Annotated in this window: 208 protein-coding genes, 15 tRNA genes and 6 pseudogenes (2 of these 229 only partly in view); 97 read left to right on the top strand and 132 right to left on the bottom strand. The window is 24.8% G+C overall.

Annotated elements, in window-relative coordinates; all coding sequences use genetic code 11:
- From infB to recA, 14 genes are all read right to left on the bottom strand, one after another.
- Positions 1-1,021: the 5' portion of a translation initiation factor IF-2 gene (gene infB, locus WIGMOR_RS02815; RefSeq protein WP_236607842.1), read on the bottom strand. The gene continues 1,583 nt to the left of window position 1, outside the view; only the first 1,021 of its 2,604 coding nucleotides appear in the window; it begins with the start codon at positions 1,019-1,021; its stop codon lies beyond the left edge, outside the window.
- Between the two features lie 3 nt (positions 1,022-1,024).
- Positions 1,025-2,509: a transcription termination factor NusA gene (nusA, locus tag WIGMOR_RS02810; protein ID WP_014354312.1), complete on the bottom strand. Its 1,485-nt coding sequence runs from the start codon at positions 2,507-2,509 to the stop codon at positions 1,025-1,027.
- 196 nt (positions 2,510-2,705) lie between these two features.
- A tRNA-Met gene (locus WIGMOR_RS02805) sits at positions 2,706-2,782 on the bottom strand.
- A gap of 55 nt (positions 2,783-2,837) precedes the next feature.
- A tRNA-Leu gene (locus tag WIGMOR_RS02800) sits at positions 2,838-2,919 on the bottom strand.
- 53 nt (positions 2,920-2,972) lie between these two features.
- Positions 2,973-3,260: a preprotein translocase subunit SecG gene (gene secG, locus WIGMOR_RS02795; RefSeq protein ID WP_014354311.1), complete on the bottom strand. Its 288-nt coding sequence runs from the start codon at positions 3,258-3,260 to the stop codon at positions 2,973-2,975.
- A gap of 49 nt (positions 3,261-3,309) precedes the next feature.
- On the bottom strand, positions 3,310-4,650 hold the full coding sequence (gene glmM / locus WIGMOR_RS02790) for a phosphoglucosamine mutase (RefSeq protein WP_014354310.1): 1,341 nt from the start codon (positions 4,648-4,650) through the stop codon (positions 3,310-3,312).
- A complete protein-coding gene (gene folP / locus WIGMOR_RS02785; RefSeq protein WP_014354309.1) occupies positions 4,637-5,479 on the bottom strand; it encodes a dihydropteroate synthase in 843 nt (280 codons plus the stop codon). Before folP ends, glmM begins: the two co-directional genes overlap by 14 nt.
- A 20-nt stretch (positions 5,480-5,499) precedes the next feature.
- Complete coding sequence (gene ftsH / locus WIGMOR_RS02780) at positions 5,500-7,419, bottom strand: ATP-dependent zinc metalloprotease FtsH (protein ID WP_014354308.1); 1,920 nt, start codon at positions 7,417-7,419, stop codon at positions 5,500-5,502.
- A gap of 43 nt (positions 7,420-7,462) precedes the next feature.
- Positions 7,463-8,074: an RlmE family RNA methyltransferase gene (locus tag WIGMOR_RS02775; protein WP_014354307.1), complete on the bottom strand. Its 612-nt coding sequence runs from the start codon at positions 8,072-8,074 to the stop codon at positions 7,463-7,465.
- A gap of 119 nt (positions 8,075-8,193) precedes the next feature.
- Positions 8,194-8,670, bottom strand: a complete 477-nt coding sequence (gene greA / locus WIGMOR_RS02770) for a transcription elongation factor GreA (protein ID WP_014354306.1) — start codon at positions 8,668-8,670, stop codon at positions 8,194-8,196.
- 291 nt (positions 8,671-8,961) lie between these two features.
- Positions 8,962-9,035, bottom strand: a tRNA-Arg gene (locus WIGMOR_RS02765).
- A gap of 7 nt (positions 9,036-9,042) precedes the next feature.
- Positions 9,043-9,130 (bottom strand) — tRNA-Ser (locus WIGMOR_RS02760).
- Positions 9,131-9,169: 39 nt separating this feature from the next.
- Positions 9,170-11,785, bottom strand: a complete 2,616-nt coding sequence (gene alaS / locus WIGMOR_RS02755; RefSeq protein WP_014354305.1) for an alanine--tRNA ligase — start codon at positions 11,783-11,785, stop codon at positions 9,170-9,172.
- A gap of 38 nt (positions 11,786-11,823) precedes the next feature.
- Positions 11,824-12,825, bottom strand: coding sequence for a recombinase RecA (recA, locus tag WIGMOR_RS02750; protein ID WP_014354304.1), 1,002 nt, complete (start codon positions 12,823-12,825; stop codon positions 11,824-11,826).
- A 235-nt stretch (positions 12,826-13,060) separates the two neighbouring features.
- Between recA and WIGMOR_RS02745 the strand changes: the two genes are divergently transcribed.
- A complete protein-coding gene (locus WIGMOR_RS02745) occupies positions 13,061-14,110 on the top strand; it encodes a 3-deoxy-7-phosphoheptulonate synthase (RefSeq protein ID WP_014354303.1) in 1,050 nt (349 codons plus the stop codon).
- Between the two features lie 100 nt (positions 14,111-14,210).
- Here the strand turns inward: WIGMOR_RS02745 and ribB are convergent, their stop codons facing one another.
- The gene (gene ribB, locus WIGMOR_RS02740; RefSeq protein ID WP_014354302.1) at positions 14,211-14,855 is read right to left on the bottom strand and encodes a 3,4-dihydroxy-2-butanone-4-phosphate synthase; all 645 of its coding nucleotides are present in this window, start codon (positions 14,853-14,855) and stop codon (positions 14,211-14,213) included.
- A 579-nt stretch (positions 14,856-15,434) separates the two neighbouring features.
- On the opposite strand from ribB, the gene WIGMOR_RS02735 reads away from it, so the two are divergent.
- From WIGMOR_RS02735 to WIGMOR_RS02720, 4 genes are all read left to right on the top strand, one after another.
- Positions 15,435-16,679 (top strand): CCA-adding protein, encoded by a 1,245-nt coding sequence (locus WIGMOR_RS02735; RefSeq protein ID WP_014354301.1) that lies wholly within the window; start codon positions 15,435-15,437, stop codon positions 16,677-16,679.
- A 159-nt stretch (positions 16,680-16,838) separates the two neighbouring features.
- Complete coding sequence (gene infA, locus WIGMOR_RS02730) at positions 16,839-17,057, top strand: translation initiation factor IF-1 (RefSeq protein ID WP_014354300.1); 219 nt, start codon at positions 16,839-16,841, stop codon at positions 17,055-17,057.
- Positions 17,058-17,302: 245 nt separating this feature from the next.
- Positions 17,303-18,226, top strand: a complete 924-nt coding sequence (gene hemC, locus WIGMOR_RS02725; protein ID WP_014354299.1) for a hydroxymethylbilane synthase — start codon at positions 17,303-17,305, stop codon at positions 18,224-18,226.
- A gap of 2 nt (positions 18,227-18,228) precedes the next feature.
- Entirely contained in the window at positions 18,229-18,978 is a 750-nt protein-coding gene (locus tag WIGMOR_RS02720; RefSeq protein ID WP_014354298.1) for a uroporphyrinogen-III synthase, read from the top strand.
- Positions 18,979-19,139: 161 nt separating this feature from the next.
- Here the strand turns inward: WIGMOR_RS02720 and WIGMOR_RS02715 are convergent.
- Positions 19,140-19,213 (bottom strand) — tRNA-Arg (locus WIGMOR_RS02715).
- A gap of 149 nt (positions 19,214-19,362) precedes the next feature.
- On the opposite strand from WIGMOR_RS02715, the gene folD reads away from it, so the two are divergent.
- A complete protein-coding gene (gene folD, locus WIGMOR_RS02710) occupies positions 19,363-20,229 on the top strand; it encodes a bifunctional methylenetetrahydrofolate dehydrogenase/methenyltetrahydrofolate cyclohydrolase FolD (protein ID WP_014354297.1) in 867 nt (288 codons plus the stop codon).
- 16 nt (positions 20,230-20,245) lie between these two features.
- On the opposite strand, the gene cysS is transcribed toward folD, so the two are convergent.
- Positions 20,246-21,649, bottom strand: coding sequence for a cysteine--tRNA ligase (gene cysS / locus WIGMOR_RS02705; protein WP_014354296.1), 1,404 nt, complete (start codon positions 21,647-21,649; stop codon positions 20,246-20,248).
- A 132-nt stretch (positions 21,650-21,781) separates the two neighbouring features.
- Between cysS and WIGMOR_RS02700 the strand changes: the two genes are divergently transcribed.
- From WIGMOR_RS02700 to rplS, 9 genes are all read left to right on the top strand, one after another.
- Positions 21,782-22,531 carry a UDP-2,3-diacylglucosamine diphosphatase gene (locus WIGMOR_RS02700; RefSeq protein WP_014354295.1) on the top strand — a complete coding sequence of 250 codons (750 nt, stop codon included), beginning with the start codon at positions 21,782-21,784 and terminating at the stop codon, positions 22,529-22,531.
- Positions 22,532-22,636: 105 nt separating this feature from the next.
- Complete coding sequence (purE, locus tag WIGMOR_RS02695; RefSeq protein WP_014354294.1) at positions 22,637-23,137, top strand: 5-(carboxyamino)imidazole ribonucleotide mutase; 501 nt, start codon at positions 22,637-22,639, stop codon at positions 23,135-23,137.
- Positions 23,134-24,222 carry a 5-(carboxyamino)imidazole ribonucleotide synthase gene (gene purK, locus WIGMOR_RS02690; protein WP_014354293.1) on the top strand — a complete coding sequence of 363 codons (1,089 nt, stop codon included), beginning with the start codon at positions 23,134-23,136 and terminating at the stop codon, positions 24,220-24,222. Before purE ends, purK begins: the two co-directional genes overlap by 4 nt.
- A 305-nt stretch (positions 24,223-24,527) precedes the next feature.
- On the top strand, positions 24,528-26,048 hold the full coding sequence (gshA, locus tag WIGMOR_RS02685; protein WP_014354292.1) for a glutamate--cysteine ligase: 1,521 nt from the start codon (positions 24,528-24,530) through the stop codon (positions 26,046-26,048).
- A gap of 36 nt (positions 26,049-26,084) precedes the next feature.
- Positions 26,085-27,449 (top strand): signal recognition particle protein, encoded by a 1,365-nt coding sequence (locus tag WIGMOR_RS02680; protein WP_014354291.1) that lies wholly within the window; start codon positions 26,085-26,087, stop codon positions 27,447-27,449.
- Positions 27,450-27,515: 66 nt separating this feature from the next.
- Positions 27,516-27,758, top strand: coding sequence for a 30S ribosomal protein S16 (gene rpsP / locus WIGMOR_RS02675; RefSeq protein WP_014354290.1), 243 nt, complete (start codon positions 27,516-27,518; stop codon positions 27,756-27,758).
- A gap of 9 nt (positions 27,759-27,767) precedes the next feature.
- On the top strand, positions 27,768-28,310 hold the full coding sequence (rimM, locus tag WIGMOR_RS02670; RefSeq protein ID WP_014354289.1) for a ribosome maturation factor RimM: 543 nt from the start codon (positions 27,768-27,770) through the stop codon (positions 28,308-28,310).
- A gap of 4 nt (positions 28,311-28,314) precedes the next feature.
- The gene (trmD, locus tag WIGMOR_RS02665; RefSeq protein ID WP_014354288.1) at positions 28,315-29,073 is read left to right on the top strand and encodes a tRNA (guanosine(37)-N1)-methyltransferase TrmD; all 759 of its coding nucleotides are present in this window, start codon (positions 28,315-28,317) and stop codon (positions 29,071-29,073) included.
- Positions 29,070-29,414: a 50S ribosomal protein L19 gene (gene rplS, locus WIGMOR_RS02660; RefSeq protein WP_014354287.1), complete on the top strand. Its 345-nt coding sequence runs from the start codon at positions 29,070-29,072 to the stop codon at positions 29,412-29,414. Before trmD ends, rplS begins: the two co-directional genes overlap by 4 nt.
- A 23-nt stretch (positions 29,415-29,437) precedes the next feature.
- Here rplS and kdsB read toward each other — a convergent pair whose 3' ends face one another.
- The 5 genes and pseudogenes from kdsB to msbA form a co-directional block, all read right to left on the bottom strand.
- Complete coding sequence (gene kdsB, locus WIGMOR_RS02655) at positions 29,438-30,172, bottom strand: 3-deoxy-manno-octulosonate cytidylyltransferase (protein ID WP_014354286.1); 735 nt, start codon at positions 30,170-30,172, stop codon at positions 29,438-29,440.
- A 16-nt stretch (positions 30,173-30,188) separates the two neighbouring features.
- A complete protein-coding gene (locus WIGMOR_RS03515; protein WP_014354285.1) occupies positions 30,189-30,353 on the bottom strand; it encodes a Trm112 family protein in 165 nt (54 codons plus the stop codon).
- 30 nt (positions 30,354-30,383) lie between these two features.
- Positions 30,384-30,659, bottom strand: coding sequence for a tetraacyldisaccharide 4'-kinase (locus WIGMOR_RS03590; protein WP_050812776.1), 276 nt, complete (start codon positions 30,657-30,659; stop codon positions 30,384-30,386).
- A 32-nt stretch (positions 30,660-30,691) separates the two neighbouring features.
- Positions 30,692-31,338 (bottom strand): annotated as a pseudogene (lpxK, locus tag WIGMOR_RS03575) (tetraacyldisaccharide 4'-kinase).
- Between the two features lie 94 nt (positions 31,339-31,432).
- Positions 31,433-33,178 (bottom strand): lipid A ABC transporter ATP-binding protein/permease MsbA, encoded by a 1,746-nt coding sequence (gene msbA / locus WIGMOR_RS02645; protein WP_014354284.1) that lies wholly within the window; start codon positions 33,176-33,178, stop codon positions 31,433-31,435.
- Between the two features lie 398 nt (positions 33,179-33,576).
- On the opposite strand from msbA, the gene yajC reads away from it, so the two are divergent.
- A complete protein-coding gene (yajC, locus tag WIGMOR_RS02640) occupies positions 33,577-33,918 on the top strand; it encodes a preprotein translocase subunit YajC (RefSeq protein WP_014354283.1) in 342 nt (113 codons plus the stop codon).
- Positions 33,919-34,043: 125 nt separating this feature from the next.
- Here the strand turns inward: yajC and WIGMOR_RS02635 are convergent, their stop codons facing one another.
- The 8 genes from WIGMOR_RS02635 to rpsF form a co-directional block, all read right to left on the bottom strand.
- Positions 34,044-34,865, bottom strand: a complete 822-nt coding sequence (locus WIGMOR_RS02635) for a 5'-3' exonuclease (protein WP_014354282.1) — start codon at positions 34,863-34,865, stop codon at positions 34,044-34,046.
- 55 nt (positions 34,866-34,920) lie between these two features.
- Positions 34,921-35,547, bottom strand: coding sequence for a DsbA family protein (locus WIGMOR_RS02630; protein WP_014354281.1), 627 nt, complete (start codon positions 35,545-35,547; stop codon positions 34,921-34,923).
- Positions 35,548-35,729: 182 nt separating this feature from the next.
- Positions 35,730-37,370, bottom strand: a complete 1,641-nt coding sequence (gene groL / locus WIGMOR_RS02625; RefSeq protein ID WP_014354280.1) for a chaperonin GroEL — start codon at positions 37,368-37,370, stop codon at positions 35,730-35,732.
- Between the two features lie 45 nt (positions 37,371-37,415).
- Positions 37,416-37,709 (bottom strand): co-chaperone GroES, encoded by a 294-nt coding sequence (locus WIGMOR_RS02620; protein ID WP_014354279.1) that lies wholly within the window; start codon positions 37,707-37,709, stop codon positions 37,416-37,418.
- Between the two features lie 408 nt (positions 37,710-38,117).
- A complete protein-coding gene (locus WIGMOR_RS02615; RefSeq protein WP_014354278.1) occupies positions 38,118-38,366 on the bottom strand; it encodes a hypothetical protein in 249 nt (82 codons plus the stop codon).
- Between the two features lie 304 nt (positions 38,367-38,670).
- Complete coding sequence (gene rplI, locus WIGMOR_RS02610; RefSeq protein ID WP_014354277.1) at positions 38,671-39,123, bottom strand: 50S ribosomal protein L9; 453 nt, start codon at positions 39,121-39,123, stop codon at positions 38,671-38,673.
- 39 nt (positions 39,124-39,162) lie between these two features.
- On the bottom strand, positions 39,163-39,390 hold the full coding sequence (rpsR, locus tag WIGMOR_RS02605) for a 30S ribosomal protein S18 (protein WP_041944178.1): 228 nt from the start codon (positions 39,388-39,390) through the stop codon (positions 39,163-39,165).
- A gap of 167 nt (positions 39,391-39,557) precedes the next feature.
- The gene (gene rpsF, locus WIGMOR_RS02600) at positions 39,558-39,905 is read right to left on the bottom strand and encodes a 30S ribosomal protein S6 (protein ID WP_014354275.1); all 348 of its coding nucleotides are present in this window, start codon (positions 39,903-39,905) and stop codon (positions 39,558-39,560) included.
- A gap of 516 nt (positions 39,906-40,421) precedes the next feature.
- Here rpsF and asnS point away from each other — a divergent pair.
- The 11 genes from asnS to corA all read left to right on the top strand — a co-directional run bounded on the left by asnS (position 40,422) and on the right by corA (position 58,382).
- A complete protein-coding gene (gene asnS / locus WIGMOR_RS02595; RefSeq protein ID WP_014354274.1) occupies positions 40,422-41,819 on the top strand; it encodes an asparagine--tRNA ligase in 1,398 nt (465 codons plus the stop codon).
- Between the two features lie 646 nt (positions 41,820-42,465).
- Complete coding sequence (gene folK / locus WIGMOR_RS02590) at positions 42,466-42,951, top strand: 2-amino-4-hydroxy-6-hydroxymethyldihydropteridine diphosphokinase (RefSeq protein ID WP_014354273.1); 486 nt, start codon at positions 42,466-42,468, stop codon at positions 42,949-42,951.
- Positions 42,952-43,031: 80 nt separating this feature from the next.
- Positions 43,032-46,331: an exodeoxyribonuclease V subunit gamma gene (gene recC / locus WIGMOR_RS02585; protein ID WP_014354272.1), complete on the top strand. Its 3,300-nt coding sequence runs from the start codon at positions 43,032-43,034 to the stop codon at positions 46,329-46,331.
- A 60-nt stretch (positions 46,332-46,391) separates the two neighbouring features.
- Positions 46,392-49,874: an exodeoxyribonuclease V subunit beta gene (gene recB, locus WIGMOR_RS02580; RefSeq protein ID WP_014354271.1), complete on the top strand. Its 3,483-nt coding sequence runs from the start codon at positions 46,392-46,394 to the stop codon at positions 49,872-49,874.
- 33 nt (positions 49,875-49,907) lie between these two features.
- Positions 49,908-51,743 (top strand): hypothetical protein, encoded by a 1,836-nt coding sequence (locus WIGMOR_RS02575; RefSeq protein ID WP_014354270.1) that lies wholly within the window; start codon positions 49,908-49,910, stop codon positions 51,741-51,743.
- Positions 51,744-51,793: 50 nt separating this feature from the next.
- Positions 51,794-52,189 carry an AMIN domain-containing protein gene (locus tag WIGMOR_RS03470; protein WP_050812773.1) on the top strand — a complete coding sequence of 132 codons (396 nt, stop codon included), beginning with the start codon at positions 51,794-51,796 and terminating at the stop codon, positions 52,187-52,189.
- A complete protein-coding gene (locus WIGMOR_RS02570) occupies positions 52,164-53,006 on the top strand; it encodes an N-acetylmuramoyl-L-alanine amidase (protein ID WP_050812772.1) in 843 nt (280 codons plus the stop codon). The genes WIGMOR_RS03470 and WIGMOR_RS02570 overlap by 26 nt, the downstream gene beginning before the upstream one ends.
- A 111-nt stretch (positions 53,007-53,117) precedes the next feature.
- Positions 53,118-54,218, top strand: coding sequence for a porin (locus WIGMOR_RS02565; RefSeq protein ID WP_014354269.1), 1,101 nt, complete (start codon positions 53,118-53,120; stop codon positions 54,216-54,218).
- Between the two features lie 207 nt (positions 54,219-54,425).
- Positions 54,426-55,259 (top strand): diaminopimelate epimerase, encoded by an 834-nt coding sequence (dapF, locus tag WIGMOR_RS02560; protein ID WP_081469470.1) that lies wholly within the window; start codon positions 54,426-54,428, stop codon positions 55,257-55,259.
- 98 nt (positions 55,260-55,357) lie between these two features.
- Positions 55,358-56,077, top strand: coding sequence for a 5-amino-6-(5-phospho-D-ribitylamino)uracil phosphatase YigB (yigB, locus tag WIGMOR_RS02555; protein ID WP_014354267.1), 720 nt, complete (start codon positions 55,358-55,360; stop codon positions 56,075-56,077).
- Positions 56,078-57,434: 1,357 nt separating this feature from the next.
- Positions 57,435-58,382 (top strand): magnesium/cobalt transporter CorA, encoded by a 948-nt coding sequence (gene corA, locus WIGMOR_RS02550; RefSeq protein WP_014354266.1) that lies wholly within the window; start codon positions 57,435-57,437, stop codon positions 58,380-58,382.
- On the opposite strand, the gene tpiA is transcribed toward corA, so the two are convergent.
- Complete coding sequence (gene tpiA / locus WIGMOR_RS02545) at positions 58,377-59,144, bottom strand: triose-phosphate isomerase (RefSeq protein WP_014354265.1); 768 nt, start codon at positions 59,142-59,144, stop codon at positions 58,377-58,379. The genes corA and tpiA overlap by 6 nt on opposite strands.
- Before the next feature lie 56 nt (positions 59,145-59,200).
- Complete coding sequence (locus WIGMOR_RS02540) at positions 59,201-59,953, bottom strand: FAD-binding oxidoreductase (protein WP_014354264.1); 753 nt, start codon at positions 59,951-59,953, stop codon at positions 59,201-59,203.
- Between the two features lie 220 nt (positions 59,954-60,173).
- On the opposite strand from WIGMOR_RS02540, the gene emrD reads away from it, so the two are divergent.
- Positions 60,174-61,337 (top strand): multidrug efflux MFS transporter EmrD, encoded by a 1,164-nt coding sequence (gene emrD, locus WIGMOR_RS02535; RefSeq protein WP_014354263.1) that lies wholly within the window; start codon positions 60,174-60,176, stop codon positions 61,335-61,337.
- A 38-nt stretch (positions 61,338-61,375) separates the two neighbouring features.
- Here the strand turns inward: emrD and hslU are convergent, their stop codons facing one another.
- The 3 genes from hslU to WIGMOR_RS02520 form a co-directional block, all read right to left on the bottom strand.
- Positions 61,376-62,707 carry an HslU--HslV peptidase ATPase subunit gene (hslU, locus tag WIGMOR_RS02530; protein WP_014354262.1) on the bottom strand — a complete coding sequence of 444 codons (1,332 nt, stop codon included), beginning with the start codon at positions 62,705-62,707 and terminating at the stop codon, positions 61,376-61,378.
- A gap of 2 nt (positions 62,708-62,709) precedes the next feature.
- Positions 62,710-63,249 carry an ATP-dependent protease subunit HslV gene (gene hslV, locus WIGMOR_RS02525; RefSeq protein WP_014354261.1) on the bottom strand — a complete coding sequence of 180 codons (540 nt, stop codon included), beginning with the start codon at positions 63,247-63,249 and terminating at the stop codon, positions 62,710-62,712.
- A 351-nt stretch (positions 63,250-63,600) separates the two neighbouring features.
- On the bottom strand, positions 63,601-63,906 hold the full coding sequence (locus tag WIGMOR_RS02520) for a hypothetical protein (protein ID WP_041944125.1): 306 nt from the start codon (positions 63,904-63,906) through the stop codon (positions 63,601-63,603).
- 760 nt (positions 63,907-64,666) lie between these two features.
- Here WIGMOR_RS02520 and rpmE point away from each other — a divergent pair.
- The 4 genes from rpmE to dapE all read left to right on the top strand — a co-directional run bounded on the left by rpmE (position 64,667) and on the right by dapE (position 67,993).
- The gene (gene rpmE / locus WIGMOR_RS02515; protein WP_014354260.1) at positions 64,667-64,882 is read left to right on the top strand and encodes a 50S ribosomal protein L31; all 216 of its coding nucleotides are present in this window, start codon (positions 64,667-64,669) and stop codon (positions 64,880-64,882) included.
- A 215-nt stretch (positions 64,883-65,097) separates the two neighbouring features.
- Positions 65,098-66,006, top strand: coding sequence for an ABC transporter ATP-binding protein (locus tag WIGMOR_RS02505; protein ID WP_014354259.1), 909 nt, complete (start codon positions 65,098-65,100; stop codon positions 66,004-66,006).
- A 17-nt stretch (positions 66,007-66,023) separates the two neighbouring features.
- Positions 66,024-66,794, top strand: coding sequence for an ABC transporter permease (locus WIGMOR_RS02500; RefSeq protein ID WP_014354258.1), 771 nt, complete (start codon positions 66,024-66,026; stop codon positions 66,792-66,794).
- 50 nt (positions 66,795-66,844) lie between these two features.
- On the top strand, positions 66,845-67,993 hold the full coding sequence (gene dapE, locus WIGMOR_RS02495) for a succinyl-diaminopimelate desuccinylase (protein ID WP_014354257.1): 1,149 nt from the start codon (positions 66,845-66,847) through the stop codon (positions 67,991-67,993).
- Here the strand turns inward: dapE and ung are convergent.
- Positions 67,990-68,678, bottom strand: a pseudogene (gene ung, locus WIGMOR_RS02490) (uracil-DNA glycosylase). The gene dapE and the pseudogene ung overlap by 4 nt on opposite strands.
- Before the next feature lie 105 nt (positions 68,679-68,783).
- Positions 68,784-69,929 carry an aminotransferase class V-fold PLP-dependent enzyme gene (locus WIGMOR_RS02485; protein ID WP_014354256.1) on the bottom strand — a complete coding sequence of 382 codons (1,146 nt, stop codon included), beginning with the start codon at positions 69,927-69,929 and terminating at the stop codon, positions 68,784-68,786.
- 313 nt (positions 69,930-70,242) lie between these two features.
- On the opposite strand from WIGMOR_RS02485, the gene WIGMOR_RS02480 reads away from it, so the two are divergent.
- Both WIGMOR_RS02480 and WIGMOR_RS03465 read left to right on the top strand, forming a co-directional pair.
- Positions 70,243-71,028, top strand: a complete 786-nt coding sequence (locus WIGMOR_RS02480; RefSeq protein ID WP_014354255.1) for an inositol monophosphatase family protein — start codon at positions 70,243-70,245, stop codon at positions 71,026-71,028.
- A gap of 192 nt (positions 71,029-71,220) precedes the next feature.
- Positions 71,221-71,886: a bactofilin family protein gene (locus WIGMOR_RS03465; protein ID WP_014354254.1), complete on the top strand. Its 666-nt coding sequence runs from the start codon at positions 71,221-71,223 to the stop codon at positions 71,884-71,886.
- Here the strand turns inward: WIGMOR_RS03465 and epmB are convergent.
- Positions 71,883-72,944 carry an EF-P beta-lysylation protein EpmB gene (gene epmB, locus WIGMOR_RS02470; protein ID WP_184486933.1) on the bottom strand — a complete coding sequence of 354 codons (1,062 nt, stop codon included), beginning with the start codon at positions 72,942-72,944 and terminating at the stop codon, positions 71,883-71,885. The two genes, WIGMOR_RS03465 and epmB, sit on opposite strands and share 4 nt — an antisense overlap.
- Between epmB and efp the strand changes: the two genes are divergently transcribed.
- Together efp and glnS are read left to right on the top strand one after the other, a co-directional pair.
- Positions 72,936-73,511 (top strand): elongation factor P, encoded by a 576-nt coding sequence (efp, locus tag WIGMOR_RS02465; RefSeq protein WP_014354252.1) that lies wholly within the window; start codon positions 72,936-72,938, stop codon positions 73,509-73,511. The genes epmB and efp overlap by 9 nt on opposite strands.
- Before the next feature lie 146 nt (positions 73,512-73,657).
- A complete protein-coding gene (gene glnS, locus WIGMOR_RS02460; protein WP_041944123.1) occupies positions 73,658-75,313 on the top strand; it encodes a glutamine--tRNA ligase in 1,656 nt (551 codons plus the stop codon).
- Positions 75,314-75,324: 11 nt separating this feature from the next.
- Here the strand turns inward: glnS and coaD are convergent, their stop codons facing one another.
- Both coaD and WIGMOR_RS02450 read right to left on the bottom strand, forming a co-directional pair.
- Entirely contained in the window at positions 75,325-75,810 is a 486-nt protein-coding gene (coaD, locus tag WIGMOR_RS02455; RefSeq protein WP_014354250.1) for a pantetheine-phosphate adenylyltransferase, read from the bottom strand.
- Positions 75,811-75,892: 82 nt separating this feature from the next.
- The gene (locus tag WIGMOR_RS02450; RefSeq protein ID WP_014354249.1) at positions 75,893-77,170 is read right to left on the bottom strand and encodes a 3-deoxy-D-manno-octulosonic acid transferase; all 1,278 of its coding nucleotides are present in this window, start codon (positions 77,168-77,170) and stop codon (positions 75,893-75,895) included.
- A 187-nt stretch (positions 77,171-77,357) separates the two neighbouring features.
- On the opposite strand from WIGMOR_RS02450, the gene purT reads away from it, so the two are divergent.
- Positions 77,358-78,536, top strand: coding sequence for a formate-dependent phosphoribosylglycinamide formyltransferase (gene purT / locus WIGMOR_RS02445; RefSeq protein WP_014354248.1), 1,179 nt, complete (start codon positions 77,358-77,360; stop codon positions 78,534-78,536).
- A gap of 22 nt (positions 78,537-78,558) precedes the next feature.
- On the opposite strand, the gene ispH is transcribed toward purT, so the two are convergent.
- The 4 genes from ispH to ribF all read right to left on the bottom strand — a co-directional run bounded on the left by ispH (position 78,559) and on the right by ribF (position 83,810).
- Positions 78,559-79,497: a 4-hydroxy-3-methylbut-2-enyl diphosphate reductase gene (ispH, locus tag WIGMOR_RS02440; RefSeq protein WP_014354247.1), complete on the bottom strand. Its 939-nt coding sequence runs from the start codon at positions 79,495-79,497 to the stop codon at positions 78,559-78,561.
- A 68-nt stretch (positions 79,498-79,565) separates the two neighbouring features.
- A complete protein-coding gene (gene lspA, locus WIGMOR_RS02435) occupies positions 79,566-80,036 on the bottom strand; it encodes a signal peptidase II (RefSeq protein ID WP_014354246.1) in 471 nt (156 codons plus the stop codon).
- 12 nt (positions 80,037-80,048) lie between these two features.
- A complete protein-coding gene (gene ileS / locus WIGMOR_RS02430) occupies positions 80,049-82,859 on the bottom strand; it encodes an isoleucine--tRNA ligase (protein ID WP_014354245.1) in 2,811 nt (936 codons plus the stop codon).
- Positions 82,860-82,871: 12 nt separating this feature from the next.
- Positions 82,872-83,810 carry a bifunctional riboflavin kinase/FAD synthetase gene (gene ribF / locus WIGMOR_RS02425; protein WP_014354244.1) on the bottom strand — a complete coding sequence of 313 codons (939 nt, stop codon included), beginning with the start codon at positions 83,808-83,810 and terminating at the stop codon, positions 82,872-82,874.
- Positions 83,811-84,028: 218 nt separating this feature from the next.
- On the opposite strand from ribF, the gene rpsT reads away from it, so the two are divergent.
- Entirely contained in the window at positions 84,029-84,301 is a 273-nt protein-coding gene (rpsT, locus tag WIGMOR_RS02420) for a 30S ribosomal protein S20 (RefSeq protein ID WP_014354243.1), read from the top strand.
- A 2-nt stretch (positions 84,302-84,303) separates the two neighbouring features.
- Here rpsT and nhaA read toward each other — a convergent pair whose 3' ends face one another.
- The 3 genes from nhaA to dnaK form a co-directional block, all read right to left on the bottom strand.
- Entirely contained in the window at positions 84,304-85,500 is a 1,197-nt protein-coding gene (nhaA, locus tag WIGMOR_RS02415) for a Na+/H+ antiporter NhaA (RefSeq protein ID WP_014354242.1), read from the bottom strand.
- A 61-nt stretch (positions 85,501-85,561) separates the two neighbouring features.
- Positions 85,562-86,686 (bottom strand): molecular chaperone DnaJ, encoded by a 1,125-nt coding sequence (gene dnaJ, locus WIGMOR_RS02410; protein ID WP_014354241.1) that lies wholly within the window; start codon positions 86,684-86,686, stop codon positions 85,562-85,564.
- Between the two features lie 62 nt (positions 86,687-86,748).
- A complete protein-coding gene (dnaK, locus tag WIGMOR_RS02405) occupies positions 86,749-88,674 on the bottom strand; it encodes a molecular chaperone DnaK (protein WP_014354240.1) in 1,926 nt (641 codons plus the stop codon).
- 1,268 nt (positions 88,675-89,942) lie between these two features.
- On the opposite strand from dnaK, the gene fabA reads away from it, so the two are divergent.
- Entirely contained in the window at positions 89,943-90,476 is a 534-nt protein-coding gene (gene fabA, locus WIGMOR_RS02400; RefSeq protein ID WP_014354239.1) for a bifunctional 3-hydroxydecanoyl-ACP dehydratase/trans-2-decenoyl-ACP isomerase, read from the top strand.
- Between the two features lie 817 nt (positions 90,477-91,293).
- Here fabA and WIGMOR_RS02395 read toward each other — a convergent pair.
- The 7 genes from WIGMOR_RS02395 to trxA all read right to left on the bottom strand — a co-directional run bounded on the left by WIGMOR_RS02395 (position 91,294) and on the right by trxA (position 95,555).
- Complete coding sequence (locus WIGMOR_RS02395) at positions 91,294-91,851, bottom strand: NifU family protein (RefSeq protein ID WP_014354238.1); 558 nt, start codon at positions 91,849-91,851, stop codon at positions 91,294-91,296.
- Positions 91,852-91,984: 133 nt separating this feature from the next.
- A tRNA-Pro gene (locus WIGMOR_RS02390) sits at positions 91,985-92,058 on the bottom strand.
- Positions 92,059-92,107: 49 nt separating this feature from the next.
- Positions 92,108-92,180, bottom strand: a tRNA-His gene (locus tag WIGMOR_RS02385).
- A 14-nt stretch (positions 92,181-92,194) separates the two neighbouring features.
- A tRNA-Arg gene (locus WIGMOR_RS02380) sits at positions 92,195-92,269 on the bottom strand.
- Between the two features lie 210 nt (positions 92,270-92,479).
- Positions 92,480-93,631 (bottom strand): dTDP-4-amino-4,6-dideoxygalactose transaminase, encoded by a 1,152-nt coding sequence (gene rffA, locus WIGMOR_RS02370; RefSeq protein ID WP_014354237.1) that lies wholly within the window; start codon positions 93,629-93,631, stop codon positions 92,480-92,482.
- Between the two features lie 66 nt (positions 93,632-93,697).
- Positions 93,698-94,957 carry a transcription termination factor Rho gene (gene rho, locus WIGMOR_RS02365; protein WP_014354236.1) on the bottom strand — a complete coding sequence of 420 codons (1,260 nt, stop codon included), beginning with the start codon at positions 94,955-94,957 and terminating at the stop codon, positions 93,698-93,700.
- Positions 94,958-95,213: 256 nt separating this feature from the next.
- Positions 95,214-95,555 (bottom strand): thioredoxin, encoded by a 342-nt coding sequence (trxA, locus tag WIGMOR_RS02360; RefSeq protein ID WP_014354235.1) that lies wholly within the window; start codon positions 95,553-95,555, stop codon positions 95,214-95,216.
- Positions 95,556-95,976: 421 nt separating this feature from the next.
- On the opposite strand from trxA, the gene WIGMOR_RS02355 reads away from it, so the two are divergent.
- The 11 genes from WIGMOR_RS02355 (at position 95,977) to WIGMOR_RS02305 (ending at position 107,154) form a co-directional block, all read left to right on the top strand.
- Positions 95,977-97,143 carry a phosphoglycerate kinase gene (locus WIGMOR_RS02355; RefSeq protein ID WP_014354234.1) on the top strand — a complete coding sequence of 389 codons (1,167 nt, stop codon included), beginning with the start codon at positions 95,977-95,979 and terminating at the stop codon, positions 97,141-97,143.
- A gap of 59 nt (positions 97,144-97,202) precedes the next feature.
- On the top strand, positions 97,203-98,273 hold the full coding sequence (gene fbaA, locus WIGMOR_RS02350) for a class II fructose-bisphosphate aldolase (RefSeq protein WP_014354233.1): 1,071 nt from the start codon (positions 97,203-97,205) through the stop codon (positions 98,271-98,273).
- Positions 98,274-98,321: 48 nt separating this feature from the next.
- The gene (surE, locus tag WIGMOR_RS02345; protein ID WP_014354232.1) at positions 98,322-99,068 is read left to right on the top strand and encodes a 5'/3'-nucleotidase SurE; all 747 of its coding nucleotides are present in this window, start codon (positions 98,322-98,324) and stop codon (positions 99,066-99,068) included.
- Positions 99,069-99,496: 428 nt separating this feature from the next.
- Positions 99,497-99,940, top strand: coding sequence for a peptidoglycan DD-metalloendopeptidase family protein (locus tag WIGMOR_RS02340; protein WP_050812770.1), 444 nt, complete (start codon positions 99,497-99,499; stop codon positions 99,938-99,940).
- A 185-nt stretch (positions 99,941-100,125) separates the two neighbouring features.
- Positions 100,126-101,271, top strand: a complete 1,146-nt coding sequence (locus tag WIGMOR_RS02335; RefSeq protein ID WP_014354231.1) for a 4-phosphoerythronate dehydrogenase — start codon at positions 100,126-100,128, stop codon at positions 101,269-101,271.
- A gap of 101 nt (positions 101,272-101,372) precedes the next feature.
- A complete protein-coding gene (gene truA, locus WIGMOR_RS02330; RefSeq protein ID WP_014354230.1) occupies positions 101,373-102,185 on the top strand; it encodes a tRNA pseudouridine(38-40) synthase TruA in 813 nt (270 codons plus the stop codon).
- Between the two features lie 112 nt (positions 102,186-102,297).
- On the top strand, positions 102,298-103,161 hold the full coding sequence (gene accD, locus WIGMOR_RS02325) for an acetyl-CoA carboxylase, carboxyltransferase subunit beta (RefSeq protein ID WP_014354229.1): 864 nt from the start codon (positions 102,298-102,300) through the stop codon (positions 103,159-103,161).
- 31 nt (positions 103,162-103,192) lie between these two features.
- Positions 103,193-104,449 (top strand): bifunctional tetrahydrofolate synthase/dihydrofolate synthase, encoded by a 1,257-nt coding sequence (folC, locus tag WIGMOR_RS02320; RefSeq protein WP_014354228.1) that lies wholly within the window; start codon positions 103,193-103,195, stop codon positions 104,447-104,449.
- A 131-nt stretch (positions 104,450-104,580) separates the two neighbouring features.
- Positions 104,581-105,069, top strand: a complete 489-nt coding sequence (locus tag WIGMOR_RS02315) for a CvpA family protein (protein ID WP_014354227.1) — start codon at positions 104,581-104,583, stop codon at positions 105,067-105,069.
- A gap of 32 nt (positions 105,070-105,101) precedes the next feature.
- Complete coding sequence (gene purF / locus WIGMOR_RS02310; RefSeq protein ID WP_014354226.1) at positions 105,102-106,508, top strand: amidophosphoribosyltransferase; 1,407 nt, start codon at positions 105,102-105,104, stop codon at positions 106,506-106,508.
- Positions 106,509-106,575: 67 nt separating this feature from the next.
- Positions 106,576-107,154 (top strand): UbiX family flavin prenyltransferase, encoded by a 579-nt coding sequence (locus WIGMOR_RS02305; RefSeq protein ID WP_014354225.1) that lies wholly within the window; start codon positions 106,576-106,578, stop codon positions 107,152-107,154.
- A 71-nt stretch (positions 107,155-107,225) separates the two neighbouring features.
- On the opposite strand, the gene WIGMOR_RS02300 is transcribed toward WIGMOR_RS02305, so the two are convergent.
- The 4 genes from WIGMOR_RS02300 to pgsA all read right to left on the bottom strand — a co-directional run bounded on the left by WIGMOR_RS02300 (position 107,226) and on the right by pgsA (position 108,108).
- A tRNA-Leu gene (locus WIGMOR_RS02300) sits at positions 107,226-107,310 on the bottom strand.
- A 17-nt stretch (positions 107,311-107,327) separates the two neighbouring features.
- Positions 107,328-107,399: transfer RNA gene (locus tag WIGMOR_RS02295), tRNA-Cys, on the bottom strand.
- A gap of 22 nt (positions 107,400-107,421) precedes the next feature.
- Positions 107,422-107,493, bottom strand: a tRNA-Gly gene (locus tag WIGMOR_RS02290).
- 66 nt (positions 107,494-107,559) lie between these two features.
- The gene (gene pgsA / locus WIGMOR_RS02285) at positions 107,560-108,108 is read right to left on the bottom strand and encodes a CDP-diacylglycerol--glycerol-3-phosphate 3-phosphatidyltransferase (protein ID WP_014354224.1); all 549 of its coding nucleotides are present in this window, start codon (positions 108,106-108,108) and stop codon (positions 107,560-107,562) included.
- A gap of 624 nt (positions 108,109-108,732) precedes the next feature.
- On the opposite strand from pgsA, the gene metK reads away from it, so the two are divergent.
- Together metK and folE are read left to right on the top strand one after the other, a co-directional pair.
- A complete protein-coding gene (gene metK / locus WIGMOR_RS02280) occupies positions 108,733-109,875 on the top strand; it encodes a methionine adenosyltransferase (RefSeq protein WP_014354223.1) in 1,143 nt (380 codons plus the stop codon).
- 213 nt (positions 109,876-110,088) lie between these two features.
- Positions 110,089-110,754, top strand: a complete 666-nt coding sequence (gene folE / locus WIGMOR_RS02275; protein ID WP_014354222.1) for a GTP cyclohydrolase I FolE — start codon at positions 110,089-110,091, stop codon at positions 110,752-110,754.
- Between the two features lie 25 nt (positions 110,755-110,779).
- Here the strand turns inward: folE and thiD are convergent, their stop codons facing one another.
- Positions 110,780-111,586 carry a bifunctional hydroxymethylpyrimidine kinase/phosphomethylpyrimidine kinase gene (gene thiD, locus WIGMOR_RS02270; RefSeq protein ID WP_014354221.1) on the bottom strand — a complete coding sequence of 269 codons (807 nt, stop codon included), beginning with the start codon at positions 111,584-111,586 and terminating at the stop codon, positions 110,780-110,782.
- A gap of 201 nt (positions 111,587-111,787) precedes the next feature.
- Between thiD and lgt the strand changes: the two genes are divergently transcribed.
- Both lgt and thyA read left to right on the top strand, forming a co-directional pair.
- Entirely contained in the window at positions 111,788-112,651 is an 864-nt protein-coding gene (gene lgt / locus WIGMOR_RS02265) for a prolipoprotein diacylglyceryl transferase (protein WP_014354220.1), read from the top strand.
- A gap of 2 nt (positions 112,652-112,653) precedes the next feature.
- Positions 112,654-113,448 (top strand): thymidylate synthase, encoded by a 795-nt coding sequence (gene thyA / locus WIGMOR_RS02260; protein WP_014354219.1) that lies wholly within the window; start codon positions 112,654-112,656, stop codon positions 113,446-113,448.
- Between the two features lie 38 nt (positions 113,449-113,486).
- Here thyA and lpdA read toward each other — a convergent pair whose 3' ends face one another.
- The 3 genes from lpdA to aceE form a co-directional block, all read right to left on the bottom strand.
- Positions 113,487-114,917 (bottom strand): dihydrolipoyl dehydrogenase, encoded by a 1,431-nt coding sequence (gene lpdA / locus WIGMOR_RS02255; protein ID WP_014354218.1) that lies wholly within the window; start codon positions 114,915-114,917, stop codon positions 113,487-113,489.
- 62 nt (positions 114,918-114,979) lie between these two features.
- The gene (locus WIGMOR_RS02250; RefSeq protein WP_014354217.1) at positions 114,980-116,473 is read right to left on the bottom strand and encodes a 2-oxo acid dehydrogenase subunit E2; all 1,494 of its coding nucleotides are present in this window, start codon (positions 116,471-116,473) and stop codon (positions 114,980-114,982) included.
- A 13-nt stretch (positions 116,474-116,486) separates the two neighbouring features.
- On the bottom strand, positions 116,487-119,147 hold the full coding sequence (gene aceE, locus WIGMOR_RS02245; RefSeq protein WP_014354216.1) for a pyruvate dehydrogenase (acetyl-transferring), homodimeric type: 2,661 nt from the start codon (positions 119,145-119,147) through the stop codon (positions 116,487-116,489).
- A 601-nt stretch (positions 119,148-119,748) separates the two neighbouring features.
- On the opposite strand from aceE, the gene nadC reads away from it, so the two are divergent.
- Positions 119,749-120,615 (top strand): carboxylating nicotinate-nucleotide diphosphorylase, encoded by an 867-nt coding sequence (gene nadC, locus WIGMOR_RS02240; RefSeq protein WP_014354215.1) that lies wholly within the window; start codon positions 119,749-119,751, stop codon positions 120,613-120,615.
- Between the two features lie 73 nt (positions 120,616-120,688).
- Here nadC and WIGMOR_RS02235 read toward each other — a convergent pair whose 3' ends face one another.
- Positions 120,689-120,982, bottom strand: coding sequence for a hypothetical protein (locus WIGMOR_RS02235; protein WP_014354214.1), 294 nt, complete (start codon positions 120,980-120,982; stop codon positions 120,689-120,691).
- Between the two features lie 223 nt (positions 120,983-121,205).
- Here WIGMOR_RS02235 and lptC point away from each other — a divergent pair, with 223 nt between their 5' ends.
- From lptC to lptB, 3 genes and pseudogenes are all read left to right on the top strand, one after another.
- Positions 121,206-121,748 (top strand): LPS export ABC transporter periplasmic protein LptC, encoded by a 543-nt coding sequence (gene lptC / locus WIGMOR_RS02230; protein WP_014354213.1) that lies wholly within the window; start codon positions 121,206-121,208, stop codon positions 121,746-121,748.
- Positions 121,738-122,214: an LptA/OstA family protein gene (locus WIGMOR_RS02225; RefSeq protein WP_014354212.1), complete on the top strand. Its 477-nt coding sequence runs from the start codon at positions 121,738-121,740 to the stop codon at positions 122,212-122,214. The genes lptC and WIGMOR_RS02225 overlap by 11 nt, the downstream gene beginning before the upstream one ends.
- A gap of 35 nt (positions 122,215-122,249) precedes the next feature.
- Positions 122,250-122,968: pseudogene (lptB, locus tag WIGMOR_RS02220) on the top strand (LPS export ABC transporter ATP-binding protein).
- A 365-nt stretch (positions 122,969-123,333) separates the two neighbouring features.
- Here lptB and WIGMOR_RS02215 read toward each other — a convergent pair.
- Positions 123,334-124,317: a KpsF/GutQ family sugar-phosphate isomerase gene (locus WIGMOR_RS02215; protein WP_014354210.1), complete on the bottom strand. Its 984-nt coding sequence runs from the start codon at positions 124,315-124,317 to the stop codon at positions 123,334-123,336.
- Positions 124,318-124,867: 550 nt separating this feature from the next.
- Here WIGMOR_RS02215 and WIGMOR_RS02210 point away from each other — a divergent pair.
- Both WIGMOR_RS02210 and murA read left to right on the top strand, forming a co-directional pair.
- Entirely contained in the window at positions 124,868-125,128 is a 261-nt protein-coding gene (locus WIGMOR_RS02210) for a BolA family protein (RefSeq protein WP_014354209.1), read from the top strand.
- 40 nt (positions 125,129-125,168) lie between these two features.
- Complete coding sequence (gene murA / locus WIGMOR_RS02205) at positions 125,169-126,425, top strand: UDP-N-acetylglucosamine 1-carboxyvinyltransferase (protein ID WP_014354208.1); 1,257 nt, start codon at positions 125,169-125,171, stop codon at positions 126,423-126,425.
- A gap of 42 nt (positions 126,426-126,467) precedes the next feature.
- Here the strand turns inward: murA and WIGMOR_RS02200 are convergent, their stop codons facing one another.
- From WIGMOR_RS02200 to purM, 3 genes are all read right to left on the bottom strand, one after another.
- Positions 126,468-127,181 (bottom strand): phosphoribosylaminoimidazolesuccinocarboxamide synthase, encoded by a 714-nt coding sequence (locus WIGMOR_RS02200; RefSeq protein WP_041944171.1) that lies wholly within the window; start codon positions 127,179-127,181, stop codon positions 126,468-126,470.
- A 53-nt stretch (positions 127,182-127,234) separates the two neighbouring features.
- Positions 127,235-128,134 carry a 4-hydroxy-tetrahydrodipicolinate synthase gene (dapA, locus tag WIGMOR_RS02195; RefSeq protein WP_014354206.1) on the bottom strand — a complete coding sequence of 300 codons (900 nt, stop codon included), beginning with the start codon at positions 128,132-128,134 and terminating at the stop codon, positions 127,235-127,237.
- 261 nt (positions 128,135-128,395) lie between these two features.
- On the bottom strand, positions 128,396-129,448 hold the full coding sequence (gene purM, locus WIGMOR_RS02190) for a phosphoribosylformylglycinamidine cyclo-ligase (protein ID WP_014354205.1): 1,053 nt from the start codon (positions 129,446-129,448) through the stop codon (positions 128,396-128,398).
- A gap of 177 nt (positions 129,449-129,625) precedes the next feature.
- On the opposite strand from purM, the gene WIGMOR_RS02185 reads away from it, so the two are divergent.
- The 3 genes from WIGMOR_RS02185 to grxD all read left to right on the top strand — a co-directional run bounded on the left by WIGMOR_RS02185 (position 129,626) and on the right by grxD (position 130,841).
- A tRNA-Val gene (locus WIGMOR_RS02185) sits at positions 129,626-129,700 on the top strand.
- A gap of 131 nt (positions 129,701-129,831) precedes the next feature.
- A complete protein-coding gene (locus WIGMOR_RS02180; protein ID WP_014354204.1) occupies positions 129,832-130,446 on the top strand; it encodes a riboflavin synthase in 615 nt (204 codons plus the stop codon).
- A gap of 59 nt (positions 130,447-130,505) precedes the next feature.
- A complete protein-coding gene (grxD, locus tag WIGMOR_RS02175; protein WP_014354203.1) occupies positions 130,506-130,841 on the top strand; it encodes a Grx4 family monothiol glutaredoxin in 336 nt (111 codons plus the stop codon).
- Positions 130,842-130,861: 20 nt separating this feature from the next.
- On the opposite strand, the gene rnt is transcribed toward grxD, so the two are convergent.
- Positions 130,862-131,518 (bottom strand): ribonuclease T, encoded by a 657-nt coding sequence (rnt, locus tag WIGMOR_RS02170; protein ID WP_014354202.1) that lies wholly within the window; start codon positions 131,516-131,518, stop codon positions 130,862-130,864.
- A 459-nt stretch (positions 131,519-131,977) separates the two neighbouring features.
- Here rnt and slyA point away from each other — a divergent pair, with 459 nt between their 5' ends.
- The 3 genes from slyA to tyrS all read left to right on the top strand — a co-directional run bounded on the left by slyA (position 131,978) and on the right by tyrS (position 134,483).
- On the top strand, positions 131,978-132,412 hold the full coding sequence (slyA, locus tag WIGMOR_RS02165) for a transcriptional regulator SlyA (protein WP_014354201.1): 435 nt from the start codon (positions 131,978-131,980) through the stop codon (positions 132,410-132,412).
- Positions 132,413-132,505: 93 nt separating this feature from the next.
- A complete protein-coding gene (pdxH, locus tag WIGMOR_RS02160; RefSeq protein WP_014354200.1) occupies positions 132,506-133,156 on the top strand; it encodes a pyridoxamine 5'-phosphate oxidase in 651 nt (216 codons plus the stop codon).
- Positions 133,157-133,193: 37 nt separating this feature from the next.
- Complete coding sequence (gene tyrS / locus WIGMOR_RS02155; RefSeq protein WP_014354199.1) at positions 133,194-134,483, top strand: tyrosine--tRNA ligase; 1,290 nt, start codon at positions 133,194-133,196, stop codon at positions 134,481-134,483.
- Here the strand turns inward: tyrS and nth are convergent.
- The 8 genes from nth to hemA form a co-directional block, all read right to left on the bottom strand.
- Positions 134,480-135,115: an endonuclease III gene (gene nth / locus WIGMOR_RS02150; RefSeq protein ID WP_014354198.1), complete on the bottom strand. Its 636-nt coding sequence runs from the start codon at positions 135,113-135,115 to the stop codon at positions 134,480-134,482. The genes tyrS and nth overlap by 4 nt on opposite strands.
- A gap of 39 nt (positions 135,116-135,154) precedes the next feature.
- Positions 135,155-135,709 carry a phospholipase D family nuclease gene (locus WIGMOR_RS02145; protein ID WP_014354197.1) on the bottom strand — a complete coding sequence of 185 codons (555 nt, stop codon included), beginning with the start codon at positions 135,707-135,709 and terminating at the stop codon, positions 135,155-135,157.
- 239 nt (positions 135,710-135,948) lie between these two features.
- The gene (gene fumC, locus WIGMOR_RS02140) at positions 135,949-137,343 is read right to left on the bottom strand and encodes a class II fumarate hydratase (RefSeq protein ID WP_014354196.1); all 1,395 of its coding nucleotides are present in this window, start codon (positions 137,341-137,343) and stop codon (positions 135,949-135,951) included.
- 71 nt (positions 137,344-137,414) lie between these two features.
- Positions 137,415-138,218, bottom strand: a complete 804-nt coding sequence (gene nadE, locus WIGMOR_RS02135) for an ammonia-dependent NAD(+) synthetase (protein ID WP_014354195.1) — start codon at positions 138,216-138,218, stop codon at positions 137,415-137,417.
- A gap of 46 nt (positions 138,219-138,264) precedes the next feature.
- On the bottom strand, positions 138,265-139,113 hold the full coding sequence (gene kdsA / locus WIGMOR_RS02130; protein WP_014354194.1) for a 3-deoxy-8-phosphooctulonate synthase: 849 nt from the start codon (positions 139,111-139,113) through the stop codon (positions 138,265-138,267).
- A 93-nt stretch (positions 139,114-139,206) separates the two neighbouring features.
- Positions 139,207-140,052 carry a peptide chain release factor N(5)-glutamine methyltransferase gene (gene prmC / locus WIGMOR_RS02125; protein ID WP_236607841.1) on the bottom strand — a complete coding sequence of 282 codons (846 nt, stop codon included), beginning with the start codon at positions 140,050-140,052 and terminating at the stop codon, positions 139,207-139,209.
- Between the two features lie 7 nt (positions 140,053-140,059).
- Positions 140,060-141,139, bottom strand: coding sequence for a peptide chain release factor 1 (gene prfA / locus WIGMOR_RS02120; protein WP_014354192.1), 1,080 nt, complete (start codon positions 141,137-141,139; stop codon positions 140,060-140,062).
- 40 nt (positions 141,140-141,179) lie between these two features.
- Positions 141,180-142,439 (bottom strand): glutamyl-tRNA reductase, encoded by a 1,260-nt coding sequence (gene hemA, locus WIGMOR_RS02115; protein WP_014354191.1) that lies wholly within the window; start codon positions 142,437-142,439, stop codon positions 141,180-141,182.
- A gap of 157 nt (positions 142,440-142,596) precedes the next feature.
- Here hemA and WIGMOR_RS02110 point away from each other — a divergent pair, with 157 nt between their 5' ends.
- From WIGMOR_RS02110 to WIGMOR_RS02080, 7 genes are read left to right on the top strand one after another with little or no spacing between them, the layout of a single operon-like run.
- Positions 142,597-142,791 (top strand): hypothetical protein, encoded by a 195-nt coding sequence (locus tag WIGMOR_RS02110; RefSeq protein ID WP_041944121.1) that lies wholly within the window; start codon positions 142,597-142,599, stop codon positions 142,789-142,791.
- Positions 142,792-142,823: 32 nt separating this feature from the next.
- On the top strand, positions 142,824-143,207 hold the full coding sequence (lolB, locus tag WIGMOR_RS02105) for a lipoprotein insertase outer membrane protein LolB (RefSeq protein WP_071818468.1): 384 nt from the start codon (positions 142,824-142,826) through the stop codon (positions 143,205-143,207).
- Positions 143,195-144,088: a 4-(cytidine 5'-diphospho)-2-C-methyl-D-erythritol kinase gene (gene ispE, locus WIGMOR_RS02100; protein WP_014354190.1), complete on the top strand. Its 894-nt coding sequence runs from the start codon at positions 143,195-143,197 to the stop codon at positions 144,086-144,088. Before lolB ends, ispE begins: the two co-directional genes overlap by 13 nt.
- A gap of 54 nt (positions 144,089-144,142) precedes the next feature.
- Positions 144,143-145,051: a ribose-phosphate diphosphokinase gene (locus WIGMOR_RS02095; RefSeq protein ID WP_014354189.1), complete on the top strand. Its 909-nt coding sequence runs from the start codon at positions 144,143-144,145 to the stop codon at positions 145,049-145,051.
- 30 nt (positions 145,052-145,081) lie between these two features.
- Positions 145,082-145,642, top strand: coding sequence for an aminoacyl-tRNA hydrolase (gene pth, locus WIGMOR_RS02090; RefSeq protein WP_041944119.1), 561 nt, complete (start codon positions 145,082-145,084; stop codon positions 145,640-145,642).
- A 42-nt stretch (positions 145,643-145,684) separates the two neighbouring features.
- Entirely contained in the window at positions 145,685-146,770 is a 1,086-nt protein-coding gene (ychF, locus tag WIGMOR_RS02085; protein WP_014354187.1) for a redox-regulated ATPase YchF, read from the top strand.
- A 48-nt stretch (positions 146,771-146,818) separates the two neighbouring features.
- On the top strand, positions 146,819-147,769 hold the full coding sequence (locus tag WIGMOR_RS02080; RefSeq protein ID WP_014354186.1) for a L,D-transpeptidase family protein: 951 nt from the start codon (positions 146,819-146,821) through the stop codon (positions 147,767-147,769).
- 20 nt (positions 147,770-147,789) lie between these two features.
- Here the strand turns inward: WIGMOR_RS02080 and eno are convergent, their stop codons facing one another.
- Both eno and WIGMOR_RS02070 read right to left on the bottom strand, forming a co-directional pair.
- A complete protein-coding gene (eno, locus tag WIGMOR_RS02075; protein ID WP_014354185.1) occupies positions 147,790-149,094 on the bottom strand; it encodes a phosphopyruvate hydratase in 1,305 nt (434 codons plus the stop codon).
- A 67-nt stretch (positions 149,095-149,161) separates the two neighbouring features.
- Entirely contained in the window at positions 149,162-150,793 is a 1,632-nt protein-coding gene (locus WIGMOR_RS02070; RefSeq protein ID WP_014354184.1) for a CTP synthase, read from the bottom strand.
- Between the two features lie 318 nt (positions 150,794-151,111).
- Between WIGMOR_RS02070 and WIGMOR_RS02065 the strand changes: the two genes are divergently transcribed.
- Positions 151,112-151,348 carry an LPP leucine zipper domain-containing protein gene (locus WIGMOR_RS02065; protein ID WP_014354183.1) on the top strand — a complete coding sequence of 79 codons (237 nt, stop codon included), beginning with the start codon at positions 151,112-151,114 and terminating at the stop codon, positions 151,346-151,348.
- A 29-nt stretch (positions 151,349-151,377) separates the two neighbouring features.
- On the opposite strand, the gene sufE is transcribed toward WIGMOR_RS02065, so the two are convergent.
- From sufE to WIGMOR_RS02035, 6 genes are read right to left on the bottom strand one after another with little or no spacing between them, the layout of a single operon-like run.
- The gene (gene sufE, locus WIGMOR_RS02060; RefSeq protein ID WP_014354182.1) at positions 151,378-151,779 is read right to left on the bottom strand and encodes a cysteine desulfuration protein SufE; all 402 of its coding nucleotides are present in this window, start codon (positions 151,777-151,779) and stop codon (positions 151,378-151,380) included.
- 18 nt (positions 151,780-151,797) lie between these two features.
- Complete coding sequence (locus WIGMOR_RS02055) at positions 151,798-153,030, bottom strand: cysteine desulfurase (protein ID WP_014354181.1); 1,233 nt, start codon at positions 153,028-153,030, stop codon at positions 151,798-151,800.
- Positions 153,027-154,310, bottom strand: a complete 1,284-nt coding sequence (sufD, locus tag WIGMOR_RS02050; protein ID WP_014354180.1) for a Fe-S cluster assembly protein SufD — start codon at positions 154,308-154,310, stop codon at positions 153,027-153,029. Before sufD ends, WIGMOR_RS02055 begins: the two co-directional genes overlap by 4 nt.
- Complete coding sequence (gene sufC / locus WIGMOR_RS02045; protein WP_014354179.1) at positions 154,303-155,031, bottom strand: Fe-S cluster assembly ATPase SufC; 729 nt, start codon at positions 155,029-155,031, stop codon at positions 154,303-154,305. Before sufC ends, sufD begins: the two co-directional genes overlap by 8 nt.
- A gap of 49 nt (positions 155,032-155,080) precedes the next feature.
- Positions 155,081-156,556, bottom strand: a complete 1,476-nt coding sequence (sufB, locus tag WIGMOR_RS02040; RefSeq protein ID WP_014354178.1) for a Fe-S cluster assembly protein SufB — start codon at positions 156,554-156,556, stop codon at positions 155,081-155,083.
- A 14-nt stretch (positions 156,557-156,570) separates the two neighbouring features.
- Positions 156,571-156,927 (bottom strand): HesB/IscA family protein, encoded by a 357-nt coding sequence (locus WIGMOR_RS02035; protein WP_041944168.1) that lies wholly within the window; start codon positions 156,925-156,927, stop codon positions 156,571-156,573.
- A gap of 397 nt (positions 156,928-157,324) precedes the next feature.
- Here WIGMOR_RS02035 and WIGMOR_RS02030 point away from each other — a divergent pair, with 397 nt between their 5' ends.
- The gene (locus tag WIGMOR_RS02030; protein WP_014354176.1) at positions 157,325-158,113 is read left to right on the top strand and encodes an enoyl-ACP reductase FabI; all 789 of its coding nucleotides are present in this window, start codon (positions 157,325-157,327) and stop codon (positions 158,111-158,113) included.
- Between the two features lie 121 nt (positions 158,114-158,234).
- Here the strand turns inward: WIGMOR_RS02030 and pyrF are convergent, their stop codons facing one another.
- The gene (gene pyrF, locus WIGMOR_RS02025; RefSeq protein WP_014354175.1) at positions 158,235-158,969 is read right to left on the bottom strand and encodes an orotidine-5'-phosphate decarboxylase; all 735 of its coding nucleotides are present in this window, start codon (positions 158,967-158,969) and stop codon (positions 158,235-158,237) included.
- A 512-nt stretch (positions 158,970-159,481) separates the two neighbouring features.
- On the opposite strand from pyrF, the gene ribA reads away from it, so the two are divergent.
- From ribA to hns, 5 genes are all read left to right on the top strand, one after another.
- Positions 159,482-160,081 carry a GTP cyclohydrolase II gene (ribA, locus tag WIGMOR_RS02020; RefSeq protein ID WP_014354174.1) on the top strand — a complete coding sequence of 200 codons (600 nt, stop codon included), beginning with the start codon at positions 159,482-159,484 and terminating at the stop codon, positions 160,079-160,081.
- Between the two features lie 269 nt (positions 160,082-160,350).
- On the top strand, positions 160,351-161,124 hold the full coding sequence (locus WIGMOR_RS02015; RefSeq protein ID WP_041944118.1) for a YciK family oxidoreductase: 774 nt from the start codon (positions 160,351-160,353) through the stop codon (positions 161,122-161,124).
- A 205-nt stretch (positions 161,125-161,329) separates the two neighbouring features.
- Entirely contained in the window at positions 161,330-162,115 is a 786-nt protein-coding gene (locus WIGMOR_RS02010) for a YciC family protein (RefSeq protein WP_236607840.1), read from the top strand.
- 359 nt (positions 162,116-162,474) lie between these two features.
- Positions 162,475-163,923 carry a cardiolipin synthase gene (gene cls, locus WIGMOR_RS02005; RefSeq protein ID WP_041944167.1) on the top strand — a complete coding sequence of 483 codons (1,449 nt, stop codon included), beginning with the start codon at positions 162,475-162,477 and terminating at the stop codon, positions 163,921-163,923.
- 491 nt (positions 163,924-164,414) lie between these two features.
- A complete protein-coding gene (hns, locus tag WIGMOR_RS02000) occupies positions 164,415-164,825 on the top strand; it encodes a histone-like nucleoid-structuring protein H-NS (protein WP_014354170.1) in 411 nt (136 codons plus the stop codon).
- 275 nt (positions 164,826-165,100) lie between these two features.
- Here hns and WIGMOR_RS01995 read toward each other — a convergent pair whose 3' ends face one another.
- Positions 165,101-166,450, bottom strand: a complete 1,350-nt coding sequence (locus WIGMOR_RS01995) for a UDP-glucose dehydrogenase family protein (protein WP_014354169.1) — start codon at positions 166,448-166,450, stop codon at positions 165,101-165,103.
- 57 nt (positions 166,451-166,507) lie between these two features.
- Complete coding sequence (locus WIGMOR_RS01990; protein WP_014354168.1) at positions 166,508-167,398, bottom strand: sugar phosphate nucleotidyltransferase; 891 nt, start codon at positions 167,396-167,398, stop codon at positions 166,508-166,510.
- A 373-nt stretch (positions 167,399-167,771) separates the two neighbouring features.
- Here WIGMOR_RS01990 and purU point away from each other — a divergent pair, with 373 nt between their 5' ends.
- The 3 genes from purU (at position 167,772) to tsaB (ending at position 170,221) form a co-directional block, all read left to right on the top strand.
- Entirely contained in the window at positions 167,772-168,641 is an 870-nt protein-coding gene (purU, locus tag WIGMOR_RS01985; protein ID WP_014354167.1) for a formyltetrahydrofolate deformylase, read from the top strand.
- 91 nt (positions 168,642-168,732) lie between these two features.
- Positions 168,733-169,539 (top strand): exodeoxyribonuclease III, encoded by an 807-nt coding sequence (gene xthA, locus WIGMOR_RS01980; protein ID WP_014354166.1) that lies wholly within the window; start codon positions 168,733-168,735, stop codon positions 169,537-169,539.
- A gap of 13 nt (positions 169,540-169,552) precedes the next feature.
- Entirely contained in the window at positions 169,553-170,221 is a 669-nt protein-coding gene (gene tsaB / locus WIGMOR_RS01975; protein ID WP_014354165.1) for a tRNA (adenosine(37)-N6)-threonylcarbamoyltransferase complex dimerization subunit type 1 TsaB, read from the top strand.
- 17 nt (positions 170,222-170,238) lie between these two features.
- On the opposite strand, the gene minE is transcribed toward tsaB, so the two are convergent.
- Genes minE through minC form a run of 3 tightly spaced genes read right to left on the bottom strand, consistent with a single transcriptional unit; the run spans position 170,239 to position 172,052 of the window.
- Entirely contained in the window at positions 170,239-170,520 is a 282-nt protein-coding gene (gene minE / locus WIGMOR_RS01970) for a cell division topological specificity factor MinE (protein ID WP_014354164.1), read from the bottom strand.
- Positions 170,507-171,340, bottom strand: a complete 834-nt coding sequence (gene minD, locus WIGMOR_RS01965; protein WP_014354163.1) for a septum site-determining protein MinD — start codon at positions 171,338-171,340, stop codon at positions 170,507-170,509. The genes minE and minD overlap by 14 nt, the downstream gene beginning before the upstream one ends.
- Positions 171,341-171,350: 10 nt before the next feature.
- The gene (gene minC, locus WIGMOR_RS01960) at positions 171,351-172,052 is read right to left on the bottom strand and encodes a septum site-determining protein MinC (RefSeq protein ID WP_014354162.1); all 702 of its coding nucleotides are present in this window, start codon (positions 172,050-172,052) and stop codon (positions 171,351-171,353) included.
- Positions 172,053-172,403: 351 nt separating this feature from the next.
- On the opposite strand from minC, the gene alr reads away from it, so the two are divergent.
- A complete protein-coding gene (gene alr, locus WIGMOR_RS01955; protein ID WP_014354161.1) occupies positions 172,404-173,483 on the top strand; it encodes an alanine racemase in 1,080 nt (359 codons plus the stop codon).
- Positions 173,484-173,511: 28 nt separating this feature from the next.
- Here alr and WIGMOR_RS01950 read toward each other — a convergent pair whose 3' ends face one another.
- The 16 genes from WIGMOR_RS01950 to rpsB form a co-directional block, all read right to left on the bottom strand.
- Positions 173,512-174,957 carry a potassium/proton antiporter gene (locus tag WIGMOR_RS01950; protein ID WP_014354160.1) on the bottom strand — a complete coding sequence of 482 codons (1,446 nt, stop codon included), beginning with the start codon at positions 174,955-174,957 and terminating at the stop codon, positions 173,512-173,514.
- 214 nt (positions 174,958-175,171) lie between these two features.
- Positions 175,172-176,131, bottom strand: a complete 960-nt coding sequence (accA, locus tag WIGMOR_RS01945) for an acetyl-CoA carboxylase carboxyl transferase subunit alpha (protein WP_014354159.1) — start codon at positions 176,129-176,131, stop codon at positions 175,172-175,174.
- Positions 176,132-176,137: 6 nt separating this feature from the next.
- A complete protein-coding gene (gene dnaE / locus WIGMOR_RS01940; protein WP_014354158.1) occupies positions 176,138-179,620 on the bottom strand; it encodes a DNA polymerase III subunit alpha in 3,483 nt (1,160 codons plus the stop codon).
- A 38-nt stretch (positions 179,621-179,658) separates the two neighbouring features.
- Positions 179,659-180,807 (bottom strand): lipid-A-disaccharide synthase, encoded by a 1,149-nt coding sequence (gene lpxB / locus WIGMOR_RS01935; RefSeq protein ID WP_041944165.1) that lies wholly within the window; start codon positions 180,805-180,807, stop codon positions 179,659-179,661.
- Between the two features lie 6 nt (positions 180,808-180,813).
- On the bottom strand, positions 180,814-181,602 hold the full coding sequence (lpxA, locus tag WIGMOR_RS01930) for an acyl-ACP--UDP-N-acetylglucosamine O-acyltransferase (RefSeq protein ID WP_014354156.1): 789 nt from the start codon (positions 181,600-181,602) through the stop codon (positions 180,814-180,816).
- Positions 181,595-182,062, bottom strand: a complete 468-nt coding sequence (fabZ, locus tag WIGMOR_RS01925) for a 3-hydroxyacyl-ACP dehydratase FabZ (protein ID WP_014354155.1) — start codon at positions 182,060-182,062, stop codon at positions 181,595-181,597. The genes lpxA and fabZ overlap by 8 nt, the downstream gene beginning before the upstream one ends.
- A 109-nt stretch (positions 182,063-182,171) precedes the next feature.
- Positions 182,172-183,203, bottom strand: coding sequence for a UDP-3-O-(3-hydroxymyristoyl)glucosamine N-acyltransferase (gene lpxD, locus WIGMOR_RS01920; RefSeq protein ID WP_014354154.1), 1,032 nt, complete (start codon positions 183,201-183,203; stop codon positions 182,172-182,174).
- Complete coding sequence (locus tag WIGMOR_RS01915; RefSeq protein ID WP_014354153.1) at positions 183,203-183,706, bottom strand: OmpH family outer membrane protein; 504 nt, start codon at positions 183,704-183,706, stop codon at positions 183,203-183,205. Before WIGMOR_RS01915 ends, lpxD begins: the two co-directional genes overlap by 1 nt.
- Positions 183,707-183,776: 70 nt before the next feature.
- Positions 183,777-186,194: an outer membrane protein assembly factor BamA gene (bamA, locus tag WIGMOR_RS01910; RefSeq protein WP_014354152.1), complete on the bottom strand. Its 2,418-nt coding sequence runs from the start codon at positions 186,192-186,194 to the stop codon at positions 183,777-183,779.
- A 30-nt stretch (positions 186,195-186,224) separates the two neighbouring features.
- Positions 186,225-187,568, bottom strand: coding sequence for an RIP metalloprotease RseP (rseP, locus tag WIGMOR_RS01905; RefSeq protein WP_014354151.1), 1,344 nt, complete (start codon positions 187,566-187,568; stop codon positions 186,225-186,227).
- A 17-nt stretch (positions 187,569-187,585) separates the two neighbouring features.
- Positions 187,586-188,398, bottom strand: a complete 813-nt coding sequence (locus tag WIGMOR_RS01900) for a phosphatidate cytidylyltransferase (RefSeq protein ID WP_236607859.1) — start codon at positions 188,396-188,398, stop codon at positions 187,586-187,588.
- 75 nt (positions 188,399-188,473) lie between these two features.
- On the bottom strand, positions 188,474-189,211 hold the full coding sequence (gene uppS, locus WIGMOR_RS01895) for a polyprenyl diphosphate synthase (protein WP_014354149.1): 738 nt from the start codon (positions 189,209-189,211) through the stop codon (positions 188,474-188,476).
- 113 nt (positions 189,212-189,324) lie between these two features.
- Positions 189,325-190,536 (bottom strand): 1-deoxy-D-xylulose-5-phosphate reductoisomerase, encoded by a 1,212-nt coding sequence (ispC, locus tag WIGMOR_RS01890; RefSeq protein ID WP_041944117.1) that lies wholly within the window; start codon positions 190,534-190,536, stop codon positions 189,325-189,327.
- Positions 190,537-190,641: 105 nt separating this feature from the next.
- Complete coding sequence (gene frr / locus WIGMOR_RS01885; RefSeq protein WP_014354147.1) at positions 190,642-191,202, bottom strand: ribosome recycling factor; 561 nt, start codon at positions 191,200-191,202, stop codon at positions 190,642-190,644.
- Between the two features lie 440 nt (positions 191,203-191,642).
- Positions 191,643-192,449 (bottom strand): translation elongation factor Ts, encoded by an 807-nt coding sequence (gene tsf / locus WIGMOR_RS01880; RefSeq protein ID WP_014354146.1) that lies wholly within the window; start codon positions 192,447-192,449, stop codon positions 191,643-191,645.
- A 48-nt stretch (positions 192,450-192,497) separates the two neighbouring features.
- Complete coding sequence (gene rpsB / locus WIGMOR_RS01875; RefSeq protein ID WP_014354145.1) at positions 192,498-193,211, bottom strand: 30S ribosomal protein S2; 714 nt, start codon at positions 193,209-193,211, stop codon at positions 192,498-192,500.
- 253 nt (positions 193,212-193,464) lie between these two features.
- On the opposite strand from rpsB, the pseudogene map reads away from it, so the two are divergent.
- From map to WIGMOR_RS01840, 7 genes and pseudogenes are all read left to right on the top strand, one after another.
- Positions 193,465-194,270 (top strand): annotated as a pseudogene (gene map, locus WIGMOR_RS01870) (type I methionyl aminopeptidase).
- A 10-nt stretch (positions 194,271-194,280) separates the two neighbouring features.
- Entirely contained in the window at positions 194,281-195,108 is an 828-nt protein-coding gene (gene dapD / locus WIGMOR_RS01865) for a 2,3,4,5-tetrahydropyridine-2,6-dicarboxylate N-succinyltransferase (RefSeq protein WP_014354143.1), read from the top strand.
- 740 nt (positions 195,109-195,848) lie between these two features.
- Complete coding sequence (gene aspA, locus WIGMOR_RS01860; RefSeq protein WP_014354142.1) at positions 195,849-197,285, top strand: aspartate ammonia-lyase; 1,437 nt, start codon at positions 195,849-195,851, stop codon at positions 197,283-197,285.
- A gap of 67 nt (positions 197,286-197,352) precedes the next feature.
- Positions 197,353-197,715: a divalent-cation tolerance protein CutA gene (cutA, locus tag WIGMOR_RS01855; protein ID WP_014354141.1), complete on the top strand. Its 363-nt coding sequence runs from the start codon at positions 197,353-197,355 to the stop codon at positions 197,713-197,715.
- A 132-nt stretch (positions 197,716-197,847) separates the two neighbouring features.
- Positions 197,848-197,920, top strand: a tRNA-Phe gene (locus WIGMOR_RS01850).
- Positions 197,921-198,701: 781 nt separating this feature from the next.
- Positions 198,702-199,370 (top strand): MarC family NAAT transporter, encoded by a 669-nt coding sequence (locus WIGMOR_RS01845; RefSeq protein ID WP_014354140.1) that lies wholly within the window; start codon positions 198,702-198,704, stop codon positions 199,368-199,370.
- Positions 199,371-199,479: 109 nt separating this feature from the next.
- Complete coding sequence (locus WIGMOR_RS01840; RefSeq protein ID WP_014354139.1) at positions 199,480-201,528, top strand: M3 family metallopeptidase; 2,049 nt, start codon at positions 199,480-199,482, stop codon at positions 201,526-201,528.
- Between the two features lie 17 nt (positions 201,529-201,545).
- On the opposite strand, the gene tilS is transcribed toward WIGMOR_RS01840, so the two are convergent.
- Positions 201,546-202,976 carry a tRNA lysidine(34) synthetase TilS gene (gene tilS / locus WIGMOR_RS01835; protein ID WP_184486931.1) on the bottom strand — a complete coding sequence of 477 codons (1,431 nt, stop codon included), beginning with the start codon at positions 202,974-202,976 and terminating at the stop codon, positions 201,546-201,548.
- Between the two features lie 155 nt (positions 202,977-203,131).
- Here tilS and WIGMOR_RS01830 point away from each other — a divergent pair.
- Together WIGMOR_RS01830 and pyrE are read left to right on the top strand one after the other, a co-directional pair.
- Positions 203,132-203,205: transfer RNA gene (locus tag WIGMOR_RS01830), tRNA-Pro, on the top strand.
- 62 nt (positions 203,206-203,267) lie between these two features.
- Entirely contained in the window at positions 203,268-203,915 is a 648-nt protein-coding gene (gene pyrE, locus WIGMOR_RS01825; protein WP_014354137.1) for an orotate phosphoribosyltransferase, read from the top strand.
- An 8-nt stretch (positions 203,916-203,923) separates the two neighbouring features.
- On the opposite strand, the gene dut is transcribed toward pyrE, so the two are convergent.
- Positions 203,924-204,385: a dUTP diphosphatase gene (gene dut, locus WIGMOR_RS01820; RefSeq protein ID WP_014354136.1), complete on the bottom strand. Its 462-nt coding sequence runs from the start codon at positions 204,383-204,385 to the stop codon at positions 203,924-203,926.
- On the bottom strand, positions 204,363-205,586 hold the full coding sequence (gene coaBC, locus WIGMOR_RS01815; protein ID WP_014354135.1) for a bifunctional phosphopantothenoylcysteine decarboxylase/phosphopantothenate--cysteine ligase CoaBC: 1,224 nt from the start codon (positions 205,584-205,586) through the stop codon (positions 204,363-204,365). The genes dut and coaBC overlap by 23 nt, the downstream gene beginning before the upstream one ends.
- A 299-nt stretch (positions 205,587-205,885) precedes the next feature.
- Here coaBC and rpmB point away from each other — a divergent pair, with 299 nt between their 5' ends.
- Positions 205,886-206,140 (top strand): 50S ribosomal protein L28, encoded by a 255-nt coding sequence (gene rpmB, locus WIGMOR_RS01810; RefSeq protein ID WP_014354134.1) that lies wholly within the window; start codon positions 205,886-205,888, stop codon positions 206,138-206,140.
- Positions 206,116-206,283 (top strand): 50S ribosomal protein L33, encoded by a 168-nt coding sequence (gene rpmG / locus WIGMOR_RS01805; RefSeq protein WP_014354133.1) that lies wholly within the window; start codon positions 206,116-206,118, stop codon positions 206,281-206,283. Before rpmB ends, rpmG begins: the two co-directional genes overlap by 25 nt.
- A 57-nt stretch (positions 206,284-206,340) precedes the next feature.
- Here rpmG and rpoZ read toward each other — a convergent pair.
- The 23 genes and pseudogenes from rpoZ to WIGMOR_RS01685 form a co-directional block, all read right to left on the bottom strand.
- Positions 206,341-206,535: pseudogene (gene rpoZ / locus WIGMOR_RS01800) on the bottom strand (DNA-directed RNA polymerase subunit omega); the annotation flags it as partial.
- A 48-nt stretch (positions 206,536-206,583) separates the two neighbouring features.
- Positions 206,584-207,219 carry a guanylate kinase gene (gene gmk / locus WIGMOR_RS01795; RefSeq protein ID WP_014354131.1) on the bottom strand — a complete coding sequence of 212 codons (636 nt, stop codon included), beginning with the start codon at positions 207,217-207,219 and terminating at the stop codon, positions 206,584-206,586.
- 246 nt (positions 207,220-207,465) lie between these two features.
- Positions 207,466-207,891 carry a MarR family winged helix-turn-helix transcriptional regulator gene (locus WIGMOR_RS01790; protein WP_014354130.1) on the bottom strand — a complete coding sequence of 142 codons (426 nt, stop codon included), beginning with the start codon at positions 207,889-207,891 and terminating at the stop codon, positions 207,466-207,468.
- A gap of 828 nt (positions 207,892-208,719) precedes the next feature.
- The gene (gene fabB, locus WIGMOR_RS01785) at positions 208,720-209,934 is read right to left on the bottom strand and encodes a beta-ketoacyl-ACP synthase I (protein ID WP_014354129.1); all 1,215 of its coding nucleotides are present in this window, start codon (positions 209,932-209,934) and stop codon (positions 208,720-208,722) included.
- Positions 209,935-210,071: 137 nt separating this feature from the next.
- A complete protein-coding gene (gene aroC, locus WIGMOR_RS01780) occupies positions 210,072-211,127 on the bottom strand; it encodes a chorismate synthase (protein ID WP_014354128.1) in 1,056 nt (351 codons plus the stop codon).
- Positions 211,128-211,167: 40 nt separating this feature from the next.
- Complete coding sequence (gene prmB, locus WIGMOR_RS01775; RefSeq protein WP_014354127.1) at positions 211,168-212,082, bottom strand: 50S ribosomal protein L3 N(5)-glutamine methyltransferase; 915 nt, start codon at positions 212,080-212,082, stop codon at positions 211,168-211,170.
- A gap of 126 nt (positions 212,083-212,208) precedes the next feature.
- Positions 212,209-212,281: transfer RNA gene (locus WIGMOR_RS01770), tRNA-Lys, on the bottom strand.
- 56 nt (positions 212,282-212,337) lie between these two features.
- The gene (gene ybgF, locus WIGMOR_RS01765; RefSeq protein WP_014354126.1) at positions 212,338-212,937 is read right to left on the bottom strand and encodes a tol-pal system protein YbgF; all 600 of its coding nucleotides are present in this window, start codon (positions 212,935-212,937) and stop codon (positions 212,338-212,340) included.
- 181 nt (positions 212,938-213,118) lie between these two features.
- Positions 213,119-213,634, bottom strand: coding sequence for a peptidoglycan-associated lipoprotein Pal (gene pal / locus WIGMOR_RS01755; protein WP_014354125.1), 516 nt, complete (start codon positions 213,632-213,634; stop codon positions 213,119-213,121).
- 39 nt (positions 213,635-213,673) lie between these two features.
- Positions 213,674-214,981 (bottom strand): Tol-Pal system beta propeller repeat protein TolB, encoded by a 1,308-nt coding sequence (gene tolB, locus WIGMOR_RS01750; protein WP_014354124.1) that lies wholly within the window; start codon positions 214,979-214,981, stop codon positions 213,674-213,676.
- Between the two features lie 109 nt (positions 214,982-215,090).
- The gene (gene tolA / locus WIGMOR_RS01745; protein WP_014354123.1) at positions 215,091-215,843 is read right to left on the bottom strand and encodes a cell envelope integrity protein TolA; all 753 of its coding nucleotides are present in this window, start codon (positions 215,841-215,843) and stop codon (positions 215,091-215,093) included.
- 50 nt (positions 215,844-215,893) lie between these two features.
- Entirely contained in the window at positions 215,894-216,316 is a 423-nt protein-coding gene (locus WIGMOR_RS01740) for a biopolymer transporter ExbD (RefSeq protein WP_014354122.1), read from the bottom strand.
- A gap of 22 nt (positions 216,317-216,338) precedes the next feature.
- Positions 216,339-217,007, bottom strand: a complete 669-nt coding sequence (gene tolQ, locus WIGMOR_RS01735; RefSeq protein WP_236607856.1) for a protein TolQ — start codon at positions 217,005-217,007, stop codon at positions 216,339-216,341.
- A gap of 281 nt (positions 217,008-217,288) precedes the next feature.
- Positions 217,289-218,173, bottom strand: a complete 885-nt coding sequence (gene sucD / locus WIGMOR_RS01730; protein WP_014354120.1) for a succinate--CoA ligase subunit alpha — start codon at positions 218,171-218,173, stop codon at positions 217,289-217,291.
- A complete protein-coding gene (gene sucC / locus WIGMOR_RS01725; protein WP_014354119.1) occupies positions 218,154-219,341 on the bottom strand; it encodes an ADP-forming succinate--CoA ligase subunit beta in 1,188 nt (395 codons plus the stop codon). Before sucC ends, sucD begins: the two co-directional genes overlap by 20 nt.
- A gap of 63 nt (positions 219,342-219,404) precedes the next feature.
- Entirely contained in the window at positions 219,405-220,640 is a 1,236-nt protein-coding gene (gene odhB, locus WIGMOR_RS01720; protein WP_014354118.1) for a 2-oxoglutarate dehydrogenase complex dihydrolipoyllysine-residue succinyltransferase, read from the bottom strand.
- A 6-nt stretch (positions 220,641-220,646) separates the two neighbouring features.
- Positions 220,647-223,421 (bottom strand): 2-oxoglutarate dehydrogenase E1 component, encoded by a 2,775-nt coding sequence (locus tag WIGMOR_RS01715; protein ID WP_014354117.1) that lies wholly within the window; start codon positions 223,419-223,421, stop codon positions 220,647-220,649.
- An 82-nt stretch (positions 223,422-223,503) separates the two neighbouring features.
- The gene (locus WIGMOR_RS01710; protein WP_041944163.1) at positions 223,504-224,229 is read right to left on the bottom strand and encodes a succinate dehydrogenase iron-sulfur subunit; all 726 of its coding nucleotides are present in this window, start codon (positions 224,227-224,229) and stop codon (positions 223,504-223,506) included.
- 13 nt (positions 224,230-224,242) lie between these two features.
- On the bottom strand, positions 224,243-226,009 hold the full coding sequence (gene sdhA / locus WIGMOR_RS01705) for a succinate dehydrogenase flavoprotein subunit (protein ID WP_014354115.1): 1,767 nt from the start codon (positions 226,007-226,009) through the stop codon (positions 224,243-224,245).
- A gap of 10 nt (positions 226,010-226,019) precedes the next feature.
- A complete protein-coding gene (gene sdhD, locus WIGMOR_RS01700; protein ID WP_014354114.1) occupies positions 226,020-226,361 on the bottom strand; it encodes a succinate dehydrogenase, hydrophobic membrane anchor protein in 342 nt (113 codons plus the stop codon).
- Positions 226,355-226,735 (bottom strand): succinate dehydrogenase, cytochrome b556 subunit, encoded by a 381-nt coding sequence (sdhC, locus tag WIGMOR_RS01695; RefSeq protein ID WP_014354113.1) that lies wholly within the window; start codon positions 226,733-226,735, stop codon positions 226,355-226,357. The genes sdhD and sdhC overlap by 7 nt, the downstream gene beginning before the upstream one ends.
- Before the next feature lie 451 nt (positions 226,736-227,186).
- Positions 227,187-227,945 carry a Nif3-like dinuclear metal center hexameric protein gene (locus WIGMOR_RS01690; protein WP_014354112.1) on the bottom strand — a complete coding sequence of 253 codons (759 nt, stop codon included), beginning with the start codon at positions 227,943-227,945 and terminating at the stop codon, positions 227,187-227,189.
- Between the two features lie 30 nt (positions 227,946-227,975).
- Positions 227,976-229,592, bottom strand: coding sequence for a phosphohexomutase domain-containing protein (locus WIGMOR_RS01685; protein WP_014354111.1), 1,617 nt, complete (start codon positions 229,590-229,592; stop codon positions 227,976-227,978).
- Positions 229,593-229,818: 226 nt separating this feature from the next.
- Here WIGMOR_RS01685 and fldA point away from each other — a divergent pair, with 226 nt between their 5' ends.
- Both fldA and epmA read left to right on the top strand, forming a co-directional pair.
- Positions 229,819-230,340: a flavodoxin FldA gene (gene fldA / locus WIGMOR_RS01680; protein WP_014354110.1), complete on the top strand. Its 522-nt coding sequence runs from the start codon at positions 229,819-229,821 to the stop codon at positions 230,338-230,340.
- A gap of 196 nt (positions 230,341-230,536) precedes the next feature.
- Positions 230,537-230,686, top strand: a pseudogene (epmA, locus tag WIGMOR_RS01675) (elongation factor P--(R)-beta-lysine ligase) (its annotated part continues 732 nt past the right edge of the window); the annotation flags it as partial.

The raw sequence follows: 230,686 nt of genomic DNA, 5'->3' as shown, positions 1-230,686 counted from the left end.
CAATTAATTGTGCAACATCTTGTTCTATATTGTCATTAATAGAATTAAAGACGCCGAGCTTTATCATATTTTTAATTATTTGTGAGCTTTTAATTGCCATTTTACTTGCTAATTCTGATATAGAAATTTTTTTTCCTATAGTAATATTACGTAAAAATTTTTTAGTTGGTTTATTAAAACTATGGGAAAGAGTACTGAGAGTTGTTTTATTGCAAATTTTTTTTTCTATAGATTTTGTTTTTTCTATAGAATTGACTACATATAAACGATTATTTTGTTTTCTTTTAATATATTTTTCGTGATCTTCTTGAATCAAATGAAAATTATCTGCATATCTATTTTTTTCTTTTTTAATATTTTTGTTTTTTAATGAATTTTTTTTATTTATTTTCTTTTGCAATGTTTCTTCGATGCAAATATTATAATCTGTCTTAATATTTATATTTTTTTCTTTTTTAAGTTCTAAGATTTCTGATTTTTGAGATTTATTAATATTAAAATTATCCGAATAAGATTGTTCCTTTTTAGGAATATGTTTTGCTGAGCAATGAACTGATTTTTCATTTTTATTTTGATTTATTTTTACAGACATTTTTTTTTGATCTAAACACACATTTTTTATTTTTTGTTTAGATTCGATATCAGAAATACATAAACTTTCTGAAGACTTTAAATTATTTAATTTATTTTGTTTGTTTTTTGTAATTAAAGATATATCGCATTTCAAATATTTTTTTTTTCTTATTTCTACATGAATTAATTTATTTGGTTCTCCTATTCTGGAAATATTTAATGTGCTATGTATTTTTTTTTTCAAACTTAGTTTGTTTTTAAAAATATTACTTTTTCTATTAATATAAGCTAATAATATTTTTTTTTCTTCTTTGCTAATTGTGTCTAAAGGAGTTTTCTTAATGCCAGCATCGGCAAATTTTTGTATTAATCGTTTAACGGGTATTTGCATTTTTTCAGCAAAAGAATTTATAGTAACATTTATCATAATGCTTTTCTCGTTTTTCAAATACTATGTATTGCTGTTAAACCAACATATATTTCTTGCGGCCATAATTAGTTCTCCGGCTTGTTTATTAGTTAACTCTTGAATATCTGATATGTCATCTATTCCTTGCTCGGCTAAATCTTCCAGTGTCAATATACCTCTTTCTGCAAATTGATAAGCAATTTCAGAATTTACTCCAGATAATTGGATCAAATCTTTATCTAGAGCAACTAAATTTTTTTCTTCTTTTTTTAAAGCTAATTTGGTAAGTATAGATTGAGCTTTTTCTTTTAAACTCTGTGCAGTATCTTCGTTTAAAGATTTTATAGATAATAATTCGTTAATTGGTACATAAGCGATTTCTTCTAATATAGAAAATCCTTCTTGAACTAAAGAAGTTGCTAATTCTGATGTAATTTTTAAATGTTTAATAAATGAATTGATCGTTTTTTCTTCTTCTACCTGATGTTTTTCTTTTAAATCTTCTGATGTCATAACATTTAGGTCCCAGCCACTTAACTGAGAAGCAAGACGTACATTTTGGCCATTTTTACCGATAGCTTGAGCTAAGTTTTCACTTTTAACAGCAATATCCATTGTACGATTGTCTTCGTCTACTATTATTGAAGTTACTTCGGCTGGAGCCATTGCGTTAATAACGAACTGCGCCGGATTATTATCCCATAAAATTATATCTATTCGTTCTCCGCCTAATTCTCTAGATACTGCTTGTACTCTAGCTCCACGCATTCCAACGCACGCACCAATAGGATCAATACGTTTATCATTAGTATAAACTGCTATTTTAGATCTTAATCCTGGATCTCTTGCTGCAGCTTTAACATTAATAATTTCTTCTCCAATTTCTGGAACTTCTATCCTGAATAATTCTATTAACATTTCTTTTTTAGTTCTACTTATAAAAAGTTGTGCTCCTCTAGATTCAGGTTTAATTAAATATAGTACTCCTTTTACTCGATCTCCTAATCTAAAATGTTCTCGTGGTAACATTTCTTCTCGACTAATTATTGCTTCTGCATGACTACCAAGATCTAACCCGATGCTATCTCGATTTAGTTTTTTTACTATTCCAGTAATTATTTCGCCTTCGTGTGCACGAAATTTATTGACTATCATTGCTCGTTCTGCTTCACGAACTTTTTGAACAATTACTTGTTTTGCAGTTTGTGTAGTAATTCTATCAAAAAAAATTGATTTTACTTTATCTTCAATGTATTCAAATTTTTTTGCTGTGGGATTATCAATTTTTGCAGCTTCTAACGTTATTTCTCGTGTAGGTTGTGTAACTTCGTCTACAATCATCCATCTACGAAATGTTTCAAATTTACCTGATTTTCTATCAACACTAACTCTTACGTCGATATCTTGATCATATTTTTTTTTTGTAGCAGCTGCTAATGCGATTTCTAACGCTTCAAAAATTTTTTCTCTTGGCAGTTCTTTTTCATTAGACACAGCTTCAACGACAGCTAAAATTTCTTTATTCATTTAAATCGCCTATTAATTATTTAAATCTTTAAAGCATATTTTCTGAAAAATTAAACATCGTTAATTTTAAGTAAAAAAGAATAAATTATTGAATTTCTGATTGTATCATTCAAAAAATGTATATTTTCAATTTAAAAAATAAGACTGATCTAGTGGCAAAAGTAAAATTTGATTAAGTTTTTTAACGTTTATTTGTTGGTTGCGGGAGTTGGATTTGAACCAACGACCTTCGGGTTATGAGCCCGACGAGCTACCATGCTGCTCCACCCCGCATTAGTAAATATAAATTAAAACTTATAAAAAATCAAGATGATTTTAGCTAAAATCATGCCGAGAGCGGGATTTGAACCCGCATGCCTATAGGCATTACTCCCTCGAAGTAACGTGTCTACCGGTTTCACCATCTCGGCAAGAAATATTTCAATATTTTTTTATTCATTTAAAAGTTTTGTAAATAATGAGCTTATTTTAATTGTTTATCTGAATCAGTTAGTAAACGCTCCCATTTATTATCATGATGAGATATGTGACTGTTTAAACTACCTAATATTAAACTAAAAATGAAAAATAATGCTGCTAAAAAAGCTGTTATTTTTGTAATTTTATTTGTAGAAGTTGATTGACCAAAAATACTACTAGAAAATGGATTATATGTAGAATGTAAATCGTAAGATTTACTATCTTGAATAATAATCAAAAAAACTAATCCAATAGAAATTAATAAAAAAATAATTAATATAAAAATATGCATATTTTACCTTTATAAAAATATAAATTAACATAAAATTTAAAAATCAAATTTATCTCTCCGATTTTACAATTGTTGCAATATGATATGCTAGCTTAATTACCTTAGTAGCTTCTGTGCCTTCCACCATGATTCTAACTAAAGGTTCTGTACCAGATTTTCTTAATAAAATACGTCCATTACCTGCTAAAGTTTCTCTTGCTACTGCACTAACACGTTTTACAGCATGAGATTTTAATGGATTAGATTGTTTGTTTAATTGTACATTAATTAAAATTTGAGGTAATAATTGAATTCCTTTGCAAAGATTTTTTAATGTAGTTTTATTATGTACAATAATAGAAAGTATTTGCAACCCTGCTACAATTGCATCTCCAGCAGAAGAATGCTCCAACAAAATTATATGTCCAGAATTTTCGGCACCTATCGTCCATCCGTTTTCTTCTAACGTTTTTAAAATATATCTATCTCCGATATGCGATCTTAAAAATGGCACTCCTAAACGTTTTAAAGCAATTTCTAAACCCATATTGCTCATTAATGTACCAACTACTCCTCCGTGAAATTTTTTATTTTTTATTTTATCTCGCACAAGAATATATAAAATTTGATCTCCATCTACGATGTTACCGAGATGATCTATCATAATCAAACGATCTCCGTCTCCATCATAAGCAATACCTAAATCTGCTTTTTCTTTTAATACTCTATATCTTAATGGGAAAATATTCGTTGTACCACATTCATGATTAATATTAATCCCATTTGGTTTACAACTGATAGCAATAACATTGGCGCCTAATTTTCTTAATAAATTTGGTGCAATTTGATATGTGGCACCATGAGCGCAATCTACAACAATATTTAATCCTGTTAAATTTAAATTATTTGGAATAGTAGATTCGCAGAATTTTAAGTACTGCTGAATTCCATTTGTTTGCTGATATTTTTGTTTACATAATAAATTATTTTGATTACATGATAATTTTAATAATTCTTTTTCAATTTTATTTTCTACAATTTTAGATAATTTTTTTCCAGATCTAGAAAAAAATTTTACTCCATTATCATTAAATGGATTGTGCGAAGCAGAAATAGAAATCCCCGCTTCTGCTTGAAAAAATTTCGTCAGATAAGAAACACCTGGAGTTGGTATAGTTCCAATTAAAAGTGATGAAATACCTGAGCATGAAAGACCTGCCGCTAATGCGGATTTTAATATCGGTCCAGATTCTCTGGTATCGTTTCCAATTACGACTATACAAGAAGTGGAATGCTTACACAACACATTGCCTGCAGCTATTCCTAACTGAATAAAAAATTCTGCAGTAATTGGATTATTTCCAAATTTACCTCGTATTCCATCTGTGCCAAAATATTTACGATGTACCATGCAATAAATTTTTTTCTGAAATAAATGCATTGAAAATACTTAGTGCATCAACAGTTTCTTGGACATCGTGTACTCTAATAATAGATGCACCTTCAATACATGCAAGAATTGCACATACAATACTTCCGATAATTCGTTTATTTGGCAAATATTTTTTGTTTATATCTGTCATTACTTTTCTTGAAAATCCTACAAGTATAGGAACTTGAAATTCTAAAAAAATTTTTAGATTTGCTAATAAATGATAATTATGTTCCATATTTTTTCCGAAACCAAAACCGGGGTCAATGATTATACGATTTTTTTTTATTCCTTGATTAATAAAAAAAGAAATTTTTTTTGTAAAAAATTCTTTTATTTCTGATTTTATACATTTATACTGTGGAAATTTTTGCATATTTTCTGGATTTCCTTTCATGTGCATCAAGCACAGCATAACATCGCTATCAATAATATCATGTAACGAATTGCATTCAGAAAATGATCTAATATCATTTATTATATGTACACCAAGTTTTATACATTCTTGCATAATAGAAAAATGCGATGTATTTACTGAAACAAACACATTAAATTTTTTTAAAATATATTCTATTATTGGAATAACTCGTTCTGATTCTTCAAGTTCGCTAACCCTTTTTGCTCCTGGACGACTAGATTCTCCTCCAACATCGATAATTTTAGCACCCGAGTCTATCATAAAACGAACGTGATTAATCGCTTTGTTTATGCAAGTAAACTGTCCACCATCAGAAAACGAATCCGGTGTGACATTTAAAATTCCCATGATGCACGGTTTTGATAATATATTCTTTAGTTTTGTAAGCATAAGCTTTAATGATGTTAATTTTATTGAATTTGATTGAAAACACTTTTATTGATAATGTTTGCTTGATTTTGATTTGCTAATCGATTTGTTGCACTATGAGTTTTTGTTTTTGTTTCAGTACAATCAGATGGTGGACGCACTGGTTTTCGATTCATTAAATCATCAATTTGATAAGCGTGGATAGTTTCATATTGCATTAAAGCGTCTTTCATAGCATGTAAAATATCAATATTTTCTAGAATTAATTTACGAGCTCTTAAGTAATTTTTCTCAATCAAAGCTCTAATTTCTTGATCAATAATACACGCTGTTTTATCAGAAATATGTTTAGATTTTACAACTGATCGACCTAGAAATATTTCTCCTTCTTCTTCTGCATATAGCAATGGACCAAGTTTATCAGAAAAACCCCACTGTGTAATCATATTGCGTGCAATAGATGTGGCTACTTTAATATCATTAGATGCTCCAGTAGAAACTTGAGAAATTCCATAAATAATTTCTTCTGCAAGTCTCCCGCCATATAAAGTAGAAATTTGACTTTCTAATTTTTGTCTACTAGTACTAATTATATCGCCTTTAGGTAGAAAGAAAGTAATTCCTAGAGCGCGTCCTCTAGGAATAATAGTGACTTTATGTACTGGATCATGTGCTGGTACTAGACGACCAACAATCGCATGTCCTGCTTCGTGATATGCAGTAGCTTCTTTCTGTATTTCTGTCATTACCATGGATCTTCTTTCAGTGCCCATCATAATTTTATCTTTTGCTTTTTCAAATTCTGTCATTGATACATGTATATTATTTTTTCTTGCTGCAAATAAAGCTGCTTCATTTACTAAATTTGCCAAATCTGCTCCCGAAAATCCAGGAGTACCGCGTGCAATAATTGCAGAATCTACATCAGAAGCAACAGGAACCTGTTTCATATGTACTTTTAATATTTGCTCTCTTCCGCGTACATCGGGTAATCCTACGATAACTTGTCTGTCGAATCTTCCTGGTCTTAATAATGCTGGATCTAAAACATCTGGTCTGTTAGTAGCAGCAATTACGATAATGCTTTCATTTCCTTCAAAACCATCCATTTCTACTAACATTTGATTTAATGTTTGCTCACGTTCGTCATGTCCTCCTCCTAATCCGGCACCTCTTTGACGTCCTACTGCATCAATTTCATCAATAAATATAATACATGGTGCAGTTTTCTTGGCTTGTTCAAACATATCTCTTACTCTAGAAGCGCCAACTCCTACAAACATTTCTACAAAATCAGATCCTGAAATTGTGAAAAATGGTACTTTAGCTTCTCCTGCAATAGCTTTGGCTAACAATGTTTTACCTGTTCCAGGAGGACCGATCATAAGTATACCTTTAGGAATTTTGCCACCTAATTTTTGAAATCGTTTTGGTTCTTTTAAATAATCCACTAATTCGCTTACTTCTTCTTTTGCTTCATCACAACCAGCAACATCTAGAAATGTTGTTTTAATTTGATCTTCTGTTAACATGCGCGCTTTGCTTTTTCCAAAAGACATTGCTCCTTTTCCACCGCCTCCTTGCATTTGACGCATAAAAAATATCCATACTCCGATTAATAACAACATAGGAAACCAGGAAATAAAAATAGAAGTTAGTAAACTTGGTTCTTCTGGGGGTTCTCCGATTATTTTTACATTTTTTGATAAGAGAATATCTAATAATTTAGAATCATTAATTGGAATATAAGTTGTATATCTACTACCATCTTTTTTAAAAACCACAACTTCTCGACCATTGATACGAGTTTCTTTAATTTGCTCTTGATTTAATTCTAGCATAAAAGTTGAATAATCTACTTTACGTCTATTAGAATCACTTGGCCCGAAACTTTGAAAAACAGACATTAAAACAACTGCGATAATTAGCCAAAGAATTAAGTTTTTAGCCATGTCGCTCAAGAAAGTAACCTCATTTAATTTATTTAATGATATTTAAAAAATATTATACTTTATAACCAATTGCTATAATATATATTTCCTGAGAATTTAATCGAGAAGCAACTGGTTTAAAAATTTTTGTTTTTTTGAATAATTTTTTTATTGCTGTATAATATCTTTTAAATTCTGATCCATTAAAACTTTTAATAATAAATTTTCCATTTTTTAGTAATATATACTTGCATAAATTTAGCGCCTTATAATTTATGCTTATACATTTTGGATGATCAATCTCTGTTATTCCGGTAATGTTAGGAGCAATATCGCATAAAATGACATCTACTTTATTTTTTATTTTGCAAATTTTTTTTAAAACATCTTTTTTAAATGCGTCACCTAAAATAAATGATACTTTTGATACTTCAAGCATAGGTTTAATATCGCAAGAAATTACATGACCCAAATTGTTAACTTTTTGAGACGCGTATTGGGACCATCCTCCGGGAGAAGATCCTAGATCTAAAACGGTCATGCCAGAGGTAATTATATTATTTGCTTTTTGCATTTCGTCTAACTTAAACCAAGCACGAGATCTATATCCAAAACGCTTAGATTCTTTAACAAATTTATCTGAAAAATGTCGTGATAACCATGTATTAGAACACGTATAATACATACTGTATATTTCCTATTTAAAAAAAATAAATTAAGTTTATTGAAAAGTTATCTTACTATAATAAAACGATTTAATTTATTTTAATTTTATCATTATCATAAAATAATTAAAAGGCTAACTTATAAATATTTTATATCCAATATTTTGTACGTTGTTATTCCTCGAGGAGTATATACATCCACGATATCTAGAGTTTTTTTTCCAATTAAACTACGTGCTAAAGGTGAATTTACAGAAATTAAGTTATATTTAAAATCAGCTTCATCATCGCCGACTATTTTATACGTTTTTTTTTCAGAAGTATGCAAGTTTTTTATACTGATAGTTACTCCGAAAACTACACGATCTTGTACGGGAATTTTTTTAATATCAATGATATTTGAATTAATTAATTTAGCTTCAATTTCTTGAATTCTTCCTTCACAAAAATATTGTTGCTCTTTTGCTGAATGATATTCTGCATTTTCTTTTAAATCTCCATATTGTCGCGCTTCTGCAATAGCTTTAATTATCTCTGGACGTCGTATTTGTTTTAAATATTTTAATTCTTCGCGTAATTTTTTTGCTCCATTTAAAGTCATTGGAATATGATTCATAGTTATATCTCTTAAAAATTTAAAAATTAACTGTATATATATTAATATCACTAATTAGTTTGATTATGTTAATATATTTTAATTTTGTTATTAATTAATATATAAAATAATTTTATTAAATTAAATTTGAAAAATTTTATGATTTATATGATATGACATAAATTATTTAATTTTATATGATTTATTTTTAATATGTATAATCATGAATTTTTAAGAAATAAAATTTTTTAAAAATTTAGCAATATGTGTAAATGAATTTTTATAATTCAAACTATAACACTAATTTTATAATGCATCCGAGAGGATTTGAACCCCTGACCTCTCGGTTCGTAGCCGAGTGCTCTATCCAACTGAGCTACGGATGCAAAAAATCGGTGAGAGAGGGATTCGAACCCTCGATATAGTTTTATTATATACTCCCTTAGCAGGGGAGCGCCTTCAACCTCTCGGCCACCTCACCATTGAAATTAATAATAAATTATGTTTTATCTATTAAATACTAAAGTTTTTTTGATAATATCACAAATATTTTTTTAAATGTAGATTGTAAATCTATTGGATTTAAAATTCCGCTTGCTTCAGCAAAATATGCGTTTCCGCCGCCTTTTATAGTATTGAATTTTTTAAAATAATCTATAATATCACTTGCTTGTATATTTCTAGATGTTTCTTTAGCGACACTTACTGCGATTTTTACTTGATTTTTATTTATAATAGCTAAAACAATAATACTATTTTTCAAATTTTCTTTCAATTTATTCAAAATTAAACGCAACATAGATGCATCCAAAGAAATTTTGATAAAATCAATAATAATTTTTGTTTCGTTAACAACTTTAATATTTTTACGAATATCAAGTATACAATTTTTAATTTTTATATTATTAAACTCAAAAATTTTTTTTCTTTGAGATTTCAGATTATTTTGCATTTGTTTGATTTTTTCAAATAAATTTGAAGCATCACTTTGCATTAATTCTTGAATTGAGTTCAAAAGATCAAATTTTTTTTGTAAAAACTGTATAGCATATTTTCCTGTTACAGCTTTAATACGATGTACTCCTGAAGCAATTTTTTTTTCAGAAACAATGATAAAACAGCCAATTTCACCTGTTTTTTGAACATGAGTGCCTCCGCATAATTCATTTGAAAAATTACCTATTTTTATGACACGTACCTGAGAACAATAATTTTTTTTAAATAAAGCAATTGCGCCTATTTTTAATGCATCATTTAATGACATGTGATTTATACGAATTGTTAAATTTTTACGAATTTGTACGTTTACCATATCTTCAATATTATGTATTTTTTCTGTGTTCATTTTTTCGTAGTAGGTAAAATCTAAACTTAAATAATTTTCTTTAACTAAAGATCCTCTTTGCATAGCAGTATTGCCTAAAATACGATGTAAAGTAGTATGTAGTAAATGTATGGCAGAATGATTTAAAGTAATAGATAATCTTTTTTCTTGATCAATTGATGCAGCAACTATGTCTCCAATATCAAATTTACCATATATCATTTTTCCAATATGTATAAAGACATTTCCATTTTTTTTTGTATCTATTACGTTAAATGTACCATTAGAAGATTTCAACAATCCAGAATCTCCAATTTGTCCTCCAGATTCAGCGTAAAATGGAGTTTTATCTAAAATAATTATCCCTTCTTGATCAGCTTGTATTTGTTTTATGCATGTTTTTTCATTATATATTGCGATAATTTTTGTCGTACAAATTATATCAGAATAACCACAAAAAACAGTTTCATTATTATTTGATATGTAATGTTTAATATTTTTAAAATAACTACTTTTTTGTGATCTATTTTTTTGTATCTGCATAGCAATGCTAAATCCGGATTGATCAAAAAAAATATTTTTTTTTCGACAAATATCTTGTATTAAATTTAAAGGAATTCCATAAGTATCATATATTTTAAAAATAATTTTTCCTGATAAAGTATTATTTTGAATTTTAATAAGCTCTTGATTAAGAAATTGCATACCTGTTTTTACAGAACATAAAAAAAGCTTTTCTTCTGATTTGACAATTTTTTTAATATAATTTTGTTTCTCTTTCAATTTTATATCTATGTAAGACATAATTTGTATTACTGGAATAACAAGTTTATAAAAAAAATAATTTTCTTTTAAATTCATATTTCCATGTAAAATAGCGCGACGCATAATTTTTCTTAACACGTATCCTCTACCGGAATTTGATGGCAAAACATTATCATAAATTAAAAATACAGTAGCACGAATATGATCTGCAATAATCCTGTAAGATATTAAATCTAAATTCTTAATTTTAATAATTGTAAAGATTGATTTAATAATTTTTTGAAATAAATCTATATCATAGTTGGAATTTACTTTTTGCAATACAGAAGAAATGCGTTCTAATCCCATTCCTGTATCAATAGCAAATTTAGGCAATTTCGATAATTCTCCGTTAACTTGCAAGTTAAATTGCATAAATACTAAATTCCAGATTTCAATACAATGATTTTTTAAAAATGTATCGTTTACTGTATAAATTTTGTTAAAACAATAAAAAATTTCTGAACATGGACCGCAAGGCCCAAAATCTCCCATAGTCCAAAAATTATCTGAATGATACGGTTTGTTGTTTTTATCTTTGATAAATATAACATGATTAGGATTAATGTTTGTTTTATTAATCCAAATATCATAAGAAATTATGTCTTTATAATATACTGTTACTAACAATTTTTCTTTTGGTAGATTAAACCACTTTTTGTCAGTAAGTAGTTCCCATGCAAATTGAATCGCTTCTACTTTTGAATATGCACCAAAACTAAAATTACCTAACATTTCAAAAAAAGTATGATGAATTCCAGTTTTTCCAACTACATCTAAATCATTATGTTTTCCACCCGCTCGCATGCAACGTTGTGCTGTAGCAATACATGGATGTTGTATTTTTTCTAAACCGAGAAAAATATTTTTAAATTGATGCATTCCAGAGTTAGTAAATAATAAAGTTTTATCATCCTCTGCGATTAAACTACTGCTATCAAGAATTTTATGATTTTTTTTAGAAAAAAAATTTAAAAAAATTTTACGAATTTCAGGAGTATTTTTCATTTTTTACACATTTTAGTTCGCTTTTTTTTAATTACGCTTTAATTATTTATTTTTATGCTTTTTTCTTTTATTGCTTTTTTTATTTCTTTTGAAATATTTTTATTCAATTTAAAAAATTTATATACATTATTTTTTCCTTGGCCAATTTTTGTTTTATTATAACTATACCAAGATCCTAATTTTTCAATTATATTATATGTCACGCCTAAATTTAAAATTTCTCCTTCAGTATTAATTCCACGTCCATATAAAATTTGAAATTCTGCTTGTTTGAAAGGCACAGCAATTTTGTTTTTTACTACCTTTACGCGTGTATCACTTCCTATGACATGATCTCCATCTTTAATAGAACCAATACGTCGAATATCTAATCTTATTGAAGCATAAAATTTAAGAGCGTTACCACCTGTTGTAACTTCTGGATTTCCAAAAATCACTCCAATTTTTAAACGAATTTGATTAATAAAAATTAATAAAGTATTGGCATTTTTTAAATTTCTTGCAAGCTTACGCATAGCTTGACTCATCATTCTTGCTGCTAAACCTATATGTAAATCACCTATTTCGCCATCTATTTCAGCTTTTGGAGTTAAAGCTGCAACAGAATCTACTATAATTAAGTCAACTGCACCTGATTTAGTTAAAACATCACAAATTTCTAATGCTTGTTCTCCTGTATCTGGTTGAGAACATAAAAGATTATTAATATCTACACCTAATGATTTTGCATAATTTGGATCTAATGCGTGTTCTGCATCAATGAAAGCACATATTTTTCCTTTTTTTTGTGCTTCAGCAATAATTGTTAAAGTTAATGTAGTTTTTCCAGAAGATTCAGGTCCATAAATTTCAACAATGCGTCCCATCGGTAAACCTCCGGCTCCTAATGCGATGTCTAATGATAAAGAACCTGTAGAAATAGTTTCTATATCCATGGATCTATCTTCACCCAAACGCATAATAGAACCATGTCCAAATTGTTTCTCAATTTGATACATAGCTAAATCTAATGCTTTTTTTTTGCTATTTTCAATTACCATTTAAATTTCCAAATAATGAAGAAATATATTTTTATATAAATTATTATATTTAATATACTAATAAATTTTTATAATAAAAATAGTTATTATTCATATTTATAAACATTTTATTTTACTATATTAAAAACATATTAAATGTATTAATTTTAATAAATTAAATTGTAAAAATTATATTTATTTATATAATATAAAAATACTGTTTTTTTAAATATTTTATAAAAATATTCTTAATTAAATGCAAAATAAAAATATAAATTTTCATGAAACAAAATTATTTATCACTCCTAAAAAATTAAAAGAAAAATATCCCATCAATGCAAAAGAAAAAAAATTTATTCTAAAATCTAGAAAAATTATTTCTGATATTATATATAATAAGGATCCAAGATTTTTGATAGTTTGCGGGCCATGTTCTATTCACGATATACATACATCTATAGATTATGCAATTAGATTAAAAGAATTATCAATAAAATTTATCAATCATTTATATATTATTATGCGAGTTTATTACGAAAAACCTCGTACTTCATTAGGATGGAAAGGATTTATTTATGATCCAAATTTAAATGGAAAATCCAATATAACATTAGGATTAATAAAAGTTCGAAATTTATATATTCAATTAACTAAAATTAAACAACCAATTGCTACAGAAATATTAAATCCATTATTTGCTTATTATTTTAATGATTTAATTAGCTGGTCTGCAATTGGAGCACGTACTGTTAGTTCTCAGATACATAGAGAAATCGCTTCTTATTTGATGAATCCGATAGGTTTCAAAAATAGCTTAGACGGCAGCATAAAAAATGCATGTCATGCAATTTTAACTGCTTCTGAAGCACATAATTTTGTTGGAATTAATCAAGATGGAAATATTTGTATTATAAATAGTTCAGGAAATATAAATAGTCATATTATTTTAAGAGGCGGAAATTTTCCTAATTATTTTCAACACAATATTTATGATTGCAAAAAACAAATGCAAAATTTTTCTCTTCCTGAAGCAATTATGATTGATTGCAATCATGGAAATTCTGAAAAAAATGAAAAGAAACAAATTCAAGTTGCAGAATCAATTTTAAGATATTTATCTATACATAATCGATCAATTATCGGATTAATGTTAGAAAGTCATATCAATTCTGGAAATCAAATATGGAAACTACCAAAAAACAAAATTAAATACGGTATATCGTTAACAGATCCTTGTATAAGTTGGGATGATACATGTTATTTTTTGAAAAACTTATATAACTTTTTAAAAATACATAATAGATAATATTTTCAATTATTTAAGACATTTTTTTTTAAAATAAAATGCATTTAATTTAATAAAAAATTACTTATTTATTTAAAAATAATTAATTAATAAAACAATTTTATGGCTTTAATGCAAGTCGGTAATTAATAATATCTTGCATAATTAAAACCGGCATTTTATTTTTATAAGAAAATTTTAATATTTCTGGCATGCGCGCCATAGATCCATCATCATTCATGACTTCACATATTACTCCAGCAGGTTTTAATCCAGCTAATTTTGTTAAATCTATAGCAGCTTCGGTATGTCCTGCACGACATAAAACTCCTCCAGATTTAGCTTGCAAAGGAAATACGTGTCCTGGACGATTTAAATCTGTAGGTTTAGCATTATCTTGAATAGCAGTTTTAATAGTAGTTAGCCTATCATGTGCAGATACTCCAGTAGTAATTCCAAATGCTGATTCAATGCTAACTGTAAATGCAGTTTGATATTTACTGTTATTTTTTTGCACCATCATAGGCAGATTTAATTTTTTACATTTTTCTTTAGTTAAACATATGCAAATAATACCACTTCCAAAGCGAATCGCTAAAGCCATTTGTGCCAAAGTCATATTTTCTGCAGCAAAAATCATGTCACCTTCATTTTCTCTATTTTCATCATCTAAAACTAATATTCCTTGTCCATTTTTTAAAGCATTTAATGCATTTTCAACTCGTTCTTTTGGTGATCCAAATTTATATAAAAATTTGTTATGCATTATATATAACTCCATCGAGATGAAATAAGTAACTTAAATTATGTTATACTTAAAAATTGTTATCAATAACACTATAAATAAGCATTTTTAAAATGTTTTATCATATTACTATTTAACTTTGATATAAGATATTAAGTATATTATATTTATAGTAATAGAATATACCCTGAAATTAATTAATTTTCAATACAATTAACTATTTAAATCAAAAAATATCATTTTCTATGATAATTATTTGTACATATTTCATTAATAGTGTCATTCTTAAATAAAAATTTAATGTTTAAAAAAAAATCAAATTTTGATTATAAAATTTTTTTAAAAAAAATATATTATAGAATCGTGTTATTTTTATAGTAAAATTATTATCGTTTGCAATATAAAATTAAATAATTTAATATATTGAAAATAAAAAATTTTTTTTCACATTTAAAAACATCTTATACGCTATTTATTAATTATTAAAATGTTTAAAAAAATAAATAATTCGTAAACTTTTTACATAATTAACAATGCAAACTAAATATATAGACATAGTAAATTTAAATATTTTATAAAAACTTTAATTTTTTTAAAAGTATGAAAAAATACTTAGTCGGCGGAGCAGTACGCGATAGTCTTTTAAATATTCCAATTAAAGAAAAAGACTGGGTAGTCGTAGGATCTTCTCCAGAAGAAATGATAAATCTAGGATTCTTACCAGTAGGTAAATCTTTTCCAGTTTTTTTACATCCTAAAAATTATGAAGAACATGCTTTAGCCCGTACAGAATGTAAACATGGGAGCGGTCACACAGGATTTTTTTTTCAAACTTCTCCAAAAATTACTTTAAAACAAGATTTAAAAAGACGTGATTTAACCGTTAATGCAATTGCTAAAGATGAAAAAGGAAATTTAATTGATCCTTATGGAGGATTAAATGACTTAAAGCTACGTTGTTTAAGACATATATCAAATGCTTTTCAAGAAGATCCTTTAAGGGTATTGAGAGTTGCCAGATTTGCAGCATACTTAGCACATTTAAACTTTTTTATTGCTTCAGAAACATTAAAAAAAATGTCTGATATGATTCATGAATTATCAGACTTATCTGTAGAAAGAATTTGGTTGGAAACAAAAAAAGCTTTATTATCTTACAATCCACAAATATACTTTAAAGTTTTACTTCAATGTGGAGCATTAAATAAAATATTTCCAGAAATTTCGTATCTATTTCAAAATTCAAATTCTGTTAAACCACCTATACGAAAAGATTTAGGGCAAAAAACACTATCAGCTTTGTCTATCATTGTATGTTTATCAGATGATATTGCCGTGAGATTTGCAACTTTATGTTACAATTTTGGAAAATTAAACCAAAATAATTTGAAAAATAATATAAAAAAAAATAAAACGAAACATAGCTCAATACTTCTTAACAGTATGTTTTCAAGATTAAAACTTCCACGAAAAATTTTGATTTTATCTAAAATATTTATATGTTACCACAACATTTTGAAAAAAATTTTTTTTATGAATCCAAAGAAAATAATTTTATTTTTAAATCATATTGATGTTTGGAGAAAACCTCATAGAATCAATGAAATAATTGCTATTAATAAAGCCCATTTATGTAATTTAGGAAATTTTAAGTATCATTTATACGCACCAGAAATGTTGTTAAAAAAAATATATAAACTCGCTAGTACTATTAAAGTAGAAAATATTATTCAAGACGGATTTATTGGGTTTAAAATTAAAAATGAATTAACAGAAAGAAGAAAAAAAATTATCGAAAAAGAAATATTTAATGTAAAAATTTTTAAAAAAAATAATTTCTTATAATTTTTTTATCTTAATTATGCTAAAAAAATTTTATAAATTATCTAATTAAGTTTTTTATATTATAATCAATAATTTTATTTAAATTGTGTTCGACCATTTCATAATTATGAAAATTGTAATAAAATAAAATTACAACAAATATTAAAAATATATAAAAATATGACAAAAGAAGAAAACATTGAAATGCAAGGCACTGTATTAGATACTTTACCAAATACTATGTTTAAAGTAGAATTAGAAAACAAACATATAATTTTAGCTCACATATCAGGAAAAATGAGAAAAAATTATATTAGAATTTTGACTGGAGATAAAGTTACAGTAGAATTAACCCCATACGATCTCACTAAAGGAAGAATAATTTTTCGTAGTCGATAATTTCTACAATTAAATTGCAGTATAATTGCGCCCTAAATATTTAAAAATTATTAATACAATAAATAAAAAGAAAAAATTAAATAATATATTAAAATATATAATTTAATTTTTGATAATATCACCTTTATTTCAAATATACTAAAACTCTCTTAAAATCAATGTTTTAAATTTTAACAATAAAGTCTACTATATATGAAGAAAAATTTCTTTCAAAGAAACTATTTAAATAAAATATTTAAATTTATATGAAAAATAGCTGCTTGATAATAGCAACCCGAACTAGTCCACTTGCAATTTGGCAAGCAAATCATGTAAAAAAAAAATTATTATACTACCATCCATATTTAAACATAAGTTTATTACCTTTATTAACATCAGGTGACATTTTTAAAAAAAATACACAAAACCAAATACAAAACAAAAGTTCATTTATTAATGAATTAGAAAAATCTTTATTAGAATATCAATCTGACATTGCAGTTCATTCGATGAAAGATTTCACTTCACCTCTTTCAAATAAATTAGGAATAGCAGCAATTTGCAAACGAGGCGATCCAAGAGATGCAATAGTTAGTAAGTATTATAAGAATATTTATTCTTTGCCAAGAAAAGCTATTATTGGAACATCTAGCATAAGACGTAAATTTCAATTGTTACTTTTACGTCCAGATCTTATTGTATATCCATTAAGAGGTAACATACATAGTAGAATAAATAAATTATTCCAGGGTCACTTTCATGCAATTATACTTGCTGTAGCTGCCTTAAAAAGATTGCAAATTAATAAAAAATTATATACTCCTCTAAATCTTACCAACATGATTCCCGCCATGGGACAGGGCGCAATTATGGTACAATATAGATTAAATGATCATAAAATATTAGATCTTGTAAATTTAATACATGATAAAGAAACAGCAATATGCGTTAATTCAGAAAAAACAATTATTTCTAAATTAGCCATTGGATGCCGTATACCAATAGGAGTATATGCAAAAATTAAACAAAAAAGCCAAATATGGATAAAAACTATAGTAGGTTCTGTTAATGGATCTACAATTATTCGCAGCGAAGGACAATCTGATATTTCAGAAGCAAAACAACTTAGTTATAAACAAGTACAAAAATTAATTAATCAAGGTGCTAAAAAAATAATAAAATCTTTATAAATATGAACATTTTAATTACACGACCATATCCGGACGGCAAATATCTTGTTAAAATGCTAAGAGCTTATGGGGAAAAAGCATGGTACTTACCACTAATATATTTTACTCCAGGAAAAGATTTAATTATTCTACAAAAATTATTAGCATCTTTATTTTATAAAGATCTGATATGTATAGTTTCTCCTCGTGCTGTTTATTATGCAAATTCACAAATAATTTTGGAAAAATTAAATTGGCCAAAATACGTGCGTTATTATGCCATCGGTCATACAAGTGCGCAATATTTCACTAAAATAAGTGGGATCAAAGCAAATTATTCAAAATATGGCAATACTAGTGAAAATTTAATAGAATTATTATCTCAATTTAATTTGAAAAAAAAAAATGTATTGATTTTAAAAGGAAATAATGGAAGAAAAAAATTAAAAGTTTGTTTAAAACTTTATAAAGCAAATATAATAAGTTGCGAATGTTACTATCGTAATTTTATTCAATATGAGCAAAATCAGATATTAAAAATAATAAAATATTTTCAAATTAATACATTAGTAGTAACTAGTTGCACAATATTAATAAGAATTCACGGTCTTATTCCAATACATTATCGAACATTATTTATTATTCAGTGTAAATTAGTGGTTGTAAGCCATAGAATATATTCTACTGCTTACCACTTAGGTTGGAGAAATATAATTTTATCTAGTTCTTCAAAAAATCAAAATTTGTTACAAACTTTGTTGAGTATTAAATAAATAATATCATTAATTGCTTATTTACAATAAAGAATATATTTTTATAAAATATAATATATTTTTACTTATTTCGTATAAAAAAATTTTAAAAAACTGAATAATCAAATTTTTTTTAATTTAATACTTGATTTTTAAAAAAGTTTTATAACACATAAAGTAATTGCGCCCTACAGGAATTGAACCTGTGACCGACGGCTTAGAAGGCCGTTGCTCTATCCAGCTAAGCTAAGGGCGCCAAATTCATATTATATTAAAAAGTCTTTTAAATCTATATTATAAAATTATATTTTTAAAAAATTTTTAAATAAAAAAAATTTAATTTTTCTTTAATTTTTATACTATCTATTCTAAATTATCTATATTAAATATTATATTAATTACAAAATGATAGCAAAAATAATCAATGGAAGTCTCGTTGCTAATAAAATTATCCATAAAATACACAAAAATTTAAAATATTTTTTTCTACAAGGCATGCGTCCGGCATCTTTAGCTATGATTTTAGTTGGAAATAATCCAGCTTCTAGAATTTATGTATCTAATAAAAAAAAAATATGTCAAAAAATAGGATTAACTTCATATTTTTATCATTTTGCAGAAAACATATCTGAATTAAAGTTAATTACATTAATTAAAAAATTAAATCGTAATAATTTAATAGATGGTATTTTAGTACAGTTACCACTACCAAGCAAATTAAATAGCTTTCATATATTAAAAACAATATCTCCTTATAAGGATGTAGATGGTTTTCATCCATGCAACATAGGTAAATTATGCCAAAGGTATCCAGATATACGTCCATGTACTCCAAAAGGGATTATTAAACTACTGCAATACTATCAAATAAATTTTATAGGACTGCATGCAGTTATAGTAGGTGCCTCTAATATTGTAGGACGTCCAATGAGTTTAGAATTGTTACTATTAGGTTGCACAGTTACTATAACTCATCGTTTTACCATAGATCTTGAAAAACACATTAAAAACGCAGAACTATTAATTGTTGCAGTGGGAAAAGCTGAATTTATTCCTGGAAATTGGATTAAGCCTGGAGCTATCGTAATAGATGTCGGTATTAATCGATTAAGTAATGGAAAAATAGTAGGAGATGTAAATTATCGAGATGCTATGCAGGTGGCATCTTATATCACTCCTGTTCCTGGAGGAATAGGTCCAATGACTGTTGCTATGTTAATAGAAAACACCGTGCAAATTTATTTAAAACATCTTAATTATTTCAAAAAATAAATAGATAAAGTTTGTTTTATAATTTTTTATTATTTTTAATAAACCACCTTGTTCCATTTTTAGTATCTGTCAAAATGATACCCATAGATTTTAATTGTTCTCTTTTAATATCTGCTGCCTTCCATTTATGGAATTTTCTATCTATTTCACGTTCTTGAATTAAAGTATTTATTTGTTGAATTTTATTTTGTGATAAATTTAAATGTCTATTTAAAAAATTGTCAGGATTGTCATATAAAATTCCTAATAAATTAGATAAAACACGTAATATAGTACTTAATTTGTTTGCTTGATGCATGTTTTTTTCTTTATAAGAATTAATTTTACGTGCTAAAGTAAATAATATTGCGTATGCTTTAGGAGTATTAAAATCGTCGTTCATAGCCGATAAAAATTTTAAATAAAATTTATTTTTTTTATATTGTATTGGCAAACTCATTGTGCCTAATAATGCAAAATAAAGACGCTTAACTGCATAATATGCTTGCTTTAAGCTCGTATTAGTATAATTAATTTGACTTCGATAATGCGAAGAAGTTAAAAAATATCGTATTACATCAGGATGATATTTTTTTAAACACGATTTAATCGTATAATAATTTCCCAAAGATTTAGACATTTTATTATTTTTATACATTACCATGCCTGTATGCATCCACATGTTTACTTGCGCTCCTGTATGCGCACAGACGGATTGTGCTACTTCATTTTCGTGATGTGGAAATATTAAATCTGCACCTCCTCCGTGAATATCACAATTTTTTCCAAATATTCCATAATTAATAGCAGAACATTCGATATGCCATCCAGGACGTCCTTTTCCCCATGGTGAAGGCCAACTGGGTTCATTAGATTTTGCATGTTTCCATAAAACAAAATCGCAGTTTTTTTCCTTTTGAAAAAAAGTATGATGTTTTATATTTTTTGTACTTAAAAAAAATTTTATTTTTTTAGAAAATACCCCATAGTTTTTGTATGTAGAAAGATTAAATAAAACGTCGTTGTCGTAATTAATATATGCATGTCCTTTTTCATAGAGAATTTGAATCATATTAATAATTTCATTCATATAATTAGTAACACGCGGTTCATACTTGGGAGGGATTAAATTAAGCATTTTACAATCTTTTTGCATTTCATAAATCATAGCGTTAGATAATTGATCATACGTTTCTTTTCTTTTGTGAGCACGCTTAATAATTTTATCATCAATATCAGTAATATTTCTTACATAATTAACGTTATATCCTATATATTGCAAATATCTAAAAACCACGTCAAAAAAAATTAATGTCCGTGCATGACCTATATGACATAAATCATAAACAGTAATACCGCAAACATACATATTGATCATTTTAGAACAAATAGGCACTAGTTTTTCTTTTTTTTTGTTTAGTGTATTAAAAATTTTTATCATATTTTCGAATTTTGATAAAAGTTGTATATAATATTATATAAAACTGTAATAAAATTACAAATAAAATAAAATGAATTTTTTTAAAAACTAAAATAGATTAATATCATAATTAAATTTAACAAATATAAAAAAATGAAAATATTATTTATTTCAGACGTTCATTTAAATCAAAACAATCCAAATATAATAAATTTATTTTTAAATTTTTTAAAATATCAAGCAAGCAGCGCAAATGCTTTATATATTTTAGGTGACTTATTTGATATATGGATTGGAGACGACTATATTGATGATATTTCACTAAAAATCTCACAAGTATTAAAAAATCTTGTTATAAAAGGTACTTCTTGTTATTTTATACATGGTAATCGAGATTTTTTAATTGGAAAAAAATACGCAAAATTAGCAAATATTTCTATTCTACCAAACGGTACAATAATAAATTTGAATGGAAAATCAACTATAATTTTGCATGGAGATACGCTTTGTACATATGATCAAAAATATCAAAAATTTAGAAAAATTATTAATAAAAATTGGCTGAAAAAATTTTTTTTAAATTTGCCATTATCATGGCGTATTAAAATTAGTACTTTTGTTAGAAATAAAAGCATTATAAATAATAAAAATAAAAAAAGTAAAATTATGGATGTAAACGATACGTACGCATTAAATCTAATGCAAAAAAAAAATGCAAGCATTATGATTCACGGACATACTCATCTTCCAAGAATTCATCGCTTACCTAAAAATCATTATAGAATAGTTTTAGGAATGTGGGATAAAGCAGGTTATGTATTGGAAATAAAAAATAAACTATCGTTAATTAAATTTTCAAAATACTTTAATTCTACTATCTCTTACACTTTGGAAAAAATTTAAAAATAAATAAAAAATTTGATTTATATAATTTAAAATTAAATTTTCATTTTAAAAATAAAAAATTTCAATTTTTTATAAATAGTTAAATATTAAAAAATATACAATATGCATAATACTAATCAAAAAAAAATTGCCGTTATTATGGGATCAATCAGCGACTGGAATACACTCAAACATTGCGCATATACTCTCAAAGAACTACAAATTAATTTTGATCTTAAAGTAATTTCTGCTCATCGTACTCCAGATCAATTATTTAAGTTTGCAGAACAAGCTAAAAAAATTGGATATCATATATTAATTGCAGGTGCTGGAGGAGCTGCTCATCTACCCGGAATGTTAGCATCGAAGACATTGTTGCCTGTTTTAGGCGTTCCTGTAGAAACTAAACAACTAAAAGGACTGGATAGCTTATATTCAATTGTTCAAATGCCATCTGAAGTTCCAGTAGGCACATTAGCTATTGGAAAATCAGGTGCAATAAATGCAGCTATATTAGCTGCTCAAATTCTTGCGCTACATGATAAACCATTGCATATACGCATTAAAAATAGAAGAAATGATATTACTCACAAGATATTAAATTATAAACCTATAAATATATGAAAAAATTTGTGTATGTTATTGGAGATGGGCAATTATCTCTTATGCTATTTCAATCCGGATCAGTTTTAGGAATTCCAGTAATTCCTATTAACGTAAAAAATCAAATAAAATTTAATACTATTTTGCATAAAAATAGTGTTATTACTGTAGAAGTAGAACATTGGAAAAAAACAAAATTCATTCAAAAAATATGTAAAAATAATACATTCATTAATCGTAATATTTTGCCGTTAATTGTAGATAGATTATATCAAAAAGAATTAATTGATAAATTACAATTACCTACTGCTTCATGGATAAAAATTCAAAAATTTTCTCAATGGAAAACAATTTTTTACACTCTTGGAGATAATATCATCTTAAAAAAAAGAACAGGAGGATATAACGGGAAAAATCAATATCAATTGTCATTTAAAGACAAAAAAAAATTTAATATAAAAATTTACGAGAATTATATTGCTGAAAAAAAAATTAATTTTGTAGAAGAAATTTCTCTCATTGGAGCTAGAAATAAATTCGGAAAAATAGTGTTTTATCCAATAACATGTAACTTCCATGAACAGGGGATATTAAGATGCAGTATTCCTGATATTAAAAATTATTATTTGCTACAAGAAAAATCAGAATCAATTTTAAGTAGTTTCATGAGATCAACAAATTATATTGGAATAATAGCAATGGAATTTTTTGTTTTAAAAAATAACGAAATTATTATTAATGAAATATCTCCAAGAGTCCATAATAGTGGTCATTGGACACAAAATAGTTCTTCTATAAATCAATTTGAATTACATCTTCGATCTATATTAGATCTTCCTATGCCTATTCCTAAAATAAATTGTTTTTCTGTAATGATTAATATAATTGGTAATTATCTCAATATAGCTTGGTTAAACGATCCTTTGCTATGTTTACATTGGTACAATAAAAGTATTTCTAAGTATAGAAAAATGGGTCATATAAATTTAATTTCAAATCATTATGAAGCATTAAAAAATAGCATAATAACTCTAGAAAAGAAATTACCAAAACAATATCAAAACTGTTGTCATTGGTTAATAGAAAAATTAAATATCATACAATAAATAAAAATATTAAATAATACTACTATTATATATAATTAAAATATTTAACATATTAAGTTTTATTTAATTACTATTGTATACAAGATAACTTTTTATGTCATTCTGTAATCAAAGATATATGAAAATAATAATCATATATTGTATATCATCAAATGTAACATATACTTAATATATTAAATATTAAAAAATTTATTTTAATTTATAAAATAAATTTGCATTTTACTATATTAGTTTACAATCTTAAAAGATTTAGAATAAATACTTATCAATAATATTAATATTACAAAAAACAATGAGAGGTAAATTTGTTACCAACAGCATCTAAAATATTTCCTTGGATTAAAGAAAATTCAGAAATATTTAAAATTATATTTAGAGGTATAGAAAGAGAAACTTTACGCGTTGATTATGATGGAAATATTTCAAAAACTTTGCATCCAAAATTATTTGGATCCCCTTTAACACATAATTGGATTACTACTGATTTTGCCGAATCATTACTAGAACTAATTACTCCAGTAAATAAAAATATAGAAAATATGATAAATTTTTTACAAGATTTACACAAATTTGTTACAAACAATCTACATCATGAATTTTTGTGGCCTATGAGTATGCCATGTAAAATAAAAAATGAATTATCTATTTTAATAGCACAGTATGGAAATTCAGAATTAGGTAAAATCAAAAATATTTATCGTTTCGGATTGAAAAATAGATATGGAGCTCGTGTTCAAATAATATCTGGAATACATTATAATATTTCTTTCAGTAAAAAATTTTGGAATGAATATCATGTTTTTTGTAAAAAAGATTCTATAAAAATGGTTTCATCAGAGGGATATTTAAATTTGATAAGAAATTATTATCGTCTTGGTTGGATTATGACATATTATTTTGGAGCATCACCGGTTGTACATTCTTCATTTCTAAAAAAAATAAATGTTAAATTACCATTTAAAAAAAATAAATATGGCGATATATATTTACCTTATGCAACATCATTGAGATTAAGTGAAATAGGTTATATCAACAAAGTTCAAAAAAAAATAAAAATAAAATTTAATAACTTAACAGAATATATCGAAGCTCTTTTTAAGGCAACACAAACGCCTTATTCAAAATATCAAAAAATCGGTATAAAAAAAAATAAGCGTTACCTTCAATTAAATACAAATTTATTACAAAAAGTAAATGAGTTATATACTCCTATTCGTCCAAAACGTACATTAAAAATTAACGAATCTCTATTTCATGCTTTACATTCAAAAGGAATTGAATATGTAGAAATTCGTTCTTTAGATATTAATCCATTTTCTCCAATTGGATTAAAAAAACATCAAATATATTTTTTAGATTTATTTTTAATTTGGTGTATTTTAGTACAATCTCCGCCGATTAGTAATACAGAATTAAAGTTTATTCATGAAAACTGGAATCGAGTTGCATTAAAAGGACGTAAACCAAATATTAAATTAATATCATATTTAGAGCATAAAGAAAAAAAATTATCCGATATATTAAAAAATTTATTACAAGATTTGCAATACATAGCAGAAATTTTATATTATAATAAAAAAAAAGATATTTATAAAAAAATTTTTCATGATTTATTTGAAATGTTAGAGCAGCCTAACATGACTTTGTCAGGAAAAGTGTTCAGACATACTATGGATGTCGGATTTGAAAATTTAGGGTTAAAATTAGCAAAATCATATCAATTGCATTGGAAAAAAGAAAAACTAAAAGTATTAAGCGAAAAAAATCTAAAAAGAGAATCCAAAGTTTCATTACATAAACAAAAAATTATTGAAAATAAAAACTGAAAAATTTAATAACATATAAAATTTTAATGAATAAACATGATTTTTTCAAATTTATCTAATAAATTACATAATATCTTAAAAAATATTAGCGAAAGAGGACGATTGACTTCGGAAAATATCGGCAATACTTTACGTCAAGTGCGTATAGCACTTTTAGAAGCAGATGTCGCCTTACCTGTTATTGAAAAATTTATTCAGGAAATTAAAAATATCGCATTAAACAAAGAAATAAATAAAAATTTAACACCTGGTCAAGAATTTATTAAAATTGTACATAATGAATTGATAAATATTATAGGAAGTACGCAATCAGAATTAATATATTCAAAAAATTCTCCAACTATTATTTTTTTAGTAGGACCTCAAGGTAGCGGAAAAACTACAACGATTGGAAAATTAGGGAAATATTTAAAAAATAAACATGCAAAAAATGTGTTAACAATCTCTATTGATTTTCATCGACCCGCTGCTTTAAAACAATTAGAATATCTTGCAAAAAAAGCTGGAATAGACTTTTTTAATGTACAAGAATTGAATAATAATGCAGAAATTTTAATTCAAAGTGCTATTCAAAAAGCAAAATTGAAACATGACATTGTACTTATTGATACAGCAGGAATAATGCATACTAACTTAAAGATGATTCAAAAAATTCAACAATTGCAAAATATTTTCAGACCATCAGAAACACTTTATGTCATAGATTCTATGATGGGACAAGATGCAATAAACAACATAAAAACTTTTAGCAATACACTATCTCTTACAGGAATTATTCTCACTAAATTAGACGGGGATGCACGTGGAGGCGTTGCATTATCAGCGAGATATATCACTAAAAAACCAATTAAATTTATTGGAACAGGAGAACATGTAGATCAATTAGAAATATTTTCTCCTAAAATTTTAGCACAAAAAATTTTGGGAATGCACGATATATTTTCTTTAATAAAGCAAGTAGAACATCAAGTTAGTAAAATTAAAAAACAAAAAAAAACTTTTTTAGATAAAAAAAATAAAACATTTAATTTAAATGATTTTTTATCACATTTATCTCAAATAAAAAAAATAGGTGGGATTAAAACGGTAATGCACCAATTGTCCAAAACATCACAATATGCAGATTGTGCAAATGAAAATATAAATGATAAATTATTCACAAAAATGGAAGCAATTATTAAATCTATGACTATACAAGAACGTAATAATCCAAGTATTATTAAAAGCTCTAGAAAAAAAAGAATTGCTTTTGGATCGGGCACTAAAGTACAAGATATAAATATATTATTAAAAAGATTTTATGATACAGAAAAAATTATGAAACAAATTAAAAATAAAGGATTAATAAAAACTATGCAAAAAATTAAAAATTTAATACCTTTTCGACCTCGAAAAAATTAAATTTAATAAAATTTATGCTAAAATATTTTGTACTATTTATTATAATTTATTAGTCAATAAAAAACTATGGTTATTATCCGTCTTTCACGTAAAGGTTCAAGAAACAAACCATTCTATCAGGTTATCGTCAGTGATAGCCGAAAACCAAGAGATGGCAAATTTATTGAAAGATTAGGTTTTTTAAACCCAATCCCTTCAGGAAAATCTATTGCATATTCTTTAAAAATCAACCGTATAAATTTTTGGATACAAAAAGGCGCTCAAATTTCAAATCGAGTAAAAAAATTAATCTCTCAATATAAAAAATAACAATTTTTAATGATACACGATATTTTAATTTCTATAGGGAAAATAGGAGCTCCTTTTGGAATAAAAGGATGGGTAAAAGTAATTTCATATACAGAAAAATCTCAAAATATATTTAAATATCAACCTTGGATATTTAAAATAAATAACATATATCAAAAATGTTACGTTACTTCTTGGAAAACTTATTATAAAAAGTTTATTGCGAAAATAGAAGCAATTAACAATAGATGTGCAGCTAGTTCGATAACAAATCTCAATGTTATGCTATTTCAAAAGCAATTAAATAAATTAAAAAATAACGAATATTATTTGCACGAAATCATTGGATTACAAGTTCTTAATACAAAAAATTTTAATTTAGGAAAAGTAGTAAATTTTTTGCGATCTTCACATCATGATATATTAGTAATACGATCTCAAAAAAAAAATCATTTAAGATTTAAAGAATATTTAATTCCATTTGTTTATGAAGTTTTTATAAAAAAAATTGATAAAAATTCTAAAATAATTAGAGTAGATTGGAATTCAAACTTTTACAATAAACAAAAGTAAAATCATGCAAATTGGTATAATTACAATATTTCCTAGTATGTTTTATGATTTTATGAATCATGGAATTATTAAAAATATATTAAAAAAAAATTATTTAAATTTAAGTTTTTGGAATCCTAGAGATTATTCAGAAAATAAAAGAAGAAAAATTGATCATAAAATATATGGAGGAGGTTCTGGAATGTTAATGCAACCTAAACCATTACAGAATACAATCCTCACAGCAAAAAAAGAATTGGGATCTCAAATAAAAACTATATACGTTTCTCCAAAAGGAGATTTATTAAATCAATTTAAAATTGTACAATTATTGAAAAATAAAAAATTACTTATAATATGCGGAAGATATAAAGGCATTGATGAACGTATAATTTTTTCTGAAGTAGATGAAGAAATCTCCATAGGGGATTATATTTTAAGTGGAGGAGAATTAGCTGCAATGATTTTAATTGATGCTATTTCAAGAATGATTCCAGGAGTACTAAAAAAAAAATCTTATACAACAGATTCTTTTTTTAATGGAATTTTAAGCTGTCCAGATTATACATATCCAAAAATGTTTAACAACATGAAAGTTCCTTCAGTATTATTATCAGGAAATCATAAAAAAATAGCAGAATGGAGATTAAAACATGCATTAGGACAAACGTGGATAAAAAAACCAAAATTGCTAGATAATATAAATTTAACATATAAACAAAAAAAACTTTTACACGAGTTCCAATTTGAATTTTATCAAAAAAAAGAGGTATTCAGAAAATGAATAATATTATAAAATCTATAAACGATTTTCAAATAAAAAAAAATTTACCAAAATTTTGCTCAGGAGACATTGTAAAAATTAGATTATGGATTGTAGAAGGAGAAAAGAAAAGAATTCAAATATTTGAAGGCATGATAATTGCAATGAAAAATAAACATATTAGCTCTTCAATTACTTTAAGAAAGATATCAAATGGCGAAGGAGTAGAGCGCTTATTTCATATACATTCTCCTATTATTGAAAGCTTTATTGTGCAACGTCATAGTATTGTAAGAAAATCAAAATTATATTATTTAAGATACAAATCTGGAAAATCTGCAAGAGTTAAAGAACGTTTATAAAAATTTTTTAAAAATTTGAATTGTTAAAATTTAAAAAATTTATTGATGTGTTTCAGATCTTCTGGAGTATTAATACTAATACATTCACGAACATTTTCAATTAAAACATATATTTTTTTTCTATACCATAAAATTCTTAATTGCTCTAAATTTTCTAATTTTTCTATTTTTACAGGTAATAATTTAACATATAGACGAATGAACTTTGCATGATATGCATAAATACCTATGTGCCTCAAAAAAACTGATTTAAAAGATTTATAATTTTTGCACCATGGAATTACAGAACGAGAAAAATACAAAGCATTTCCAGAAGCATCAGTAATCACTTTTACGGTATTTGGATTAAAAATTTCTACTTTTTTATTTGTTGGAATAGCTAAAGTAGAAACATCTACGTTTTTATTATTTAAAATATTCACAACTTTTTTTATTACACAACCTGGAATAAATGGTTCGTCTACTTGTAGGTTAACAACAATTTGATTATCTTCAAATTTGAAATTTTCGATCACTTCAAACAATCTTTCTGTTCCAGAATTATGTTGTTTCTTTGTTATATAAACTTCTTTACCGCTTTTTTTTACCATATCTGCAATTTTCTGATGATCAGTTGCAACAATTATACGTTTTGCTCCTGATTGTTCTGCAGATTCTATTGTTCTTATTATCATCGGTTTTCCGCCGATTTTCACTAAAGGTTTATTAGGAAATCGGGTTGATAACAATCTTGCAGGTATAATAATAATAAAATTCATTATTTTGCCTTATTATTTATTTTATTGAATAACTTGCATTTTTTATTAAAATAGGAATACCTTCATGAATAGGAAATGCTACTAAATCTAATTTGCAAATCAGTTCTTGTTTTTCTGAACAAAAAATTAATTTACCATAACATATTGGACAAGCAATAATATTTAACAATTTTTGATCCATACAATAATCCTAAGATTAACAATTTAAAATTTAATAAGAAATTTTTTTAAATTTTTTGCGATATTTTTTTATTTTATTTTCTATTGGTTTTAATAAAACTTTTTTGAATTTTTTATTAATGCAAACATATATAGGTATATACCACCAATTATTTTTTGCAAATTTTTTGCATTTTATTGCATCTTTTTCTGTCATTAATAATTGTTCTTCTTTTGAAGTAAGGATAGTAAGCATATTTTCCTGATATTTTTGATGATCTAAAAAACTAATTTCTTTTACAGGATATATTTTACTATCTCGTAGCATATTAAAAAATTTCCCTGGATTGCTAATTCCTGCTATAGCAACAAGTGGGAATAAGTGTGATAATTTTTTTTTTTATTAGTTACTAAATTAATAGCAAAATTTTTATGATAAAATCTAGCTTGAACATTTTTATTATATTTTATACAAAATCCGTTTAAAATTACGTTTTCTACAGAAAATAACTTATTTTTTGTTTCTCGCATTGGTCCTGCTGGTAAAAGCAAATTATTTCCGAATTTTTTTTTATAATCTACTGCTATCCATTCAATAGATCGACCCATTGAATAATGTTGCAAACCATCATCAGAAATAATAACGTCTAGATTGTTTAATTTCAATAACATATTTACTGCTTCTATTCGATTAGAACTTACTGCAACAGGTATATGAAGTTTGTTATATATTATTGCCGGCTCATCTCCGCATTCTTCATGCGTCGTATTTTTATCAACAATTACAGAAATTTTTTTATTTTTTCTGCCATATCCTCTTGAAACTACGCCTACTTGCCAATTTTTTTTTTTAGTTGTTCACATAACCATATTACTAAAGGTGTTTTCCCATTGCCTCCAACGGTAATATTGCCTATAACTATAATCGGAATTTCGAATTTTTTTATTTTTTTATAACCAATTTTGTATAAAATATGAATAAATTTAGTAACACATAAATATATCATTGAAAATGGAAATAAAAAAAATATGAATATAGTTTTTTGAAACCAAATATATTCGATAAAAGATACAAAAAATCTTTTAATTCGATATTTTTTGTTATTTACCCAATTGCAGATAGTGCATATGAGCATATGTCCCTTGGAGTTCCATAAGTTCATGATGATTGCCATGTTCTATTATTTTTCCGTTTTCTACTAATAATATTATATCAGATTTTTTTATAGTAGAAATACGATGTGCTATAATTAGAGATGTACGATTTTTTTTCAGTTTATTTAGTGCTTTTTGTATAGCTATTTCAGATTCTATATCTAAAGCAGATGTAGCTTCATCGAGAATTAAAATCGGACAATCGCGTAATAGAGCTCTTGCAATCGCAATTCTTTGACGTTGTCCTCCAGATAATAACGTACCATTTTCACCTATAATTGTATTTAATCCGTTTTTCATTTTAATAATAAAATTCATTGCATATGCCATAGAAGCAGCTTTTTCAATTTGTTTTTTAGAATAAATATCTTTTTTTGCATATGCAATATTATTTGCTATAGTATCGTTAAATAAATACACATTTTGTGATACTAAAGCCATCTGATTTCTTAAGTTATCTAATTTATATTTTTTTAAATCGATATTATCAAGAAAAATAGTGCCTTGATTCGCATCATAAAATCTAGTTAATAAATTTATTAAAGTTGATTTTCCTGAACCAGAAGATCCAATTAAAGCAACAGTGTATCCTGCTGAAATTTTAATATTAATATTTTTTAAGGATGGCTGAGTTTTCCCGGGATAAGTAAATGTAACATTTTTAAACTTAATTTCGCCTCGTGCTCTTTTAATGTGTAGAGATCCGTAATCTTGTTCTTTTTGAATATCTAATATAGAAAACAACGTTTGACATGCCACCATGCCTTTTTGAAAATGTGAGTTTACATTTGTTAACGATTTTAATGGACGCATTAACGCGATCATAGAAGAAAAAATTACTGTAATCGTTCCTGCTGTTAAACTTTCTATAACTTTAGGCAAACTAGCGATATATAATATTCCTGCTAATGCTAAAGATGCAATAAATTGTATAATAACGTCTAATCCAGCAGATGCTACTACTACTTTCATGCTTTGTTGTCTCATGAAATTACTAAAATAATTAAAACGTTCGCTTTCTTTTTTTTGACCACCAAAAATACGAATTTCTTTGTGACCTTTTAACATTTGTTCTGCACTATTAGTAACCATGCCCATATTGTTTTGAATTTTTTTGTTAATTTTTCTAAATTTTTTAGAGATATATTTAATAAAAAAAAATACTATAGGAGTGATTACGATTAAAATAGATGATAGTTGCCAACTATGATAAAATATCATAAAAAATAATCCAATTATTAATGATCCTTCTCGTACAACAGTAATCAATACACTGGAAGATGATGATGCAACTTGTTCTGTATCATAAGTAATATGCGATAATAGTGTACCAGTTGATTTTCGATCAAAAAAAGATACAGGCATTTGCATAATATGTTGAAATAGATTTTTTCGCATACGCATAACTACTTTTCCAGACACCCAAGATAAACAATAATTCGATATAAATCCGCTACTACCTCGAGAACACATTAAAACGATAATTGTAAGAGGCATCCAAATAGGAATGATATTATTAAGTCCTTTAAATCCATCATCTAATAAAGGTTTAAGTAAAGATAACATAAGCGTATCACTTGTAGCGTTAATTATTAGAGCTATTGTTGCAATAATTAACCCTCCTTTAAAAGGTGAAATGATAGACCATAAACGACAAAAAATACGCCAAGTAGAAAAATTTTTTTTTGACATATATTTGACCAAATAAATTATATTGAAAATATTATTAATGATAGAAGTTTATTTAACTTCAATCTAAGTTAACAGATTGTAAATCTATATACATTACTAATGTAAAAAAATTTATTATTATCTTTTGAAAAGATATTTCATTTTAAATATAAACTTTTATAAAGTTAAAATTTTGATAAATTTATTATAAAGTATTTAAAACATATATATTTTATACTATAATCACGGTAATAAAAAAATCTTATTAGAAATAAGTAGGTTCTTTTTAAGATATTAGTTAAATTTAATTTGATTAATTAAAAAATGAAATCAAAATAAATAGAATTCAGTATAATTCAAAATTTTAAAAAAAAATAAAAATAATATACAAGTTACAATATTTTCCGAGATAAAATATAATGAATGTATTTTTTGACAACATAAATTTCGATAAAAATCCAATTCCAAATACACAAAATAACCCATATACGCTATTAATAATGCTATTAATATTTGGTATTGTTTTTTATTTTATTATTTTAAGACCTCAACAAAAAAGAGCTAATGTACATAAAAAATTAATTACTTCTTTAGCGAAAGGAGACGAAGTGCTTACTTCTTCGGGAATTATTGGGAAAATAATAAAAATTATAGATATAAATTATATTTTATTAGAATTGTACGAAAACAATTTAATAATAATTAAAAAAGATTGTATTACTAATATTTTTCCAAAGGGAACTTTGAAATCGCTTAAATAAGGTTTTTTTGATTTTAAATAATCTTTAACCTTATTTTAATGAAATCAATAAACTTTATTTTTTAAAAAATAAAAAATTCACATTTTATAAAATAATTATGAAAATTAAAATATAAAATATTATTATTAATAATAAGATTTTTGATGTTTTAATTTAATATCTTTAATAGAAAATCTTATTTTAATATCAGTATTAATTCTAGTTAATTTATGATACTTAAATATTTTAGATCTATTATTCTGTAAAGACTTAATTATTTTATTTTTATTAAAAAAATTCATATTTTTAATATTGTTAATATTTTCGTAAATGCCTTCAATAGAATAAAATTGAGATAATAAAATTGAGGCTGCTTTTTTTCCTATTCCAGGAGCTCCTGGAATATTATCTGATGCATCTCCTACCAAAGCAAGATAATCAGAAATTACATGCGGAAAGACTCTATATTTTAAATATACGGCATAAGGATCAAATCTTTGATAAGAGCTGACATGAATTATGTTTATATTATTTGATACTAATTGCATCATATCTTTATCATTAGTAAATATAAGTGTTTTTCTTCCTTGATTTTCTAATAATTTTGATATTGTTCCAATAATATCATCAGCTTCTGTACCTTCAATGGAAAAAATAGATAATCCCATTTTTTTAAGTATTTTTTTTATTCTGGGTATTTGAACATATAAATCATCTGGCATTTTGTTTCTGTTTTTTTTATATAATTCATATATTTGACTTCTATAATTACATTTTCCTGAATCAAATATTATAGCTATATAATAAGGATTATATTTTTTTAATATTTTTTTTATCATGCTAATCATTCCGTAAAGAGCACCTATTGGTTGTCCTAATTTATTTTTTAAATTAGGCAATCCATAATATGCACGATATAAATATATGGAACCATCTATTAATATAATTTTTTCATTTATATAATTCATAATTAAAAATTTACTTATATAATTTTTATATAAGATAGTTCTATTTTAGATAATATTAATTATTAGATAATAAATTTCTAATTATGTTAATATATCTTTCGGTGTAATTTTCTATAGAACTAGCATGAATTTCGTCGTTATTTATAATAAATTGATTGTTTACTATAATACTTGGAACACTTTTGAGATCTAATTTTTTTTCAATATTATATTGTTGACTTAAAAAAAATTTTACCGCAAAACTATTTTTTGCAGATTCATATTGCGTTTTGTTGATTCCAAATTTTTCAAAAATTAACCAAATATCTTTTTTTGTAATGTTTTTATTGACATTTTGCACTATTTGAAATAATTCGGGACTAATTTTTTCCTCTATATTAAAAAAATTTGCTATTGTCCATGCAATTGTTAGTTCCTTGCCCATTGAGCCAAGAAAATCTACATGATATTTTATAAATTTATTTTTTTTCAAAAAATTATTTTTTATTTGCTTGTCAATTTGATATATTTCGTCAAACTGATAACAGTATGTGCAATAAAAAGAAAAAAATTCTATAATTTGATATTGACTAGAAATAAAAAAATCTAGCTTTTTGTATTCACTTGAATAAGCAAAATTTTTAAAATTATTGCCAATTAAAATATATATCAAAAAAATAGTTTTTAATATTAATTTATACATGATTAATCATAAATGTTAGCTATATAAAAATAAAATTAATATTAATTTTGTTAAAAAAATTATTTATTTATTTAAATATTTTTAAAAAAATTTTCGGCCTCAAACTAGTTAGTTTGAGGCCTAATTTTTACATTTAAATTTTTAAATTTTTCATTCTTAAAGAAAAAAATATGAGGAATTTTTTACATCATACCTCCCATTCCTCCCATTCCAGCTCCTGCATTACTCATGTCTGGTTTTTCTTCTTTTGGAAGATCTGTAATCATACATTCTGTTGTAATCATTAAGCCAGCTATAGAAGCTGCGTATTGTAATGCCGATCTCGTTACCTTAGTTGGATCTAGAATTCCCATATCAATCATGTTTCCATATACTTCGGTAGCTGCATTATATCCTGTATTGCCTTCTCCTGCTTTAACTTTATTAGCAATTACAGATGGTTCTTCTCCTGCATTAGCTACGATCTGACGAAGTGGAGCTTCCATAGCACGTCGTGCTACTCTAATTCCAACATTTTGATCTTCATTTTCTCCTCTTAAATTTACAATACGATTAGCAACTCTAATTAAAGCTACGCCGCCTCCTGCAACTACTCCTTCTTCTACTGCTGCACGAGTAGCATGTAAAGCATCTTCTACTCTAGCTTTTTTCTCTTTCATTTCAACTTCAGTAGCTGCTCCTACTTTAATTACGGCTACTCCGCCTGCTAATTTAGCTACACGTTCTTGAAGCTTTTCTCGATCATAATCTGATGATGCTTCGTCGCGTTCTTGATTAATTTGCGATACTCTGCTACTTATTACTGCTTTATCCCCTGTTCCATCTATAATAGTAGTAGTATCTTTTGTAATTACTACTCGTTTTGCTTGTCCCATATCTTCTAATGCAGCTTTTTCTAATTCTAATCCCATTTCTTCTGAAATCACAGTTCCTGAAGTCAATATAGCTATATCTTGTAGCATAGCTTTTCTGCGATCTCCAAATCCTGGTGCTTTCACTGCTGCAACTTTAACAATTCCTCGCATATTATTTACAACTAATGTTGCTAATGCTTCCCCTTCTACGTCTTCAGCAATAATTAATAGAGGCTTTCCTGCTTTCGCAACAGATTCTAAAATTGGAAGCATTTCGCGAATATTAGAAATTTTTTTATCTGAAAGTAAAATAAATGGATTATCTAATTCTACTGAGCGTGCTTCTGGTTTATTTACGAAGTAAGGTGATAAATATCCTCGATCAAATTGCATTCCTTCAACAACATCTAATTCATCCTGTAATCCTGATCCTTCTTCAACAGTAATTACGCCTTCTTTCCCTACTTTTTCCATAGCTTCAGCTATTAAAGTACCTACTGTTCTATCGGCATTAGCAGAAATTGTTCCAACTTGCGCAATTGATTTTGAGTCCGAACAAGGTACGGACAATTTTTTTAGCTCTTCTACTGCTCCTATTACTGCTCTATCGATACCGCGCTTTAAATCCATCGGATTCATTCCGGCTGCAACAGCTTTTAAGCCTTCATTTACTATTGATTGCGCTAAAACAGTTGCTGTAGTAGTACCGTCTCCGGCAGCATCATTTGCTTTTGAAGCAACTTCTTTAAGCATTTGAGCTCCCATGTTTTCGAATTTGTCTTCAAGCTCGACTTCACGTGCTACAGAGACGCCATCTTTTGTTATCATTGGTGCACCGAAAGATTTATCCAATACTACGTTCCGTCCTTTTGGTCCAAGAGTTACTTTGACTGCATCAGCTAGAACGTTTACGCCTCGAAGCATTTTAGAACGAGCGTCATTACCGAATTTTACCTCTTTAGCTGCCATTTTGATTATTCCTCGAATTCTTCAGTTCATATGATTGTATGCAGATTATTTTTCAACTATCGCCAGAATGTCGCTTTCGGACATTATCAGCACTTCGTCATTATCAATTTTTTCTACTTTTACACCATATCCGTCGTTAAAGATGACGATGTCTCCAATTTTTACGTCTAAAGGTTTTACTTCTCCATTATCTAAAATACGTCCGTGTCCTACTGCTAATACTTTACCTCTAGTAGATTTATTTGCGGCAGAACCGGTTAGAACTATGCCTCCTGCAGACTTGGCTTCCGCTTCTTTGCGTTTAATAATAACGCGGTCATGTAGTGGGCGAATTTTCATTTAATAGCTCCCCTTGAGAAAGAAAGTCCGTATTAGTTATAAAACAAAATCCCAAAACTATATTTAATTTTAAATTAAAAATTTTAAATTATATTTTTAATTAATTATCAATAGATTTCGGCGCCAGTGATACCTAAATGGGGATCAATATACAATCCTTCAAGGGGTACATAAAAAAAATCGTTTTTGATTTTTAATTATACTGAAAAAGTTTTTATTTTTCATTATTCTGTTATTTTTAAAAAATTAATAGATGCATTATGAAATTCATTTAGAATATATCTTATATAAAATTAAATTTAAATTTTCCAGAAATTAAATAAAGCAGATAACTTATTTATTTAAGATTTTATCTGCTTTAGAATTTTTTATTAATTTAAAATTTTTATATAGAATATTCTACAAAAATCAATCAACTTTTTTTTGACGTTCAAAATATTTTCTTTTTTCCCAATCTTCTCGACACTCCACACAACAAAAATTTCCTGAAGTTGATTCTTCACAATTATAACAACGCCCGTTAATTGGAAGCGCATACGCTTGATGGCGTGATAAAGAATACTGTCGGAATTCTTCTTCACTTTGACTTGCTAAATCTACTTCGTCAGTCATATCTAAACTCCTTTTAAGATGTATAAAATAGAATCTATGTTGCATTATATTTGGATATTTAAATAATCTAAAATTTTCTTATTTAAAATACCATATTGAAAACATTTCAAAAAAAATACAAAAATTGTCTGAAATAAATCTTAAAGAATGAAAAATTTTTTAAATATTAATGGATTTTTAAATTCTAAAATTTTAATTTAATTATTTTTTGAACATTATATTTATAGTACATTTTAGTTTTTTAATGAAAAATTTAAGCTGTGTATTGATTTTAATTACAATCAATACAAAATATCGCAGTAAACGTACAAAAAATTTCATTATAGATCTTATTTCATAAAATATACTACTAAATGTTATTTTTTAGTATTACATCAATAGTAGTAAAAATTTTTTGATTTATTTGAATTTTTACTTTATATGAACCAATTAATCTTAAAGGACCGTCTATTAATTTAATTTCATGTTTCATTACGTGTACGTTTTTTTCTTTAATTTTTTCTGCAATCTGTCGTGCTCCGACAGATCCAAATAATTTACCATTACGTCCTGCTTTACAACTAATTTCAATACACTTTAAGTTCTTTATCTTGTCACATCGATTTACTAATAAAGATGTTTCGTATTTTAATTTTTCTTCTAGTTTAATTTTTTTATATTCAAAATGTTTCACATTTTCTTCAGAAGCTATGATGGCTAAATTTCTAGGAAATAAAAAATTTCTAGCATATCCAGGTTTAACACTAACTTGATCTCCGGGATTACCTAAATTAATAATTTTTTTTAATAAAATAATTTGCATTTTAGTTCCGTATATTTTTTTTAAATTTTTAGATTTTTTTTAATTGTGATGGTCAGTATATGGTAAAAGTGATAAATAGCGTGCTCTCTTAATAGCTTTAGAAAGTTTTCTTTGATATTTAGCACGTGTTCCGGTAATTCTACTTGGCACTATTTTCCCATTTTCCGTAACATAGTTCTTTAAAAGAGCAATATCTTTATAATCTATATGATGAATCTTTTCTACTGTGAATCGACAAAACTTACGTCTACGAAAGTTACGCATTATCAATATTCTCCAAAAAATTTAAAAACATATAGGTGTTTAAATCAAAAATAAAAATTTTTTAAAAAATTTAATTTATTTGATTTTCTCGTTTGAATTTTTTTTAAAAACTTTAAAATATTTTTAATATATATAGAATTTTGTTATCAAAATCTATTAATTTTAACAAATTAATTTCCATTATCTATATTTTTTTCTTCTTTGACTTTAAACATAGGAGACGGCTCTGTAACGGCAGATTTAATTTTTAAAATCATATTTCTTAATATAGCGCTATTTAATTTTAAATCTTGTATAATTTCTTCTAATATCTTTGTAGATGTTTCTATATTCATGAGAACGTAATGTGCTTTATGTAATTTTTTAATTGGGTAAGCTAATTGCCTTCTGCCCCAATCTTCTAATCGATGTACATATCCTGAATTTTTTTTAATAATTGTAGTATAATGTTCAATAATTTTAGATACCTGTTCACTTTGATCGGTATGCACCATAAATATTATTTCGTAGTGACGCATCACTTGCTCCTTGAAAGTATTTAAAATCTAAAAAATAAAATTTATTTTATCTGAATTTATCTTAAAATAAGAATTAAATATAAAATTTTTTAATTAATATAAGCATGTATAAAAAATATGATTTATACGAGTTTTCAATATTTGAATTAAAATTTCTTAAAAATTTCTAATTAAAATATTTAATAACTATTATATTTTATGAAATCATAAGAATGATTTTTCATATTTAACATATTAAAATTATTGAATAAAAATTTTCTTATTCCGTTTACGTATTTTGTATTTAGGTTGAATTATAAAAGCATATAAGAGATGACTATATATTTTATATCATAATCAAATAAAATAAATTAAATATTTTATTTTCTACGCAATAAATTATTATTATTAACTTGAGTAACACTCAAAAAAAATTAAAATTATTTTTAATTTCTTAAATTAGTATAATTGAATTCTATGATATAGTGCTACACAAATTTAGATAAATTAATACACAAAAAATTAAAGGATACTTATTTGAAATTAACTACAATTATTGATATTTTTAATAAAAAAATTTTAACATCGCAAATAATTTTTATTAATGCATGGGTAAGAAACAAACGAGATTCAAAAATAGGCATTTCTTTCATTGACATATATGATGGATCATGCTTTAAACATATACAAGTAATTGCAAATAAAGATTTAAAAAACTATAAAAAAGACATTTTACAATTAACTTCTGGATGTTCTGTTTGCATAGAAGGGATTGTTCAAAAATCTATTAATAAAGATCAACTAGAAATTTATGCAAAATCTATCAAAATTATAGGTAACGTATTTAATCCAGAAACTTATCCTATAGCACCTAAATCACATACTTTAGAATATTTGAGAAATTTAGCTCATTTGAGGCCTAGAACAAATATTATTGGTGCAATTACAAGAATACGACATTTTATCGCTCAAGAAATACATACATTTTTAAGCCAACAAGGTTTTTTATGGATTTCTACTCCATTAATTACCGCTTTAAATACAGAAGGAAGTGGAGAAATGTTTTGTGTTTCTACTTTAAATTTTGAAGATATTCCAAAAAATTTAAAAGGAAAAGTAGATTATAAAAAAGATTTTTTTGGAAAAAAAACATTTTTAACCGTTTCTGGTCAGTTACACTTAGAAAGTTACGCTTGTGCTTTATCTAAAGTTTACACTTTTGGACCAACTTTTCGTGCTGAAAATTCAAACACTACTAGACATTTAGCAGAATTTTGGATGATTGAAATTGAAGCAGCTTTTTTAAATTTAGATGAAATTATACTTTTCGCATATAAAATGTTAAAAAATATTTTTAAAAATGTTTTAGGTAGATGTTTTGATGATTTAATTTTTTTAGAAAAAAAAACAAACACTAATTTAATTAATCGTATGCAACAATTCATTGTAAGTGAAGCATTTTTTATAGAATATACAGAAGCAATAAAAATTATAAACAATTCTACTAATTATTTTAAATCTTATTTAAATTGGGGAGAAGATTTTTCTTCAGAGCACGAAAAATATTTATCTGATATATATTATAAAAAACCAATAGTTATTAAAAATTACCCAAAAAAAATAAAAGCATTTTATATGCGTTTAAATCAAGATCAAAAAACTGTTGCATCCGCAGATATTTTATTACCAGGCATCGGAGAGATCATTGGAGGATCTCAAAGAGAAGAACGTTGGGAACAATTAAATTTACGTTTAAAAGAAAACAATCTTAATCCTGAAAATTATAATTGGTATCAAGATTTACGAAGATATGGAACAGTGCCGCATTCAGGATTCGGTTTAGGATTAGAAAGATTACTATCATATGTTACTGGAATTAAAAATGTAAGAGATCTTATTCCATTTCCTAGAACGCCAAAATATGCAAATTTTTAAAATAAAAAATTATTTTACTTTTATATAAATTAAAAAATTGTTTGAACATATCTAAAGTTCATTTTAAAGAATCAATTTTATAAATTTTGATAAAATTTGATTTAAATTTTAAACATTAGAAATATTTTGTATAAAAAATTTAATTTCATAAAAATTGTTAATTGATTCAATAATTTTCAATTAAATTTTTAAAATAACACTTTTTAAGTTAATGCGCATATATAAAATATAAAAAAATTTGAAAAGTATAAGTTTTTTTTTATAAATATAAGTAAATTAATTGTATTTGAATTGAAATAAAAAATTATTTCTTTAATTTTTTCATCAACAACTAAAAAAATTTTTAAATTCATTATTTTTCAAAATAAAATTTAATAAATTCAGATTGTTTATTTGTTAAATATAAATATTGATTTTTTTTATTTAAAATAATCATTTTCTATCAAATATTAAAATTGATTAATCTTAACAAGATTTAAATATTGATTAAATCTTATAAATTCAAACAACATACTGTTTTGATATATAATATAAATTAATCATTAATAAACACTACTAAATATATTTCTATTCAAACTTTTATAAATAAAAACTTAATTTTATTAACAATTAAAATTTTTTTAAAATTATGGATTAATTAAAATATATGTATAATACATGGATTGCAATAGGTAGTAATATAAAAAACCCTAAAATACAAGCAGATTGTGCTATAAATGCTTTAAAAAATCTTCCAAATACAAAAATTCTTGCGTGTTCCCAATATTATAATAGTAAACCTCTTGGAACAAGAAATCAACCAAATTTTCTTAATGCAGTAGTAAAATTATATACTAATTTATTACCTAGAGAACTTTTAAAAAAAATAAAAAAAATAGAAAATAACCAAGGTAGACAAAGAAATTCTATAAAATGGGGGCCTCGTAGTTTAGATTTAGATATTTTACTTTTTGAAAATAATATATATAAATTTTCAGATTTAATTATTCCACATTATGATCTATATAATAGATCCTTTTTCTTGTACCCTTTAATGGAAATATCGCCTAATTTAATATTTCCTGATGGTACCACTTTAGCATATAGATTATCTAAGATAACATGCAAGAAATTAAAATTATGGAAAGAATAAATTCTTATCTTTATAATTGATATTCTTAATATGTTACTATCAATTAATAATGCATCTTATTTCAAATAAAATTAAAAATTATGATTTATACATATTACTCTAATGATTTAGAAATTTTAAAAAGTATTTTATCGTCTTTTATGAAAAGATTTCCTATACGAAATGCTATGTGCAACGAAATTATTATTGTTAATCATCAATCAATGATGAAATGGTTAAAAATAAAACTTGCATATGACATAGATATAGTTTTAAACATAGATTTTTTGTTGGTTAATAATTTTATTTGGAATATATTAAAAATAAATATAAAAAATCTTCCTCATGATCATTTTTCTTTTAAAACAATGCTTATGTGGTATATTGTACGTATAATATTGAATATTAAAAATTTTGAAAAATATTCAGAATTAAATCAATTATTAAAAATTAATAATCAGTATCAAATTTTTTATTTTGCTAACAAACTATCTGATTTGTATTTTCAATACCTTATTTTTCGTCCTGATTGGATATCTTTATGGGAACAAAATAAATTAATTAAAAATATAGGAAAAGAGCAAATTTGGCAATCTGTTATATGGAAAAAGTTAGTAAAAAAAATAAAAAAAGAAAAAAATTTTAATATTTCTAATATATATCAGATGTGCGTTGAAATGATTAAAAAAAGTTTAAATTTACCTCAAAACCATCCAAAAAGAATTTTCTTATTCAATGTTTCATTTATGCCTCCAATATATTTAAGAATTTTAGAACAAATCAGTATGCATCTTGAAGTACATTTATTTTTTGTGAATCCTTCCTATAAGTACTGGAGTGATATTCAAAATCAAAATTGTTTTTCATATTTTCCTAAATCATATACAAAAAAAATAAATAAATCACTTAAAAAAATTTCTGTTAAATATTCTTTATTAGCTTCTTGGGGCAAATCAGGGTCTGATTATTTACTTTTACTAGAAAATTTGGATTATATCATAAATATAGAAGCTTTTTATAAAAGAAAAAATAATACATTATTAAATTATTTAAAAAATGATATATTAAAACATCGATATTATTCTAATATTCAATCAAATAGCTTAATTTCAGATAGTATGCGTTATTTAGATGTTAAAGATAATTCGATATATATTTGCGAATGCAATAGTATATACAATGAAATCGAGTTATTATATATATATCTTCTTGACATTCTTTCAAGGAATCACCATATCTCGCCTCGAGATATTATCGTAATGTCTATAGACATAGAAAAATATGCTCAAGCAATTCAATCAGTATTTAACAAAAATTTATATAATATACATGCAAATATTTCAGATAGAAAAATATTAAAATTACATCCTATTTTATCAAATATTTTTAATCTTTTAAAACTACCTAAATATACATTTTCTGTGGAACAAATTTTTTCTTTTTTAGAATGTTCAGCAATTGCAAATCGATATAGAATAAATTCGAATGAACTTAAAATATTAAAAAATTTAATTACTCATACGGAAATTCGTTGGGGATTGAACAGTAAAATTTTCCAAAAAAATCACCCAAATTGTATTTCTAAACATACTTGGACAGAGAATATTAAACAAATATTATACGAATATGCTATGACAAAAAAAGAAAACAAATATGAATTTTTTTTCAAACAAAAATATAATAAAATTAATATTTTTCATGCAGTAGGAAAATTATCAGAAATTATTGATCAAATTACCATATGGTACGAAAAATTATCTTGTTCGCGCGAATTGCATTTATGGAAAGATTGTATAAATGAAATAATCTGTGATTTTTTCCAACCTAATAAAGAAGAAAAAAAAGTACTAAAAATATTAAAAAAAAATTGGAGCAAAATTATTCTCAACGGAGAATATTCAAAATACAACAAATTAATTAATATCGAGGTACTATCACAAATTTTATTTAAAAATATTGATCAAGAAAAATATAGTCAAAAATTTTTATCTGGAAACATTGATTTTTGCAATTTTTCTGCTTCAAAAACATTTCCATATAAAGTAATTTGTTTACTAGGCATGAACGATAATGTATATCCTAAATCTAATATTCATATCGATTTTGATTTGATGTATCAATCACCGCGATTTGGAGATCAAAATTGTTATGATGAAGATCGATATGCATTTTTAAAAATATTATTATCTGCGAAAAATAATTTATATATTAGTTTTTTGAAAAATTCAATACAAGCAGATAAATTGCAATATTCTTCTGTTATTATTAATGAATTACTAGAATATATTGCAGTTAGTTTTCGATTTCCAAATAAAAATATAACTAGTTTTTTAGAAAATTTTTTTTTAGTAAAAGACTTTTTAATAAAAAAAAATATCAATCAATCAAGTTTATCTTGCATATTAAATATTCAGAATTATCATCAAAATTTATTAAAAAATAACCAAGATATAAAAAAAAATTCTTGCACGTTAACTTTTAGAAATAAAAAAAATAAATATATTTTTCAGATATTAATAAACAAATTTTTAGAATTTTATACACATCCAATACGTTTTTGGTGTAAATATTACTTAAATATAAATTTTTCAAATAGTTTGAATTATTTGCATAATAAAAAAAACAACTTCAATTTTCAATTAATAAAAAATTGTATTAACATTAATTTATTTCGGTATTTTATGCAAAACTATCCAAAAATGAAGATAAAAAATATTTTTTATGAAATAAAAAATATTCCTTACGGAAAAATTGGAATGATTATCGCAGAACAACAATGTGATAAAATATTAAAGTTAGTTAATATGATTAATAAATATAAATGTACTACAATTAATAAGATTAAAGTATGTTTTGAATGCGGGGATGTGAAAATAATGGGTTTTTTATTTAATATTTCTAAATCTGGATTATTACGCTGGAACATACGTAAGTTATCTTTATATGATGGTTTATTATTTTGGATAGAACATTTGCTGTATTGCATTTCAGGAGGAATAGGTGATAGTTATTTTTTTGGTATAGAATCACATTGGCATTATACACATATATCACAAAAAAAAGCAAAAGAACTATTATATATTTTTATAATCGGTTATCAACAAGGCACAAACTTTCCACTAACTTTATTAAATAAATGTGGTAGTGAATGGATAATAAATTGTTTTAATAAAAATAAAAAAATATTAAATTTAGATAAAAAATCTCAAAATTATGCGTGTACGAAATTAATTAATGCTTGGAATGGTAATATGTTTATTTCTGGAGAATCAAAAGATCCATATATATGTAAAGTAATACCTTGCCTGACAAAATTTTATATTGATAAAATTATCAAAGAATCAAAAAAATATTTAATTTTTCCATTAAAATTTCACTGTTCTAAACAAGATTTTTATTAAAAAAATTTAATGAATAAATTGTATAATTTAAAATATTACGATGTAATATGATATTTAAATATGAAAAAACATGAAATACTTAACCCAATAACTTTTCCAATACAAAATACGTGCTTAATTGAAGCATCAGCAGGTACGGGAAAAACTTACAGTATTATTATTTTTTATTTAAGACTTTTATTAGGATTAAATCAAAGTTTATTCTTATCTGGTTTAAATATCAAAGAAATCTTGGTAGTTACCTACACCGAAGCCGCAAAAAATCAACTAAAAAATCGTATTAGACAGGAAATTTTTCATTTAAAATTGGCTTGCATTAATTATGATATACGACACCCTTTAATACAAGAAATTAAAGATTTAAAAACAGCAATTTTACGTTTAATTTCTGCAGAAAAACAAATAGACGAAGCTTCTATTTTTACTATTCATGGGTTTTGTCATCGTATGTTAAATTTAAATTTATTTGAATCTGGATATACGCTAAATAATTCATTATTAGAAGATGAATTTATCTTGTATCAAAAAATCTTTGAAAATTTTTGGCATGAACATTTTTCAATTTTATCTGTAGATATTATTCGTATTATTTTTAATTTATGGAAAACACCTCAATCTCTGTTAAAAGATGCACTTCCTTTTATCAAAGGAGATATTCCTATAATCTTAGATTCAATTGATTACATGCAATCAATTGAAAATTTTTATTACATACACGTTAATAAAATTAATCAACTGAAAAAAATCTGGAAAAAAATAAAAAATAAAATTTTGTGCAAAATTGATTTTAAAATATTTTCTGATAAAAAATACAAAAAGTTAGATATGTATATTAAAAATATAGATACATGGTCAATTAAACGTACGCAAGATCTTCATATTCCAGTAGAATTTGAAAAGATTAAATTTTATCTAAATACAATTAATTCCTGTTATATGAAAATATTCCATATAATATTTTTTAAAAAATTAAATCACGCGTATTCATATATAAAAAAATTTAAACAATTAATATTTATTCAAGTAATAATAATAATACGTAAAAAAATTAAAAAAGAAAAATACGCCCAAGAAAAATTAGAATTTGATGATTTGTTGAAATTATTAAAATCCGCATTATATAAATCGTATCATTTAGCTGAAGTTATTCGACATTATTACCCAGTTGCTATGATTGATGAATTTCAAGATACTAATAAAATTCAATATAAAATATTTTTTAAAATATATCATCGACAAAATATGTGCGCTTTAATATTAATAGGAGATCCGAAACAAGCAATATATGGATTTCGAGGTGCAGACATTTTCACATATATTCAAATAAAAAAAAAAATTAAAATATGTTATTCATTGAAAAAAAATTGGCGTTCTTCAGCAGGTATGATAAACGCCGTCAATTGCTTATTTCAACAAATTAGCAATCCATTTATATTCAAATATATTAAATATAATAGAATTGAATCTACACAGTATAACTATACTTTAAATTTTATTAAAAAAAATCAAGTGCAACCTTCATTAGAATTTTTACATTGTCCATATAAAAATATGAATTTAAAAGATTATCAAAATTATATGGCAAATCAATATGCAATAAAAATTAAAAATCTTATTCATCTTGCTCAAAAAGAACATACATTTTTTACAAAAAAAAATACTATTTGTAATTTAACTGCTTCGGATATCACGGTATTAGTACGTAATCGAAATGAAGCTAATTTTATGCAAGAAGCGTGCGATAAATTGTCTATTCCTAACGCATATTTATCAGATAGTAATAGTATCTTTCATACTCGTGAAGCTCAAGAAGTATTACAAATACTAGAAGGTATTCTATATGCAGAAAATAGTGATTTCCTGAGAAAGTCATTATCTACACGACTATTAGGATTTAATATAAAGCAAATATACAAACGTAAAGCAACTTCAAAATATTATGAATATTATCAAAAATTTTTATTCTATAGAGATATGTGGAAGAAATATGGAATCAAATTAATGTTAAATAGATTTATTACATTTGAAATTTTTAAATTTAAACATATTTATTATGGAGTAAATAAAAAATCTATAAATAACATATTACATATTGCGGAAATATTGCAAGAAATTTCAAAAAATATTACAAGTAAACTATCTTTATTATTGTGGATATCAAATCAAATCAATTTACCTGAAACACAAAATACAAATTATAAAATACCTGTTGAAAATAATCAAAAAATAATCAAAATTATGACAATTTTTAAAGCTAAAGGTTTAGAGTTTCCAATTGTTTTTTTGCCTTTTTTATTAAATTTTCGTAAAAAAGATTATGTTTTATTTCATAACAAAAATACGCATCAATTAATATTAGATTTAAATAAAAATTTAAGAAATAAAAAACTTACCGAACAAGAACGATTATCAGAAGATTTAAGATTGACATATGTTGCTTTAACACGTTCCATTTATCATTGCAGTGTAGGAATATCTGTATTGTTTAAAGGAAATAATAAAAATCGATTTAATCAAACACATTTAACTCCAATAGGATATCTAGTACAAAAAAGAAAAGAAGGAGATTTTGATTTTTTAAAAAAAAATTTACAAAATCTTTCTACCATTTCTAATGGAGATATTATGATTAATTCAATATTAATGCAATCTAAAAAATTATCAATAAATCCTGTAATAAATTTTAATCAATTAAAAGATATTTCATGGAATAGAAATGTTGTAAATTCTTGGAAAATTATTAGTTATTCAGACTTTAAAAAAGATCCTTCTTTTACATTAAAAAATTTAAGCTTAATTGTAAAAAATAAAAACAATAATTTTTCTCCTCATGAATTACCTAGAGGAAAAAAATTTGGAAAATTTGTACATAAAATATTTGAATTAATTGATTTTCAGAAACCATTAAATATGAATCTAATTAAAGATAATCTTATAAAATACGAAATTGATGTATCTTTGTCAGAAAATATTATGCAATGGATAAATAGTATTTTACATATACCTTTAAATAATCAAGAACTATTTTTAGCAACAATAAGTTCAAGTAAAAAACTTACTGAGTTAAAATTTTTTCTTTCTATAAATTCTAAAATAAATGCTAAAAAATTTAATTTTTTAATTAAAAAATATGATTCAATTTCTCAAAAATGTTCAAATATTAAAAATATTGATGGTGTTATAGGTATGTTGACTGGTGCAATAGATTTAATTTTTTTATGGAAAAAAAAATATTATTTTATAGATTATAAATCTAATTGGTTAGGAAGCAATGATGAATCATATAGTTTGAATTCTATGGAAAAAGAGATGGTAAAGTATAGATATGATTTGCAGTATCAGATGTATACATTAGCATTGCATAGATATTTAAAAAATAGATTAAAAAAATATGAATATAATCAACATTTTGGAGGAATATATTATCTTTTTTTACGAGGTATAAGTAAAAAATCTTTTAAAAATCAACATGGAATATATTTTTTGAAACCTAATTTCAAATTAGTAAATAGTATTGATAATTTATTTCTTATAAAAAAATGATTCATATATACTTTAATTTAATTAAAATTTATTATGAAAATTATCAAAAAAATTTTTTTAAAATTACAAAAAATTGAAGTATTAAATTCTTTAGACATACAATTTTCATTATCCATTAATATAGAAAAAGAACCTTATTTAATTTTAGCTAGCGCTTTTTTAAGCGCAGAAAACAGATTAGGAAATTCTTATTTATCTTTATATACTTTAAAAAAATTATTTAAAAAACATGAACTAGATATACTATGGGAAGTACATGGAAAAGTAAATACTATAAAACAATGGGAAAATAAACTTTTTCAATCGAAAATAGTTGGTCATTTTTTTAATTACAGACCTATTGTTTTATTTAAACAAAAATTATATTTATATAATACATGGAAAAATGAAGTAAATTTTAAAAAATTTTTATATACTCGTTTTTATTTTCCATGTAGTAATAAAAAAAATAAAATAATTTTCAATTTTTTTAATAAATATATAACTAATAAAAAAAATAATTTTTGGAAAATTCAATCGATTTTGAATATATGCAATTATAGTCCTGCATGGATATTAGGAGAAAAAGCACTTAATAAAAAATATTTTATTTTTGATATTTTATCAATTTTTTTAGAATTAAATTCTACAAACTATTGTCATTTAATATTAGTAACTTTAAATAAAAGATCTTTAGTTTTTTTTAATAAACAAATAAGATACTTAAAAAAAAAATATTTAAAAAATAATTTTTCTATAAATTGTATTGTGCTTTATGAATTATTAAATTCATATTATTACAATCAAGATTTTGTTTCTTATCGTTACTATCCTATATATTGTGATTTTATGATTATTTATGATATTTCTATGATTAATTTATCCGTTATCAATGATATTATTAACGTATATAAAAAAAATACAAGCAAAATTGTATTTATTGGAAATCATTCTAATTTTAAAAATATAGAAAAAGGATCAATTCTCTCTCAAATATATACATACTGTAAAAATTCAAAAAAATTATTTTATAAACCAAAATTTACTAAAATATTAAATGAAAACATATTTTCTATAGAAAAATTAAATACTCCTGCTATTATAAATAATTTAGGTAATATATTAATAATTAAGAACTTTAAAAAGCACAAAATATGTCCTAACATTAACTATTTAGCAAAATTAATTAAAATTAAATATTCTCATGAAATTTTGAGTTTTATAAACAAAAATATCTATAAAGGTGTTAAATATGTTCTTTTAAAAAATCAATTAGATTGTCAAGATATGATAAATAAAATTTTTTTAAATTATGTTAAATTTTTTAATAAAATTAAAAAAAATTTTCATAATATAAATTATATTTTAAATTATTCAGTAACAAAATTTAGAGTAATCTGCACATCTAAATATAATTATTTGGGAGTATATAAATTAAATTATATTATTGAAAATATGTTGAAAAATTATTTATTTTACAAATATAATTTATCGATAAAACGTAACTTATATACAGGAAGATTAGTAATATCTAAAATAGATTATTCTTTGCTAGATATATATAAAAATGATATTGGGATTATAATTGAAAATTATCCAAAAAGTTATGTATATTTTTATAAAAACAAAAAATTTAAAAAATTTAATTGCAATATGTTTGTAAATTTGCAACCTGCATTTATTTTGTACATAAAAGATTTTTTAGACTTATCTATTACTCTAGATAATGCTATCATACTACTCTCACATTCCATTTCATCTAACATTGCTCATGAATTTTTATATACAACTTTATTGCAAGTTAGAAAAAAAGTTATCATATATGACTTTAATAATTCTTTGAAGAGATCTTTTTTACATTCTGCATATAAAAAAGTTGGTATCTTATAAAGATATCAAGTAAAAATTTAATAAATTCAATATTCTCGTTACAAGTCAAAATGTTTCATGATAAAAAAATAAAAATTAGTTTATTAATTATTTTTTGGTTAATTTTGTGTTTTAAAAATATTGCTATTGCCTTGGAAAAAAATAATCAAAATTTGTTTTTTGATATTACTATAAAAAATCTTAAAGATAAAACACAAATAATATTTCAATCTAAATATCATATAAATTATTCGTATTTTTTTTTGCAAAATCCATATCGTTTTGTTATTGATTTTAAAAATTCAAATTTTTCAATTAATAATTTTAAATCATTAAAAAAAGAAAATTTATACTCGGTTTATATTAAGTTAATTCGATTTGGGATATTTAAAAAGAACATCATTCGTCTGGTATTAGAATTACAAAATTTTTCTGCAGTAAATGTTATATATTCAAAAAAAAAATAAGTTAATTGTCAATATCAATCAAAATAAAAATCTAAATATAGAAAAACGTAATAAAATTATCTCGGATTTAATAAATTACTTGAATTCAAAAAAAACAAAAACAAGTTTAAATAATAAACAATATCAATTAAATTATAAAAAAATATTCAAAATTATGATTGATCCAGGACACGGAGGTGAAGATCCAGGTGCAATTGGTAAAAATAATACTTATGAAAAAAATATTGTATTGCAAGTTTCTCAACGTTTACAGTCCATAATACAAAAAAAAAGTTATATCAAAGTTTATATGACTAGAAATAAAGACATATTTGTTTCTTTAAAACATCGAATTCTTGAAGCACGTCGTAAAAAAATAGATTTGTTTATTTCGATTCATACTAATTCAGTAAAAAATAAATTAGCTCAAGGTGCTTCTGTATTTATCTTGTCTAAAAAAAGTGCAATAAATGTTGCAGAAAAACATTTATTAAATACAAAATATTCTATAAAAAAATTTATAGGAATACCAAGCAGCGGTGATTATTATCTAGATAATACTATGTTTGATTTATTGCAAAATTCTACAATGTATGAAAGCTTCAAATTTGGAAATAAAATTTTAAATTCTCTTGGAAAAATAACTAAATTACATAAAAATACTTTGAATTATGCCGGATTTGCAGTACTAAAATATCCAGAAATTCCATCTATTTTAATAGAATTAGCATTTATTAGCAATTTACAAGAAGAAATGAAATTAAATAATCCATATTATCAACAAAAAATTGCAGAAGCTATTTTTCATGGAATACAATTGTATTTATTTAATAAATAAATATATAAATTCTTAATACATTGTTTTATCAATTAAATATGATATAAAAGAAATTTAAAAATTAATTAAAATTAAATTTTTTAACTATATAAATTAAACCATTTAAAAATTATGAAAAAAAATAAAATATTTCAAATTATTATAATAATTATTATTTTTTGTTTAAAAAATCAATATTTATCTGCTAGTGAAATTTTTTTGAAAAAAAACCCTGAAATATTTTTATATGGAAAAATCTATAGCGATCATAATCTTTTTAAAAAAGAAAACAATAAACAAAAAATTTTTATAACATACGGAATTTTATATAAATTAAAATTTAATGAAACTATATCTAGTTTTTGGAAAATAGAACATACACCATTTAAAAATAAATATTCTGATAATTTATTTTTTGAAAATAACATATCTTCAAATGTATTTAGTACAAATTTTCAGGAAAATACTATCGAATACGGGAAAAGTCGAACTGTACTAAATGATGTATCTGACTATATAAAAAATATACCATCATTCGATAAATATTTTACGTTCAAAAACGTTATATTAGGATCTTATCCTGCAAAAATATTGACATATCGTAACAAAAATTTATATAATTTTTTTCCAGGATTAACATTTTCTTTACAACGTATATTTTCCTGGAATAGTAATTTTATAAAAGTTCAAGACAATATTAAAAATATTAATAACAATTCTTATGGAGCATCGATTTTATATCGATTTCAAAATAGCGATTTAAATTTTGTAAGCTCGTATTTAAAAAACTATGCGACTTACACACTAATAAATAATGTAAAAAAATATCATAGTCAATTTTTTTCTTTAGGTATGAAATACGAAAAAGCTCCAGTTTATTTAGCTATTTTATATGGTAAAAAATGGCATCTTAATTTTGATAATAAAATAAATAAAATTTTTTTAATACACGAAAAAGTATTATCTAATAGTGAAAGTTTCGAATTCATATCGAGTTACAATATAAATTCTAAGATTTATCCATTTTGGGGATATTTAAATTCTAAAATAAATTCAATTGACAATAATATTTTAAATAAAATTCAAGAAAAAAATATTGTTATGGGAACGTCAATATTTATTAATGAAAATATCGAAATATTAGTACACTATCTTTTAAAATATAATCAAATAAATACTAGTAATATTCAAAAAAATAATGATTTTGGATTAAAAATGAGTTATAAATTTTAATTTACATTAATTTTTATGTTATCTTATGCATTGATTAAATGTATAAAAATATAAAATTTATTTAATTAAAATAAACTTTTAATTTTAGATAAAAAATATAAATTTAAAATTTTTTTTATATAATTAAATTTAATTTTTTATTTTAAATAAAATACAAAATAATCTTATTTATGTTAATATTTATAAAATTTTAATTTAAAATTTTATATGAACATGAAGTTTTCAAAAATGCACAGTATAGGTAATGATTTTATTTTAATAGATGCTATTAATCAAAAAGTAAATTTATCAAAAAACAGAATAGTTCAATTGTCTAATCGATATTCCGGAATTGGATTTGATCAATTAATTATAGTGATGCAATCTTATGATGAAAAAATAGATTTCTATATTCGTATTTTTAACTCAGATGCTTCTGAAGCCGTGCAATGTATTAATGGAATACGTTGCGTTTTTAAATTTTTACATTTAAAAAATTTCACACAAAAAAATAAAATTTGTATCGGAACACATTATAATAAGTCACATGCATCATTAATAAATCAAAAATTAATTTGTGTACGTATAAATTCGCCGAAATTTAAAAAAATTAACGCGAATATTCTGAAAAATTATCATATCAGTATGTACCAAAAATATTTTGGTTTTTTGAAAAAAAAAATTGTATATCATATTGTTTACGTAGAAAATTTACACTGTGTAATATTTGTCAAAAATTTTGAGCTATATATAATAAAAAAAATTGCTCCAATATTAAGTAAATACATCTTATTTCCAAATGTAGTGAATGTTAGCTTTTCACGGATAATAAATTTTAACAATATTGAACTTAGAGTATATGAACGAGGCGTTGGCAGCACATATTGCTGCGGTAGTGCTGCTGCAGCTACAGTCGCAGTAGGAATTCATCTTAAAAAATTAAATCATATAGTGACAGTAAACTTTTTACGTGGAAATTTACAAGTATCTTGGAAAAACGATTTAAATTTAATTTCAATTATAGGTCCTGCAGAACATATTTATGAAGGATATATTTTTTAAATATAATATAAATAAATTTTTTTAAAAAATTTAATTTACGGATATATTAAATAAGCATATAATAAATTTAATAATTAAATTATTAAACTTATTTAAGTATGATATATTTTTATCGTTTAATTCAACCTTTTAAAGCGCTAACCTTTGATTTAGACGACACTTTGTACGATAATAGACCCGTTATTAAACGTGCTGAAAAAAAATTAATACATTTTTTAAATCAATCACATCCTAAACTATTAAAATTTACTCATAAAAATTATCAATTTTATCGAAAAAAGATTTTATTAAAATATCCAAAAATTTATTTTAATATTAACGATTGGAGACGACAATCAATACTGTTATCTATAAAAAGTTTTGGAGTACAATCTCAATTAGCAATAATAATTTCCCGTCAAGCTATGAGTTTAGTAAATTTTTGGAGAAACCAAATTAATATATCAACAGATACACATTATATATTAAAATCACTTAGCGCTAAATTGCCATTAATTGCGATTACAAATGGCGATATGAATATGAAAGAATGTAATATTAATCAATATTTTTTTGAAATTTTTAGATCTGGTGTAAATGGACCACCTAAGCCATATGTAAATATGTATGATTTAGCAGCAAAAAAATTAAATTTATTACCAAACGAAATTTTACATGTTGGAGATAGCTTAAACACAGATGTGCTTGGAGCAATAAATTATGGAATGCAGGCTTGCTGGTTAAATATATACAATAAAAGTTTGTTATCTTCTAAAGATGCAAGAGTACTGCCGCATTTCGAAATTTCAAATTTAATATATCTGAAAAATTTTGTATAAAAATTTTATTTTTAAAATTTTAAAAATTTTAATAATTAAGAAATTATGACATGAAAGTAAAAAAAACATTTCAATGATCTATATTTAAAATAAAAAATAACAATATTTCAAGTTCTTCGTCTGATGTCATCAAATACAATTTTAAATAAAAAATAAATTATGAATTGAATTTGTAAATTTATTCTAATTAATGTAAATTAAATTTATTTTTATAGAAAAATATTAATAGAAATAAATATATAATTTAAGTTTTTTATTTATTATCAAAAATAATTAAAATATTTTGCAAAAAAATAAATTTAATTTAATGTGAAAACTAAAATAGAACATTATTTTATATTAAAATATCAAGATGTAACTTAAGTTAAATTGATAATAATCAAAATATTTTTTGATTTTTAAAAAAATTAATTATAAATATTTATTAAAGAAAAAAATTTAAATGTTTTATTAAATATAAAATTTTTAATATATAATTTTTTTAAAAAAAATTATACATTATCAAAAAATAAAATAACAATTTTTTTTAAATGTACACAAAATTGATTCAAAAAAAATAAAAATTTTAAAAATTCATTTAATCTTATAAAAGATAAATTTTATTTTTTATTAAAAAATCATAGATTTTTTCAATATAAATAATTATATAAAAAAATTAATTATCATATATTTATAAAGATTTACTATCATGTATTAAACTTATAAAATCAATATTTTTAAGTTATATTTTAATATGAAAAATTAAAATTTAATTTTTTAATATTTAATTTACGAAAAATAAAATTAAATTAAAAAATGTATATCTATAAATTACTGCACAAATTTTGTGAAAAACAATTTTTAATAAAAATAAATATTTTTTTAGACAGATACAAAAAAAAATTTATCAATATTTTTTAACCAACTAAAAAATTCAAAATTTTAACTTTATTTATAGAATATTTTATTCTTTTATGTAAAAAAATTTAGCAAAAAAACTTATTTTTCATATATGATTGTTTTCATAATAGAAAATAATTTAAATTTATTTAAAAATATAAATTTTTATAAAAATTAAAATTTTTTTTTAGATTTTATAAATTAACATTATTAAATTATGAAAAATATTCTTGAAAAATTTTTAATTAAAAAACTAAAATCTATACATCTGCTGTATATTTAAATCAAAAAATATATAAAAATTCTTATCTCAATGAATTTCAATAATTCTTGATAAAAAATTTTATACAAAATAATTTAAATTTTATTAAAATCATTTGATAAAAAATTTTTAATCTTTAAAATAAATTTTAATGTAAATTAACATTTTTTTAAATCAACTTAAATATAATTTTTTTATTCTTAATAATGAAAAACTATGCTTAATGCATTTCAATTACATAAAAATCGTTTATTACGTTTGAATTTAAAACAAGTTTCTTTATTACAAGCAATATGGATTGACCTTGTTGAACCGACAGAAAAAGAAAGAAACCGCATTCAAATTGAACTAGGTCAAAATTTAGCAAAATATTTAGATTTAGAAGATATCGAAGCATCTGCTAGATTTTTTGAAGATAAAGAAGGACTACATATACATTCATTTTTCTTTTTTTCAGATGTCGAAGGACATGTAGGCAATTCCACTGTTGCTTTTACAATTAGAAACCATCGTTTATATACTTTAAGAGAGCGTGACCTTCCAGCTTTTCGCTTATATCGCATGCGTACTAGAAATCAAACATTAATTGATGGTAATGCATATGAAGTTTTACTAGATTTATTTGAAACAAAAATAGAACAATTAGCAGACGAAATAGAAAATATTTATAGTGATTTAGAAACTCTTAGTATGGTTATTATGCAAGATAATCAAAGAGATGAATATGACAATGCTCTTTCTACTTTAGCATCTTTAGAAGATGTAGGGTGGAAAGTGCGACTTTGTTTAATGGACACTCAAAGAGCGTTAAACTTTTTAGTAAAAAAAATACATTTACCCTCTAAACAATTAGAACAAGCCAAAGGAGTTTTGCATGATATCGATTCGTTATTGCCTCATAATGAATCCTTATTTCAAAAAGTTAATTTTTTAATGCAAGCTGCAATAAGTTTTATTAACATTGAACAAAATAGAATTATAAAAATATTTTCTGTAGTTTCAGTAGTATTTCTTCCACCTACATTAGTAGCTTCTAGTTATGGAATGAACTTCGAATTTATGCCAGAATTAAAATGGGCACTAGGATATCCTATTGCAATTTTAGAAATGATTTTAGCTGGATTAGCGCCTTATTTTTACTTCAGAAGTAAGAAATGGTTATAAAAAATTACTTACAATACGTAAAATAGATAAAAATTCATTTAAATGAATAGACGATTTACCTAATAAAATGCCGTCTACATCAGACTGTAATAATATTTTTAAAACATTGTTCGCATTTACTGAACCACCATATTGCAAAACAACATTTTTAGCAATACTGTCATCGTATTGAGATAAATAACTACGAATGCATAAATGTGCATTTTGTATATATTCTGGGGATGGTGTTTTTCCGGTACCTATAGCCCAAATTGGTTCATACGCGATAATTGTTCTTTTAAAGCTTTCAATCCCTAAAACGTCTAAAATAGGATTAATTTGTTTGATACAAATATTTCTTATTTCTTTGTTGGCATAATCTTTGTACAATTCTCCGATACATAATACTGGTATTAAATTATATTGTTTAAGAATCAAAAATTTTTTAGTAATTACTTTATAATCTTCATAGTGAAATTGTCTACGTTCAGCATGTCCTATAATGACATATTTTATCCCAAATTCTTGCAACATATAAGCCGAAATTTCTCCAGTAAAAGGTCCAGAAATATGCGCATCAACGTTTTGTGCGGCTAAATAAATATTTTTATTATCGTAAATATATTTTTGTGCTTCGCTTAAATATATTATTGGAGGAGCAATAGCAATTTTTAATTTTTTTAAAAAATTTCTCTCTTTGTTTAATCTAATTAATGTTTGTTTTATTAACAAAAGATTCCCGTTTAATTTCCAGTTTGCCAATATAAATGGAATTTTTTTCATATTAATCATTAGCCTTTTTACATTGTATATCGATAATGAATATGCAAAATTTTATATTATTTCCAATATAATTCACTAGTGATATGACCTGGAGATTTTTGATAATTTTTTATCATAGAATATTTTTTATTTAAACATTCATAAGTATCACGAACCATATTTGGATTTCCACATAACATTACGTGACTATTTTGTGAATTGATTTCCACATTAAGAGAGTCTTCTAATTTTCCATTAATAATTAATTCTGGTATTCGACCATATAATGTATTAAAAACTTTTTCACGACTAATTATTTTTTGAAAAAAAAGTTTTTGCTTATAGATTTCTTTTAATTGCATTATTTTTTTTAAATAACTGAGATCTTGATAAAATCTTACTGCATGTACTAAAATTATATTTTCAAATCTTTTTAAATTTTTTCCATATTGCAATATAGATAAATATGGTCCAATCGCAGTACCCGTAGCAATCATCCACAAATTTTTACATGAAGGCACTGTTTCAAGTGTAAATGATCCAGATGCATATTTTGTAATTAAAATATTTTCTCCTGGTTTTAGTGCTCTTAAAAGAGGACTAAACTTACCTGATTTCGCTTCAACTAAATAAAATTCTAAATTTTTATTATTTGGAGCATTTACATATGAATATGCGCGTTGTATCGACATATTTTTTGAATTTTTTAATTTTAATTTTGCAAATTGACCGGCGATAAATGGAGAAATCGGTGCATTTAAAACAATACTAAATAATTTTTCAGTCCAATTTTTTATTTTAATTACATTTCCAGAAATCCATTCCGTCATTTTTATTACTCTAATTTAATTTTAAGTTGTTTTATTATATCCTGAACTAAAAAAATTATAAACTTGAATATATGAAGTTTTAAATTTGTTTGATTTTATATTGAACAAGTTTTGTATAATTTTTAATTTATTTAAATTCTAGTATGTGAGAAATTAGTAGTAATAAAAAAAATCAGTTATTATATTTAGATAATATAATTTATTGTCTTTTTTATAAAATATGATCAAAAAATTACATAATTCATATGTACTAATTTTGTTAATATTCTTAATTTCTGTTGGACAAATGTCGCAAACTATTTATGTACCTAGTATTGCAAAAATTGCCTATGATTTAGGAGAAATACAAGAAAAAATTCAAGGATTAATGGCCGGATATCTTTTATGCTACGGAACTTCGCAGCTTATATACGGACCTCTTTCAGATCGAATTGGAAGAAAACCAGTAATTTTAATAGGCATGTCTATTTTTATATTTGCTACTACTTTAATTTTATTTACTAATTCTTTATGGTATATGATTTTATTGTGTGGCATACAAGGTCTTGGCACCGGAGTAGGAGGCGTAATGGCACGTACTTTGCCGCGTGATGTTTTTTTAAATCATGAAGATTTAAAAAAAGCTAATGGATTTCTTAATATGGGAATTCTTATTAGTCCTTTATTAGCACCAGTATTAGGAGGAATTATATCAAATGTATTTGGATGGCGAATGTGTTTTTTATTTTTATTATTAATTAGTATAATCATTAGTATATTAATATTATATATTTTGCCTGAAACTAGACCAAAAAATGTTGTAAATGAAAATATTGGATTTAAATTTTTACTATCTAAAAAAGAATTTAATTATTACTTAGTTATTTTAACGAGTAGTTTATCTGGAATTGTAGCATTTGAATCTAATAGTGGGATATTTTTAAGTAATATGGGATTTAACACCATAGAAATTAGTATGTTATTTATTTTACCTGTACCTAGTATATTTTTAGGATCCTTTTATATTGGATATAGTAAACGGTCTTTTAAAACACTGATGTGGCAAGCTGTAATATGTTGTTTTGTATCTGGAATACTTATGTGGATTCCCGGATGGTTGGGTATAATAAAAATTTGGACCGTTTTAATACCTGCAAGTTTATTTTTTTTTGGCGCAGGAATGTTATTTCCACTTGCTACTACAGGAGCCATGGCACCATATAAGTATATGGCTGGAACGGCTGGAGCATTGTTAGGAGGTGTACAAAATATTGGATCTAGTCTGATAGCATTTATATCTTCTTTTTTTTCTAAAAACGGACAATTTATGCTTGGAATAATTACGTGTATTATAGGGATAATAATTTTATCTTGCTGGATTCGTTTATCTCGAATAAAAAATTAAAATTAATTTTTTATATTGCATTAAAATAACCAATTTTATTATAATATAAATCGGCTTAGATCTTCATCTGCGACTAATTTGTCTAAATGACTACTTACGTATTGAGCATCAATACTAATTTTTTTTCCATTCCATTCGCTTGCATTATATGATATTTCTTCCATAAGACGCTCTAAAATCGTATGAAGCCTTCTCGCTCCAATATTTTCTGTAGCATCATTTACCTGACACGCAGCTTCTGCTATTTTTTTAATACCTTCTTTTGTAAAGAATACGGTCACGCCTTCTGTAGCCATAAGAGCGCTGTATTGTCTTGTAAGAGAAGCATTAGGTTCAGTTAAAATTCTTTCAAAATCTTCAATAGTTAACGCGGATAATTCTACACGAATAGGTAATCTGCCTTGCAATTCTGGAATTAAATCAGAAGGATTAGCAACTTGAAAAGCGCCTGATGCAATAAATAAAATATGATCTGTTTTTACCATTCCATGTTTAGTTGATACAGTGCAACCTTCTACTAAAGGTAATAAGTCTCTTTGTACGCCTTCTCTTGATACATCTGGGCCCGATATTTCGCCCCTTTTGCAAATTTTATCAATTTCATCTATAAATACAATGCCGTTTTGTTCAACAGCTTCTATTGCTTTTTCTTTGATTTCTTCAATATTAATAAGTTTTGCAGATTCTTCTTCAATCAGTAATTTTATTGCTTCTTTAATTTTTATTTTTCTTGTTTTTTGTTTTTGACCTGCTAGATGTTTAAACATTGATTGTAATTGACTCGTCATTTCTTCCATTCCTGGAGGAGCCATAATTTCAACGCCAATCGGAGTTGCAGCGAGATTAATTTCTATTTCTTTATCGTCTAGTTCTTTAGATTTTAATTTTTTTCTAAAATTCTGACGTGTTTTTGAAGGCTCAGTATTTATGTCAACTTTCCCCCAATTATTTTTAGCTGGAGGAATGAGCACGTCTAAAACGCGTTCTTCTGCTAGTTCTTCTGCTCTACATCTATTTTTTTCTATAGATTGCAGTCGAATCATTTTTACTGCAGCATCAGTTAAATCTCTAATAATAGAATCTACTTCTTTGCCGACATAACCAACTTCTGTAAATTTTGTTGCTTCAACCTTAATAAAAGGTGCTTTTGCAAGCTTTGCTAAACGACGAGCAATTTCTGTCTTTCCTACTCCAGTAGGTCCAATCATTAAAATATTTTTTGGAGTAACTTCGTATCTCAATGAGTCTTCAAGTCGCATGCGACGCCAGCGATTGCGTAATGCTATCGCTACGGCTCTTTTTGCATCATTTTGACCGATAATATATCCGTCAAGTTCTTTAACAATATTTTTTGGAGTCATATTAGACATATTTAAATAGCCTTATTTTCGGGAGTGAGTTCTTCAAAAGAAAAAAAGTGATTGCTATATATACAAATATCACCAGAAATTTTTAATGCTTTTTTTACTATATCGAGCGCACATAGATGTGTATTTTCTAGTAAAGCGCGTGCTGCAGATTGTGCATATGGTCCCCCTGATCCAATTGCAATGACATCGCTTTCTGGTTGTATAACGTCTCCGTGTCCAGTAATTATAAGAGAGATATGTTGATCAGCTACTGCTAATAAAGCTTCTAATCTTTTTAACATGCGATCTGTACGCCAATCTTTAGCTAATTCTACAGCTGATTTTAAAAAATGTCCTTGATGTATTTGTAGTTTTTTCTCAAACAATTCAAATAAAGTAAAAGCATCAGCTGTACCTCCAGCAAAACCTGCAATAACTGTTTCATTATATAATCTACGAACTTTTTTTACATTATTTTTCATAATAGTGTTGCCTATTGTTGCTTGTCCGTCACCTCCAATTACTACGTGATTATTGCGGCGTACACTGACGATTGTCGTCATAATATAAATTCCTTAAATATTTTTAAAAAAATATAAAAATCTAGTGTTTAAAAGCATATTGTAGTGTAAATATTTAAATTTTCAAAAACTTTAGGAAGATATTTTAACAATATTCAACATGATTATAGTATTTTTTTGTAATATGCTTGATATTGTTAATTTTATTAAAAATCTTGTGCATTGTCTAATTTAATTTAAAAAAGTTTTATCTTTTATTTAAGATTTACTAAATTGTGAGTAATATAATATTTAACATTTGTTTTACAAAAAAAATTTTATTTATATAAATTCAAATTTACTTGTTTATAAGTTTTACTATACCGAACATATTTTGCACAAAATTAATCAAACTTATGTTTTTGTTTTAAAAAAAATTAAAAGATGCAAATTTTCTAATTCTTTAATATAATACCAACGGATTTTTGGTTTTGGAGGCAATTTTTTGACATTATTTTTAATAAACGAAATTTCTTTATTTTTTTCGTTATTGTGATGCATGTTAGATAAAGTAAAACAAATAATAACAAAAAAAGAAATAAAAAAAGCTAATATAGTTACGATTAATGGTGATTGAAAAAAAGTTAAATTTGTATGTTTTCTTTTTTTTTGTCTTTTTTTGATAAATTTTTGACAATATATATAATCTTTATTTACCACAGTATTATAAAATTTAGTTTTGTTAATTGTTTATTATAAATTGAATTTTATTTTGAAAACTATACATAAACAGTGTAATTTATAATTGTTTAAAGAAATTATTTTTATTTGATATTAGAACAATTTTAAATTTTTTATTGAAATATAAATTTCAAGCATATTAAAACCATATTTTTTAATCATTAAATAAAAATTAAAATTTTTTATTCTATATTAAAAATAATTTTTTTTAAATACATTAATCAATGTTAATTTTTAAAATTTTTTAAATCTACTGTTTTTATTATAATAGTAGTAAGTATTATATTTTTTAAAATTTATATATATTAATGATAAATATATTTACATAAAATTATCGAGAAAAAATTATTATATGAAAGTTAATTTTAAATACAGTATTATTGTATCATATTAAATTTATAATACAAAACTTATTTTTTTATGAATTATAATAAAATATAAATTAAATTTTGTAGTATATATTTGATTTATGAAATATAAAATTTAAAAAATAAGCTATTAACTAAATATAAATTCAGTAAAATAATTTTAAATTTATATTTTATTTAAAATAAAAGTAAATATATTATTTAAAATAAATAAAATTAAAATTTAATTATAAAATTTTTAATTTAAATACTTTAAATTTATTACTTATAAAGTTTTATTTGCATATATTTAAAATATTTTGTATATTTGTAATATTCATCTAATAATTATTAGAAATACTTCTAAAACAAATAAAAAACAAATATTTAATATGAAAAAAAATATTCATCCACAATGTTTAAAAATTTATGCAACATGTACATGCGGGAACTCATTTGAAATAATATCTACTTTAAAAAAAAGTATACACCTAGATGTATGCAGTAAATGTCATCCATTTTACACCGGAACACAGCGTATTTTAAATACAAGAGGAAGAGTAAATAAGTTTCATACAAGATTTAACAAAATTATTTCTACAAAATAGCGTATATTTTCAGATTTTTCAAAATCAATCTATGCATATAAATTTTTTTACTAAAGATTATTTGATGAAAATAAAATTTTAACACAAATTATTTCTTTAAATGTTATTTTTAAAAGATAAAGCGTATCTTTTTAAAAGATTAGAATACATACTATTAATCTACGAAATATTAAAAATTCATTTTAATTTTGAAAAAATATTTAAAATTATTAAATATGAAATATGCATTAGAGTTAAAAAAATTAAAAAAAATATACAACAAAAAATTTTGCGCTATCGAATCAATTGATTTAACAGTAAAAGTCGGGGATTTTTATGCTTTACTAGGTCCTAATGGTGCCGGAAAATCTACAATTATAGGAATAATAAGTAGTTTAATAAAAAAAAGTTCAGGTATAGTAAAAATCTTTGGAGAAGATATAGATCAAAATCCATTTTCTTATAAAAGAAAGATTGGACTTGTACCTCAAGAATTTAATTTTAGTCCATTTGAAACTATTAAACAAATTATTGTTAATCAAGCAGGGTATTATGGTATTAAAAAAAATATTGCAATTATACGTGCAAAAAAATACTTAAGTCAATTAGATTTATGGGATTATAGAAACAAACCAGCACGGACGTTATCTGGAGGGATGAAACGTCGATTAATGATTGCACGCGCTCTAATACACGAACCAAAATTGTTAATTCTTGATGAACCAACAGCAGGAGTAGATATAGAAATTAGAAGATTAATCTGGAGTTTGTTAATAAATTTTAATAAAAATGGAAAAACTATAATATTAACTACGCATTATTTTGAAGAAGCAGAAATACTATGTCGTCATATTGGAATAATGAGATTAGGAATATTAATAGAAAATACTTCAATTAAAAACTTATTGTCAAAAATACAATCTGAAAAATTTATATTAGACGTTTCATCTAATATATCAAATATAAAATTGAATAGATATTCTTTTAAAATTTTGAACAATTTTCTACTAGAAGTCGAAGTAAAAAAAAATCAAGGATTAAATGATCTTTTTTTACAATTAAATTCAAAAAATATTCAAGTTATAAGTATGCGAAATAAAAGTAATCGATTAGAAGAATTATTTTTACATTTAGTATCAAATTAAGTATTTATGGAAAAAATATGAAACAATCATACTTAATTGCATTAAAAAGCATTTTATATAAAGAAATAACACGATTTACCAGAATTTGGGGCCAAACTTTGGTGCCTCCAGTAATTACAATAATATTGTATTTTATTATTTTTGGAAATTTAATTGGTTCTAAAATCGGGAAAATAGAAGGATTTTCCTATATGGAATTTATTGTACCTGGAATGATTATGATGTCTGTAATAACCAATGCATATAATAATGTTGCATCTTCTTTTTTTAGTGCAAAATTTCAAAAAAATATTGAAGAACTTCTTGTTGCTCCAGTTCCAGCATATATTATTATTATCGGATATATAGGAGGCGGAGTAATTCGAGCAATTTTTGTAGGATCATTAGTCAGTATAGTATCATTATTTTTTTTATCTATACACATTCAGCAATGGACTATTACCATTTTGGTGCTAATATTAACCGCTGTTCTTTTTTCTCTTGCTGGATTGCTTAATGGAATATTTGCTAAAAATTTTGACGATATTAGCATGATACCAACTTTTATTTTAACACCTCTCACATACTTAGGCGGAGTATTTTACTCATTAAAACTACTTCCTATTTTTTGGCAAAATATTTCCCGCTTTAATCCTATTGTATACATGGTAAATGGATTTAGATACGGTTTTTTAGGTATTACAGATATATCTATTGCATTATCATTTGTAATTATGATTTGCATGATTTTTATTTTATATATATCAGTTTGGTATTGTATAAAAATTAGTTGGAACCTAAAAAATTAATTTTTAAATATTTATAGTTTATTAAAATAAAGCAAAATTAATTTTATCTTATGTCATATCATGATCCGATTGTTAATTTAACGCACAATCTTATAAAATGCCGATCTTTAACTCCAAACGAAGCTGGATGTAACAAAATTATTATTAACTACCTACTTAATATAGGTTTTAAAATTGAAATTATGCAATTTGGAACCACCCAAAACATTTGGGCTTATCGAGGTTCAGGATATACTTTATTGTTCTTAGGCCATACTGATGTGGTACATGTCGGAAATTTAAAATATTGGAAATATCCTCCATTCGAACCAACTCTGAATAATGGATTTTTATATGGTAGAGGCGCTTCAGATATGAAAGGCGCATTATCTGCAATGTTAGTTGCTACAAAAAAATTTTTTAGTGTTCATAAAAATTTTAATCAAGGAAGATTAGCATTTTTAATTTCTTCTGATGAAGAAGGATCCGGTCAAAATGGAACTAAAAAAGTTGTTGAAATTTTAATGCAAAGAAAAGAAAAAATTGATTGCTGTTTAATTGGAGAACCAACAGGAGAAAGATCAGTCGGAGATATCATTAAAAATGGTAGAAGAGGATCATTAGATATATATATTACTATTTACGGAAAACAAGAACATATCGCATATGCAAATTTTAGAAAAAATCCAATTTATTTAATCAATTTGATAATATCCCGATTAACACAAATATCTTGGGATAACAATAAATGTAATTTACCAAAAACTAGTATGCAATTTTTGAAAATCTTAAGTGATTTTAAATCATCTAACAATGTTACTCCAAGTCAAGTTTTATTAAAATTAAATTTTCGATTTAATCTACAATCGAATAAAGTTATTATTCAAAAGAAAATCGAAGATATATTAAAAATATTTAATTGTACTTATAAAATAAAATGCAATGTAAATAGTAATCCTTTTATAACAAAAAAAGGATCATTATTTCAAATAGTTAAAAACTCAGTTAAAAAATATCAAAATATTATTCCATCTATAAAAAATTCGGGTGGTACTTCAGATGGAAGATTTATTTATAAAATTAGCAAACAAATTATAGAATTAGGTTTATTGAATAATACAATTCATCAAGAAAACGAATGCGTAAAAATTCGAGATTTACAAATTTTATGTTGTATATATCAAGAAATTTTATCAAAAATATATTTCGATCAAAATTAAAAAATTGCTTTAGATATATTCCAGTTTATTGGTTTTTTCCCTAAATGTACAAGAATATTATTTATTTTGCAGAAATGCTTACATCCAATAAATCCAGAATGAGCAGATAACGGAGACGGATGAGAAGCAGTCAAAATAATATGCTTATCAGGATTAATTAAAAAACTTTTTTTTTTGCATATTTTCCCCATAAAACAAATATTATTTGTTTACAAAATTGATTAATATCTTTAATAATTTTATTTGTAAATAATTCCCATCCAATTTCAGAATGTGATGAAGGTCTTCCTTCTTCTACTGTAAGAATTGAATTTAATAATAATACTCCTTGTAATGCCCAATTTTTTAGGCAACCATACTTATTAGGTATGGTAAAAGATGGTATATTATTTTTTATCTCTATAAAAATATTTTTTAAAGAAGGAGGAATCTTAGATCCAATTTGTACAGAAAAACATAAACCATCCGCTTGTTTAAAACCGTGATATGGATCTTGTCCTAAAATAACTACTTTCAGAGAATGTATTGGTGTCAATTTTAATGCTTTAAATATATTTTTTCTTTCAGGATATATTTTAATTCCTGATTCACTTCTCATATGAATATATTTAAAAATATCGCAAAAGTATCTTTTGTTTTTCTCTTTTTTTAGTAAATTTTCCCATGTTAAAATTGTTGAGTTCATATTAAATTTCACAGTAACGTGTTAATTTTAAAAAAATTTTATTTTAAATTGTTTGCATCTATATTTTTGATAAAAAATATTGTTTTTATTAATTTTTTTTAAAGATTAATTTAAATTAGGTATAATATTATTAATATGATTAACAGCAAATCTTATTTCTTCTTCAGAATTAAATCTTCCTAATGAAATACGAATTGAATTACTAGATAGCAAACGACTAACGCCCATTGATTGTAATACGTGAGATTCATGAAAATCTCCTGATGTACAAGCTGATCCTGTAGAAATCGCCAGATCTTTCAATGAAGATAAAATTAATCTGCTGTCAATTCCTGGAAACGATATATTTAATATATGCGGCACATTATTTTCTTGATCTCCATTAAATATAATTTTATTTTTTTCTTGTATTCCATTAATTAAAATCTTTCGAAGTTTTTCAATTTTTTTATTTTCTTCATGCATTTTTTTTTGTATTAAACGACACGCTTCTCCCATGCCGACAATTTGATGTACAGGTAATGTTCCTGGTCTGAAGCTATTTTCTTGACCTCCTCCATGCATTTGTGCTTTTAAATATATAGGAGGTCTTCTGCGTATAAATAATACTCCAATTCCTTTAGGTCCATAAATTTTATGAGCATTAAACGACATTAAATCTACTGGGATTTTACGAAGATCTATTGCTATTTTACCGATGCTTTGAGTAGCATCGACGTGGAATAATATTCCTGAAGAACGGCAGATTTTTCCAAATAATTCTATATCTTGAATAATTCCAGTTTCATTGTTGACATGCATAAGAGACACTAAAACAGTATTTTTACGCAGTTCTTTTTTAAGTTGTTGAGGTAAAATAATTCCGTTTTTTTGAGGTTTTAATAAACTCAGCTCTATCCCTTTTGACTGTAACGCATAGCAAGTATCTAAAACTGAATAGTGTTCTGTTTTTCCAGAAATGATATGTATTTTTTTTTCTTTATTTAGACAAGCAATTCCTTTAATTGCTAGATTATTAGATTCTGTTGCACCGGAAGTAAAAATAATTTCTCGTGTGTCTGCACAAATTAAATTTGCTATACTTCTTCTTGATTTTTCCACAGCATTTTCTGCTTGCCATCCGTAAATATGTGATTTTGAAGCTGGATTACCAAAGATTCCGCTATATTTCAAGTAGCATAACATTTTTTTGTATACACTTGTATCTACAGGAGTAGTAGATGCATAATCTAGATATATTGGAAGTTTCACTTTTTTATTCCTATACAAGTCAATACAAACTTAAATTTTAATAATTAATTTTGATTATTACCATTAATAAGATTTTATTTAAAGTTAAAATAATTTATAATATACCGTATTATTTTAAAAATATAATTATTTTATGTAAATTATTAAATATTATTTAATATAACATATAAACAAAAAAATATTTGTAACATATAAATAATATTTAAAAATTAAGTTAAATTTAAATATTAAAAATATAAAAATAATATTTTTTTATTCAAAATTTAGTTATTTTAATGCATTAAATATTTTTTTGTATAAAGAGATTTGTATTATGCATCCAATACTTAACATTGCTATTTATGCAGTAAGAGAAGCAGGAAAGTTAATTAATAAAAACTATGGAATGTTATTTTCTATTAATAATATAGAACATAATAAAAATTTATTAAACGTCAGTCATACTTCGGCACTTTTAATTAAAAATATTATTAATAAATTTTATCCAAAACATATATTTTTTAATATTTATCAAAATGATAAGCCACGTTTTTTTTCTAAAATAAAATGGATCGTTGATCCATTAAATGGCTTCGAAAATTTTATTAACAATTTACCACATTTTTCTATTTCAATTGCGGTGCAAGTAAATTTAAAAACAGAAATTGCAGTGATATATGACCCAATTAGAAATGAATTATTCAGTGCAATTCGAGGAAAAGGGGCACAATTAAACGGATATCGAGTTAGAATTAAAAAACATAAAAATTTAGCATATTCAATTTTATCAAGTACATCAGATTTTATAAAAAATAAGCACGATTGCAATTTTATAAAACAGTTATTTTTAAAATATCAAAGTTTTCGTTGCACAGGATCTATAGCATTAGACTTGGCATATGTTGCAGCAGGTCGTTTTTCAGCGTTTTTTAATATGAAGTCAAAAATCAAAAAAATATTTGTTGGTGGAGAGTTGTTAATACGTGAATCTGGAGGAATAGTAACTGATTTTATTGGAGGTCACGATTATTTAGTTTCTGGAAATATTTTGGCTGGAAATCCATATATTGTAAAAGAAATACTATTAGACATTAAAAATAATTTAAATTTAAAAAATTAATTACATTAACATTTTTTTTGATTCCCTATTGCTATTTATGTATAATGAAAAAAATAAAAAAAATAAGTTAATTTAATACAAATAAATTTTTATCTTTATAAGATATAATTATCAACTACAATTTATAAAAAATATATTGCTACTTCATTTTAAATAAAAATGAATCATTTATTTTATTAAAAAAATGATTTTGTGAAAAAAAATAATACAAAAAAATTAATATCAAATTTTAGCTACGATTTTATTTTAAATTATATCTGGACAGGATGGATTGTGGCATTGATTGCATACTTAAATAATAACATATTACTATGTACGTTCACATCTGCTCTCGTGATATCTCTTTTTATATTTTATTATTTTAAAATTCGTAATAATAAAAAATCTTCAATATACAAAAAATACGATCAAGATAAGAATATATATATCCCAAAAATAATTGAAGAAAAAAATAATGTTACATATCAGTATTCAAAAATTCATGATACTGTATTATCTAAAAACACTATTTTTATTGGGAACGTTCAAATAAAAGGAAATATTCATATTTCAGGAAAAATACACGGAAATATACAAGCTAAAGAAAATACCGTCTATGTTTTACAAACAGGAAAAATTAAAGGAAATATAATTGCAAAAAATATTATTATTGACGGTTTAGTAAAGGGAATATGTACAGCATCTACAGTAGAAATATTAAAATGCGGTAAATTGTTTGGTACTAGCCAATGTCATACAATTATGATTAAACGTGGAGGCAAGTTTGTTGGTATAGCAAAAGAAGTCAGTAAAAACAATAAAAATTATTATTCAAGTCATAACTTGCTTATTTTAAATCCAAATAAAAAAAATATTTAAAACTCCAAATTTATTAATACTTTGCTTTTTTTTCCAGGCACTTCTTTAACAAATTTAGGTACAAGATAACCGGAAGAAATTTCTAAAAGTTTTATCATAATCTTTTTTGCTTTACATTCTGATACATGAAAATGTGCCGCTCCTAATACATTATCTAACATGTGCAAATAATAAGGAATTATACCGATTTTAAATAATGCTTGATGTAATTTAAATAATGTTAATGCATTATCATTAACTTTGCGTAACAGTACACTTTGATTCAATAATATTACTTTGCTGTGATGTAAAAATTTAATTTTTTTTTTAAATTTTTCACTAATTTCATGATGATGATTAATATGTGTGACTAAAACAGTATTTAACGAACAAGATATTAATCTTTCGCATAAAAATTGAGTTATTCTATTAGGTAATAAAGTAAGCATTCTGGTATGAATACGCAGTGTAGTTAGATGCGAAATATTTTCTAAATTAGTAATAATTTTATCTAATGACTTATCTTTCTCCATTAATGGATCTCCTCCAGATAAAATAATTTCATTTATATTTTTATTTTTTTTAATATATTGATAAATAATATCCCATCGTGATTGATTTAAAGCATGTTTAGAATAAGGAAAATGTCGTCGAAAACAATATCTGCAATTTATTACGCAATATCCTGTTAATAAAATTAACAAACGATTTTTATATTTTTTTATAAATCCATAATTGTCATGTTGATTGTTTTGTTCTTGAAGAGGATCTTTAACAAATTTTGGAAATTTGATAATTTCTTCATATCTAGTAAATACTTGTAAAAATAGAGGATCTTTTTCATTTCCTTTTTCCATTAAATCAGCAAAAAATTTAGGAACTCGAAATGAAAATAGTTTGCTTGCTTGAATTCCATCTAGTAAATGTTGTTTATGATCTAATCCAAGATATTTTAATAAATCTAAAGGATCTGTGATAGAATCAGAAAGTTCTTTTAACCAAAGATTATTAAAAATTAATTTTTTTTTATTTAGCACAATATTAATTTTTTTCACCTGTATATAAAATATATGACGCATTATTATAACGTAAATCAATTACGTTCGGGATTAAAAATTTTATTAAATCATGAACCATATTTGGTACTAAATAATCAATTTGTAAAACCCGGCAAAGGTCAACCGTTTAATCGTATAAGATTAAAAAAAATAACTTCAGGAAAAATTGTTGACAAAATATTTAAATCAAACGAAAATTGTATTTCCGCTAACATTCATGAAGTTATTGCAAAAACTATTTATCAAAATACTAATCACTGGTATTTTATGAAAAAAAAGAATTTTGAACAATTTTATGTCAAAAAAACTATACTAGGTGAAAATAATAGATGGATCATAGAACAAATCGAATGTACAGTTACATTTTGGAATCAAAATCCAATTTGTATTAATTTACCTAGATTTATAAATATCAAAGTTCTAGACACGCGTAATCAATCAAAAAAAGATACTTCACAATCTAGTAATAAATCAATTATTTTAATTACTGGTGCAGTTATAAAAGCTCCATTATTTGTACAAAAAGATGATATTATTAAAATAGATACACGTACTGGAGAATATGTTTCTAGAAAAAATAAAAAATAAATTTTTATAAAATTCAGTTATTTAAAAAATAAATATAATAAATAAGTTTTTACTTGAAATTTATTTTCATATAAAAATTATATTATATTATTTGCAGTAACTAATTTAAGTTGTCAAAATTTTTTTTAACTAATTTCAAATTTAAAATGAAAAAAAAAAAAATACCATCAAACTTTATTTATAAAATTATTAATAAAGATCTTTGTACCAAAAAATGCATAAAAATTCGTACAAGATTTCCACCTGAACCTAATGGATATTTACATTTAGGTCATGCAAAATCAATTTGTTTAAATTTTCAAATAGCAAAAAATTTTCAAGGAACATGCAATTTACGCTTTGATGATACTAATCCAAAAACACAACATAAAAAATATATAGAAGCAATTAAAAATGATATAAAATGGTTAAGGTTTCAATGGTACGGAACAGTGCGTTATGCATCGGATTATTTTGATAAAATATATTATTTTGCGATAGAATTAATCAAGAAAAATTTGGCATATGTAGAAGAACTTTCTTCAGATGAAATTCGTAAATATCGTGGATCATTGACTAAAATCGGTCAAAATAGTCCCTATAGAGATAGAAGCATACAAGAAAATTTATATTTATTTGAAAAAATGCGTAATGGAAATTTTACTGAAGGTTCTGCGTGTCTACGTGCTAAAATTGACATGAAATCTCCTTTTATAATTATGAGAGATCCTATTTTGTATAGAATTAGATTTAGAAGTCATCACCATACAAAAAATAAATGGTGCATTTATCCTACGTATGACTTTAGTCATTGTATTTCAGATGCAATTGAAGAAATTACACATTCTTTATGCACTTTAGAATTTCAAGATAATAGACAATTATATAACTGGATATTAAAAAACGTTTCAATACAGTTTTTGCCAAAACAATATGAATTTTCTCGAATAAATTTAGAGTATACTGTAATGTCTAAAAGAAAATTAAAAATTTTAGTAAAAAATAATATTGTAGATGGATGGGATGATCCCAGAATGCCAACTATTTCTGGATTAAGAAGACGAGGTTATACGCCATCATCTATTCGCGCATTTTGCAATCTAATTGGAATTACTAAACAAAATAACATAATTGATATATCATTGTTAGAATCTTGTATCAAAAAAGAACTAAATGTAACTGCAATCAGATTTATGGCAGTCATAAATCCCGTTTTGTTAATACTAGAAAATCTTGCAGATACATATGAAAAAGTTATAGAAGTTTTTAATCATCCTAACAACCATAATATGGGAAAAAGAAAAATTTTTTTGCATAAAAAAATATATATTGATCGATCAGATTTTTCTGAAAAACAAAATATTTTATACAAGCGTTTGTCTTTAGGAAAAAAAGTAAAACTGAGACATTCTTATGTGATAATTGCAAATCGTATTGAAAAAAATGAAACAGGAGAAATTAAAACTATATTTTGTACGTGTTATAAAAAGTATGATAAAAATTCAGAATTGAAAGATTCTAATAAAATAGGAGTTATTCATTGGGTTTCGGCTAAAAATAATATCCCTGCTGAATTTAGGTTTTATCAAAATTTGTTTACTCATGTCAATCCGGATAATATAAAAGATTTTCTATCTTTTTTAAATCCTAATTCTTTAAAAATTTATCATGGCGTGATAGAAAATAGCATAACAAAAAATCATATTAAATATCCAATTCAATTTGAACGTATAGGGTATTTTTTTGCTGATCAGTATAATAATAATAAAAATTTAATATTTAATTTAATAACACATTTATCTAAAAAATGGAAAATAGTTTAGAGTTTACATTTCTATTGTTGAATACGTGTTTTTATTTCTTGCACAATGTATTTTGGTAATAACAAATCTACATTACCCCCGTAATGTATGATTTCTTTTATCATACTAGACGATACATGTGACCAACAATCGTCTGATATCATAAAAATACTTTCTATTTCTGGATAAAGATATTTGTTAATTTTTAACATTTTTAATTCGTATTCGAAATCAAATATATTACGTAATCCTCGAATTATAACATTGAATTTTTTTTTTTTTGCAAAGTTCATAGTTAATGTACTAATGCTTATTACTTGAACATTTGACAAGTGTTGCGTTGCTTTTTTTACATGCAAAACGCGTTCTTTTAAATTGAACAATTGTTTTTTTTTAAAATTGTTTGCAACTAATATTAAAATATAATCGAATATTTTAATGGCACGATTAATTAAATTAATATGCCCATTAGTAATAGGATCGAATGTTCCTGGTAATATAGCTTTTTTTAAGTTCACAAGTATTACCTAGTTGTATTGAATTTATATGTATTACATTTTTTAAAAAAATATTACGCAAATATTTTACAAAATTTAATTTTTAGTTATTTCTTAAAAATGGTTGAATTAAATGGAATAAGTTATTTGATGCTCCTCGATATTTATAACATGTTTTGAAGGCTCGTAATCCGTATGCAAGACGTAAATCTTTATTAAATAGTAAAATTTTCATCCATACAATAAGTTCATCATAATTATTTGCCATAATTAATGCGTTGCTTTGCTTTAATTTTGTATTAATATCATAAAAATTTCTGACAAATGGACCTGTAATTATAGGTACTTTATTTATTGCTGCTTCTATCGGATTATGCCCTCCATAATTTAAAAGACTACCTCCAATAAATGCTATATCTGAAATTTTATAAAAATGTACTAATTTTCCTATTTCGTTATACAAAATTACATTTGTAGAAGGAGTAATATTGTTTCTATTTTTGTAAGTAATAAAATTCAATTTAAATTTTTTAATTATTCGAGATACTTTTTTAAATCTTTCAGGATGCCTAGGAGCAAGAATTAATATTAAGTTTGGAAATTTTTTTAATAAATTTTTGTGTAATTTTAATACAATTTTTTCTTCTCCCGGATGCGTACTAGCGGCAATCCATACGCAACAATTCTGTCGTATAAAATTTATATATGTTTTTTTTCGTAAATTAAAAGTATAATTTATATCAAATTTAATATTACCAATTATTTTTAGATTTTTTTTATTTATACCCAAATCTAAAAATCTTCTGCCGTCTTCATAACTATGAGAAGCAATAATATTGATATAATTTAAAATATTTGTAATAAAAATTTTAATTTTTTTATACTTTTTAAAAGATCTTTCAGACAATCTTGCATTAGCTAATACAATCGGAATATTTTTTAAATATAATGCTTTAATTAAATTTGGCCATATTTCTCTTTCTACAAGAATTACTAATTTCGGATTTATGTGTTTGAAAAATCTTTTTATTACGCTTAATAAATCATATGGTAAATATGCATAATATACCGAGTTTAATAGTTGTTTTTTTGCTTGATTCAAACCAGTCAAAGTAGTAGTAGTTAGTAAGATTGGTACATTTATATGTTTCTTTTTTATTATTTTTATTAATGGTATAATTGAATTTACTTCACCTAAAGATACGCAATGTATTAAAATGCATTTTTCAAAAATAGAAAATTTTAAAAATCCATAACGTTCTTTCCAATTTTTAAAGTAATTACTATCTATTAATCCACGAATTAGCAGTCTTAATAGTAAGATGGGTTGTAAAAAATATGTTATAGTATTATATATTGCGTATAATATTTTATTAATCATATATAATGTGCTTATTTTATAAAATATGAATACAAATTTTATGTATAAAAAATTTTTATTATTATATAATGAAATTACATAAATCTCATTATTTTAATGAATTATTTTTTATAATAAAAATATTGCATATCATATATATATTTTATAAAATTTAATTTTATAAAAATCATACGTTTTAAATCATTATATGATTACTATTAAAACAGCTTTATGCAAAAATTCTACACGCGTCATGCTATTAGGATCTGGAGAACTAGGCAAAGAAATTGCTATCGAATGTCAAAGAATGGGCATGGAAGTAATTGCTGTTGATCGCTATTCTAACGCCCCAGCAATGCACGTTGCACATCGTCAACATATAATCGATATGTTGAATGCAAAAGAATTAGAACGTTGTATTACCATTGAACAACCAAATTTTATTGTTCCAGAAATTGAATCAATTGACACAAATACATTGGTGAAATTAGAAAAAAATGGATATCGAGTGGTACCTTCTGCATATGCTGTACATACCACTATGAACCGAAAATTAATTCGGCATCTAACATCTAAAATATTAAGAATTCCTACTTCTAAATATCAATTTGCTTCTAATTACCAAGAAGCAAAAAAAAACGTAAAAAATTTAGGATTTCCATGTATTATTAAACCAATAATGAGTTCTTCGGGTAAAGGTCAAAGTTTTATTAATCATGAAAATGAAATTGATGTCGCATGGGAGAAATCTCAAAAATATGGCAGAGTCCAGAAACAAGAAGTAATAATCGAAAAATATATACCCTTTGATTTTGAATTTACGTTACTTGCAGTAAGTTCTGTCGATGGCATTCATTTTTGCCTGCCTATTGGGCATTTTCAAGAAAATGGAGATTATAAATCATCTTGGCAGCCTCAAAAAATGAGCGTTGATGTTTTGAAAAAAGCAAAGAAAATTTCCAAAAAAATAATTTCTCAATTAGGAGGACACGGAGTTTTTGGAGTAGAGTTTTTCGTATATAAGGAAAAAATAATCTTCAGTGAAATTTCACCTAGGCCTCATGATACAGGAATGGTAACATTAATTTCTCAAGATTTGTCTGAATTTGCTTTACATGTTCGTGCTTTTCTTGGTATTCCAATAAATAAAATTAATCATTACGGCCCATCTTCTTCTGCGGTTTTATTCGGTAAAAATTTATATGGAAACTCGATTAGTTTTAGCAATTTGGAAATAATAAAAAAAAATCAACAAATTCGTATATTTTCCAAACCAAAAATATATGGCTTTCGTAGGTTAGGTGTGTTATTAGATCGTTCTAAAACAGTTCAAGAATCTATTTTAAACTCTCAAAATACTGCTAATAAAATTTTTATTCAAACTTAATTATATCTTATAAACTTCTTATTTATATTTGTAATTCTTTCGGTACGGAAAAAGTGACGTTTTCTTTTTTTCCTGGAACATTATATATAGAAATAGAAAAATTAAAAACATGTTTTAAATGAGAAATAATTTGTTCAGTTAAAATTTCTGGAGCTGATGCACCAGAAGTAATACCAATTTTTTTGACATTTTTAAACCAAAAAATATTAAGATCTTGATTATTATCAATTAAATATGCTGGTTTCTTGGATTTTTTTGCTAATTCTAACAATCGATTAGAATTCGAAGAGTTTTTTGATCCAACAACTAACATTATATCTACAAATTTTATAAGTAATTTAACTGCATTTTGTCTATTTTCAGTAGCGAAACAAATATCTTGTTTATGTGGACCATGAATTTTAGGAAATCTCTTTTTTAATTTTAAAATAATTTTAGAAGTTTCTTCAATTGATAAAGTAGTTTGTGTAGTAAAACACAAATTATCAACATTTTTGACTTTTAATTTTTGCACATCTTTTAAAGATTCTATTAAATAAATTTTACCTTTTTTATTTTCATATTGACCAAGTGTTCCAATCACTTCTGGATGATTTTTATGACCTATTAAAATTACCTCTTTGCCTCTTAAGCTAGATTTAGATACTTCATGATGCACTTTTTTAACTAACGGACATGTAGCGTCTAATATTGTTAAGTAACGTTCTTGAGCTAATTTTTGAACTCTTTTTGATACTCCATGAGCAGAAAAAATTAAAATTGAATTTTTTGGTACATTTTTGATATTTTCAACAAAAATCATGCCTTTTTGTTTTAAGCAATCTACTACGTATTTGTTATGCACTAATTCATGATGAATGTAAATAGGAGGACCATATATTTTTAAAGAATTATTTGCAATATTAATCGCTCGCTCTACTCCTGCACACATTCCTCTTGGATTAGCTAAAAATATTTTCATTTTATTTATTAAAATTTTAATGATAATATAAAAATATAACAAAAATAAAAAAATAAAAAAATTAAAATTTATTCAAATTTCAATATAAATTTATTATTACTTTTTAAAAGTAACATACCTGCTCCAACTAAAATACTAATATCTGCAATATTAAACACTGGCCAATGCCAAATACCTAAATGTAAATCGATAAAATCTGTCACTGATCCATACAAAATACGATCATATATGTTACCTGAAGCGCCTCCTAAAATAATTGAATAACTTATTTTATCTAATTTGTTTTTACATGTGATACAAATTTTTAAAAGAACGAATAAAATAAAAATAGAAATAATTAATAAAACTTTAGATTGCCAATGTGTTTCACATTGAAACAATCCAAATGCAATTCCAGAATTACGTAAATGTATTAAACGTATCATAGAAGTAATATTAACGTTTTGTTCTATTAAAAAATTGTCAATAATCCACTTTTTACTAAAAAAATCTACACTAAAGATAATAAGAACAATAAATATAAATTTTATTTTTTTCATATTTTAATAATTTTAAAAAAAATTACGTATCTCTGAATTTCCTGCAATATTATTTGTGCAACGTTCACATATGTCTTTTTCTATCAAATTAGTATAATGCCAACATCTTAAACATTTTTGACCTTCGGATTTTTCTATATAAATTTTTAATCTTTTATTTTCACTAGCAATATCAGAATTTTTCAATTCATCACAATAGTTTTTTAGTACAACTTCAGAAACTAAGAAAAAGAAATGTAGTTCTTTTTTTAAGAAAATTATTTTATTTAAAATACTTTCATCCAAATATATAATAACTTTAACTTCTAATGAACTGTGAATTTTTTTTTCTTTACGTTTATATTCAATCATTTTATTAATTTTTGCCCGAAGATTATTTAAAATATTCCAAATAATTTTTGTAATGCGATTGTTACATTTGATTTCTAAAATTTTGTTATACCATTCTTCTGTAAAAATGTATTTTGAACGATTACCAGGAATATATTGCCAAACTTCATGTGCTGTAAAAGGTAAAATGGGCATAATCCAACGTACAATCGATTCTAAAATGTAATATAATGTTGTTTGACAACTTCGACGCGATAAGCTTGTTTTAAAATTTGTATATTGACGATCTTTAACAATATCAAGATAAAAAGAACCCATATCTGTCGAACAAAATTCGATAATTTTTTTTATAACTTCATAAAAGTGATATTTTTTATATGAAAAAATGATTTCTTTCTGTTTTTTTTTAGTTTTCATTAATGCCCATTGATCTATACTGAGCATATCGTTTATAGCAATTAAATCTTCGTTAGGATTGAAATCATTAGTATTAGATAATAAAAAACGTATAGTATTTCTAATACGACGATATATATCTACAGAACGCTGAATGATTTCTTCTGAAATGTGCATATCTGATTTATAATCATTAGAAGCTACCCAAAGACGTAAAATATCTGCTCCAAATTTTTCAATAATAGAGTTTGGAGATACAATATTACCAGCAGATTTAGACATTTTTCTTCCTTTTGAATCTACCACAAAACCATGTGCTAAAATAGTTTTACATGGTCTATGTCCTGTGATTGCTGTTGATAAAACAATAGAAGACATAAACCACCCTCTATATTGATCTGAACCTTCCAAATACATGTCTACTGGATTATTTTTTAAAAATAACCATTTTTTTCTTAATATAGAATCGTAAGTAGAACCCGAATCGAACCATACATCTAATGTATCTGTAATTTGTTTGTAAACGTTTTTTTCATTGCCTAATAATTCATTTTTATTTAAATCCCACCAAGCTTGAATTCCATGAATTTTTATTTTTTTTGAGACTTTTTCTATTAATTCAAAATTTTTAGGATGTATACTTTCGTTATCTTTATTAACAAAGATAGATATTGGGATTCCCCAGATACGTTGTCGAGAAATGCACCAATCAGGACGATTTAATACTAAATTTGTAATTTGCTCCATACCATAGTAGGGTACCCAACTAATTTTTTTAATTTCTGCAATAACTTTTTGACGTAGTTGATTATGATTCATATTTATAAACCATTGCTTAGTAGCACGAAAAAAAGTTGGTATTTTATGTCTCCAACAATGAGGATAACTATGTTGAATATTATCCGAACTATATAATGCATTTTTATTTTTTAATAAATTATTTATTTTTTTATCTACTGTAAAAATATTTAATCCGTCTAAAGACGGTAAATTATTTAATAAATAGTTCCCATCTAAAGATATTGGATCATATATTTCAAGATTATGTTTTTTGCTGATTTTATAATCATCTTCTCCATAAGCAGGTGCAATATGTACAGCTCCGGATCCTAAATCTAAAGTTACATGTTTACTTATTATAATAGGTACATTTACATTTGTTAATGGATTAGTAAAAATCAAATTGTTTAATTCTTTTCCTAAAGTTTTTCCAATAATTTCAATTTTATTTATTTTCAATCGTTTAGTTACTGATTTAACTAAAAGATCTGCGATAATTAATAGTTCTTGATTAACTTTTATTGCAACATATTCATAATTTTCATGTACAGCAATTGCTCGATTTGCTACAAGAGTCCAAGGTGTGGTAGTCCAAATTAATATTTTAATATCAGATAAATTATGTGAATTTTTTAATTTAAAGATTTTTTTTACTGAACTCATGCAAAAAGCTGAAAAAGCTACATCCATAGCTAATGATTCTTTTGTGGAATAACTCACTTCTGTTTCAGCCAAAGCTGATTTGCAATTTATGCACCAATGGACTGGTTTAATACCTTGGTATACATATTTTTTTTTAATTATTTTATTTAATGTTCTTATAATATTTGCTTCTGTTTCAAAATTCATCGTTATATATGCATTCTTCCAATCTCCTAAAACACCTATACGAATAAAATCTTTTTTTTGTTTTTTTATTTGTTTTAAAGCATAAGAACGACATTTCTTTCTAAAAATTTTAGCACTTGCTAGATCTGTTGGAGTTCCAATTTTTTTTTCTACTTGTAATTCAATAGGTAATCCGTGACAATCCCATCCTGGTAAATATGGAGCATCATATCCAGACAATGACTGATATTTAATAATTATATCTTTTAAGATTTTATTTACTGCGTGACCAATATGAATGTTTCCATTAGCATATGGAGGACCGTCATGCAAAAAGAACTTTTTTTTTCCTTTTTTAGATTCTCTGATTTTATTATACAAGTTGTTCTGATACCACAATGTTAATATTTCTTGTTCTAATTTTACTAAATTAGCGCGCATTTTAAATTTAGTATTAGGTAGATTCAACGTATTTTTGTAATCGTTCATAAATTTTTTACCTTATATATTTTTATTTATAAAATAATTATTAACATTTTTAATATCAGCTAAAATTTGTTTTTTTAATTTAGATAAAGATGCAAATTGATTTTCTTCTCTGATCTTTTTTTTTATTATAATTTCAACATGTTTAGAATAAAAATTACCATCTATATTCAAAAGATGAACTTCTATGTTTTGTTTTATTCCAGAAAATGTTGGTCTGATACCGATATTAGCAACTCCATGCACAACATTTTTGTTAATACCATTTAATTCTACTGCATATACGCCATTAACAGCTAATTTTTTATTCTTCAAAGAAATATTAATTGTTGGAATTCCTATAGTTCTTCCAATAGCATTTCCGTGTATAACTTTCCCTGAAATGCAATACGTATGACCTAACATGTTTTCTGCATATTGCAAATCATTTTTTTTTAAAGCTTTTCTGATTTTAGTGCTACTAATTCGTTGATGATATATCTTAGATGTTGCTACTATTATGACATCAAATCCTAATTTTTTCCCTTGCAATTTAAGCAAATCGATATCTCCTTGCGCTTTATAACCAAACCTAAAATTTTCTCCAATTACTATACATTTTGTATTTAATATACGTACTAAAAATTCTTTAATGAAATATTCTGCATGTAATTTTGCAAAATATTTGTTAAAATTAATACAAATTACTTGAGTAATACCTAAATGCTTAAAATATTTTATTTTATCACGTAATATCGTAATTCTTTTTGGAGCAAATTTGGACAAATATTCTTTTGGTTGAGGTTCAAAAACTAGTAATATCATTGAAAGATTTCTTTTTATACTTTCTAGTTTTAATTGTTTTATTATTTTTTGATGTCCTAAATGTACTCCGTCAAAATTACCAATTGTAATGATAGATTTATCATGATACTGTTTGATTGTAGATATTTTTCGAGCATGTCGAATTTTCATGTTTTTAAATAAAATAAAAAGTAGATGATAAAAATAAAAAATATTATAATATAAAATATTTTAAATATGTAAGTAAAAAATTTTGAGTTTTGTATTAATAAAAAATTTTTTTTAAATTCATGATATAAATATTTTATATATTAATTTTCTAAAATAATTAATTCTTATTATCTTTAATTAATATAATAGTTATATTATTACTTTTGAGGAGTATTCAGTTGTCTAATATAAAATCTGCAAAAAAAAGAGCAATTCAATCCGAAAAAAAACGCCGTAAGAACGCTGGTCAAAAATCAATGGTGCGTAGTTTTATAAAAAAAGTAAACATTGAAATTTTAAATAAAAATGAAGAATCTGCTAAAGCAGCTTTTAAAGCTATGCAGTCTATTGTTGATAAATATTCTCAAAAAGGTTTAATTCATAAAAATGTAGCTTCTCGATACAAATCAAGATTATCTAAAAAAATTAAATTAATTTCAAAATTAAATTAATTTTAAATTATTCGTTTATTAACTTTTTTATTTTTATATATTTTATATAAAAATAAAAATCCCGAAACTCCTGAGATTAGCGACGATAATAATACGCTGAATTTTGCTAATTCGAGATTTTTTATATATATATCAGAAAATGCTAAATTAGAAATAAAGATTGACATAGTAAATCCTATACCACATAAAAGTGAAACTCCGAATATTTCTTTTAAGGAAATTCCAGTAGGTAATTTAGAAAATTTGCATAGAATAGATAAATATGAAAAAATAAATACTCCAACAGGTTTTCCAAATACTAATCCTAAAAAAATTCCAATCGTTAAAGAAGAAAACATCATATCATAAGATATATTATTAACATGAATACCAGAATTTACAAAAGCAAAACATGGTAATATGCAATATTTTGTTAGTTTGCTTAATAATTTTTTAAAATAGAAAATAGCATTAAAATAATTTTTATTTATTGAAGATTGATGCGGTAATATAACGCCTAAAATAATTCCCGACAAAGTTGCATGAATACCTGAAAAAAATATGAACACCCATAATGAAACTCCTAAAATACAATAAATAGTTAAGTATTTTATTTTATAAAAATTTAATAAAAATAAAATTAATATTATTCCGAAAGAACATAAAATCATACTCTGATTTATTTTGCTGCTATAAAATAACGCAATAGCTAATATTGCACCTATATCATCAAAAATTGCTAAAGCGAGTAAAAATACTATAAGACTATGCGGAATTTTATTGCCTAACATCCTTAAAATTCCAACAGCGAATACTATGTCTGTAGCTATAGAAATAGCCCATCCCGATTGAATGATATTATTTTCTTTCATGGTAGTTAAACTGTAAACTAAAGCTGGAATGATCATGCCTCCAAGTGCGGCAATCCCCGGTAATATCGCTTTTGATTTATTGTTTAAAGCACCAAAAAGTATTTCGTGCTTGATTTCTATTCCTATTTCTAAAAAAAATAATGTCATTAAGATATTGTTTACTAAATCTAATATTGTAAAATTTTCATAGTGTGAATAAAATTTAAATATTGGATAATTAATAATATCTTTGTATAAATTTAAAAAATTACTATTTGTCATAAAAATTGCTAATGTACAACAAAATATTAATAGTAATTCTCCAAAAACTGGATTTTTTAAAAAATTGAAAGTATTTTGTTTTAACATAAGTCAAGTATTTTTAAAAAAATTTGTATAATAATGTTTTATTAAAAATGTCATAATCATTTTAATTAGTTAATCCATCAAAAAATTTTTTTACTCCATCAAAAAAACTTTTTGACCTAGGACTATTATTTATTCCTGAATGACTAGAAAAACTTAATCCTAATTCTTTTAAAAGATATTTTTGACGTTCATTTAATTTTACCGGTGTTTCAACGACTACTCTACATAACAGATCTCCTTGATATCCACTTCTAATAGATTTTACTCCCTTGCCTCGCATACGAAATAATCTTCCAGTTTGAGTTTCTGACGGAATTCTCAGTTTTACTCTTCCGTCTAGTGCTGGAACCTCAATATCGCCCCCTAATGCAGCCATTGTAAAATTAATAGGCACTTCACAATATAAATTATTTTCTTCTCTTTTAAATATTGGATGTTCTTTTACTGAAATTTGTACATACAAATCTCCTTTTGTACCTCCTAATACACCTGCTTCGCCTTCCCCAGAAAGGCGAATTTTATCTCCATTGTCAACTCCTGCTGGAATTCTTACTGAAAGTTTTTTTGCTTTTTCCACGCGACCTTGACCGAAACAATATCTGCAAGGATATTTAATAATTTTACATTTTCCTCGACATGTAGGACAGGTTTGTTGCACTGCAAAAAAACCTTGTCGCATTTGTATTTGTCCTTGACCGTTACATGTAGAACATGTTTTTGGGGTTGTTCCTGGTTGTGCTCCATTACCAGAACAAACATTGCATCTTTCTAAGGTAGGAATTCGTACTTCTTTAATAATTCCACGTACTGCTTCTTCTAGAGATAAACTGATATTGTATTGCAAATCTGATCCGCGATTATTTCGAGTACGCTTATTATTTCCAAAAATATCTCCAAATACATCTCCAAAAATATCGCTAAAATCTGCACTAGACGTAAATTCTGTATGCGAAGTGTTTTGATCGAATGCTGTATGTCCGTATTGATCATATGCTGCACGTTTTTTAGAGTCTATTAAAATTTCATAAGCTTCTTTAATTTCTTTAAATTTTGATTCCGCTTGAGCATTTCCTGGATTTCGATCAGGATGAAATTTAACAGCTAATCTTTTATACGCTTTTTTTATTTCGCGTTCGCTTGCGTTTTTAGAAATACCTAAACTTGCATAATAGTCTGATTTTGCCATTTTTTTCTCTTTTTCACAAAAATTAATATTTTAAATATTATTCATCATATTAAATAAAATAATTAATTTTTTTTATCTTTAATTTCTTCAAATTCTGCTTCAACTACGTCATCACTAGATTTATTTTGATTATTATTTTTGTTTTCTTTTAAACTTTCTTCATTTTTAGGTGTGTTTTGTTGTTTAGAAAATTCAATTAAACAGCTTGCTGATTGTATTAATAATTGTATTTTTTCTTCAATTTCTTTTTTATTTTCTCCTTTTACAGATAACTCTAAAGCATTAAGAGACTTTTCTATTTCTGTTCTTTTTTCAACTGGCAATGTTTTTGCATCTTTTAGTTGTTTTTTCGTACTATGTAGTAAATGATCTGCTTGATTTTTAGTTTTAATTAATTCTTCAAATTGACGATCAAATTCGACGTTTGCCTCTGCTTCTTTAACCATTTTTTGTATTTCTGCTTCGTTTAATCCAGAGGAAGCTTTAATAGTAATTTTTTGTTCTCTTCCACTATTTTTATCTTTAGCAGATACATGAAGAATACCGTCTGCATCGATATCGAAAGTTACTTCAATTTGCGGCATTCCACGCATAGCTGGTGCTATGCCGTCTAAATTAAATTGTCCTAAAGACTTGTTATCTCTTGCTCTTTTTCGTTCGCCTTGTAATATATGAATAGTAACTGCAGATTGATTATCTTCGGCTGTAGAAAAAATTTGACTATGTTTAGTCGGAATAGTTGTATTTTTTGAAATTAAAGAGGTCATAACTCCCCCCATAGTTTCAATACCTAATGATAATGGTGTTACATCAAGTAATAATACGTCTTTCACGTCTCCGGCTAATACTCCTCCTTGCACTGCTGCACCTATCGCTACTGCTTCATCTGGATTAACATCTTTTCTAGGATCTTTACCAAAAAAGTCAGTAACTTTTTTTTGCACTAATGGCATTCTTGTTTGACCACCTACTAAAATGACGTCTTTTATATCAGTAATTTTTAGATTGGCATCTTTTAAAGCCATTTTTAATGGTTCTAGAGTTTTTGTTACTAATGTTTCTACCAACGATTCTAATTTAGCACGTGTAACTTTGATATTCATGTGTTTTGGACCAGTAGCATCCGCAGTAATGTATGGTAGATTTACGTCTGTTTGATGTACTGAAGAAAGTTCAATTTTTGCTTTTTCAGCAGATTCTTTTAATCTTTGCATGGCTAAAGGATCATTGCGCAAATCAATGCCTTGATCTTTTTTAAATTCATCTACTAAATATTTAATTAACTGACTGTCAAAATCTTCTCCGCCTAAATGAGTATCTCCGTTTGTAGATAAAACTTCAAATGTTTTTTCTCCGTCAACATCATCCACTTCGATGATGGAAATATCAAATGTACCACCTCCTAAATCATATACTGCAATTATTCTATTGCCTGTTTTTTTATCTAGTCCATAAGCTAATGCTGCAGCCGTTGGTTCATTAATAATTCTTTTTACGTCTAAACCTGCTATTCTTCCGGCATCTTTTGTTGCTTGTCGTTGTGTATCATTAAAATAAGCTGGCACAGTAATTACCGCTTCTTTCACTTCTACTCCGAGATAATCTTCTGCTGTTTTTTTCATTTTTTTTAAAATTTCAGCAGAAATTTGTGGAGGAGCAATATTTTGTCCTTTAACATCTAACCATGCATCTCCGTTTTCAGATGAAACAATTTTATATGGCATAATACTTTTGTCACGCTGTACTTCTGAATCTTTAAAACGTCTTCCAATTAAACGTTTGATAGCAAAAAATGTATTTTTTGGATTAGTAACAGATTGACGTTTAGCGGGTTGACCAACTAAAATTTCTCCTTCTTTTGTATACGCAATAATAGATGGAGTTGTTCGATCACCTTCGCTATTTTCAATTACTCGTGTTTGTCCGTTTTCAATAACTGCAACACAAGAATTAGTCGTTCCTAAATCAATTCCAATAATTTTTCCCATTTAAAATCTCCATAAAACTAATTTTTATGATCGTGCATTTGATATGAGACTGAAAATGAAGTTTTCAAGTTTTAATTTTTATTTTAAATATACTGTATAAGTAAAAAGTATTTAATATTTTTTAGTAAAATGTTATTATTTTTGATGTTTATTATGCATATCTTATCTTAATTTTTTAATATTTATTAAATTTAAAAATTTATTGATTTTTTTTGTATCTTTAGTTTCTACTAACTTTTTAGTACATATTTGTAGTATAATTTGAAAAATATCTATAAAAAAAATTCAAATTATATATAAATATTTATCTGTATAGATTAATTTTTAGAGTTAAAATAAAATTTTAACAATTAAATTTTTAATTAATTTTATTTTATATATTCATATTAAAATTGATCATTATGAATATTTTATGTTTTTGTATTATTAATATTTAGTGAAAAATTAAGTTTTATTTATATAGTGATACAATTACTTATATTTATTAACACTGTTTTAAATATAACTAATTCAAAATATAAAAACAGATAAATTAAATTTAATATTTTAAATTTTTTTATTTTTTAAAAGATAAAAAATTCAAATATGTTCGTAAAATTTATAGACTAAAAATAAATAATTTTAATATGTGAATATAAAATTTTTTAAGATTTTAACTAAAATTTTATTTTCAAAATTTTACAAATATATGTAATTATTTATTTTTGTATTAAAAACTAAAAATGCTGTTCTTTGTCAAGAACTTGTTACATCGAAATACGATACAAGTCAATTTTTAACTAAAACTTAAATTAATTATATTTAAAAATTTATATTTTTAAATTAAATTAACTGTAATATTTTAGATTGATGAGTTATTTAATAATTTGATGTTAAAAAACTGATTTTATAACACATAAAATTATTTTAAAAAATAGATAATATAAATTAAAAATTTATACACATATATTATTAATAATTTTATTTAAGTTATTTTTTAATATCATCAATTTTTAAATTGAACTGATAAATTATAATCAATTTTAACAAATCAATGTTAAAATTTTTTTTCAATGACAAATAAAGTATTTTAAATATCATTAATAATGACTATCAAAAGAGTATTTAAAATCATATTTTTACTAAATTTTAAACTAGATATTATGCATCTGACATTTACTTATATAACAATATTAAAAATATAATAGTTATTAATAAAACAGAAATTTTTAAAAGTTTTTATATATTAAGTTATACAGATTTTCTGATTCTTCAGAAAAGGTAAGCATATGTTAAAAAAACGTAAATTTTATACAAAAGAAGATCTATTATCTTCAAGTCGAGGAGAATTGTTTGGGAAAAATGGCCCACAACTTCCAGCGCCTAACATGCTTATGATTGATCGTCTTATAACTGTAACAGAAGACGGAGGTCATTATAACAAAGGTTTCGTAAAAGCGGAATTAGATATTCATCCTAATATGTGGTTTTTTCATTGTCACTTTATTGATGATCCAGTTATGCCGGGATGTTTAGGATTAGATGCAATGTGGCAATTAGTTGGATTTTATTTAGGATGGTTAGGAGGAGAAGGTAAAGGAAGAGCTTTAGGGGTACGCGAGGTAAAATTTTCTGGACAAATTTTGCCTAGTGCTAAAACAGTAATATATCATATTCATTTTCGTCGTATAATTAACAGAAAATTATGCATGGGAATGGCGGATGGAGAGTTAATTTGTGACGGAAAAATTATTTATACAGCAAGTGATTTAAAAGTAGGACTATTTAGAGATATGACAAATTTTCAAAATATAGAAATTTAAATCATTTTTATCAAAAATACTTAATTATTATTACAATACATCCAAAATTTATTTTTAATCGAAAAAATTTTAATTTTTTAAATTATTAAAATTTAATTCGTTAAATAAATAATCTTATAAATAAATTAATATATAAAATTAACTATTTAATATTTTTTTATGTGTAAAATTTAAAAAATAACTTATTTTTTGATAACGCATGATCGCAATTAAAATTGCGATCGAAAGTTCTATTTTTATGTATATCAAAAATTTTCTCGCAACTATTTTTTAATCAAAATTATTTAAAATAAAACAATTTTTTCTGTAAAATTTATTAATAATTTTTATTTACGTTAAAAATATACATTTATAGAAATGATCTAAATTATTCATTTATCTGTATATGTGAAAATCTATTTTACCTGTTAAAAAAAAGAATAGGAGAATTCTATTTATAAGAAAACTAATTTAGATATTTTTATTATGCAGTAATTTTAAAAATTATGTAAAATTTAATTGTTTGCAAATTAAAAGTATTTTCTATTTATTATTTCAATTTAATAAGATACATACATATAATTTTAAAATTTTTTTCAAATAAATTTTTAAATAAATTTTAATAAAAATTAATTATTTATTTTTTAAATTCCAACGGATATGTTAATTTGTACAGTTATGCATTATATGCGAATGCAATTCAGTGCTTAATAAATTATTACTATTTCATTGTTGTGTAGATAATTCTTAAAGTTTTTATTTAAAGATATAGTAATTTAAATTTTATCTTATATTAAGATAATATAATTTTTTATTAAAAAATAAAAAATAATAAAATTTAATAATAAGAACTATTATTACGTACATGTTGTGTTATATCCTGAACACCTTTAATTTCAGGAAAAAATTTTTTTATTTCTTTTTCGATGCCTTCTTGTAAAGTAATATTTGCCATAGCACATCCGTTGCATCCTCCAAAAAATTTTATTAAAACAAACATGTCTTCTGTGACATCAATTAACTCTACGTAACCTTTATGTTGCATTAGAAATGTATTAATTTTAGATTGAATAAAAGCAGACAATTTTTGTTTTAAATTTAATTTGCTTGTTGAAATATTCACAATGATTTGCTTATTTAAATTATTTTCTTTTAATCTAATACGAATATAATTAATTGTCATAATATTTGCTTTATTTATATATACATTAAAATTAGAAAATTTAAATTTTTTTTCTTTATCAGAAAATTGAACTTGTGGAATATAATATTCGACTTGACATTTTATGTTTTCGGTATTAGGGGATAGTATTAATAATTTAATGTGTGTTTTTTTTGGTTGATTGCATAATAATTTCGAAATATATTTTTGTGCTTTTTTAGTAATATAAATCATGATAAGTATTGTAATCTAGTAGTTTAAATTTTTAATTGCTTCAATTTAATTGAATTGATAAACATAATCATATTAGCATATAAAATTTTAGTTAAATATTATAAAATAATTTGCATTATATTTTTTGATTAAATCGGCGAGAGAGGATTTGAACCTCCGACCTACTGGTCCCAAACCAGTTGCGCTACCAAGCTGCGCTACTCGCCGAATTTTAAATGATTATAAACTATTTAAAACATACTGCTGCTATCTTTTGGGTGATTGATGGGATTCGAACCCACGACAACTGGAATCACAATCCAGGGCTCTACCGACTGAGCTACAATCACCATATAAAGCTTTAAACGCCCGACAGGATTTGAACCTGAAACCTTTGCTTTCGGAAAGCAATGCTCTATCCTATTTGAGCTACGGGCGCTCAAAATATTAATTTTTATATACGAGTTAGTTTAATTTTTTAAAAAATTAATCTTATTATGCAATATACAGTATTTATATAAATTTTTAAATAAAATACTGAAAACATTAGTGAAATTAAATTTAAAATACGATTTTACATAATTTACAGCTATAAAAAAACTGTTAAAACAATATTTTAAAATATTTTGAATATTGTATTTAAAAAATATCATTTTTGTTTATAAGTATTTATAAATTTATGTATATTACATATAATATATTTTTGATTTTTTTGATCTAAGTTGAAAAATAAAGGTAAACGTACTAAATTTTTACTAATAAAATTTGTATGTATATCATTTCCAAAAAGCTTACCAAATTTTATTCCAGCAGGACTTAAATGCAAAGGAGCATAGTGTTGCGCAACGTTTATACCATTTTTACGCATATATTTTATAAAAAAATTACAATCCTTGTAATTTTTGAATTTGAGATAAAACGTATGTGCATTATGCTGGCAATATTTAGGAAAAATTGGAATATCAAAAAAATTTGAAGTTTTTAAGCTATGGAAATAGTTATTCCATAATTTCATTCTTTTTATGTGAATATTTTCTGAAAGTTTTAATTGTGCCCATAAATAAGCTGCTTGAAGATCCGACATTAAGTAACTAGAACCTAAACTGTGCCAAGTATATTTGTCTATTTTACCTTCAATTAATAATGAACGGTTTGTTCCTTTTTCTCTAATTATTTTTGCTCTTTCAATTAACGATTCATCGTTAATTAAAATTGCTCCTCCTTCTCCTCCAGAAGTTAAGTTTTTTGTGCTATGAAAACTTAAACATCCAAGATGACCGATACTGCCTAAATAAAAATTTTTATATTTTGCTAAAATACTTTGTGCGCTATCTTCTATAATCCAAAGCTTATATTTTTTTGATATATTTTTGATTGTATCCATTGCGCAGGATATGCCTCCATAATGAATAACTACGATAGCTTTAGTTTTTTTTGTAATTGCAGATTCAATTAATTTTTCATCAATATTTAGCGTATCAGGTCTAATATCTATAAAAATAATTTTTGCTCCTCGTAATACAAATGCGTTTGCAGTAGATACAAATGTATAGCTTGGCATAATAATTTCGTCTTCTTTTTGAATATTCAAAATTATTGCAGCCATTTCTAATGCATCTGTACATGAAGGTGTAAGAAAAACTTTCTTAACTCTCAAATTTTTTTCCAACCAACGTGAACAAAGATGCGAAAATTCTCCATCTCCGGATAAAGTATTATTTTTTATTGCAATACTAACATATTTTTTTTCTGTACCAATTAAAGTTGGTTGATTAAAAGGGATTACAGTTTTTTTATACATGAGAAATTTTTAATTATATTAAGTATTTGTTCGTAAATATAAATTATACATCACTGTAATAAGTTTTTAAGAACGTTTCATCATTTCAAAAAATTCATTATTAGTTTTTGTCATAGATAATTTATTCATCAAAAATTCCATACCGTCAATTTCATTCATAGGATGAATAATTCTTCTTAGAATCCACATTTTCTGTAGTTCTTCAGTGCTAGTTAGTAATTCTTCTTTTCTTGTCCCGGATCTGTTGTAATCAATAGCAGGAAATACACGTTTTTCAGCTATTTTTCTTGATAAATGTAGTTCCATGTTACCGGTTCCTTTAAATTCTTCATATATAACTTCATCCATTTTGGATCCAGTATCAATTAATGCTGTGGCAATAATTGTTAAGCTACCGCCTTCTTCCATATTTCTAGCAGCTCCAAAAAATCTTTTTGGACGATGTAATGCATTAGCATCTACTCCCCCGGTCAATACTTTTCCGGATGCAGGTACTACCGTGTTATATGCACGCGCTAATCTTGTAATTGAATCTAGCAAAATAATGACATCTTTTTTATGTTCTACTAATCTTTTTGCTTTCTCAATAACCATTTCAGATACTTGTACGTGACGCGATGCTGGTTCGTCAAAAGTTGATGCAATAACTTCTCCCTTAACTAATCTTTGCATTTCAGTAACTTCTTCGGGACGCTCATCAATTAATAAAACTATTAAAACGCACTCCGGGTAATTATATGAAATACTTTGTGCAATATTTTGTAGCAAGATTGTTTTTCCTGCTTTAGGAGGAGCTACTATCAATCCACGTTGACCTCTGCCAATTGGTGCCGCTAAATCTAGCACTCGTGTAGTAAGATCTTCTGTAGATCCATTGCCTCGCTCCATTTTCAAACGAGAGTTTGCATGTAGAGGTGTTAAGTTTTCAAATAAAATTTTATTACGAGAATTTTCTGGTTTATCGTGATTAACTTCGTCTACTTTCAGTAGTGCAAAATATCGTTCTCCTTCTTTTGGAGGTCTAATTTTTCCAGAAATTGTGTCTCCTGTACGCAAATTAAACCGCCTAATTTGACTAGGAGAAACATAAATATCATCTGGACCGGCAAGATATGAGCTATCACTTGATCGTAAAAATCCAAAGCCATCTTGTAATATTTCTAATACGCCATCGCCAAAAATATCTTCTCCACTTTTAGCGTGTTGTTTTAAGGTAGCAAAAATAATATCTTGTTTACGCATGCGAGCAAGGTTTTCTAATCCCATATTTTCGCCGAGAGTAACTAAGTCTGAAACCGGCTTATTTTTTAGTTCGGTAAGATTCATAATCATGAAATGATGGTGACGGGTATTGATTTATAATCATATTTTAAATCACTTGATATAAAGTTTTTATTCTAATTTTAGAAAAAATTAAAATTTTTTATACTATACTATTTTTACATGAACTTACGTACTGATAAATTTAAACATAATATTAATTATATTTTCAGTATTTTTTTTTAATTTAAGTTTATATAAAAAATTTAAATAAAAAAAATATTTTTACTTTGTTTTTATTTTATATATTTAAATCAATAAACTACAATTTTTTTAAATAGCTATCAATAAAAAATTCTAATTCTTTTTGCGAAGATACTCCAATTTTAGTTCCTAATAAATTTTGATTAAAAAACAATAGTAAAGTGGGTATGCTTCGAATTAGATATTTTTCTTGAATAATTGCATTTTTCTCTATATTTATTTTGACTAATTTTAATTTTTTAACATACTTCTTTGATATATCTTGTAAAATAGGAATCATAGATTTACATGGAGAACACCATTCTGCCCAAAAATCAACTAAAACAGGACTTTTAGATTGTAATACTACTATATTAAAATCATTGTCATTAATTTCTTGAATATTATCTTGATAATCCATCTTAAATCCATTTTTAATAATATTATGATATTATATCATGTATTGATATAGTTAAAATAAAATTTTTATATTATTGAAAACTTTGTTTCATAATAATGTATCTAAATTAGATTTTTCTAAATTTTTATTTAACTTTATAAAAAATTAAAAATCTTATTAATTTTTTTAAAATTTATATCGATGTTTCTTATTTATATATTATGATATAATTAGTTGTATACGATAAATAATTCTAGTTTGCTAAATATAATTAATAGATCAAAAATATTTTAAAAATTAAAATTTATTAAATTTTAAACGAATTTAAGAAAAATTCAACTTTATTTTAATCTACAAATATTTTAAAATTTTTTTATAAGTATTTAAATTTTAAAAATGATATATTCTAATATATATCTAATATTATTATTTACAATTTCGTATGAAAATTCCATGCATAACTGATTTTTATTTAAAAAATAAATCAATATTAATACGTACTGATTTTAATGTTCCAATTCAAAACAACAAGGTTATTTGTGATATACGAATTCAAAAATCTATTGCGACAATAGATTTTGCTTTAAAAAGTCATGCCAAATCTGTAATTGTTGTATCACATCTTGGAAGACCTAAAGACGAAAAATATAATAAAAAATATTCTTTACAACCAATCGTTAAAATATTACAAAAATATATTCATTATCCGGTAAGATTAGTTAGAAACTACTTGAATGGTTTTGAATCACGAAGAGATGAACTTTTAGTATTAGAAAATGTACGCTTTAATAAAGGCGAAAAAAATAACGACATAATATTGTCAAAAAAATACGCTAACTTATGTGATATATTTGTTATGGATGCATTTGGAGCTTCACATCGACTAGAATCATCTACATATGGCATAATTAAATTTGCACCTCAAAGTTGTATTGGGATACTTTTTAAAAAAGAAATAAAATATCTCAAAAAAGTTTTAAGAAATTCAGAACGTCCAGTTGTCACAGTTCTCGGAGGATCTAAAATCGCAACTAAATTTAATGTAATTAAAAAATTATCGAAGATTTCCGATAAAATTATAATTGGAGGCGGAATTGCTAATACGTTTTTATTATCACAAGGATATAGCATTGGAAAATCTTTAAAAGAACTAAATTATATTAAAAAAGCAGAATTTCTTTTAAAAATTCAAGATAATCTTGTATTGCCAAAAGATGTAAAAATTATTAAAAATAATCAATTTTATAATTTAATTGAAAAACCTATCTCAAAAATAGATAATGAAGATTATATAGTAGATATAGGAAAGCGTTCTTGTAAAGAATTTATTAAAATATTAAATACAGCAAAAACAATTTTTTGGAATGGATCTTTAGGATGTTTTGAATTTAATCACCAATGTTCAGGAACTAAAAAAATAGCACAAAATATTGTAAAAAAAAATGTTTTATCTATTATTGGAGGAGGAGAAACAATATTAGCAGCTCATAAATTTGGTATTTTAAATTTATTTTCATATGTATCTACTGGAGGAGGAGCATTATTAAAATTTATTGAAACTCAAACTTTACCAAGCTTATTAGCACTGGAAAATTTGCATATTACATAATATACAATTTCATATACATCTTTTATTTAACTAATTTTATTTAAAGAGCTTAAATTTTTATGCCAAATATTTTAAAATTAATTGGATCCGGAGTAATATTCGGAGATAAAATAAAACAACTATTCACTATTGCAAAAACACAAGGTTTTGCTATACCTGCAATAAACTGTATCGGGACAGATTCAATTAATGCATCCTTAGAAGTTGCTTCTAAATTACGTTCTCCCGTGATTATTCAATTTTCTTATAGTGGAGCATCTTTTATTGCAGGAAAACAAATGAATTCTAAACAAGGATCAATATTAGGCGCAATATCAGGAGCATTGCATGTACATAATATTGCAAAACATTATAATATTCCAGTAATATTGCATACAGATCATTGTTCTAAAGCAATGTTACCGTGGATAGATTCTCTAATAATAGCAGGAGAAAAAAATTTTAAAAATACCGGAAAACCTTTATTTTCATCACATATGATCGATTTATCTTTGGAACCTTTAAAAGAAAATATTAAAATTAGCAGTCAATATTTAAAAAAAATGCGTGAATTAAATATGATGCTTGAAATTGAATTAGGATGTACAGGAGGAGAAGAAGATGGAATAAACAATCAAAATTTACATCATTCCAAGTTATATACTAAACCCGAAGATGTAAAATACGCGTATGAAAATTTAAAAAAAATTGGATCTAATTTTATTATTGCTGCATCTTTTGGCAATTGTCACGGAGTATATCGTTTTGGAAATATTAAATTAAAACCAAAGATTTTAAAATTATCTCAACAATATGTTTCTAAAAAATTTGGTTTAAATAAATATCCGTTGAATTTTGTATTTCATGGTGGATCAGGATCAAGTATTGCAGATATTCAACTTGCAATTAAATATGGAGTAGTAAAAATAAATATCGATACAGATACTCAATGGGCTACTTGGAAAGGAATATTAAACTTTTACAAAAAAAATAAAAATTATTTACAATCCCAACTCGGTAATCCAGAAGGGAAAGATTGTCCAAACAAAAAATTTTATGATCCTAGAAATTGGCTAAGATGTGCACAAATTTCTATGATTAAAAAATTAGAAAAAATATTTTATCAACTCAACGTAGTAAATGTATTATAAATAATAAATATTTTAAAATTAAAATAAACTTTAAAAGTTTTCATGAAAATGAACTTATTATTAAGCAATGATGACGGAATTTATTCGCCTGGATTGCAAAAATTAGCGAAAAAACTAAAAAGTTCTTTTAATCTGCAAGTAATTGCTCCAAATTACGATCGTAGCGGATCTTCACATGCTCTAACTATTAATCAACCATTACGTATTCATCGTTTTTCTAATGGAGATATTACTGTAATTTCAGGTACTCCAGCAGACTGTGTATACTTAGGCGTTAATTTTTTTATGCAACCTAAACCGGATTTTGTTATTTCTGGAATTAACTTAGGATCAAATTTAGGCGATGATGTTTTTTACTCTGGTACTATCGCAGCTGCTTTTGAAGGCAGAGATCTAAAGTATTCTTCTTTTGCAATATCTTTAACTGGTAAGCGCTATCTATGTACTGCCATTAAAATAACATGTAAATTATTAAATGCTATTGCTAAAAATCCACTTAAAAAAAAATATATATTAAATATTAATATACCAGACCTTCCTTTAAAAAAAATTAAAGGTTTTAAAGTTACTAAACTTGGTCGACATTATACAAAACATAAAATAATACAAAAAAAAGATCCGAAAAATAATAAAATTTTTTGGATAGGTGCAAATTTAAAGAACTATGAAGATCGTTCTGATACTGATTTTTACGCTATTAAGCATGGTTACATTTCGGTAACCCCATTATCTTTAAATTTAACGTATCATGAAGCAATAGATCCAATTTTTAAATGGTTTGAAATGTATACATAAGAAAATAAATATTTGTACAATATAATTTTTTTTAAAATAAAAGTAATTTTAATATAAATTTTTACAAAAATTTGTAAATTAATACTTTTTTTAAATTTCCAAATTTTTATATTTTAAATCGTAAAAGATATAATGATTATGAGTTATAAATTTCTATTAATTGTATTATTACATATTAATTTTTATATTAAACCAGTATTTAGTTCTTATTATGATTTAATAAAAAATACATGTTTTAAATATGATTTTTTTAATTTAAACAATACTAATGAAAAAACAAGTGATAAAAAGTCAATATATACAAAAAAAAATTTTTTCTTGATTTTGAAGTAAAAATTCAAAATTATTTTTCTCACTTAACAATTCATAAAAAAGATTTTTTTCATTTTAAAGTTCATTCCGATCGTGTATATACATTAAAAAACTTAATGAACGAATTTATCGTACAAAAAAAATTAAAAACTCAAAAAAAAACAAGAAAAAATATCAGAAAAAAAAATGATATTATATATAAATCAAAGTTTTGGATTTGGCCTTCTAAAGGGAAAATAACGATCCATTCTTCACGTAAAAAATTAGAAATATTCGGAAAATATAATCAGCCCATTTTAGCTGCTCACGAAGGCCAAGTAGTATACGTTGGAAATAATATTAAAGGTTATGGAAACTTAATTATTTTAAAACACAAAAATAATTATTTAAGTATATATGCACATAATAATACTATACTAGTAAGTAAAAAACAAAAAATAAAATCTGGTCAAAAAATAGCTACCATGGGAAAATCTAATTCAAATGAAACAAAATTGTATTTCGAAATACGATATCGAGGTAAAAGTATTGATCCCATGTCTATATTAACAAAAAAATAAGTAAAAATTACAATATTTTTTTAAATTATATAAAAGTAAAATACTTCTACTAATTTACATGCAATAATATTTACTTTTAATAAAAATTATGTAATATGCAATAAACTAATAAATTTTAATATAATTTAATTAATTCATATAATATTAAACAATATAACCGAACTTTATTACTTATTTCATAAAATATGAATATTTTAATAGATGAAAATCTTTCTTTTTTTTTAAGTTGGTTTAAACAGTTAGGTATTATTCAATTAATGCATGGACGCAAAATAATCAAATCAAAATTAAAAGATATTGATATCTTAATTATCAAATCTACGACAACTATTAATAAACAATTATTAAACAATACTAAAATCAAATTTATTGGTAGTGTTACTTCTGGAATTGATCATGTTGATCTTATGTGGTTGAAAAAAAAACAAATACATTTTCATTTTTCTCCTGGATGCAATTCTATTGCGGTAGCAGAATATGTGCTATCATGTTTACTACATTTGTCTATACGCGATAAATTTTTGTTAATTAAAAAAACAGTAGGAATTATCGGAGTAGGTAACATTGGAAAATGTTTAAGTAAAAAATTAAATGCTCTTGGAATTAAAACATTATTATATGATCCATTTGTAAAAAAAATTTTTGATTACAATACTTGGACTCCTCTAGACACACTTATACAAAATGCAGATATCTTAACATTACATGTTCCTTTAACTACACACGGACTATATCCTACAAAACATTTAATTAATGAGAAAATTTTATTAAAATTACCAGATAATTGTATACTAATTAATACTTCTCGCGGTGCTGTTGTAGATAATTTAGCATTGCTCAATATTATGCGTTTGGGCAAACCAATTAAAGTTGTATTAGACGTTTGGGAAAATGAACCAAAAATTTGCTTGGACTTGTTGTCTCGTGTTGATATAGGTACTCCACATATTGCAGGACATAGTATTGAAGGAAAAATTAGAGGAGTAATTACAATATTTAATAAATTATGTAAATTTTTAGGAAAAAAAATACAATTAAAATCATTAAATTCAATTTTAGATTTTTTTTATAAATCCGATATAAATCGTATATCTTTATCAGGAAAATGTAGTCAATCAAAAATTTATTTATTAACTCTTTTAACTAATAATATTTTATACGATGATAATCAATTGAAAAACTATATTCATAAAAAAAATAACTTTGATAATTTACGATCTTCTTATCGAAATCGTCGAGAATGGTCATCTATAAATGTAAAAGTGGATAACGCATATTTTTCACAAATTTTAAAAAAAATAGGATTTAATGCTATATATAACAAAAAATAAATAATAAATATTTTAAATTTCAACAATTTTTTACATAAAAATAAAACATTATTTAAAAAATTTATATTTTTATAAAAAATCAAAATTAAATATTTAAAATTATGCAAAAATTTGCTGCTTGTGTGCAGTATAACGGAAACAAATATTGTGGATGGCAAATACAAAAAAAATCTGCCTCTATTCAAATAGAAATCGAAAATGCTTTAACCAAATTTTCTGGATCTAAAATTACAACATATTGTTCTGGAAGAACAGATGCTAAAGTTCACGCTATTTGTCAAATAATACATTTTTCTACGCATATAATACGTTCTAATCGTCAATGGATGCTAGGAGTCAACACATATTTACCATATGATATTGCAGTTATATGGATAATTCCAGTTAAAAAAAATTTTCATGCACGATATAGTGCAACTTCTAGAAGATACGTATATGTAATATACAATCATATTGTACGTCCTGGTATCTTTCAAGAATACTGCGCTACAGTATTTTTTTCTTTAAATGTAAAAAAAATGCAAAAATCGGCAAACAAACTAATAGGAAAACACGATTTCACTTCTTTTAGAAGTAAAAACTGTCAATCAAAGACCGCTTATCGTATTATACATAATATTAAAATTTTTAAATATGGAAAATATATTTATATTGATATTTGTGCTAATTCATTTGTACATCATATGGTAAGAAATATAGTAGGTACTTTAATCCAAATTGGAAAAGGTGAAAAATCTGAATTTTGGATTTCTGAATTATTAATTTTAAAAGATAGGAAACTTGCCGGACCCACTGCTTCTCCAAACGGCTTATATCTTGCTGAAGTATGTTACCCAAAATTTTTTAAAATTCCTCATATAAATATGAAAATATCTTTTTTTAACCAATTTTTATTTAAAAAATTTATTAATTAAGTTATCTTATTAGAAAACTCGTAGACAATATATATTAATTAAAACAAATTAATAATATTAAATAATACAAAATTTTGTACTAAACGTATTTTACATAACTATACAATTTTATATGAGCTGGATTGAACGTATTTTAAAAAAACATACTATTACAAAAAAAACTAATATTCCAGAAGGGTTATGGACAAAATGTTCTAACTGTAATCAAATGCTATACCGATTAGAATTAGAACGCAATTTAGAAGTATGTCCAAAATGCGATTTTCATATGCGAATACCAGCAAGAAAAAGATTAAAGAACTTTTTAGATCAAAATAACATTTATGAAATTGGTAAAGAACTAGAACCAAAAGACATTTTAAAATTTAAAGATACAAAAAAATATAAAGATCGATTAAATTCTGCACAAAAAATCACACAAGAAAAAGAAGCAATAATAGTAATGGAAGGTACTTTGTACAATATGCCAGTAATCGCTGCGGCATTTGAATTTTCTTTCATAGGAGGTTCTATGTCTTCTATCGTAGGTGCTCGTTTTGTACAAGGAATAAATCAAGCAATAAAAAAAAATTGTCCTATGATATGTTTTTCTGCTAGTGGAGGTGCTCGTATACAAGAAGCTTTAATTTCTCTTATGCAAATGGCAAAGACTAGCGCAGCTTTAGGAAAATTAAAACAGTATAAAATTCCGTATATATCCGTACTGACTGATCCGAGCATGGGCGGAGTCTCTGCAAGCATCGCCATGCTAGGAGACCTAAATATTGCAGAACCAAAAGCTTTAATAGGATTTGCTGGTCCTCGTGTAATTGCACAAACTGTACGAGAAAAGCTACCATCTGGATTTCAAAAAAGTGAATTTTTAATTCAAAAAGGTGCCATTGATTTAATTATTAGAAGACCTAAAATGCGTAAATCACTTGCAAAAATATTAGCAAAAATTACTAATCAACCGGAACCAGATACTAATTCTTAATTGAATACGAAATATTTTTATATAACAAATTATGAAACATGTATTTATACCGAATAATTATTCTAAAATTTCAGATTGGATAAAACATATCGAAAATATACATCATAAAGATATCGATTTAAGACTAGATGGAATATATCATATTGCCTCCAATTTAGGTTTGTTAAAACCAGCACCAGTTGTTATTATTGTTGGAGGAACTAACGGAAAAGGTAGTACGTGTCGTCTAATAGAAACTATTATTTTATATAGCAAAAAAACTGTTGGAGTATATAGTTCACCTCATTTTATAAAGTATAACGAACGTATTCGTGTACAAGGTATACCAATTTCAGATGAAATATGCATTTCAGCAATATCTTATATCAATAAAGCAAGAAAAAAAATATCTATTAGTTATTTTGAATTTACCACATTAGTTGCTTTATCAATTTTTAAATATTTAAAACTAGATGTCGTTATTCTAGAGGTAGGATTAGGAGGAATATTAGATGCTACTAATATTGTTCATTCTGATATTTCAGTAATTACTAATATTGCATTAGAACACACCCAAATTTTGGGTAATACATGCATGCAAATAGCAAAAGAAAAATCTGGAATTTTTCGTACCGGAAAAATAGCAATTTTTGGAGATATTCAAAATGCATTAGAATTAAAAAAATCTGTAGAATATCATAAATCAATACCATACTTTTTAAATACTCATTGGTTTTACAAAAAAAATCCTAAATTTTGGATATGGAGTAATCAAGATTATTCTATAAATCTTCCCTATCCTAATCTTTCAGTGCGAAATGCAGCTACCGCATTAGCCGTTATTCAATCTTTGCCATATTACGTATCACCTCGTTCAATACTGCAAGGATTGCAAACTAAATTAATTGGAAGATTTCAGATTATCAATAAAAAACCTTTAATTATTTTAGATGTAGCGCATAATCCTCATGCGGCTTATTTTTTATCAAAGAAAATAAAAAAAATTAAAAAAAATATTAGATTTCTATATGTCATTATAGGTATGTTACGTGATAAAGACATTAAAAATACATTAAAACACTTTTTAAGTATTGTTAATATATGGTACTGTGTTTCTTTGCTAGAATTTTCTAGAGGAGCTAGTCATGAAGAAATAGTAACGCATTTAGATAATAAAAAAAGTGAAATAAAAAAATTTGATACTGTGCAAAATGCTTGGAAAAACGCAATTAAAAAAGCAAAAAAAAGCGATTGTATATTAATTTTTGGATCATTTCATACCGTAGCATCTATTTTAAAAATAAAATAAGTAAAACATTACAATCTGAAAAAATTAGATACAGTTAATTAAATTTTATTTAAAAATATCGAATAAAAAAAATTTTTTATATTAAATATAAATTTTTATAATTTAACTTTTATTAAAAAAGGAATTCAAACATGATTGCTACCGATTACTTGATCGCTAGCATTATTATATTTTCTGCTTTGATTAGTTTTATCAGAGGATTTGTCAGCGAAATATTTTCCTTAATCATATGGATAACGGCAATTATATTATCGAGTCGTTATTATGATATATTATCTAACATTTTTGTTTTTTTTGAAGAAAAATTTATTAGAAATATATCTTCTATATTTTTAATATTTTTATTTATATTAATAATAGGATCAATAATTAATCATTATTTAAACAATTTTATTAATCAATTTGGATTATCTGATTTAAACAAATTTTTAGGAGTTTGTTTTGGAACATTTCGTGGTATTTTGATAATATCAATACTTATATTTTTTTTAAAAACGTTCACAAAATGTACAGAAAGTATGTATTGGACTAACTCGAAATTGCTTCCTTATTTTAACTACACAACTATATGGTTTATAAAAATTTTAAGTAAATATATAAATTTTATAAAGAACATTTAATGTAAATTATTTTTTAGAAGGAAATAACTATTATGTGCGGTGTTGTTGGAATTGTAGGAAATCATGCAATTGCTCAATCTATATACGATGCTTTAACGGTGTTACAACATCGAGGACAAGATTCAGCGGGCATTACTACTATGGATCAACATAACTTTTTTCGTATACATAAATCTAGTGGCTTAGTAAGAGATGTATTTAATGTAAATGATCTTAATCGATTAAAAGGTAATATGGGAATTGGTCATGTACGTTATCCTACTTCAGGAGAAAATAGCATATACGAAGTTCAGCCATTTTACGTAAACTCACCATTTGGCATTACTCTTGCACATAATGGAAATTTAGTAAATACAAATAGCTTAAGAAAACAACTATTTGAAACGCAACGACGTCACATGAATACTGCATCTGATTCAGAAGTACTATTAAATATTTTTGCTTCCGAACTAGATCAATTTCAACACTACCCTATAACATCTGAAAACATTTTTTCTGCAATTTCTAAAACTCATCAAAGAGTCCAAGGCGCATATTCTTGTGTAGGTATGATTATTGGACATGGATTATTTGCTTTTAGAGATCCTAATGGAATTCGTCCGTTAGTTATTGGAGAACGTAAAATAAATTATAATAAAACTGAATATATTATTGCATCCGAAAGTGTTGCATTAGACATATTAGGATTTAAACACTTAAGAGATGTTGCTCCAGGAGAAGGTATATTTTTAACTTATTCTGGACAACTAATTACAAAACAGTGTTCTATATCATCTAAGTATTGTCCATGTTTGTTTGAATATGTTTATTTTGCTAGACCAGATTCGATTATTGATAAAATATCAGTGTATACTGCAAGAATAAAAATGGGTCAAATTTTAGGAAAAAAAATATCTAAAGAATGGAAAAATCTTTCAATTGATGCTATTATTCCAATTCCAGAAACATCATGTGATACTGCGTTAGAAATTGCTAGAATCTTAAAAAAACCGTATCGTCAAGGTTTTGTAAAAAATAGATATGTAGGTCGCACATTTATCATATCTAATCCAAATATAAGAAAAAAATCAATACGCTATAAATTTAATGTAAATAAAGCTGAATTTTATAAAAAAAAAGTATTACTAGTAGACGATTCAATTGTACGAGGCAATACTTCACGGCAAATTGTAGAAATGGCACGTGATGCAGGAGCTGTTAACGTATATTTAGCATCCGCTGCACCAGAAATTCGATTTCCCAATCTTTATGGAATTGATATTCCAAATTCTTCTGAACTTATTGCATATCAAAAATCACTAAATGAAATTCGTATTGCAATTGGAGCAGATGCTTTGATTTTTCAAAACTTAAGCGATTTAGAAAATAAATTAAAAAAATATAATCCTCAAATAAAAAATTTTGAATCATCGATATTTAATGGAATTTATCCTGCTTAATAAGAATGAAATGATTAATAATTTTTTATGTGATACAGTAAGGTACTAAAATTTATTTTTCTTTAATATGCAAAACTTAATTATTGGTATTAGCGGTGCAAGTGGAATTATTTATGGAATTCGTTTATTAAAGATCTTAAAAATCACAAAAAAAATTTCTATACATTTAATTGTTACTAAATCGGCTAAAAAAACACTATTTTTAGAAACCAATTACTCCTTAAAAGAAATAAATAGTATGGCGAATGTTATACACAATATTCACGATATTTCTGCTAATATTAGTTCCGGATCGTATAAAACTATTGGAATGATCATTATTCCTTGTACTATAAAAACTTTATCTGGAATTGTGAATAGCTATAATGATTCGTTATTAATACGCGCAGCAGATGTTGTATTAAAAGAAAAAAGAAAATTAGTACTCTCTGTTAGAGAAACTCCTTTACATACAGGTCACTTAGATCTTATGCTTCGTGCATCTAAGATTGGAGCTATAATTATGCCTCCAACTCCTGCATTTTATCATAATCCTAAAACACTTGATGATATTATAAATCATACCGTAATTAGAATTTTAGATCAATTTCATTTAAGTATTGCAGATAATCTTATAAAAAGATGGAGTGGAAAAAAAATTATATAACTCTAATTTTTATATTTTTCTGTATAGCTTATTAAAATGTTTATTTTAAAAAATAAAGCATTTATTTCATTTGCCCAAGGCGGGACTCGAACCCGCATAGCTAAAAAAGCCGAGGGATTTTAAGTCCCTTGTGTCTACCGATTTCACCACCTGGGCAAAATAGATACTTACCTAGGCGCGTCTCGGAATTGAACCGAGATGAATGGATTTGCAATCCATTGCATACACCATTCTGCCAACGCGCCTGTTTCGAAAACTGAAACTAATAGCGGAAGACGAGATTTGAACTCGCGACCTCAACCTTGGCAAGGTTATGCTCTTCCTCTGAGCTACTTCCGCTAATTTAATTATACACAAATATAATAATTATTATGAACTAATAAATAAAAATCATCAAGAGTAATTTTAATTTTCAAACAAATCTCTCCAAGCAATGTAAAAATATTTCAACATAGACCAAAACGCTAAAATAGCAGCTGTATATAATGCTAATATACCAATGATTATAATGCTATAAGTTTCTTTCCAAAGAAGCGCAAAAATTGCTAACATTTGTATACCAGTTTTTAACTTTCCTAAAACAGAAACTGCAAGCATATTATTTTTTCCTAATTCTGCCATCCATTCCCTTAAAGAAGCAATAATAATTTCTCTTGTAATCATAATAGAAGAAGGTAATGTAATCCAAAAAGAATGAAAATATTCGATAATTAATATTAATCCGATTACTACTATAATTTTATCAGCTACTGGATCAAGAAAAGCACCAAAGCAAGTAGTTTGATTTAAGCGACGTGCTAAAAATCCGTCAAACCAATCTGTAAGTGCTGCTAATATAAAAATTATTGCAGAATACAATGAAGCATCTTTACATGGAAGATAAAAAACAATAATAAATAAAGGTATGATACTTAATCGAAATAAAGTAAGGTAAGTTGGTATATTTAAACGCATATGATTCGTTAAAAATAATTTTTTAAGTTAATACTAAGTATTTCTTATATTTTTGTCATTAATATTTAATTATAATTTCTTAGATTGTTATCTATATGTACAATTTATAATTTTAAAGTAAATAAATTTAATTTTATAAATAACATTAAAATTTAAATTTGTTTTATATGAAAGTTTTTACTAAAAAAATAATATTTGAAAATTAGAATTTTGGTTTGATATATTTATAATATATCTTAAAAAGACATTTAGATTTTATATTTTTAATGATATGTTTACGAATAAATTTCAAATTTTTAACTAAAAGTTATTAGTATATATAAGTATTATATATAAATAAAATTATTTATTTAATAAAATTCATGTTTTGTTATAAAATTTAAATTCAATTATGTCGATATTTTTATTAAAAATTATTTTATGTAAATTATTTAATACAGAAAAAAATTGTTTTATTTTATATCAATTTACAAAATTAAAAGTTGCTAGTATTAATTTAATATTATAAAATAATATTGTTTTTATTCATTATATAGTAAACTGAAATTTAATGTAATGTATACATTTTATATAAATAAAAAAATTTTAAAATTTAATAAAATATTTAATAAATAAAAGGATATCATGAATCAATCATTATTTACATCTGAATCTGTATCAGAAGGACATCCAGATAAAATAGCAGATCAAATTTCTGATGTAATTTTGGATGCTATCTTAACACAAGATACGCAAGCAAGAGTTGCGTGTGAAACATATGTAAAAACTGGAATCGTTTTAGTTGGTGGAGAAATCCATACAAATGCAAAAATTGATATTGAAAAATTAATACGAAATACCATTCGAAATATTGGATATATTCATTCTAATATGGGATTCGATGCTAACTCTTGTGCTATATTAAATAATATCAGTAAACAGTCCGAAGATATTGTAATTGGATTAGATAAATTTCATACTGTACATCAAGGTGCTGGCGATCAAGGAATAATTTTTGGATATGCCACCAATGAAACTGATGCATTTATGCCAGCGCCAATTGCTTATGCAAACAAATTAATGCTCAAACAATCTATAGTAAGAAAAAAAAATATTTTGCCTTGGTTACGGCCAGATGCTAAAAGTCAAGTTACTTTCATATATGAAAATAAAAAAATTATTGGAATTGATACAGTAGTTTTTTCTACACAACATTCTGAAGATGTAACACTTACTGATTTGCGATCAGGAATTATGGAAGAAATTATTCAACCAACATTACCAAAAAAATGGATTACTAAAAAAACAAAATATTTTATAAATCCTACTGGAAGATTCGTAATTGGTGGTCCAATGGGAGATTGCGGATTAACTGGAAGAAAAATAATAGCAGATACATATGGAGGTATGGCACGTCATGGAGGCGGTTCACTTTCCGGAAAAGATCCATCTAAAGTCGATCGTTCTGCAACGTATGCTTTACGATATATAGCAAAAAATATTGTTGCATCAGGATTAGCTGAATGTTGCGAAATCCAAATTTCATATGCAATTGGCGTATCTCATCCAATTTCTATGTCTGTAGAAACTTTTGGAACGCAAAAAATTTCTAATAAAAGTTTGATATACTTAATTAATAAATATTTTGACTTACGCCCATATGGAATCATAAAAATGTTGGGTTTACTTAGACCTATTTATCAAGAAACTTCGGTATATGGACATTTTAGTAAAAGTCATTTTCCTTGGGAAAAAATTGATAAAGCACAATTATTACGTGATTTTTAGGGTATAAAGTAAATAAATTCATATATTCTCTGATTTTTTAAACTTTAGAAGCTATGCTTGGAATAAGTTTGATTTAAAAATACTTTAAATATTACTTTTGATTAAAATAAATGCAATAAAAAATTTTTAATATAATTAATGTTTTTACATTTCTAAAAAAAATCCTAATTAAAATTGATCAAAAAATCTAAAATAAATTTATTTGAGAAATATATGTCAAAATTTACGAAAGAAGCTTTGCAAGTGAAACATGCATTGATATCTCAAGGTTTAGAAAATCCTTTTTTTAATTGTTTTAAAGATATAAAACAAAAAAAAGTATTGATTGCCAAATACATTCAAAAAATTATGAAGCTTTTGAATTTAAATTTAACTAACGATAGTTTGTCGCAAACACCATTGCGAATTGCACGAATGTATATAGAAGAAATTTTTTCTGGATTGAATTATGCTAATTTTCCTAAAATAACTGTTATAAAAAATATAACAAAAATTAACGAGATGATTATTATAGACGATATCATTTTTCATAGTATATGTGAGCATCATTTCTTAGTTTTTGAAGGAAAAGCAACTGTTGCTTATATTCCCGAATACGTCTTAATTGGTTTATCTAAAATAAATCGAATTGTCAATTTTTTTTCTAAACGTCCTCAAATACAAGAACGACTTACACGTCAAATTTTAATTGCTTTGCAAATTTTACTCAGTACAAAAAACGTAGCAGTTTCAATACGCGCTCGTCATTTTTGTGTAAGAGCGCGAGGAATTAAAGATTCTGAAAGTAACACAAAAACATTAGCGTTTGGTGGCAAATTTCGTGATCAATTGCATTTGAGAAATGAATTTTTACAAATTACTAATAATAGTAAATTATAACTTATATTAATTTGATTGAGAATGTTTATTTCCAAACTTTGTAAAAATGATGTACCGGACCATTCCCGTGTCCAATTTTTAATTGATTTGCGTTTAATATAGCGCCTGTTAACCATTTTTTTGCTAATTTAATGGTAGTTTCCCAATTTTTACATTTTGGACGTAAAGCAGCTAATGCAGCAGATAAGGTACATCCTGTACCATGAGTATTTTTAGTGAAGATGCGATCTGTATTAAATCTAATTTCATTTTCTTTACTAATAAACCAATCCGGACTATTTTTAGTATTTAAATGTCCTCCCTTTATCAAAACTGATTTACATCCATATTTCAAAAGAGATCTGCCTTGCTCTTGCATTTGTTTTTCATTACATGCTGTAGGTCGACTTAATAATAATCCTGCTTCTAATAAATTTGGTGTAATAATAGATGCATGAGGTATTAAGGTATTTTTTAAAAGATTTTCTGCTTCTTGATTTAACAATCTAGAACCATCTTTTGCAAAAATTACTGGATCTAATACAATCCATGGAACAAAACACTTTTGAAGTTTTTCAGAAATTATATGAATAACAGAAGATTTTAAAATCATACCGATTTTAATCGCACTAATTTTTAGATCACTAATTACGGAGTCTATTTGACTTATTATGCACTTTTCTGAAACAGAAAAAATTTTTTGTATTCCAAGAGTATTTTGAGATACTAAAGATGTGATAACGGAGGCTCCATAAACGCCTAGCGCTGCAAACGTTTTTAAATCTGCTTGCATGCCGGCACCTCCGCTTGGATCTGTTCCAGAAATAGATAAAATCTGATAAATTTTTTCCATTTTAATTTATTTATTTAGTTAATATAATTATTTTTATATAAAATAAATGATATTTTAAATTTTTAAATGTATATTAAGATTGAATTTAATATGTTAAGTAAATATAAAACTTTTTAAGTTTTTATTCAAGTTTGAATAAATATTATATATTATTAATAAATAAAATTTAATTTTAAATACTCAAAATAAATAAAATTTAATATGACAAATTGCTATTTAATGTTTCCTCAATATAATCCTATACTTTTTTCTTTTGGCATATTTTCTATTCATTGGTATGGAATAATGTATTTAATAAGTTTTTATTTTATAATGTGGTGTGCAAGTAAGCGCATAGATCTAATTCATTTAAATAAAAAAAAAATAGAAAATATACTGTATTATTCTTTTTTAAGCGCCGTAATTGGTGGAAGACTTGGATATGTACTATTATATAAGATAAATATGTTATTTTTAGATCCATATTACATATTTAAAATATGGGAAGGTGGAATGTCATTTCACGGTGGTTTAACTGGAGCTATTTGTGCAATGTATTATTTTTCAAAAAGATATCGATATCAATTTTTTAAAATAACTGATTTTTTTGCGCCTTTAGTACCATTCGGATTAGGTGCCGGAAGGATAGGAAACTTTATTAACGGTGAATTATGGGGAAGAGTAAATACATCTTTTTGTTTAACTATGTTATTTCCTAATTCAAGATCAGAAGATCTTGAATTACTTAAAACTAATCCTCAATGGCAAATAATTTTTGACAAATATCATGTTTTACCAAGACATATGTCACAAATATATGAAATGTTTTTAGAAGGCGTATTATTATTTATAATACTTAATTGTTTTGTGAAAAAATGCAAACCGACAGGATATATTTCTGGATTATTTTTGTTATTATATGGACTTTTTAGAACAATAGCAGAGTTTTTTCGACAGCCAGATCCTCAGATAGGATTGTTATTTAATTATTTAAGTTTAGGTCAAATATTATCTTTTCCTATGATTTTTATCGGAATTATATTAATTGTATATTCATCTTGTAATATTAAAAGAAAATTAAAATAAAAATGAAACAATACTTGAATTTATTAAATTTTACTTTACATCATGGTTTTGAAAAAAAAGATCGTACTAAAATAGGCACTCTATCTATTTTTGGACATCAAATACGAATAAGTTTAAAACATGGATTTCCTTTGTTAACTACAAAGTATTGTCATTTTAAATCAATAGTATATGAATTGTTATGGTTTTTAAATGGAGATACAAATATTTCGTACTTAAATAAACATAAAGTATCTATTTGGGATGAATGGGCTGATTTCCAAGGAAATTTAGGACCGATATATGGAAAACAATGGAGATCTTGGAATGTTGATAATTTTTCTACAATTGATCAAATATCGATTGCTTTGTATCAATTAAAGCATACTCCAGAATCTAGAAGAATCTTAGTTTCTTCCTGGAATGTTAGCGATTTAAAATTTATGGCGCTTCCTCCATGTCATGTCTTATTTCAATTTTATGTTGTGAATGATACTTTATCTTGTCAAGTATATCAGCGATCCTGTGATATTTTTCTTGGTTTGCCATTTAATTTAGCTAGCTATGCTTTGCTATTACATATGTTTGCGCAACAATGCGATCTTGATATTGGAGAATTAATTTGGACTGGAGGCGATATACATTTGTATAAAAGTCATTTAGAACAAGCTAAATTACAAATAAATCGTACACCTTTTCGATCACCTAAAATTTCATTAGTGAAAAAACCGAAATCTTTATTTAATTACAAATTTGAAAATTTTCATTTAATGAATTATCGTTATCATCCTAAAATAAAAGCACCAATAGCAATATAAAATTTAAATTTTTAAATTATTTTTATTCCAATTATAATTTAAACTATATTTTTAGTTTTTTTATTTAAAAAATCAGTAATAGTTCCAGAAAACATTTCAGATGCTCTTCCAATAGATTCATGTAGCGTTGGATGCGCATGAATTGTTAAAGCAATATCATTCACGTCGCAACCCATTTCAATTGCCAAACTAATTTCGCCGAGAATTTCACTGCTATTACAACCGACTACAGCGCCTCCAATAATTCTTTTTGTATCTTTATGAAAGATTAATTTAGTCATACCATTGTAACCAGAAGACACTGCTCTTCCTAAAGCACTCCAAGGGAAAGTAGAAGATTCATATGATAATTTGTTTATTTTTGCTTCTTTTTCTGTAATTCCAACCCAAGAAACTTCTGGATAAGTATATGCAATTGATGGAATTACTTTAGGATCAAAGTAGTGTTTTTCTCCATAAATAACTTCTGCTGCTATGTGACCTTGATACATTCCTTTATGAGCTAACATAGGTTGTCCAATAACATCTCCAATAGCGTAAATATGTGGTATATTGGTACGCATTTGATTATCCACTTTTATATATCCTGATTTATCTACTTCTACTCCAATATCCTGAACATTAATCAATTTTGAATTTGGACTACGACCTATAGAAAATAAAACCGCATGAAATGACATATTTGTTATTTTATTATTTTTAGTATTATTCAATTCTACTTGAACATGATTATTCGAGGTGCGTAGATTATTAATTTTAGTATTTAACATAATATTAAATTTATGTTTTATATTTTTATAAAAACTCTCTATTACGTCTGAATCGGCTGCAGAAATGATTTGTTCAGATATTTCGGAGATATATATTTCTGATCCTAACGCATGATAAATAGTTGCCATTTCTAAACCAATAATGCCGCCTCCAACAATTAGTAATCTTTTTGGAATAAAACTAATTTTTAAAGCATCTGTAGAATCCCAAATTTTTTCGTTTGGTTCTTTAATAAGAGTTTGTTGTATTGGTTTTGATCCTACTGCAATAATAGCTTGATCAAAGTTTAATGTAATTGTTTTTTCATGATTTTTTATGCTTAATATATGTGAATCTACAAAATTTCCATAACCATGTATAATTTCGACTTTTCTAGCATTTGCCATTGATTTCAAACCATTAGTAAGTTTTAAGATAATTTCAGATTTCCATTGTCTCATTTGAAATAAATCTATTTTAGGTTTGTTAAATAATATTCCTGCATTTTTTAACATCTTTGTTTCATTTAAAATTTGTGCAATATGTAACAATGACTTAGATGGAATACATCCAACATTTAAGCATACACCACCTAACGCAGAAAATTGTTCAATCAAAACTGTTTTTAGTCCTAAATCTGCACAGCGAAATGCAGCAGAATATCCGCTTGGACCCGATCCAAGCACTACAACTTGGGTTTTAATAACATTTGTATTCATATGTAAGCCTTAATTTCTATTAAAAGTTAATTGTATTTAATTTTTTAAAAAAATCATAGAAATCACAATATTAGTAATCTAATATCAGATATAAGGTTTTTAAAAAAATTAATAAATTTAGCACCTTCTACGCCATCGATGACGCGATGATCATAAGATAAAGATAATGGCAACATTAATTTGGGCACAAAAGTATCGCCGTTCCAAATAGCTTGTATACTCGCCTGAGAAATTCCTAAAATTGCTACTTCTGGAGCGTTAATAATTGGAGTAAATTCTTTTCCTCCAATACCTCCTAGATTAGATATTGTAAAACATCCACCTTTCATATCTTTATTGGACAATATTCCTGATCTAGCTTTTTTTGCAATATTTGATATCTCTTGAGAGATTTCTAGAATCCCTTTTGAATCCGCATTAAAAATTATGGGTACCATTAATCCTTGTTCTGTATTTACAGCAATACCGATATTAAAATATTTTTTCAAAAATATTTTTTTTTGATCTTGAGATAAAGAACTATTAAATTGAGGATACTCTTTCAAAGTTGCAATAACAGCTTTAATAACAAAAGATAAAATTGTAATTTTTATTTTATTTTTTTTTTGTAATATAATATTTTGATTTTTTCTAAAAATTTCTAATTCATGAATATCTGCCTGATCAAATTGTGTTACATGTGGGATATTTTTCCAATTTTTAGATAAATTTTTTCCAGAAACTTTTTTTATTTTCGTCAATTCTTGAATTTCAATTTTTCCATATACTTCGTACTGTGAATCTTCTGAAAAACTTTGAACATTTTTCGTATTTTGACTCAGTTGATTATTTTCATAAATATTAATATATTTCTCAAGATCTGTAGGTAAAATTCTTCCTTTACGACCGCTACCGTGTATATGAGATAAATTAATATTATATTTTAATGCAATGCGTCTTATTAATGGACTAGCATATATTTGATTATTTTGAATTATGGTTTTTAACAAATTTTTTGGTTTTTTTTCAAAAATTTTAGAAACATAAATATCATAAAGTAATGTGTCAGGGTCAACGTGATCACCAGCTTTAATTTGAACATTTTTTACTATTCCAGAAATTGTTGATAAAATTTTTCTAGTTCCTTTGCAATCTTGAATAATTAAAATAGGAGAATTAATTTTTATATTATTTTCTTCATGAATTGATACACGTATAATTTCGGCACGATTCAATATTCCTAATTCACTAGCATATATTTTTTTAAACTCTTCATGTTTAGAATCAAGTAATTTTTTTTCAACTTTTTTTAGCATTTTTTTGGCAATAAATTTATCATTTTTATCAGTTTTTTCAAAAAACATAATTTCTTGATTAGTAGATACTTTATCTCCAATTTTTACCATAATTTTTTTTAAAATCCCTGAGATAGGAGAAGGGATTTGCATAGATGCTTTATCTCCTTCAACTGTAATCAGTGCTTGTTCTTTCTTAATTTTATCTTCTATTTTTACTAATATTTCTGTTACTTCTGCATCTTCTATCCCGATATCTGGAATTTTAACCACGGTATTCATCTGTTATCCTTTATTAAACTAAACGGGGATTGATTTTATCGACATCAATATTAAAAGTTTTAATTGCTTGCACTACAATTTCTGATGTTATACTATGTGCTTCATATAAAGCACTTAAGGCATTAACAACAATATATCCTGAATTAATTTCAAAATGTTTACGTAAATTTTCTCGACTATCAGAGCATCCAAATCCGTCAGTACCTAATACTTTGAAAATATTTGACGGAATAAAATTCCTGATTTGCTCCGCAAATAATTTAATGTAGTCTGTAGATGCTACAACGGGAGCGGCGTTCATAATTTGACTAATATATGGTATACGCGGTTCTTTCGTTGGATGCAACGTATTCCATCTCATGCAGTCTTGTCCATTACGTGCTATTTCAGTCAATGAAGTCGCGCTGTACACATCGACACTAATACTATATTTTTCATATAAAATTTGAGCTGCTTTTCTCACTTCTCTTAATATTGCACCTGATCCAATTAATTGGACTTTTTTACTTCCAGAATAAAAAGATTCTAATTTATATATACCTCTACAAATTCCTTCTTCTACTCCACTTGGAATAGATGGCATATAATAATTTTCATTTAAAGTAGTAATGTAATAAAAAATATTTTCAGGATTTATACCATACATTCGTTGCAAACCGTTCTGTATGATAACGGCTAATTCATATACATATGTTGGATTATAAGAAATACAATTAGGAATTACTAAAGATTGGATGTGGCTATGTCCATCTGCATGTTGTAATCCTTCTCCATTTAAAGTAGTTCGTCCAGATGTAGCGCCAATTAAAAAACCTCTTGCTCCCTGATCGCTTGCAGACCATATCAAATCTCCAACTCTTTGAAATCCAAATATTGAATAATAAATATAAAATGGAATCATAGTAATTTTATTAGTGCTATAGGAAGTTGCGGCTGCTATCCATGAAGCAGTTGCTCCTAATTCGTTAATACCTTCTTGCAAAATTTGTCCTTTTTTTTCTTCTTTATAATATGCTAATTGCTCTTGATCTTGAGGAATATATTTTTGTCCATGTTGATTATAAATTCCAATTTGACGAAATAATCCTTCCATTCCAAATGTACGTGCTTCATCTGCAATAATTGGCACTAAATATTTTGCAATAGATTGATTATTTAGTAAAATATTTAGTATTCGCACAAAACCTATTGTAGTGGAAATATTTTTTTTTTGTTCTTTTAAAAGAGATGAAAAATCTTCAAGTAAAGGTACATGATTAATTGAAGCATAAGTATGTGTTCTTTTAGGTAAATATCCAAACAATTTTTTTCGACAATTGTGTAAATATTCGTATTCTTGAGATTTTTTTTTCAGTGAAATATACGGCATAATACTTAATTGATCATCTTTGATATCGTATAGATCAAATCTATTACGAAAATTTTTTATGCTAGTTTCGTTCATTTTTTTTATTTGATGTGCTATATTTTTCCCTTCTGCCAAGTCTCCCATTCCATATCCTTTCACTGTATGTGTAAGTATTATCACTGGTTTATTTTGAATATTTTTAGCTTTTTTAAAAGCAGCATATATTTTTTTCGGATCATGTCCACCTCTGTTCAAATTCCATATTTCGTCGTCAGTCATATCTTGTACTAGTTGTTGAGTTTCAGGAAACTTTCCAAAAAAATTTTTTCTAATGTATGCTCCATTTTTAGACTTCAAATTTTGATAATCTCCATCGACAGTTTCATTCATTAGTTGAATTAATTTTCCAGATGTATCTCTTTTTAAAAGACTATCCCATTTACTTCCCCAAATTACTCTAATTACTTCCCAGCCTGAACCTTGAAAAAAATCTGTAAGTTCATTAATAACTTTTCCGTTTCCATATACAGGACCATCTAATCTTTGTAAATTGCAGTTTACAATAAAAATTAAATTATCTAATTTTTCACGAGCTGCTATATTAATAGCTCCTTTAGATTCAGGTTCATCCATTTCTCCATCGCCTAAAAAAACATAAACTACTTTTTTTTCGGTATTTTTGATTTTTCTATGATGCAAATATTTAAGAAATTTTGCTTGATAAATTCCGCTTATTGCACCTAGCCCCATAGAAACTGTAGGGAATTGCCAAAAATTTGGCATGAGTTTTGGATGAGGATAAGATGATAATCCGCAACCATTTGTTTCTTGTCTAAAATTATCAAGATGTTCTTTAGTTAAGCGACCTTCAAGAAAAGCACGAGCATAAATGCCCGGTGAAATATGACCTTGAAAATATACTAGGTCTCCTCCATCATTAGATTCAGGCCCGCGAAAAAAATGATTAAAACAAACTTCATAAATAGTTGCAGCAGATTGAAAAGATGATATATGACCTCCTAATTCTAAATTTTTTTGAGAAGCTTTTAAAACCATCATGACTGCATTCCATCTAATTACAGAACGAATGCGACGTTCTAATTGTAAATCTCCTGGATATAGAGGCTCTTCTTCTACAGAAATGCTGTTCACATAATTTTGATTATACATTATTTGATCGTTACAGTTTTTTTTAGCTTCTTGTGAAATTTTATCAATTAAGTACTGTGCTCTTAAAATTCCATCAGATTTAATTACTGCTTGAATAGATTCTATCCATTCGTGCGTTTCGCTAATATCTATATCGTAATATGAATGCTTTGACATAATTGAATGCTCCTAAAATTTTTAGAAAATTTTATCTTATTTATATCAATGTCAAATTATGAATGTTATTATTAATATATATATTTTATATTTTTTAGCAATTATTAACATTAATATTTATATTTTATGCAGATATCTATGTGATACAAGAAATTAATTTAACTAAATGATTATGAAAAAAAATTAAAAATATATTTACAAAGAATAATATAACTTATCAATATTAATTATTTAAATACTGTTAAACTAAATTCTATTTATAAAAAAACAAAAATATCAAATAAGAATTAATATCTGTATAAATTATGCTTCGTCGTTTAATTTGATATAGGTTAACAAGTAATTATATTTAGTGATATTTACTAAAAATTATACAAACAATATTTTAGGATAATTTATTGAGTATATTCAAAATATAGTTTATAATATTAAACTATTTTAAATTAATATTAAATTTAAATATCATATAAATATTTGAACATTTATTAAAAAATATATATATCAAAAGTATTATATGAAGCATCGTATACACTAATTTTTAAACTATATTCGAATAATATATTTTGAATAATTTCGTTTTTCTATAAAATTCTAAACTGTAATGATTAAAAATAAAAGTTTTATTAAAAAAATAAAAAAAAATATATTTTTATCCGTTAAAAATGCTTTAATAGAAGATCTTGGGAAAGAATTAGATGTGAATTCTGACATTACCAGTTCTTTATTAATGCATAATCATAATACTGTAGCGAATGTATTTACGCAAGACGAAGGAGTGCTATGCGGTACAAAATGGTTCGAAGAAGTATTTCAACAAATAGAAAAAAACATAAAAATTCATTGGTACGTATCAGACGGAGATAAAATAAAAAAAAATCAATTAATTTGTAATATACATGGACCAGCGCAAACTATTTTAATTGGAGAAAGAGTAGCGTTAAATTTTCTTCAAACTTTATCTGGAGTATCTACTAAAGTAAAAAGTTATGTAAAACTTTTAGAAAAAACAAACGTAAAATTACGAGATACTAGAAAAACAGTACCTGGATTAAGATATGCACTAAAATATGCAGTTTTATGTGGAGGCGCATGCAATCATCGGATGGGCTTATTTGATAGTATCTTAATTAAAGATAATCACATTAAATATTCTCGATCAATTAAAGATCTAGTGAATACTGCAAAATTAAATTTTCCTCATCTCCCTATAGAAGTAGAAGTAGAGAATTTAGAAGAACTTCAAGAAGCATTAGATGCTAAAACAGACATTATTATGCTAGACAATTTTTCTTATCAAAATATTAAAAAAGCAGTAAAAATAAATCGCAATAAAGCAATTTTAGAAGCATCAGGAAATATTACAAAACAAAATTTAGTTCAAATTGCCTCTACAGGCATTGATTATATTGCTGTTGGTAAATTAACAAAAAATATAAAATCTTTAGATTTCACTATGCATCTAGATTAAAAAGTTAATAATATTATTAATAAACAAAAAAGTTGTACATTGAAAATTTTTAAAAACTTTATAAGAATATTTTTTATTTAGATAAAAAAATAGATTCTTGAATTAAAGCGTTTGCTATTTTATCTAAATCATTACATAGAGAGTCTTGATTAATAGAAATACGTATTTTTTCTATTTTATTGATATCAATATTATTTTCTTTATTTTTTATTTTCTTAAAGAGTACGCTTAAATTTATTAAATCTTGATTTTTTTGCTTTTTATTTTTTAAAATAATATTATTTTTATATATTTGATTTTTATTTTTTTTTTCAATGTTATTAATTTTATCAACAAACTGTATTGCTTTAATGCTATTAATGCTCATTTATGCCTCTTAATTATAAATATTAAACTTTATTTTTTGGGATTGATTATTTTTTTGAATATATAAATGAAATATTATATGCATATCTATATAAAAAGATATTAGTTTCTATAAAATTTTTATATGAAACAAAATCATACATTTAAATTAAATAAATTTTTTATATTTATTTCAATATTAACAAAATTTTTAAAGTTATTTATATAAGCATCATAAAACAAATATGAAACAATTTAGATTTCATAAAATAAGAATTTTATTTTTTTTAATTGTTCCTATCATATTTATTGCTATTCCTAAACGCAGCTTATGTGCACTTTATTATATGCAGTTAAAAAGCCCATTAAATTATTCAAATCTTTCGATAAATCAGATTTACGGAGGATTAAAATATAGTATTTCCGCACAAAACATGCACTTTTTGTCTCAAAATGAATATATATTTTTTTCTTATCCTATAATAACAATTTTTGATGATCATCACATTCCTATGTGGATTATAGAATCTATACGCGCATATTTATCAAAAGATTATTTAAATTTATCTGGAAATGTACAAATAAAAAATTTTTTTTATCATACGTATATTAAGCGCTTATTAACTGAAAATTTTAAAATAAATTTAAGAACTCAAGACTTTATATCTAAGAAAAAAACTATTTTATATGGCTTATATTTTTGCTCTGTTGGAATAAATATGCAAGGAAATTTAAAAAATAAAATTATTACATTAAATCAAAATACTACTATTTTTCATGAAAAATAAAAAAATTTTAATATTACTTTATATTTTATTTTTCAAACAAATATCATTAGCATATGATATACCGATAGAAAAAGTGCAAATATTTGCATATAATCAAGTATTTTATATTGAATCTAAAAAAATAGTTTTTACTAAAAATGTTCAATTAAAATATAGAAATTTTATAATTAAAGCGGATAAAATTGTTCTTTTACAAGAAAAAAACAAAAAAAATTTTTTAGAAGGATATGGAAATCCAATTATTTTAAAACAAATTGAAAAAAATCAAATAATTACGCAAATCTCTTGTACGAAAATATATTTTCATATTACAGATAAAATTTTATTTTTATCAGGAGGTGTCAATTTTAAGCAAATTAATGGCAATATATTTAGTGATAACATGACAATTAATTTGAAAAGCAACATTATTCAAGCAAATAGTCAAAATCATAAACAAACTCAAACTATATTAACTTTTAAATAAAACACACTTTGATATTTCATCATATATTAATCAACATGTCGAAATTAACTATTAATAATATATTTAAATCATATAAAAAAAAAAAATAATATCCAATATTAGTCTGCACGTAAATTCTAACGAAATTGTAGGACTAGCCGGTCCTAATGGAGCAGGCAAAACAACTACTTTTTATATAATAGCAGGTGTACTACATGCCGATCGTGGTCAAATCATTCTGAATAATAAAAACATTAGTAATTTTCCTTTATATATGCGTGTTAGATTAGGTATCGGATACTTACCCCAAGAACCAGCAATATTACTAGGAATAAGTGTATTAGATAATTTAATGATAGCTTTACAAAATCGTTCTGATTTAAATAAACTTCAAAAATATAAAGTAGCTCGGAATCTTATGGAAGAGTTCAACATTAGTCACATTCAAAAAAATCTAGGTTATGTTTTATCTGGAGGTGAAAAACGCAGATTAGAAATAGCACGTACACTTGCTATTAAACCAAAATTTGTTTTATTAGATGAACCATTTTCCGGAGTCGATCCAATTGCAATTTCTAACATTAAAAAAATTATGAAAATTTTATGTAAAAAAAATTTAGGAATAATAATTACAGATCATAATACAAATGAAATTTTTTCAATATGTCATCGTATATATATTATCAATCAAGGCAAATTAGTTGCTTCAGGCTCTCCAAAAATAATCAAAGAAAATATATACGTACAAAACATTTACTTAGGCAACAATGTATAAATACTTTTTAAGTAAATTAATGTAAAAATAAAATTTAAAAATTTAATATATAAAATGAATATTATTTAATTTTTTCGATAAAAATATAATATTTATTAAATTTCTTTATAATGCTTGTTTAAATTAAGAAAATTGTTAATAAATATTATATAAAGCAAATTATTTAATTTATTCAGATTAAAAATCTAAAAATATAAAAAAATAATTATAAAAGTTTTAGTTGTGTAAATAAAAAATAAGCATAATTATTGTAGTCAAATAGATTCTTAATAAGAATTTTATATTTAATTGAATCAGAAAATATTCAATTTTTTTATAACATCAAAATTTTTTAAATATTTAATTAATACGACGTTCTAGTTTAATTATGATATACCAATGTGTAAAATATCGCGCATACGTATTATGCCTAAAAGATAATTATTTATTGCTACTAATAAAAATTTTACATTACTAAATTTCATCTCTTCTAAAGCTTCTGAAACTAAAATATTCGGATTAATAATTTTAAATTCAGACGTCATAACAGTATTAATAGAAGTATGTTTAAAATCTAAATCTGATTTAGAAAGATTAACAAGAATTTTTGATGTAAAAATGCCTAATATTTTTTTATGATCATTTAAAACTACTACAGTACCAAAATTTTTTTTTGCAATTTCTATAATGGCATTAAAAATAGAACAAGTCCAATTTACAATCGGAATTTTATTTTTAGCACGCATTATATCATGTACACGCATTAACAATTTTTTTCCTAATAATCCTCCTGGATGAAAAAAAGAAAAATCTTTAACATTAAAATTTTTTGCACGTGATAATGAAATTGCTAACGCATCTCCTATAATCAATGCGGCTGTTGTACTCGTGGTAGGCGCATCTAAATTGAAAGCTTCTTGTGTTTTATGAATACAAATAACAGCATTTGCTGATTTTGCTACTGTACTTAAAGGATTTTCAGTAATACAAATATAGGGAATATTTAAATGTTTTATAAACGAAATTAAAATAATTATTTCGTTGGATTCTCCAGATTTAGAAAATGCAATAATAATATCACCAGATGATAACATTCCTAAATCTCCATGACTTGCTTCGTTCGGATGTATAAAAAAAGAAGGATTGCCCGTACTAGAAAATGTAGCAGCTAATTTTTTAGCTATATGTCCTGATTTTCCTACACCCATAGTGACTATTTTTCCACTACAATTTAACAAAATTTCTCCGGCTTTTTGAAAATTTTGATTAATACATTGATGTAAGTGTTTTAAATTTTTTAATTCTAAAGATAATATTTCTTTCCCGGATGTAATAAAATCAAAAGTTGAAACTGTAATATTTTTAAACATTTTCGATATCCCAATAAAATTTAATTATGAACAAAAATTTATATTATCAATATTTATTGCATACATTAATTACAAGATGTATGTTTTTAATTATAATGTACTATTTATACAAATATTTAAGAAGATATATTTTTAAAAATTTAATTTATACTTAAAATTTTATAAAATTAATATATTTTGAAATATAAATTAAAAATTTTTCTTTATTGCATGAAAATAAAAAAATAAGCATTTATTTTTTAATATGTTTAAAAATGTTATATTTCATATAAATTTATTTATATTAAAAAAAATTTTCTTTAAACATTTAAAAATAAACTATATGTAGAATTATACAATTTTGTAACTTAATGGATTCTATATTAGAATATTGTATTAGAAAAATTTGATAAAATTTTTTCGTTAGTAACAAATTTATAACACAATATTAAGAAAAATTAATACTTTGTATATTAAAAATTATTGTTCGATATGCATTAAATATTTTATAATAAAATGAGTAAGTTAAATATTAATAAAATAATTTTTTTTAAAAAATTCAGGAAGTTTAATGGAAATTAAAACAATCAAAAATATACTTAAAAAAGCACTAAAATGCAATAATATTCATATAGATAACAATGGAAAATATTTCAAAATTTTTGTAATTAGCGATATATTTATTAAATTAAATCGTATTCAAAGAGAACAAATAGTTTATCAACCTCTAAAATTATATATTAAAAACAATGACATTCATGCCATATCTGTTTACACATATACTCTAAAAGAATGGGAAATTAAAAAAAATACTCATCTTAAAAAACAGTAATTATTATGTTTATTAATTAAATTAATAGAGATAAGAAAACGTGAATCAATTTTACATACAGGGTGCAACAAAATTAAGTGGAGACGTTATAATATCAGGTTCTAAAAATTCCTCGCTGCCTATTTTATTTGCAACAATATTATCGGAAGAAGAAATTGAAATACAAAACGTTCCTAAGTTAAAAGATATTGAAATTGCTATAAGTTTATTAAAATACTTAGGGGCTACAGTTGAAGAAAATAAATCTATTTATGTCAATGCTAGAAACATCAACATATATCATGCACCATGTCAATTAGTTAAAAACATACGTGCGTCAATTTGGATTTTAGGACCTTTACTCGCTAGATTTGGGGAAGGCAAAATTTCTCTTCCTGGAGGATGCGATATTGGCCCGAGACCAGTAGATTTACATATTGATGGATTAAAAAAACTTGGCGCTAAAATTTATTTTAAAGACGGTTATGTTACAGCCAATGTTAAAGGGCGATTACATTCAGCACATATTATAATGAAAAAGATCAGTGTAGGCGCAACAGTTACAGTTATGAGCGCCGCAACTTTAGCGATTGGCATGACTATTATTGAAAATGCTGCTAGAGAGCCAGAAATAATTGAAACAGCTAATTTTTTAATTTTATTAGGTGCTAAAATAAATGGAGTAGGCACGAAAACTATTATAATACAAGGCGTAAAAAAATTAAAAGGTGGTGTATATCGAATTTTACCAGATCGTATAGAAACCGGCACATTCTTAGTAGCAGGTGCAATATCGCGAGGAAAAATTACATGTCATGATACTAATCCTAATAATTTAAATATTGTTTTAAAAAAACTTCATGAAGCAGGTGCGAAAATTAATATAGGAAAAAATTGGATTAAATTGGATATGCATGGAAAAAGACCCCGAGCTGTAGAAATAAAAACAGAACCGTATCCTGGATTTCCAACAGATATGCAAGCGCAATTTACTTTGCTAAATTTAGTGTCTAAAGGACTGGGTATTATTACAGAAACAATTTTTGAAAATAGATTTATGCATGTTCCAGAACTTATAAGAATGGGAGCTCAAGCAATTATTAAAAGTAATAAAATTTTTTGCTATGGAGTTAATCGACTATCTGGCACGCAAGTAATTGCTAAAGATCTAAGATCTTCTGCTAGTTTAATTCTTGCGGGGTGTATTGCAGATGGCGTTACAATAGTAGATTGTGTTTCACATATCGATCGAGGATATGACTGTATTGAAAAAAAACTTAAAAATTTAGGTGCAAATATTAAAAGGCTAAAATTGTAAACGTATTTATTTGTACAACAAGTTAATTTTAATTTTATCAAATTAAATAAAACATCCAATTTTTTCTGCTACTTTTTGATAACACTCTACAATATCGTAGTTTAGATTATCTCTAAAAATATCTTTATCCATTTTTTTAAATGTTTTTTTTTCCCAAACTCGACTATTATCCAAAGAAAATTCATCTCCCAATGTCAGAATTCCATTAAACAAACCAAATTCTAACTTAAAATCTATCAGAATCAATTCGGATCTAAAAAATAATTTTTGTAAAATATAATTTATGTAAATTGTTGTTTTTTTTATATTTTCTAAATGTTTAGAATTAATTAATTTAAATGTGATACAGTGTGTTTCATTAATTATTGGATCTCCTAAAGAATCGTTTTTAAGGTATATTTCTAAAATAGGCGGATTTAAAAAAGATCTTTCCTCCAAGTTAAATCTTTTGACTATTGATCCAGAGGCATAATTACGTATGACACACTCTATAGGAAACATTTTTAAATTTTTGACTAATGTTTGATTTTCCGAAAATAAAGATATTACATGCGTTTGAATATTTTTTTTAGCTAACTTATTCATGATAAAATAACTAAATTTGTTATTAATAATATCTTTTTTTTCAAATTTTTTGATGTATTTCCCATTAAATTTAGATATATCTTGCTTAAATTCGAGCACTAATATTTTTGGATCATTCGTTTTATACAAAATTTTTGACTTTCCGTCATAAATTTTACTAAGCTTTTGAATTTTCATACTATAAGTAAAGCACTTGAAGATAAATTTTAATATTCAATTGAAACTTAAAAATTGTTTATTTCTTGATAAGAAATATTAGTATTGTTTAATATTTTTTTTAAAAAATACATGTTTTTTTTATCTATATTAATAATAGGAAGTCGTGATTTATATGTTTTAATTAGTCCTAAAAATTTACATGCCCATTTTATAGGAGCAGGATTAGGTGCAATCGTAAGTGCACTATATAATTGATAAAACTTACGATATATTTTTTCTGCTTGATAATAATGTTTATTATACATTAAAAAACATAATTGATCTGATTCTTTAGCAAGAATATTGGCTGCCATAGAAATTACGCCACATCCACCTAATTTCATGAAGTCTACTATATTAATATCGTCTCCGCATAATATGCTAAAATGATTATTAGATAAAAATTTTATTTTTTTAATTCGACTTAAATCTCCACTAGATTCCTTAACACCAACAATATTTGTAATTTTTGATAGTTTTGCAATCGTTTCTGGTAGTATATCGCATCCAGTACGACGAGGAATGTTATAAATAATTTGAGGAATGTTGGTAAATTCAGAAATTTTTTTAAAATATTGATATAAACCAACTTGATTTGGACAACTATAATATGGTGTTGATATTAAATATCCCGATATACTTGTTTGATTATAAAAAGAAATTTGTTTTAATATTGCTTGTAATGAAGAAGATCCTATTCCCATAATAATGGGTATTTTTTTAGCGCAAAAATCTAATACATACGTTAACATTTTACATTTTTCTCTAAAATTTAAAGAATAACCTTCTCCTGTTGTGCTTAAAATTAATATTGCTGAAGTTTTACTATGCATATGATAAATTAGTAATTTCTTTAGACTAAAGAAATCTATCTTTCCTGAATTTAACATAGGTGTAATTAATGCTACTATACTGCCTGAAAACATTTATAATTTCCTATAAAATTATATTTATATGTGTTTAAATAAATTATTATATTTCAGTATATGTTAATATCTTTTAAAAAAATTTATTTTATAAAAATTAAATTATATATAAAATTTATTTATTGAATAATAATAAGTTAAATTTCTATTATACCAAAACTTTTTATTATTCAATACTGACTGTACAGTATACAGAATATATAATTATTTTTTAATAAAATTCGATGAAATATAATTTTTTATAATTATTTAATAGCTATTTTAAATAGAAAAATTTTCAAAAAATATAGATGTTTTATGTAATTTTCTAGGTATAATTTTTCCAACTTTCCATGCTTTTTCTCCATTTTCTTTTAGTATTTGCAGTGATTTTGTAGCATTCTTTTCAGAAACAATAATAATCATTCCAATTCCACAATTAAAAATATTATACATTTCTAACTTTTGAATACTAGCAATATTACTTAGCCATTTAAAAATAATTGGCCACTTCCAAGTTTTTTCTTGAATTAAAGCACATGTTGTTTCTGGTAAAATTCTTGTAATATTTTCAATTAATCCGCCTCCTGTAATATGGGCAATAGCATGTATATTAATTTTTTGCATTAAATTTAATATGGATTTTACGTAAATACGAGTAGGAATTAATAAATAATCAATTAATTTTTGTTGATCTAAAATGTATTGATTGTAATCAATTTTTTTTTGTAATATAATTTTTCTTATTAGAGAATATCCGTTAGAGTGTAATCCATTAGAAGCTAGTGCTAAAATTGAATCTCCAATTCTAACTTTATCAGTATCAATTAAATTTGACTGATTTGCTATTCCAACACAAAATCCCGACAAATCATAATCTTTTTTCTTATATATTCCTGGCATTTCTGAAGTTTCTCCGCCGACTAACGCACATTGAGAAATTTTACATCCTTCTATAATTCCTTCAATAATCTGCAAAGATATTTTTATATCTAGTTTTCCAGTGGCATAATAATCTAAAAAAAAGATAGGTTTTGCTCCTTGTGTAAGGATATCATTTACGCACATTGCTACGAGATCTATACCGATATTTTTATGCATATTAGTATCAATTGCAAAACGTAACTTTGTTCCAACTCCATCCGTACTTAAAACTAATATTGGTTGATTATATATTTTGGGAACCGCACATAATGCGGCAAATCCTCCAATGCTATTCATTACTTCTGGAGAATATGTGGTAATCGCTATAGATTTTATTTTATTCATTAAAATATGAGCTGATTCAATATTAACTCCAGACTTTTTATATAAAGAAAATTTTTGATTTTTCATATTTTTTATTTTAAAAAAACTAACAAAATTATAATATACTAAATCTTAATTTTTTTCAGAACATTTTTATATCTCATGAATATTTAAATACATATTAAAACTTATAAAAAATTTTTTATTTAAATAACTTTAAGTATGTTAAAATTAAACTCGTTGAATTATAAAAAGCACTTTTTTACGTCTGTAGCTCAGCATGGTTAGAGTGCCACCTTGACATGGTGGAGGTCAGTGGTTCAAATCCACTCAGACGTAAAATAAAAAAATTTATATACATCAAATTGATTATAAATTTGTAAAATTTAAAAGATATTTTTTATTGTAAGTACATAAAATATAGTCTATACTCGATAGAACAAATTTATTAATATTTAACAAAGAATTTCATGTTTACAGGAATTATACAAGGTATAGGGACTGTCACTTTTTTAAAAAAAAGCAATAACTTATTTACTTATAGCGTACTTTTCCCGAAAAATCTTTTATCAAATTTATCAATAGGAGATTCTATATCTAACAACGGATGCTGTTTAACAATAACTAAAATTGAAAACGAACATATAACTTTTGATTTAATACAAGAAACAATTAAAATTACAAACTTTTCTAACATAAAAGTTGGCGATCGTATTAACCTAGAAAAATCAACTACGCTTTGTCAACCAATAGGCGGGCATGTTATGTCCGGTCATGTTACATGCTGCGGAAAAATATCAAAAGTTAATGTTGATTCAAATTCAAAAACTATATGCGTTGAAGTTTTAAATAAAAAGTTAATGAAATATTTTTTTTATAAAGGATATATTGGAATTGAAGGAATTAGTCTAACTATTTCAAAAATGTTTAATAACGGCTTTTATGTACATTTAATTCCCGAAACAATTTCTAAAACAACTTTAAATACTAAAATAGTCGGAGATTTATTAAATATCGAAATAGATTTAAACATACAAGCGATTGTTGATACAACAGAAAAAATAATCAGTAAAAAATTTAATTAATGCATGCAAGTAAGTATGACGTTAAAATTTATATGCAATATTTTTTTTTGGAAAATTATATGGATAATACAATAAAAAAAATTAAGGAACAAATAAAAAAAAACTTAATTATTTTATATATGAAAGGTTCTCCGGAACATCCTAAGTGTGGATTTTCTGCGCAAATATCACAAATATTATGTAATTCAGGATTTAGATTTGCATATATAGATGTTCTTGAAAATCCAGATATTCGTTTGAAATTACCTGAGTTCGCTAACTGGCCAACTTTTCCTCAATTATGGATTAATGGTAATTTAATTGGAGGATGCGATATAGTAACACAAATGCATAAAAACGGGGAATTAATACCACTAATTAGTAATGCATTAAAGTCGGCAACTCCTAACGAATAAAAGATACTTTTAAATTATCATTATTTATATTTAATTCTTTTATTCTGATTAACTGGCCATCCGCCTAAGCGCTTCCATCGATTCACGATTTCACAAAATAATTTAGCAGTTCTTTCTGTATCATACAATGCCGAATGTGCGGAGTTAGTATCAAATTTAATTCCGGCCGCTATACATGCTTTAGCCAAAACTGTTTGTCCAAGCGCTAATCCACTTAATGTTGCTGTATCAAAAGTTGAAAAAAGATGAAACGGATTGTATTTTAATGATGATCGTTTAATAGCTGCCATCAGAAAACTATGGTCAAAAGCTGCGTTGTGTGCAACTACGATTGCTTTAGTACAAGATTGCAAATTAATACCTTGATGCACAGTATAAAAAATTTTTTTCAGCGCTTCAATTTCTTTTATTGCAGTTCTTAAAGGATTATAAGGATCAATTTTATTAAATGCCAGTGCTGTTTTTTCAATGTTTAAACCAGGAAACGGAATAATATGAAAATGTAATTTACGATCTATGATTAACCATCCATTATGATCCATTTTAAACGTAATTATTGCAATTTCTAATAAAGCATCTTTTTCAGAATTAAATCCTGCAGTTTCTACATCAATTACTACTGGATAAAATCCTCTAAAACGTTTATGCAGGGTATTTTTTTGATTTTTTTGAAGCATAATAAAAATTTAAAATTATAATAAAAGTAATTCTTTTATTAAAAATGTTTCAATACATTATATAATAAAAAATGAATTTAAACTCATTCGCATCAAAATATTATTGACTTTTATATTATGATTGATTTTAATTAACTATCAATAATTTAATAAATTTATTAATTGTAAGTTATAACATTTTGATTATATTGTAAATATTTCTTGAAAAAAACAAATATACATCAAAATTATTCTAATTATAACATAATAATTATTTATTAATAATTTATAGAATATAAATAAATTTTTTAATACAATTAATGTCATATAAAATATTAAAATAACAAATATAAACATTGTATATGTTTTTTAAAAATATGTATAATTGTATTTATTTAAAATAAATAATATTTTTTGAATTACTAAATATATTAATAAAATATAAAATTATTTAATATCTGTTTAGATAAGGAGAGCAAATTGGAATCACCATTAGGATCTGATTTAGCGCGTTTAGTAAGAATATGGCGTGCCTTAATTGATCATCGCTTAAAACCATTAGAGCTTACACAAACACACTGGATAACTTTACATAATATTTGCCAATTACCACCTGAACAATCTCAAATTCAATTGGCAAAAGCAATCGGGATTGAGCAACCGTCACTAGTAAGGACTTTAGATCAGTTAGAAGAAAAAAAACTTATTACACGCCATACGTGTGCAAATGATAGGAGAGCTAAAAGAATTAAGTTAACTAAATTTGCAGAACCAATTATTAAGCAAGTTAATAATGTTATTCACACTACACGAGAAGAAATTCTTAATGGTATTAATCAAGAAGAAATTAAATGGCTTAGTCAAATGATTTCTAAATTAGAAAAGAATATTCTAGAATTGTACAATAAATCTTAACTCTACTAAAGTAGATTTTAACAAATATATCCGGTCTTACTTAAGACCGGCTAATTTCAAAGTTTATGATTATTTCTTTTTTTTGAGCATTAAATGAATAAAAAATTAAATACAATTTTATTGTCACGTAGAGAATATACAATAGGAAAATTAAGAAGTTATCAATTGACTTATCATCCGATAAATTTATTTAAATTATGGTTAAAAGATGCATATCAAGCAAAAATACCAGATCTTAATATGATGAGTCTAGGCACAGTAGATCAAAAAAATAGACCGTATCAAAGAATTGTTTTACTAAAAAAAATTGAACAGAACAAAATTATATTTTTTACTAACTTTAAAAGCAGAAAAGCATTTCATATACAACATAATGCTCATGTTAGTCTATTATTTATATGGAATCATATTAATAGACAAATTTTATTTTTAGGTACTGCAAAAAAAATATCACGTGACAAAATTGTAAAATATTTTTATACTCGACCAAGATTAAGTCAAATTAGCATCTGGGCATCAAAACAATCACAAAAAATTCCTAATAGAAAAATATTAGAAAATAAATTTAAAAAATTTCAAAAAAAATTTTCAAATACATATATACCGTGTCCAAAATTTTGGGGAGGGTATCAAGTCGATATTGATACAGCAGAATTTTGGCAAGGCAGATGTAATCGATTACATGATAGATTTTTATATAAAAAAATTAATTCCAAATGGAAAAAAATGCGTGTATCTCCGTAATTTTTAGAATAAATTATTTTATGAAATAAAAAATAACATGAGAACTAATATTATCCAAGAATTGTACAACCGAGGTTTAATTAAAAAATTAACTGACGAAATTAATCTAAAAAAAACCGTACAAGAAAAAAAAATTCATATTTATTGCGGGTTTGATCCCACTGCAGAAAGTTTGCATATAGGACACTTAATACCTTTATTATGTTTAAAACATTTTTATTTAAATGGACACATTCCTATCGTCGTAATAGGTGGAGCTACTGCATTAATTGGAGATCCTAGTTTCAAAGAAAAAAATGCGAATTTTTTGCATAAAGAAACAGTTTATAATTGGACTCAAAAAATAGAAAAACAAATCAAAAGTTTTATATTATGTAAAAAAAATTTAACATCCTTAAATATTTTAAATAATTATTCTTGGTTAAAAAATTTAACTATTTTGGATTTTTTAAGAAAATTTGGAATTTACTGTTCAGTAAACAAATTATTAAATAAAGAATCAATCAAAATGAGATTGCGAAAAAAAGCTCATCTATCATTCATGACTTTTTCTTATAGTTTTCTGCAAGGATATGATTATTGCTTCTTAAATAAAAAATATAATGTAATATTACAAATTGGCGGGTCAGATCAATGGGGAAATATCACTTTAGGAATTGATTTGGTAAATCATGTAAATAAAAAAACCGTATATGGACTTACTACACCATTAATGGTTAGATCTAATGGAACTAAATTAGGAAAATCTGATAATTGTAAATCAATTATTTGGTTAGATAAAAATAAAACTAGCGTTTATGATTTTTATCAATTTTGGCTTAACTCTTCAGACGAAGATGTATTTAAATTTTTAAAAATGTTTACTTTTTTAAAAATTTCAGATATTTCTAAACTAGAAAAAAAATTTATTCATAAAAAAATAAAACCATTTGTAATACAAAAAATTTTAGCTCAAGAAATTACGCATATTGTACACGGAAAAAAACAACTAAACTTAGCAAAAAAAGCAACAAGTATTTTATTTCATAAAGATGTTTTAAAAATTTCAGAAAAAGATTTTATTTTATTATCAATTTCGGGAGTTCGTATATATAAAGTTTTTAAAAAAAATATAGATATCAAAAGTATTTTAGTAAATTCTGGATTATCCAAATCAAAAAAAAATGCTCAAAATATAATTTTATCTTCTTCGGTTTCTATTAATAATAGCAAAAATGTGCCCGAAAATTATATCTTTAAAAATTCAGATAAATTATACGATAAATACACGATATTAAAAAAAGGAAAAAAAAATTTCTGCTTGTTAATTTGGATGCATGCATTTTAAAATATATCATTTTGATGATACAGGCATAAATCATTTAAAATGCAACTTTTACATAAAGGATTTTTAGATTTACATGTATATTTTCCATGTAATACAAGCCACATATGACTATTTAAAACAAATTTTTTTGGAATATTAGAAATCAGCTGATTTTCAATAAATCTAAGATTATTTGATTTTGATAATCCTAATCGATTACTTACTCGAAAAACATGGGTATCTACGCCGATAGTATTTTGATGAAATGCAACATTTAGTATAACATTTGCACTTTTTCTGCCAATTCCTGGAAGCGACTCTAAGTCGGATCTATTATTTGGAATATTGCCGCGAAAGTTTTTTATTAAAATTTGGCAAGCTCGTATTATATATTCAGTTTTTTTTTTATATAACCCAATGGATCGGATACAATCCATAATTTTTTGCTTACCCAAGCGTAACATTTTTTTAGGATTATTAGCTTGATTAAATAATTTTTTAGTAATTTTATTTACTTGAACGTCTTTTGATTTTGCAGACAACAAAACAGCTATTAAAAGCTCAAAATTAGATGAAAATTTTAGTTCAATTTCTGGATTGGGAATATTTTTTTTTAATCTTAAAAAAATAGTAGAAATTATTTTTTTTTTCATTTAACAAATTAATTTTTCAATATATAGTTGTAAATTTACTTATTTGTTTATTAAATAATTTTTATGTTGTTCTAATGCTTCGTTCCATAATCTATTAAATTCTAGTTCATATTTTTCTGCAATTTCTGCGCTATTTTTTATAAAAATTACATTTTCCGCATTTTTGTTTGCTGCACTTTGTGTATAATTAAATGATCCAGTTTGTACTGATTTATGATCAATAATCATAAATTTATTATGCATAATAGAATATTTGTCATTTAATCTGACTGGAATTTTATGATTAGATAAATATGTCACTGCAGTGTATTTTCCGCTATTTGATTTTTTATCTGCTAAAACTCTAATTTTTACTCCACGATGTTCAGCATCCATTAGCGCTAAACTGATTAATTTACTTGTAAATGAATATGCTGCGATATCGATAGATATCGAAGACTCTTTTATTGCATCTAATATAATTTTTTGTGCAGTGTTTCCTGGAGAAAATCCAATGCGAATTGAATTAGGATCTGTATAACAATTTGCACTTAATACAACATTTGAATTAATAAAATTAAAAAAAATTAAAAAAATGAAAAAAAATTGTTTCATATTGTTTGTGATATGCTTGAAAATATACATATTAAAATTTTAAACTATATTTTTTTTTTGTAAAATTAAATTTTTTTAACTTTTTTAAAAATTTTATTTAATTTTGTATTAAATTAAAAAATTAGAAAATTTTTTCGGGACAATTTTTTGATTAATGTACATAAAAAAAATTTATTATAAAGCATTAATAAAAATTTAAATGTTTCTAAAAATTTAATTTTAGTTTTCTAAAAAAATATTTAATTTTTCATTTTAATCATTTTTTTTAAACATATTAATTTATCAAATTCATTTTCTGATAGATAACCTAACTTTATGCAAGCTTCCTTTAAAGTAAAATTTTTTTTATGTGCTAATTTTGCAATTTTAGCAGATTTATCATATCCGATATGTGGTGTTAAAGCAGTTACTAACATCAGTGATTTTTTTAAAAATTTATCAATTTTTTCTTTATTTGGTTGAATCCCTAAAACGCAATTTTTGTTAAAACTGCAAATTCCATCTGAAAGAAGCCTGACAGATTGCAAAAAGTTATAAATAATCATCGGTCTAAATACGTTTAATTGAAAATTTCCAGATGCTCCACCAATATTTATTGAAGTATCGTTTCCAAAAACTTGACAGCATATCATTGTCATAGATTCACATTGTGTAGGATTAATTTTTCCTGGCATAATAGAACTACCTGGTTCATTTTCTGGAATTAATAACTCGCCTATACCGCATCTTGGACCAGAAGATAACCACCGAATATCATTAGCAATTTTCATCATAGACGCTGATAAACCCTTTAAAGCACCGTGGGAATGTACTAAAGCATCGCATGTACTTAAAGATTCAAATTTATTAGGTGAAGTGGTAAATTCATGATTAGTTAATTTCGATAAAATTTCAGCTGTTTTTTTTGGATACAATTTATGAGCATTTAATCCTGTGCCTACTGCAGTACCTCCTAACGCTATTTCAGACAAATGAGAAATAGTATTTTGAATATGAAAAATACTTTTTTGCAACATATATTTCCAAGCAGAAATTTCTTGTCCTAAAGTTAAAGGTACAGCGTCTTGCAAATGAGTACGTCCAACTTTAATAATATTGTCAAATTGTATTGATTTTTTAGTTAAGGTATCAATCAGATCTTGAATATTTGGCAATAAATTATTTTTTAAAGCAGTGATTGCAGATATATGCATAGCAGTCGGAAAAACATCATTAGAGCTTTGACTTTTATTAACATGGTCGTTTGGATGTATTATAGAATAATCTCCATAATTTCCACCTAATATTTTTATAGCGATATTTGCAATAACCTCGTTAATGTTCATATTAGTTTGTGTGCCAGAACCAGTTTGCCAAATTTTTAATGGAAAACTGTTTGAATATTTTCCTGATAATATTTTTTTGATAGCTTTTAAAATTGCATCTGCTTTATTTACATTTAATAGATTTAGTTCTTTATTAACTTTTGTAGCAGCATATTTCACCTGCGCTAAAGCATGAATAAATTCGTATGGTACAATTTCTGTAGAAATATTAAAGTTTTTTAAAGATCTTTGCGTATGAGAGCCCCATAAACTTTCTTTTGGTATCGCAATTATTCCAAAAAAATCTTTTTCTTCTCTAAAATTTGACATAAGTTGTTCCTTAATATAAAAAATTTACTAGAAAATTTTTTTATACTCTGTATAGATTATATTTAAAATTTTTATATACATATCGGAAAATTGCGTTTGTGTTGCGTATTATAATATAAATCTTCGATAATTTTAGCTGTTTTTTTATTAATTGTTTTACCTTCTAAGTAATCATCAATCATATCATAACTAATTCCAAGAGCAAATTCGTCAGGATATCCTGGATAGTTTTCATTTAAATCAGCACTAGGTGGTTTTAAGTATAAGCGTTGAGGACAGCTCAAATATTGAAGCATGCTTTTACCTTGACGTTTATTTAAGTGCAATATAGGAGAAATATCAGAAGAAGAATCTCCATATTTTGTGAAAAATCCAGTAATTGCTTCAGATGCATGACATGTACCCACTACTAAACCAGAAGTAGCACCTGCAATACTATATTGTATTTTCATGCGTTCTCTTGATTTTTCATTGCCTTTTAAATGTTCAGTGATATTAAAGCCGGCTTTTTGCAAAGAAATAATACGTGATTCTACTGCAGATTTAATGTTGATAGTTACTACTTGATCGGGGTTTATAAAATTTATAGCTAATTTGCAATCTTCTTCATCATACTGAATACCATAAGGTAAGCGTACTGCAATGAATTGATAGTTCAACGCACAATCGTATTTTAAATCATTAATTGCTTCTTGGCAAATTTTTCCGGTTAATGTAGAATCTTGGCCTCCACTAATACCTAATACTAATGTTTTTAATTCAGTAAATTTTTTTAAATATGCTGTTAAAAAATTTTTAATTTTTTTAAATTCTGTTTTTGCATCAAAAACAGGTTTTACTTTAAATTTTTTTATAATTTTTAATTGATTGTTCATTATTTTATAACGATTTAAATTTTAAAATTAATATTTTCAAATTAAATTATACGATAGATTTAACAATGTTATCTATATGTTTAATTTCTGTAAGAAGCAATTCAAGATTTTTCAGTGGTAATGCACAAGGACCATCACATCGAGCTTTTTTTGGTTCTGGATGTGTTTCAATTAGTATGCTGGAAATCCCTACTGCAACTCCTGAGCGTGCAAGTACATGGATTTGCGAAATTTTTCCATGAGATATCGGACTAAATTTTTCTCGCATTTGTAATGCATGTGTAATATCTAACATCACTGGATAACCACCGGATATTTTTTTCATGGTATCTAATCCTAACATATCTACAATTAAATTGTTATATCCAAAAGTAGTACCACGTTCGCATAAAATAATTTTAGAGTTGCCTGATTGAATTATTTTTTCTACAATATAGTATATTTGCTCAGGAGAAATAAACTGTGGCTTTTTAATATTTATTATTTTATTTGTTTGTGCTGCTGATTGAATCAAATCAGTTTGTCGAGCCAAAAAAGCTGGGATTTGAATAATATCTACTACTTCTGCTATTTTATGCGCTTGATTTGGTTCGTGTATATCTGTCATGATTTTTACATTAAATTTTGATTTTATTTTAGAAAAAATTTCTATGCTTTTTTTTAAACCAGGTCCTCGATATGAGTAAATAGAGGAGCGATTAGCTTTATCAAAAGATGCTTTAAAAATAAATGACATATTTAATTTTTTTGTTATTGTTATAAATTTTTCACAGACCATTGCAGTAGTATCATAATCTTCTAAAACATTGATCCCTCCAAATACAACTATTGGAAGATGATTAGATATTTTAGTATCTTCTAAAGAAAGAATAATTTTGTTTTTATTTATATTCAAAATTTTTTAACTTGTTTAGTTTAAGCATTAATTTGTTTCTATCACAGAAAATTTATATGTATACGACTTATACATTTCTTTAAATTAATTTTATTAAATTTTCATCCACATTCCCTGAGTAATGCGATCATGACCTCTATAATCTAAATGAGTACAAATTAGATGATATCCTTCTATTAATAAAATTTTGCGTACTTTACGTGCTTGTTGAAATCCATGCTCGATTAACAACCAACCGCGATTTTTTAGATGATTTTTAGCTATTTTACAAATTATTTTTATATCTTTAAGTCCATCTGATCCAGAAATTAATGCAGATTTCGGTTCAAATTTTAAATCTGTTGTAAATAAATGCGGATCTTTTTGTGCAATATATGGAGGATTACTAACAATCATTGAATAATGTTTTTTTTTCTGGAGTTTTTCCCAGTTGCCTTTTTTAAAGGTTACATTTTTTATTTTAAGTTTAACAGCATTCTTTTTGGAAATTTGAACAGCTTTATTGTTTTTGTCGATTCCAGTAATATTCCACATAGGATTTTCTAATCCGAGCGCTAGTGCAATTGCTCCGCTGCCGCTTCCAAGATCTAAAACGTTAGCGTTTTTTGACAATGACAAAGACAGCGCTAATTCTACTAAACGTTCGGTATCTGATCTTGGAATAAATACACCAGAAGTGATATATAAATCTATAGACCAAAATTCACAAGCATTTACTAAATACGATATAGGTTCTCCTAATATTCTTTTAAATAATAAAGTATTTAAAAAAATATGTTGTGTATACGTTAAATTTCTTTCTCCATAAGCGATTATTTTTGCATAATCAATATTAAGAACATGTTTCAATAGAATTTCTGCCTCTTTTTCTGGAGAACTTTTTTTAAATGCACGCAATACTGAGATGGCTTGTTGTACCCAAGAATTCCACGTTATCATATTTATTTCATTTTTGTAGAAATTTTTCAATTTCTTTATCACGATATTTTTTCATAATTGGATCAATTAATAAATTTAAATTACCTTCCATAATTTCATTGAGTTTATATATTGTCAAATTTAATCGGTGATCAGTAATTCTGCCTTGTGTAAAATTATAAGTACGAATACGATCTGACCTATCACCGGTACCTAGTAAATTTCGACGTACTTGAGATTCACTTTGTTTTCTATTTTTTAACAAATTCGTTTGTAATCTTGCTGTTAATACAGACATAGCTCTTGATTTATTTTTATGTTGAGATCTTTCATCCTGACATTCTACAACTGTATTAGTTGGAATATGCGTAATTCGGATTGCTGAATCTGTGGTATTAATATGTTGTCCACCAGCTCCAGAAGAACGAAATGTATCGATTCGTAAATCAGATGATTTAATTTTAGGCAATTTTAATTCTGACATTTCTGGCATGATAGCTACCGTACATGTAGAAGTGTGAATACGTCCTTGTGATTCTGTTGCAGGTATTCTTTGCACGCGATGACCGCCTGATTCAAATTGTAATTTTGAATATGCTTCTTTATTACATATTTTGATAATAATTTCTTTGTATCCTCCGTATTCTGAATAATTAGAATGAATAATTTTTGTCTCCCAAGATTGCATTTCAGAAAATCGTATATACATGCGGCATAAATCTTTGACAAATAAAGCAGCTTCGCCTCCTCCTGTACCTGCACGAATTTCTAAAAAACAATTATATTTACTTGAATAATTTTGAGGAACAAGAAATAAAATAATTTTTTTTTCTACTTTTTTAATTTTTATGTAAGTAATATTTAATTCGTCTTGTACAAGGTTATATAATTCTTCATTTGATAACATAGATTTTAAAGATTGAATTTCTTGATTTAATTCTTTCCAGGAATTGAAATAATATTCTAGTATACTTAATTTTGAATGTTCTTTTGATAAAGATAAAAATTGACTTTTATCTGCAATAATATTCGGATTGCTTAACATTTGATTAAGTTCTTTATATCTATTACTTAGAATTTTTAATTTTGACATTATTGATTTATGCATTATAAATCCAAATATTTATTATAAATAAATTCTTAATATTTCAATGTAACTTTAATTTTAAATGATTATATAAAATCTTTAAAGCATCATTTTTTTGAGAAAAAGCTGTATTATATAATAATTTTGTGGAATTATGCATTAATCGATTAGTAAGTTTATAAATAATTTTTTTAATAATAATTTCAGGATTTATACCAATTTTTAATTCCATTAATGCACGATTTTCATATATTTTTTTTACTTGTTCTATCTGATTTCTGTATTCTTGTATTATTTTAGCTGCAGAATAACCTTGTAGCCACTGCGATAATTTTATGCTTTCTTGTTTTATAATGTTTTCTGCTAACATTGCAGCATGTTTTCTTTTTTCTAAATTTTTGTTTAAAAATATTTGTAAATCATCTAGAATGTATAAATCTGCGTTAGGTAAATTGCCAATACTGGATTGTATATTTCTAGGAACAGCAATATCAATAAACAAAACTATTTTTTTGTTTTTTTTCAACACATTTCTTACTGTATCAGTATATAGTATTGGTGTGCTACTAGATGTTGATGTGATAACAACGTGTACTTTACTTAAGTATTGTGCGACATTTTTTAGTTCAATAGCAAAACCATTAATTTTTAAAGCTAAATTTTTTGCATGTTGCAATGTACGATTTGCAATAAAAATTTTTTTTACATTATATTGATATAGTTGTTTTGCTACTAAAGTGCTAATCTTTCCCGATCCTATTAATAATATTTGAATTTCGGTTAAAGATTGAAATTTATTTTTTAATAATATGTATATTGCATAAGATATTGATATTGAATATGATCCAATTTTAGTTTGTGTGCGAATTTTTTTCGATACAGCAAATACTCTTTCAAATAATTTTTGCATATCTACTGATAAGTTTTTTCTTTTTAAAGATCTAAAAAATGCAGATTTAACTTGATTAATTATTTGTGACTCTCCCAAAATCATAGAGTCCAAGCCGCTCATTACACGCATTAAATGTATAATAGCTCGATTATCTAAATAATAATAAATATTATGACGTATAAATTTAAATTCAATCTTATAAAATTTATATAACCAATTTATTAAAATTTTTTTTAAATTGTTTAATTTTTTTACACTTAAATAAATTTCTATACGATTGCAAGTAGAAAGTATTAATCCACCTTTAATATTTATTTGTTTCAATAAGTTGTTTAGTGACATATCTAAATGTTCGGTAGAAAATATCATTTTTTCTCTTAAAGAGATTGGTGCAGTTTTATAGCTTACACCTATTACAACTAATTTCATAAATTTTTTATTTCATTAATTAAAAAGATATATTGATTTTTATTAAAAATAATTTTTTACATATTTTTTATTATTACAATACAAGTTTATTATTATAGTTAATATTGTTAAAATTTTATAAATAAAAATTTAAAAAAATTTTATTAAAGGAAACTTTATGTTATATAATCGTCATATTTTACATTTTTTTTTAATTTTAAGTGTTTTATTTTCTGGATGCTCTATTTTTCATAAAGAAATTGAAATTCATAAAAATTTCAAAGATACGCAAAAAAATTTAAACAATCTTGCTCAACTTCCCTATTATCACATATATGGTAGTTTTTTTTTAATTCTGAAAAAGATACATTAAATTTAAATTTTACTTTAATAAAAAAAAATAATATGTATTATCAATTAATACTACACCATGCGTTTAGCAGTATTAAAGTAATATTCAACATATATCCAAGTTATACAGAAATGATTTACAATCAAGAAAAACGTTATACTAGTCATGATTTAGAAAGCATGATTAAAAAATTTTTCGGATATTCAATTCCATTAAACGATATTCATAATTTAATTCTAGGCGCTCCAAAAAATGTATTTAACATTAAATACGATCATCATGGTAATTTAAAAAATGCAAAATATATGAATTCAAAAGAAATATGGGAAATTCAATATATAGAATACTACAACACACCAACAGTTTTTCCAAAAAAAATAAAATTATTTCACAAGAAAGATTTTATAAACATAAAAATTTATCGTTGGATATATTAAAAAAATATAATTGGCCTTCTCCTGCAAAAATAAATTTATTTTTATCTGTTGTAGGTCGACGTTCTGATGGATATCACTATATTCAAACTTTATTTAGATTTCTTGAATATAGTGACATTTTGATTATTAATTCTACATTAAATAAAAAAATTACGTTAATTAATACTATTCAGGGTATACATCGTCAAAACAATTTAATATTAAAAGCTGCTAAATTATTACAAAATTTTATGAAAAGAAAGAAAAATCAAAAAATTTTTGGCGCAGATATTTATGTCAAAAAAAAAATTCCTTTAGGAAGCGGTTTAGGCGGTGGATCATCGAATGCTGCAACTACATTAATTGCTCTAAATTTTCATTGGAGATGTCAACTAAGTTTGAAAACTTTAGCAAATTTAGGATTACAAATAGGTGCTGATGTACCAGTTTTTATATACGGTAAATCTGCATTTGCTGAAGGTATTGGGGAGAAATTATCTTCAGTAAATCTCCCATTAAAGTGGTATATAATTATTATACCTCCAATAAAAATATCTACTCAATCTGTATTTAATAAATTTTCTGAAAAAAATTTTACTGTCGTAAAAACTTTTAATCAATATTTGCAAAAACCTTTCGTGAATGATTTTGAAGCTATAGTAAAAAAAAATTTTTGTACTATAAATAAATTGATTGAAAATTGTTCTAAATATGCAAAATTTCGTTTAACTGGTACAGGAGGATGTATATTTGCTGAATTTAGTTCTGAAAAGAAAGCCCGTATTATTTTACAAAAACTGCCGAAATACATACGTGCTTTTATTAGTAAAGGATCTAACATATCTATATTGCATAGGATTATAAAAATTCGATCTCATTCATACGATTATTTCTTGAAATAAATATATTTTAACGTTACATTAAAAAAAATACAATAAAATACATTTTATATTAAAATGAAAATTTTTTTTGGCACCTCTGTTAAACATTTAGCAAACTTACTATCACATACATGTAAAATTAAACTATCTCCCATTGTAATTAGTCGTTTTAAAGATAACGAAATCAATGTAAAAATTGATGAAAATGTACGAGGCGAAGATGTATGTATTATTCAATCTACATGCTATCCAGCAAATGACAATTTAATGGAGTTAATGATAATAGCTGACGCTTTAAAACGTGCAGCCGCCAAAAAAATCATCACTATAATACCCTATTATGGATATGGTAGACAAGATCGCAGAATTAATTTAGAACAAGTACCAATTACAGCCAAGTTAGTTGCAAATCTTTTGTCTATTTCAGGAATTGATCAAATAGCAACTATCGATATACATTGCGAGCAAATACAAGGATTCTTCGATATTGTTTTTGATTCAATATCAGCTGAGACAGTTTTTTTAGAAGATATTAGAAAAAAGAACTTCCTTAATCCTGTTATTGTAGCACCAGATTTTGGAAGTATACGTCGTGCTAGGAAGATGTCAAAAGCTCTTAAAAATGTAGAAGTTGTGGTAATAGAAAAAATTCGACCTAATTTTAATGAAACTCAGGTGGCAAATATTATTGGCAATGTTAAAAATCGTGATTGTATATTAGTTGATGATATTATTGATACAGCATCGACTTTATGTAAATCTGCATATTATTTAAAAAATCAAGGCGCCTCAAACATAGTATGCTATACTACACATCCAGTGCTTTCAGAAAATGCATTTTATACCATGCAAAAATCAGTTATTGACGAGTTTATTGTATGCGATACGATTCCGATAAATTTAAAATTTAAAAAATTATCAAATATAAAAATCTTAACAATTTCTAAACTAATAGAAAAATATATACTTAATATTATAATTTAACATAAGTTAAAATTTTTTATGAGATTAAAAATGATTATAGGATTATCAAATCCTGCACCAAAATACTCACATACACGTCATAATATCGGAGAATTGTTTATTCATACTTTGGCCAAAAAATATAATGTGCATCTTATACAAAATAAATATTTTTCTTGTTATATTGCAAAAATTAATATAGCGCTAAAAGAAATATTTCTTATGATTCCAAATAATTATATGAATGTTAATGGAGAAATAATTTTTAAAATTTATAATTTTTATAATTTTAATACCTATGAATTATTAATTGTTCACGACGAATTAGATCTACAATTAGGATGCGCTCGATTTAAATTTTTTCATAGAAGTAGCACGCACAATGGAGTGAGAAGCCTAATAAATTTTATTGGAAAAAAATCTTTTTTAAATACGTTAAGAATCGGAATTGGACGTCCTGAAAATGGTGATATTAAAAAATATATTTTAAGTAAATTTAACGATCAAGATTTATTTAAATTAAAAAAAATAATTAAAAAATCTATTAGTTGTATCAAAATTTTAATAAAAAAAAATCAATATCATGCTATGAATATTTTACATAGAAAATAGTTTTACAAAAAATTAGAAAAAATTTTTGCAAAGAGGATATGAATGGGATTAAAAGTTGGAATTATAGGATTGCCTAATGCCGGAAAATCTACACTTTTTAATGCACTTACTGGATCTAAAGTAGCAGCTAAAAATTTTCCATTTTGTACAATTAAGCCTAATATTGCATTAACTCCTATACCAGATATGCGCTTATTTAAGTTACAAGAAATCGTTAAGTCTCGTTGTATCACGCCAGAATATATTGAATTTATCGATATTGCGGGTTTAGTAAAAGGTGCTTCTAAAGGATATGGATTAGGAAATCAATTTTTAAATCAAATTCGTACTGCTGATGCAATTGGTCATGTCGTAGGATGCTTTTCTAAAGATCTTTGTTCTTCTAAATATATGTTCGAAAATGTTTTAAATGATATTCATATTATAAATTCTGAATTAATATTATCTGATATTGCAAGATGTACTGAAAAAATCTCTTTTTTAAAAAAACAAAATAAAAATAATAATATTAAAAATCAAATTTATATTTTAGAATTTTTTTTAGAAGCGCTGTCTAACAAAAAACATCATACGCACAAAAAAACCGAGAATTTACATGATTCTATTATTTCTGAGTTAAATTTTTTAACTTTAAAACCTAAAATGCTTATTTTAAATATACATGAAAATTCTTCAAAAAATATCGAATACATAGAAAAAATAAAAAAATATTTTAATCATCTTGAAATACCCGTACTTAAAATATGCGCTACATTTGAAGATAATTTCATAAATTCTTTACAGAAAAAATCATCTAAAATGTACATAATATCTAAATTAGCAAACTCTAATTTAGGCACAATTATAAATTGTGGCTGTCAATTATTAAAATTAAATAACTTTTTTACTATTGGTAAAAAAGAAGTACGTTCATGGTTAATTAATTATAAAACTACAGCATTACAAGCATCAGGAAAAATTCATAGTGATTTTCAAAGAGGATTCATTCGAGCAAAAGTTATCTCTTTTGAAAATTTTATGCATTATAAAAGTATGAACTTAGCAAAAAAATTTGGAAAAATTAAATTAGAAGGAAAAGATTATTTAGTAAAAAATGGAGATATTATTGAATTTTTATTTAATGTTTAATTTTTTTTTAAATATCTAAAAAAAGAAAAAAATAAAATAATTTATTTTATGCATAGATCAAGATTAAGATATTTACTAAAAAAAATCGCTATATACTTTAGAATACTTATATTTATCATATTAAATTTTAAAACTGTTTATTCAGAAGTATATCAGTTGCCTAAAAATGGTAATAGAATAATCGGAAAAAATTTTGTTATTACTATTCCAAAAAATAATACTCTCTCTTTAGAATACTTTGCTCAAAAATTTAATGTAGGTCTTACTAATATATTAGAAGCAAATCCAGGAGTAGATGTATATTTACCTCAAAGTGGCACGCAAGTAATTATTCCAAAACAAATTATATTGCCAGATATGCCTTATTCAGGAATTATTATAAACACTGCTGAAATGCGATTATTTTATTTTCCTAAAAATTCTAATTTAGTAGCAATTTTTCCTATCGGTATCGGACAAGTAGGGAAAGAAACTCCTCATAATTGGACTACTGCTGTGAAAAGAAAAAAATATGGACCAACTTGGACTCCTACACAATCTATACGTCAAGAATATTTAGAAAAAGGCAAAATTTTGTTAAAAACATATCCTCCAGGAAAAGATAACCCTATGGGATTATACGCTTTATATTTAGAAGATCTATATGCTATTCATGGAACAAATGCAAATTTTGGAATTGGACTGCGTGTTACTCATGGATGCATACGTTTAAGAAATGCTGATATTAAATATTTATTTAATCATGTACCAGTTGGTACTACAGTAAAATTCATCAACGAACCAATAAAAATTAGTTTAGAAAAAGACGGAAATAAGTATATAGAAGTACATTTTCCGTTATCAAATAATTTAGAAACTTTTAAATCTATTTATCATAAACCAATTGTTATTTCTAACAAAATATATAATTTTATACATGATTTAAAGGTAAATAAATTCGTAGTCGCACAGGCTTTTCAAGAACGTAAGGGATTACCGGTTAATATTATAAAAAATTAAAAATACATAAATTTAAAAAATTATTGATTTTTAATTTCCATTCTTCCATTAAATGGAGCACGATACTGTAGTTCTTCTTCAATACGAATTAATCGATTATATTTTGCTATTCGATCTGATCGACTCATAGATCCTGTTTTAATTTGACCTGATGCTGTTCCAACAGATAAATCTGCTATTGTTACATCTTCAGTTTCTCCAGATCGATGTGAAATAATAGTAGAGTATCCGGCTTTTTTAGCTATTTTAATTACTTTTAAAGTTTCTGTTAATGAACCAATTTGATTTGGTTTTACTAAAATGGAATTAGCAATTCCATTTTTAATACCATTGTTTAACAATTTAGAATTAGTCACGAATAAATCGTCACCTACGAGCTGAATTTTTTTTCCTAATGTTTTTGTTAATATTTTAAAACCTTCTAAATCATTTTCATGTAATCCGTCTTCAATAGAAAGAATAGGATACTTATTTGTAAGATCGGTCAAATATTCTATAAATTCGCAAGATGAAAACATTTTTTTTTCACTTTTTAAATAATAAGATTGATAGTTTTTTTCAAAAAATTCTGATGCAGCACAATCGATCGCTAATGTAATGTCTTTACCTATACAAAATCCAGATTTTTCTATTGCTTCTTGAATTAAATTAAATGCAACAATATTAGATTTTAAATTAGGTGTATATCCTCCTTCATCTCCAACAGAAGTGCTCATACCCTGTTCATGCAATATTTTTCCTAAATTATGGAATATTTCAGATCCCATTTGAATTGCTTGTTTAATATTTTTTGCACTAACTGGTTGAATCATAAATTCTTGAATATCAATATTATTGTTTGTATGTTTTCCTCCGTTAATAATATTAATCATTGGTAATGGCATAGAAAACATTTCTGGAATTTCATTGAGTTCTGCTATGTATTGATATAGAGGAATTTTTCTGATGTTTGATACTGCTTTAGCGTTTGCAAGAGATACAGCTAAAATTGAATTTGCTCCTAATCTAGACTTATTTTCTGTCCCATCTAAATGAATCATGATATTATCAATATTTTTTTGTTCCTCAGCATTTTTTTTTATTAAAGATTTAGAAATTTTTTTATTTATCACTTTTACTGCTTTTTTTACACCTTTACCTAAAAATCGAGAAAAATCTCGATCACGTAATTCATATGCTTCTCGTGAACCAATAGATATACCAGACGGAGAAGAAGCGCGTCCTATTACGCCGCCAGACAAATGTACTTCAGCTTCTACTGTAGGATTGCCTCTTGAATCAAGAATTTCACGACCAATAACTTTGATAATTTTTGAAGTATACATTTTATTATATTTATATATAAATAATAATTAATTAGTATGATACTAAAAATATTATTAAATAAGTATATTAAAAATTTTTTTTATTTTGATAATTGTGAGCAGCTTTTATAAAAGAAATAAATAACGGATGACTATCACGAGGATTAGAATTAAATTCTGGATGAAATTGACTTCCAATAAACCATGGATGTTTTGGATATTCAATAATTTCAACTAATTTATATTTATTATGTGACCATCCGGAAACAATTAATCCTGATTTTTCAATTTTGTTTAGAAATAAATTATTTACTTCATATCGATGGCGATGTCGTTCTAAAATAATAGATTTATTATATATTTGATACGCTAAACTTCCTAACTTTAAGTAACATTTTTGATTTCCTAATCTCATTTTTGTAGAAATCTTATATGTATTAAAAATAGATTTTTTTCGATAATTCCATTCTGATATTTTAGCAATTACCGGATATTTACAATTTTTTATAAATTCTGTTGAATTTGCTTCCATTAATCCAATAACATTACGCGCGAACTCTATTATTGCAATTTGCATACCTAAGCAAATTCCAAAATAAGGAATGTTTTTTTCTCTCGAAAATTTTGCTGCTATTATTTTACCTTCGATTCCTCGATATCCGAATCCACCTGGAACAATAATGGCATCTAAATTTTTAAGAGTAGATATATCAGAAAACTCTAAACTTTGAGAATTAATTAATTTAATATCAATAATTAATCTATTTTTCAATCCAGCGTGTTCTAAAGCAGCAATCAATGAACGATAAGCATCTGGAAATTCTGTATATTTGCCTATTATTCCAATGATTACTGTCCCTATGGTATTTTTTTTTTGATGCATAACAGTTTCCCACATAGATAAGTCTGCTTTTGGGCACTTTATGCAAAAACGGTGACAAATATAGTTATCAAGACCTTGTTTATTTAAAAATATTGGTATTCTATAAATAGAATCTATATCTTCTAAAGAAAATACAGCTTTTTCAGGAACATTACAAAATAAAGCAATTTTTGATCTTTCATATTTTGGTACTAATCGATCTGATCTGCAAATTAAAATATCTGGTTGAATGCCGATAGAAAGAAGTTCTTTAACAGAATGTTGTGTTGGTTTAGTTTTTATTTCTTTTGAAGGATATAAATATGGAACGAGTGTTAAATGAATATAAAGTATTTTTCTTTTTCCAATTTCTATTGCCATTTGACGAATACTTTCTAAAAAAGGTAATGATTCGATATCGCCTACTGTCCCTCCAATTTCAACTAATAAAATGTCAAATCCTTTTCCTGCACGTATAATACATTTTTTGATTTCGTTTGTAATATGTGGAATTACTTGAATAGTAGCTCCAAGATAAAATCCATTTCTTTCGTTTCTTAATACGTCAGAATAAATTTTTCCTGTAGTTAAATTATTGTAACGTGACATCTTAGAATTTAAAAAACGTTCATAATGTCCTAAGTCTAGATCAGTTTCCGCACCATCTTCGGTAACAAAAACTTCTCCATGTTGAATTGGACTCATGGTTCCAGGATCTACGTTTATATAAGGATCTAGTTTCATTAAAGTAACTTTTAAATTGCGCGCTTCTAATATAGCACCTAAAGACGCTGTAGTAATACCTTTACCGAGAGATGAAACGACTCCTCCAGTAATAAATATATAATATTTTGCCATATTTTTATTGAAAAAAAATAATGAAATTATTTGTATGTTTTATTTTTAAAATTAAAATATTTCTAAAATTTTGAAACCAATATTTAAATAATAAAAAATTTTAGTATGTTACTAAATTTATATATTTTAATACAAATTTTTTGTAAATTATAATAAATAAAATACTACGATATATATATGTTATTTAATATAATAAAAATATTTATTCTGAATATAATGAATAAAAAATATAGAACAATATAATTTTATCAAAAAAAGTAAGTTTAAGTGACATCAAATAATATTGAATAAATTCAAAAAATTATTTAAGGAAAAAAAATGTTAAATAATAAAAAAACTGTATTTAATATAATTTTAAGTATATTAATATTATCAAGTTGCACAAATAGTCCAAGTAATAACAAATTAAATTCTGATATCAAAGAACTGCACAATCAAATAGATCATATTTCAGAAGATGTAAAACATATCAAAGCTGATGCACATATAGCAAAAGAAGAAGCTGATCGTGCAAATCAACGTCTGAACAATCGTTCTTTTTATTATAGAAAATAAATTATTACTTTTTAAGTAAAAAGTTATTCTTATAAAAAAGAACGCGCCGATTTTTTAATGAAACTAATGATAGCACCTAATCCCTGCATTCTAGAAGGAGTTAGGTGCTCAGATAAACATAAATTTTTTAAATCAAGATATGTATTACATGTAATTATTTCTGATATTTTTAAGTTTTGATAAAATATAAATAAAATTGCTATTAGCCCTTTAACAATAATAGAGTTGCTATCTCCATAAAATTTTAAATGATTTTTATTATATAATAAAGCAATCCAAACAAGATTTTGGCATCCAGGAACAAGATATTCAGATTTTTTAAATCTATCAGGAAATGGAGCCAATCTCTTTCCTAATTCTATAATATAGAGATATTTTTCTTCCCAATTACTTAAGTAAGAAAAATTTTTTATAAATTTATTTTTATCCATAAAATATTTTAAACTAATCTAATTAGATTGTTGTAAAAAATTTATTGTTTTATTTAATTTTTTTATAAAACATGAGATATCTGACTTGCTTGTATACATAGCTATCGAGATTCTACACATACTATTTGTTTTAAAAAATTTCATAATTGGCATAGCACAATGATGTCCAGTACGAATAGCAACTCCATATTGATCAAGTATAACACCTATATCATAAGCATGATAATTTTTTAAATTAAAAGAAATTACTCCAGAAAACGGATCAGATCCATAAATCCTAATTGTAGGAATATTTTTTAATTTTAATAAAGCATAATTTATAATTTTTTTTTCATGTACGAAAATTTTTTTCATGCCGATTTTATTTATGTAATCTACAGCTGCACCTAGTCCGATAATACCAGAAATATTAGGTGAACCAGCTTCAAATTTCCATGGAACAGAGCTAAATTTAACCCCTGAATCTAAACATACATTCTGTATCATGCCACCACCTCCTTCCCATGGAGGCATCTTATCGAGTATTTTTTTTTTCGCATATAATATACCAATTCCTGATGGTCCATATAATTTATGTCCTGAAAATACATAAAAATCGCAATTAATTTTTTGTACATCTATATTGTGGTGCACAATTGCTTGTGCGCCGTCAATTAATATTTTAACATTAAAATAATTTTTTACTTTTTTGATAATAGTTTCTATTGCATTGTATGTTCCTAAAACATTTGACATATGCGTCATGCATAGAAGGCGAGTTTTATGATCAATAATTTGTTCTAGTTTATCAAAATCTAATTTTCCATTAGGTAAAAGTGGAATATATTTAATATTTATTTTTTTTTTTCTTGCAAGAATTTGCCATGGTACAATATTAGAATGATGTTCCATTTGAGTAATTACTATATTTTCCCCTGAATTTATATAATTTTCGCCCCAAGAATGAGCAACTAAATTAATTCCTTCCGTAGCGCCTTTAACAAAAATAATTTCTTTTTCTGATTTTGCATTAAGAAAACAAGAAATTTTTTCTCTAACATCTTCCATGTACTTTGTAGCATTTTTACTTAGAGTATGAATACCTCTATGTACAGCTGAATGTTGTTGTGATACATATTGAATTTCTCGTTTAAAAACAAATTTTGGTTTTTGTGCACTAGCGGCGCTATCTAGATAAATTAATGGATAATTATTAACTATTTTTTTTAGAATAGGAAAATCTTTTCTAATTTTTTTAATTGGATATATCATATTTTTATTTGCTCTAAAAATGATACGATTAAATTATTTAAAGTTTTATGTAGTGATTTATAAGATACATTTTTAAGCACTTCTAAAGAAAATGCATACATGATCATTTTTTTTGCATGATTTTTTGAAATTCCTCTAGAGCGCAGATAAAATAAATGTTCTGGATTCATATATCCAACTGTAGATCCATGACTACATTTTACATCATCTGCATAAATTTCTAATTCAGGTTTTGTATTTATCTTAGAATGTTTGCTAGTTAATAAATTATCGTTTTTCATATGACCGTCTGTTTTTACTGCATTTTTCTCAACTTTAATAATACCATGAAAGTTTCCTATTGCAGATTTTGATAAAATCATTTTATGTAGTTGCCTACTCTTACAACAACGAGATTTGTGATCTATGTATGTATTTATGTCGATAATTTGTTTATTACTAGGTACGGATAAACTGTTTATTGATACATCAGAGTGTTCATGATTCAAACATACATGAGTGTTTTGCTGAGAAAAATATCCTCCCAAGTTGAAAAGATGATTATAAAATGTAGTATTTTTATTTAAAATAATATTGTTATTCGCAATATGATAGCTATTAAAATTATCAAAATTAATTTTTAAATAATTCATATGAGCACTGCTTTCTAATAAAAAATTTGTGCAAATATTATTTAAATATGAGTAATGACTATTACCTAAAAAGTGCTCTATGATTTCTCCTCGAGCATTTTCTTGCACATTAATGTGTATACGAGAATTTATTACAGCAATTTTATTATTTTGTCCGCCTGAATTGATATGAAGTAAGTATAATGGAATAAGAGGTTTTGTATTTTTTTCTAAATCAATATGTATTATATTTTCACAGAAACTTTCTGACATATGTAAAAAAAAATTAGATTTTATTAAATAATTAGGTGATATTTTTATATAATTATTTTTTCTTATTTTTATTTTCCATTGGCCAAAATCATTATCACTTAAATGTTGACACAGCGTGCCGTTAAAAAACACTAATTTATAAACATGTTTATGCAATAAAATTTTGTCTAGTTCGATATTAAAATTTGAATTCTTGTTCGCTATAAAAAATTTTTTTGTAAAAAAATTTTTTAATGGAACCACATTCCAAATTTCTTTTGAAAAATATGACGATCGTAATTCAAAAATTTTATTCCAGTGCATACAAAGATCTTTAGGTCGTTTTTTGCATAAAAACAATTTATTCCATTGCTCTAGAAAATTTATGATATGTGTATTGTATTTTAATTTATCCATATCCGTATTCCTCGAGATGTTTAACTATTTCAAAAGTTCCAGATTGGACAATACTGCCTTTATTTAATACATGCACGTAATCTGGTGATATATAATTTAATATGCGTTGGTAATGAGTGATAATGATAAAAGACCGTTTTTTATGTCTTAACATATTTATGCAATTAGAAATTTTTTTTAATGAATCTATATCTAATCCGGAATCAATTTCATCTAATACACATAAACTGGGTTTTAATATTATCATTTGTAAGATTTCATTTCTTTTTTTTTCTCCTCCTGAAAATCCTACATTTAATGCTCTTTGCATAAATTCTTCGGAAATATTAAGTAGTTCTGTATTTTTTTTATATATTTGAGAAAAATTATAAATATCTAAAAAAGGTTTATTTTGATATTTTCGAATAGCATTAATACTTGCATGCAAAAAATTTTTATTATTTATGCCTGGTATTTCCATTGGATATTGAAAAGCTATAAAAATTCCTTTTCCTGCTCGTTCTTCTGGGGTTAATTGAAAAAGATTAACATTTTTAAATAAAATACTTCCAGAAGTAATAACACAATGTTTTTTTCCAGACAAAGTATCTGCTAGAGTGCTTTTTCCTGATCCATTTGGACCCATAATAGCATGAACTTCTCCTGGTTGAATTTTTAAATTTAACTTATTTAAAATAAGTTGATTATTAACCATAACTTCTAAATTTTGAATTGACAACATGTTTTGTTCCTAGTAAATAAATTCCAAAAAAATGTATTTTCTACTTATTTTAACCTATACTATGATCTAAATTAATATGAAGTAACTTTTCTGCTTCTATAGCAAATTCTAATGGCAACTTAGAGAATACTTCTTTACAAAATCCATGTACAATCATAGAAATTGCATCATTAACATTAATTCCTCTTTGTTGACAATAAAAAATTTGATCTTCTTCTATTTTAGATGTCGTAGCTTCATGCTCAATCTGAGAAGTTTGATTATTTACTTGAATATTTGGAAAAGTATGTGCTCCAGATTTAGTACCAATTAACATAGAATCACATTGAGTAAAATTTCTTGAATAATTTGCTTGAGATGTAATTTTTACTAAACCCCGATAGGTATTGTTACTTTGCCCGGAAGATATTGTTTTAGATACAATAGTTGAGCTGCTATTTTTACCTATATGAATCATTTTAGTACCCGTATCTGCTTGCTGATAATTTTTTGTTAAAGCAATAGAAAAAAATTCTCCTATTGATTCATTTCCTTTTAAAATCACACTTGGATACTTCCAAGTAATTGCAGATCCTGTTTCAGATTGTGTCCAAGACATTTTTGATTTTTTTCCTTTACATAAAGCACGCTTTGTGACAAAATTCAATATTCCGCTTTCATTAGATTGTCCCGGAAACCAATTTTGCACAGTAGAATACTTTACTGTAGCATAATCTAGCACAATGACTTCTACAACGGCAGCATGCAACTGATGACCATCCCGTATCGGAGCAGAGCAACCCTCGATATAACTTACTGTACTATTTTTATCTGCTATTAAAATAGTACGTTCAAATTGACCAGTATTAGCGGAATTTATACGAAAATATGTGGATAATTCCATCGGGCATTGTACATTTTTTGGAATATATACAAATGTCCCATCAGAAGCTACAGCAGAATTTAAAGCCGCAAAAAAATTATCATTTGCAGGGACAACGCTTCCTAAATATTTACGTACAAGTTCTGGATAATTTTGAATTGCTTCGCTAAAAGAACAAAAAATAATTCCCATCTCTTTAAGAGAACTTTGATATGTTGTAGATACAGAAACAGAATCAAATATAGCATCGATTGCTATATTTTTATCTTCTTTTGTAGGTATGCCTAATTTTTTAAATGTATTTTTTACTTCAGGAATTAAATAATTTTGAGAATTTTTTTTTGTTTTATTTCGTTTATCATTTTGGCAAGAATCGCATTTTGGTGCGGAGTAATAACTATATTCATTATAATTAATTGGATCAAATTTTCCATGTAACCAATGCGGTTCAGACATGTTTAGCCATGCATTATATGCTTGCATTCTAAAATTTAACATCCAATCAGGTTCGTTACGCTTTCTAGATATAGCGCAAATTACTTTTTCATTAATTCCTTTTTCTAATTCGTCTGTTTTTAAAATTGTAGAAAATCCTTCTTTATATTCATTTAAATTTAATTTATATGTACTTTCTTTTAAAGAATTGTTAATATTATTTTTCATAAAATATTGTCTCATTAAAAATTTATACTTTTTCCACAACCACATATGTTTTTTGCATTCGGATTATTAAATTTAAATTTGTAACCTAATCCATTTTTAATGTAATCTAGTTCGAGTGTATTAATAAATGGCAAAAATTTTTTTAGTGTACATATTTGTACTCCTTTGTATTCGTATACAAAATCATCTTTTGTAAACTTCGATACTGTATTTATCAAATAACTCCAACCTGCACATCCAGATCTTTTTAATGATATTCGAATTCCTAAGATAGATGGATTTTGTTTTATTAGTTGATTGATTTTTTTTACAGCAGATTCAGTTAGAATAAATTTCTTTAATGATTTCTGTGTATCTTTATAATGTTTCATTGTATTAATTAAATGTTTCATATAAAACTTATGTTAAAATAAATATAAATTAATTTTAATATAAATATTATTAAATTCCCATAAAAATAAAATTTTATGCTTTATATATTTTATATATAATTTTATTATAAAATAATCAGTATACATATTAATAATTTAAAAATTTTTTAAAAAAATTTATATATTTTAAGTATAATCAAATTAAATAAAGTGTATATAAGTTATTATATTAACAAATAATTGAGAATTAAAAATTTTATTTTATACAAATTTATTGTACTAATTTTTTAAATAAAAATTAGATTATACTAAAATAAATTTTAAAAAATTATTTTTAATATTTATTATAAAATATCACATGTTATTATTATGTATAAATTATCAGGAAAATCAGATTATGAATTTATTACTTGGAAAACGTTTCTTAATCACAGGAATGATAAATAAATATTCTATAGCATACGGTATTGCTCGTGCTATATATCGTCAAAAAGCCGAATTAGCATTTACCTATCAAAATGAAAAAGCGAAACAACGTATTGAAAAAATTGTGCAAAAAGAATTTAATTCGAATCTTTTATTACCTTGTGATGTAAACAACAAACAAGATATTCATGATTTATTTCAAAAGTTAAAAAAATCATGGAAAACTTTTGATGGTTTTTTACATTCTATTGCATATGCAAATCCAAAAAATTTATCAGGAAATTATTTAGATTCTTTAACTCAGGAAGATTTTATGCACGCACATAAAATTAGCACATATAGTTTTTCTGAAATGTCTAAGCTTAGTAGATCTATGATAAATTCAGGAGGAAGTATAGTGACAATTACATATATAGGTTCTGAAAGAATTATACCAAATTATAATATAATGGGTATTGCAAAAGCTGCTTTAGAAGCGAGCGTACGTTATATAGCATATTCTTTAGGAAATGAAAATATTAGAGTAAATGCAATTTCTGCTGCTCCAATCAAAACTTTATCGGCTTCTGGAATTAAAAATTTTAAAAAGATGTTAAAAAATTATGGAAATATAAATCCTTTAAAAAAAATTATTAATATTCATGATATAGGAAATGTTGCTACATTTTTGTTTTCTGATTTATCATCTATAGTTACTGGAGAAATTATTCATGCTGATGGTGGTTTTCATATCATGTCTGCAATAGAAAATGAAAATTGATTTTTTATGTTTGATTATTTTAAAATACACAATAATATATATTATGTTCAATTAATATATTGAATCAGTTTTGATATTATATAAAAATAAAAAATTGCAGATATTTATTATATTTAAGAATCTAATTGTTAATATCAGACAAAATTTTTTTCAAAATCATATATGGATTATCCGCACGAGTAATTGGACGTCCAATTACTAAAAAATCAGATCCAGATCTTATTGCTTCTCGAGGCGTCATAACACGTTTTTGATCATCATAGTACATTCTTTTTGGACGTATTCCCGGGGTGATAATAATAAAATTTTTTCCAAATAATTTTCTAATGCTTTTCGCTTCCCACGGAGAACATACAATGCCATCTAATTTACATTTTTTAGCAAGTACAGATAATTTGATTACATGATTTAACATAGAAGAAGTATTAATACCAATATGATTTAATTCAAGTATATTCATACTAGTTAATACAGTTACTCCAATAATTTTAGGTGTGTTCTTTTTATGAAAATTGAGTGCCGATCGAGCCGACAACATCATACTTTTTCCTCCATGGATATGTAAAGTAAACATCCATACATCTAATTTTTTTATAGCATATACTGATCTTTTTACTGTATTAGGAATATCATAAAGCTTTAAATCTAAAAAGATCTTAAATCCTTTTTTATGTAAATAATTTACTAAAAAAACTCCTGATTTGATAAAAAGTTCTTGGCCAATTTTTAATTGACATTGTTGTGGAGATATTTTTTTAGAAAAATAAATTGCTTGTTCGGGATCTTGATAATCTAATGCTATAATAATTGGAGATAATTTTTTTTTTTCTATCATACTGTTTTTAGTAACCAACATTAAAAATAATTAATTTATATTTAATTTTTTTATATTAAAACATAAATTTATATTTTATTGATACAAAGTATTAGTATTAATAAAATCTGAAACTGTATACATTATATTTAATATTTTATAATTATTCAAAATATTAAATTTCATTTGTAAAAAATGAATATGTTAAAAAATATAATAAATATATGTAGCATTTATGTTAAATTTTTATTTAAAAATAAGTAACATTTTTTTACAAATTCAATAAACATTATTTAATTTTTATTTCAAATAAAAATTTAAAATTATAATAGTTTTGACTTGCTATAAAATTTATTTATAAATTTTTTTAAAAATATTTATATTAAAATGAATATAGTATATATTTAATTTAAAGTATATATTATATAATATAAATTATAGTAAAACTAATATCTATATAAATTAATTAATAATATTATATTTAATAATATTAGTTTTTTAAATTAATAAAATTGTATAATAATTTATTTAAAAATTTAATTTTTGGAGCAAATATGCAAGTTAAACGTATTACACAAGCTCGTTTACCTACACCATGGACAGAATTTATTATGGTAGGTTTTGAAGAAATTCAAACTAAATATAACCATATTGCTTTACTTCACGGAAGTATTACAGAAAATACATCAATTTTAACTCGAATACACTCTGAATGCTTAACTGGAGATGCATTATTTAGTTTACGTTGCGATTGTGGTTTTCAACTACAAGCTGCGCTATCTTCTATTGCACATGAAAAATGTGGCGTTTTAATATATCATCGACAAGAAGGTCGTAATATTGGTTTGCTCAATAAAATTCGTGCATATGCTCTACAAGATCAAGGAATTGATACTGTAGAAGCTAATTATCAATTAGGATTTGCAGCAGATGAAAGAGATTTCACAGTATGCGCAGAAATATTAAGTGCATTAAAAATTAAATCTATTCGATTATTAACAAACAATCCTGAAAAAGTTAATATATTAAGTTCTGCAGGTATTAATATCACTGAACGTGTCCCTTTAATCGTAGGACGAAATCCTAATAATGCTAAGTACTTAGATACTAAAGCTAGAAAAATGGGTCATATATTATGCAATTTCAACAAATAATACTTTTTTAAAAAAGTACATGAACGTTATTTTTTGTAAAAAATACTTTCATTCTTGATATTTTACATGTAATAAAACGAAAACATTAGTACTTAAATAAATTTAAATTTTAAGATTTGAATAATTTAAAAATTTATTTGCGATTTAAAAAAATTCATAAAAAATTTTTTTAACAAAATTTTTTAAAAAAAATTAATAAAATTATTTTTATTATCTATAAACAAAATATTTTATATTAAAAAAATTACATTAAACATTATATATTGAATATGTTAAATCATAAAATGTTCTTTTTTAAAAGAAATTTTTTATTAAATAAATATATCTTAATTACTGGAGCTACTGATGGAATTGGCAAAGAAGCCGCTATTACATATGCGAAATATGGAGCAAATGTTATTTTGCTAGGAAAATCTAAAAAAAAATTAGTACAAATTAAACGGCAAATAGAAAAAAACAATTCGAATACTATCGTATATATACTTGTTATCAATTTAGAATCATTTAATCATAATCAATATAAGTTAATTTTTAAACAAATTAAAAATAAAGTACCATACTTACATGGATTGCTAAATAACGCTGGAATTTTAGGAAAAATTGATCCAATTATAAAACAAAAACCGAAAATTTGGAAAAAAGTAATTAATGTAAATTTAAATGGGTCTTTTATGATAACTCAAACATTTTTGCCGCTAATTTTAAAAGCAAAAAATCCATCAATTATTTTTACCACATCTGGTACTACTCCTAATGGACGAGCAAATTGGGGTCCTTATGCTATTTCAAAATTTGCTATAGAAGGCTTTATGAAAGTACTATCTGCTGAATATCCATCATCTAAGCTTCGCGTAAATTGCATTAATCCCGGATCTATAAAAACAAAAATGAGAAAAATCGCTTTTCCAACAGAAAATAATTATGCGCTTATGCAACCAAAAGATATCATGTATTTTTATTTGTATTTAATGTCGAATATTAGCAAAAATAAAACTGGAATAAGATTTGATGTTAAAAAATTGGTGAAGTTTATATTTAATTAGGTAAAAATCTCAGTATTATATATATGATATATAATTTGTGTCATATAAAATGAATAATTTATCAAAATCTATTTAAATAATTTTAATTAATTATTTTTAATAATATTCAAAATAAATAGTATTTATTTTTTAAAAAATATTGCTTATATATATTTTAAAATTTTTAATTTATTAAAATATTAAACAAATAGAAAATTCATTTCAAATGAACAGGGAGAAGATGATGCCTATTTTTATAAAAAATTTATTATTTGATACTTGGAATTTTTTTATTAATCAAATTTTGAATATAGTACTTTTTTCCATAACATCCGCAATAATTAGTGGTTTAATTGGATATGCTTTTCTTCCGACATTAGAAGAAATGTCTTCTCTTACAAACATAATTTCTAATTTTAATGAATCTATAAGTAATATGCAGTATTTATTTAAAAATTTATCTAACGATCAAAAATATATTCTTTTTAAATTATCTGTATCAAGTCACTTATCTAGTTTGATTGGCAACGCTTTTCTATTTAGTAATATTGTACTAATGATATATAATATTTGTAACAAAAAATACAGTACTTTTTATCAATTAATTTTAAATGCTTTTCCATTTTTTCCAAAGTTCCTTACGTTAATTTTTTTAGTCTCTTTTCTTGTACAGTTTGGAATAGCTTTCATGATCGTACCAGGAATTTTTTTATTAATTATTTTTAGTTTTTCACCAATCTTAATTTCTAACAAAAAAATTGGTATTATTTATGCTATGCGTACTAGCATGCATCATGCATTGTTGCACACCCGATTGATTGCACCTATTATAATATTGTGGTTATTTTTAAAATTAATAATATTAATAACAGTTTCTCAAATATTTATTTATTCTCATTTAATATCTATAAAAATATTTTTTTATTTAATAAATAATATTGTTACTAGTTATGCAATAATATATATATATCGACTTTTTACATTGTCTGAAAACAAAAAAAACTTTACTTAATCAAAATAAATTCATATATCAAGTATATGCAATTAATTAATTTTTTTTAAAATAAATAAAATTTTTAGTGTAAATATAGAATTCAATATATATTGAAAATTTAATATGAAAAATAAATTTTTTTATTTTTTAAAAATTATTTTTTATTATATAAAACAAATTTTTAATTTTAAAAATTGTTTCAATTCGATATGAATTAAAATTTGATATTAAAAAATTAAAATAGCATTAAAAATGTTATATTAAACCTTAATGCATACTTAAAGTTTAATTAAAAATAGTTTTTTAATATTAAAAAATTATCTAAATTTAAACTAAAATAAATCATATTTTTTATGTTTATAAATTCTTTTTCCATTATTAATACATATTTACCGATAATTAACTGGACATTATTACTAGGATATTGGTGGTTAATTATAGAAGTTACTTTAAAAATTTTAAAAAAGCGTCGTACTGTATCTACATCTATGGCATGGTTACTGACAATTTATATTGTTCCTCTTTTAGGAATATTAATTTATTTATTATTTGGAGAGTTAAATTTAGAAAAAAAAAGAATAAAGAAAAATAAAGTTATTTGGATTTCTGCACTGAAAAATCTAAAAAACTATAAACAAATTTTTACTACGGTTAACAGTAGAGTAGCATCAGCATTATTTCAATTGTGCAAACATCGTCAAGGAATGGAAGGGGTAAAAAGTAATAATATTAATATTTTAACTAATTCAGATGATATGATGCATACAGTCATTAAGGATATAAATTTAGCTCAAACAAATATTGAAATGGTCTTTTATATATGGCATCCAGGTGGTTGGGTAAATCAAATTGTTGAAGTTTTAATAAAAGCGGCGCATCGTGGAATAAAATGCAGATTAATTTTAGATTCAGCAGGTAGCAACAATTTTTTTCGCAGTATACATGCAAAGATGATGAGAGGTGCAGGTATTAAAATTGTAAAAGCTTTACACGTAAATATTTTAAGAATATTTTTTAGACGTATGGATTTAAGGCAACATCGTAAAATGATTTTAATTGACAATCGAATTGGATATACTGGCAGCATGAATATGATAGATCCTAAATGTTTTAAACAACATATTGGGGTTGGAGAATGGATTGACATTATGATCCGTATGGAAGGGCCTGTAGTATCAGCAATGCGAATTATATTTTCATGTGATTGGGAAATAGAAACTGGAGAAAAAATTTTTTTCTTACCAGATCAGATTAAAATTATTAATGAATCAGAATATAATTATACAACAAATGTTATTCCATCGGGTCCTGGATTTTCAGAAGATCTTATTCAACAAGTATTATTAACTGCTATCTATTCTGCTAGAAAAAAAATAGTAATTACTACGCCGTATTTAGTGCCTAGCGATGATTTATTGCATGCTATTTGCACGGCTGCACAAAGAGGGGTGTTAGTGTATATTATTATTCCAAAATTCAATGATTCTATTTTGGTTAGATGGGCAAGTAGGGCATTTTTTTCAGAATTACTTCATTCGGGTGTTAAAATTTATCAATTTGAAAATGGATTGCTGCATAGTAAAACTATTTTAGTAGATAATCAACTCAGTTTAGTAGGTACAGCAAATTTAGACATGAGAAGTTTATGGTTAAATTTTGAAGTAACATTGATAGTAGATAATCGCCATTTTGGAAAAAAATTAAAAAAAATACATAAAAATTATATATCATTTTCTACAATATTAAATTTACATGAATGGGTAAAAAGGCCATACTGGCAACGTGCAATTGAGCGTTTTTTTTATTTTTTTAGTCCACTATTATAATAAAATTAATTAAAATATATTTATTTTCTATAATAAAAGAACTATACTAAACTAATTAAATATTTTTGCATAAAAATCTATATATTACTTTATAAACAAATTTGATAATGCATATTAAAATTTTTCATTAATATTTAATTTAAGATATTTTTATTTAATAAAAATAAAACTAATTTAATTTATATAAAAAAATTATTGATTTTAAATTTATTTCAAATAAATTAAAATTTACTAAATATTAAAATAAAGATTTTTTATTTGTTAATTTTTAATAAAAAAAATAATTTTTTTATTAAAAAAACTAAATTAATTTAATATTTTAGTTTATATTAATAAAAATATCTATTACAGTTTATAACTTAAAATTTCACGTTTTTTGATTTACAAAATACAATATTTTAATTAATGATAATATAAATATTAAAATAAATAAATTAAAATTATATTATCAAAAAAATGATAATTCTATTATATACTTGAGAGTACCGTAGATGAGCGAAGCATTAAAAATTCTTAACAATATACGCACTTTAAGAGCACAAGCTAGAGAATGTACTTTAGAGACATTAGAAGAAATGTTGGAAAAATTAGAAGTCGTTGTTAATGAGCGTAGAGAAGAAGATAACCAAGCTCAAGCTGAAATTGAAGAACGTACTCGAAAATTAAAACAATATCGAGAAATGTTAATAGCAGACGGTATTGACCCCAATGAACTACTGCAATCTATGCATAATACAATTAAAACATCTATTAAAAATAAGCGCGCCATGCGTCCAGCAAAATATCAATATATCGACGAACATGGAGCAATCAGAACGTGGACAGGTCAGGGAAGAACACCAACAATAATCAAAAAAGCTATTGATACAGAAGGCAAAAAATTAGAAGATTTTTTATTATAAAAATATATAAATACCGAAAATAAATGTGCGAAAAGTTTTAATTTTTTTATTAAAAATTGAATAATATTTTCTTTAATTAGAATATAAAAAAATTTATTATTTTAATAATATTTTTTTCAGAAAATATTAAAATAATTTTTGATTACATATTTTTTAAATAAAAAATCAAAATTAAACTTTATATAAATAAATGTCTTGGTATTTTCTTATTAAGAATTTTGATTATTTAAGTTATCAGAAAAAAATTATATTTAAATATTTTTTCTTTATAAAATTTAACTTTTTACTTTTAATCTTGAACAAGATTCTCCTCGACCAATACCATAATATAAAAAGCCATTATTTTTTAAATATTTTGGATTATATAAATTTCTTCCATCAAAAATTACTGGATGTTTTAATTTAGATTTAATGATTTTAAAGTCTGGAAAATAAAATTGTTTCCATTCTGTGCAAATAATTAAAGCATCTGCATGTTCTAGAGTAGATTCTTTATTATGCATTAATTTTAAATTATTGTTATTCTTATATACTAAAGAAATTTCTTGCATAGCTTTTGGATCAAAAGCCTGCACTTTTGCGCCGCAATTCCATAAAGATTCCATTAACATACAACTTGATGCTTCTCTGATATCATTAGTATTTGGTTTAAAAGATAATCCCCATAATGCAAAAGTTTTCTTGTACAAATCATTTCTAAAATGAAACTGAATTAATTTAAACAATTTATTTTTTTGCATGATATTAATTTCTTCTACTGCATGTAACAATTTAGGTTCATATCCAAACTCTTTTGATTTAAGGATTAATCCTCGAACATCTTTTGGAAAACAAGATCCTCCGTAGCCACATCCTGGATATATATAACTTTTCCCAATACGTGAATCTGAACCTATGCCTTGACGAATTTTTTCTATATCTGCGCCAAAAATTTCTGCTAAATTAGCCATTTCGTTCATAAAACTAATCTTGGTCGCTAACATACAGTTAGCAGCATATTTTGTTAATTCTGCACTTCGAAAATCCATAAAAATCATAGAATTTTTTTTATGACAAAATGGTTTATATAATTTTTTTAAAATATTTATAGAATTGATATTGTTTATTCCAAAAATTATCCTTTCTGGATGCATGCAATCTGATATTGCTGTGCCTTCTTTTAAGAATTCTGGATTAAATACTATGTCGAATGTTAAATTTTTATTTCTATTTTTTAATATTTTTTTAACTAAACTAAATATTTTTTCCGATGTACCTATCGGTACAGTAGATTTTTTTAAAATTATCTTATGATTTTCCATATTTTTAGCTATCTTCACTACTACATTATATACTGCCGATATATCAATTCGATTGTTTTTTAACGGTGTTCCAACGGCAATACATTGTATTAAGCCGTGTTTTATGCCAAATTTTAAATTTGTAGTAAACGTTAATTTATTTTTTCGCAAGTTTTTTTGTATCAACTGTACCAATCCTGGTTCATACAAATGTATAATACCTTTTTGTAATTTTAATACTTTATTTAAGTTATTTTCTACACATACTACCTGACATCCAATTTCTGCTAATACTGCAGATTGTACTAATCCGACATATCCAGCGCCAAAAACTGTGACTTTCATTTTATAATTTCCTAAGATTACAAAAATTTGTACTTTTTTATTTATTATAATTATTTTCTATATTATAGACTTTATCCATTTTTTAAAAATTTTTCCAAATTTTTTATGATATAAACCATATTGCACAAAAGCTTGCATATATCCTAATTTATTTCCACAATCATGACTTAATCCTATTATAGGATATGCCTCTACAATTTCATCTTGTATTAACAAGTCGATAGCGTCTGTTAATTGAAATTCTTCATTTTTTCCTGGTTTTATTTTTTTTAATTTTTTCCAAATATTTTTAGAAAATACATATCGTCCTACAATAGACAAATTTGAAAAGTTGTTATTTATATTAGGTTTTTCGATGACTTTAATAATTTTTGCGTGTTTATTAAAATGCATACTTTTTTTTTCACAATATACTATGCCATAATTTTGAAAATTACGTACTTTTTTCACTAATATTTGACTTCTTCCTGTATTTTGAAAACGTTTTAGCATGGCAGATAAATTATCTTTTTTTAAATTTGAAGTGTATTCATTAATAATAATATCGGGTAGTACAACAGCAAATGGTTGATTTTTAATTATAGGAAATGCAGACAAAATCGCATTACCTAATCCGTTTATATTTTTTTGATGAATATATGTGATTGTTACGTATGATGGATAAACTAATTTTATTTTAGAAAATATATCAGATTGTCTTTTTTTTTCTAAAAATTTATATATGTTAATATTACAATCAAGATAACTTTCAATTAAATATTTGCAAGATTTTGTGATTAATATAATATTGTATAATCCAGATAAAATACATTCATTAATAGAATATTGAATTAATGGAATATCGACGATTGGCAACATTTCTTTTGGAATTGTTGCAGTAATAGGCAGCATGCGTGTACCTAATCCAGCTGCTGGAATAATAACAGTATTTATTTTTTTTGTTGTCATTATTTAAATTTAAAGATTTTTAATTAAAATTAAAAAGTAATATTTATATGTTAAAAAAATTACTTAAATTTATTTAAAAAGTTCTTATTTGTTAATTATATCAATATATTTTAATAAATTTGAAAAATATGTTTCTTTAAATTTTTATATTAATTTTTTGATATAAATTTAAAATTTAATTTTTTTTATAGTGTAAAAATAAGATAAAAGTGATTTTTATAAATTTAATATAATTTATATCATATAAATATTACATCATATCTTGCAGTTAAAAAAATTATATTTTGATTAAAATATTTCTTAATAACATCTATATATGAAAAATAAAATTGATTATTTCTATTTAATTATAAAAATTTATATAAATTGATTTATGTCTATTTTTAATAAAAATGTAAATATAGAATGTCTCAAAAAAAAAGTTGTATTTATTACTTGCAAATATCAAACAAACATAATTAACAAAATTATGAAAATATGTTCTAATCAATCTCTAGAAATTTTAGAAATTTCTACTTATCTAGATACAGAAATAAATATATTTTTTATACGTTTATCAATTCAAGGATATTTTCAAGATTGTTCATTTTTATATGATTTTCATAATTTACTTCCATCAGAATTAGAAATTAACTGTCATAATGTAAAAAAACCAAAAATTATATTATTAGCAACTAAAGAATCACACTGCATCGGAAACTTATTAATTAAAAAAAAATTTGGTCATTTATATGCTGATATATTAGCAATAATAAGCAATCATAAAATTCTTAAGCCACTAGTAAAATTATTTCATATTCCATATTATTATATTGATCATTATATGTTAAGCAATGAAGAACATAGTAATAAAATTTTAGAAATAAGTAAAAAATTTAAACCAGATTATATTATTTTAGCAAAGTATATGCGCATATTAACATCCAAATTTGTGCAAAGTTATCATAATAAAATTATAAATGTACATCATTCAATTTTACCATCATTTACAGGAGCTAAACCTTACTTGCAAGCTTACAAAAGAGGGGTAAAAATTATTGGAGCTACTGCACATTACGTAAATAATTATTTAGATTCAGGTCCAATAATATTCCAAGATGTTGTTCATATTGATCATACTTATTCTTTAAACGATATGATTCGAATTGGACACGACATGGAACAATACGTTCTTAATCGCGCACTTTATTTAATATTTTCTAATCGTGTTCTAATATTTAAAAATCGTACAATAATTTTTTAAATATTAATATATTAAAAATTATTTTAATAACATTTTAAAATATTTAACATATAATAAAATTAATAAAAAAATTTATATAAATGAATTATATATGCAATTTATATCTTTTAATATCAATGGAGTAAGAGCTCATGAAAAACAAGTATTATTTATCATGCGATCTATTTATCCTGAAATTATCGGATTGCAAGAAATTAAAACGCAAGAAGAATATTTTCCAGAGAAAAAATTTTTACAATATGGATATCGAGCACATGTATATGGACAAAAACAATATCACGGAGTTGCGTTCTTAAGTCGAATTAAAATTCAAAAAACATTTCGAGGACTGTATAATTATGACAATAGGCAACGCCGTGTGATTGCGATTGAATTAAAAACAAAAAAAATTAAAAAACTTATTGTAATCAACATATATGCGCCTCATGGAGAGTCTTTCTATAAGACAGATAAATTTGAAGAAAAAAAATTTTTTTATCAAAAATTATATCTTTTTTTAAAAAGAAATTGTGAAAAAAATGCTCATATTTTAATTATGGGGGATATGAATATTAGTCCAACAGACCTAGATATCGGATTAAGTGTAAATTCGTACAAGCAATGGTTAAATTTAAAAAAATGTGCATTCTTACCTGAAGAAAGAATGTGGTTGAATAACTTATTTCAATTAGGATTTAAAGACGTATTTCGTTATTTATATCCTCAAAAAAAAAATTTTTATTCTTGGTTTGATTATCGATCGCAAGGGTATTTAAAAAATATCGGTTTAAGAATTGATTTGTTTTTAGCCACTCATAATATATTAAAGTATATTCAATCTTCTGGTATACTATATCATATTCGATTAATTCATACTGCATCAGATCATGTCCCAATTTGGATAAAAATGAATATTTAAGAGATTTTATTTTATGAATTTTCTTGCACTAGATTTTACAAATCAAATATATTCAGTTACTTGCATGAAAAATAACAAAATTTCTACTGAATATAAAGCGATAAAAAAAGAAAATACAAAATATATTTTATATGCAATTAAAAAAACTTTACATGATGTTAATTTATTACTTTCAAATGTTAATTATTTTGTATTTAATAAAGGCCCAGGAAGTTTATTAGGGTTACGTATTAGCATTGCAATTATACAAGGATTATCTTTTGCTAACAATTTACCTGTTTTAGGTATATCTGCTTTACACATATTAGCACAAAAAATTTTTACACATACTAATTGTAAAAAAGTATTAATTGCTATTAATTTTAGTAAAAATTTAATTAATTGGGCTGTTTACCAAAAAGATAATAATACAATAGAAATATTAAAAGAACATTTTTCTACGCCAAAAAAACTATTGTCTCTAATCTATTATATACCTAATATCCAGATAATATCGGGAAATAGTTGGGAAAAATATCAATCACTAAAAAATTTTGTTCAAATTAATGCGAACATTGTTTATGTTAAAAATATTTTTTCCAGTTCACAAGATATTGTGACACTAGCTAATTTTTGTTTCTCTCATAAAAAAAATTTTTTATGTAAAGAACTTCTTTATAAGAAAAATTTTTTTAATTTTTAGTTCAATTAAAAAATATATTATTCACTCACAACATTTGTTGTTTTATGTTCTTTTGGTAAAATAATATTTAATTCAAATATTTGTAAATCTTTATGATTTTTATGTTCTAATTTAATAGACAATGTATTCGGATTTATATTAAAATATTTTCCAATAACTCTTTTAAGATCTTTTTTTAATTGTACATATACTGGTTTGATTGCATTTTTTCTTTGTTCTTCAATAATAATTTTTAGGCGTTTTTTGGCTGTATGAGCAGTCATTTTTTTTCGAGATATAAAAAAATTAAGTAATACCATGTTTAATTCCATAAAATAATCGTCTAATTATGCCTATTTTTTTTTCTTTTTTTAATATATTGAAAGTACATTCTTCTCCTAATAATCGACGTGATACTTTTTTATAAGCTTGACCTGCTTGTGACTTATTATCCAAAATAATAGGTTTACCTTGATTGGAAGCTTTTAAGATAGATGTATCTTCGGGTATTATACCTAATAGAGGAATACGTAAAATATCAATTACGTCTTCTGCACTTAACATATCGCCATTAATTACACGCTTTACATTATATCGTGTTAATAATAAGTGTTCTTTTATAGGTTCAAGATTGTTTTCAGCTCGATAAGATTTTGAAGATAACATACCTAAAATTCGATCTGAATCACGTACAGATGATATCTCTGGATTTGTAATAACAATTGCTTCATCCGCAAAATAAAAAGAAAGAAGAGCGCCTTTTTCAATTCCTGCCGGAGAATCACATATAATAAAATCAAATTGCATATCTTGCAAATTTTTTAACATAATACTAATAGATTCATGTGTTAATATATTTTTATCTTTTGTTTGAGAAGCTGGTAAAATATACAATTTATCAGTGTATTTATCTTTAATTAAAGCTTGATTTAATGATGCTTCTCCTTGAATAACATTAACTAAATCATATACCACTCTTCTTTCACATCCCATAATTAAATCAAGATTTCTTAATCCAACATCGAAATCAATCACCACTGTTTTTTTTTTTAAAATAGCTAAACCTGTCGCTATTGAAGCACTAGACGTAGTTTTTCCCACTCCTCCTTTTCCTGAAGTAATTGCTAAAATTTTTGTCATAATTATTTCCTTACAAACTAAATTTTTGAATAGTTAATATATTTTTTTTTAAAAAAAATCTTGCAGATTTTCCTAAATTTGATTTTGGAATATCTTCATTAATCCAAAATTTACCTGCGATTGATATGCATTCTGCTAACAATTGCGTACAAAAAATTTGACATTTTTGACTATCTGCTTCTCCTACTCCTGCAAAAGCTTTTCCACGTAAAGTTCCGTACACGTGAATGTTGCCGTCTGCAATTATTTCAGCACCTGAACTTACAGTATTTATAATTATTAAATTTTTATTTTTTGCATATATAATTTGTCCGGATCGCACCGGTTTATCAACAACAAAATCGCTATAAATTTTTTTGTATTTTTCTGGTTTTGAAGAAAAATTTTTATCAATTGATCTTTTTTTATTTAAGATTGGTATATTACTTTTAATTAAAGCTAGCTTCCATTTGTTATTGATGTATCCACTTACGCCAATAATATATAGTCCTGTGTTTAAAATACTATGATAAGCTTCTTGCCAATATAAATAATCATGTTCAGTTAAATTAGAAACATCTATAATACAAGGTATATTTTTAAAAAAATTAGGAAATTGTTTAATTTTTTTATTTATAATTTTTTCAATTGTTTTTATTTTTAAATTATATACGTATAATACTAAAGATGAAAAATGTTCAACTGAAAATTTTACATAAGATTTATTTGACATAGAACGTTTAACGTTTTATATATTATATATAATTTTTCTAAAAAAATTATATAATTTTTTTGTTTTTTAGTTTATAAATTTTAATATTTAAAAATATTTTATATAATAATTAATTTATATAAAAATTTGTTTATATTTAAAACAAAAATTTTATACAAAATTAAATGCTTCAAAATTCTTGAAATATATAAAAATTTTAAATTTATATGATGTTAAATATTAAAAATCGAAATAATATGATAACATATATATTATAACTTTATTAAAATATTATAATTTGTAATACATTAAAATGCATAAATTTTTTAGTTAAAAATCTTTTATATTTAAAATATTTATAGAGAATTAAAAATGCCAAGACATGCTGTATTGAAAATCAACTTAAAAGCATTTACGTCAAATTTAAATATTGTTAAAAAATATGCTCCAAAATCAAAAATTTGGTGTGTTATAAAAGCAAACGCTTATGGACACACAATAAAAGCAGCTTTACAAGGATTACGCAAAACTTCCGGGTTTGCCGTATTAGAAATAAATGAAGCAATTTTTTTAAGAGAAAATGGCTGGAAAGGACCAATTCTATTAATTTCTGGATTTTTTAATAAATCAGAGCTTTTCGAAATATGTCAACACGAAGTCACTACGGTGATACATAGCACATGGCAAATAGATATATTAAAAAAATATAATATAAATCGACCTATTCATGTATATTTAAAATTAAATAGCGGAATGAACCGACTAGGATTTAACAAAAATAATTTTATTCATTCATGGAATGAATTATATCAATTAAAAAAAGTATCCAGCTTAACATTAATGAGCCATTTTGCTCATAGTTATTCAAAAAGTTCTGTGCATCAACAATTAAAAATTGTTGATTCGGTTTTTAGTAAAATAAAAAAAATTCCACTATGTTTAGCAAATTCGACGGCAATTTTGTTGCATCCTGAAACTCATAAGTCTTGGGTTAGGCCAGGAATAATATTATATGGAATATTGCCGTTTCAAAAAAATTTTTTTGATCAAAAATATGATGATTTTGAACCAGTTATGACACTAGAAAGTAAATTAATAGCCATTCAAAAAGTAAATTCTAAAAAATTTATTGGATATGGAAAAAATTATTATTCAAAATTTGATAATATTATTGGGATAGTTTCTTGCGGATACGCAGATGGATACCCTTATAACATTAATACGAGCGGAACTCCAGTATTAGTAGATGGTATTCGCACACAAGTAATTGGTTCTATATACATGGATATGTTAACAGTCGACTTAAAACCGTGCCCAAATGCTAAAATTGGTTCTAAAGTAGAATTATGGGGAAAAAATATTAAAATAAACGATATTGCTCAGTCAGCAAGAACAACTAGTTATGAATTAATGTGTAAAATTAATTCGAGAGTATCCGTAAAAGTTGAATAAAATAAGTATTTTAAATATATTAAAAATTTTAACTATTAAACAATTTTTCTAATTTAAATATTGCAGATGTTTTTCCTATAAAAATTACGATATCTTCACAATTTAAAACGTTTCGAGAAACAACTTGAACAAATTTATTTTTTCTAAAAATTGCTACAATATACACAAATCGTGGCAAACTTAATTGATTGATTGGAACATTAGATAAATGACTTCCAATTTTAATTTGGTAAATTAATATCTCCCAAGAATTTTCTTGATAAAAACTTATACCTCCCCGAAAAATTGGTTGACACATCTTTTCAGCTATTACGTTGGTTAATTTTGCAGCAAAATTAATTGATGTACCTTGTATCAATAAAGAAATTAAAACAATAAAAAAAGATACATTAAAATAAAAACGTGCATTATCTAAACCAGCCATCATAGGAAATACCGAAAGAATAATAGGTACAGCTCCCCTTAAACCTACCCAAGACAAAAATAAAAGTTCTTTTTTAGAATATTTTTTAAACGGTAATAACCCAAATAATACAGATAAAGGACGTGCAATAAAAATAATCCAAAAAGACAACAATAATGCTGGCTTAGCAATGCTTAACAAGTCGCTAGGAGTCACTAGTAATCCTAAAATTAAAAACATGCAAATTTGACTTAACCATGTCATGCCGTCAAACATTTGCAAAATTTCAAAACGATTACGAATAGGATAATTGCCTAACATTAAACCGCATAAATAAACTGATAAAATACCGCTACCATGCAATAAATTAGTGATACTAAATAGCATAATTCCTCCACTTAAAGCTAAAAGTGGATATAAAGAATGTGCTAATTTTAAACGATTAATAATTTTACATATACACCACCCTCCTATGCATCCAAGTAAAATACCTAATCCAAATTCATAAAATAAATGCAATAAAACAGTAAAATTTACATATGTAGGATATTTATTTTGAATAGTAGAAATGAGTATAGTAGTTAAAAACATAGACATTGGATCGTTACTTCCAGATTCAATCTCTAATGTAGCATTTACATGTTCTTTTAGATTTGTATTGCCTAATAATGAAAAAACAGCAGAAGCATCCGTTGATCCGATTATAGCACCAATTAACATGCCTTCTAAAATATCTAACTTAAATATCCATGCTGCAACGATCCCAGTAAGTCCTGATGTAATAATAACGCCAAGTGTAGATAATGATAAAGCTGGCAACAATGCTATTCGAAATGCTTGAAACTTAGTTTTCATGCCTCCATCTAATAAAATAATTGCTAATGCTAAATTACTTATTGTATAAGCAACAGAATAATCATTAAAATCTATTTTCCCTATACCGTCAATGCCAGCTAACATTCCAAGTACTAAAAAAATCAATAAAATAGGAATCCCCAATCTTGAAGAAAATGAACTTAGTATAATACTAATTATTACTAATAATGAACCAACAATAAAATAGCTAATCATTTTAATAAAGAAGATTTGTTATGTATGAAATCTTATAAAAATTAAATTATAAATAATGTAGATTATTATATAATACATTTTACATTTAAATAAATTATTTACTTTATAAATTTAAAATATTAAAATTTTATATAGATTATATTATTTTTTTTAAATTTATATTTTTATAAAATTAAACTTTGTATATTTTTATTTATGATGTTTAGTACATATTTTAAATATTTCCATAATTCATCAATTTTTTATATCTACTGCTTAACAAATCAGTAGTTGTCATTTTATCTAGTATTTTGAGATCTTTGATTAATCTATCTTTTAAATTAGAAGTAACAGTCTGTAAATTTCGATGAGCTCCTCCTAAAGGTTCAGGAACAACGGTGTCAATTAAATTTAATTTTTTTAATTGATTTGCAATAATTCCCATAGATTTTGCAGCGATCGGGGCTTTTTCTACATTTTTCCACAAAATTGCTGCACATCCTTCTGGAGAAATTACTGAATATATACTATATTGTAACATATTAATTTTATCACCCACTCCAATTGCCAAAGCGCCTCCAGAACCACCTTCGCCTATAACAGTACAAATTATAGGCACTTCTAGTGTAGACATTTCTCTTAAATTTTTTGCAATCGCTTCTGATTGTCCTCTTTTTTCAGCACCTATTCCGGGATAAGCGCCAGGAGTATCAATAAATGTAATTACGGGCAGTTTAAATTGTTCTGCCATTTGCATTAGTCTTAATGCTTTTCTATAACCTTCTGGAGCAGGCATTCCAAAATTTCTAAAAATTTTTTCTTTTATATTCCTACCTTTTTGATGACCAATTACCATAACTGGTCTTGAATTTAATCGACCTATCCCTCCAACAATTGCTTTGTCATCACCATATAAACGATCACCAGAAAATTCATCAAAATCTGTAAAAATATTTTTTATATAATCTAGAGTATATGGTCGCATGGGATGTCTTGCTAATTGAGTAATTTGCCATGCATCAAGGTTAGAAAAAATTTTTTTTGTCAGTTCTGAGCTTTTTTTACGTAAACAAAGAATTTCTTTATCTAAATTAATATGTAATGTTTTATCTCGATTGCTTAATTCAACTAAAGAATTAATTTTAGCTTCTAAATTCGCAATAGGTTGTTCAAAATCAAGAAAATTTAAATTCATAATATCTTAATAAAATTCAAAATGAACTTTTCTAATATGTTGTATTAAATATATATTTTTAATCGTTTTTTCTGTAGGTTCTATATAAAATTTTTCTGTATCATATAATTTAATTATATTATTCTTATTTTTAGTAAAAAATTCAATTAATATATTTCCTGTTTTTTCTTTATTTAAAAGTGTACGTATATTTTCTGATAAATTATTTAAATCTTTATGATATGATAAAAATAAGTTGATTTTTTTTACATATTTTTTTCGAGCTTCATCTATACTCATTAATTTTTTGCAAAAAATTCTCAAATAATTTTTTTGAAATAAAATTTTTCCATTTAAAAGAATAATTTTATTTTTTTTAATAATATTTTTATATTTATTAGATAATTCAGAATTTAATATTATTTCTAATTTTTTTGAAGAATCATCTAAAATTAATGATTGAAAATAATTTCCAGATTTATCGCGTATCATTTTAATTGAAGATATAATACCAAACACTGTTCTATTTTGTCCTTTTAAACTAGATTTAATATCTTTCAAAAATTTTCCGTTTGAATAATGAAGAAGCTCTTTTAAATACTTTTGAATCGGATGTGCACTTAAATAAAATCCTAAAGCATTTTTTTCTTCTTCTAAAAAATGAAAATGATCAAACAAAAAATTTTTTGGTTCATTACGAGTAATATTTTTTTTCATTTGAAATGAATTTAAAATTTTATGAAACATGTCTGTTTGTTTATAAAGAACATTTGTTGTTTTTTGACGCGCATATTTTATAGCATTTGGCAACTCTTGTATGCTATTGAAACGATTTTTTTGTAACGTATCCAAGGCTCCCGAATAAATTAATTTTTCTATAACTCTTTGACTTAATTTTTTAGAATCTGTACGTGCACATAAATCAAATATATTTTTAAAATTTCCATCTTTTTTTAATTGTTTTATAATATCTTGTACCGAAGAAACTCCGACACCTTTAATTGCACCTAATCCATATATAATTGTATTATTTTCTGAACGAAAATAATAATTACCAATGTTGATATTTGGAGAAAGAATTTTAATGCCTAAATTTTTGCATTCTTCTGATAAAATAATAATTTTTTCAGTATTATCTATATCGGCACTCATAGCTGCTGCCATAAATTCAGACGGATAATGTGTTTTTAACCACAATGTTTGATAAGAAAGTAAAGCGTATGCTGTTGAATGAGATTTGTTAAAGCCGTATCCGGAAAATTTTTCTAATAAATCAAATATTTTCATTGAAAAAATTTCATTAATTCCTTTTTTTAAAGCACCAGATTTAAATCTTGCACGTTGTTCTGACATTTCTTGCTGTTTTTTTTTGCCCATTGCTCTTCTTAGAATATCTGCTTCTCCTAAAGAATATCCTGCTAAAATTTGAGCAATATTCATTACTTGCTCTTGATATAAAATAATGCCATAAGTTGATTGTAAAATTGGTTCTAACAATTTATGTTGCCATATTGGGTCAGGATAAGCAATTTTTTCACGACCATGTTTTCTATTAATAAAATTTTCTACCATTCCTGATTTTAATGGGCCCGGACGAAATAATGCAACTAAAGCAATAATATCTTCAAAACAATCTGGTTGTAATCTTTTAATCAATTCTCTAATGCCTTTAGATTCTAATTGGAAGATAGCAGTAGTCTGCGCTTTTTTTAATGTATTAAAACTTTTTGTATCATTTAAATCAATATCAACAATATTTATTAAATCCAGATTTTTTGCTGATTTTTTTCTGTTGATTATTTTTACAGTCCAATCAATTACAGTAAGTGTACGTAAACCTAAAAAATCAAATTTTACTAATCCTACTTTTTCGATATCATCTTTATCAAATTGAGTAAGTTGAGTATGATTTTTAAAATCATAATATATTGGAGTAAAGTTAGTAATTTTATTTGGCGCAATTACTATTCCTCCAGCATGTTTTCCAACATTTTTTATAGAACCTTCGAGATTTTTTGCCATATTAATAATTGTTTTTACTTCTTCGTCACTATTATATAGTTGCTGTAATTGTTTTACAGTTATTAAAGATTTTTGTAAAGTTATTCCAAAATCTAATGGAATTAATTTTGAAATTCTATCTACAAATGCATATGGGTATCCTAACACTCTGCCGACGTCTCGAATTACAGATCTTGCTGTCATAGTTCCAAAAGTAATAATTTGTGCAACAGATTTTTCTCCATATACTTGAATAACATAATCAATTACTAGATCTCTTTTTTCCATACAAAAATCTATATCTAGATCGGGCATAGAAATTCTTTCCGGATTTAAAAATCTTTCAAAGATCAATCCAAATTTCAATGGGTCAATATCGGTAATGTTTAATGCGTATGCTACTAAAGATCCTGCACCAGATCCTCTACCTGGACCAACTGGAATACGATTTTCTTTCGCCCATTTTATAAATTTCATAACAATCAAAAAATAACTAGAAAATTGCATTTTATTAATTATATTAAGTTCATGTTTTATGCGGATATCATATTTTTTTCTATGAATATTTTTTTTTAGTTCAGATGGAAATTTTATTTTCAATCTTTCTTCTAAACCTAATTTTACACATTTTTTTAAATACTCTTCTGAAGAAAAATTTTTCGTAAAAATTTTTGGTAGGTGATTTTTTTTTAAATTTACAGTTACGTTGCACCGTTTTGAAATTTCTACACTATTTTTTAACGCTTCTGGTATATCAGAAAACAAAATACACATATCTTCTGAACTACGCATATACTGATTAGTAGTATATTGTGTAATTTTTAAATTTTTTAATGTAGTGTTTTTATAAATTGCCATTTTTACCATGTGTGATTGAAAATTTTTAGGATGAATAAAACAGACTTTATTCGTTGCTACGACAGGAATATGATATTTTAACGATATTTTTAATGCTGATTGAATGTAGTTTTCTTCATTTCTATATCCAACGCGTATTAATTCTAAATAAAATCGGTTGTAAAAATATTTTTTATAAAAATTGATGCAATTTATAATATTATCTTGTTCGTTTTTTTCCAGATATTTGCCTAATTCACCAAACATCGATCCAGACAAAATAATTAATCCTGAACTATATTGCACTAACCAATTACGATTAATTGTTGGACCTACATCTGTATATCCATATCGGTAAGCTTTAGAAATAAGCATAATTAAATTATGATACCCAATGTTATTAGCTGCAAGAATAGTAATTTCAGAAATTTCTTCTTTTAAATATACAACATGTTTTAATAAAAAATCTGCACCAACAATTGCCTTAATTCCTAATTTATGTGCAGTAGTATAAAATTTAATAAATCCATATATATTAGTAAAATCTGTAATAGCTATAGCGGGCATATTAAGTTTTTTAGCTTGGCTTAAAATATCTTCTATTTTAGATAAACCGTCTATAATAGAATAATCGCTATGTATTTTTAAATGCACAAAGCATGGTTCGGACATGTTTATATTTCCTTTAAGTACAACATTTTGATTTTATTTCACGTTATCTTTAATAGAGATAAAGCAGAACGGGCAGCTTTATAATCTGCATTACAGCGTATTTTGTTATGTAAATTATAAAATATATTTTTTATTTTTTTTGTTTTTTGTGGATCATTGAAAAAAGATAAAATTTCTTTTGCTAAAATTTCTGGACAACATTCTTGCTGTATTTTTTCTGATACAATGGATTTTTTTGCAATTAGATTAGGTAGTGATATCCATTTAGTATACACTAAAATTTTTAACAAAATAAAATTAAATGTTGTCATATAATATCCAACAACCATGGGACACTTTGCTAACATGCACTCTAATGTAGCTGTTCCAGAAGCAACAATTGCAGCATCTGAACATGCTAAAATTTTATAAGAACTTTTGTTTAAAATCTTTATTGGTAGTTCAGGTGCAACTCGAGATTGAATATATGTAAATCTTTTTCTTAAAAAGAAATTTGCCATTGGAACTAAAATTTTAAGTTCTGGAAAATGATATTTTATAATTTTTGCAGCATTTAAAAAACGTTCACTTAATAGATTAATTTCAGCGATACGACTTCCTGGAAGTAAAGCTAAGCAAGGTGTTTTTTTTTGAATACCTAGAATAGAACGTATTTTAGATTTATTTGGATGAATAGGTATTTTATCTGCTAATGGATGTCCAATAAATTTACATGGTATATGAAAATAATCATATATTTTTTTTTCAAAAGGTAATATAACTAAGATTTTATCGATAGCTTTTTTAATTTTGAATATTCTATTTTTTCTCCAAGCCCATATAGATGGCCCGATATAATGCATAGTTTTTATGCCTTTTTTTTTTAATGCTAATTCTAAATCAAGATTAAATTCTGGAGCATCAATACCAATAAATAAATCAGGTTTTAAAAAAATAAATTTTTTAATTAAAATTTTTCTAATTTTAATAATTTTAGGAATTTTCCATAAAACTTCAGTAATTCCTATGATTGACAATTCATCTATTGAATACCAAGATTCAACATTTTTTTCCTTTAGCATCTCTGGTCCTGTCATTCCAAAAAATTTAATGTTTGGCATTAAACTATTTAAAGTTTTTATTAAACTTGCGCCAATTAAATCTCCAGAAATTTCTCCGACTACTATGCCGATTGAAATATATTGCATATTCAATTATCTAATAATTCCTCGTTTGGATTGTGTAAAAAAATCTAAAAATAAATAAATAATTTTATGTGATTTAGCGAGTTTTTTAAGCTCATATTTAATATTTTCTAGGGTATTTCCTCTACGATAAATAATTTTATAAGCATTTCGAATAGCAATTCTTGTTTTTTTATCAAAACCTCGACGTTTTAAGCCTTCTATATTGATTCCAAAAGGCTTAGCATGATTTCCCTGCGCAAGAATGAAAGGAGGTATGTCTTGAGATACTCCAGAGCATCCACCAATCATTACATGTGGTCCAATTATGCAATTTTGATGTATGGCGGTCATTCCTCCTATAATGACATAGTCTTCAATTTTTACATGACCTCCTAGGGTTACATTATTCGCTAAAATGCAATTATTACCTATTATACAATCATGTGCTATATGTACATTGACCATGAATAAATTATCATTACCAATTTTTGTTATACTATGTCCTTGTATTGTACCACGATGAATTGTAGAATTTTCTCGAATAATATTTCTATCTCCAATACAAACACGAGTTTTTTCTCCGGAATATTTGAGATCTTGATTTACTTCTCCGATAGATGAAAATTGATAAATAGAATTATCTTCTCCTAAATGTGTTAAACCGTTAATAATTACATGTGATTTTAATATGGTGCGTGCACCAATTTCAACTTGTGCATCAATAAAACAAAATGGTCCAATGCAAACGTTTGCATGAATAATAGCATTTTCGTTAATAATAGCGCTAGGATGCACGAAAGCAGATTGATTAATCACGAACATTTAATCCCCGTCTACGAGCGCACATCATCGACGCTTCACAAATTATGTGACTATCTACTTTTGCAACTCCATTAAATCTTGCTACACCTCGACGCTCTTTAATAAAAGTTACTTGTAAAATCATTTGATCTCCTGGTTGAACAGGTTTCTTAAATCGTGCTTGATCAACAGCAGCGAAATAATATAATTCTCCAGGAGATAATTTTCCTGAACTTTTAAATGCTAAAATTCCAGTTGCTTGTGCCATCGCTTCAAGAATAAGTACACCTGGAAAAATTGGATTACCTGGAAAATGTCCTTGAAAAAATGGTTCATTAAAAGAGACATTTTTAATTGCACGTAAAAATTTTCCTTTTTCAAAATCTAAAACACGATCAACAAGTAAAAATGGAAAACGATGAGGTAAAAATTCTAATATCTCTTCGATATTCAGAGTATTATTGTTAGTAGTCAAAACACTTTTCCTGTTTAAAGCGTTGTATTAATGTAACATAATGCTAAAACTAAAAAGCACAAATAATTTGCTATTTAAATAAAATAAAAAATAAAATTGTTAATTTATTTTATAATAAATTAATTTCTGAAATTTGTTTTTTTAATTTTTGTATTTTTTTCTTAATCTTATTAACATGCATTATTAATGCAGTATTTTGTCGCCATTTTTTATTTGGTTGTGCTGGAATGCCTGAAGAATATATACCAGGAGAATTAATGGAACGCATTACCATCGACATACCTGTAATTACAACTTGATCGCAAATCTTAATATGTCCGTTAATCACGCTAGCTCCTCCAATCATACAATTACGACCAATACTAACGCTGCCTGCCATAATTACTCCTCCAGCAATTGCTGTATGATCTCCAATATTTACATTATGTGCAATTTGACATTGATTATCAATAATTACTCCATTTCCGATATATGTATCATCTAAAGATCCTCGATCTATTGTTGTTAATGAACCAATTTCAATATTATTACCAAGTACAACTCTGCCTAAATGCGGTATTTTAACCCAAATTCCGTGATCATTCACATATCCAAAACCATCTGCTCCTATTATGCTACCAGCATGCAATATGCAATGTTTTCCAATTACAGTGCGATAATATATAGTAGTATTATCCCATAGACGTGTATAAGATCCAATAGATGATTGTTGACCAATAAAACATCCTGATCCAATAGTGACATTATCTCCTAACTTTACTCCAGATTCAATTACTGAATTATGTCCGATACTAATATTTTTACCATATAATACATCTTTAGAAATAATAGAATTTTTACTAATTCCGTAATTTTGTTTTGGTACAGTATTCATAATTTGAGCTGTTTTTGCATAAGCAAGATAGGGATTTTTTGCTACTAATGCATTTTGTTTGCAGAACGGTAAATCTTGTTTAGAAATAATAATTGCTGAAGCTTTACATAAAGATAATTTGTTTCTAAATCGACTATTAGATAAAAATGTAACTTGTCCGGATTTAGCATTTTCTATGGAAGATATTCCATGTATAATAACATTGTCATCTCCATATAATTTTGCGCATATTTTCTTTGATAATTCAGAAAGACTAATTGAAAGCATTATTTTTGATCCATTTTTTTTAAAACATCTTCAGTAATATCTTGAATATTATTAAAATAAATTATTGCATTAGAATCAATAACTAATTGATAACCTTTTTCAAGTGCAATTTGTTGTACAATATTTTTAATTTGCATAATAATTTTATTTTGTTCTTCGTGCTGTCTTTGCATTTGATCGTGATCAAAAGATTTAGCTTTATTAGAGAAATTTTCACGTTGTGCAGTTAATGCTTCTTCTAATGCATTACGCGCATTAGTATCCATATTTTTTGAATTTCTTTTCAAAATTTCAATTTTTGCATTTAAATCCCGTTGGATTAAATCAAGTTCTGTAGCGCGGTCTTGAAATTCAATTTCTAGCTTTTTGGCAGCTAATGCTTGTTGCGGAGATTTTTGAAAAATGTTAACTAAATTAATAATTGCAATTTTTTCAAATCCGTATACTTTATGAATAAAAGTAGAAATAAAAATAAAAATAAATATTAAAAATCGTGTATTCACTGATAAATATTCCTTAAATTTTTCATGAAATTTTCTTAAATATCAAATATAGTAAAATATTAATTAATTTTTACCACAATTTTCCAATATTAAATTGAATAGATTCGATATGATCATGAGTATGTTTTTGAATTGGAATGGCATAAGATAAGGAAACCGGACCAAATGGAGAAAGCCATTTTAAAAAAATTCCACTAGATATACGAATTTTATTCGATATATGATAATTAATATTATCTTTCGTAAAAATAGTATTTTTGTTATCCGTTTCCCATGTAGTTCCGCTATCTAAAAAAAAAGAAATTCGCATGACATCATAATATTTTTTTGTTAAAAAACTTATAGGAAAAATTAATTCTATATTGGTAATTGCAACAGCATTGCCTCCAAGAATATTAAAATTCATATCTGAATTGTTGAAACATTGTAATTCCGAATTGCAATTATAATTAACAAGTTTCGGACCTACAGTATTATGATAAAATCCTCTAATAGTTTCAAATCCTCCTGTGTAAAACTTATCGTAAAACGGCACTTGTTTATTTTTTAGCCCATTTGTATAACCTAAATATGTACCTATCATCCATGCTATACGATGATTATTAGATACTGAAATAAAATACTTAGAATTTAAAAAAATTTGATAATATTTATTGTTAGACCATGGAAGTGTGATCTTCCAGTTAATTTTGTTATTTATTCCTGAAGTTGGAAAATAATCTGTATTTACAGTACTATAGTTCCAATGAGTTATGAAAAAAATATCATTTTTTGTTGAATAAATTTCTTGATTTTTGTTTGAATTCAAATATTCATATTGTATGGCGTTATGTAAATTATTCCAAGTATTTATTATTGACTTTGTTTGTAAAGTGTAATTATGGATATATTCTAATCCGAAGTCTAATAATCTATTTTTATACTCTGGTAATGAAATAAAAAAATTTGCGCCATAACTATGTAAATTAATTTTCGCAGCATATTTTTTATACCTATTAGTATTTTTAAAAAAAATTTTGCTTTTTAAATATAATCCATTTGTTTTGAGGTATGGACTCAAAAGAAATAATTCTAAATATGTTTGATAAGGATTTTTTTCGCTATACATTTGTAAAAAACTTCCGTTATCAAATAAATTATCTTTTTGTATTCCTAAATGAAATTGTATTCCATTGCGTATTCCAAAACCTATGCCAAAATCTATTTTTCCAATTGCATGTTCTTTTATATGATAATAAATGTTAACATGATTAGGAATATTTATATTATCTTCAATTTTAATATCTGTTACTTCTGCATACTTAAGATTATTGATTTTTTTGATATCTTGTTTAACGTTAGAAATCTTTAATAAATCGCCTTCCAATTGTGTTAATTCTCTTCTAAATACAATTTCTCGTGTTGATTCATACCCAGTAAAATAAATACGATGTACATATAAACGCTTTCCAAGATCTATATGTACAAAAATTTGAGCAGTCAAGTCAGAATAATTTTTTTGTATTTCTAAAAAGATTTTTGGATTGTTATAACCGTGTATTTCTAAAAAATTTTTAATTATATTTTTTAATTTAATAATACTGTTTTCATTATACGTTTTATTAATAATAGATTGTGCAAACATATTAACTTCTTTTGAAGTTTTAATTATATTTTCTAAAAAAAATATTTTAGAAATTTTAAAGATATCACCTTCATAGATATTAAAAGTGATATCAGCGAATTTATAGTCTTCAGTAATATTAGTTTCTATAGATCGAACATTAAAATCAATATATCCTCGACTTAAGTAAAAATGGTGTAAATCTTTTTGAGCTTGAAGAATTTGATTTTTTTTGTAAATACATGTTTCAAATAAATTTGAAATAAAATTGTTTTCACATAATTCAATTTTTTTTATTAGTTGTTTTTTTTTAAATTTTTTATTGCCGATTATGTCAATTTTTTTTATAAAAACATTTTTACTTTCAAGAATGTTAATATTTAATGTAACCAAATTTTTTGGCAAAAAATATGTATTGATGTGAATTTTAGTATTTTCTTTTCCTAAAAATACATAAAAATTCTTTAAAGCTTTTTTTATTTGAAATATAGATGCAGGATATAGAGGAGCTTCGATCTGGATATTTTTATCTTGTAATAAAGATTTTAATATACTTTTTTTTAAAGTGAAATTTCCTGAAAAAATAATATCTTTAATAATTGCACATTCTTCAACTTGTATAATTAAAGTATTATTATTTTTTAATATTTTAATATTTTTAAAGAAATTAGTTTTAAATAAACTTCGTATTATTTCTGATATTTTTTCTGATGTTGCTATTTGTCCGACTTGTATTGGCAAATTTATTAACATATGTTCTTCGAGAACTTTATCTAATCCTTGAAAAACAATTTTTTTTACTACAAACTGATTTTCGTTCTGAGAAATAGCAAAAGAAAATTTGATGCATATTAAAATTATTAAATAAGAATATTTTATATACATATTAATTTTTTTAACAAATTAATAATATTTTTATTTTAATTTAAAAAAATCATTTAAGATTGCTACAGTCATTAATACTATTATGATAGTAAAACCAATTTGATAACTAATTATTTGTACTTTTTTAGGTATTGGAGAGCGTAAACATTTTTCAATTATTAAAAATAAAATATGCCCTCCATCTAAAACAGGAACGGGTATTAAATTGATAACTCCTAAATTAATGCTAATAAGTGATAAAAATATTATGTAATATACTATTCCATGATGAATAGAATCCGACATTCCTTTTGCTATCGAAATAGGTCCGCTTAAATTGTTCAAGCTTAGTTGACCTATACATAATTTTACTAACATTTTCAATATCATGCATATAACATGCACTACTTTTTTACAGGACATATATAGTGCTGTTATTGGATTATAATATATGAGTGTTTTATGTTTTTCTATAATCGGTTGCATTTTTGGAGTAATTCCCAAAAAACCTTCTTGAACATTATTAACAATTTTAGTACCAGATAAAACTTTTTTTTGTATAATTTTGTTATTACGTTCGATATCTATTATAAGTGTTTTATTAGGATTTTTACGAAGAATATAAGATAATAAATACCAAGAATCTTTGATCTCAACATTATTAATTTTAATAATCTTGTCATCTTTTTGAAAATCAGATTGCATAGCAGGAGAATTTAATGCAATAGATTCTATACGAGTGCTAACATTTGGAATTAATGGAATTATTCCAAAATTTATTATAGGATCATCATAATTTAAGTTTAACTTTATATTTTTAAGTTTTATCTTTTTTTCAATAGTAATAAAATTGTTAGGATGTATTAATTTTATTAAAATTGTATCTTTTTTAAAATTTTCATAAATGTTATTCCAATCTAATACTTTAATATCATTAATTTTTTTTATCTCCATATTAGCACTAATACCTAGTTGATCAGCTTCAGAATTAGGAATGACATCTTGAATAATAATTTTGTATGAAGGCATTCCTAACATAAAAATGCCCCAAAACAATATAATAGAAAATAAAAAATTGTGTAATGGACCTGACAGTATGATAATAAACTTTTTCCAAAAAGATTGTTCAGAAAATGTTTGAAATTTTTTATTAGGTGTAAAATTTGAATTTACATCTAACATTTTTACATATCCCCCTAAAGGGAATATAGAAATTGCATATTCAGTACCTTTTTTATCAAAAAAATTCCAAATCACTTTTCCTATGCCAATTGAAAATTTTTCAACATGTACACCAAATTTCCTAGCTATCCAAAAATGACCGAATTCGTGTATAGTAATTAACATTCCTATGGAAATTAAAAATAGAAAACAATTTAAAAAAAAATGCAGCATATCTATTATCCCAAATTTTAAAAAATACGAAAAATCGATAAGATCAAATAAGTAAAAATTGGAATAGAAGCGCTTAAACTATCTATTCTGTCTAAAATACCTCCGTGTCCAGGAATTAAACAACCGCTATCTTTAACATTTGCATATCTTTTAAACATGCTCATTATTAAATCTCCCATAATACCAAAAATCATTGCAATCGAAGATGAAATAAAAAATATTGTTGCGTCAATTTGAATAAATTTATTTTTATAAAATAAATATGCATTACAATAAGATAATATTGTCCCTCCTAAAATTCCTTCCCAAGTTTTATTTGGAGAAATAATTTTAGAAAACATATTTTTTCCAAATAATTTACCACAAATATAAGCTCCTGAATCTAAACAAAATGTCAACATTAGAACATACATAATTATCCAAGATCCAATTAATGTTTCAGAAACAATATTAAATTGATATAATGTAATTAAACTAAAAAACAGCGGAAATATTATGTTCCATCCTATTATCAAATGAATTAAAATTTTGTTCCTCCACAAAAAACTAGATTTCGGATAGTATGCAAATATAACTAAAGCAATCATCCACCATATACTTGATATAGTAAGAACGCAATAAATTAAATATTTTTGTTTTATAACATTTATTTCAGAAAAAAGAAAAATATGATTTTTCCAAAAAAACAAAGGTAAAAAAGAGCATATAAAGTAAATAATACGATAAATTTTATTTTTTAATGCAATGATGTTGCACCATTCCCAAAGACTTATAAAGTATATTAAAAATATTGATAAAATAAAAATACTTTTAGAACTAAAAAATAATATATATACTATACATAATACTAAAGTAACAGCGCTAATTAACCGATATTTCAGAATTTTCTCCTATAATTTTTAATCTTACATTACAGTTTGTTCTATATGACCGAATCGACGTTTGCGTTTTAAAAAAGAGCTAATAGCACTAGAAAAAATATCATGATTAAAATCAGGCCATAATACATCAGTAAAAAACAATTCGGAATATGCAATTTGCCAAAGTAAAAAATTACTAATGCGATATTCTCCTCCTGTTCTAATAACTAAATCTACTGGCATTAGTTCATTCATAGAAATTAATTTACAAAAAATAGATTCATTGATTTGCTCAGGATATAAACTACCTTTTTGCACTTTATCAACAATTTTTTTTACGCCTTGTATAATATCCCATCTTCCTCCATAATTAGCAGCAATATTTAAATTTAAACCGTTATTTTTATGTGTCAATTGTTCAGTTTTTTTAATATATTTTTGTAATCGTAAATTAAATTGCGAAATATCTCCGATAATTTTTAATCGCACGTTATTTTTTTGTAAACTATGTATTGTATGGTTCAATGAATATAAAAACAATTCCATTAAATCAGAAACTTCTTGTTTGGGTCTATTCCAATTCTCACTGCTAAACGCATATAGAGTTAGTGCATTAAAACGATGTTTTATTGCAAAATTTACAGCACGTTTTGCTGATTCTAATCCTGCTTTATGACCAAATATACGCATTTTTCCTCTATTGTTTGCCCAACGTCCATTTCCATCCATTATGATGGCAATATGCCGTGGTTGATTAATAATATTATGTTGTTCTAATAACATTTTTATCCTGAAAATGTTGATATTAAATTTATTTATGAATATTTGTATATTTAATACTCTTTATATTGTTCTTTTTAATTAAATAATTTTTATTTTAAATTTTAAAAAATTAGTTAATTAAACTTGTTTAATTTAATATATTGATTCGTATATTTACGAACTTGTGTATCAATAAACAAAATTTCTTCTATATTATTAGGTTGCGATATTTTGAATGTTTCTAAAACATATTCATTAATTTTTGCAATGTCTGTAAATTTAATTTGATTCAATAAAAAAGATTCTACTGCAACTTCATTTGTAGCATTTAATGTTATAATTTCTCCTTGCCCGTACTCACTTGCTTTGATGGCTAAATAAAAACAAGGATATCTTTTTTTACTAATATGTTCGAAATTTAAATGATTTAATTGAAAAAAATTTATTTCTGTAGTACCAGAAAATATACGTTCGGGATAACCTAATCCATAGGCAATAGAAGTTTTAATATCGGGCATACTCATATGAGCAAATATACTACCGTCAATATATCTTACCATAGCATGAATAATAGATTGTGGGTGCAGTAGTATTTCAATTTGTTCTGGATTAGCTTGAAATAATAAACGTGCTGCAATATACTCGAGTCCTTTATTCATCATAGTAGCAGAATCTATAGAAATTTTTTTACCCATACTCCAATTTGGATGTGCACATGCTTGCTGCGGTGTCATTGTGTGCAAATTATCCAAAGGAACTTTTCTGAAAGGTCCTCCAGAACCGGTTAAAATAATTCCAGAAATTTTACATTTTTCTAATAATTCACAATCACCTAACTTTTTCTGCATATTGATAGGTAAACTTTGGAAAATAGCGTTATGTTCGCTATCTATTGGGCATAAAAATGCATCATATTTTTTTATTTGTTTCATAAAAAAGTCACCACATGATACTAAAATTTCTTTATTTGCTAAAAGTATTTTTTTTCCTGATTTAATTGCAGCAAATATAAAGAATATTCCAGATAGTCCTACTGTAGCAGCTACTAAAGTATCCATATCTTCTGAAGAAGATAATTGACATGCATTTTTTGATCCAAATAAAACAGATGTTCTGCATTTATGATATAATAAATTATTTTGAAGTAATTTGGCAGATAATGAATTTATAGTACATACGTAATTTGGTTGATATTTTAAACACTGATGAGTCATTAAATCTATATTATTTCCATATGCTATCAGTGCATAAATTGAAAATATGTCCAAATTTTTATTGATTATATCTAAAGTATTAATTCCAATTGAACCGGTACTTCCCAAAATTGTTATACTTTTAGTTTTCATATTAAGTTTTATAAACAAAACAGAATTATTTAAAAAATAATAAATTTGTATAAAAATTTTTTATATTAATTTATTTTTTTAATCGAAGTTATTTTTAAAAAAAATTTAATTTTTTAAATTAAGATCATTTTCTTTCTTTAAAAGCAGTTTTTTTATTTCTTGTATTGTATCGTTAGTTAATTTTTGAATTTGGTTTTGAAATTTTTTTTCTTCATCTTTGTTAATTATACTTTTTTTAGTTAAATATTTTATTTTTTCATTGATATTGCGACGAATGTTTCGAACAGATATAATATTTTTTTCTGATTCTTTTCGAATTAATTGTATTAATTTTAATCGACGTTCTTCAGTTAATTTCGGAAAGATTACGCGAATAGAATTATGATATATTTTTGGTGTTAACCCAAGATTTGTAGACAAAATAGCTTGTTCAATTTTTTTAATATTATTTGCATCAAAAATTGTTAACACTAAGGTATTCCAATTTTCTATCATAATTCTAGATAATTTATTTAGGGGTAATTTTTTCCCGAAGTAATCTACTTGAATATTATTTATTAATTCGGGAGAAGCTCGATCGGTACGAATTTTAGAAATGTTTTCTATAAAAAAATTTATTGATTTTTTCATGCGTAAATTTGCATTTTTATAAATCTCGCGAATCACACTATTTCCCTGAAATAAATAAGTTATTAAATACTATAATTCTATATAATAACAAATATTTTGTAAATAATTGGTGTGTATCTTAAATTCATTAAATAAAACTTTAAAAAAATTTTTTTATATACTTAATATTTATACTGTTCACGTTATCATCTTATTTTTTTTTAAAAAAAAGAGTAAAATTTTATTTTTATTTAAAATAATATTTATGTAAATATAAATTAAAAATTTTTATATAAAATAGTTTTATATAAAAAAAATTTTTTTCATATAAATATAAATTAATTTTTTATGTAAAATTAATTTATATTTTCATCTTTTAAATTTATTAATGAAAATAACATAACGAAATTTATATATATAATTTAAAAACTGTAAATCTTAATTGTAATATATTTGATTTTTAAAATAAATTAGAATTTTTTATTTATAAAATTAAACTAATATTTTTCTCCTAATTCAAATCTAATAAAATTAATAACACATATATTATTTTTATCTAAAATAGATTTAATTTTTTTTTCAGGATTAAAAATAAAATTTTGCTCTTCTAGTGCAACACTTTCAAAAAATTTTTGCATACGACCATGAGCAATTTTTTCAGCAATTATTTGTGATTTTCTTAAATTTAAAGCATATTCTAAATATATTTTATATTCTTGATCTATTATATATTTTGGAATGCAATTAACATTAATGTATTTAGGATTACTTGCCGCTATATGCATGGCAATTTTTTGATTTAATTTTTCATCTATATTACTATAATCAACTATGACTCCGATTTTTTGAAAGTGCATATAAGAAGCTAAGTTTTCGCCACACAATAATTTTATGCGTCTGATATTAATATTTTCTCCGAATTGTAAAGTTAAAGACTCTATTTTATTTTTGAATAAATTTCTCAAAATATCAATATCTGAAATTCTTTTTTTAAGTGCTGTATAAGCCAGTTCACTTCCAAAAGTTTCAAAAATTAAATTTTTTGCAACAAAATCAGTTTCGCTATTTATTTCAACAAGTATACCAATTTTTTTTTCTTTATTTATTTTTGATAAAATAATACCGCTATTTATAGATTGAATAGAATGTTTTTGTTTTGATATTATTAATCCTGATTTTCGTGCATATTGTATTGCAAGATCAATGTCGCCATCAGCTTTTATTAACGATTTTTTACATTCTAAAATTCCTAAATTAGTACGTTCTCTCATAATTTTTACGAGTGAAGAGATTTTATTTTTCATAGTAATTAACCTAATAATAAAAAACTTGTTTAGAATAATATAAATATTTTAAATATACTTTTGACTTAATTCGTCTGATTTATTTAATTTTGCTTTTTGAACAGTTTGTGCAGCAACAGATAAATATAAATTAATGGCACGTATCGCATCATCGTTTCCTGGAATAATAAAGTTAACTTTCTCAGGGTTTGAGTTTGTATCAACTACGGCAAATGTAAGAATACCCAACTTATATGCTTCCTGTATAGCGATCTTTTCATATTCTGCATCAATAATAAAAAGTGCATCAGGTAAACCACCCATATGTTTAATTCCACCTAAACTATTTTCTAATTTATTTAAAGTACGTGTTCTAATTAAAGCTTCACGTTTAGTTAATTTTTCAAATGTTCCATCTTGAGATTGTATTTCAAGATCTTTTAAGTATCGAATAGACTGTCTTACAGTTTTCCAATTTGTTAACATACCTCCTAACCATCTATGATGCACGAAAAATTGGTTGCAATCTTTAGCAAATTTTTTTATAGATTTTGATGCAGCTCGTTTAGTACCGACAAACAAAATTTTTCCACCTCGGCGCGATATTTTAGCTAGTTCTAGCATAGCTTGATTAAGCATAATCAACGTTTTTTCTAAATCAATAATATGTATCTTGTTTTTTTTTCCAAAAATAAAAGGTTTCATATTTGGATTCCAGTAACGAGATTGGTGTCCGAAATGTACACCTGATTGAATCATATTTCGTATAGATAAATTTATCATTTTTTTATCCTTGATTTTAATTCAAAATAAAAATAAAACAAACAATGTTCAATTAAACTGATTTTTAGTGTTAAATATACATATTGTATCAGCAAAATGTTAATAAAAATTTAAAAAAAATATTTAATTTTATTTAAAATTTAGTATATTCATATTATAAAATAATTAATTAAATTTCAGCAAAGATCAATTTTATCTGATAAAAATAAAATATTTTTTAAAATTGATATTTACTTCAATACGGATGTTGCGCATGTCTATTGATATTAAATCATCATATGATATTTTTAAAATACAACAATCTTGTACAATAGCAGCAAAAATATTAGAAAAGATTTCTAAACATATTAAACCAGGTATTAGTACGGAAGAATTAAATTCAATATGCCATAAATATATTACAGAGAATCAAAATGCTTTTCCTGCAGCACTAGGATACTGTGGCTTTCCAAAATCAGTATGCATTTCAATTAATGACGTAGTTTGTCATGGTATTCCAAATCAAAAAACCATATTAAATTCAGGAGATATTTTAAATATTGATGTTGCGATAGTGAAGGATGGATATTATGGTGATACATCAAAAATGTTTTGTGTTGATACAGAAAATACCAAAGGATTACATCTATGTAAAATAGCAAAAAAAAGTTTATATTTAGCTATTAAAAGTATTCGTCCAGGTATAAAATTGAGAGAAATTGGAAAAATAATTCAACAATATGTCGAATCTAATAATTATTCAGTAGTAAGAGAATACTGCGGACATGGTATTGGAAAAAATTTTCACGAACCCCCACAAATATTACATTATGATGCTTATGATCAAGAAATAATATTAAAACCAGGCATGATATTTACAGTAGAACCTATGATTAATGCAGGATCGCGTTACGTATATACAATGCCTGACGGTTGGACCGTAAAAACTAGAGATGGAAGTTTATCTGCGCAATACGAACATACTATTTTAGTGACACAAAATGGGAGCAAAGTAATGACGCTGCGTTCATATGAAAATATATTAATATAATATATCACGAGATAACTAAATTTGCATAGAATATTTATAATGAATAATTTAAAAAAAATAATTAATACTGCATTTAAAAATCAAAATTCTCTTAAATCAAAGAACATTTGTCCAATTTTAAAAAAAACAGTGACTACTGTAATTAATTTACTAGATAAAGGTAAAATCAGAGTAGCGGAAAAAAAAAATGGAATATGGATTACACATAAATGGATAAAAAAAGCAATATTACTTGCATTTCATATTTTTAAAAATCATTTAATTATTTCAGAAAATATGCGATTTTTTGATAAAATAGAAATGAAATTTTCTAGATGGAATTATTCAGATTTTAAATGTGCAAACATTAGAGTGGTTCCTAATGCTTGCGTGCGTAAAGGTGCATTTATTTCTCAAAATAGCGTATTAATGCCATCATATATTAATATCGGTGCATATATAGACGAAGGATCTACAATAGATACTTGGTCTACTATTGGATCATGTGCACAAATTGGCAAAAATGTACATATTTCAGGAGGCGTAGGAATTGGTGGTGTTTTAGAACCATTACAATCCGATCCAACTATCATCGAAGACAATTGTTTTATTGGAGCCCGTTCAGAAATTGTAGAAGGCGTAATTATAGAATCTAATTCAGTAATTTCTATGGGCGTTTTTATTGGAAAAAGTACAAAAATTTATGATGCTATGCATCAAAAAATTTACTATGGACGCGTACCTAGCGGTTCAGTTGTAATTCCAGGTAGCTTACCTTCTGAGAACAAAAAATTTAATATAAGTTGCGCTGTTATTATTAAAAAAACCGACTGTTATACTAAAAAAAAAATAAAAATTAATAAAATATTACATGCAGATATCTCTTAAAATTGTTATTTAAAAAATAAATTAATACATTTATTTATTGAATAAATTTATAATTTTTTTTAACAATGTATAAAGTTGAAATTTATCAAATTAAATATTAATATTTAAAATATTATTTCAACTTTTTATTTACTGATAACAATAAATTTTTAAATGTATCTTAAATAGTAAGTATTTATTTTAAATTTTCTAAAAAATAAACAAGATTTATTTAATTTAATAAAAACTGAAAAAAAATTTAATATAATTACATTATATTTTAAAAAAAAATATAATTTGATTTATTAAAATTATTTTTATTTTTTACTAACTTAATTAAATTATTTTTTATTTATTATTATAATAGTTATAATTTAATTATTTTTTTAAATCGAATAGTTATTATCGATTTTTTTAAAAATATTATGATAAATAATAAAAAGAAGATTTTAATTTTTTATTTTTGAATAAAAATTTAAAATTGCATTAAATTTTTTTAAATATTGATTAATTTTTATAAATTAAATATTTTTTACAAATATAATTAATAATAAAAATTAAATCATTCCCAACTAAGTGTTTGATAATTTTAAAAGATTTTTATTTTTTTTATATATGTTTAAATTTTTTTAAATACTATAAAAATAATAATTCAAAAATAAAGTTAATAAAATTTTTATTTATTTAAAATAAAAAGTGCTTCGTACATTTAATTTAGAATAACATAATGTGTATTATTATATTACTATCGAGGATCGATCATGTCAAATTCTGTTCGTATTGAAAAAGATCTTATTGGGACACGAGAAATTCCCCATACAGCTTATTACGGAATTCATACACTACGCGCTAGTGAAAATTTTAAAATTAGTCAAATGACTATAAACGATTATCCAGAACTAATACGCAGTATGGTGATAGTAAAAAAAGCATCAGCAATAGCTAATTTAGAATTTCAAATTTTGTCTCAAGAAATTGCAAAAATTATTTTTGCTTCATGCGATCAACTTTTAAGTAAAAACAATATATATAATCAATTTCCAATAGATGCGTTTCAAGGTGGTGCGGGAACTTCAGTAAATATGAATATTAATGAAGTTTTAGCTAATATTGGTTTAGAAATTATGGGTCATAAAAAAGGAGAATATCAATTTTTACATCCTAATGATCATTTAAATCTTAGTCAATCTACAAATGATGCGTATCCTACAGGATTAAGATTAGCAATTTATACATCTTTAATACAATTAATTAAAACGATTACATATTTAACATCTAGTTTAAAAAATAAAGCGAAAGAATTTTCTAAAATAATCAAAATGGGCCGCACTCAATTACAAGATGCCGTTCCAATGACTTTAGGTCAAGAATTTTATGCTTTTAACACATCTTTAAAAAAAGAAAAAATGAATCTGTTATATATTGCGAAACTTTTGTTACAGGTCAATCTTGGAGGAACTGCAATTGGCACTAAATTAAATACTCCTAAAGGATATCAAAAAGTTGTTGTCAAAAAACTTTCTCAAATTAGTGGTATACCATGTATCCCAGCTAAAGATTTAATTGAAGCAAATTATGATTGTGGCATATATTCTACTGTTCATGGAGGTTTAAAAACATTAGCTGTTAAATTATCTAAAATTTGTAATGATTTGAGACTATTGTCTTCTGGTCCGAGATCTGGATTGAATGAAATTAATTTACCTGAATTACAAGCTGGTTCTTCTATTATGCCTGCTAAAATTAATCCTGTATTACCAGAAGTAGTGAATCAAGTATGTTTTAAAGTTTTCGGAAATGATACTTGCGTAACAATGGCTGCAGAAGCTGGTCAATTACAATTAAATGCTATGGAACCTGTAATCAGTCAAGCCATCTTTGAATCCATCAATATTTTAAAAAATGCTATGCAATCTCTAAAAGATCGCTGTATAGATGGAATTACTGTGAATAAAAAAATTTGTGAATCATACGTATCCAATTCTATTGGCATAGTGACTTATTTAAATCCGTTTATCGGTCATCATAACGGGGATATTATTGGAAAAATTTGCTCTGAAAGTGGTAAAAGTGTAAAAGAAGTTGTGTTAGAAAAAGGTTTTCTAACAGAAAAAGAAATTAATAACATTTTTTCTTTTCAAAATTTGATACATCCTCAGTACAAGATAAAAAAGAATTCAGACGATATTTTAGCATAAAATTCATTATAAAAGTTGTTTAATGATATGATTTAAGTCAGTTTTATACTTTAAAAGAGAAACGAATATGAATAATACGCATAATTTATCTCAAAATATAATTCTAAAAAAAAGCACTATCTGTATAGTGTTATGCACTTTCCCAGATTTTGAATCTGCACAATCTAGCATTAAGTATTTATTAAAAAATAAATTAGCGGCTTGTATTACACAATTATCAGGAGCTACTTCATTTTACTATTGGAATAACACTTTAACAAAAAAAAAAGAAGTACAAATTTTAATAAAAAGTAATTTGATGTTAAAAAATCATATTTTTACAGCAATTAAAAATTTGCATCCATACGATATTCCAGAACTTATTGTGTTGTCTACCGATAGTATAGAAAAAAATTATAAAAGATGGATTAAAAAAAATATAGCATATTAGAATTTAAGCATATAATTATTTTCTAGTTTTTTAAACTATGTTAAAATAACGTTCGAAATTCTTAAAACTTTAAAAATTTTTAATGTTTTTTAGCAAAAAGATTTTTAAATTAAAAATTTACAAAAATTATTTGCCCGAATAGCTCAGTTGGAAGAGCAAAGGACTGAAAATCCTTGTGTCGACGGTTCGATTCCGTCTTCGGGCATTAAAAATCGGCTTTTCATACTATTTAAATTTTTTAAATAAAATTTTACACATCTCTACCTACTCGCCAATTATACAAGCATATTATTTGCTTAAATTTGCATAGAATACGTAATTAAAATTTAATTGTACATTTTAAAATAAAAAATATTTTATATATTTTAATTTTAATATTTCATATAAATTATAAATAAACATTTTTAAGTTTTTTAATATATAAAAAATTGTTAATATTGTGAGTATTTTTATTTATTAAATTTATTTTTCACAATAAATATGAGTATGTCATCTTTAATAAAGATTTATAAAAAAATTTTAATTATGAATTTACATAAAATTTTTTCAAACATGAATAATGTTCACTTATAAAATATTTTATGATATAGAGATATAAAATTTTTTTTAAATAAAATTTAAATGACTATTGTTTATACTATAAATAATTTTTTTAATCACTAAAAATTTAATTTTAAATTATTTAAAAAAAAAGATAAATATATTTCTTTTTTCAAAAATAATATTTATTAATATAGAATATAATTACTTATTATATATATTAAAATAGACAAGGTGTACTAAGTAAACAGTATAATATTAGAATAGTCACATACAAATACAATTAAAAATTTTATAATTTTAAATAAATATTGTATTTATTTAATCATAACCTATGTTATTAAAATTTGCTTATTATATTCAATCGATGTTCAAAATTATCAATTTATTTCTGATAAAATATTGCGCAAGCAAAGTATCAAATTGTCTAGGAGACACGAATTTATATGTTTGAATTATTTAAAGCCGTCGGTCTAGGTTTAATGGTACTCTTGCCATTGGTTAATCCACTTACTACAGTAGCTTTATTTTTAAGTTTAAGCAAAAATATGACACCTGAAGTACGCAATCAACAAGCTAGAATGGCGTCAGTATATGTTTTCGCAATTATGATGGTTACATTTTATGCTGGTACATTAGTTTTAAGTACATTTGGTATTTCTATTTCAGGATTAAGAATCGCTGGAGGGTTGATTGTTTCTTTTATAGGATTTAGAATGTTATTTTCTACATCTTCAGATGAAGAACCTCATCGTAAAAAAAGTACAATTAAATATCCATGTAAAAATAAAATGACAAATATTGCTTTTGTACCTTTAGCTATGCCAAGCACTGCTGGTCCAGGTACTATAGCTATGATTATTAGTTGGGTATCCACAGTAAACGAAGATATTTATTTTTCATCCTGGATTAGTGATTTAGCACCAGTTTTAGTTTTTTTTATTATTAGTATAATAGTCTGGATTGCTTTACGTAGTTCTAGTGCTATTATGCATGTAATAGGTTCTAGTGGTATAGAAGCAATTTCTAGATTAATGGGATTCTTATTAGTTTGCATGGGAGTACAATTTATTATTAACGGCGTACTGGAAGTAATTTCTGATTATGGAGTATAATATATTTATATTAATAAAATAAACTTTTAATATTTTATTTAATTGTAAAAAAATATAATTTGTAAAAATACTAAAACTTTAATTAAATTATTATATTAGGATTATCAAAATGGAAAACCCGTTACTTTTTACATCAAGTTTACCTAAATTTTCTTTAATTCAAACACATCATGTATTGCCTGCTGTTCAGACAGCATTAAAAAAATGCCATAAAAATATTTATCATATTTTAACGGAAATATCTCAATTTTCTTGGAAAAATTTGTGTCAACCATTTTTAGAATTAGAAAATTATTTAAATAAAGTTTGGTCTCCCATTTCTCATTTATATTTAATAAATAATACGATAAGTTTTCGAAATGAATATAAAAAAAGTTTAATGCTAATTTCGGAATATAGTACCTGGATTGGTCAAAATTATAAATTATACGAAGCCTTTATTAAGCTAAAAAATAGTAATCAATATAAAATTTTAAACATAGAACAAAAAAAATATATTAACGATACTGTTTTAGATTTTGAATTATCAGGAGTAAATTTATCTAAAGAAAAAAAACAAAAATTTTCCGAAATTATAATTGAATTAGCATCTATAAGTATGTTATACAGCAATAATATACTAGATTCAATGCAAAGTTGGAGTAAGCATATAATCAATAAAGAAGAGCTATCAGGAATTCCAGATAATATAATCGATCAAGCAAAAAAAAATGCTCAAAAAAATGATAAATCTGGATGGATTTTAAAATTAAATCATATTAATTATATATCTATATTAACACATTGTCACAATTCAAATTTAAGAAAAGAAATATATTACGCTTATCACACGCGTGCATCAGATCAAAACCCACAATTCAAAAATTGGGATAACGGACCATTAATTAATAAAATTTTGTTATTACGTTATAGATTAGCAAAAATACTAGGATTTAAAAATTATGCCGAATTATCTTTAATGAAAAAAACAGCAAAATCCCCTAAAAAAGTATTAAAATTTATAGATGCAATATATCATCAAACACATTCTATTGGAATTTTAGAAATAAAAAAATTAAATGAATTTGTTAAAAAAAATTACAAAAAAAATATTCTTAATCCATGGGATATTGCATATTACAGTGAAAAACAAAAAAAACATTATTTTAAAATTGACGAAGAAAAATTACGTGTTTTTTTCCCAGAAAATCAAGTTTTACATGGATTATTCACAATAGTCGAATCTCTTTATAAAGTTTATATAATAGAAAAAAAAAATATAGATATTTGGGACAAAAATGTACGTTTTTTTGAAATTATTAACAATCAAAAACAAGTTCTCGGAGGTTTTTATTTAGATTTATATAGTCGAAAAAATAAAAAAGATGGGGCTTGGATGGATTTTTATTCCAGTCGCATGCGTTTATCAGACGGTAGTTTAGAGAAACCTATAACATATATTATATGCAACTTTAGTAAACCATATAAAAATTGTCCCAGCTTGTTATTACATAAAGAAGTAGTAACATTATTTCATGAATTTGGACACAATTTACAACATTTATTAACCTCAGTAGAAACCCTCGGAGTATCAGGAATTAATGGAATTCCATGGGATTCTGTTGAAATCGCCAGTCAGCTTATGGAAAATTATTGTTGGCATCCAGAATCAATTCGGTTAATTTCTAAACATTATCAAACTAATGAAAAGTTACCAAAATCTATTATTCAAAATTTATCAAAAATGCGATCTTATCAATCTAGCTTGTTTATTTTACGTCAATTAGAGTTTTCTTTGTTTGATTTAAATATTCACTTATTATCTTCTTTTGATAAAGAAGATCAAAATATAATAAATAAAATACTCGAACAAGTACAAAACAAAATTTCTGTTACCCCAAGAGCTCATTGGGAATGTTTTCCTAATACTTTTAGTCATATATTTTCCGGAGGATATGCATCTGGATATTATAGTTATTTATGGGCTAACACACTATCGTTAGATATTTGGTCAACATTTGAAAAATATGGAATTTTAAATCCTAAAATAGGAAAACGTTTTCTTAAAACATTTTTATCTAAAGGAGGATCAGAAGATCCATTAATTTTATTTTTTAAATTTAAAAAAAGAAAACCTAAAATCAACTATTTTCTTAAGTATTATGGAATTCAAAAATAAATAAATTTATATTAAATTTATTTAATAACTTTATATTTTTTCCAATATAACAAAATTGCTTGATTATCTTTTTTTGTATATCCCGATGGAGTAATAAATACACTAAGAGCAGAAATTAAATTGTTATCGTAAAATAAAAGCGGAATTCGACTCCTCTCCCAAGGAGGAATCGAGTTATGCTTTAATTTTTTATTAATAGATTTACGCATATATAAGATATTCTGAGTATTTTTAAATTTTAAAAATATATTTTTATAAAAATGTGGATATTTTACGATGGTAATGCATCTATTTTTTAAATAAAAAATGTTTTCTTGAATACGTTGAAATTTATTTTTTAAAAAAAAACTTAATGTATTTTCATAGTTTTTAGTTAAGAAATTTTTTTCTTTTAAATATTGTAGTTTTTTTATTAATTGTTCATTAAATATGATAGGTTTAAAGAATAAAATACCTAAATCTAGTGGTAAGTAAACTTTTTTGGTATGAAAAATTTCTTTTACGGATAAAGAAATTTCTTTTTTTGGTGATTTTAATTGATCAGATACAAAATATAAATTTTTTTTAAATCTTTTAACAATTTTTTTTTCAATTTTTAATTCAGATTGAGCATCTATTTTGCTAAGAATAATGTTTTTCCAAATATAAGTAATTTGTTTAATTGATGGCATATGCATACAATTTTTTGAAAACCAACTACGCAAAATAAAATATCTTTTTATTTTACTCATATGTAATATTTCAGTAAAATTTAATGAGCCATCAGCTAAAATTAAATGATCCAGAGATTCTTGTAAACATTCATATAATAATTGTTCTTGGTCGTAACATAGCTTCATACTATTAGCAATAGAATTTATTAAATTTGGCCAACGTTTTAGTAATACAGGAATTATTTTTATACGTAAGAAATTTCTATCATATTTAATATCGGCATTGCTTGAATCTTCGATCCATTCTAATTTATTTTTAACGGCGTACAACTTTATATCGCTTTTTTTAAATAACAAAAATGGTCTGAAGATATTATTTTTTTTATATCTTGTATGTAATTGCATTCCAGATAAACCATGCGGCCCACTTCCTCTTTTTAATAATAAAAAAAAAGTTTCTATCTGATCATTTTGATGATGAGCAGTTAGCAAAATTTCTGAAGATTTTAAATTATTAAATAATGCTTGATAACGTGCACGTCTTGCTGCAGCTTCTAATCCTCCTGAAAAATCTTTTATAGATATTTGGATGGATTTAAAAGGAATTTGATATTTTATACATTGCAAAGAACAATGTTTTTCCCAAACAGAAGATTGTTTATGTAAACCATGATTAATATGTATAGCTCGGATTTTTAGTGTTTTTTTATGTAATTTTTCTTTTGAAGTATTTATACATTTTGATAAAATGTTTAATAAAACTGTAGAATCTAATCCACCACTAAATGCTAACAAATATGATTTGTTCCATTTTATATGTTGTAAAATTTTTTTAAAGAAATTACAATACACAGTATTTTTGATATAAAAATTTTAAATATATTTATTATAATGAAAACTATTTTTTAATTCAAAAAAATTTGAAAAAAATTAATTTATTTTAAATAATACGGCATGTAGCGCAGCCTGGTAGCGCACCGATATGGGGTGTCGGAGGTCAGAGGTTCAAATCCTTTCATGCCGATTTTAATATGACTATAAATTATTGAATGTTTTTTAACTTATTTTTTAATAATACGGATTTCTATGAAAAATTATCAATATGAATTTATTCGATATGCGATAGATAAAAACGCATTACAATTTGGTAAATTTATACTGAAGTCTGGACGTATTAGTCCTTATTTTTTTGATATAAGTAAATTTAATAGCGGAAAAGATTTAATTTTTTTAGGAAAAATGTACGTAAAAACTTTGCTAGAATCAAAAATTTCTTATGATATGTTATTTGGTTTATCTTATAAGGGTATTGCTATTGCATTATCGAGTTCTATTATTTTGTCGTATGATTATAATCAAAATGTTTGTATTTGTTTTAATAGAAAAGAATATAAGAATCATGGAGAAAAAGGATTAATTGTTGGAAAACGACCAAAAGGTAAAATTATTCTTATGGATGATGTTGTTACTTCTGGGTCAACTATTCAAAAAATTATAAGCATTATGAATCCTAGTGAGATTCATTTATCAGGAATGATTATCGCTTTAGACCGTCAAGAGCAAGATCTATACAAACAATCTGCAATAAAAAATTTACAAAAAAATTTTAATTTTAAAATAAAATCAATTATTAAACTAACAGATTTAATTTTGTTTTTGGAACAAAATAAAAACATTGTACATACAACAGATCTATGCTCTATTAAGCAATATAAAATAAAATATGGAATATGATTTTGAAATTACTTAATTCCTGAATGACCTAAACCTGAATCTTTTCTTTCAGTATGATGACAAAAATCAGTTACTATATCTAAATAAACTTGGGATATACAAACAAATATTATTTGAGCAATTCTATCTCCCGGAGAAATTAAAAAATCTTTCTTACTTCTATTTAATACGGATAGATAAATTGGACCTTGATAATCTGAATCAATTACGCCAACCGTATTCGACAGTACTATACCGTGATTATGCGCCAGTCCGGATCTTGGTAAAATTAACCCCGATAAGTTTTGATCTGCAATATGCATCGCTATTCCAGTAGAAATTAATGCAATATTATTAGCTTTTATTAGCAGATTACTACGAATACAAGCACGTAAATCTATTCCAGAAGATCCTTTAGTATAATATTGAGGTAATGGAAATTTTTTTCCAAAATCATGATCTAATATTTTAATACTTATTTTTTTTTTCATAAAAAACAATAATTTGATGTAATAATTTTTTTGCAAGAGATATTTTATTTTTTATAGATAATATCATATTTCCTTGATTCCAAAATAAATGTAATTCATTATAGTTACTATTAAAGCCTTGATTAGGTTTTGAAATATCGTTTGCACAAATTAAATCTATATTTTTTCGAATACGTTTTTCTTGAGCATTTTTTTTTATGTTTTCTGTATCTGCAGAAAATCCTACAATATAAGGACGTTTATTATATTTTAATGAAGCTACTTCAGACAAAATATCTGGGTTTTTGATAAATTTTAGTGTTAATTGTTTGTTGTGCTTTTTTTTTATTTTTTGAATAGAAAAATTTTCTACACGATAATCTGTAATAGCTGCACAAGCAATAAAAATATCTTGATTATTGATAGATAACATCACTGCTTTATACATATCGAATGCGCTTATAGCGTTGATTTTTTTAAAAATTCCTTTCGGTGTAGGTAAGCTTACAGGGCCTGAAATCAAAGTAACTTGCGCACCTTCTTCTATTGCGGCTTTAACAATTGCGAAACCCATTTTGCCGGAACTATAATTACTAATAAAACGTACTGGATCAATGCGTTCTCGAGTAGGCCCTGCTGTAATTAATATTTTTAAATTTTTTGTAGCGCAATTATGAGATTTAAAATATTTAATTGTTAATACAAGCAATTCTGATATATTTAACATTCGACCTAATCCGCAATCTCCACAAGCTTGAATGCCATATTCTGGACCCCAACATAAAATACCGCGAGCATTTAGTTTTTTTAAATTTTCTTGTGTGGCAGATGCTAAATACATATTAGTATTCATTGAAGGTGATATTGCAATTGTGGAATTAGTAGCTAAACAGATCGCACTCAATACGTCATCAGAGATTCCGGATGACAATTTAGCTAATATATTTGCAGTTGCTGGTGCTATAATAATTAAATCTGGCCACTTAGAAATTGCGATATGATTAACAGTATAGTTTTTATTAAAGTTATTATCAGTCGTAACATCATGATTAGATAATATTGCAGCACTTAATGGTGTTACAAAAGACTGTGCTGATCTTGTCATAACTACGCGTACATTTGCGCCTTGATCTTGTAATTTACGTATCAAGTCGAGTGATTTATAAGCCGAAATACTGCCGCTTATACCTAGCAAAATATTTTTGTTTATTAATTCTTTCATTTGCATATACTAGTGTAGTATTATAATATGCTCGTAGATTTTAATAAATCAAATAGAATTTTATCGTGCATAATATTTAAATATTTCAATTGTTACTATATTAAAAACTTTTACTTTAAATAAAAGATATGTTTTAATAAAAAAAATTAATTTTGATTGAATATTTAATGCATAAATATTCTAATTTTTATTAATTGTAATATATAACTTATTTTTAATTACATCAATGTAAATTTAATGAATATTTGATTACTACAATAAAATTATAAAACTCAAATTTTGAAAGGCGCATACATATTATGTCAAAAATTTGTCAAATAACAGGAAAAAAACCGTTAAGCGGTAATCGACGTTCTCATGCAATGAATGCAAAAAAAAGAAAATTTTTTCCAAATTTACATTTTCATCGATTTTGGATAGAAAAAGAAAAGAAATTCATTAATTTGCGTATTTCTAACAAAGGATTGCGTTTAATAGATAAATATGGTATAAATAAAGTATTATCAAAGAATAAAAAAATTTATAGATTATGTCTAAATCTAAAAGAGAAATAATTAAGTTAATATCTTCAGCAGGAACTTCTCATTTTTATACTACCACAAGAAATAAATCTTCTGGTAACAAAAAAATAAAAATAAAAAAATTTGACCCTATCGCTAGAAAGCATGTAATTTATAATGAGAAAAAAATAAAATAAATAATTAGTTTAACCTTGTATTTTAAATATTTTTTTAGAGGACAAATAAACTTTTTAATCAAAAGTAGATTGATCTACTAATCCTTTTTCTATTTCTCTGAGAGCAATAACTGTACATTTGTCATTTGCTTTTTCTACTAAAGGTATTTTTCCCAATATTTGAATTTCTCTTGCTCTTTGAGCTGCTACTAAAACTAAATCAAAACAATTTCCAATTTTTTCTACTGCTTTTTGAACTGTTACTCTAGCCATGAGAATTTAAAAATTTCCTGAATAAAGTTTAATTTTAAAAAAAAAAAATTAATTTTTCAATATTTGATTTATTATATTTTTAATATACTGTTTATATTTCAAAAGTTGAAATTTTTTTATAGAAATAATACATTTAAAATCGTTTAAAGTTTGATTAAAATTTTCATTTACTAAGATGAAATCATATTTGTTACAAAACTGTACATCAATTTTTGCTTGATTAATACGAATTTTTAAGTTTGTATATTTTTTTATTTCTTTTTTATTATTTCTATTTTTTAATCTATTTTCTAACTCTTGAAGAGATGGGGGTAATATAAACACGCTAATAGAAGTAGGAATATATTGCTTAATTTTTTGCATTCCATAAAAATCAGTATCAAATAATATATGAAATCCGTTATTTATTTGATTATTAACATTTTTTAAAGGTGTTCCATAATAATTTCCAAATATATAAGTATATTCTAAAAAATTTTTTTCGATAATCATTTTTTTAAAATTGCTTTTTGATATAAAGAAGTAATCTTTTCCGTGAATTTCTTCGGAACGTATATTTCTCGTAGTATATGATGTTATTAATCTAAAATTATGTCCTAAATTTGTTTTTAAAAAAGATTGAATTAAACTTGATTTTCCAGTACCACTTGGTGCGCTTATAATAAAAGATATATTTTTCAACATATAAAAAAAAGAATAGAACAATGAGTTTATAATAGTATATTTTATATAATATTTTATAAAAAAAGATAATTTATTTTTTTATTTTACGAGCGTTCATTTTTTAAGTTGACCGCTCGTTTTATTAGTATGCATAAAAAATTTTTAATAAGTTATTTTATATTATTAAAATCAAAAAATATCTATTTTTTGATAAAAAATATAAGTTAAATATAATAAAAAATTATTTTTTTTAAAATATTAAATTTACTATTGTTTTCGAGATTCTAAAGTGTCACAAACTTCTCTAAATTGTTCTAATTGAATTGGAGATAATGGAGAAAAAATTCGATTCAAAATAATTTTATGAGTATGTTCGGCGATTTTTAACTTTTCTAAACCTTTTTCCGTAATGTATACGTATTTGACTCTTCTATCCGTAGGACTTTGTTGTCTTTTTAACATTTCTTCTTTTTCTAATGCATCTAAAACAGTGACAACTGTACGCGAAGAAAATCCCATATAATTCTTAATGTCAGTTGCGCTAGTTTTTCCAGTAGTAATAAGATGTAAAATTTTCATTTTTGACATTGATAGACCTTCAGTAACTAATTGACCATTTACTTCTTTTCTTAATCGATGATAAATACGTGATAATGATTCTACCATAACTGATATATCGCTTGATTTATTCATTATTTTATCTCTTTTTAAATATTATTTAGTTAATTTTATATATTAAGTATTATTTTTTAGCATAGATTTTATTTAAAAAAAAATTGTTTTAATTATCAATTTTTTAAATAAAAATGAATTAAAATTATTTTTTTAGTTAAAAAAAATTAAATTTATCTTAAAATAAAGTGATTATCTATATAAGATAATATTAATATATTTTCAATTTTAATAAATAAATTAAACACTAATATGATATATGTTCAAAACATTTACGAAAATTTATTAATTATAATTTTAAAAAAATCTATTTTTTATTTTATTTATTTTTTTTATATATATTTTTTAATAAAAAAAATAAAATATTTTAGTTTTATAATTTTTATTTTTAAATATTTTTAATAAAAAAAATTTTTATAATTTTATTTTTTAATAGTAAAATTTTTTTTGAATTTAAAAAATAATTTATAATTTTTTTGAAAATAAATATTTTTAAAAATTAATTTTTTTAAATTCTTTATAAGAAGTGAAAAATTTAATTTTTTAATTGGTATAAAAATAATTTTATTAATTAAAAATTGGCATAAATATTAAAAAATAAACAATTTAAAATTTTCAATTTTTATATTATTTCTTCTTTGTTAAAGAATAGATATTTTTGTTATTTAAATAAAATTTAAAATTTTTTGAAAAAATTTAAAATAAACAAAATTAAATTTGTAAACAATAAATATTGTTTCTTGTATAAGAAATTTTGAATATCTTTATAAAAAAGATTGTTGTACTATTTAATAAATAAATATTTTATTAAAAATAATTTTTCATCAAGATCAAATAATTTTAGATAAATCAATTTTTATATTTTTTTAGTACTAAACTTGCATTAGTACCGCCGAAACCAAAACTATTACTCATGACAGTATTAAGATCACATTTTAAATATTTAGTAATTATGTTCATATCTAGAGCTTCTTTATCTAAATTTTCAATGTTAATACTAGGAGCAATAAAATTATTGTTTAACATGAGTATTGAAAATATTATTTCGTGCACGCCTGCTGCTCCTAAAGAATGCCCTGTCATAGATTTAGTAGAAGATAACATAGGCTTATTATTTTTGAAAGTTTTTCGAATCGCCCATAGTTCTTTAATATCACCAATTATTGTTGAAGTTCCATGTGTGTTTAAATAATCTATTGGTATATTTACATTTTTTAATGCTATCTTCATGCAACGCATAGCACCTTCTCCAGAAGGGATCACCATATCTGATCCATCTGAAGTAGCTCCGTATCCTATAATTTCTGCATAAATATATGCATTACGAGATAAAGCATGTTCTAATTCTTCAAGTACAATTATGCCACCTCCTCCAGAAATAACAAATCCGTCTCGATTGATATCATAGGCACGAGAAGCTTGTTTTGGAGTAGAATTATAATGTGTTGATAAAGCCCCCATAGCATCAAATTCGCACGCCATTTCCCAACATAATTCTTCCCCGCCTCCAGCAAAAATTATATCTTGTTTCCCAAATTTAATTATTTCCATTGCATGTCCTATGCAATGCGCTGAAGTGGAACATGCAGAAGTAATAGAATAATTTACTCCTCTTATCTTAAATGGAGTTGCTAAACATGCAGAAATGCCAGATGCCATTGCTTTAGTTACAATATATGGGCCTACGCCACGTAATCCACGTGCTCTCATAGCGTCTGATCCTGCGACTTGATTTTTTGGTGAACCTCCACCCGAACCTACAATTAAACCGGTACGGTTATTAGAAATCATATTTTTAGTTAAACGTGCATCTGCAATAGCTTGTTCCATAGATAAATATGCATAAATAGATGCATCACTCATAAATCTTGAAATTTTTCTATTTATTTTTTCAGAAATATCTAATTTAATGTTACCCCATATATTACTACGCATACCTGAATTTTTTAATTCTTGAGAATAAGTGATACCAGACTTTCCTTCTTTTAAAGAAGATAGTACTTCTACAGAATTATTTCCAATACTTGAAAGTAACCCCAATCCTGTCACAACAACACGTTTCATTTTATTCCTTTTCAATGATTCTAATAATATGTTATGATTAATAATATATTTAAAATATAAAATATAAACAAATAAATTTTGAAAACAATTTTTTTGTTAATAAATAATTTAAATTTTCAAAAAATGTAAAATTCTTATTATTTACACTGTGCTTTATTTCTTAAATCGTGATCCATTAAAGTTAGCGCAACCATAGCTTCTGAAACTGGTATAGCTCTTATCCCAATACACGGATCATGACGCCCGCGTGTACGAATTACCGTACGATTACCATATATATTGATAGTTTTTATTGGAATACTAATACTAGAAGCAGGTTTAATGGCAAGAGAAATCAAAATATTTTGTCCCGTACTAATTCCACCTAAAATTCCTCCGCAATGATTACTTTTAAAGCCTTGCGGTGTAATTTCATCATAACTTTTACTACCATACTGATTAACACATTTAAAACCGTCGCCAATTTCAATACCTTTCACTGCATTAATACTCATTAATGAATGTGCAAGTTCTGCGTCTAATTTATCAAATATTGGTTCTCCTAATCCTATAGGTACATTTTCTACAAAAATGCCAATTTTAGCACCAATTGAGTCTCCTTGTTTTTTTAAATTTTTTATAAGATTTATTATTAAAGGCAAACAATCATAGTCTGGACAAAACAGTTTATTTTTTGTAACTCGATTTAAATCTATAGTATTGCATTTAATATCACCTATTTGCTTTAAAAATCCAATAATTCTTAAATTATATTTTTGATATAAATATTTTTTTGCAATGGCTCCTGCTGCTACTCTAATTGCAGTTTCTCTTGCTGATGCTCGTCCTCCACCGCGATAATCTCGAATTCCATATTTTTTAAAATAAGAAAAATCTGCATGATTTGGGCGATATATATTTTTTAAATTGACATAATCTTTCGGTTTATGATCTTGATTTTTGATTATTAATCCGATACTTGTTCCGGTAGTGTATCCATGAAATATGCCGGAAAAAATTTCAATCAGATCTTTTTCTTTTCTTTCTGAGGTATGTTTAGATCCGGGACGTCTTTTATTTAGTTCTTTTTGTATTTCTTTTTTAGAAATAGGAATTTTAGGCGGTACTCCATCTAGAATACCTCCGATAGCTATGCCATGAGATTCTCCAAACGTAGTAAGACGTAAAATTGTTCCAATACTATTCCCTGACATATTATTAATATTTAATTTTCTAGCTTAAACATATGTATTGTTAAATAAATTTTATTTTTTTTAATTCTTCTTTAGTTAACACAAATACTCCTACTGCATCATCTATACAGTCAATCCACAAAAATGGAATATTTTTGTACTCTTTCATAAGAGTCATCATATTGTATCCTACTTCGCATACTAAAATACCGTTTTCGGATAAAAAATGCACTGCAGAATGCAATATTTTACGAATATATTGCAATCCGTCCATACCTCCAAATAAACCTATTTTGGGTTCATATGAAAATTCTTTAGGCAAATTAGACATTAATTTTTTATTTACATATGGTGGATTAGTAATAATTACATCATATTTTTTTTTTGGAACAATATTTTCAAATAAATTAGATGTAATTAATTTTATTTTATTTTCTAAATTATGTTTTTTTATATTGATCTCAGCTACATTTAGTGCTGGAATTGAATAATCACTTGCATCTACATTTGCTTTGGGATATTTTTTAGCAGAAATAATTGCTAAACATCCACTTCCGGTACATAAATCAAGAATATTTTTAGGATAAATTTTTATCAGATCTCTAAAATTATCACAGATTAATTCTGCTATAGGTGATCGAGGTATAACTGCCCGTGCATCAATATAAAATTCTGTTTCACATAACCAAGATTTATGCGTTAAATAAGGAACAGGAATTCTTTTTTGAACACGTTTTTGAATTTTATATAAAATATTTTTTTTTTCTATATTATTAAGTTGATAATTCAATACTTTTTTAGATGAATAAATAGATAATAAAATACTTGGCAATATTAATTGCAATGCTTCGTCCCAGGAATTATTCGTTCCATGTCCATAAAATATATTATTTTTATTAAATTTTTTTACTGTCCAATTTAATATATCTTGAATAGAAAACAAGTTTTTTTTAAAAATATTTAATTTTTTTTCCATATCTCATATGAAAACGTATTTAATTGTTTTATCAAAAATAATTTAAGTTTTTGAAAAAAATTTCATTCTTATTAAGCAGAATCGTTGAATATATAAAATACTTGAGTCATGGATAATAAAAATTCCTGGGTCGTGCAGGATTCGAACCTGCGACCAATTGATTAAAAGTCAACTGCTCTACCAACTGAGCTAACGACCCTTGTAAAATTTAATTTTAAAATATAAATTTTTTTTTATATAAGTAAATTTTTTATATTATATTTTTTTTAATCTTTTTTTTGCTTCTATCGCTGCTATATCGTTAGGATAAAATTCAATAATTTTATTATAAATTTTTTTTGCTTTATCATTTTGATGATCTTTTTGAGCTAAAATTCCAATCTTCAATAATGCGTCCGGAACTTTTTGAAAGTTCGGGAAGTTCTGTACAACAGATGCAAAATTATATATAGCATCATTGCTATTACCGGTAACGTAATAAATTTGTCCTATCCAATATTGTGCATTAGGACGATAGTTGGAAGATGGATATTTAGTCATAAAGAGTTTTAATTTGTTAATTGCATCACTATATTTTTTTTTATTAAAAGCTAAATTTATTGCTTCATTATAATCTATACGATCTGAAGAGATTTGAGAAGAAATAATATTATTTTTTTTATTTGTATTTTTTTTATTTAAATTATGAGTTTTAATATTTTCATAATCTTTAATAATTTTATCTATTTGATTTTGAAAATCATTTTGCTGCTTAATTAATTTTGATAGTGAATATTGATTTTCTTGCATTTGTTCTCTAAGTTTTTCTAAATCATTTTGATTATCGTTAATCTTTTTTTGTATTTGTTGAAACAATTGTGAATGTGATATATAAACAATCGATTAATTTTTGTAATCCGATCTTCTACTACCGGAACAGCACTTTTTATTTCTACTTTTGCAGTAGTAACTTTACAAATTACTACTGCTATAAAAAACAAAAAGTAGTATGTAATATTTTTAAAATATTTAATTAACATTATAACACTTGATTAAATTAATATGCTAAAACGACGCGACGATTTTTTGCATAAGTCATTTCATCGTGTCCTAATGCAGCAGGTTTTTCTTTTCCATAAGATATTACTTTCATTTGTTCTTCTAATACACCTTTACTTTGCAAATATTCTTTAACAGATTTTGCTCTTCTTTCTCCAAGGGCAATATTGTATTCTGAGGTACCTCGTTCATCAGCATGACCTTCGATGATAATTTTGTAAGAAGGATTGTTTCTAAGAAAATCTGAATGTGCATCTAATATTTGAGTAAATTCATTTTTTATATTATATTTATCTAAATCAAAATATAAAATATTATTTTGCTGTAATTCTTGTGCATTAACACTATCTAATGAATCTAAAGATCCAGTGCTATTCATGTTTGTATCCGTATTTTCAGAAGTGTTAATCGACGCAGCATCAATGTTTTTAATATTTTTTTTAGACGTACAAGATACTATAGTGATTAATGGGATAAGTATCCAGACACTCTTTGATATTAAATTTAATTTCATTTTAATTCCTTGTTAGTAATGTTTTGGTGAGTATTAATGTTATATTTTTTGCGACCATCTAGGAAATTTTATTTGTCCGTCAATTTTTAAAATTGTTTTTTTAAAACGTCCGTTAGTAGAAATTAATTCTATTAAGGAATTACTACTATAAGATGTTTTGTAAATTATCATAGTGTTGTTTGGAGAAATACTTGGCGCTTCGTCTAAAAATGTTTTAGTTAAAATATGCATATTTTCTAATTTTAAATTTAACAATGCAATGTGTTGTTCTTTTCTTTCTGAATTTACCATGGCTAAGAAGCTTCCGTCTGAACTAACTTCTGCATTTTGATTTTTTGAACCTTCCCAAGAAAGTCTATGAGATTTTCCATCTTGAATATTAATTTTATAAATTTGTGGACTTCCGTTTTGATCCGAAGTATATGCTAATGAATAATTATCTGGAAACCAACTAGGTTCTGTATTGTTGTTGTGATTGTTTGTAATTTGTTTAATTAATCCTGATTTAAGAAACATAACATATAAATTTAAACTGCCTGTTTTTGAAAGAACAAACGCTAATTTTTCTCCATCTGGAGAAAATGAAGGAGCGCCATTATGATATGGGAAACTTGCTATATGTTTAATAGCGCCATTTTGGATATTTTTTATTTTTATTGCAGAATTTCCATGCTCAAAAGTTACATATGCAATATTTTTTTCATCTGGAGACCAAGCTGGGGACATAAGAGGCATGTGTGATTGATGAATAATTTTTTGATTATATCCGTCATAGTCTGCAATACATAACTGATACGGATATTCATTTTTTTTATTATGCATAATATAAGTTATATGAGTATGAAATACTCCGGATATTCCGGTTAATTTTTTAAAGATTTCATTACTAATGTCATGTGCAACTTTTCGAAATGATTGTATCTGAGCTGTACGATAACTATTTAACAAAATTTTACCTGGAATATTCACTAGATCTATTAACTTATACGAAATCAAATATTCGTTTTTTTTATTTAATGATATTTTGCCTATTAAAATCGTGTTAATGTTTAATTCTTGAGCAATACTAGAAAAATTAAAATTTTTTTGAGTAAATAACTTGGAATATTCTTTATTTTTTTCCGGTATTATTATTGATGAAAATTTTCCGCTATTTTGAAGATCACATGCAATAACTTTTGCGATATTTTCTAATTCATTATTTGAGCGATTATCTATCCATCTGAAAGAAGAAATTCCAATTGGCGTTGATACATCTATGCCTCGATTAATATCGATATGAATATTTGCATATAATATAGAATTACAAAAAAAAATACTATAAAATATTAATAACAATTTATTCATTTATATTTATTTTAGATCCTTTTAGGTATTTATTGTACATTGATTTATTTTAAAATAACAGTTTTAGTATTAATATTTTTAAAATGAAATTTTTAAAATTTATATTTTACTATTCAGGAGAAAATCGCAAAGTTATTTTTTTTGCTATTTTATAAATTTCTAAATTAGGTGCCGGAGGAATTCGTGCTAATTTTGCAGATGTAATTGCAGCATAACATAGTGATTCATCTCCGCTAATCATACGAATTGATTTAATTGATCCACTTGAATAAATTTCTAAATTTAATTCGCATACTTTTCCTATAAATGTGTTGTAGTCATATAGTTTATTTTTAATAGATTGTTTTATCGCTTCTTTATATGTTTCTATTTCAGAAGATAATGTATAATTTTGATTATAAATAACATGATTATTATGTACTGTATTGTTTAAATTTTCAATTGTGTTGTCTATAATGTTTGTCGATTTTTTTGACAGAAAATTATTTTTAAGTTTATTTTTTATGTTTTTTTTTTGATTAATTTGTGTATCATGTACTTTTAGTGTTTGATTTTTATTTTCTATTTTATTTGAAAAATTTTTATCGATTATATTTTTTTTATTTTCAGGTAATTTTAATGTTTGATAATAAAACTTTATAAGTTGCTCTTGATTATTTATTTTAATTTTTTTTTGAAAAAAATTTTTTTCTTTTGAATCTATAATTTTTTTATGTAAAGTATTAATTTGGTAAAAATTTTTAATATTTCTTTTTGTAAAAGATACTGTTAAATATAAACATAAAATAAATATTACGTGTAAAAATATCGATAAATATATCGCTAGCTTAGCATTTTTATTTCTATAATTAGATGTTTTCACAGTAATTATAACCTTAAATTTACTTTTTTTGTTTAATTTTTAAAAAAATATTAATGAATTAAATCAGATTGAGCAATTAATCCAATAGATTGCACTCCAATCTTATTTAAAACACTAATAATTTTTATAATTTCTTCGTATGGAATACTTTTTTCTCCGCCTATAAAAATTTTTATTCGTGGGTTATTTAAAAATTTATTTTTTATTGCGATACTTAATTGTTGCAAATTTAAATTATATTCTTTATTTTTTTGTGTTAATAAGTTATATTTTTTTTTATTTAAAATTTCAATAATAATTTCAATTTGTTCATTTTGTGTATCATAAAAATTTTCTTTCGGTAAATTAACTGTAATTTTTTGCAAAAAATCTTGCGAAAAAATCATAAAGATTAACATAAGCACTAATAAAACATCTACTAATGGAATAATGTTAATATCAAATTTAACGTTTTTGTATAGTTTTCTACGCATATAAATAGATTTTTAAAAAAAGTTAATCTTTTTTAGAAATTATTTTACGATATAAAATTGCAGCGCATTCTTCAGAAAAATTTAGATAATTTTGAGCAATAACATTTGATTTTACACTGAATTTATTGAATGAAATTAATGCTGGTATTGCAACAAATAAACTCATAGCTGTAGTGCTTAAAGCATCTGAAATGTCTGGAGCAATTGATTGTATCGTAAAATTTGTATAATCATTAATTTTATAAAATATGTTCATAATACCCCAAACTGTACCGAGTAATCCGATATATGGACTAATAGCACTAATACTACCTAAAGTTGAAATATGTGTTTCTAAAACTTCAATTTCTCGATTCACTACGACGTTCATAATGTGCTTAGTTCTGTCAAGAATAGATTCAGGTGTATTTTTTAAATGTTTTAATTCCATATATTCTTTAAATCCTAAATAAAAAATTCGTGCATATCCTACTAGTGTATTTTGTTTATGTTCTTGTTCTTCATAAAGAAAATTTATATTTTTGTCTGAATAAAAATTATTTTCAAAATTTTCTATTTCTTTTTGAATGTATCTTAATGTAAAAATTTTATAAAAAATAATTACCCATGATAAAATAGAAAAAAATAATAAAAAAGAAAAAATAAATTTTAGTAAAAAATCTGATTTTAAAAATAAATCAAATATATTCATGCTCTTCATTATTAAAACCCTAAAATAAAATTTAAAGTTTGACAAAAATTTTATTATTTTTTTGCACTAATTAATTTTAATTACAAATAAGTAATAGCAAAATTTGTAATAAATAAAATTTCTTCAAATTGTTTATTTGAAGTACTGCACTGTTTAATAAAAAATTTATAAAAATTTAAAAAATTAACTATTTTAAATTTATAATTTTTTTACTATCTTATTTGAAGATTAAAATTTTAATTAATTTTTTAATACATTTTAAATTAAAAATTATCTAAATATCACATTTTTTTATTTTGTGTAATAATTTTTTTAATAGATACTCCTATATCGGACAAATTCTTAATAACTGTTACTCCAGATTTTCTTAACATTTTAATTTTTTCTTCAGCTCCTCCTTCACCTTGCGCAATTATTGCTCCGGCATGTCCCATTCGTTTTCCTTGTGGCGCCGTAATACCTGCGATATAAGCAAATACTTTTTTTTTCATATAGGATTTAACAAATTTTGCTGCTATTTCTTCCGAATTTCCTCCAATTTCTCCAATGATTAAAACTGCGTGAGTTTCCGGATCTTTTTCAAATAACTTTAATATATCTACAAAATTAGTGCCTGAAATTGGATCTCCTCCGATTCCTACGCATGTAGATTGTCCTAAACCTATGTCTGTAATTTGTTTAACGGCTTCATATGTCAAAGTACCTGAACGAGATACAATGCCAATATTTCCTGGAACATGAATGTTGTTCGGCATAATACCAATTTTGCATTGATGAGGTGTGATAATTCCGGGGCAATTAGGTCCTATCATAGTAATATTAGTTAAGTTTAATTTTTGTTTTACCATAAGCATATCTAGTATAGGCATACCTTCTGTGATGCAAACAATTAATTTAATATTATTGTCAATCGCTTCTAAAATAGAATCTTTGCAAAATTTTGCCGGTACATAAATTACTGATGCTGTAGCATGAGTATCTAGCTTTGCTTCTTTTACAGAATTAAAAACTGGTAATCCTAAATGTTTTGTTCCTCCTTTTCCGGGAGTCACTCCTCCAACAATTTTTGTACCTTCTAGCAATGCTTTCTCGCAATGAAATGTGCCTTGTTTTCCAGTAAATCCTTGACAAATAACTTTTGTATTTTTATCGATTAGAATCGACATAAGTCTTTCTCCCAATATTTTCAATTGCTTTTTTAACCGCATCATCTAGTGAATTTGCTGTAATAATATTTAAATTACTATTTATTAACTTTTTTGCTCCTAATTTAGAATTATTACCTTCTAAACGTACAATAACTGGTATATTAACTTGTAAGTTAGAAATTGCTTGTATGATACCATCAGCAATAAGATCGCACTTAACAATTCCTCCAAAAATATTAATTAAAATAGATTTTACATGGCTGTCAAGAATAATAATTCTAAAAGCTTGATCTACTTTTTCTACTGTTGCATCACCTCCAACATCTAAAAAATTTGCTGGATTACCGCCGTGCAATTTAATTAAATCCATAGTGCCCATTGCTAAACCTGCACCATTAACCATACAGCCTATGTTTCCTTGTAACGGAATATAATTTAATCCCCACTTTTCAGCATATACTTCTCTAGAATCTAATTGACTATTATCATGTATCTTTTTTAAATGCACTTGTCTATATAAAGCATTTTCATCTATATTTAATTTTCCGTCTAAACATAATAAATCATCATTTTGATTAATAGCAATTGGGTTAATTTCTGCAAGAGTAAGATCTTTCTCGATAAATAAATATGTTAAATTTTCACAAATTGTCACAAATTGATTTATTTGTTTTCCAAATAGTTTTAATTGAAATGCTAAATTTCTTGCTTTAAACAGCTGAAATCCGCAACAAACATCAAAATTTTCTTTAAAGATTATCTTTTTATTTGTTTTAATATCATTTTCAATATTTATACCGCCTGTAAAAGAAGCAAGTATGGATATATTAGATTGTATTCTGTTTAGCACTAAGCTTAAGTATAATTCTTTTTTAATATATGTTTTTCTTTCAATTAATATTGAATTTACTGTTTGTCCTATATTATCTGTTTGGTAGGTTACTAAACGTTTTCCTATCCATTTCTTCGCAAATTTATGAATTTCATCAATAGAATTTAATGTTTGTACTCCTCCGGATTTACCTCTACCGCCTGCATGTATTTGACATTTTACTACCCACGGTCCAGGATTTAATTTTACGACAGCTTTCTCGATTTCACTATATTTAGTACATTTATATCCATTTGGAATTGGAATTTTATATTGAGAAAACAGTTCTTTTGCTTGATATTCGTGTAAGTTCATGATAATTTTCCGTATATAATATCTGGATAATTTAAAAAAAATAAATTTTATATTATTTTGATTTCAAATATTTAAAAAAATCCTAATAGGATCTTCTAACATATTTTTGACAGTAACTAAAAAACTAGCAGCTTCTTTACCATCAATTAATCTATGATCGTAAGATAAAGCTAAATATGTCATGGGTGTGATAACAACTTTTTTATCTATTACTGTAGCTCTATCTTTTATTGCATGTATTCCTAAAATTGCACTTTGTGGTGGATTGATAATTGGAGTCGATAACATAGAACCAAATATCCCTCCATTAGTAATGGTAAAACTGCCTCCTTCTAAATCATGAATATTTAACTTATTATTTTTACCTCGAATGGCAAAATCTTTAATTTTCTTTTCTATTTCAATAATGCTCATTTTATCTGCATTTTTTAATACAGGAGTTACTAACCCTTTTGGAGTAGAAACAGCTATATTAATATTAAAATAATTGTGATATACAATATCTTCCCCGTCTATATTTGCATTAATTTCTGGAAAATCTTTGAGTCCTTTTATTACGGCAGAAACAAAAAATGACATATATCCTAAACGAATTTTATGAGTTTGTTCAAATATATCTCGATATTTTTCTCTTAAATTTATTATAGATTGCATATTAACTTCATTAAAAGTTGTCAAAGATGCTGTATTGTTATTTACATACAACAATCTATCTGATATGCATTTTCTTAATCGCGTCATTTTGACTCTTTTTTCTTGACAAATATTTATTGCATCAAGTTTGTGAGTGTTGTTTACAGAATTTTCCGTTTTAATTAAATTTAGCTGACGTGATAGTTCGAGCTGATTAGCATAATTTTTAATATTTGATGATATAGAATAATTTTGAACAATATCTGCTGAAAAATTTTTTTGTTTTGCAATTAATCTACGTATTGATGGTGAAAAAAATATGTCGCTTTTTTTTTCTGATAAATTTTCACATAATTTTTTTTCTTTACTTACGTGTTTTTTTTCTTCAAGTGTATTTTTTTCTTGTATTAAAACTTGATTTTTTTTAGTAATATCTATACTAGCTAATTTTTGACGCGAAGAAACTAATTCAGAATTTTTATGATAGATCTGTACTAGTCTTCCTGAATTTGGAGATGGCACTTCTAATACAACTTTATCAGTTTCTAGTTCTACTAAAATTTCTCCTGTTTCTACAAAATCCCCTAATTTTTTTTTCCAATTTGATACAGTAGCGTCTGTTACTGACTCTGGAAGATCAGGAACTAATATATCTATAATTTTCATATATCCTTAACCTTTTAAATATTCAATATCGAGAGCTTTATGAATTATTTTTTTTTGTTCATTTTTGTATACAGATAAGTATCCTGTTGCTGTTGAAGCAGCTTCGGGGCGACCGATATAAGTTAGTTTTATGTGTGTTTTAATAGAATCAAAACAACTTTTAATCCAATTCCATGCTCCTTGATTTTTTGGTTCTTCTTGACACCAACATATCGAATTTATGTTTTCATATTTAGGAATTATTTCTTTAATTAAAAAATCTGGAAAAGGATATAATTGTTCTATTCGAAAAATAGCAATGTTATGAGTATTATTTTTTTTCAAAATACTAAATAAATCATAAAAAATTTTTCCAGAGCATAAAATAATACGTTTAATACAATGATTATTTTTTTCGTAATTTGGATCATAAATAATTTCTTGAAATTTATAATTTGCAATTTCTTGAAATGAAGAAGTCGCTAAAGGATGTCTCAGCAAAGATTTTGGTGAAAAAATAATTAATGGACAATTAATCTTAAACTGAGCTTGTCTTCTTAATAAATGATATACCTGAGCAGGTGTAGAAGGAATACAAATTTGTATATTGTTTTGAGCGCATAGTTGCAAATACCGTTCTAAACGTGCTGATGAATGTTCAGGTCCTTGACCTTCATGACCATGAGGTAAAAGCATAACCAAATTGGATTTTTGTCCCCATTTTTGTTCTCCAGAAGTAATGAATTGATCGATTACGACTTGGGCGCCATTTGCAAAATCTCCAAATTGGGCTTCCCAGATTACTAAAGTTTTGTTTGTATTGATTGAATATCCATATTCAAAAGCTAAAGATGCTTCTTCAGATAAAGTAGTGTTCCACACATTAAATTTTGATAAAGTATTTTTAATTGTATTCAAAGGAACATAAATAGAATTATTTTTTTGATTGTAAATTACTGCATGACGGTGAAAAAAAGTACCTCGTGCAACATCTTCTCCGGATAATCTTATCGATACATGTTCATAAATTAATGTTGCATAACACAACATTTCTGCTGCACCCCAGTCAAAAGATCTTTTTTCTTGCATCATTTCATATCTTTGTAAAAATATTTTTTTTACTCTAGATTCCATTTCAATTTCTTTAGGTATATTAAATATGCTTGCAGATAATTTTTTTAAAAAACTAATATTTATTTTATTTATTTTCTCATTTATAGTGCTTGCGCATAAATTTTCTTTATTTTTTATTTGACAAAAACTGATAGTTTTATTTTCAGTAATAATTTTTTTACGTATATTTTTAACAATTTTTTTTATTTCTTCAGAAGAAATTATTTTTTGATGCTCTAATTCATTAGAAAATATTGTTTTTACAGTGGGATGTTTTTTGATTTTTTGATACATTATAGGTTGTGTTACTCTAGGTTCATCGGCTTCGTTATGTCCGTGGCGACGATAACATACGAAATCAATAAAAACATCACGAAAAAATTTGTTTCTAAAATCTAAAGCTAAACGTGTAGCGAATATAGTAGCACATGGATTGTCGCCATTTACATGAAGTATAGGTGCTTGTATCATTTTAGCCACGTCTGTGCAATATCTAGTAGATCTGGCATCTTGAACATCTGTGGTAAAACCAATTTGATTATTAACAACAATACGTAATGTTCCTCCTACTTGATGTGCTTGTGTTCTAGACATATTAAGTGTTTCTTGAATTACACCTTGCGCAATAATTGAAGCATCTCCGTGTATTGTTATTGAAAGTGTACAATTTTTGTTTTGTGTATTATTTTTATCTAATTGAGCTTTTGTTATTCCCATAACAACTGGATTTATAATTTCTAAATGAGATGGATTAAAAGCTAATAATAAATTTATAGTATTATTTTGAATTTGAATACTTGATGCAAAACCTTGATGATACTTCACATCTCCGCTATAAATTTCAGGAAGATTTCTATTTCCGGAAAATTCGTGACATATATTATTTATATCTTTTCCAAAAATATTTATTAAAGCATTTAATCTTCCTCTATGAGACATTCCAAAAATAATATTTTTAGTGTTATATTTCTGTGAAGATCGCATAATAATTTCTTTTAACATCGGGATTAAACTTTCTCCTCCTTCTAAGGAAAAACGCTTTGCTCCGGGAAATTTTCTACCTAAAAAATGTTCAATTTCTTCTGCTTTTATAATGCTTTTTAAAAGAGATTTTTTTTCTTTTATTTCTAAAAAATCTTTTTTGAAATTTTTTTCAATGTATTTTTGAATCCATATTTTTTCTTTTATATTATCAAGATGCATGTATTCAAATCCAATTGGACCGCAATATGTGCTACGTAGGAAGTTTAAAATTTCTTTAAAAGATACATTATTTTTTTTTATACCAAATATTTCCGCATTAAATTTTTGATCATATATTTTATTAGAAAATCCATGAAATTTTAAAGATAATTCTTCTACTTCTTCTATTTTTTTTAAATTTAATGGATCTATATTGGCAATAATATGACCGTACTTACGAAATGAATTTATAAAATTTAATACCTGTATTTCTGTAGTAATATGATGTTGCACATTTTTATATTCAATATTAGATGTATCTGAAAAATTTTTTTTAACAGATTTTTGATCAATTTTTTTTAAAAAAAATTCGTGAAAAATATTTTCCCAATCAGAGTTAACAGATTTTGGATTATTTAAATAATTTTTATATATTTGTTCAATGTAACACCTGTTCATTCCGTTTAAAAGAAACAAAAGATCTTTTTTATTTTTAGAATTTTGCATTCTTAATACCTTAAGTTTAATAATTCTTGTATTAACATGAAAATAAATATGAATTCTTTTTTAGAATTTCTTATTAAATCAATTAATCTTTACAAAATACTTTTTTAATTAACATATTTTTAATGTGCCCTATTGCTTGTGTTGGATTTAACTTTTTTGGACATACAGAAACGCAATTCATAATTCCATGGCATCTTAATACGCTAAACGCATCATTTAGTTTCTTTAGTCTTTCTGATTTTTCTGTATCTCGATTATCAACTAAAAATCGATAAGCAGATAGTAATCCTGCTGGTCCAATAAATTTATCTGGATTCCACCAAAACGATGGACATGCAGTAGAACAACAAGCACATAAAATACATTCATATGCTCCATCTAACATTTCTCTTTGCTTAGGGGATTGTAAACGTTCTTTGTTTGGTATTTTTTCGTTATTAATTAAGTATGGTTTTATTTTTTTATATTGTTGAAAAAATAATTTCATATCAACAATAAGATCTCTAATCACAGGTAATCCTGGAAGAGGACGTATTACAATTTTTTTTTGTTTATTTTTTAATAGATTAGAAATTGGAGTAATGCAGGCAAGTCCATTTTTTCCATTAATGTTCATTCCGTCAGATCCGCAGACACCTTCTCGGCAAGATTTACGAAATGCTAACGTTGGATCACGTTCTTTTAAATCCATTAACACATCCAGTAACATTAATTCTTTATTTTCTTGCAAAGAATAATCAAAACTTTGCATTTTAGGTGCTTTTAAATGATCTGGATGATAGCGATATATAGAAATTATAATTTTAATATTTTTTTTCATATTAATATGATCTTTTTTGAAGTGGGAAAGCTGATCTACAATTTGGTTGCATATTAATGTCTCTTTTTCTCATAATATCTTTTTCGAGAAAATATAAAGTATGACATAACCAATTTTTATCGTCTCTATTTGGAAAATCGTTTCGATGATGTGCGCCTCGACTTTCTGTTCTAAAAAGAGCAGAAAAAGCGGTTGCACAAGATACGTCCATTAGATTATTTAATTCTAAACATTCTATTCGATTGATATTGAATTGATTGGATTGATCATCTAATTTTGCATGTAATAAGCGTTCTCTTAGTTCTTGTAATTGACATAATCCTTTTTGCATAGTTTCTTTTTTTCTAAATACAGAAAAATATTTTTGCATACATTTTTGTAGTTCTTTTCTAATTATTATAGGATTTTCTCTATTTTTGGGGTTATTCCAATTTAAATAATTTTTGATTGTGCGTTCAATTTCAGATTGACTAGCTTCTTTTGGAAAATAACCTGAAGATAATAATTTATTAATTTGTAAACCAGACGATTTTCCAAATACGATTAAATCTAAGAGAGAATTGCCACCTAATCTATTAGCTCCATGCACAGAAACGCATGCGCTTTCTCCAATCGCAAAAAGTCCAGGAATATCTATATTTTCATTTTTGTTATTTATAGATATTACCTGACCAGTAATTTTTGTTGGTATTCCTCCCATCATATAATGACAAGTTGGAATCACGGGAATTGGTTCTTTGATGGGATCTACATGAGCAAAAGTACGAGACAATTCTAAAATTCCTGGGAGGCGTGAATTTAATAAATTACTTCCTAAATGATCTAATTTTAACTTAACATATGGTCCTAAATGGTTATTAAACCCTCTATTTTCTAATATTTCTATCATAATAGAACGAGATACAATGTCTCTACTTGCTAGATCTTTTGCATTTGGAGCATATCTTTCCATAAATCTTTCTCCATTTTTATTTAAAAGATATCCTCCTTCCCCTCTGCATCCTTCAGTTACTAATACTCCTGAACCAGCAATACCAGTAGGATGAAATTGCCACATCTCCATATCTTGAGCTGGAATTCCAGCTCTTAATGCCATACCTATACCGTCTCCAGTATTAATGTATGCATTTGTTGTAGATTGGTAGATTCTGCCTGCTCCTCCAGTTGCTAAGACAGTAATTCGTGATTTAAAATACACAACTTCGCCGGTTGATATGCATATCGCAGTGCATCCAACAACGGCATTTTCTTCATTTTTTACTAAATCCAATGCATACCATTCAGAGTAAATTTTTGTATCATGTTTTATATTTTGTTGATATAAAGTATGTAATAATGCGTGTCCTGTACGATCAGCAGCAGCTGCTGTACGTGAAGCTTGCTTTTTCCCATATTGTATAGATTGACCGCCAAAAGCACGTTGATATATTTTTCCATCGTTAGAACGAGAAAATGGTAGTCCCATTCTTTCCAATTCTAACACTACCTCAGGTCCAGATTTACACATATATTCTATGGCATCTTGATCTCCGATATAATCAGATCCTTTGACAGTGTCATACATATGCCATTGCCAATCGTCTTCGTGTACATTTCCTAGTGCTACTGTAATTCCCCCTTGAGCAGATACGGTGTGTGATCGAGTAGGAAATACTTTAGATATTAATGCACAAGATGAGTTGTGTTTGGTAATTTCTAATGCTGATCTCATTCCAGATCCACCTGCTCCGATTACAATAACGTCAAAATATTTTTTTTTGATTTGCATTATGCAATCCTTACATTATAATTTTAATACCATATATTAAATAAAATAGCAAAATGGCGCATATTATTAACTGTACTGTTGTGCGCATGAATTTAGGTTTAACATAGTCCGTAACTACTTGCCACATTCCGATCCATCCGTGTATAGCGACTGATAAAAATACTAATATTGTAAATATTTTTATTGTTTTTTTATCAAAAAAACAATGCCATTTTACATAGTTTATAGGTGTATTGCATATAATAAATACGATAATACACAGTATATATAAAAATATTAACAATCCGGAAATACGTAATAATAGCCATTCATAAATCCCAGGTAATCCGAATGCAGACGTTTTTTTTACCATAGAAAAAATCCTAGTATGATAGAAATAGTTGCAGTGACTAGAAGTGCTATATTTACTGTCATTTTTGCAGTTTTTAGATCTTCTTTGAAAAAATTAAAATCAATTAAAATATGTCTTAGTCCGAATACGGTATGATATGTAAAAATTGTTAGTATTGCCCATAAAAAAAATTTAAAAAGAACGTTTTCGTAAAAAAAATTTTGTAAAGTATTAAATTTTTCTTGCGAACATAATGATAGCTCTAAACAATATATAAATACGCTAAATATTAAAAAAGTGATTATTCCAGATATTCTGTGTAATATAGAAGCTATTGCAGTTTTTATAAATTTAATTGTAAAAATATTTAAGTTTATAGGTTTATGTGTTTTCACGGTTTTCCTCTCGGATCCGTTATTTTATATTGATTAATAAAAAAAACTTAAAATGAAAAACTTTACTTATATTTTTTTTTAAAATTAATATGTTGATAGAATTAATTTTAATTGCTGTATAACTTTAATCTGATTAAGTTTTATGTTTTAAAATATATTTAGTAGATATACTAAACTTTTTTAATTATAAAATGAAATATTTTTTAATTGATTAAAAAAATAATTTTCGGATTAATTCTGAATAAGATTAAAAAATGAACAAACTTTTTTTATTATTCATATATTTTTGATTTTTATAATATTTTATTTAAAATTATATAATATTTACTTAACAAATACGATAATGATTTATCGTCATTAAAATAAAAAAATTTAGTTGTATTTTAAAATAAAATATCGATTTGAATACATAATTTGTATATATGTAAGTAAAATAAATAATTTAAATTTGTTAAATAGGATTATTGGTATCAAAAAAAATTGTCTCTATGCAGTATTTCTTTTGTATCCATTTTCCTAATGCTATAATACCTCCTCTTTCTGTTGCATGATGTCCTGCTTCATAAAAATGTACATATCTTTCTTTAGCAATGTAAATTGTACTTTCTGAAGCTTCTCCACTAATAAATGCATCTATATTTTCTTCAATTGCCATTTCAAAAAATTTATGTCCTGATCCTGTGCACCATCCTATTTTTTCAATAGTTAAAACTGCGTTTTTGTTTTGAAAATGTAAAACATTACGTTTTAATTTTTTTTCTAATAAAATTTTAAATTTATAACAATCAATTTTATTCTTCATTGTACCAAAAAAAATACATGGTTTTAAAATTTTATTAATATCTATGGATAATAACTTTGCTAACTGTGCATTATTTCCTAATTTTGGATGTATATCTAAAGGTAAATGCCAAGCGTAAAGATTAACATTATTTTCTAAAATTTTCTTTAATCTGTTTTTTTTAGTTCCATATAACATACAATTTTCATGGTTCCAAAATAATCCATGATGTACGATTATAGCGTCGGATTTTGTGAATATAGCAAATTCTATCAATTCTTGACATGCAGTAACTCCGACAATAATTTTTTTAATAATTTTTTTACCTTTCACTTGTAATCCGTTGTACGCAAAATCTTTAATTTTTAAGCTATTATTAAGTTTTTGATTAACATTAAATTCGAGATCTGTATTAGTGATGTAATTCATAATTTATGTTTAATTAATAAAGTTATTTTTTCAATTAAAAAGCAGTTTGATAATTTTATTTGCTGATTTTTTTAATTTTTTTAAATGTACAGTATCTATGAAACTTTCACAATATACTCTATACAAATTTTCTGTGCCAGACGGTCTAATTGCTATCCATCCATTTTTAAATTTAACAAAAATTTCTAACGAAATTATAATGCAAAAAACAATTTTATCTTCAGTGATAATGCATGATTGAAGATTATCTATATTAATATTATTTTTTAAATACTGTTTTTTATTTAAAAAATGAAATTCGTATCGATCATAATAAAAATATCCAAACATTTTTTCTAATTTAGAATAGTATTCTATTAATGTTTTTTCAGTTTTTGCTACAATTTCTGCAGCTAATAAACACATAATTATGCCGTCTTTATCAGTCGACCATGGAGATCCGTTAAAACATAGAAAAGTAGCTCCAGAACTTTCTTCTCCACATAAACCTAAAGATCCTTCAAATAAGAAATTTGAAAACCACTTAAATCCTACTGGGGTATTAATTAATTTACGATTAAAATGTTGAGCAATTTTTTCCATCATGACACTAGAAACGTAAGTTTTACCTACACCTACATTTTGACTCCAATTTGATCTGTAACTTAATAAATAATGCATAGCAATAGATAAATAATGATTAGGAGATATAAGGCATGTTTTATTTAAAATTGCATGTCTATCACCATCTGGATCATTTGCGAATCCTAAGTCTGCTTGATTAGAAAATTGAGATAAATGTTTCAATGTCGATTTAGATGCACAATCTATACGAAGTATTCCGTCATAATCTAGATTTAAAAAATAAAAAGTATAATCTATTTTAGTATTAACAATTTTAATATTGCATTTATAATATTCTTCAATTAATTGCCAACAAAATAAGCTTGAACCTCCTAAAGGATCAATTACTAAATTAATTTGAGAAGAAGAAATAAGTTGCATATTAACTATATTAGATAAACTTAGAATATACTTTTGTATTATGTCATGTTCATGTATTTTACCAATTTGTTTAGCATAAATTAAAGAAATTCTTTTTATTTTAAATATTCCATTTTTCAGAATTGCATTAACTTTAGATTCTATTTTATTTGTAATAAAAAAATTTGCAGGACCGCCAGTAAAAATATTATATTTTATTCCTCCGAATTCTGGAGGATTATGAGAAGATGTAATAATAATACCATCTGCTTTTCTTTTAGATGCTTTATTATAATTTAATATTGCGTGTGAAATTATTGGAGTAGAAACATGCATATTATTTGATTGTATAATAACATCAATATTGTTTGCAGTAAGCACTTCGAGTACAGAACAAAAAGCGGGTTCGGATAAAGCATGCGTATCTTTTCCGATAAAGCATGGTCCATGTATTCCAAGTAATTTTCTTTCTTCAACAATAGCTTGACTAATCGCTAGTACATGTATTTCGTTAAATGTGAATTTTTTTGAGGTTCCTCGATATCCTGAAGTTCCAAATTTAATATTTTTTAATTTTTTATTTTCATAAGGTATTTGAGAGTAATATTGTGTTATAAGTTTATCGGGATAAATTAAATCAGATTTTTGTGGTTTTTTTCCAGATTTTAAACTTTGTAAATACATTAAAAATATATTATTTAAATTTTAGTATTAAGATTATACTAAATATTTTACATATTTCATAAATTTTTATTATTTTTCTTGACTTATTAATATTAAACATTTTATAAAATAATTTATTTCGCATAAATTTTTAACTAAAATATTTTATGTAAAATTTAATTTATTCAGTAACATATTTTTATAAACAAAAAAAATTTTTACTAACATTTTCACAGGAAGTATTTATATGAAATCTACAGGAATTTTTTTCGGTAGTGATACGGGGAATACAGCAAGTATTGCCAAAAAAATACAAGAAGCATTAAGTCCAAGTAATTCTGACATTTTTGATATTGCAGATACTGCTCAAAAAGATATAGAAAAATATGACAAATTAATATTTGGAATACCTACTTGGTATTATGGAGAACCCCAATGCGACTGGGATGATTTTTTTCCTATTTTAAAAAAAATAAACTTTAAGGATAAAATGGTAGCAATTTTTGGTTGTGGAGATCAAGAAGACTATTCAGAATATTTTTGTGACGCAATGGGAATTTTAAATGAAATTTTAATACAAAATCAAGCAAAAATGATCGGAAGTCATTCAACTAAAGGATATAAGTTTGAAGCTTCTAAAGCATTAATAAACAAAAAATATTTCGTCGGATTAGCATTAGACGAAGACAGACAACCAGAATTAACTGAATCAAGATTATTCTATTGGATCGAAACAATTAAAAAAATAATATACTTTCAAGAAAAGTAAAACTTTAAGAAAAAATTATTATAAATTCCATACTTAAAATTAAAAAAATTTAAACAATTAATTTTTATCGAAAAATTAACTGTAGACTCAAATATTCTAAACATATGAATAAAACGCACAATTGGAAACCAAACATTTCTAAAAAAATATTAATAAAAAGGAATCAAATTATTAAAAAAATTAGAAATTTTTTTTTAAAAAAAATTTACTCGAAGTCGATACTCCTGTATTAAGCTATAGAACATCTAACGATGTACATTTATCTTCATTTCAAACATATCTAAAAAATTATAATGATGAAAAGAAAATATTATACTTAATCACGAGTCCCGAACATCATATGAAA

The organism is Wigglesworthia glossinidia endosymbiont of Glossina morsitans morsitans (Yale colony), from assembly GCF_000247565.1.
GTDB classification, from domain to species: domain Bacteria; phylum Pseudomonadota; class Gammaproteobacteria; order Enterobacterales; family Enterobacteriaceae; genus Wigglesworthia; species Wigglesworthia glossinidia_B.
The sequence above is the reverse complement of the archived record's forward strand: the minus strand, read 5'-3'. Positions and strand labels throughout refer to the sequence as shown.

Excerpts from the sequence above, each read along its gene's own strand:
- tsf (WP_014354146.1), bottom strand. The coding sequence starts at position 192,449 with ATGAAAAATAAAATCTCTTCACTCGTAAAAATTATGAGAGAACGTACT.
- dapA (WP_014354206.1), bottom strand. The coding sequence starts at position 128,134 with ATGTTTTCAGGCAGTATAGTAGCATTAATTACACCTATGTTAAATTCA.
- prmB (WP_014354127.1), bottom strand. The coding sequence starts at position 212,082 with ATGGAAAAAAAATTAAATATTTTTAAAAAAAACTTGTTTTCTATTCAA.
- folE (WP_014354222.1), top strand. The coding sequence starts at position 110,089 with ATGTCAAAATTTACGAAAGAAGCTTTGCAAGTGAAACATGCATTGATA.
- rseP (WP_014354151.1), bottom strand. The coding sequence starts at position 187,568 with ATGCTGCATTTTTTTTTAAATTGTTTTCTATTTTTAATTTCCATAGGA.
- pyrF (WP_014354175.1), bottom strand. The coding sequence starts at position 158,969 with ATGTTGGTTACTAAAAACAGTATGATAGAAAAAAAAAAATTATCTCCA.
- rimM (WP_014354289.1), top strand. The coding sequence starts at position 27,768 with ATGATACACGATATTTTAATTTCTATAGGGAAAATAGGAGCTCCTTTT.
- WIGMOR_RS02450 (WP_014354249.1), bottom strand. The coding sequence starts at position 77,170 with ATGATTAATAAAATATTATACGCAATATATAATACTATAACATATTTT.
- purU (WP_014354167.1), top strand. The coding sequence starts at position 167,772 with ATGTCTATTTTTAATAAAAATGTAAATATAGAATGTCTCAAAAAAAAA.
- thyA (WP_014354219.1), top strand. The coding sequence starts at position 112,654 with ATGAAACAATACTTGAATTTATTAAATTTTACTTTACATCATGGTTTT.
- gmk (WP_014354131.1), bottom strand. The coding sequence starts at position 207,219 with ATGTTGAAAAATATATCTTTTATTATAAGCGCACCAAGTGGTACTGGA.
- accA (WP_014354159.1), bottom strand. The coding sequence starts at position 176,131 with ATGAATTTAAATTTTCTTGATTTTGAACAACCTATTGCGAATTTAGAA.
- kdsB (WP_014354286.1), bottom strand. The coding sequence starts at position 30,172 with ATGAATTTTATTATTATTATACCTGCAAGATTGTTATCAACCCGATTT.
- WIGMOR_RS02355 (WP_014354234.1), top strand. The coding sequence starts at position 95,977 with ATGAAAATTCCATGCATAACTGATTTTTATTTAAAAAATAAATCAATA.
- cysS (WP_014354296.1), bottom strand. The coding sequence starts at position 21,649 with ATGATAAAAATTTTTAATACACTAAACAAAAAAAAAGAAAAACTAGTG.
- ribA (WP_014354174.1), top strand. The coding sequence starts at position 159,482 with ATGCAAGTTAAACGTATTACACAAGCTCGTTTACCTACACCATGGACA.
- WIGMOR_RS02340 (WP_050812770.1), top strand. The coding sequence starts at position 99,497 with ATGAACGAATTTATCGTACAAAAAAAATTAAAAACTCAAAAAAAAACA.
- ribB (WP_014354302.1), bottom strand. The coding sequence starts at position 14,855 with ATGCATAACAAATTTTTATATAAATTTGGATCACCAAAAGAACGAGTT.
- emrD (WP_014354263.1), top strand. The coding sequence starts at position 60,174 with ATGATCAAAAAATTACATAATTCATATGTACTAATTTTGTTAATATTC.
- rpsP (WP_014354290.1), top strand. The coding sequence starts at position 27,516 with ATGGTTATTATCCGTCTTTCACGTAAAGGTTCAAGAAACAAACCATTC.
- WIGMOR_RS01740 (WP_014354122.1), bottom strand. The coding sequence starts at position 216,316 with ATGCGTAGAAAACTATACAAAAACGTTAAATTTGATATTAACATTATT.
- fbaA (WP_014354233.1), top strand. The coding sequence starts at position 97,203 with ATGCCAAATATTTTAAAATTAATTGGATCCGGAGTAATATTCGGAGAT.
- lpxB (WP_041944165.1), bottom strand. The coding sequence starts at position 180,807 with ATGCAATATATTTCAATCGGCATAGTAGTCGGAGAAATTTCTGGAGAT.
- WIGMOR_RS01995 (WP_014354169.1), bottom strand. The coding sequence starts at position 166,450 with ATGAAAGTCACAGTTTTTGGCGCTGGATATGTCGGATTAGTACAATCT.
- sdhA (WP_014354115.1), bottom strand. The coding sequence starts at position 226,009 with ATGCAAATCAAAAAAAAATATTTTGACGTTATTGTAATCGGAGCAGGT.
- truA (WP_014354230.1), top strand. The coding sequence starts at position 101,373 with ATGCAAAAATTTGCTGCTTGTGTGCAGTATAACGGAAACAAATATTGT.
- msbA (WP_014354284.1), bottom strand. The coding sequence starts at position 33,178 with ATGTCAAAAAAAAATTTTTCTACTTGGCGTATTTTTTGTCGTTTATGG.
- sdhD (WP_014354114.1), bottom strand. The coding sequence starts at position 226,361 with ATGGTAAAAAAAACGTCTGCATTCGGATTACCTGGGATTTATGAATGG.
- tolB (WP_014354124.1), bottom strand. The coding sequence starts at position 214,981 with ATGAATAAATTGTTATTAATATTTTATAGTATTTTTTTTTGTAATTCT.
- lolB (WP_071818468.1), top strand. The coding sequence starts at position 142,824 with ATGTATTATCAATTAATACTACACCATGCGTTTAGCAGTATTAAAGTA.
- folC (WP_014354228.1), top strand. The coding sequence starts at position 103,193 with ATGAAACATGTATTTATACCGAATAATTATTCTAAAATTTCAGATTGG.
- nth (WP_014354198.1), bottom strand. The coding sequence starts at position 135,115 with ATGAAAAAAAAAATAATTTCTACTATTTTTTTAAGATTAAAAAAAAAT.
- rpmG (WP_014354133.1), top strand. The coding sequence starts at position 206,116 with ATGTCTAAATCTAAAAGAGAAATAATTAAGTTAATATCTTCAGCAGGA.
- purM (WP_014354205.1), bottom strand. The coding sequence starts at position 129,448 with ATGAAAAATCAAAAATTTTCTTTATATAAAAAGTCTGGAGTTAATATT.
- greA (WP_014354306.1), bottom strand. The coding sequence starts at position 8,670 with ATGAATCATATTCCAATGACTTTAAATGGAGCAAAAAAATTACGCGAA.
- aceE (WP_014354216.1), bottom strand. The coding sequence starts at position 119,147 with ATGTCAAAGCATTCATATTACGATATAGATATTAGCGAAACGCACGAA.
- dapD (WP_014354143.1), top strand. The coding sequence starts at position 194,281 with ATGAATAATTTAAAAAAAATAATTAATACTGCATTTAAAAATCAAAAT.
- ileS (WP_014354245.1), bottom strand. The coding sequence starts at position 82,859 with ATGAACGATTACAAAAATACGTTGAATCTACCTAATACTAAATTTAAA.
- WIGMOR_RS02250 (WP_014354217.1), bottom strand. The coding sequence starts at position 116,473 with ATGAATACCGTGGTTAAAATTCCAGATATCGGGATAGAAGATGCAGAA.
- minC (WP_014354162.1), bottom strand. The coding sequence starts at position 172,052 with ATGTCAAATAAATCTTATGTAAAATTTTCAGTTGAACATTTTTCATCT.
- pal (WP_014354125.1), bottom strand. The coding sequence starts at position 213,634 with ATGAAATTAAATTTAATATCAAAGAGTGTCTGGATACTTATCCCATTA.
- pgsA (WP_014354224.1), bottom strand. The coding sequence starts at position 108,108 with ATGCGTTTAAATATACCAACTTACCTTACTTTATTTCGATTAAGTATC.
- tsaB (WP_014354165.1), top strand. The coding sequence starts at position 169,553 with ATGAATTTTCTTGCACTAGATTTTACAAATCAAATATATTCAGTTACT.
- lptC (WP_014354213.1), top strand. The coding sequence starts at position 121,206 with ATGAAACAATTTAGATTTCATAAAATAAGAATTTTATTTTTTTTAATT.
- trmD (WP_014354288.1), top strand. The coding sequence starts at position 28,315 with ATGCAAATTGGTATAATTACAATATTTCCTAGTATGTTTTATGATTTT.
- alaS (WP_014354305.1), bottom strand. The coding sequence starts at position 11,785 with ATGAAAAATACTCCTGAAATTCGTAAAATTTTTTTAAATTTTTTTTCT.
- lspA (WP_014354246.1), bottom strand. The coding sequence starts at position 80,036 with ATGAAAAAAATAAAATTTATATTTATTGTTCTTATTATCTTTAGTGTA.
- WIGMOR_RS02680 (WP_014354291.1), top strand. The coding sequence starts at position 26,085 with ATGATTTTTTCAAATTTATCTAATAAATTACATAATATCTTAAAAAAT.
- rplS (WP_014354287.1), top strand. The coding sequence starts at position 29,070 with ATGAATAATATTATAAAATCTATAAACGATTTTCAAATAAAAAAAAAT.
- WIGMOR_RS02030 (WP_014354176.1), top strand. The coding sequence starts at position 157,325 with ATGAATTTATTACTTGGAAAACGTTTCTTAATCACAGGAATGATAAAT.
- alr (WP_014354161.1), top strand. The coding sequence starts at position 172,404 with ATGCCAAGACATGCTGTATTGAAAATCAACTTAAAAGCATTTACGTCA.
- WIGMOR_RS02615 (WP_014354278.1), bottom strand. The coding sequence starts at position 38,366 with ATGCAACATAGATTCTATTTTATACATCTTAAAAGGAGTTTAGATATG.
- dnaE (WP_014354158.1), bottom strand. The coding sequence starts at position 179,620 with ATGTCCGAACCATGCTTTGTGCATTTAAAAATACATAGCGATTATTCT.
- WIGMOR_RS02225 (WP_014354212.1), top strand. The coding sequence starts at position 121,738 with ATGAAAAATAAAAAAATTTTAATATTACTTTATATTTTATTTTTCAAA.
- WIGMOR_RS02395 (WP_014354238.1), bottom strand. The coding sequence starts at position 91,851 with ATGATTTATATTACTAAAAAAGCACAAAAATATATTTCGAAATTATTA.
- groL (WP_014354280.1), bottom strand. The coding sequence starts at position 37,370 with ATGGCAGCTAAAGAGGTAAAATTCGGTAATGACGCTCGTTCTAAAATG.
- WIGMOR_RS02700 (WP_014354295.1), top strand. The coding sequence starts at position 21,782 with ATGAAAATATTATTTATTTCAGACGTTCATTTAAATCAAAACAATCCA.
- hns (WP_014354170.1), top strand. The coding sequence starts at position 164,415 with ATGAGCGAAGCATTAAAAATTCTTAACAATATACGCACTTTAAGAGCA.
- uppS (WP_014354149.1), bottom strand. The coding sequence starts at position 189,211 with ATGTTATTAGAACAACATAATATTATTAATCAACCACGGCATATTGCC.
- folP (WP_014354309.1), bottom strand. The coding sequence starts at position 5,479 with ATGCTTACAAAACTAAAGAATATATTATCAAAACCGTGCATCATGGGA.
- surE (WP_014354232.1), top strand. The coding sequence starts at position 98,322 with ATGAACTTATTATTAAGCAATGATGACGGAATTTATTCGCCTGGATTG.
- WIGMOR_RS02335 (WP_014354231.1), top strand. The coding sequence starts at position 100,126 with ATGAATATTTTAATAGATGAAAATCTTTCTTTTTTTTTAAGTTGGTTT.
- WIGMOR_RS02630 (WP_014354281.1), bottom strand. The coding sequence starts at position 35,547 with ATGTATAAATTAATATTAAAAACTATTTTTTTGATATATATTTTAATT.
- WIGMOR_RS02015 (WP_041944118.1), top strand. The coding sequence starts at position 160,351 with ATGTTAAATCATAAAATGTTCTTTTTTAAAAGAAATTTTTTATTAAAT.
- glnS (WP_041944123.1), top strand. The coding sequence starts at position 73,658 with ATGAAAAAAAAAAAAATACCATCAAACTTTATTTATAAAATTATTAAT.
- WIGMOR_RS03590 (WP_050812776.1), bottom strand. The coding sequence starts at position 30,659 with ATGCTACGAGATAGTAAAATATATCCTGTAAAAGAAATTAGTTTTTTA.
- hslV (WP_014354261.1), bottom strand. The coding sequence starts at position 63,249 with ATGACGACAATCGTCAGTGTACGCCGCAATAATCACGTAGTAATTGGA.
- WIGMOR_RS02305 (WP_014354225.1), top strand. The coding sequence starts at position 106,576 with ATGCAAAACTTAATTATTGGTATTAGCGGTGCAAGTGGAATTATTTAT.
- purT (WP_014354248.1), top strand. The coding sequence starts at position 77,358 with ATGATTACTATTAAAACAGCTTTATGCAAAAATTCTACACGCGTCATG.
- WIGMOR_RS01990 (WP_014354168.1), bottom strand. The coding sequence starts at position 167,398 with ATGACAACAAAAAAAATAAATACTGTTATTATTCCAGCAGCTGGATTA.
- cutA (WP_014354141.1), top strand. The coding sequence starts at position 197,353 with ATGAATAATACGCATAATTTATCTCAAAATATAATTCTAAAAAAAAGC.
- rffA (WP_014354237.1), bottom strand. The coding sequence starts at position 93,631 with ATGTATAAAAAAACTGTAATCCCTTTTAATCAACCAACTTTAATTGGT.
- thiD (WP_014354221.1), bottom strand. The coding sequence starts at position 111,586 with ATGGAAAAAATTTATCAGATTTTATCTATTTCTGGAACAGATCCAAGC.
- WIGMOR_RS02180 (WP_014354204.1), top strand. The coding sequence starts at position 129,832 with ATGTTTACAGGAATTATACAAGGTATAGGGACTGTCACTTTTTTAAAA.
- ribF (WP_014354244.1), bottom strand. The coding sequence starts at position 83,810 with ATGAAAATTCGACATGCTCGAAAAATATCTACAATCAAACAGTATCAT.
- recA (WP_014354304.1), bottom strand. The coding sequence starts at position 12,825 with ATGGTAATTGAAAATAGCAAAAAAAAAGCATTAGATTTAGCTATGTAT.
- tyrS (WP_014354199.1), top strand. The coding sequence starts at position 133,194 with ATGAGAACTAATATTATCCAAGAATTGTACAACCGAGGTTTAATTAAA.
- WIGMOR_RS01790 (WP_014354130.1), bottom strand. The coding sequence starts at position 207,891 with ATGAATAAATCAAGCGATATATCAGTTATGGTAGAATCATTATCACGT.
- WIGMOR_RS02735 (WP_014354301.1), top strand. The coding sequence starts at position 15,435 with ATGAAAAAATACTTAGTCGGCGGAGCAGTACGCGATAGTCTTTTAAAT.
- minD (WP_014354163.1), bottom strand. The coding sequence starts at position 171,340 with ATGACAAAAATTTTAGCAATTACTTCAGGAAAAGGAGGAGTGGGAAAA.
- WIGMOR_RS02010 (WP_236607840.1), top strand. The coding sequence starts at position 161,330 with ATGAACAGGGAGAAGATGATGCCTATTTTTATAAAAAATTTATTATTT.
- pth (WP_041944119.1), top strand. The coding sequence starts at position 145,082 with ATGATTATAGGATTATCAAATCCTGCACCAAAATACTCACATACACGT.
- folK (WP_014354273.1), top strand. The coding sequence starts at position 42,466 with ATGTATAATACATGGATTGCAATAGGTAGTAATATAAAAAACCCTAAA.
- bamA (WP_014354152.1), bottom strand. The coding sequence starts at position 186,194 with ATGTATATAAAATATTCTTATTTAATAATTTTAATATGCATCAAATTT.
- folD (WP_014354297.1), top strand. The coding sequence starts at position 19,363 with ATGATAGCAAAAATAATCAATGGAAGTCTCGTTGCTAATAAAATTATC.
- WIGMOR_RS02035 (WP_041944168.1), bottom strand. The coding sequence starts at position 156,927 with ATGAAACATTATAAAGATACACAGAAATCATTAAAGAAATTTATTCTA.
- grxD (WP_014354203.1), top strand. The coding sequence starts at position 130,506 with ATGGATAATACAATAAAAAAAATTAAGGAACAAATAAAAAAAAACTTA.
- efp (WP_014354252.1), top strand. The coding sequence starts at position 72,936 with ATGACGCATTATTATAACGTAAATCAATTACGTTCGGGATTAAAAATT.
- WIGMOR_RS02080 (WP_014354186.1), top strand. The coding sequence starts at position 146,819 with ATGCATAGATCAAGATTAAGATATTTACTAAAAAAAATCGCTATATAC.
- WIGMOR_RS02095 (WP_014354189.1), top strand. The coding sequence starts at position 144,143 with ATGAAAATTTTTTTTGGCACCTCTGTTAAACATTTAGCAAACTTACTA.
- nadE (WP_014354195.1), bottom strand. The coding sequence starts at position 138,218 with ATGAACAATCAATTAAAAATTATAAAAAAATTTAAAGTAAAACCTGTT.
- nadC (WP_014354215.1), top strand. The coding sequence starts at position 119,749 with ATGATTAAAAATAAAAGTTTTATTAAAAAAATAAAAAAAAATATATTT.
- dut (WP_014354136.1), bottom strand. The coding sequence starts at position 204,385 with ATGAAAAAAAAAATAAGTATTAAAATATTAGATCATGATTTTGGAAAA.
- pdxH (WP_014354200.1), top strand. The coding sequence starts at position 132,506 with ATGAATAAAAAATTAAATACAATTTTATTGTCACGTAGAGAATATACA.
- rnt (WP_014354202.1), bottom strand. The coding sequence starts at position 131,518 with ATGCTTCAAAAAAATCAAAAAAATACCCTGCATAAACGTTTTAGAGGA.
- fumC (WP_014354196.1), bottom strand. The coding sequence starts at position 137,343 with ATGTCAAATTTTAGAGAAGAAAAAGATTTTTTTGGAATAATTGCGATA.
- prfA (WP_014354192.1), bottom strand. The coding sequence starts at position 141,139 with ATGCATAAATCAATAATGTCAAAATTAAAAATTCTAAGTAATAGATAT.
- fabB (WP_014354129.1), bottom strand. The coding sequence starts at position 209,934 with ATGAAACGTGTTGTTGTGACAGGATTGGGGTTACTTTCAAGTATTGGA.
- rpsF (WP_014354275.1), bottom strand. The coding sequence starts at position 39,905 with ATGCGTCACTACGAAATAATATTTATGGTGCATACCGATCAAAGTGAA.
- purE (WP_014354294.1), top strand. The coding sequence starts at position 22,637 with ATGCATAATACTAATCAAAAAAAAATTGCCGTTATTATGGGATCAATC.
- fldA (WP_014354110.1), top strand. The coding sequence starts at position 229,819 with ATGAAATCTACAGGAATTTTTTTCGGTAGTGATACGGGGAATACAGCA.
- yigB (WP_014354267.1), top strand. The coding sequence starts at position 55,358 with ATGATATATTTTTATCGTTTAATTCAACCTTTTAAAGCGCTAACCTTT.
- rpsB (WP_014354145.1), bottom strand. The coding sequence starts at position 193,211 with ATGATAAATTTATCTATACGAAATATGATTCAATCAGGTGTACATTTC.
- secG (WP_014354311.1), bottom strand. The coding sequence starts at position 3,260 with ATGCATATTTTTATATTAATTATTTTTTTATTAATTTCTATTGGATTA.
- WIGMOR_RS02055 (WP_014354181.1), bottom strand. The coding sequence starts at position 153,030 with ATGATATATCCAATTAAAAAAATTAGAAAAGATTTTCCTATTCTAAAA.
- recB (WP_014354271.1), top strand. The coding sequence starts at position 46,392 with ATGAAAAAACATGAAATACTTAACCCAATAACTTTTCCAATACAAAAT.
- sucC (WP_014354119.1), bottom strand. The coding sequence starts at position 219,341 with ATGAACTTACACGAATATCAAGCAAAAGAACTGTTTTCTCAATATAAA.
- tpiA (WP_014354265.1), bottom strand. The coding sequence starts at position 59,144 with ATGAAAAAAATTCCATTTATATTGGCAAACTGGAAATTAAACGGGAAT.
- WIGMOR_RS02570 (WP_050812772.1), top strand. The coding sequence starts at position 52,164 with ATGTTATATATTCAAAAAAAAAATAAGTTAATTGTCAATATCAATCAA.
- xthA (WP_014354166.1), top strand. The coding sequence starts at position 168,733 with ATGCAATTTATATCTTTTAATATCAATGGAGTAAGAGCTCATGAAAAA.
- aroC (WP_014354128.1), bottom strand. The coding sequence starts at position 211,127 with ATGTCAGGGAATAGTATTGGAACAATTTTACGTCTTACTACGTTTGGA.
- WIGMOR_RS02480 (WP_014354255.1), top strand. The coding sequence starts at position 70,243 with ATGCATCCAATACTTAACATTGCTATTTATGCAGTAAGAGAAGCAGGA.
- lpxD (WP_014354154.1), bottom strand. The coding sequence starts at position 183,203 with ATGCTTTCAATTAGTCTTTCTGAATTATCAAAGAAAATATGCGCAAAA.
- sufB (WP_014354178.1), bottom strand. The coding sequence starts at position 156,556 with ATGAAAAATAATATTAACAATTCTTTAAAAGAAAGTACATATAAATTA.
- WIGMOR_RS01950 (WP_014354160.1), bottom strand. The coding sequence starts at position 174,957 with ATGATTAGCTATTTTATTGTTGGTTCATTATTAGTAATAATTAGTATT.
- metK (WP_014354223.1), top strand. The coding sequence starts at position 108,733 with ATGAATCAATCATTATTTACATCTGAATCTGTATCAGAAGGACATCCA.
- WIGMOR_RS01845 (WP_014354140.1), top strand. The coding sequence starts at position 198,702 with ATGTTTGAATTATTTAAAGCCGTCGGTCTAGGTTTAATGGTACTCTTG.
- WIGMOR_RS02505 (WP_014354259.1), top strand. The coding sequence starts at position 65,098 with ATGAAATATGCATTAGAGTTAAAAAAATTAAAAAAAATATACAACAAA.
- hemA (WP_014354191.1), bottom strand. The coding sequence starts at position 142,439 with ATGAAATTAGTTGTAATAGGTGTAAGCTATAAAACTGCACCAATCTCT.
- glmM (WP_014354310.1), bottom strand. The coding sequence starts at position 4,650 with ATGGTACATCGTAAATATTTTGGCACAGATGGAATACGAGGTAAATTT.
- WIGMOR_RS02065 (WP_014354183.1), top strand. The coding sequence starts at position 151,112 with ATGTTAAATAATAAAAAAACTGTATTTAATATAATTTTAAGTATATTA.
- WIGMOR_RS02110 (WP_041944121.1), top strand. The coding sequence starts at position 142,597 with ATGTTATATAATCGTCATATTTTACATTTTTTTTTAATTTTAAGTGTT.
- yajC (WP_014354283.1), top strand. The coding sequence starts at position 33,577 with ATGAATGTATTTTTTGACAACATAAATTTCGATAAAAATCCAATTCCA.
- WIGMOR_RS02745 (WP_014354303.1), top strand. The coding sequence starts at position 13,061 with ATGCAAAATAAAAATATAAATTTTCATGAAACAAAATTATTTATCACT.
- WIGMOR_RS02315 (WP_014354227.1), top strand. The coding sequence starts at position 104,581 with ATGATTGCTACCGATTACTTGATCGCTAGCATTATTATATTTTCTGCT.
- ispC (WP_041944117.1), bottom strand. The coding sequence starts at position 190,536 with ATGAAAACTAAAAGTATAACAATTTTGGGAAGTACCGGTTCAATTGGA.
- corA (WP_014354266.1), top strand. The coding sequence starts at position 57,435 with ATGCTTAATGCATTTCAATTACATAAAAATCGTTTATTACGTTTGAAT.
- WIGMOR_RS01840 (WP_014354139.1), top strand. The coding sequence starts at position 199,480 with ATGGAAAACCCGTTACTTTTTACATCAAGTTTACCTAAATTTTCTTTA.
- dapE (WP_014354257.1), top strand. The coding sequence starts at position 66,845 with ATGTCATATCATGATCCGATTGTTAATTTAACGCACAATCTTATAAAA.
- WIGMOR_RS02235 (WP_014354214.1), bottom strand. The coding sequence starts at position 120,982 with ATGAGCATTAATAGCATTAAAGCAATACAGTTTGTTGATAAAATTAAT.
- WIGMOR_RS02620 (WP_014354279.1), bottom strand. The coding sequence starts at position 37,709 with ATGAAAATTCGCCCACTACATGACCGCGTTATTATTAAACGCAAAGAA.
- trxA (WP_014354235.1), bottom strand. The coding sequence starts at position 95,555 with ATGGATTATCAAGATAATATTCAAGAAATTAATGACAATGATTTTAAT.
- nhaA (WP_014354242.1), bottom strand. The coding sequence starts at position 85,500 with ATGTTAAAACAAAATACTTTCAATTTTTTAAAAAATCCAGTTTTTGGA.
- WIGMOR_RS03470 (WP_050812773.1), top strand. The coding sequence starts at position 51,794 with ATGTTTCATGATAAAAAAATAAAAATTAGTTTATTAATTATTTTTTGG.
- epmB (WP_184486933.1), bottom strand. The coding sequence starts at position 72,944 with ATGCGTCATATATTTTATATACAGGTGAAAAAAATTAATATTGTGCTA.
- rho (WP_014354236.1), bottom strand. The coding sequence starts at position 94,957 with ATGAATCTTACCGAACTAAAAAATAAGCCGGTTTCAGACTTAGTTACT.
- WIGMOR_RS02215 (WP_014354210.1), bottom strand. The coding sequence starts at position 124,317 with ATGTTTAAAAATATTACAGTTTCAACTTTTGATTTTATTACATCCGGG.
- sufD (WP_014354180.1), bottom strand. The coding sequence starts at position 154,310 with ATGGATAAATTAAAATACAATACACATATCATAAATTTTCTAGAGCAA.
- eno (WP_014354185.1), bottom strand. The coding sequence starts at position 149,094 with ATGTATACTTCAAAAATTATCAAAGTTATTGGTCGTGAAATTCTTGAT.
- ychF (WP_014354187.1), top strand. The coding sequence starts at position 145,685 with ATGGGATTAAAAGTTGGAATTATAGGATTGCCTAATGCCGGAAAATCT.
- accD (WP_014354229.1), top strand. The coding sequence starts at position 102,298 with ATGAGCTGGATTGAACGTATTTTAAAAAAACATACTATTACAAAAAAA.
- dnaJ (WP_014354241.1), bottom strand. The coding sequence starts at position 86,686 with ATGGCAAAATCAGACTATTATGCAAGTTTAGGTATTTCTAAAAACGCA.
- tolQ (WP_236607856.1), bottom strand. The coding sequence starts at position 217,007 with ATGAATATATTTGATTTATTTTTAAAATCAGATTTTTTACTAAAATTT.
- fabA (WP_014354239.1), top strand. The coding sequence starts at position 89,943 with ATGTTAAAAAAACGTAAATTTTATACAAAAGAAGATCTATTATCTTCA.
- WIGMOR_RS01715 (WP_014354117.1), bottom strand. The coding sequence starts at position 223,421 with ATGCAAAATTCTAAAAATAAAAAAGATCTTTTGTTTCTTTTAAACGGA.
- infA (WP_014354300.1), top strand. The coding sequence starts at position 16,839 with ATGACAAAAGAAGAAAACATTGAAATGCAAGGCACTGTATTAGATACT.
- rpmE (WP_014354260.1), top strand. The coding sequence starts at position 64,667 with ATGAAAAAAAATATTCATCCACAATGTTTAAAAATTTATGCAACATGT.
- ispH (WP_014354247.1), bottom strand. The coding sequence starts at position 79,497 with ATGAAAATATTTTTAGCTAATCCAAGAGGAATGTGTGCAGGAGTAGAG.
- aspA (WP_014354142.1), top strand. The coding sequence starts at position 195,849 with ATGTCAAATTCTGTTCGTATTGAAAAAGATCTTATTGGGACACGAGAA.
- WIGMOR_RS01690 (WP_014354112.1), bottom strand. The coding sequence starts at position 227,945 with ATGAATTACATCACTAATACAGATCTCGAATTTAATGTTAATCAAAAA.
- coaBC (WP_014354135.1), bottom strand. The coding sequence starts at position 205,586 with ATGAAAGAATTAATAAACAAAAATATTTTGCTAGGTATAAGCGGCAGT.
- odhB (WP_014354118.1), bottom strand. The coding sequence starts at position 220,640 with ATGAAAATTATAGATATATTAGTTCCTGATCTTCCAGAGTCAGTAACA.
- sucD (WP_014354120.1), bottom strand. The coding sequence starts at position 218,173 with ATGTCGATTCTAATCGATAAAAATACAAAAGTTATTTGTCAAGGATTT.
- recC (WP_014354272.1), top strand. The coding sequence starts at position 43,032 with ATGATTTATACATATTACTCTAATGATTTAGAAATTTTAAAAAGTATT.
- WIGMOR_RS02540 (WP_014354264.1), bottom strand. The coding sequence starts at position 59,953 with ATGACGGAATGGATTTCTGGAAATGTAATTAAAATAAAAAATTGGACT.
- rplI (WP_014354277.1), bottom strand. The coding sequence starts at position 39,123 with ATGCAAATTATTTTATTAAAAAAAATTATTAATTTAGGTAATCCCGGA.
- WIGMOR_RS02565 (WP_014354269.1), top strand. The coding sequence starts at position 53,118 with ATGAAAAAAAATAAAATATTTCAAATTATTATAATAATTATTATTTTT.
- minE (WP_014354164.1), bottom strand. The coding sequence starts at position 170,520 with ATGGTATTACTTAATTTTTTTATATCTCGAAAAAAAATGACTGCTCAT.
- WIGMOR_RS02575 (WP_014354270.1), top strand. The coding sequence starts at position 49,908 with ATGAAAATTATCAAAAAAATTTTTTTAAAATTACAAAAAATTGAAGTA.
- WIGMOR_RS03515 (WP_014354285.1), bottom strand. The coding sequence starts at position 30,353 with ATGGATCAAAAATTGTTAAATATTATTGCTTGTCCAATATGTTATGGT.
- WIGMOR_RS02070 (WP_014354184.1), bottom strand. The coding sequence starts at position 150,793 with ATGGCAAAATATTATATATTTATTACTGGAGGAGTCGTTTCATCTCTC.
- WIGMOR_RS01685 (WP_014354111.1), bottom strand. The coding sequence starts at position 229,592 with ATGTATTTACAAAGTTTAAAATCTGGAAAAAAACCACAAAAATCTGAT.
- lgt (WP_014354220.1), top strand. The coding sequence starts at position 111,788 with ATGACAAATTGCTATTTAATGTTTCCTCAATATAATCCTATACTTTTT.
- WIGMOR_RS02775 (WP_014354307.1), bottom strand. The coding sequence starts at position 8,074 with ATGTATTATACGTGTTCTAATACATGGTTATCACGACATTTTTCAGAT.
- nusA (WP_014354312.1), bottom strand. The coding sequence starts at position 2,509 with ATGAATAAAGAAATTTTAGCTGTCGTTGAAGCTGTGTCTAATGAAAAA.
- sufE (WP_014354182.1), bottom strand. The coding sequence starts at position 151,779 with ATGGATAAAAATAAATTTATAAAAAATTTTTCTTACTTAAGTAATTGG.
- dapF (WP_081469470.1), top strand. The coding sequence starts at position 54,426 with ATGAACATGAAGTTTTCAAAAATGCACAGTATAGGTAATGATTTTATT.
- pyrE (WP_014354137.1), top strand. The coding sequence starts at position 203,268 with ATGAAAAATTATCAATATGAATTTATTCGATATGCGATAGATAAAAAC.
- WIGMOR_RS02500 (WP_014354258.1), top strand. The coding sequence starts at position 66,024 with ATGAAACAATCATACTTAATTGCATTAAAAAGCATTTTATATAAAGAA.
- purK (WP_014354293.1), top strand. The coding sequence starts at position 23,134 with ATGAAAAAATTTGTGTATGTTATTGGAGATGGGCAATTATCTCTTATG.
- purF (WP_014354226.1), top strand. The coding sequence starts at position 105,102 with ATGTGCGGTGTTGTTGGAATTGTAGGAAATCATGCAATTGCTCAATCT.
- rpmB (WP_014354134.1), top strand. The coding sequence starts at position 205,886 with ATGTCAAAAATTTGTCAAATAACAGGAAAAAAACCGTTAAGCGGTAAT.
- WIGMOR_RS02145 (WP_014354197.1), bottom strand. The coding sequence starts at position 135,709 with ATGAAACAATTTTTTTTCATTTTTTTAATTTTTTTTAATTTTATTAAT.
- sufC (WP_014354179.1), bottom strand. The coding sequence starts at position 155,031 with ATGTTGTCAATTCAAAATTTAGAAGTTATGGTTAATAATCAACTTATT.
- hslU (WP_014354262.1), bottom strand. The coding sequence starts at position 62,707 with ATGTCTAATATGACTCCAAAAAATATTGTTAAAGAACTTGACGGATAT.
- WIGMOR_RS02210 (WP_014354209.1), top strand. The coding sequence starts at position 124,868 with ATGGAAATTAAAACAATCAAAAATATACTTAAAAAAGCACTAAAATGC.
- WIGMOR_RS02720 (WP_014354298.1), top strand. The coding sequence starts at position 18,229 with ATGAACATTTTAATTACACGACCATATCCGGACGGCAAATATCTTGTT.
- hemC (WP_014354299.1), top strand. The coding sequence starts at position 17,303 with ATGAAAAATAGCTGCTTGATAATAGCAACCCGAACTAGTCCACTTGCA.
- lpdA (WP_014354218.1), bottom strand. The coding sequence starts at position 114,917 with ATGAATACAAATGTTATTAAAACCCAAGTTGTAGTGCTTGGATCGGGT.
- dnaK (WP_014354240.1), bottom strand. The coding sequence starts at position 88,674 with ATGGGAAAAATTATTGGAATTGATTTAGGAACGACTAATTCTTGTGTT.
- WIGMOR_RS02635 (WP_014354282.1), bottom strand. The coding sequence starts at position 34,865 with ATGAATTATATAAATGAAAAAATTATATTAATAGATGGTTCCATATAT.
- prmC (WP_236607841.1), bottom strand. The coding sequence starts at position 140,052 with ATGATAACGTGGAATTCTTGGGTACAACAAGCCATCTCAGTATTGCGT.